At 69.0% G+C, this 225,376-nt stretch carries 211 protein-coding genes and 2 pseudogenes (2 of these 213 cut by a window edge); 117 read left to right on the forward strand and 96 right to left on the reverse strand.

The genetic code is table 11. The annotated features are described in order from the left end of the window. The 4 genes from gyrA to P0592_RS14790 all read left to right on the forward strand — a co-directional run. Window positions 1-1,779, forward strand: partial view of a DNA gyrase subunit A gene (gyrA, locus tag P0592_RS14775; protein ID WP_276271673.1) — the 3' portion only. The gene continues 663 nt to the left of window position 1, outside the view; 1,779 of the gene's 2,442 nt are visible here — the last part of the coding sequence; its start codon lies beyond the left edge, outside the window; the stop codon is at window positions 1,777-1,779. 206 nt (window positions 1,780-1,985) lie between these two features. After that, window positions 1,986-2,759, forward strand: coding sequence for a PGF-CTERM sorting domain-containing protein (locus P0592_RS14780; protein WP_276271674.1), 774 nt, complete (start codon window positions 1,986-1,988; stop codon window positions 2,757-2,759). A gap of 37 nt (window positions 2,760-2,796) precedes the next feature. Then, window positions 2,797-3,834 (forward strand): FAD-binding oxidoreductase, encoded by a 1,038-nt coding sequence (locus tag P0592_RS14785; protein ID WP_276271675.1) that lies wholly within the window; start codon window positions 2,797-2,799, stop codon window positions 3,832-3,834. After that, complete coding sequence (locus P0592_RS14790; protein ID WP_276271676.1) at window positions 3,831-4,613, forward strand: glycerophosphodiester phosphodiesterase; 783 nt, start codon at window positions 3,831-3,833, stop codon at window positions 4,611-4,613. Before P0592_RS14785 ends, P0592_RS14790 begins: the two co-directional genes overlap by 4 nt. Here the strand turns inward: P0592_RS14790 and rocF are convergent. Further along, window positions 4,610-5,524: an arginase gene (gene rocF, locus P0592_RS14795; protein ID WP_276271677.1), complete on the reverse strand. Its 915-nt coding sequence runs from the start codon at window positions 5,522-5,524 to the stop codon at window positions 4,610-4,612. The genes P0592_RS14790 and rocF overlap by 4 nt on opposite strands. A 71-nt stretch (window positions 5,525-5,595) precedes the next feature. Between rocF and P0592_RS14800 the strand changes: the two genes are divergently transcribed. Then, entirely contained in the window at window positions 5,596-7,113 is a 1,518-nt protein-coding gene (locus P0592_RS14800; RefSeq protein ID WP_276271678.1) for a sensor histidine kinase, read from the forward strand. A 3-nt stretch (window positions 7,114-7,116) separates the two neighbouring features. On the opposite strand, the gene P0592_RS14805 is transcribed toward P0592_RS14800, so the two are convergent. Then, on the reverse strand, window positions 7,117-8,037 hold the full coding sequence (locus tag P0592_RS14805; RefSeq protein WP_276271679.1) for an NAD-dependent epimerase/dehydratase family protein: 921 nt from the start codon (window positions 8,035-8,037) through the stop codon (window positions 7,117-7,119). Window positions 8,038-8,151: 114 nt separating this feature from the next. Between P0592_RS14805 and P0592_RS14810 the strand changes: the two genes are divergently transcribed. Both P0592_RS14810 and P0592_RS14815 read left to right on the forward strand, forming a co-directional pair. Further along, complete coding sequence (locus P0592_RS14810) at window positions 8,152-8,685, forward strand: HTH domain-containing protein (RefSeq protein WP_276271680.1); 534 nt, start codon at window positions 8,152-8,154, stop codon at window positions 8,683-8,685. Window positions 8,686-8,818: 133 nt separating this feature from the next. Then, window positions 8,819-9,982 (forward strand): NAD(P)/FAD-dependent oxidoreductase, encoded by a 1,164-nt coding sequence (locus P0592_RS14815; RefSeq protein WP_276271681.1) that lies wholly within the window; start codon window positions 8,819-8,821, stop codon window positions 9,980-9,982. A gap of 375 nt (window positions 9,983-10,357) precedes the next feature. On the opposite strand, the gene P0592_RS14820 is transcribed toward P0592_RS14815, so the two are convergent. From P0592_RS14820 to P0592_RS14835, 4 genes are all read right to left on the reverse strand, one after another. Further along, window positions 10,358-11,182, reverse strand: a complete 825-nt coding sequence (locus P0592_RS14820; protein ID WP_276271682.1) for a nucleoside phosphorylase — start codon at window positions 11,180-11,182, stop codon at window positions 10,358-10,360. Beyond that, window positions 11,179-11,571: a cytidine deaminase gene (cdd, locus tag P0592_RS14825; protein WP_276271683.1), complete on the reverse strand. Its 393-nt coding sequence runs from the start codon at window positions 11,569-11,571 to the stop codon at window positions 11,179-11,181. The genes P0592_RS14820 and cdd overlap by 4 nt, the downstream gene beginning before the upstream one ends. A 39-nt stretch (window positions 11,572-11,610) precedes the next feature. Beyond that, window positions 11,611-12,972 carry a phosphohexomutase domain-containing protein gene (locus tag P0592_RS14830; protein WP_276271684.1) on the reverse strand — a complete coding sequence of 454 codons (1,362 nt, stop codon included), beginning with the start codon at window positions 12,970-12,972 and terminating at the stop codon, window positions 11,611-11,613. Window positions 12,973-13,085: 113 nt separating this feature from the next. Continuing rightward, window positions 13,086-13,256: a hypothetical protein gene (locus P0592_RS14835; RefSeq protein ID WP_276271685.1), complete on the reverse strand. Its 171-nt coding sequence runs from the start codon at window positions 13,254-13,256 to the stop codon at window positions 13,086-13,088. 275 nt (window positions 13,257-13,531) lie between these two features. Here P0592_RS14835 and P0592_RS14840 point away from each other — a divergent pair, with 275 nt between their 5' ends. The 3 genes from P0592_RS14840 (at window position 13,532) to P0592_RS14850 (ending at window position 14,750) form a co-directional block, all read left to right on the forward strand. Beyond that, window positions 13,532-13,900: a DUF555 domain-containing protein gene (locus P0592_RS14840; protein ID WP_276271686.1), complete on the forward strand. Its 369-nt coding sequence runs from the start codon at window positions 13,532-13,534 to the stop codon at window positions 13,898-13,900. Window positions 13,901-13,952: 52 nt separating this feature from the next. Next, the gene (locus tag P0592_RS14845; RefSeq protein WP_276271687.1) at window positions 13,953-14,495 is read left to right on the forward strand and encodes a CBS domain-containing protein; all 543 of its coding nucleotides are present in this window, start codon (window positions 13,953-13,955) and stop codon (window positions 14,493-14,495) included. A 123-nt stretch (window positions 14,496-14,618) separates the two neighbouring features. Then, window positions 14,619-14,750: a hypothetical protein gene (locus P0592_RS14850; RefSeq protein ID WP_276271688.1), complete on the forward strand. Its 132-nt coding sequence runs from the start codon at window positions 14,619-14,621 to the stop codon at window positions 14,748-14,750. Here the strand turns inward: P0592_RS14850 and purM are convergent, their stop codons facing one another. From purM to P0592_RS14865, 3 genes are read right to left on the reverse strand one after another with little or no spacing between them, the layout of a single operon-like run. Next, window positions 14,751-15,743: a phosphoribosylformylglycinamidine cyclo-ligase gene (purM, locus tag P0592_RS14855; protein ID WP_276271689.1), complete on the reverse strand. Its 993-nt coding sequence runs from the start codon at window positions 15,741-15,743 to the stop codon at window positions 14,751-14,753. A 48-nt stretch (window positions 15,744-15,791) separates the two neighbouring features. After that, complete coding sequence (locus tag P0592_RS14860) at window positions 15,792-16,421, reverse strand: zinc metalloprotease (RefSeq protein WP_276271690.1); 630 nt, start codon at window positions 16,419-16,421, stop codon at window positions 15,792-15,794. Next, the gene (locus P0592_RS14865) at window positions 16,418-17,941 is read right to left on the reverse strand and encodes a TraB/GumN family protein (RefSeq protein ID WP_276271691.1); all 1,524 of its coding nucleotides are present in this window, start codon (window positions 17,939-17,941) and stop codon (window positions 16,418-16,420) included. Before P0592_RS14865 ends, P0592_RS14860 begins: the two co-directional genes overlap by 4 nt. A 232-nt stretch (window positions 17,942-18,173) precedes the next feature. Between P0592_RS14865 and P0592_RS14870 the strand changes: the two genes are divergently transcribed. Both P0592_RS14870 and P0592_RS14875 read left to right on the forward strand, forming a co-directional pair. Continuing rightward, window positions 18,174-18,449 (forward strand): PadR family transcriptional regulator, encoded by a 276-nt coding sequence (locus P0592_RS14870; RefSeq protein WP_276271692.1) that lies wholly within the window; start codon window positions 18,174-18,176, stop codon window positions 18,447-18,449. A gap of 101 nt (window positions 18,450-18,550) precedes the next feature. Next, window positions 18,551-19,006, forward strand: coding sequence for a DUF7992 family protein (locus P0592_RS14875; protein WP_276271693.1), 456 nt, complete (start codon window positions 18,551-18,553; stop codon window positions 19,004-19,006). Here the strand turns inward: P0592_RS14875 and P0592_RS14880 are convergent. Continuing rightward, complete coding sequence (locus P0592_RS14880) at window positions 19,003-19,560, reverse strand: class I SAM-dependent methyltransferase (RefSeq protein ID WP_276271694.1); 558 nt, start codon at window positions 19,558-19,560, stop codon at window positions 19,003-19,005. The two genes, P0592_RS14875 and P0592_RS14880, sit on opposite strands and share 4 nt — an antisense overlap. A gap of 102 nt (window positions 19,561-19,662) precedes the next feature. Here P0592_RS14880 and P0592_RS14885 point away from each other — a divergent pair, with 102 nt between their 5' ends. Both P0592_RS14885 and cutA read left to right on the forward strand, forming a co-directional pair. Further along, window positions 19,663-19,842, forward strand: coding sequence for an HEWD family protein (locus P0592_RS14885; RefSeq protein ID WP_276271695.1), 180 nt, complete (start codon window positions 19,663-19,665; stop codon window positions 19,840-19,842). 39 nt (window positions 19,843-19,881) lie between these two features. Continuing rightward, window positions 19,882-20,187: a divalent-cation tolerance protein CutA gene (gene cutA / locus P0592_RS14890; protein ID WP_276271696.1), complete on the forward strand. Its 306-nt coding sequence runs from the start codon at window positions 19,882-19,884 to the stop codon at window positions 20,185-20,187. A 12-nt stretch (window positions 20,188-20,199) separates the two neighbouring features. On the opposite strand, the gene P0592_RS14895 is transcribed toward cutA, so the two are convergent. Beyond that, on the reverse strand, window positions 20,200-23,151 hold the full coding sequence (locus P0592_RS14895) for an oligosaccharyl transferase, archaeosortase A system-associated (RefSeq protein WP_276271697.1): 2,952 nt from the start codon (window positions 23,149-23,151) through the stop codon (window positions 20,200-20,202). Between the two features lie 119 nt (window positions 23,152-23,270). Between P0592_RS14895 and aglG the strand changes: the two are divergent. The 4 genes and pseudogenes from aglG to P0592_RS14915 all read left to right on the forward strand — a co-directional run. Then, window positions 23,271-24,206: pseudogene (aglG, locus tag P0592_RS14900) on the forward strand (glucosyl-dolichyl phosphate glucuronosyltransferase); the annotation flags it as partial. 66 nt (window positions 24,207-24,272) lie between these two features. Continuing rightward, window positions 24,273-25,259 carry a glycosyltransferase gene (locus P0592_RS14905; RefSeq protein WP_276273943.1) on the forward strand — a complete coding sequence of 329 codons (987 nt, stop codon included), beginning with the start codon at window positions 24,273-24,275 and terminating at the stop codon, window positions 25,257-25,259. Window positions 25,260-25,299: 40 nt separating this feature from the next. After that, a complete protein-coding gene (locus tag P0592_RS14910; protein WP_276271698.1) occupies window positions 25,300-26,727 on the forward strand; it encodes a sulfatase-like hydrolase/transferase in 1,428 nt (475 codons plus the stop codon). 51 nt (window positions 26,728-26,778) lie between these two features. Then, window positions 26,779-28,137 carry a sulfatase family protein gene (locus tag P0592_RS14915; RefSeq protein WP_276271699.1) on the forward strand — a complete coding sequence of 453 codons (1,359 nt, stop codon included), beginning with the start codon at window positions 26,779-26,781 and terminating at the stop codon, window positions 28,135-28,137. Here the strand turns inward: P0592_RS14915 and P0592_RS14920 are convergent. Both P0592_RS14920 and P0592_RS14925 read right to left on the reverse strand, forming a co-directional pair. Continuing rightward, entirely contained in the window at window positions 28,125-29,603 is a 1,479-nt protein-coding gene (locus P0592_RS14920) for a lipopolysaccharide biosynthesis protein (protein WP_276271700.1), read from the reverse strand. The two genes, P0592_RS14915 and P0592_RS14920, sit on opposite strands and share 13 nt — an antisense overlap. A gap of 106 nt (window positions 29,604-29,709) precedes the next feature. After that, window positions 29,710-30,558 (reverse strand): TrmB family transcriptional regulator, encoded by an 849-nt coding sequence (locus P0592_RS14925; protein ID WP_276271701.1) that lies wholly within the window; start codon window positions 30,556-30,558, stop codon window positions 29,710-29,712. Window positions 30,559-30,641: 83 nt separating this feature from the next. Here P0592_RS14925 and P0592_RS14930 point away from each other — a divergent pair, with 83 nt between their 5' ends. From P0592_RS14930 to P0592_RS14940, 3 genes are all read left to right on the forward strand, one after another. Next, complete coding sequence (locus tag P0592_RS14930; RefSeq protein WP_276271702.1) at window positions 30,642-30,782, forward strand: hypothetical protein; 141 nt, start codon at window positions 30,642-30,644, stop codon at window positions 30,780-30,782. A gap of 238 nt (window positions 30,783-31,020) precedes the next feature. Further along, window positions 31,021-31,275 (forward strand): DUF8028 family protein, encoded by a 255-nt coding sequence (locus P0592_RS14935; RefSeq protein WP_276271703.1) that lies wholly within the window; start codon window positions 31,021-31,023, stop codon window positions 31,273-31,275. Beyond that, window positions 31,275-31,460 (forward strand): DUF8106 domain-containing protein, encoded by a 186-nt coding sequence (locus tag P0592_RS14940; protein ID WP_276271704.1) that lies wholly within the window; start codon window positions 31,275-31,277, stop codon window positions 31,458-31,460. The genes P0592_RS14935 and P0592_RS14940 overlap by 1 nt, the downstream gene beginning before the upstream one ends. A gap of 17 nt (window positions 31,461-31,477) precedes the next feature. Here the strand turns inward: P0592_RS14940 and P0592_RS14945 are convergent, their stop codons facing one another. The 6 genes from P0592_RS14945 to P0592_RS14970 are packed head-to-tail and all read right to left on the reverse strand — an operon-like array spanning window position 31,478 to window position 39,086. Further along, on the reverse strand, window positions 31,478-32,344 hold the full coding sequence (locus P0592_RS14945) for a DUF58 domain-containing protein (protein ID WP_276271705.1): 867 nt from the start codon (window positions 32,342-32,344) through the stop codon (window positions 31,478-31,480). After that, a complete protein-coding gene (locus P0592_RS14950; RefSeq protein ID WP_276271706.1) occupies window positions 32,341-33,282 on the reverse strand; it encodes an AAA family ATPase in 942 nt (313 codons plus the stop codon). The genes P0592_RS14945 and P0592_RS14950 overlap by 4 nt, the downstream gene beginning before the upstream one ends. Next, the gene (locus tag P0592_RS14955) at window positions 33,279-34,247 is read right to left on the reverse strand and encodes a DUF7502 family protein (RefSeq protein ID WP_276271707.1); all 969 of its coding nucleotides are present in this window, start codon (window positions 34,245-34,247) and stop codon (window positions 33,279-33,281) included. Before P0592_RS14955 ends, P0592_RS14950 begins: the two co-directional genes overlap by 4 nt. Window positions 34,248-34,249: 2 nt before the next feature. Further along, a complete protein-coding gene (locus P0592_RS14960; protein ID WP_276271708.1) occupies window positions 34,250-34,933 on the reverse strand; it encodes a chromosome partitioning protein in 684 nt (227 codons plus the stop codon). Beyond that, on the reverse strand, window positions 34,930-37,296 hold the full coding sequence (locus P0592_RS14965) for a VWA domain-containing protein (protein WP_336406676.1): 2,367 nt from the start codon (window positions 37,294-37,296) through the stop codon (window positions 34,930-34,932). The genes P0592_RS14960 and P0592_RS14965 overlap by 4 nt, the downstream gene beginning before the upstream one ends. Then, window positions 37,293-39,086: a vWA domain-containing protein gene (locus P0592_RS14970; protein ID WP_276271710.1), complete on the reverse strand. Its 1,794-nt coding sequence runs from the start codon at window positions 39,084-39,086 to the stop codon at window positions 37,293-37,295. Before P0592_RS14970 ends, P0592_RS14965 begins: the two co-directional genes overlap by 4 nt. Before the next feature lie 223 nt (window positions 39,087-39,309). On the opposite strand from P0592_RS14970, the gene P0592_RS14975 reads away from it, so the two are divergent. Together P0592_RS14975 and P0592_RS14980 are read left to right on the forward strand one after the other, a co-directional pair. Beyond that, window positions 39,310-40,467, forward strand: coding sequence for a glutathione-independent formaldehyde dehydrogenase (locus tag P0592_RS14975; protein ID WP_276273944.1), 1,158 nt, complete (start codon window positions 39,310-39,312; stop codon window positions 40,465-40,467). A gap of 62 nt (window positions 40,468-40,529) precedes the next feature. Then, window positions 40,530-40,688 carry a hypothetical protein gene (locus P0592_RS14980; RefSeq protein WP_276271711.1) on the forward strand — a complete coding sequence of 53 codons (159 nt, stop codon included), beginning with the start codon at window positions 40,530-40,532 and terminating at the stop codon, window positions 40,686-40,688. Here the strand turns inward: P0592_RS14980 and P0592_RS14985 are convergent, their stop codons facing one another. Then, window positions 40,689-41,813 (reverse strand): CobW family GTP-binding protein, encoded by a 1,125-nt coding sequence (locus P0592_RS14985; protein ID WP_276271712.1) that lies wholly within the window; start codon window positions 41,811-41,813, stop codon window positions 40,689-40,691. A gap of 118 nt (window positions 41,814-41,931) precedes the next feature. On the opposite strand from P0592_RS14985, the gene aglJ reads away from it, so the two are divergent. After that, window positions 41,932-42,957 carry an S-layer glycoprotein N-glycosyltransferase AglJ gene (gene aglJ / locus P0592_RS14990; RefSeq protein WP_276271713.1) on the forward strand — a complete coding sequence of 342 codons (1,026 nt, stop codon included), beginning with the start codon at window positions 41,932-41,934 and terminating at the stop codon, window positions 42,955-42,957. On the opposite strand, the gene P0592_RS14995 is transcribed toward aglJ, so the two are convergent. Both P0592_RS14995 and P0592_RS15000 read right to left on the reverse strand, forming a co-directional pair. Further along, window positions 42,954-43,280: a DUF5789 family protein gene (locus P0592_RS14995; protein ID WP_276271714.1), complete on the reverse strand. Its 327-nt coding sequence runs from the start codon at window positions 43,278-43,280 to the stop codon at window positions 42,954-42,956. The two genes, aglJ and P0592_RS14995, sit on opposite strands and share 4 nt — an antisense overlap. Window positions 43,281-43,328: 48 nt before the next feature. Continuing rightward, the gene (locus P0592_RS15000) at window positions 43,329-43,682 is read right to left on the reverse strand and encodes a winged helix-turn-helix transcriptional regulator (RefSeq protein ID WP_276271715.1); all 354 of its coding nucleotides are present in this window, start codon (window positions 43,680-43,682) and stop codon (window positions 43,329-43,331) included. 136 nt (window positions 43,683-43,818) lie between these two features. Between P0592_RS15000 and P0592_RS15005 the strand changes: the two genes are divergently transcribed. Both P0592_RS15005 and P0592_RS15010 read left to right on the forward strand, forming a co-directional pair. Beyond that, window positions 43,819-44,238 carry a DoxX family protein gene (locus P0592_RS15005; protein WP_276271716.1) on the forward strand — a complete coding sequence of 140 codons (420 nt, stop codon included), beginning with the start codon at window positions 43,819-43,821 and terminating at the stop codon, window positions 44,236-44,238. A gap of 115 nt (window positions 44,239-44,353) precedes the next feature. Beyond that, a complete protein-coding gene (locus P0592_RS15010) occupies window positions 44,354-46,006 on the forward strand; it encodes a rhomboid family intramembrane serine protease (RefSeq protein WP_276271717.1) in 1,653 nt (550 codons plus the stop codon). Between the two features lie 3 nt (window positions 46,007-46,009). On the opposite strand, the gene P0592_RS15015 is transcribed toward P0592_RS15010, so the two are convergent. The 5 genes from P0592_RS15015 to dph2 all read right to left on the reverse strand — a co-directional run bounded on the left by P0592_RS15015 (window position 46,010) and on the right by dph2 (window position 51,686). Beyond that, a complete protein-coding gene (locus P0592_RS15015; protein ID WP_276271718.1) occupies window positions 46,010-46,636 on the reverse strand; it encodes an METTL5 family protein in 627 nt (208 codons plus the stop codon). Window positions 46,637-46,686: 50 nt separating this feature from the next. Beyond that, entirely contained in the window at window positions 46,687-47,793 is a 1,107-nt protein-coding gene (locus P0592_RS15020; RefSeq protein ID WP_276271719.1) for a hybrid sensor histidine kinase/response regulator, read from the reverse strand. Window positions 47,794-47,795: 2 nt separating this feature from the next. Further along, complete coding sequence (locus P0592_RS15025; protein WP_276271720.1) at window positions 47,796-48,242, reverse strand: response regulator; 447 nt, start codon at window positions 48,240-48,242, stop codon at window positions 47,796-47,798. After that, window positions 48,235-50,568, reverse strand: coding sequence for a PAS domain-containing protein (locus P0592_RS15030; protein WP_276271721.1), 2,334 nt, complete (start codon window positions 50,566-50,568; stop codon window positions 48,235-48,237). Before P0592_RS15030 ends, P0592_RS15025 begins: the two co-directional genes overlap by 8 nt. A gap of 71 nt (window positions 50,569-50,639) precedes the next feature. Next, a complete protein-coding gene (gene dph2, locus P0592_RS15035; protein ID WP_276271722.1) occupies window positions 50,640-51,686 on the reverse strand; it encodes a diphthamide biosynthesis enzyme Dph2 in 1,047 nt (348 codons plus the stop codon). Between the two features lie 139 nt (window positions 51,687-51,825). Between dph2 and P0592_RS15040 the strand changes: the two genes are divergently transcribed. The 10 genes from P0592_RS15040 to P0592_RS15085 all read left to right on the forward strand — a co-directional run bounded on the left by P0592_RS15040 (window position 51,826) and on the right by P0592_RS15085 (window position 59,435). Beyond that, window positions 51,826-52,224 (forward strand): YlbF/YmcA family competence regulator, encoded by a 399-nt coding sequence (locus tag P0592_RS15040; protein ID WP_276271723.1) that lies wholly within the window; start codon window positions 51,826-51,828, stop codon window positions 52,222-52,224. A 38-nt stretch (window positions 52,225-52,262) separates the two neighbouring features. Next, complete coding sequence (locus tag P0592_RS15045) at window positions 52,263-52,481, forward strand: hypothetical protein (protein ID WP_276271724.1); 219 nt, start codon at window positions 52,263-52,265, stop codon at window positions 52,479-52,481. A 102-nt stretch (window positions 52,482-52,583) separates the two neighbouring features. Beyond that, a complete protein-coding gene (locus P0592_RS15050; protein WP_276271725.1) occupies window positions 52,584-53,912 on the forward strand; it encodes an MFS transporter in 1,329 nt (442 codons plus the stop codon). A gap of 32 nt (window positions 53,913-53,944) precedes the next feature. Next, on the forward strand, window positions 53,945-54,775 hold the full coding sequence (locus P0592_RS15055; RefSeq protein ID WP_276271726.1) for an MBL fold metallo-hydrolase: 831 nt from the start codon (window positions 53,945-53,947) through the stop codon (window positions 54,773-54,775). Between the two features lie 78 nt (window positions 54,776-54,853). Next, window positions 54,854-56,026: a coiled-coil domain-containing protein gene (locus P0592_RS15060; protein WP_276271727.1), complete on the forward strand. Its 1,173-nt coding sequence runs from the start codon at window positions 54,854-54,856 to the stop codon at window positions 56,024-56,026. A 42-nt stretch (window positions 56,027-56,068) separates the two neighbouring features. After that, window positions 56,069-56,965 (forward strand): phosphoribosyltransferase HisG-related protein, encoded by an 897-nt coding sequence (locus tag P0592_RS15065; RefSeq protein ID WP_276271728.1) that lies wholly within the window; start codon window positions 56,069-56,071, stop codon window positions 56,963-56,965. 184 nt (window positions 56,966-57,149) lie between these two features. Beyond that, entirely contained in the window at window positions 57,150-57,671 is a 522-nt protein-coding gene (locus P0592_RS15070) for a DUF7344 domain-containing protein (RefSeq protein ID WP_276271729.1), read from the forward strand. A 321-nt stretch (window positions 57,672-57,992) separates the two neighbouring features. After that, window positions 57,993-58,568, forward strand: a complete 576-nt coding sequence (locus tag P0592_RS15075) for a metal-dependent hydrolase (protein WP_276271730.1) — start codon at window positions 57,993-57,995, stop codon at window positions 58,566-58,568. 75 nt (window positions 58,569-58,643) lie between these two features. Next, window positions 58,644-58,982, forward strand: coding sequence for a HalOD1 output domain-containing protein (locus tag P0592_RS15080; protein ID WP_276271731.1), 339 nt, complete (start codon window positions 58,644-58,646; stop codon window positions 58,980-58,982). A 135-nt stretch (window positions 58,983-59,117) separates the two neighbouring features. Next, entirely contained in the window at window positions 59,118-59,435 is a 318-nt protein-coding gene (locus P0592_RS15085; protein WP_276271732.1) for a DUF5658 family protein, read from the forward strand. Here P0592_RS15085 and P0592_RS15090 read toward each other — a convergent pair. Continuing rightward, window positions 59,432-59,959: an HTH domain-containing protein gene (locus tag P0592_RS15090; protein ID WP_276271733.1), complete on the reverse strand. Its 528-nt coding sequence runs from the start codon at window positions 59,957-59,959 to the stop codon at window positions 59,432-59,434. The two genes, P0592_RS15085 and P0592_RS15090, sit on opposite strands and share 4 nt — an antisense overlap. 425 nt (window positions 59,960-60,384) lie before the next feature. Between P0592_RS15090 and P0592_RS15095 the strand changes: the two genes are divergently transcribed. The 7 genes from P0592_RS15095 (at window position 60,385) to P0592_RS15125 (ending at window position 68,315) form a co-directional block, all read left to right on the forward strand. Beyond that, entirely contained in the window at window positions 60,385-60,723 is a 339-nt protein-coding gene (locus P0592_RS15095; RefSeq protein ID WP_276271734.1) for a DUF7344 domain-containing protein, read from the forward strand. A 316-nt stretch (window positions 60,724-61,039) separates the two neighbouring features. Beyond that, a complete protein-coding gene (locus P0592_RS15100; RefSeq protein ID WP_276271735.1) occupies window positions 61,040-61,240 on the forward strand; it encodes a hypothetical protein in 201 nt (66 codons plus the stop codon). A gap of 140 nt (window positions 61,241-61,380) precedes the next feature. Next, a complete protein-coding gene (locus tag P0592_RS15105; protein WP_276271736.1) occupies window positions 61,381-62,280 on the forward strand; it encodes a 3-keto-5-aminohexanoate cleavage protein in 900 nt (299 codons plus the stop codon). 93 nt (window positions 62,281-62,373) lie between these two features. Next, window positions 62,374-63,363 (forward strand): nucleotidyltransferase family protein, encoded by a 990-nt coding sequence (locus tag P0592_RS15110; RefSeq protein WP_276271737.1) that lies wholly within the window; start codon window positions 62,374-62,376, stop codon window positions 63,361-63,363. A gap of 295 nt (window positions 63,364-63,658) precedes the next feature. Beyond that, window positions 63,659-64,564 carry a glycosyltransferase family 2 protein gene (locus tag P0592_RS15115; RefSeq protein ID WP_276271738.1) on the forward strand — a complete coding sequence of 302 codons (906 nt, stop codon included), beginning with the start codon at window positions 63,659-63,661 and terminating at the stop codon, window positions 64,562-64,564. Between the two features lie 236 nt (window positions 64,565-64,800). Next, on the forward strand, window positions 64,801-66,969 hold the full coding sequence (locus tag P0592_RS15120) for a carbohydrate-binding domain-containing protein (RefSeq protein ID WP_276271739.1): 2,169 nt from the start codon (window positions 64,801-64,803) through the stop codon (window positions 66,967-66,969). A gap of 2 nt (window positions 66,970-66,971) precedes the next feature. Further along, window positions 66,972-68,315, forward strand: coding sequence for a right-handed parallel beta-helix repeat-containing protein (locus P0592_RS15125; RefSeq protein WP_276271740.1), 1,344 nt, complete (start codon window positions 66,972-66,974; stop codon window positions 68,313-68,315). Window positions 68,316-68,332: 17 nt separating this feature from the next. Here P0592_RS15125 and P0592_RS15130 read toward each other — a convergent pair whose 3' ends face one another. Then, on the reverse strand, window positions 68,333-69,268 hold the full coding sequence (locus P0592_RS15130; protein ID WP_276271741.1) for a glycosyltransferase family 2 protein: 936 nt from the start codon (window positions 69,266-69,268) through the stop codon (window positions 68,333-68,335). Window positions 69,269-69,299: 31 nt separating this feature from the next. Continuing rightward, the gene (locus tag P0592_RS15135; protein ID WP_276271742.1) at window positions 69,300-70,910 is read right to left on the reverse strand and encodes an alkaline phosphatase family protein; all 1,611 of its coding nucleotides are present in this window, start codon (window positions 70,908-70,910) and stop codon (window positions 69,300-69,302) included. A 234-nt stretch (window positions 70,911-71,144) separates the two neighbouring features. Between P0592_RS15135 and P0592_RS15140 the strand changes: the two genes are divergently transcribed. Next, window positions 71,145-72,326, forward strand: coding sequence for a glycosyltransferase (locus P0592_RS15140; protein ID WP_276271743.1), 1,182 nt, complete (start codon window positions 71,145-71,147; stop codon window positions 72,324-72,326). Between the two features lie 12 nt (window positions 72,327-72,338). Here P0592_RS15140 and P0592_RS15145 read toward each other — a convergent pair whose 3' ends face one another. After that, the gene (locus tag P0592_RS15145) at window positions 72,339-73,553 is read right to left on the reverse strand and encodes a glycosyltransferase family 4 protein (RefSeq protein ID WP_276271744.1); all 1,215 of its coding nucleotides are present in this window, start codon (window positions 73,551-73,553) and stop codon (window positions 72,339-72,341) included. A 239-nt stretch (window positions 73,554-73,792) separates the two neighbouring features. On the opposite strand from P0592_RS15145, the gene P0592_RS15150 reads away from it, so the two are divergent. Continuing rightward, a complete protein-coding gene (locus P0592_RS15150; RefSeq protein WP_276271745.1) occupies window positions 73,793-75,109 on the forward strand; it encodes an alginate lyase family protein in 1,317 nt (438 codons plus the stop codon). A 61-nt stretch (window positions 75,110-75,170) separates the two neighbouring features. After that, entirely contained in the window at window positions 75,171-76,166 is a 996-nt protein-coding gene (locus tag P0592_RS15155; RefSeq protein WP_276271746.1) for a DUF1616 domain-containing protein, read from the forward strand. A 31-nt stretch (window positions 76,167-76,197) separates the two neighbouring features. On the opposite strand, the gene P0592_RS15160 is transcribed toward P0592_RS15155, so the two are convergent. Both P0592_RS15160 and P0592_RS15165 read right to left on the reverse strand, forming a co-directional pair. Then, entirely contained in the window at window positions 76,198-78,159 is a 1,962-nt protein-coding gene (locus P0592_RS15160; RefSeq protein ID WP_276271747.1) for a hypothetical protein, read from the reverse strand. Window positions 78,160-78,300: 141 nt separating this feature from the next. Beyond that, the gene (locus P0592_RS15165; protein ID WP_276271748.1) at window positions 78,301-79,710 is read right to left on the reverse strand and encodes a sulfatase family protein; all 1,410 of its coding nucleotides are present in this window, start codon (window positions 79,708-79,710) and stop codon (window positions 78,301-78,303) included. A 120-nt stretch (window positions 79,711-79,830) separates the two neighbouring features. Between P0592_RS15165 and P0592_RS15170 the strand changes: the two genes are divergently transcribed. Then, complete coding sequence (locus P0592_RS15170) at window positions 79,831-80,580, forward strand: glycosyltransferase (protein WP_276271749.1); 750 nt, start codon at window positions 79,831-79,833, stop codon at window positions 80,578-80,580. Window positions 80,581-80,754: 174 nt separating this feature from the next. On the opposite strand, the gene P0592_RS15175 is transcribed toward P0592_RS15170, so the two are convergent. Continuing rightward, a complete protein-coding gene (locus P0592_RS15175; protein WP_276271750.1) occupies window positions 80,755-81,780 on the reverse strand; it encodes an NAD-dependent epimerase/dehydratase family protein in 1,026 nt (341 codons plus the stop codon). Then, entirely contained in the window at window positions 81,777-82,799 is a 1,023-nt protein-coding gene (locus P0592_RS15180; protein WP_276271751.1) for an NAD-dependent epimerase/dehydratase family protein, read from the reverse strand. Before P0592_RS15180 ends, P0592_RS15175 begins: the two co-directional genes overlap by 4 nt. Before the next feature lie 391 nt (window positions 82,800-83,190). On the opposite strand from P0592_RS15180, the gene P0592_RS15185 reads away from it, so the two are divergent. The 8 genes from P0592_RS15185 to fsa all read left to right on the forward strand — a co-directional run bounded on the left by P0592_RS15185 (window position 83,191) and on the right by fsa (window position 89,329). Then, window positions 83,191-83,883, forward strand: coding sequence for a nucleotidyltransferase family protein (locus P0592_RS15185; RefSeq protein ID WP_276271752.1), 693 nt, complete (start codon window positions 83,191-83,193; stop codon window positions 83,881-83,883). Then, a complete protein-coding gene (locus P0592_RS15190; protein ID WP_276271753.1) occupies window positions 83,880-84,893 on the forward strand; it encodes a GHMP family kinase ATP-binding protein in 1,014 nt (337 codons plus the stop codon). Before P0592_RS15185 ends, P0592_RS15190 begins: the two co-directional genes overlap by 4 nt. After that, window positions 84,883-85,452: a D-sedoheptulose-7-phosphate isomerase gene (locus tag P0592_RS15195; RefSeq protein ID WP_276271754.1), complete on the forward strand. Its 570-nt coding sequence runs from the start codon at window positions 84,883-84,885 to the stop codon at window positions 85,450-85,452. Before P0592_RS15190 ends, P0592_RS15195 begins: the two co-directional genes overlap by 11 nt. Beyond that, entirely contained in the window at window positions 85,445-85,984 is a 540-nt protein-coding gene (locus P0592_RS15200) for a D-glycero-alpha-D-manno-heptose-1,7-bisphosphate 7-phosphatase (protein ID WP_276271755.1), read from the forward strand. The genes P0592_RS15195 and P0592_RS15200 overlap by 8 nt, the downstream gene beginning before the upstream one ends. Window positions 85,985-86,192: 208 nt before the next feature. Beyond that, window positions 86,193-86,834 (forward strand): ribulose-phosphate 3-epimerase, encoded by a 642-nt coding sequence (rpe, locus tag P0592_RS15205; RefSeq protein ID WP_276271756.1) that lies wholly within the window; start codon window positions 86,193-86,195, stop codon window positions 86,832-86,834. Beyond that, the gene (locus P0592_RS15210) at window positions 86,831-87,706 is read left to right on the forward strand and encodes a transketolase (RefSeq protein WP_276271757.1); all 876 of its coding nucleotides are present in this window, start codon (window positions 86,831-86,833) and stop codon (window positions 87,704-87,706) included. The genes rpe and P0592_RS15210 overlap by 4 nt, the downstream gene beginning before the upstream one ends. After that, a complete protein-coding gene (locus P0592_RS15215) occupies window positions 87,691-88,641 on the forward strand; it encodes a transketolase family protein (protein ID WP_276271758.1) in 951 nt (316 codons plus the stop codon). Before P0592_RS15210 ends, P0592_RS15215 begins: the two co-directional genes overlap by 16 nt. A gap of 7 nt (window positions 88,642-88,648) precedes the next feature. Beyond that, the gene (fsa, locus tag P0592_RS15220; RefSeq protein WP_276271759.1) at window positions 88,649-89,329 is read left to right on the forward strand and encodes a fructose-6-phosphate aldolase; all 681 of its coding nucleotides are present in this window, start codon (window positions 88,649-88,651) and stop codon (window positions 89,327-89,329) included. Here fsa and P0592_RS15225 read toward each other — a convergent pair whose 3' ends face one another. Then, window positions 89,330-90,895: an ArnT family glycosyltransferase gene (locus tag P0592_RS15225; protein ID WP_276271760.1), complete on the reverse strand. Its 1,566-nt coding sequence runs from the start codon at window positions 90,893-90,895 to the stop codon at window positions 89,330-89,332. Window positions 90,896-91,149: 254 nt separating this feature from the next. Between P0592_RS15225 and P0592_RS15230 the strand changes: the two genes are divergently transcribed. Together P0592_RS15230 and P0592_RS15235 are read left to right on the forward strand one after the other, a co-directional pair. Then, window positions 91,150-92,322 (forward strand): Gfo/Idh/MocA family protein, encoded by a 1,173-nt coding sequence (locus tag P0592_RS15230; RefSeq protein ID WP_276271761.1) that lies wholly within the window; start codon window positions 91,150-91,152, stop codon window positions 92,320-92,322. Beyond that, on the forward strand, window positions 92,323-93,540 hold the full coding sequence (locus P0592_RS15235) for an FG-GAP repeat domain-containing protein (RefSeq protein ID WP_276271762.1): 1,218 nt from the start codon (window positions 92,323-92,325) through the stop codon (window positions 93,538-93,540). Between the two features lie 34 nt (window positions 93,541-93,574). On the opposite strand, the gene P0592_RS15240 is transcribed toward P0592_RS15235, so the two are convergent. Continuing rightward, window positions 93,575-94,687 carry a glycosyltransferase gene (locus P0592_RS15240; RefSeq protein ID WP_276271763.1) on the reverse strand — a complete coding sequence of 371 codons (1,113 nt, stop codon included), beginning with the start codon at window positions 94,685-94,687 and terminating at the stop codon, window positions 93,575-93,577. Window positions 94,688-94,769: 82 nt separating this feature from the next. Then, entirely contained in the window at window positions 94,770-95,969 is a 1,200-nt protein-coding gene (locus P0592_RS15245) for a CgeB family protein (RefSeq protein WP_276271764.1), read from the reverse strand. A 276-nt stretch (window positions 95,970-96,245) separates the two neighbouring features. On the opposite strand from P0592_RS15245, the gene P0592_RS15250 reads away from it, so the two are divergent. From P0592_RS15250 to P0592_RS15270, 5 genes are all read left to right on the forward strand, one after another. After that, on the forward strand, window positions 96,246-97,748 hold the full coding sequence (locus tag P0592_RS15250) for a lipopolysaccharide biosynthesis protein (RefSeq protein ID WP_276271765.1): 1,503 nt from the start codon (window positions 96,246-96,248) through the stop codon (window positions 97,746-97,748). A gap of 166 nt (window positions 97,749-97,914) precedes the next feature. Then, complete coding sequence (locus tag P0592_RS15255; RefSeq protein ID WP_276271766.1) at window positions 97,915-99,330, forward strand: hypothetical protein; 1,416 nt, start codon at window positions 97,915-97,917, stop codon at window positions 99,328-99,330. Between the two features lie 53 nt (window positions 99,331-99,383). Beyond that, the gene (locus P0592_RS15260) at window positions 99,384-100,232 is read left to right on the forward strand and encodes a formyltransferase family protein (protein ID WP_276271767.1); all 849 of its coding nucleotides are present in this window, start codon (window positions 99,384-99,386) and stop codon (window positions 100,230-100,232) included. 83 nt (window positions 100,233-100,315) lie between these two features. Next, a complete protein-coding gene (locus tag P0592_RS15265) occupies window positions 100,316-100,576 on the forward strand; it encodes a HalOD1 output domain-containing protein (RefSeq protein ID WP_276271768.1) in 261 nt (86 codons plus the stop codon). Window positions 100,577-100,645: 69 nt separating this feature from the next. Further along, the gene (locus P0592_RS15270; RefSeq protein ID WP_276271769.1) at window positions 100,646-100,774 is read left to right on the forward strand and encodes a hypothetical protein; all 129 of its coding nucleotides are present in this window, start codon (window positions 100,646-100,648) and stop codon (window positions 100,772-100,774) included. Between the two features lies 1 nt (window position 100,775). Here the strand turns inward: P0592_RS15270 and P0592_RS15275 are convergent, their stop codons facing one another. Further along, entirely contained in the window at window positions 100,776-101,057 is a 282-nt protein-coding gene (locus tag P0592_RS15275; RefSeq protein ID WP_276271770.1) for an ArsR/SmtB family transcription factor, read from the reverse strand. Between the two features lie 665 nt (window positions 101,058-101,722). Between P0592_RS15275 and P0592_RS15280 the strand changes: the two genes are divergently transcribed. Beyond that, entirely contained in the window at window positions 101,723-102,352 is a 630-nt protein-coding gene (locus tag P0592_RS15280) for a DUF7344 domain-containing protein (protein WP_276271771.1), read from the forward strand. Here the strand turns inward: P0592_RS15280 and P0592_RS20250 are convergent. Continuing rightward, window positions 102,252-102,895, reverse strand: a pseudogene (locus tag P0592_RS20250) (DUF4147 domain-containing protein). The gene P0592_RS15280 and the pseudogene P0592_RS20250 sit on opposite strands and share 101 nt — an antisense overlap. Window positions 102,896-103,139: 244 nt before the next feature. Here P0592_RS20250 and P0592_RS15290 point away from each other — a divergent pair. Next, complete coding sequence (locus tag P0592_RS15290; protein ID WP_276271772.1) at window positions 103,140-103,661, forward strand: phosphopantetheine adenylyltransferase; 522 nt, start codon at window positions 103,140-103,142, stop codon at window positions 103,659-103,661. Window positions 103,662-103,669: 8 nt separating this feature from the next. Here the strand turns inward: P0592_RS15290 and P0592_RS15295 are convergent, their stop codons facing one another. Next, window positions 103,670-103,903 (reverse strand): hypothetical protein, encoded by a 234-nt coding sequence (locus tag P0592_RS15295; protein ID WP_276271773.1) that lies wholly within the window; start codon window positions 103,901-103,903, stop codon window positions 103,670-103,672. A gap of 171 nt (window positions 103,904-104,074) precedes the next feature. Continuing rightward, window positions 104,075-104,818: a DUF7260 family protein gene (locus P0592_RS15300; RefSeq protein ID WP_276271774.1), complete on the reverse strand. Its 744-nt coding sequence runs from the start codon at window positions 104,816-104,818 to the stop codon at window positions 104,075-104,077. Window positions 104,819-105,040: 222 nt separating this feature from the next. On the opposite strand from P0592_RS15300, the gene P0592_RS15305 reads away from it, so the two are divergent. Further along, entirely contained in the window at window positions 105,041-105,298 is a 258-nt protein-coding gene (locus P0592_RS15305) for a DUF7968 family protein (protein ID WP_276271775.1), read from the forward strand. Between the two features lie 85 nt (window positions 105,299-105,383). On the opposite strand, the gene P0592_RS15310 is transcribed toward P0592_RS15305, so the two are convergent. The 3 genes from P0592_RS15310 to P0592_RS15320 all read right to left on the reverse strand — a co-directional run bounded on the left by P0592_RS15310 (window position 105,384) and on the right by P0592_RS15320 (window position 108,555). Then, entirely contained in the window at window positions 105,384-106,850 is a 1,467-nt protein-coding gene (locus P0592_RS15310; RefSeq protein ID WP_276271776.1) for an amidohydrolase family protein, read from the reverse strand. Between the two features lie 245 nt (window positions 106,851-107,095). After that, window positions 107,096-108,136 carry a tyrosine-type recombinase/integrase gene (locus P0592_RS15315; protein ID WP_276271777.1) on the reverse strand — a complete coding sequence of 347 codons (1,041 nt, stop codon included), beginning with the start codon at window positions 108,134-108,136 and terminating at the stop codon, window positions 107,096-107,098. Next, window positions 108,133-108,555: a DUF5805 domain-containing protein gene (locus P0592_RS15320; protein ID WP_276271778.1), complete on the reverse strand. Its 423-nt coding sequence runs from the start codon at window positions 108,553-108,555 to the stop codon at window positions 108,133-108,135. Before P0592_RS15320 ends, P0592_RS15315 begins: the two co-directional genes overlap by 4 nt. 892 nt (window positions 108,556-109,447) lie before the next feature. Here P0592_RS15320 and P0592_RS15325 point away from each other — a divergent pair. Beyond that, window positions 109,448-109,570: a hypothetical protein gene (locus P0592_RS15325; RefSeq protein ID WP_276271779.1), complete on the forward strand. Its 123-nt coding sequence runs from the start codon at window positions 109,448-109,450 to the stop codon at window positions 109,568-109,570. A 1,005-nt stretch (window positions 109,571-110,575) separates the two neighbouring features. Here the strand turns inward: P0592_RS15325 and P0592_RS15330 are convergent. Both P0592_RS15330 and P0592_RS15335 read right to left on the reverse strand, forming a co-directional pair. Then, window positions 110,576-112,474 (reverse strand): HAMP domain-containing protein, encoded by a 1,899-nt coding sequence (locus P0592_RS15330; protein ID WP_276271780.1) that lies wholly within the window; start codon window positions 112,472-112,474, stop codon window positions 110,576-110,578. 1 nt (window position 112,475) lies between these two features. After that, window positions 112,476-113,822, reverse strand: coding sequence for an ABC transporter substrate-binding protein (locus P0592_RS15335; RefSeq protein WP_276271781.1), 1,347 nt, complete (start codon window positions 113,820-113,822; stop codon window positions 112,476-112,478). A gap of 224 nt (window positions 113,823-114,046) precedes the next feature. On the opposite strand from P0592_RS15335, the gene kdgK1 reads away from it, so the two are divergent. From kdgK1 to P0592_RS15350, 3 genes are all read left to right on the forward strand, one after another. Beyond that, complete coding sequence (kdgK1, locus tag P0592_RS15340; protein ID WP_276271782.1) at window positions 114,047-115,006, forward strand: bifunctional 2-dehydro-3-deoxygluconokinase/2-dehydro-3-deoxygalactonokinase; 960 nt, start codon at window positions 114,047-114,049, stop codon at window positions 115,004-115,006. 97 nt (window positions 115,007-115,103) lie between these two features. Then, window positions 115,104-116,861, forward strand: a complete 1,758-nt coding sequence (gene pyk, locus P0592_RS15345) for a pyruvate kinase (protein WP_276271783.1) — start codon at window positions 115,104-115,106, stop codon at window positions 116,859-116,861. A 47-nt stretch (window positions 116,862-116,908) separates the two neighbouring features. Continuing rightward, window positions 116,909-117,880, forward strand: a complete 972-nt coding sequence (locus P0592_RS15350; RefSeq protein ID WP_276271784.1) for an ROK family protein — start codon at window positions 116,909-116,911, stop codon at window positions 117,878-117,880. A gap of 31 nt (window positions 117,881-117,911) precedes the next feature. On the opposite strand, the gene P0592_RS15355 is transcribed toward P0592_RS15350, so the two are convergent. The 3 genes from P0592_RS15355 to glpK form a co-directional block, all read right to left on the reverse strand. Beyond that, on the reverse strand, window positions 117,912-119,090 hold the full coding sequence (locus P0592_RS15355; protein WP_276271785.1) for a Cdc6/Cdc18 family protein: 1,179 nt from the start codon (window positions 119,088-119,090) through the stop codon (window positions 117,912-117,914). Between the two features lie 73 nt (window positions 119,091-119,163). Further along, window positions 119,164-120,237 carry a DUF7973 family transport facilitator gene (locus P0592_RS15360; RefSeq protein WP_276271786.1) on the reverse strand — a complete coding sequence of 358 codons (1,074 nt, stop codon included), beginning with the start codon at window positions 120,235-120,237 and terminating at the stop codon, window positions 119,164-119,166. Window positions 120,238-120,240: 3 nt separating this feature from the next. Then, on the reverse strand, window positions 120,241-121,773 hold the full coding sequence (glpK, locus tag P0592_RS15365) for a glycerol kinase GlpK (protein ID WP_276271787.1): 1,533 nt from the start codon (window positions 121,771-121,773) through the stop codon (window positions 120,241-120,243). 773 nt (window positions 121,774-122,546) lie between these two features. Here glpK and glpA point away from each other — a divergent pair. The 3 genes from glpA to P0592_RS15380 are packed head-to-tail and all read left to right on the forward strand — an operon-like array spanning window position 122,547 to window position 126,966. Next, the gene (gene glpA / locus P0592_RS15370) at window positions 122,547-124,328 is read left to right on the forward strand and encodes an anaerobic glycerol-3-phosphate dehydrogenase subunit GlpA (RefSeq protein ID WP_276271788.1); all 1,782 of its coding nucleotides are present in this window, start codon (window positions 122,547-122,549) and stop codon (window positions 124,326-124,328) included. Further along, window positions 124,318-125,589 carry a glycerol-3-phosphate dehydrogenase subunit GlpB gene (gene glpB, locus P0592_RS15375; RefSeq protein WP_276271789.1) on the forward strand — a complete coding sequence of 424 codons (1,272 nt, stop codon included), beginning with the start codon at window positions 124,318-124,320 and terminating at the stop codon, window positions 125,587-125,589. The genes glpA and glpB overlap by 11 nt, the downstream gene beginning before the upstream one ends. Further along, window positions 125,590-126,966 (forward strand): anaerobic glycerol-3-phosphate dehydrogenase subunit C, encoded by a 1,377-nt coding sequence (locus tag P0592_RS15380; RefSeq protein ID WP_276271790.1) that lies wholly within the window; start codon window positions 125,590-125,592, stop codon window positions 126,964-126,966. A 144-nt stretch (window positions 126,967-127,110) separates the two neighbouring features. Here the strand turns inward: P0592_RS15380 and P0592_RS15385 are convergent, their stop codons facing one another. Both P0592_RS15385 and ppc read right to left on the reverse strand, forming a co-directional pair. Further along, window positions 127,111-127,560 (reverse strand): universal stress protein, encoded by a 450-nt coding sequence (locus P0592_RS15385; protein ID WP_276271791.1) that lies wholly within the window; start codon window positions 127,558-127,560, stop codon window positions 127,111-127,113. A 106-nt stretch (window positions 127,561-127,666) separates the two neighbouring features. Further along, a complete protein-coding gene (gene ppc / locus P0592_RS15390) occupies window positions 127,667-130,363 on the reverse strand; it encodes a phosphoenolpyruvate carboxylase (protein WP_276271792.1) in 2,697 nt (898 codons plus the stop codon). 218 nt (window positions 130,364-130,581) lie between these two features. Here ppc and P0592_RS15395 point away from each other — a divergent pair, with 218 nt between their 5' ends. The 10 genes from P0592_RS15395 (at window position 130,582) to P0592_RS15440 (ending at window position 141,037) form a co-directional block, all read left to right on the forward strand. Further along, a complete protein-coding gene (locus P0592_RS15395) occupies window positions 130,582-131,286 on the forward strand; it encodes a helix-turn-helix domain-containing protein (RefSeq protein ID WP_276271793.1) in 705 nt (234 codons plus the stop codon). Between the two features lie 88 nt (window positions 131,287-131,374). Next, a complete protein-coding gene (locus tag P0592_RS15400) occupies window positions 131,375-132,805 on the forward strand; it encodes an ABC transporter substrate-binding protein (RefSeq protein ID WP_276271794.1) in 1,431 nt (476 codons plus the stop codon). Between the two features lies 1 nt (window position 132,806). After that, window positions 132,807-133,610, forward strand: coding sequence for an ABC transporter ATP-binding protein (locus P0592_RS15405; RefSeq protein ID WP_276271795.1), 804 nt, complete (start codon window positions 132,807-132,809; stop codon window positions 133,608-133,610). Next, on the forward strand, window positions 133,607-134,305 hold the full coding sequence (locus P0592_RS15410; RefSeq protein ID WP_276271796.1) for an ABC transporter ATP-binding protein: 699 nt from the start codon (window positions 133,607-133,609) through the stop codon (window positions 134,303-134,305). Before P0592_RS15405 ends, P0592_RS15410 begins: the two co-directional genes overlap by 4 nt. Beyond that, window positions 134,302-135,291: a branched-chain amino acid ABC transporter permease gene (locus P0592_RS15415; protein ID WP_276271797.1), complete on the forward strand. Its 990-nt coding sequence runs from the start codon at window positions 134,302-134,304 to the stop codon at window positions 135,289-135,291. Before P0592_RS15410 ends, P0592_RS15415 begins: the two co-directional genes overlap by 4 nt. A 64-nt stretch (window positions 135,292-135,355) precedes the next feature. Continuing rightward, complete coding sequence (locus P0592_RS15420) at window positions 135,356-136,594, forward strand: branched-chain amino acid ABC transporter permease (protein ID WP_419181105.1); 1,239 nt, start codon at window positions 135,356-135,358, stop codon at window positions 136,592-136,594. Beyond that, window positions 136,591-137,619 carry a 3-oxoacyl-ACP synthase gene (locus P0592_RS15425; RefSeq protein ID WP_276271798.1) on the forward strand — a complete coding sequence of 343 codons (1,029 nt, stop codon included), beginning with the start codon at window positions 136,591-136,593 and terminating at the stop codon, window positions 137,617-137,619. Before P0592_RS15420 ends, P0592_RS15425 begins: the two co-directional genes overlap by 4 nt. Window positions 137,620-137,682: 63 nt before the next feature. Next, entirely contained in the window at window positions 137,683-138,486 is an 804-nt protein-coding gene (locus tag P0592_RS15430) for an alpha/beta fold hydrolase (RefSeq protein ID WP_276271799.1), read from the forward strand. Then, the gene (locus P0592_RS15435) at window positions 138,479-140,041 is read left to right on the forward strand and encodes an AMP-binding protein (protein WP_276271800.1); all 1,563 of its coding nucleotides are present in this window, start codon (window positions 138,479-138,481) and stop codon (window positions 140,039-140,041) included. The genes P0592_RS15430 and P0592_RS15435 overlap by 8 nt, the downstream gene beginning before the upstream one ends. A gap of 87 nt (window positions 140,042-140,128) precedes the next feature. Next, window positions 140,129-141,037, forward strand: coding sequence for an NmrA/HSCARG family protein (locus P0592_RS15440; RefSeq protein ID WP_276271801.1), 909 nt, complete (start codon window positions 140,129-140,131; stop codon window positions 141,035-141,037). Window positions 141,038-141,085: 48 nt separating this feature from the next. Here P0592_RS15440 and P0592_RS15445 read toward each other — a convergent pair whose 3' ends face one another. The 3 genes from P0592_RS15445 to P0592_RS15455 all read right to left on the reverse strand — a co-directional run bounded on the left by P0592_RS15445 (window position 141,086) and on the right by P0592_RS15455 (window position 145,264). Continuing rightward, complete coding sequence (locus P0592_RS15445; RefSeq protein ID WP_276271802.1) at window positions 141,086-142,417, reverse strand: sodium-dependent transporter; 1,332 nt, start codon at window positions 142,415-142,417, stop codon at window positions 141,086-141,088. A 351-nt stretch (window positions 142,418-142,768) separates the two neighbouring features. Then, a complete protein-coding gene (locus P0592_RS15450) occupies window positions 142,769-144,019 on the reverse strand; it encodes a mandelate racemase/muconate lactonizing enzyme family protein (RefSeq protein WP_276271803.1) in 1,251 nt (416 codons plus the stop codon). Window positions 144,020-144,064: 45 nt separating this feature from the next. Then, on the reverse strand, window positions 144,065-145,264 hold the full coding sequence (locus P0592_RS15455) for an ABC transporter substrate-binding protein (protein WP_276271804.1): 1,200 nt from the start codon (window positions 145,262-145,264) through the stop codon (window positions 144,065-144,067). 103 nt (window positions 145,265-145,367) lie between these two features. On the opposite strand from P0592_RS15455, the gene P0592_RS15460 reads away from it, so the two are divergent. The 5 genes from P0592_RS15460 (at window position 145,368) to P0592_RS15480 (ending at window position 153,246) form a co-directional block, all read left to right on the forward strand. After that, a complete protein-coding gene (locus P0592_RS15460) occupies window positions 145,368-146,852 on the forward strand; it encodes a methyl-accepting chemotaxis protein (protein WP_276271805.1) in 1,485 nt (494 codons plus the stop codon). Window positions 146,853-146,902: 50 nt separating this feature from the next. Further along, window positions 146,903-147,982, forward strand: a complete 1,080-nt coding sequence (locus P0592_RS15465; RefSeq protein WP_276271806.1) for a M24 family metallopeptidase — start codon at window positions 146,903-146,905, stop codon at window positions 147,980-147,982. An 83-nt stretch (window positions 147,983-148,065) separates the two neighbouring features. Then, window positions 148,066-149,745 (forward strand): glycoside hydrolase family 13 protein, encoded by a 1,680-nt coding sequence (locus P0592_RS15470; RefSeq protein WP_276271807.1) that lies wholly within the window; start codon window positions 148,066-148,068, stop codon window positions 149,743-149,745. Beyond that, complete coding sequence (locus P0592_RS15475; protein ID WP_276273946.1) at window positions 149,742-151,460, forward strand: glycoside hydrolase family 13 protein; 1,719 nt, start codon at window positions 149,742-149,744, stop codon at window positions 151,458-151,460. Before P0592_RS15470 ends, P0592_RS15475 begins: the two co-directional genes overlap by 4 nt. Before the next feature lie 67 nt (window positions 151,461-151,527). Next, window positions 151,528-153,246, forward strand: coding sequence for an alpha-glucosidase (locus tag P0592_RS15480; protein ID WP_276271808.1), 1,719 nt, complete (start codon window positions 151,528-151,530; stop codon window positions 153,244-153,246). Window positions 153,247-153,250: 4 nt separating this feature from the next. Here P0592_RS15480 and gfcR read toward each other — a convergent pair whose 3' ends face one another. Then, the gene (gene gfcR, locus P0592_RS15485) at window positions 153,251-153,895 is read right to left on the reverse strand and encodes a transcriptional regulator GfcR (protein WP_276271809.1); all 645 of its coding nucleotides are present in this window, start codon (window positions 153,893-153,895) and stop codon (window positions 153,251-153,253) included. A 344-nt stretch (window positions 153,896-154,239) separates the two neighbouring features. Continuing rightward, entirely contained in the window at window positions 154,240-155,064 is an 825-nt protein-coding gene (locus P0592_RS15490; RefSeq protein WP_276271810.1) for a DUF8054 domain-containing protein, read from the reverse strand. Window positions 155,065-155,163: 99 nt separating this feature from the next. Here P0592_RS15490 and P0592_RS15495 point away from each other — a divergent pair, with 99 nt between their 5' ends. From P0592_RS15495 to P0592_RS15555, 13 genes are all read left to right on the forward strand, one after another. Next, window positions 155,164-156,153, forward strand: a complete 990-nt coding sequence (locus P0592_RS15495; RefSeq protein ID WP_276271811.1) for an aldo/keto reductase — start codon at window positions 155,164-155,166, stop codon at window positions 156,151-156,153. Between the two features lie 57 nt (window positions 156,154-156,210). Then, a complete protein-coding gene (locus P0592_RS15500; RefSeq protein ID WP_276271812.1) occupies window positions 156,211-157,314 on the forward strand; it encodes a TrmB family transcriptional regulator in 1,104 nt (367 codons plus the stop codon). A gap of 204 nt (window positions 157,315-157,518) precedes the next feature. After that, complete coding sequence (locus P0592_RS15505; protein ID WP_276271813.1) at window positions 157,519-159,072, forward strand: extracellular solute-binding protein; 1,554 nt, start codon at window positions 157,519-157,521, stop codon at window positions 159,070-159,072. Window positions 159,073-159,145: 73 nt separating this feature from the next. Then, window positions 159,146-160,129, forward strand: a complete 984-nt coding sequence (locus P0592_RS15510) for a carbohydrate ABC transporter permease (protein WP_276271814.1) — start codon at window positions 159,146-159,148, stop codon at window positions 160,127-160,129. Window position 160,130: 1 nt separating this feature from the next. Next, window positions 160,131-161,129, forward strand: a complete 999-nt coding sequence (locus P0592_RS15515; protein ID WP_276271815.1) for a carbohydrate ABC transporter permease — start codon at window positions 160,131-160,133, stop codon at window positions 161,127-161,129. 4 nt (window positions 161,130-161,133) lie between these two features. Then, on the forward strand, window positions 161,134-162,333 hold the full coding sequence (locus P0592_RS15520) for an ABC transporter ATP-binding protein (protein ID WP_276271816.1): 1,200 nt from the start codon (window positions 161,134-161,136) through the stop codon (window positions 162,331-162,333). Then, window positions 162,333-162,533: a DUF8005 family protein gene (locus P0592_RS15525; protein WP_276271817.1), complete on the forward strand. Its 201-nt coding sequence runs from the start codon at window positions 162,333-162,335 to the stop codon at window positions 162,531-162,533. The genes P0592_RS15520 and P0592_RS15525 overlap by 1 nt, the downstream gene beginning before the upstream one ends. Before the next feature lie 35 nt (window positions 162,534-162,568). Then, window positions 162,569-163,639: a Gfo/Idh/MocA family protein gene (locus P0592_RS15530; RefSeq protein ID WP_276271818.1), complete on the forward strand. Its 1,071-nt coding sequence runs from the start codon at window positions 162,569-162,571 to the stop codon at window positions 163,637-163,639. Between the two features lie 74 nt (window positions 163,640-163,713). After that, on the forward strand, window positions 163,714-164,778 hold the full coding sequence (locus tag P0592_RS15535) for a glucose 1-dehydrogenase (protein ID WP_276271819.1): 1,065 nt from the start codon (window positions 163,714-163,716) through the stop codon (window positions 164,776-164,778). A 242-nt stretch (window positions 164,779-165,020) separates the two neighbouring features. Then, entirely contained in the window at window positions 165,021-166,400 is a 1,380-nt protein-coding gene (locus tag P0592_RS15540) for an ABC transporter substrate-binding protein (protein WP_276271820.1), read from the forward strand. 136 nt (window positions 166,401-166,536) lie between these two features. After that, entirely contained in the window at window positions 166,537-167,682 is a 1,146-nt protein-coding gene (locus P0592_RS15545) for an ABC transporter ATP-binding protein (protein WP_276271821.1), read from the forward strand. Between the two features lie 49 nt (window positions 167,683-167,731). After that, window positions 167,732-168,784, forward strand: coding sequence for an HTH-type sugar sensing transcriptional regulator TrmB (trmB, locus tag P0592_RS15550; RefSeq protein ID WP_276271822.1), 1,053 nt, complete (start codon window positions 167,732-167,734; stop codon window positions 168,782-168,784). A 116-nt stretch (window positions 168,785-168,900) separates the two neighbouring features. Beyond that, window positions 168,901-169,626 (forward strand): dolichyl-phosphate hexose transferase, encoded by a 726-nt coding sequence (locus tag P0592_RS15555; protein WP_276271823.1) that lies wholly within the window; start codon window positions 168,901-168,903, stop codon window positions 169,624-169,626. A 39-nt stretch (window positions 169,627-169,665) separates the two neighbouring features. Here P0592_RS15555 and P0592_RS15560 read toward each other — a convergent pair whose 3' ends face one another. The 7 genes from P0592_RS15560 to P0592_RS15590 all read right to left on the reverse strand — a co-directional run bounded on the left by P0592_RS15560 (window position 169,666) and on the right by P0592_RS15590 (window position 179,610). Next, window positions 169,666-171,669 carry an ArnT family glycosyltransferase gene (locus P0592_RS15560; protein WP_276273947.1) on the reverse strand — a complete coding sequence of 668 codons (2,004 nt, stop codon included), beginning with the start codon at window positions 171,667-171,669 and terminating at the stop codon, window positions 169,666-169,668. Then, the gene (locus P0592_RS15565) at window positions 171,666-172,799 is read right to left on the reverse strand and encodes an ABC transporter ATP-binding protein (RefSeq protein WP_276271824.1); all 1,134 of its coding nucleotides are present in this window, start codon (window positions 172,797-172,799) and stop codon (window positions 171,666-171,668) included. The genes P0592_RS15560 and P0592_RS15565 overlap by 4 nt, the downstream gene beginning before the upstream one ends. A gap of 144 nt (window positions 172,800-172,943) precedes the next feature. Next, entirely contained in the window at window positions 172,944-173,489 is a 546-nt protein-coding gene (locus tag P0592_RS15570; RefSeq protein ID WP_276271825.1) for a gluconate 2-dehydrogenase subunit 3 family protein, read from the reverse strand. Window positions 173,490-173,515: 26 nt separating this feature from the next. Then, on the reverse strand, window positions 173,516-175,540 hold the full coding sequence (locus P0592_RS15575) for a DUF7846 domain-containing protein (RefSeq protein ID WP_276271826.1): 2,025 nt from the start codon (window positions 175,538-175,540) through the stop codon (window positions 173,516-173,518). 9 nt (window positions 175,541-175,549) lie between these two features. Then, a complete protein-coding gene (locus P0592_RS15580; protein WP_276271827.1) occupies window positions 175,550-177,169 on the reverse strand; it encodes an ABC transporter permease in 1,620 nt (539 codons plus the stop codon). Continuing rightward, on the reverse strand, window positions 177,166-178,404 hold the full coding sequence (locus P0592_RS15585; protein WP_276271828.1) for an extracellular solute-binding protein: 1,239 nt from the start codon (window positions 178,402-178,404) through the stop codon (window positions 177,166-177,168). The genes P0592_RS15580 and P0592_RS15585 overlap by 4 nt, the downstream gene beginning before the upstream one ends. Window positions 178,405-178,446: 42 nt before the next feature. Further along, window positions 178,447-179,610 carry an alpha-1 4-glucan-protein synthase gene (locus P0592_RS15590; RefSeq protein WP_276271829.1) on the reverse strand — a complete coding sequence of 388 codons (1,164 nt, stop codon included), beginning with the start codon at window positions 179,608-179,610 and terminating at the stop codon, window positions 178,447-178,449. A gap of 232 nt (window positions 179,611-179,842) precedes the next feature. On the opposite strand from P0592_RS15590, the gene P0592_RS15595 reads away from it, so the two are divergent. Together P0592_RS15595 and P0592_RS15600 are read left to right on the forward strand one after the other, a co-directional pair. Further along, the gene (locus P0592_RS15595; RefSeq protein ID WP_276271830.1) at window positions 179,843-180,586 is read left to right on the forward strand and encodes a beta-ketoacyl-ACP reductase; all 744 of its coding nucleotides are present in this window, start codon (window positions 179,843-179,845) and stop codon (window positions 180,584-180,586) included. 1 nt (window position 180,587) lies between these two features. After that, complete coding sequence (locus tag P0592_RS15600) at window positions 180,588-182,168, forward strand: acyl-CoA carboxylase subunit beta (RefSeq protein ID WP_276271831.1); 1,581 nt, start codon at window positions 180,588-180,590, stop codon at window positions 182,166-182,168. Between the two features lie 63 nt (window positions 182,169-182,231). Here P0592_RS15600 and P0592_RS15605 read toward each other — a convergent pair whose 3' ends face one another. Next, a complete protein-coding gene (locus P0592_RS15605) occupies window positions 182,232-182,411 on the reverse strand; it encodes a DUF7836 family putative zinc-binding protein (protein WP_276271832.1) in 180 nt (59 codons plus the stop codon). Between the two features lie 99 nt (window positions 182,412-182,510). Here P0592_RS15605 and P0592_RS15610 point away from each other — a divergent pair, with 99 nt between their 5' ends. After that, window positions 182,511-183,662 carry a thiolase family protein gene (locus P0592_RS15610; protein ID WP_276271833.1) on the forward strand — a complete coding sequence of 384 codons (1,152 nt, stop codon included), beginning with the start codon at window positions 182,511-182,513 and terminating at the stop codon, window positions 183,660-183,662. After that, window positions 183,659-184,042, forward strand: a complete 384-nt coding sequence (locus P0592_RS15615) for a Zn-ribbon domain-containing OB-fold protein (protein WP_276271834.1) — start codon at window positions 183,659-183,661, stop codon at window positions 184,040-184,042. Before P0592_RS15610 ends, P0592_RS15615 begins: the two co-directional genes overlap by 4 nt. Here P0592_RS15615 and P0592_RS15620 read toward each other — a convergent pair. From P0592_RS15620 to P0592_RS15630, 3 genes are all read right to left on the reverse strand, one after another. Next, entirely contained in the window at window positions 184,021-184,473 is a 453-nt protein-coding gene (locus tag P0592_RS15620) for an HTH domain-containing protein (protein ID WP_276271835.1), read from the reverse strand. The two genes, P0592_RS15615 and P0592_RS15620, sit on opposite strands and share 22 nt — an antisense overlap. A 72-nt stretch (window positions 184,474-184,545) precedes the next feature. Further along, window positions 184,546-185,022 (reverse strand): HTH domain-containing protein, encoded by a 477-nt coding sequence (locus tag P0592_RS15625; protein WP_276271836.1) that lies wholly within the window; start codon window positions 185,020-185,022, stop codon window positions 184,546-184,548. A 47-nt stretch (window positions 185,023-185,069) separates the two neighbouring features. Next, window positions 185,070-185,672, reverse strand: a complete 603-nt coding sequence (locus P0592_RS15630) for a DUF7547 family protein (protein ID WP_276271837.1) — start codon at window positions 185,670-185,672, stop codon at window positions 185,070-185,072. A 92-nt stretch (window positions 185,673-185,764) separates the two neighbouring features. Between P0592_RS15630 and P0592_RS15635 the strand changes: the two genes are divergently transcribed. After that, a complete protein-coding gene (locus P0592_RS15635; RefSeq protein ID WP_276271838.1) occupies window positions 185,765-185,926 on the forward strand; it encodes a hypothetical protein in 162 nt (53 codons plus the stop codon). 81 nt (window positions 185,927-186,007) lie between these two features. On the opposite strand, the gene dpsA is transcribed toward P0592_RS15635, so the two are convergent. Both dpsA and P0592_RS15645 read right to left on the reverse strand, forming a co-directional pair. Next, window positions 186,008-186,553 carry a DNA starvation/stationary phase protection protein DpsA gene (gene dpsA, locus P0592_RS15640; RefSeq protein ID WP_276271839.1) on the reverse strand — a complete coding sequence of 182 codons (546 nt, stop codon included), beginning with the start codon at window positions 186,551-186,553 and terminating at the stop codon, window positions 186,008-186,010. 135 nt (window positions 186,554-186,688) lie between these two features. After that, complete coding sequence (locus P0592_RS15645; RefSeq protein ID WP_276271840.1) at window positions 186,689-187,066, reverse strand: DUF8048 family protein; 378 nt, start codon at window positions 187,064-187,066, stop codon at window positions 186,689-186,691. A 162-nt stretch (window positions 187,067-187,228) separates the two neighbouring features. On the opposite strand from P0592_RS15645, the gene acs reads away from it, so the two are divergent. Beyond that, window positions 187,229-189,334, forward strand: a complete 2,106-nt coding sequence (acs, locus tag P0592_RS15650; RefSeq protein WP_276271841.1) for an acetate--CoA ligase alpha subunit — start codon at window positions 187,229-187,231, stop codon at window positions 189,332-189,334. Next, on the forward strand, window positions 189,331-190,410 hold the full coding sequence (locus P0592_RS15655; protein ID WP_276271842.1) for a phosphotransacetylase family protein: 1,080 nt from the start codon (window positions 189,331-189,333) through the stop codon (window positions 190,408-190,410). The genes acs and P0592_RS15655 overlap by 4 nt, the downstream gene beginning before the upstream one ends. A 300-nt stretch (window positions 190,411-190,710) precedes the next feature. Here P0592_RS15655 and bioD read toward each other — a convergent pair whose 3' ends face one another. The 4 genes from bioD to bioB are packed head-to-tail and all read right to left on the reverse strand — an operon-like array spanning window position 190,711 to window position 194,796. Next, window positions 190,711-191,382: a dethiobiotin synthase gene (bioD, locus tag P0592_RS15660; protein ID WP_276271843.1), complete on the reverse strand. Its 672-nt coding sequence runs from the start codon at window positions 191,380-191,382 to the stop codon at window positions 190,711-190,713. Further along, entirely contained in the window at window positions 191,379-192,578 is a 1,200-nt protein-coding gene (locus P0592_RS15665; RefSeq protein ID WP_276271844.1) for an aminotransferase class I/II-fold pyridoxal phosphate-dependent enzyme, read from the reverse strand. The genes bioD and P0592_RS15665 overlap by 4 nt, the downstream gene beginning before the upstream one ends. 25 nt (window positions 192,579-192,603) lie before the next feature. Then, window positions 192,604-193,677: a (S)-8-amino-7-oxononanoate synthase BioU gene (gene bioU / locus P0592_RS15670; RefSeq protein WP_276271845.1), complete on the reverse strand. Its 1,074-nt coding sequence runs from the start codon at window positions 193,675-193,677 to the stop codon at window positions 192,604-192,606. Between the two features lie 3 nt (window positions 193,678-193,680). Continuing rightward, window positions 193,681-194,796: a biotin synthase BioB gene (gene bioB / locus P0592_RS15675; protein WP_276271846.1), complete on the reverse strand. Its 1,116-nt coding sequence runs from the start codon at window positions 194,794-194,796 to the stop codon at window positions 193,681-193,683. An 87-nt stretch (window positions 194,797-194,883) separates the two neighbouring features. Between bioB and coxB the strand changes: the two genes are divergently transcribed. Beyond that, the gene (gene coxB, locus P0592_RS15680; protein WP_276271847.1) at window positions 194,884-195,645 is read left to right on the forward strand and encodes a cytochrome c oxidase subunit II; all 762 of its coding nucleotides are present in this window, start codon (window positions 194,884-194,886) and stop codon (window positions 195,643-195,645) included. Window positions 195,646-195,697: 52 nt separating this feature from the next. After that, window positions 195,698-196,255, forward strand: a complete 558-nt coding sequence (locus tag P0592_RS15685; protein ID WP_276271848.1) for a DUF420 domain-containing protein — start codon at window positions 195,698-195,700, stop codon at window positions 196,253-196,255. On the opposite strand, the gene P0592_RS15690 is transcribed toward P0592_RS15685, so the two are convergent. From P0592_RS15690 to P0592_RS15710, 5 genes are all read right to left on the reverse strand, one after another. Then, window positions 196,256-196,822 (reverse strand): GNAT family N-acetyltransferase, encoded by a 567-nt coding sequence (locus P0592_RS15690; RefSeq protein ID WP_276271849.1) that lies wholly within the window; start codon window positions 196,820-196,822, stop codon window positions 196,256-196,258. A 137-nt stretch (window positions 196,823-196,959) separates the two neighbouring features. Next, on the reverse strand, window positions 196,960-198,402 hold the full coding sequence (gene purF, locus P0592_RS15695) for an amidophosphoribosyltransferase (RefSeq protein ID WP_276271850.1): 1,443 nt from the start codon (window positions 198,400-198,402) through the stop codon (window positions 196,960-196,962). 9 nt (window positions 198,403-198,411) lie between these two features. Further along, on the reverse strand, window positions 198,412-198,585 hold the full coding sequence (locus P0592_RS15700) for a 50S ribosomal protein L37e (protein ID WP_276271851.1): 174 nt from the start codon (window positions 198,583-198,585) through the stop codon (window positions 198,412-198,414). Then, window positions 198,582-198,764, reverse strand: coding sequence for an LSM domain-containing protein (locus P0592_RS15705; protein ID WP_276271852.1), 183 nt, complete (start codon window positions 198,762-198,764; stop codon window positions 198,582-198,584). The genes P0592_RS15700 and P0592_RS15705 overlap by 4 nt, the downstream gene beginning before the upstream one ends. Window positions 198,765-198,844: 80 nt before the next feature. Then, window positions 198,845-199,903, reverse strand: a complete 1,059-nt coding sequence (locus P0592_RS15710) for a M20/M25/M40 family metallo-hydrolase (RefSeq protein WP_276271853.1) — start codon at window positions 199,901-199,903, stop codon at window positions 198,845-198,847. Window positions 199,904-199,983: 80 nt separating this feature from the next. Here P0592_RS15710 and P0592_RS15715 point away from each other — a divergent pair, with 80 nt between their 5' ends. Both P0592_RS15715 and P0592_RS15720 read left to right on the forward strand, forming a co-directional pair. Beyond that, on the forward strand, window positions 199,984-200,229 hold the full coding sequence (locus P0592_RS15715; RefSeq protein ID WP_276271854.1) for a hypothetical protein: 246 nt from the start codon (window positions 199,984-199,986) through the stop codon (window positions 200,227-200,229). Window positions 200,230-200,293: 64 nt separating this feature from the next. Further along, window positions 200,294-201,250, forward strand: coding sequence for a zinc-dependent metalloprotease (locus P0592_RS15720; protein WP_276271855.1), 957 nt, complete (start codon window positions 200,294-200,296; stop codon window positions 201,248-201,250). A gap of 1 nt (window position 201,251) precedes the next feature. Here P0592_RS15720 and P0592_RS15725 read toward each other — a convergent pair whose 3' ends face one another. From P0592_RS15725 to P0592_RS15735, 3 genes are read right to left on the reverse strand one after another with little or no spacing between them, the layout of a single operon-like run. Next, entirely contained in the window at window positions 201,252-201,983 is a 732-nt protein-coding gene (locus P0592_RS15725; RefSeq protein ID WP_276271856.1) for a hypothetical protein, read from the reverse strand. Further along, window positions 201,980-202,765 (reverse strand): ABC transporter permease, encoded by a 786-nt coding sequence (locus P0592_RS15730; protein ID WP_276271857.1) that lies wholly within the window; start codon window positions 202,763-202,765, stop codon window positions 201,980-201,982. The genes P0592_RS15725 and P0592_RS15730 overlap by 4 nt, the downstream gene beginning before the upstream one ends. Beyond that, a complete protein-coding gene (locus tag P0592_RS15735; RefSeq protein WP_276271858.1) occupies window positions 202,758-203,528 on the reverse strand; it encodes an ABC transporter ATP-binding protein in 771 nt (256 codons plus the stop codon). Before P0592_RS15735 ends, P0592_RS15730 begins: the two co-directional genes overlap by 8 nt. Window positions 203,529-203,583: 55 nt before the next feature. On the opposite strand from P0592_RS15735, the gene P0592_RS15740 reads away from it, so the two are divergent. Continuing rightward, on the forward strand, window positions 203,584-204,111 hold the full coding sequence (locus tag P0592_RS15740; RefSeq protein ID WP_276271859.1) for a GbsR/MarR family transcriptional regulator: 528 nt from the start codon (window positions 203,584-203,586) through the stop codon (window positions 204,109-204,111). A 1-nt stretch (window position 204,112) separates the two neighbouring features. Here P0592_RS15740 and P0592_RS15745 read toward each other — a convergent pair whose 3' ends face one another. Further along, window positions 204,113-204,457, reverse strand: a complete 345-nt coding sequence (locus tag P0592_RS15745; RefSeq protein ID WP_276271860.1) for a hypothetical protein — start codon at window positions 204,455-204,457, stop codon at window positions 204,113-204,115. After that, on the reverse strand, window positions 204,457-205,002 hold the full coding sequence (locus P0592_RS15750; RefSeq protein ID WP_276273948.1) for a hypothetical protein: 546 nt from the start codon (window positions 205,000-205,002) through the stop codon (window positions 204,457-204,459). The genes P0592_RS15745 and P0592_RS15750 overlap by 1 nt, the downstream gene beginning before the upstream one ends. Before the next feature lie 105 nt (window positions 205,003-205,107). Here P0592_RS15750 and P0592_RS15755 point away from each other — a divergent pair, with 105 nt between their 5' ends. Beyond that, window positions 205,108-205,479, forward strand: a complete 372-nt coding sequence (locus tag P0592_RS15755; RefSeq protein WP_276271861.1) for a DUF2237 family protein — start codon at window positions 205,108-205,110, stop codon at window positions 205,477-205,479. A gap of 6 nt (window positions 205,480-205,485) precedes the next feature. Here P0592_RS15755 and P0592_RS15760 read toward each other — a convergent pair whose 3' ends face one another. Next, on the reverse strand, window positions 205,486-205,659 hold the full coding sequence (locus P0592_RS15760; protein ID WP_276271862.1) for a DUF7556 family protein: 174 nt from the start codon (window positions 205,657-205,659) through the stop codon (window positions 205,486-205,488). 257 nt (window positions 205,660-205,916) lie between these two features. Between P0592_RS15760 and P0592_RS15765 the strand changes: the two genes are divergently transcribed. Continuing rightward, a complete protein-coding gene (locus tag P0592_RS15765) occupies window positions 205,917-208,640 on the forward strand; it encodes an AAA domain-containing protein (protein WP_276271863.1) in 2,724 nt (907 codons plus the stop codon). Between the two features lie 230 nt (window positions 208,641-208,870). On the opposite strand, the gene P0592_RS15770 is transcribed toward P0592_RS15765, so the two are convergent. From P0592_RS15770 to P0592_RS15785, 4 genes are all read right to left on the reverse strand, one after another. Continuing rightward, window positions 208,871-210,448: a PH domain-containing protein gene (locus tag P0592_RS15770; RefSeq protein WP_276271864.1), complete on the reverse strand. Its 1,578-nt coding sequence runs from the start codon at window positions 210,446-210,448 to the stop codon at window positions 208,871-208,873. Continuing rightward, on the reverse strand, window positions 210,445-210,906 hold the full coding sequence (locus P0592_RS15775) for a PH domain-containing protein (protein ID WP_276271865.1): 462 nt from the start codon (window positions 210,904-210,906) through the stop codon (window positions 210,445-210,447). The genes P0592_RS15770 and P0592_RS15775 overlap by 4 nt, the downstream gene beginning before the upstream one ends. Window positions 210,907-210,976: 70 nt before the next feature. Beyond that, complete coding sequence (locus P0592_RS15780; RefSeq protein WP_276271866.1) at window positions 210,977-211,600, reverse strand: beta-class carbonic anhydrase; 624 nt, start codon at window positions 211,598-211,600, stop codon at window positions 210,977-210,979. A gap of 85 nt (window positions 211,601-211,685) precedes the next feature. Further along, on the reverse strand, window positions 211,686-214,436 hold the full coding sequence (locus P0592_RS15785; protein ID WP_276271867.1) for an ATP-dependent helicase: 2,751 nt from the start codon (window positions 214,434-214,436) through the stop codon (window positions 211,686-211,688). A gap of 147 nt (window positions 214,437-214,583) precedes the next feature. Between P0592_RS15785 and P0592_RS15790 the strand changes: the two genes are divergently transcribed. Both P0592_RS15790 and P0592_RS15795 read left to right on the forward strand, forming a co-directional pair. After that, entirely contained in the window at window positions 214,584-215,468 is an 885-nt protein-coding gene (locus P0592_RS15790; protein WP_276271868.1) for an ArsR/SmtB family transcription factor, read from the forward strand. Window positions 215,469-215,731: 263 nt separating this feature from the next. Beyond that, the gene (locus P0592_RS15795) at window positions 215,732-216,496 is read left to right on the forward strand and encodes an MBL fold metallo-hydrolase (protein WP_276271869.1); all 765 of its coding nucleotides are present in this window, start codon (window positions 215,732-215,734) and stop codon (window positions 216,494-216,496) included. 12 nt (window positions 216,497-216,508) lie between these two features. Here P0592_RS15795 and P0592_RS15800 read toward each other — a convergent pair whose 3' ends face one another. The 5 genes from P0592_RS15800 to rqcH all read right to left on the reverse strand — a co-directional run bounded on the left by P0592_RS15800 (window position 216,509) and on the right by rqcH (window position 222,616). After that, a complete protein-coding gene (locus tag P0592_RS15800) occupies window positions 216,509-217,663 on the reverse strand; it encodes a sensor histidine kinase (RefSeq protein WP_276271870.1) in 1,155 nt (384 codons plus the stop codon). Between the two features lie 115 nt (window positions 217,664-217,778). Continuing rightward, window positions 217,779-218,846, reverse strand: coding sequence for an mRNA surveillance protein pelota (locus tag P0592_RS15805; RefSeq protein WP_276271871.1), 1,068 nt, complete (start codon window positions 218,844-218,846; stop codon window positions 217,779-217,781). 60 nt (window positions 218,847-218,906) lie between these two features. Further along, entirely contained in the window at window positions 218,907-219,611 is a 705-nt protein-coding gene (locus tag P0592_RS15810; RefSeq protein WP_276271872.1) for a DUF4013 domain-containing protein, read from the reverse strand. Window positions 219,612-219,723: 112 nt separating this feature from the next. Next, window positions 219,724-220,428 (reverse strand): DUF4013 domain-containing protein, encoded by a 705-nt coding sequence (locus P0592_RS15815; RefSeq protein WP_276271873.1) that lies wholly within the window; start codon window positions 220,426-220,428, stop codon window positions 219,724-219,726. Between the two features lie 49 nt (window positions 220,429-220,477). Further along, window positions 220,478-222,616, reverse strand: coding sequence for a ribosome rescue protein RqcH (gene rqcH, locus P0592_RS15820; RefSeq protein ID WP_276271874.1), 2,139 nt, complete (start codon window positions 222,614-222,616; stop codon window positions 220,478-220,480). Window positions 222,617-222,701: 85 nt separating this feature from the next. Here rqcH and P0592_RS15825 point away from each other — a divergent pair, with 85 nt between their 5' ends. Continuing rightward, the gene (locus P0592_RS15825) at window positions 222,702-223,706 is read left to right on the forward strand and encodes a hypothetical protein (RefSeq protein ID WP_276271875.1); all 1,005 of its coding nucleotides are present in this window, start codon (window positions 222,702-222,704) and stop codon (window positions 223,704-223,706) included. A 13-nt stretch (window positions 223,707-223,719) separates the two neighbouring features. On the opposite strand, the gene P0592_RS15830 is transcribed toward P0592_RS15825, so the two are convergent. Both P0592_RS15830 and P0592_RS15835 read right to left on the reverse strand, forming a co-directional pair. Beyond that, the gene (locus tag P0592_RS15830) at window positions 223,720-224,754 is read right to left on the reverse strand and encodes an NAD(P)/FAD-dependent oxidoreductase (RefSeq protein ID WP_276271876.1); all 1,035 of its coding nucleotides are present in this window, start codon (window positions 224,752-224,754) and stop codon (window positions 223,720-223,722) included. A gap of 57 nt (window positions 224,755-224,811) precedes the next feature. Beyond that, window positions 224,812-225,376, reverse strand: partial view of an MBL fold metallo-hydrolase gene (locus P0592_RS15835; protein WP_276271877.1) — the 3' portion only. It continues 140 nt past the right edge of the window; the window shows 565 of its 705 coding nt (coding positions 141-705); the start codon falls outside the window, past its right edge; it ends in the stop codon at window positions 224,812-224,814.

Consider the following 225,376-nt stretch of genomic DNA (forward strand, 5'->3'; position numbering starts at 1 on the left):
GGCCCGGACTTCCCGACCGGGGGCAACATCGTCGGCCGCGACGCCATCTACTCCGCCTACGCCACCGGCCGCGGTCGCCTCCGCGTCCGCGCGGAGTACGAGGTCGACCGCGAGGCGGGTCAAATCGTCGTCACGGAGCTCCCCTACCAGGAGAACAAGGCCCGCATCGTCGAGCGCATCGCCGACGACGTCAACGACGGCGAGATAGAGGGGATCAAGGACCTCCGGGACGAGTCCGACCGCAACGGCGTCCGCATCGTCGTCGAACTCAAACGTGGCGCGAACGTCGACGTGGTCGAGAACCGCCTGCTCGACCACCATCTCGAGTCCACCTTCGGCGTCATCAACCTCGCGCTCGTCGACGGCCAACCGCAGGTCCTCTCGCTGAAGGAGAGCCTGCAACACTACGTCGAGCACCGCCGCGAGGTCGTCCGCCGGCGCTCCGAGCACGACCTGGCGGAGGCCGAGGACCGCGCCCACATCCTCGAGGGCCGCCTGCGCGCGCTGGAGAACGTCGACGACGTGGTCGACCTGATCCAGGACAGCGAGGACCGCGACGCGGCTCGCTCGGGCCTCCAGGAACGGTTCGACTTCTCGGAGGACCAGGCCGCCCACATCGTCCGGATGCAGCTGGGCTCGCTGACCTCGATGGAGGCCGCCGAGATCGAGGACGAGTACGAGGACGTCCAGGAGACCATCGAGTACCTCCGGGCGGTGCTGGACAGCCGCGAGAAGCTCGACGGCGTCATCAAGGACGAACTCCGCGAGATCAAAGACGAGTACGACGACGAGCGTCGGACGAACGTCCTCGAAGACGAGGGCCAGGTGACCCACGAGGACCTCATCCCCGAGGAGGACTGCGTCGTCGTCATCACCGAGGACGACTACATCAAGCGGATGCCCGTCGACCAGTTCGACGCCCAGAACCGGGGCGGCAAGGGCATCATCGGTGCCGACCCCAAGGAGGGGGACCGCGTCTCCAAGGTCTTCCGGGCCAACAGCCACGACTACCTGCTCTGTTTCACCAACCAGGGGCAGGTCTACCGGCTCAAGACCTACGAGGTGCCGGAGATGTCCCGCACCGCCCGCGGGAAGTCCGCGGTGAACCTCCTCTCGCTGGACGACGGCGAGGACCTGACCGCGGTCGTCTCCACCGACGAGTTCGGGGACGACGAGTGCATCACGATGGTCACGCGCAACGGCTACGTCAAGCGGACCAGCGCCGCGGACTTCGAGAACATCCTCTCGACGGGCATCCGCGCAGCGAGCCTGGAGGACGGCGACGAACTCGTCGACGTCGAGGTGACCGACGGCACGACGGACCTCGTCATCGCCACCGAGGGCGGGATGACCATCCGCTTCGACGAGAGCGAGGTCAGCGAGATGGGGCGGTCGGCCCGCGGCGTCAACGGCATCAAACTGGAGGGACAGGACCGCGTCGCCGCGATGGTCGCCACCGACGAGAGCGACGAGCGCTCGCTCCTGACGGTCACCGAGAACGGGTACGGCAAGCGGACGCTGCTGTCGGAGTACCGCACGCAGTCCCGCTACGGCAAGGGGCTGGTCGACATCAAGACCGACGAGCGCAACGGCCGCGTCTCGACGGCCAAGGCCGTCACCGACGAGGACCACCTCATCATCATGTCCGAGTCCGGCCAGATCATGCGCATCCGCGCCGGCGACGTCTCGCAGGTCGGCCGCAACACGAAGGGCGTCACGATCATGGAACTCGCGGAGATGGACCGCGTGGCGAGCGTGACGGTCGTGCCGGCGGAGTGAGTGCGAAAGTAACGTCTTAGATACACTTCTTCCAGAAGCTGCGAGGTGCCGCCTACTACGTTACAGAGCGGGTGAGACGGCACTCTCAGTCGGCCCGGTTGTGTGAAGCGAGTGTTTGTGTATGCAACGTGTAAGGTGGTCAGTTTAGACGCGAGGCCCGTGACCGTCGAAGGGACGGCCGCCGGCCTCGGGCCGGCACGACGAGTATGAGTGATCACGAACTGCCGACTACGACAGTCGCGGTAGGTATCGCGCTTCTGACTATCTTCGCCGGACCCGCGTTCGCGGCCTCGATGGGGTCCCTGTCGGCGACGCCCGCCACGCCGGGTGAGACGGCACAGCACGCGGCGACGGCGACGATCGGCACCGAGGCGACCGGGTCCTGGACCGGGTTCGCCGTCGACTACAGCGACGCGGACGCCGACGTGAGCGACGTGAACGCGACCGACGACCTCGTCGCGGTCGGGATCGACCGCGGTGACGACGCCGGCGGGACGACGGTCGACGTGAACGTCTCCGACGACGTCAGCAGCGTCTCGACGAGCAACAACGGCGAGACGCTGACCGTCGACTTCGGCGGGAGCTACTCGCTCAACGAGAGCGACGAGGTCGTCGTGGTCTACGACGGCGTCGTCAACCCCTCGGCCGGCGAGTACACCGTCCCGCTGGACGTCAACCCCCAGAGCAGCGGCGGCGAGACCAACGCGACCCTGACCGTCGGGGAGCGGACGGCCACCGACACCGCGACGGAGACGACGACCGGGACGGAGTCGATGGACACGGAGACCGAGACGGAACCGATGGACACGGAGACCGAGGCGATGACCGATACCGCGGTGGACGGTGACGACAGCGACGCGACGGAGACGATGGCCGGCGGCGACGGGACGACGACCGGCGGTAGCGGGCCGGGGTTCACCGCCCTCGCCGCGGTCGTGGCGCTGGTCGCTGCGGCGGCCCTCGCGACGCGGCGGGACTGACCCCAACCCTCAGGGGCCTGCCAGGTGATCGTGCGGTATGGACGTACCGTGGCACCTGCCAGAGGAAGAGCGGGCGAGACAGCTCCCGCTCGTGACGGACTCGGCGACGGTCACGCTCGTCGAGGCGATGGACCGCAGCCGGAACAAGGAGGTGCTGTCGGCCGTCAGGGACCAGCTCGATCCGCTGGACGGCCGCGAGTGGCTCGGCGAGTTCCGGGACGGGTCCGACGTTCGGTGGGCGTCGCTGACAGACCGCTGTCGGGAGGCCGGGGCCACGGCCAGCCGGGTCGACCGGATCGAGACGCTGGCAGAGCGCTTCGAACGGCCGTACCCCTCGCTACTGCGGCTCCGGGTCCGGCCCGACGTCAAGGTGGACTTCTCGCCGGGACAGTACATCGCCCTCCGGGTCGACGGGACGCCGCGGGCGTACTCGCTGGCGAACTCCCCCAGCGAGGACGAACTGGAGCTCTGCATCCGCCGGGTCCCGGGCGGCCGACTGACGAGCGACCTGTTCCAGCGCGTCGACGAGGGCGACGAGGTCGGCGTCCGCGGCCCGAACGGCGAGATGGTCCTGGAGTCGCCCTCGGACAGAGACGTGGTCTTTCTCGCCACGGGCACCGGCGTCGCGCCGTTCAAGAGTATGCTCGACTTCACGTTCGAGGCGGACCGGGACTCGTTCGAGGGGGAGCCACGCGACGTGTGGCTGTTCCTCGGGTGTGCGTGGGAGGACGACCTGCCGTACCGCGAGGCGTTCCGCGAACTGGACGCGACCCACGACCACTTCCACTTCGTGCCGACGCTGACCCGGGAGCCGCTGCTGTCCGACTGGGAGGGGGCGACCGACTACGTCCAGCAGGTGTTCGTCGACCACGTCGCCGACGACGCGCTCGCGGCGACGGCCCTCCCCGACGGACTCGACCGGCGTGACGCCGAGACGGCGACCGACGCACGCATCGACCCGGCGAACGTCGAACTGTACGCGTGTGGCATCACGGCGATGGTGTCGACGCTGGTCGACGCGGCGCTGGCCGTCGGCGTCCCGGCGGACTCGATGCAGTACGAGGGGTTCGGATGACCGCGCCGTCGGTCGTCGCCCACCGCGGGTTCGCCGGCCAGTACCCGGAGAACACGCTCGCAGCGATGCGCGGAGCGGCCGGTGCGGGTGCCGACTGGGTCGAGGTCGACGTCCAGCCCACGGCCGACGGGGACCCGGTGGTCTTCCACGACCGGCGGCTCGACGACGGGGGCGAGAGTCGGGGCGTCACCGACGGCGCGGGGCGCGTGTGGGACCGATCGACCGCGGAGGTCACGTCCGCGCGGGTCCTCGACACCGACGAGCGGGTGCCGACCCTCGCCGCCGTACTGGACGCGATCCCCGGTGACGTCGGGGTGAACGTCGAGCTGAAGAACCCGGGGACAGAGGCGGTCCGTCCGGGCGAGGCGCTCGACGGGGACGCCCGCGAAGCCGCCCGCGAGCGCTGGCAGCCGTTCGTCGACGGCGTCCGCGCCGTCGTCGCGGACCACGAGCACGACGTGCTGTTCTCGTCGTTCTGCGAGGGCGCACTCGCCGCACTCGACGGGAACGCCGGTGACGCCGGGGTGGCCGTCCTCGTCGCGCCCGGATCGGCCGAGGCCGGCGTCGCGGTCGCGCGCCGGTACGGCGTCGACGCGCTCAACGTCCCGGTCTCGGCGCTCGCGACGGACGAGCGGGCGACGCTCACCGGGGCCGCCCGGGACCTCGACGCGACCCGGAACGTCTGGACGGTGCGGGACTGGCGGGACGCCCGCCGGGCAGTCGGGTGGGACGCCGACGGGATCGTCGCGGACTACCCCGGTCTGACCGCCTTCGTCTAGAGGACGCGGTCGCCGAACGCGCTGGCCGCCAGTTCGCAGGCCAGTTCCGCGGTACGGTTGTGGTCGTCGAGGATGGGGTTGACCTCGATGAGCTCCATCGACCGGACCCGCTCGGTGCGCTCCGCGACCCGTTCCATCGCGCTGTGGGCCTCGCGGTAGGAGACGCCGCCGCGGACCGGCGTCCCGACGCCCGGTGCCTCCGTCGGGTCCAGCCAGTCCAGGTCCAGCGAGACGTGGACCCCGTCGGTGCCGTCGGCGGCGATGTCGAGAGCCTCTTCGGTCACCTCGGGGACGCCGCGGGCGTCGAGGTCCGACATCGTGTAGACGCTCACGTCGCTCTCCCGGATCAGGTCGCGCTCGCTCTCGTCCAGCGACCGCGTCCCGACGAGGACGACGTTCGCCTCGCTGACGGCGGGCGTGTGTGCCCAGGCCTCGTCCGCGAAGGCACCCTTGCCGAGGATGGCCGCCAGCGGCATCCCGTGGATGTTGCCGCTGGGCGTCGTCGCGGGCGTGTTGAAGTCCCCGTGGGCGTCGAACCAGACGATCCCCAGCGACTCCTCGGCGCGCGCCGCGCCCGCGACGGTCCCGATGGCGATTGAGTGATCGCCGCCGAGGACCAGCGGCAGCTCGCCGTCGGCGACGGCCGCCGCCACCGCGGTCCGTACGTCCTCGCACACCTCCTCGGTCTCCCGGAGGAACTTCGCGCGGCCGTCGAGCCGCCCGTCGGCGTCGGGGTCTCGTTCCTCCGGCCGCGGGACGCTGATGTCGCCCCCGTCCGTGCAGCCGATTCCCAGCTCGTCCAGTTGCGCCGCGAGGCCGCCGTAGCGGATGGCCGACGGCCCCATGTCGACGCCTCGCCGGTCCGCCCCGAGGTCCATCGGCACGCCGAGGATCCGCACTGCCCTGTCCATACCCGCCGTATCGCGCCGACGGGTGAAAAGGGACGATGGTTTAAGTGTGAGTCGGCGAAAGGGGGAGTAGTATGGGCGGAGACGAGGGGAGCGCCGCCGGGCACGCCCTCTACCTCGACACCGACGGCTCCCGTGCGGACCGGGCCGCGGACGAACTCGAAGCCAGGACGCAGCTCACGGTGTACACTGCCACGGGCGTCGAGGACGCACTGGACCGGCTGGCCTGGCCCGACGTCGACGTTCTGGTGGTCGGTCACGAGGACGGCCGGTTCGACGGCGTCGCGGCCGCCGCCGACGTCTGTGACAGGCACCCGATCCTCCCGGTGGTCCTGTTCGCCGCGAGCGAGGGGGCTGCCGAGGGCGCGGTCGGCACGGCCGTCGACGAGTTCGTCGCCAACGAGGGAGCGTCGGCGTTCGACTCGCTCGCGTCGGCGGCGGCCGCGCTCGCCGACGACCAGGTGGTCGACGACGGGTTCTCGACGCCGGACCCGCCCGACCGGTTCGCGCCCAACGTCGACGACGAACGCGCCGAACGCCTCGCGAGCGACGGGCTCGACACGGCCGAACTGACGGAACTCCTCCACAAGAGCGACCTGTTCGACGCCGTCTTCGACTCGATCCCCGTCCACCTCTACGTCAAGGACCGGCGGGGCCGCCACCGGTACGTCAGCTCCGGCTACTTCGAGGAGTCGCTGCCGGAGTTCCTCGGGAACACGGACCCGGAGATCGGGATGGTCGCGGATCGCCACGCCCGTCGGGCTTACGCGGAGGACATGCACGTCGTCGAGTCCGGCGAGCCGGTGTTGGACAAGGTCGAGTACCTCCCGATGCTCGACCAGTGGAACCTCACCTCGAAGGTCCCCTGGTACGGCCTGGACGGCGAGGTCGTCGGGCTCATCGGTGTCACGCGGGACATCTCGGAGCGGCGGGAGCGCCAGGAGGAGGTCAAGCGACAGAACGAGCGCCTCGACCAGTTCGCGAGCCTCCTCAGTCACGACCTCCGGAACCCCCTGCAGTTGGCGTCGCTCCGACTGGAGCTGGCCCGAGACGCCGAGGACCCGGCCGACCACCTCGACGAGGTCGAGGCGGCCCTCGATCGGATGGACGAACTCGTCGACGACGTCCTCCGGCTCGCGCGCGAGGGCAGAGCAATCGGGACGCCCGAACCGGTCGCCCTCGACGACGTCGTCGAGGTGGCCTGGACCGCGGTCGACGCGCCCGACGCGACGGTCGAGCGGGTCGAACCCGTCGGCACCGTCCTCGGCGACGAGAGCCGCCTCCGGCAGCTGATGGCGAACCTGTTCCGTAACGCGATCGAACACGCCGGCTCGGCGGTGACGGTCAGCGTGGGACCGCTCCCCGACGGCGAGGGGTTCTACGTCGCGGACGACGGTCCGGGCTTCCCGGACGTGGACGAGGACGACCTGTTCGACGCCGGCTTCACCACCTCGGACCAGGGGACCGGCTTCGGGCTGTCGATCGTCGGGGAGATCGCGACCGCCCACGGGTGGACGGTCACCGTGGCCGACGCCGGGGACGGCGGCGCTCGCATCGAGTTCCGGGGCCTCGACAGGCCCGACGAGGCGTAGCGGTCACTCGTACTGGTCACACACCATCGCGACGCCCTCCTCGAAGGAGATCGCCGGCTCCCAGCCCGTCGCCTCGTTGATCTTCGAGTAGTCGGCGCAGGTGTCGTGGACGTACACGTCCTCGGGGATGGGGTTGTCCTCGTACACCGGGTCGACGTCGGTGCCGAGTTCCTCGTTGATGCGCTCCACGAGGTGATTGAAACTGTACTGCTCGCCGGTGCCGAGGTTGTAGATGCCGGTGAGCTCGTGGTCGGCCGCCAGCTCCAGCCCCCGGACCACGTCGTCGACGTGCGTGAAGTCGCGGGTCTGGGTGCCGTCGCCCCAGATGACCGGCCGGCGGCCGTTTGCGACGTCGTCCGCGAACTGCGCGATGAGGTTGGCGTACTCTCCCTTGTGTTGCTCCGCGCCGTCCTCCATCCCCTGGTAGACCGAGAAGAAGCGCATCCCGGCCATCGAGAGGTCGTAGTGGTTGTGGAAGTACTCCGCGTACCGCTCGCGGGCCAGCTTCGAGGCCTCGTAGCCCGTGTTGACAGACACGTCCATCTCCTCGGGCGAGGGCTCGGTCCGATCGCCGTAGATGGAGGACGTCGAGGCGTAGACGACGGTGTCACAGCCGTCCTCGCGGGCCTGTTCGACCACGTTGACGAACCCCTCGACGTTCACGCGGGCACCCCGAGTGGGGTCGTCCTCGTGCATCGCGTACGAGGACAGCGCGGCGAGGTGGAAGACGACGTCCACGTCCGTCGGGAGGTCGGCCTCCAGGACGCTGGCGTCGACGTACTCGACGCCGTCGTCGACGTTCTCCGGCGTCCCGAGGTAGCCGTCGTCGAGCGCGACGACCTCGTTGTCTTCGGCGAGGCTGTTCGCGAGGTTGGAGCCGATGAACCCGCCACCACCGGTCACGAGGACTCGCTGTCCGTTCATACCCGTGTCAGGAGATGGACGGGGTATAGTTATACTGGTGTTGACTCCCGGCGCGACGACGACGAGGAACCGACCACCGTCGCATTTAAGGAACGTTGTACCGAACGAACGATTATGTCTTCCATCGAACTGACGCCCAGTCAGAAAAATATTCTGCAGGAACTCGTCAACCTCTATCGCGAGAGCGAGAGTGCCGTGAAGGGCGAGGACATCGCCGAGAAAGTCGATCGCAACCCCGGGACGATCCGCAACCAGATGCAGAGTCTCAAGGCGCTCCAGCTCGTCGAGGGCGTCCCCGGCCCGAAGGGCGGCTACAAGCCGACCGCGACGGCCTACGACGCGCTCCAGATCCAGGACATGGACCAGGCCGCCGAGGTCCCGCTGCGGCACAACGGGGACCTGGTCGAGCACGCGAACGTCGAGGAGATCGACCTCACCAGCGTCCACCACCCCGAAGAGTGTCGCGCGGAGATCCAGCTCCAGGGCTCGATCTCCGGCTTCCACGAGGGCGACTCCGTCACCGTCGGCCCGACGCCGCTCTCGAAGCTCCAGATCATCGGCACGCTGGAGGGGAAAGACGACACGAACAACAAGCTGATCCTCACTATCGACGATATGCGCGCGCCGGCCGGCGAACCGGAGCACTAGCGCGGCACTCACCTTCTCGTCTTCTCCCCGACACCAGCGGTGCGCCGCGGACTGCCGCGGTGCCTGTGACCGTCTCACGTGGCCTGCCGCCGATTCCGTAGCCTTTGTATCACCCGACCCCCGAGGCCCCAGTATGACAGAGCAGGTCGTCGTCCTCGGTGCCGGCTACGCAGGCGCAGGAGCCGTCAAGAGCCTCGAAGACGAGCTACAGGGAGACGCGGACGTGACGTGGATCTCGGACACGGACTACCACCTCGTGCTCCACGAGTCCCACCGCTGTATCAAGGACCCCTCGGTCCAGGACAAGATCACGATCCCGGTCCACGAGATCAAGGAGCCGACGACCGACTTCGTCCAGGACACCGTCGTCGACATCGACTGCGAGGAGCGGGTCGTCGAGCTCGAAGCCGGCGACGACGTCGACTTCGACTACCTGCTGGTCGGACTGGGTTCCCAGACCGCCTTCTTCGGCATCGAGGGGCTCGAAGAGTACGCACACACGCTCAAGAGCCTCGACGACGCGCTGGGCATCCACGACGCCGTCCACGACGCCGCCCGCGAGGCCTCCCAGAGCGAGCCCGCGCAGATCGTCGTCGGCGGTGCCGGTCTCTCGGGCATCCAGACCTGCGGCGAGATCGCGGAGTTCCGCGACGAGCACCGGGCACCCATCGACATCCACCTCGTCGAGGGGTTAGACGAGATCTTCCCCGGCAACGACCCCGAACTCCAGGGCGCGCTCCGCAAGCGCCTGGAGGCGGCCGACGTGAACATCATGACCGGCGACTTCATCGGCGAGGTCGACGAGGAGACGGTCTACGTCGGCGACGACGAGGAACTCGATTACGACGTGCTCATCTGGACCGGCGGCATCACCGGCCGGGACTGCGTGCGCGGCGTCGACGTCGAGAAGGACGACCGCAACCACCGCATCCACGCCGAGAGCGACTTCCAGACCGAGGACGAGCGCGTCTTCGCCATCGGCGACTGCGCGCTCGTCGATCAACCCGGCGACCAGCCCGCGCCGCCGACGGCGCAGGCCGCCTGGCAGGCCGCCGAGGTCGCCGGCGAGAACCTCGCTCGCGCGGTCCGGGGCCAACCGCTCCAGACCTGGACCCACAAGGACAAGGGGACGGTCATCTCCGTCGGCGAAGAGGCCGTCGCCCACGACGTGATGGGGATGCCGATCGACACGTTCGGCGGTCTCCCGGCGAAGATTCTGAAGAAGGGGATCGCCGCGCGGTGGATCGCCGACGTCTCCAGCCTCGGGCGGGCCGCGAAGGCCTGGCCCGATATGTGAGGGCGGCCCCCGTTCTCCCCTGCCCGAGTCCGACCCGGTGGGTTCGCGGCGTGGCACCGCTCCGTCGGCACGGCCCGGGCGAGTGATACTGTGAGTGAAACTAGGACTTGTTGTGCCTGTGACCGGTACCTCCGGCGGGCGGCAGGCCCCCTCTGACATCCGACTCGATGCCTGGGAACGCATCGCTGCCGCCCCACCGCTCCGTGTCGAGCGCAGGTCGGGCGACCGTATTCGGGGGACCTTCGGTCGGGTTCGGTCGTACGTCTGCGCCCGGCCCGCCAGCTGTCGTCTCACCGCTCAGTCGCCGGCCGCGCGCACCGATCGCCGAGCGAACGACGGACGGTCGGCGGGGGTTCTCGAAACCGCGACGAAGCGTCACCGCTCGATCGACAGCCCGGCGTGCCAGTGGTCGCTGTCCGATCGCTCGACCGCCTCGTCCATCCGTTCCAGGTACGTCACGGCGAGGCTCGCGCAGTTCGCTGCCTTGCGCTCGCCCTCGGTCCGGAACTCGCCGGTCTCGCGGTTGGCGTAGACGGTACAGACCGCGCCCGCCCGCAGGCCGTAGACGCTCGCGAGCGTGAGGATGCTGGCGGCCTCCATCTCGAAGTTCAGGACGCCGGCCTGTCGGAGCTCCTCGATCTTCGCCTCGCTGTCGCGGGCCTCGAACCCCTCGAACCCGGGGCGGGACTGGCCGGCGTAGAAGGAATCCGTCGAGCAGGTGACCCCGAGGTGATAGTCGTAGCCCAGTTCCTCGGCGGCGGCGACCAGCGCCGAGACGACCCGCTGGTCGGCGGCGGCGGGGTAGTCCTCGCGGACGTACTCCGCGCTGGTCCCCTCCTGGCGGACGGCCCCGGTCGTGATGACGAGGTCGCCGACCTCGGCCTCCGGCTGGATCGAGCCACAGGAGCCGACCCGGAGGAAGGTGTCCGCGCCGACGCGGGCCAGCTCCTCGACGGCGATGGCGGCGGAGGGCGAGCCGATGCCCGTCGACGTGACCGAGATGGGCGTCCCGTCGTGGGTGCCCGTCGCGGTCCGGTACTCGCGGTGGTGGGCGACGACTTCGTGGTCGTCCCAGCCGTCGACGACCTTCTCGACGCGCTCGGGGTTGCCCGGCAGGAGCACGCTGTCGGCCACGTCGTCGGGGCCGACCTCGAGGTGGTACTGGACGTCCTCGTTGGGGTCCTCGCTGTCGCCGGTCATCTGTCGAGGTGCTCGGTGGTGATGGTGTCCGGCAGCAGTTCGCCCAGCGTGTACGCGCCGCCGTCGGGGCCGTCCGTGTAGATCGGCAGGTCGTCGTCGCAGAACTCCGCGAGCGTCTGCCGGCACATCCCGCAGGGCGTGACGCCGTCGCGCTCGTCGGAGGAGACGGCGAGCTGTTCGAACTCGCGGTGGCCGTCCCTGACCGCCGTCCCGACGGCGACCTCCTCGGCGTGGAGGCTGTTGCTGTAGTTCGCGTTTTCGATGTTACACCCTGTGTACACGGAGCCGTCGGCGGTCTCGATGGCCGCGCCGACGCGGTACTCCGAGTACGGCGCGTAGGAGGCCTCGACGGCCTCCCGGGCCGCGTCTAGCAGGTCCGCTCTGTCCATGTCCCGGCAGTCGCTCCGGCGGATGAAATAGGCACCGCCTCAGGCGGTCACGGAGCCCTCGACGGCCTCGCGGACCACCTGGCGGACGGCCGCTATCAGGTCGTCCACGTCGTCGCTCTCGGCGTAGATCCGGACGTAGGGCTCGGTTCCGCTGGGACGGACCAGCGTCCAGGCGTCGTCGGGGAACGAGAGACGGACGCCGTACTCCGTCGCCACGGTGGCCTCGGGGAACCGGTCGGGCAGGGTCGCCGCCACGCGGTCCATCGCGGCGGCCTTCCGGTCGTCGGGGCACTCGACGCTCTCCTTCCGGTAGGGGCGCTCGGTGACGGCGGCGCGGCGATCGGCCAGCGACTCGGCGGCGAACAGGCGCGTGAGCACCGCCGCGCTGGCGACCCCGTCGATCCAGCCGCCCAACGCCGGGTGGATGTGCTTCCACGGTTCGGCGGCGAACACCACCGCCGTCCCCTCACCGCCGGCGGCCCGCTCCCGAGCGACGCCCTCGTGGAGCGCGCCCAGCCGGACGCGCTCGACGCGTCCGTCCGCCGCGGCCACACGCTCGTCGATGCGGCCCGAGGCGTTCGGCGTGGTCACGACCACCGGGTCGGCGGCGTCGCTCGCACGGACGTAGTGTTCGGCCAGCATCGCCAGCACCGTGTCCTCGTGGACGACGCTGCCGTCGCCGTCGACGACGACGATGCGGTCGGCGTCGCCGTCGTGACCGATCCCGACGTCGACGCCGGTCGACGCGACGAACCGCCGGAAGGTCGAGAGCGTCTCGGCGGTCGGTTTGCTCTCCCGAGCGGGGAAGAAGCCGTCGACGTTGGCCTCCGTCGTCCGTACGTCGGCCCCCAGGGAACGGAGGACCTGCGGCGTGGCGACGCCGGCCATCCCGTTGCCGCAGTCGACCGCGACGGTCAGGTCGTCCGGAGACGCCCCGTGACCGCGGGCGTAGTCGGTGACGGTGGCGTGATACGTCGGGAGCGTCTCCGCCCGCTCGGAGGTCCCCCACGACCGCCACTCGGCCGCCGGCCCGTCGCGCTCGACGCGCTCCTCGATGGTGCGTTCGGCCTCCCGATCGTACTCGCGACCGTCGACGAACAGCTTGATGCCGTTGTCGGCCGGCGGGTTGTGGCTGGCGGTGAGCATCACGCCGCGACGTCCCCGCGAGGCGTGGGCGAGCGCGGGCGTGGGGACCGACCCGACGCGGGTGACGGTCACGCCGGCGCTCTGGAGGCCGGCGGCGACGGCGTCGGCCAGCGCCGGCGAACTCGTGCGGCCGTCGTGGCCGACCACGAACGCCTCGCCGTCTCGACCCGCGGCCCGCCCGACGCGCAGGGCGAGGTCGGGGGTCACCCGCTCGACCACGTCCCCGCGGATGCCCGCGGTCCCGAACAGTTCCATACGCTCCCTTCCGTCGGGTCGGGGCTTAGTTCTCCCGCTCCCGTCGCCGCGTGGTCACTCCTCGGTCGGTCCGCAGAACCGCGTGGGTCGGCGGCCGTGCCGCCGAGACTCGCTTACGGGGTGGCCCGCTCGTATCGCTCGTTGAGTCCGGTGACCGCCCGGTCGATCGGCAGGCGGAGGCCGAGCCGTTCCGTGACCATCGCCACCGGTAGCAACGCGATGCCGGCGAGCAGGGTCAGCTGGTACAGTGCGAGTAGCGTCGCGGCGTACAGTCGGGATTCCATCGTCCCTCGGTACTCGCCAGGCAGTAGGTCGTACAAAAGGGTTCCGGCAGACGCGGGACCGACCGCGGTCGTGTCCGACGGCTCGACTCGCCGCCGTCTTGCGGTTCAAGCAGAGTTGTAGACAGTCCCATCGAACCTTGTCGCGGCCGGTCGACGGACGTAACTGGAGCGTTGGAGAACGCCGGTGTCTCTGTAAGTTATGACGACATTCGGCGTGACGTGCGCACGGCGGCGGAATCAAAACTATGGAGTAGTCGGGGGCCGTGAGCACAGGTATGAACTACCTCGTGGCGATGGAAGCAGCCTGGCTGGTCCGTGACGTAGAAGACATCGACGACGCGATCGGCGTCGCCGTGAGCGAAGCCGGCAAGCGGCTCAACGAGGCCGAGATGGACTACGTCGAGGTCGAGGTGGGCGCGACCGGCTGTCCGGCCTGTGGCGAGCCGTTCGACTCGGCGTTCATCGCGGCCGACACGGCGCTCGTCGGCCTCGTCTTGGAGATGGAGGTGTTCAACGCCGAGTCGACCGAACACGCCCAGCGCATCGCGAAGAGCGAGATCGGCGGCGCGCTCCGGGACGTCCCGCTGAAGGTCGTCGAGGTCTTCGAGACCGAGGAAGACGACGAGGCGGAGGCCGAGGCGTAAGTCCGTCGCCGGAGCCGGTGGGTTTTTGTATTACCCTCGGTTATCGGGTCCTATGGATCTGCCGACGGCACAGGACCTCAGGGACCGGCGCGACGAGCTGGGGCTCACCCAGAGCGAACTGGCCGACCGGGCCGACGTCTCCCAGCCGCTCATCGCCCGCATCGAGGGGGAAGACGTCGATCCGCGCCTCTCGACGCTCCGGAGCATCGTCAACGCGCTGAACGAGGCCGAGGGCGGCATCCTCCGGGCGCGGGACGTGATGAACTCCCCGGTCGCGAGCGTGCGGCCGGACCAGTCCGTCCACGAGAGCAAGGAGATGATGGACGAGAAGGGCTACTCGCAGGTCCCGGTCGTCCGGGACGGCTCGCCCGAGGGGCTCATCGGCAACTCCGACATCCGCCAGCACGACGAGGAGAACGTCGGCGAACTCCCCGTCGCAGAGGTGATGAACGAGTCGATCGCCATCGTCGAACCCGGCGAGACCATCGACACCGTCGACGACTACCTCAACCACAACGCCGCCGTTCTCGTCGTCGAGGGGGGCGAGACGGTGGGCGTCATCACGGAGGCCGACGTGGCCCGGACGGTCAGTTAGCGACCGCCGACCCCGATTCTCGGCGGCGAAAACCGGCCTCGTCGGCCCGCCCAGCTCCGTACGGAGTGGCTACGGTTCGAACGGCCGCGAGTAACTATACCCGTACCGCCCGGTCGTGGTACTATGTCGAGCTCACTCGACGATCACCTACGGGCGGCGCTCGCGGCCGCCGAGAACGACGAGACGCGCTACCACCTGCGTACGGCACTCCAGCTCCGGGTCTGTGAGACCGACCGCGAACGGCTCCGGCCCTGACTACGACCGGAGTTCGAGACCGCGGATCGCCACGGTCCCGTCGCCCTCCGTGACCCGACCGACGATCCGTGCGTCCTCGGACCCGGCGACGACGGACTCGGCGTCGGCCTCGGGCAGCGCGGCGACGAACCCGGTCCCCATGTTGAACGTGCGGTGCATCTCATCGTCGGAGACGTCGCCCTCCGCCTGGACGAACTCGAACACCGGCTGGGCGTCGAAGGGATCGGTGATCTCGTACCGGTGATCGCCCATCCGCGCGAGGTTCGTCCACCCGCCGCCGGTGACGTGGGCGGCGGCGTGGGTCTCGGCGACCCGGAGCGGCCCCAGCACCTCGCCGTAGATGCGGGTCGGCGTCAACAGCTCCTCTGCGATGGTCCGGTCGGGCTCGGGCGGGAACGGGTCGGTGTAGTCGTGGTCCCGCGTGACCGCCTCGCGGGCCAGGGTCAGGCCGTTGGAGTGGATGCCCGAGGACGGCCAGCCGACGACGGCGTCGCCCGGTTCGGCCTCGCCGGGGAAGACGGCGTCTTTCGGAGCCAGTCCGGCGCAGGTGCCGGCGATGTCCAGCCCCTCGATGACGTCGGGCATCACCGCCGTCTCCCCGCCGACCAGCGCGACGTCGGCCCGCTCGGCCCCCTCGCGGAGCCCCTCGCCGATGGCCTCGCTGGTCGCCTCGTCCGGTTCCTCGACGGCGAGGTAGTCGACGAACGCGACCGGCTCGACCCCCGTCGCGATCAGGTCGTTGGCGTTCATCGCGATGCAGTCGATCCCGATGGTCGAGTAGTCGTCGACGGCCTCGGCGACGAGCAGCTTCGTCCCGACGCCGTCGGTCGCCAGCGCGAGGTACTGGTCGCCGATGTCGACCAGGCCCGCGTAGTCGCCCTCGAACTCGCCCGCCGCGCCGATGAGCGCCTTCGTCGCCGCCTCGCTCTCGTCGATGTCGACCCCCGTCTCCGCGTAGGTCAGTCCCTCCTCGTCGTCGGTGTCCTCGGTCATACCCGAGACGGTGCGTGGGTCCGGCAAAAGCCCGTCGTTCGCGCCCGCTCAGAACGGCAGCAGGAAGAGCGCGCCGACCGCCAGCAGGATCGACGGGACGGCGACGACGACGAAGACCGGCGTCGACCACGCCCGGACCTTCCGGCCGTCGAGCGGGCCGAACGGCAGCATGTTGAACCCCGCGAGAAAGAGGTTGATCTGGAGGCCCCGCCGCGCGAGGTCCCAGAGGACGCCGCCGACCCCGGTCAGCAGGGCGGCGACGAACGGCACCAGAAAGACGACCGCCAGCGCGAGGTTCGTCACCGGTCCCGCGAGCGCGATGATGCCGTTCTCCCTCGCCGAGATGCGGCCGCGGTGGACCACCGCGCCGGGTGCGGCGAACAGGAACCCGACCAGGGCTCCGACGAGCGCGAACCCGAGCATCCGGTAGTCGGCGCGGAACGCCGCCACCTGGCCGAACCGCACCGCGACCACCTTGTGGGCCAGTTCGTGCAGGAGGAAGCCGACGCCGACGGTGGCGAGGCTGACGAACAGCGTCCTGAGGACGGCCTCGATCGAGAGCCGCCCGAAGTCGAGCAGCCGGAGGCTCGGCTCCAGCAACAGGGTAAACGCCAGGCCGAGCGCGAGCCACGCGACCGCGAGGTCGCGGACCTCGTCGGTCGAGAACGTGAGGCTCACGCCACCAGCCCCCAGATGAGGTCGACGCTGTTCTGTGCGCCCTCGATCATCTTCGAGACGACCCAGGCGACGTCGCGCTCCTGGGTCGCGAGGTACGGGAGCGCGACGACGGGGAAGGCGAAGCTCGCGAGCATACTCCCGACGTTCGTCAGCGCGACGATGAGGATGAGCCGGAACAGCGGGACGGCCCGGAGCCGCTGGAAGATGTCGGCGATGGGGGCCTCCTCGTCGGCGAGGATCTCGTTGAGCGTGCCGATGTCGCCGACGTTGACGGAGATGTACCGCAGTTCGACGTAGCCGGCGAACCACCCCGGCGCGAGCAGGGGGTTGACGCTGGTCATCCAGGCGACGCCGCCGCCGACCAGCGAACTGGTCCAGTGCGCGCCGGCGAGACGGGCCAGCCCGGCCGCGGCGATCCCGTTGATGAGGAACCACGCCGCGAACACCTTCAGGAGGAAGGTGTTCTGGACGCCGGCCATCGCCAGCAACACGAAGAACGCCAGGAACCCCAGCGTGATGAGGTAGCCCACGAGCTTGTACAGCGAGAACCGGCTCCCCTCCTCGCGGCCGATCAGCGACTCCATCGGGGGGAGCGTCGACGGGTCGGCGAGGTACCGCTCGATGCCCTCGCGGTGGCCAGCGCCGACGACGGCGACGACGTCGTAGCCGGCTTCCCGGAGTCCGACGAGCCGGTGCGCGATGAACGCGTCCCGTTCGTCGATCAGCGCCTCCGCGCCGCCGGGGGAGAAGCGCCGGAACTCCTCCATCATCGCCGAGACCACGTCGGTGTCGGTCAGGTCGTCGACGTCGAACGCCTCGACGTCCTGTCCGCTCGCACGCACTCGGGTGAGCCCGGCGGCGACCGGCAGGCCGACGGCGAGGGTCACCAGGACCCCGACGACGACCGTGTCGAGGAGTCCCGCGACGGTCGCCCCCAGCGGGCCGGCGACGCCGGCCGGGACGACCTGGAGGCCCCCGACGGCGGTCGAGACGACCGCACCGAGGATGCCGACCATCGCACCGATCGTGAGCCCGACGGTGAGCGGTGGTCCCATCTCGGCGAGCAACGAGCCGACGAGCGTGAGCTTCTCGCGGAGCGTCAGCCGCGCCCAGAACCGCTGGACCGTGGTCTGGATGTCCCGATCGACGAGCGCGACCCCGAGGCCGAACTCCTCGGCCGTGTCGATGGCCGCCTTCATGTCCGCACCGGGTTCGATGTCGAACCGTTCCCCCATCCGCGCCTGCACGTACGAGAGCATCCAGTAGGCGAGGAACTGGAAGACGGTGTTGCCACGCAGGAGATCGCTCGCGTCGAGGTCGTCGGGCGTCTCCCCCTGCATCTGCTTGTATCGGCCCTCGTCGAGCTCGACGGCCACGACGTCCGGGTGTGCCTCCTCGATGGCCGACTCGACCTCCGCCACGCTCTGCTCTGAGACGTGGGCCGTGCCGACGACGCGTACCGACCCGTCACCGGAGGGGTCGGGTAAGTCGTCGCCGGCCGACGCCGCGTACTCGGTCATCACCTGCGTTACACGGGCGTATCCTTTACCCTTGTCGGGTCCCTCGCCGACGGATAGAGAGTGACGAGCGTATTACACTATCTCGTTCTGTTCTCTACTTTATATCTTAATTTACCGCGGGCCGTCGAGACAGATACTACACGTCGAGTGATTCGGCCTCGGGACCGAAATCTGCTAAATAATTCGATAGAAATAGTGATATATGAGGGGGGTGAAACGGTTCCACAGACTGATGTACGACCTCACTGGGTTCCAGCGCGATCTGCTGTACGTCATCGCCGGTCTCGACGAGCCACACGGGTTGGCGATCAAGGAAGAACTCGAGGACTACTACGAGAGCGACGTCAATCACGGGCGACTCTACCCGAACCTCGACACCCTCGTCGAGAAGGGCCTCGTCGAGAAGGGACAACTCGACCGCCGGACCAACGTCTACACGCTGACCGGGCGCGGGAGGCGGGAACTCGACGCCCGGCAGGACTGGGAGTCCCAGTACGTCTCCGCCTGACCGGCACGGCGCGGACTCGTCGGCTCCGGGCGGTGTTTTCTCCGCCGATCTCGGACGCCGGAAGCGCCGACGTTTATCCCTCCCGTCGCCGAAGGCGTCGTATGGCACTCGACGTACCGGTCCCGGACCGACCGCCGCTGACCAGTTCGGCGGCCGCCGAGGACTACGACGACGTGGACGTGCAGGGCGACGAGTACCGGCGCGACGAACTCGCCACGGCTCTCGACGACGGCGCGTGGCGGGAGGCCTTCGAGACGTGGGCGGCCGAGACGACCCTCGACGAGGAGGCCTGGGAGGTCGTGACCGATCTGGACCTCGTCGCGGAGTTCGACTTCTTCTGGGACTCATTCGCCGGCCGCGTCGGCTACCACGCACCGGGGCTCCCCGAGAACTGGCAGGAGCGGGCGGTCCACCCGGACATCGAGTCCTGGGAGACCGTGTCGTCGATCAACGCCGGCCTGACCGAGCTCGGGCAGGTCGTCTGTGACGTGCTCGGCGAGGAGTACCTCGACTGGGAGGCCGAGGAGGTCGACGCCGACGACCTCCCGGAGTTCTAACCGCCGAGCCGGCCGGAGAGTACGAACGTCTCCCTGCGGTCCTCGGCCCGGTCGACCTCGATGCCGGCGGCGGCACACAGTTCGACGGCGTCCTCGGCCGCGTACCGCTCCGAGAGGGGCGGTCCGTCCCGGCCGGTCCCCGCTCGTGTCCAGTCGGCGAACCCCACGCGACCCCCCGGTGCGAGGGCGTCGGCGACGGCGTCCATCGCCTCGGGTGTCGCGAACTCGTGGAACGTCATCGTGGAGACGACGGCGTCCAGCGGCTCCGCGATCGGCAGCGACTCGACGTCAGCCGTCACCGGTTCGACGTTGTCGGGCATCCCCTTCTCGCGGTAGAGGTCGTGCATCTCCGCCTGCACGTCGACGGCGTACACTCTCCCGGCGGCCTCGGCCACGTCGTCGGTGTAGAAGCCGGTCCCGCTCCCGAGGTCGGCGACGACGTCCCCGGGCCCGGGGTCGAACAACGCCAGCAGTTCGTCGACGGAGACGTACTCGTACCGGCTCGGGTCTTCGAGCTCCGCGGCCCTGTCGACGTCGAACGTGTGGAATCCCATCGTCGGACGTACGCCCTCCACCGGCTTAACGGGCCGTCCTCGCGGTCGCCCGTCCCGCTCCGGACCGCTATGTTGATACCGGTTCACGTACTCCCAACGGATATGGTCGCGATCGTAGCGCCGACGGAACGCGAGTGCGAACGGTGTGGCCGGCGAGACGTGTGGGACGAGAGCAAACAGACGTGGCGCATCGCCGTCGAAGACGGCGAGAAGCGGGCCGGCCAGCCACACTGCCTCCACGAGTGGGACATCAACGGCTCGTTCAATCCGCTGGCCGAGTGACCCCGAACGCTCTTCTCCCCGCCGGCGGTGTCCCCGGGTATGCCGACAGCCTTCGTGACGGTCCCACCGGCCGAGGCGGACGAACTCGCTCGGACGCTCGTCGAGGAGCGCTTGGCCGCCTGTGTCAACCGACTGGACTGTGACTCCGTCTACCGCTGGGACGGCGAGGTCCACGACGAGGGGGAGGTCGTCCTCCTGGCGAAGACGACGGCCGACCGGTACAGCGCCCTCGTCGACCGCGTCGAGACGCTCCACCCCTACGAGGTGCCCTGTATCGAACGGTTCGACGAGACCGACGCCTTCGGTCCGTTCGCGGAGTGGCGGTCGACGGTCGTGAGAGAGTAGCTGCCGACGCGATCAGGGCGCGGTCGCGCGCTCGCCGTCGGTCGGTGCGGCGATGCTCGACGAGTTCGACGACGAGTCGTCACCGGAGCTCACCTGGAACAGCGGTTCGAGTTCGACGGTCGCCGCCGTCCCGTTCTCACCGATGACCTGCCCCTCGGTCACGTGCGTCGTGCCGGCGTAGGGAACTCGACTCCCGTTGTCGACGCCGATGGCCCGGAACTGGTACTGACCCTCGGCGCGGACGCTGACGTTCGTGTACCCCTCCTGGGTGCCCCACTCGTCGTAGCCCGTCGTCGAGTACGGCACCGTCATCGTGAACTCGCCGTCGGGGCCGGTCCGGGCCTGCTGGGTGTAGACGAACGTCTCGTTGGTCTGGTGGTTCCGCATCTGCACGGACGCGGTCACCGTAGTGTTCTCCGGGCCGGTCCCCTCGATCGTCCCACCGGGGACCCGCTCGAAGATCTTCGTCCAGGCGGGGTTGTTCTGGTTCAGGAACGCCTCCTGGCTGTCGGGGATACAGAACTGCTGGCCGTTGAACGGCATCGCAGTCTGGTTGGCCCCGCAGGTGGTGGCGTTGCCCGCCGGCGGTCGGATGTTCAGCCCCAGGCTCGCGCCCTCGACGAAGGTCGCGATGTTGTGGGCCTCGGAGACGTAGGCGTTGCGCTCGCTGGACCCGACGTAGCGGTAGTGTTCCATCGCCGGCACGCGCTCGGACGGGACGCTCCCGAAGCCACCGACCTGCGAGGTGCTGTCGTTGGCGGCGTACTCGCGGGCGGCCGCCATCGAGTTGAACGCCTTCACCGCTCGGCCGTCCTCGGGCGTCACCCGGACCTGTCGGCCGTTCTGCGTCGCGATCTCCCAGTCGAGCACGACCGGCCGCGGTTCGACCGCGCTCCCGTGGTAGTCGTAGAGGCGGACGACCGTCGTGTTGTAGTAGGCCTGCGTCCGGTAGTTGAACTGGTAGCCGCGCTGGCGGCTGACGATGGTCCGGTAGTAGTCGTTCGCCGAGACCTCGGAGGCGTTGTAGAACCGGGGCGGCGCGAAGAACTTCCCGCCGTACTGCCCGTAGGTGTTGACCATCTTCCAGTCGACGGCGACGTAGCGGGTCTGGGCGTCGTCCTCGTCGACCTGCTGGAGCACGTCGTTCGCCTGGCTCTCGTTGGGCGCGAGCAGGAAGTTCGCGGCCATCGTGGCCCCCTGCTGGAACGGGTTCGCGTTGGGGATCCGTTCGCCCTCGACGGTGATGAGGTGCCCGTAGTCCCACCACGACATCACGCCGTACTCGCCCGCCTGGTAGTCGTAGTCGTCGCGTGCCTGGTACGTGCCGTAGTACTCCAGCGTCTGTTCGCCGCCGGTGCCGTAGGTCCCCTCTGCCGGGGTGTGAGACTCCATCCAGTCGAGGCCGTCGTTCCACCCCTTGGCCTCCTGTCCGGGTCCGGCCGTGGCACCCACGTCGGTCGCGAGCGGCTGGACGAGCACCATCGGGCCGACGATGACGAACACGAGGGCGACGACGGTCAGCACCTCCCACGTCTCCACGTCGTCGCTGGCCGAGAGGTCGACCCAGTCGGTGGCACGCCCGACCACGTAGGCCGTCAGCGCCGCCACCGGGAACACCGTGTAGACGCCGAAGCGGATCTGCGTGAAGTTCGCGGCGAGGATGAACGCGCCCCAGACGACCATCAGGAACTCCTGGGCGCTGGCCTCGCGGTCGAGGAACTGCTCGACGACGACAAGCAGCGCGCCGAGACCGGCGACGAACAGCGAGAGCCCGTAGTACTGGTAGAGCCGTCCGGCGTTCCGCAGCGGCGTCGCCTCGCCGACCGAGGTCTGTGTGGCCGACGGGCTCGCCGTGAAGCCGACGACGCGGAGCACCTGGTCGACGAAGTAGCTCAGCAGGTCCGGCGTGAGGATCGCCATCAGGACGGCCCCGGTGACGAGGATGCCACCGACGGTCACCGGATACAGCGTCGCGTCGTACCCCTCCTGCTCCAGGTACCGGGCGAGCCACGCCATGAACACACAGCCGAAGCCGATCGCCAGCGCCAGGAGCGGCTGGAGCAGCGAGTGATCGGTCGCGGTGATCGAGAGCGTGTTGATAACCGCGAGCTCGAGGACGGTGACCGTCCCCATCATCACCGTACCGGCGATGGCGACGTGTTCGGGGCTCTTCCCGCGGAGCACCTCGACGGTGAGCCAGAGCAGGAAGAACGTCCCGAGGATCCCGAGCAGGAGGACGGCCGGGGGCCACGTCCAGAGGTAGAGCGCGATGGCGAACCCGGCCAGCGCGGAGTAAGCGATCGTCTCCCGGAGCGGGTCGACGGCCCGCTCTCGGAACTGTTCGTAGACGGGTTTGTCGCGCTCCGCTACGCTGACCGCGACCATAACCGCGAGGACGGCGGTCACCTGCAACAGCCCCTCGGCGACCTGGTGGTCGTAGGTCCCGGCGAGGCTCCGCTGGAGGAACGTGCCCGCCGAGAGTCCGAGGACGACGATGCCGGTGACGCCACCGAGGCGGCCGCCGAGGCGACGGCCGACGACGTAGGTCGGCAACACGGCCAGCGCACCGAGGACGGCCGGCGCGACGATCGCGACCATCCCGACCGTCTGTTCGCTGGGAGAGCCCAGGCCGACGATCAGCGCGACCGTCGCGAACACCTGGTCGAAGAGGGTCCCGAACTGCCCCGACGCAGTGCCGTAGGGGAAGTACGTCCAGGGGTCGAACGGCATCGTGGACGGCCAGTTCTCGACCACGAACATCGTCGAACGGTAGTGATACCAAGGGTCCTGCCCGCTGAGCAGCACCTCACCGTCGACGATGAACTCGTCGTAGTTGCGGACCCGGTTCCACAGCGTGAACCCGAACACGAGGAGGACGGCGAGGACGTGGTACCACTCCCGTACCCAGTCCAGGGCGGACTCCAGTTCGGGGTGTTCGTCGAGGTATCCCCGCGATTGACTCATTACAGGGGAACACTGCCAAGCCGCGCATAAGCCTTTTGACCTCCGGGCGACCGCAGGATCGCGACGGGTCCCGGAGCGGGAGGGAAACGCCTAACAGCGCCGGTCGTGTCCGCCCGACTATGCGAGTCTCGGTCGTCCTCTGTACGCACACGCTGGACCGGTACGACGACTGCGCCGAGGCGGCCGAGAGCGTGCTGGACCAGACCCACGACGAGGTCGAACTCGTCCTCGTCTCCGACGGGAACGAGGCGGTCGCCGAGCGCTACGAGGCCGACTTCGGCGACCGCGAGGACGTCCTGATCCACTGCAACGACGAGAACGTCGGCCTGCTGGACAGCCGGAACAACGGGGCCGACCTGGCCACCGGCGACGTGGTGGCGTTCCTCGACGACGACGCCGTCGCCGACGAGGAGTGGGTCGAGAAGCTCGTCGCGGCCTACGAGGCCGACGACGATCGGCTCGCCGTCGGCGGTCGGATGGTCCCGGCGTGGGTCGCCGGCAAACCCTCCTTCCTCCCCGCGGAGTTCTACTGGCTCGTCGGCGTCACCCACCGCGGGTTCGGCCCGGACGGCGACCCCGACGAGGCCGGCGAGGTCCGCAACACCTTCGGCTCGAACATCTCCTTCGACCGCGAGGTGTTCCTCGAACTGGGCGGCTTCGAGAGCGACATCGGCGGTCGACAGGGCGACAAGAACCTCCAGGGCGGCGAGACGGAGCTGTGTGCCCGGCTGCGCGGCGAGTACGGCGTCGGTGTCCACTACGTTCCCGACGCCCTGGTCGCCCACAAGGTGTTCGACTACCGCACCGACCCGGGGTGGCTGCTCGACCGGGCCTTCTGGCAGGGTTACTCCAAGCGCGGGATGGAGGTGTTCGTCCCCGAGTCGACCGGCGAGGAGTCGGACTTCCTCGGGGACCTGCTGTTCTCGTTCGCGCCCCGGCGGGCGAAGGAGCTGGCGACGGGGCCGTCGCTGTCGGCGCTGTTGCAGTTCCTGATGCTGTTCGTGTTCACCGGCGTCGTCGGCCTGGGCTACCTCTACGGCGCGACGAAGTACGGCGGCAGCGTGACCAGCGTCGAACTCGGGTCCGAACCGGACTACCGCGTCCTCTGGCTGCGGCCGTCGATGGGCGACCACATCAGCGTCCGGCGGACCCGGATCGCGGAGAAGCTGGCCGAGCGCGGCATCGAGGCGGACATCCGCGACACGAGCGGGCTGGACGCGCTCGCCGCGGTCAGGACCGCGATCGAGGGCGACTACGACGTGATCCTCGGCAACGTCCGCGTCGGCCTCTACCTCGGCTATCCGCTCGCCCGGCTCCTGGGGACGCCGTTCGTCGGCGACGTGAGCGACCCGCTGAGCGACTTCGAGGACCTGCCGTGGCCGCTGTTCCGCCTGCTGTCGGCCTACGAGTGGTTCGTCCTCGGCCACGCGGACGCGTGTGCCTTCACCTACGACGAGACCAAGGCGGAGGCCGACCGGCGGGGAATCGAGGGACAGAAGCTCCCCAACGCCGTCGACTACGACTTCTTCGCCGACCCCGATCCCGAGGCCGTCGCCGAGGCCGTCGAGATCCTCGACGCCGAGGGGGTGGACCGCTCGAAGCCGATCGCCGTCTACATCGGCGGGATGATCGAGGAGACCTACCACCTCACCGACATCGTCGACGCCGCGGAGCGACGCCCCGACTGGGAGTTCGTCTTCGTCGGCGACGGCCCCCAGCGGGACGTCGTCGTCGACGCCGCCGCGGAGCTTGACAACGTCCACTTCCCGGGCGCGTTCGACTACCGGCTGATGCCGGGCTTCCTGGCCCACGCCACGGCCGGCTTCTGTCTGAAGGACGCCGAGCAGCCGCTGAAGATCGCCGAGTACGGCGCGGCCGGGCTCGTCGGCGTCGTCCAGCCGGGCGACCTGAGCGAGCGGTTCGCCGACGACGAGGTGCTGGTCAGCGACCCGACCGGCGAGGCGCTCGCCGCGGCGCTGGCGACGCTGGACGACGAGAGCGTCCGGGAGACCTACGCCGAGAACCTCCGGGACCGGGCCAAGTCCGTCGGCTGGGACGACGTGGCCGCCGAGTACGACCGGACGATCCGCCGCGTGGCCCGCGAGTGAGCGAAAGAGCTATTGGCGGCTCTCGAACACGGTGAGACACATGGCCCGCCCGAACGTCCTGCTCGTGGTCCTCGACAGCGTCCGGGCGCGGAACTGCTCGCTGTACGGCCACGCCAACGAGACGACGCCGTTCCTCACGGACTTCGCCGAGGGGGCCACCGTCTACGAGCAGGCCCGCGCGCCGGGCGTCCACAGCATCGCCAGCCACGTGAGCGTCTTCACGGGCCACGAGGTCCACCAGCACGGCCTGACCGAACACGGGGCGCGGCTGGACCCCGAGGCGACGGTCTGGGCGGAGCTCGCGGCCGACGGCTACGACACCGGGCTGTTCACGCCCAACGCCGTCGTCACCCGGTCCTCGAACCTCGGAGAGTCGTTCGAACACGTCACCGGGCCGAAGCGGACCGGCGTCCCCTACCCCGACGCGCTGACGCTGGACGACGTGGACGACGCCGATCCGGCGACGTTCGTCAGGACGGCGCTGGGACGCGACGACCGGATTCGGTCGCTGTACAACGGCCTGTGGATGAAGTTCGGCAGCCACGCCGAGCACGATCCCGAGGCCGAGGCCGCGGACCGCTATCTGGACGACTTCCTCGAGTGGACCGACGCTCGCGACGGCCCGTGGGCGGCCTGCGTGAACCTGATGGACGCCCACTACCCGTACCGGCCGGCGGCCGAGTACGACGAGTGGGGCAACGACCGTCTGCACGCCCTCCACGACGACTTCCCGGAGGGGTCGGGCGTCGCGGACTACATCAACGGCGACCGGCCGTGGTGGGAGGTGGCGGCGCTGACGGCGCTGTACGACGGCTGCATCCGGCAGGCCGACGCCGCGATGGAGCGCCTCGTCGCCGACCTCCGTGAGCGCGGGCTGTACGAGGACACGTTCCTCGTCGTCACGAGCGACCACGGGGAGTGTTTCGGCGAGCCGACCCACGTCCGGCCCGACGTGCGAACGGTCGGGCACCGCTACGGCGTCCCGGAACCGCTGACCCACGTCCCGCTCGTGACCAAGCGGCCCGGCCAGTCCGACGGCGACCGCGTCCGTGCGCCGACGACGCTCTCGGCGTTCCCCGAGGCCGTCGACGCCGTCCGCGATGGAGCCGAGGAGCCGGCGTTTCGCACCGACCGCCCGGTGCTCACCTCGACGTTCCGGCAGCTCTCGGGCAGCGGCCTCACCACCTACCTCGACGACCCGGACAGCTACGTCGGACCGTGGCGAGCGGTGTACGACGCCGCCGACGGCGGCGACGGAGTCCGGAAGTCGGTCACGCACCGCGACGCGACGGCGACGGTCCGCGTCCGGGACGCACAGACCGCCTATCGGACGGCCACGGACGACGACGACCGGGTCGCGGCCGCCTTCGACGCGCTCGACCCCGTGACGATCGGCGAGGGCGAGGGCGACGAGGGACTGGCCCCCGACGTCGAGGACCACCTCGAGGAACTGGGCTACATCCGCTGAGTGTCGGCCGAAACACCAGCTATAAGCGCCCCATCCGTCCAGAGACAGGTGATGACGAACATCGTGCTGGTGACGGTCGACTCGCTCCGGGCCGACCGCGTCGGCTGCTACGGCCACGAGCGCGACACGTCGCCGACCGTCGACGCCCTCGCCGACGAGGGGTTGCAGTTCGACGGGTACGCGAACGCCCACGCGACCCGCGCCTCCTTCCCCGCGATCCTGACCGGCACCTACCCGCTGGAGTTCGGCGGGGCCGGCTACATGTCCGAGGGCCGGTCGATCGTCGCCGAACCGCTCTCGGCGGCCGGCTACCACACCGGCGGCTTCCACTCCAACCTCTGGCTCTCGCGCGACTACGGCTACGACCGGGGGTTCGACCACTTCTACGACTCCAAGAGCGACCCGTCGCTGCTGGCCCGCCTCCGGTCGTGGGTGAAGCTCAACGTCCCGCAGGACAGCGCGGTCTACGGGCTGCTCCAGCGCCTCTACGACACCACCGAGGAGAAGGCCGGCGTCAACGTCGGCAACACCTACCAGGACGCCGAGGTCATCACCGACCGGGCCGTCGACTGGCTGGCCGACGCCGACGAGTCGTTCTTCTGCTGGGTCCACTATATGGACGTCCACCACCCCTACGTCCCCCGGACGGAGGCCGCCGCGTCGTTCGGGCTCGACCTCGACTGCTCCCAGCAGGAGGCCATCCGCCTGCGCCGGAAGATGCTGGAGGAGCCGGGCGAGCTGACCGACGCGGAACACCGGACGATCCTGGACCTCTACGACGCCGAGATCCGTTACACCGACCGGGAGATCGGGCGGCTGCTCGACGCGGTCGACCGCCACACCGACGAGGAGACCGCCGTCGTGCTGACCGCGGACCACGGCGAGGAACTGGGCGACCACGGGGCGTACGGCCACAGCTCGACGATGTACGACGAGATCCTCCACGTCCCGTTCGTCGTCTCGCCCCCCGAGAGCGCCGAGCTGGACCCCGCACGGGCGGGCGAGGCCGTCGAACTGCTGGACGTCCCGCCGACGGTGTGTGACCTCGCGGGCGTCGAGCCGCCCGAGACCTACCGCGGGCGCTCGGCGCTGGACCGCCTCGGCACGGGCGACCAGCCAGCCGTCATCAGCGAGACGGACCTCGACGAGGAGTACAAGCTCTCGCTGCGGGCCGACGGCTGGAAGTACATCTGGGACCGCGAGACAGAGCGGACGGAACTGTACGACCTCGACGCCGACCCCGGCGAGACGGACGACGTCGTCGAGACGGCGTCGGAGCGCGCCGAGTCGATGCGCGAGACGCTGACCGAGCACCTGGGCGACCTCCGCGCCACGAACGAGTCGGTCCCGGAGGTGTCGATGGACGCCACCACCGAGGAACGGCTCCGCGACCTCGGCTACCTGGAGTAGTCGAGCGGGAGCACGGAGAACGCCTTCTCGCGGACGCGCGTCGAGAGGACCACGAGGACGCCGAAGTACACCGCCGCGCCCCCGCCCGCCAGGAGGAGCGTCCAGACCCGGCCCCGGGGCGTCGCGTCGTTGACCGCGAGGACCGCCGCGGCCATCACCACTGCGGCGACGACCTGCCGCCCGATGGCACCCAGCGGGACACCGACCCGACCGATCGCCGTCCGGACGCCGCGGTACCCCAGCACGGTCCGGAGCGACGCCGAGAGGGCCGTCGCCGTCGCCGCGCCGTACCAGCCGTACTGCCAGACCAGCACGAGGTTCAAGACGACGTTGGTGCCGATGAACGCGGCGTTGACGCGGTAGGCGATGTCCGGGCGGTCGACGGCGTTGACGACGTTGAGGAACTGGCTGGCGTACACGTCGACGGCGTAGGCACCGACGAGGATGGCGAGGATGCCGCCGCCGCGGGTGATCGCGGGGTCGTAGAACTGGAGCACCCGCTGCCCGATGACGAGGCTCCCGAACAGACCGGGGATGACGACGAGGCCGCCGAAGACCAGGCTCTCGCCGAGGAAGTGCCTCACGCGCTCGATGTCGTCGTCGCTCGCCAGCTCGCTGACCTCCGGGAACAGCGTCCGCTTGATCGAGACGCTGAACACCGACAGCAGCGAGGCCACGCCCCACGCGGCCTCGTAGATCCCGATGAGCGACGCGCCGACGAACAGGGAGAGCACCAGCGTGTCCATCCAGCCGTACACCCGCGAGCGGAGGGTCCCCAGCCACGCGTAGCGGACGTACTCGACGATCCGCTCGAAGTGGTGGCGGTCAGGAAGTCTCGGGCGGACGTCGAGGAGGAGGAACCCCACGACGGCGAGCGCGAACAGCGAGACGACCGGTCCGAACAGCAGTGCGCCAAGGCCGTAGCCGGCCAGCAGCGCGGCCACCTGAACCCCCGTCCGACCGGTCCGTTCGGCGGCCGTCAGCAGCCCGGCGGTCCCGACCCGCTTGCGCCCCTCGATGCCCGCGACGGCCGTTCCGAAGACGACGGCTCCCAGCCCGAGCGCCGCCAGCAGGAGGGTGTGGTCGCCGACGACGCGAGCGAAGACGGTACCGCCGGCCGTGACCGTGCGACCAGCGACCTCGACGCCCCCGCTCAGTGTCTCCACGGTGAACGCCAGCGCACCGACGGCGGCGACGGCCGCCACGCCGACGACGACGTTGAGCGCGATCCCGGCACCGAGGTACTCACCCTGGTCGACGCCCTCGCTGATGCGCTTCGTGACGCCGGACTTGACCGCCATCGCGGGGAAGACGAGCCAGAAGTACCCCAGCGCGATGGCCGTCGAGTACTCCCCCAGCAGCGCCTCGCTCCCGAGGTTGATGATGGCGAACGTCGCCAGGAACCCGACGACCGAGACCAGGACCTGCGAGCCGAAGTGGACGAGCGCCTTGTAGCCGATACGCACGGGTCAGGCACCTCCGGTCGCGATCGCCGCACCGTCGGTCACGGGCTCGGGACAGTGGCTCGCGCGATCCACAGTTGTCGCTCACGACCGTGGCAAGAAAGGGTTGTTATCTCACGTCCGCCGGCGGGACGCTCTCGTGTTCCCACACCAGATCGAAGTACCGCTGTAGCCCGGCCACGAACGAGCCGTTCCCCGTCAGCGCGGCCTGCCGTCTGTGGTCGGGGACGTCCGGCTCCTCGACCAGCAGGATGGCCTCGCCGCCCTCGTAGTCCATGCTCGGGTCGGCCACCGTCCCCCGGAGCGGCAGTCGCTCGACGCTGAACCGCACCTCGACGGCGGGGAACGCCTCGGTCAGCCGCTCGACGACCTCGGCCTGGACGGCGGCCTTCTCCGCCGGGAGCCGGTCGGGGTGGAGAAACAGGACGTCGACGTCGACGCCTCGGTCGAGCGCGTCCGCGAGGGCGCTCTCGACGCTGTCCAGGTAGGCGAAGCTGTTCGTCACCACTCGGAGCGTCTCCGCGGCCTCGCGGTAGAGCCGCCGGGTCTCGCGTTCGCTCGGTTCGCCCACGTCGACGACGTGGAACAGTTCGGCGGCGGGCGAGATGTCCTCGCTCGCTCGCTCGTAGCGGGGCCGGTACGCCGAGAGGAACTCCCCGCGGGCGTCCTCAATATCGCTGGCGAACGACTCGTAGGCCTGCCGTTCGTTCTCGACCGCGCGGTCGAGGATCTCCTCGGGGGACTTGGGCTGGTACTCCTTGGGCCGACCGGGGATCTCCTTGACGAACCCGCGGTCACACAACTCGTCCAGGACGCCGTAGATACGGGCCTTCGGGATGCCGGTGGCCTCCGCGAGGTTCGGTGCCGTCGTCCGACCCAGCGACAGGAGTTCCTCCAGTGCCGTCGTCTCGTACTCGGTCAGCCCAACGCGGTCGAACACGTCGGACGCATCGGTCATACCGCACCGTTCGCTCCCGGGGACGTAAAACGAGGGGAGTCGCCGGAAGGTATTTACCGCTCGCGTCGATAGTTACTCACATCGTGAGTAAACAGACTGGCGAGAGCGCCGAGACCGAGGCACGAACGGACGAACCCGAGCGCCGCGACGACCACCTGCAGGACGTCCCCGACGGGTGTGGCTGCGTCGAGGTGTGGGAACACCTCAGCGACGACGCCGAGTGAGGGCGGACCACGAGGGCGGTCGTCGCCGCCTCGCCGCTGTCTCAGTTGCTATCGGATATCGGTCCAGAACGGCGGATAAATTTTCTCGGCCGCTCTAAAAACGTCACACCCGACCGCGGCAGAGGCGGTGAAATCGCCCGAAACGTCCGGTCGATCCTGAACGGACGCGAACTGCGGGCAACGGTCTCGGATTTATATGGGGGTGGTGACGGATGGATACGAGTGAACCGAACGCCCTATGTCCACCGCACCGTCCTCCCTCCACGAACTGCCCGCAACGGCACCGAACGTCCGCCGTCTCGCCGCTCGCGTCGGCGAGCGTGCGGTCTCGACCGCCGAGGCCGCGGCCTTCTGGGCGGCCATCCCCCTCCCGATGGTCGTCCTCGCGGCGCTCCTGACCGGCCTCGTCACCGCGGCCCCCGCCCTCGTCGGTGCGCTCGCCGTGTGTAACGTCGTCTGTGCCGCCGTCGGCCACCGCCACTCCACTCAGTGATGCGTCTCCGACACCACTCCGAACGAGCGCCGCGCGCCCGGGGGAGCAAGGCCGCGCTGTTCTGTCCCGGCTGTTCCCGCGAGAGCCCGGTCGACGGCGACTGGATCGCCGACGACGGCACCGCCCGCCAGCGCCTGCTCTGTCCCGCCTGCGGGGCCGTCGTGATCGACCAGCCGACGTTCTGACCCGTCTCCGGCCCCGCTCACTGCAACCAGACGCTCGCGAACGCGTCGAAGAAGTCCCGTCCGGTGTCGACGACGACGTGCTCGGCCCCGAGCTCGGTCACGCGGTCCTCGACCGTGTCGACGTGGGCGGCGAGACGGTCGCGGTAGGTCTCCGCAAGCGACCCGCTGAAGTACGTCCGCCGGGTCGCCTCGCTCTCGGGGTCGGCGAACAGGGCGTCGCCGACGGCCGCCGGCTCTCGCTCCTCGGGCGCGATCACCCTGACGACGAGCACGTCGACGTCGTTGCGGGCGAGCGCGGCCACGCCGTCGGCGATCGCGTCCGGATCGGTCAGGCAGTCGCTCAGCAGGACGACCAGCGAACGCGACCGGATGCGCTCGGCGTACTCCACGAGCACCGACTGGAGGGCGGCCTCGCCGGCCGGGTCGACCGCGTTCAGTTGGTCGACGAGCCCGAGTAGTTCGCCCCGGTTCGACCGGCCGCCGTCGAGGCGATCGGGCCGCTCCCGGACGGTCGCGAAGCGGAACTCGTTGTTCTCCTCGCCGGTGAGGTAGGCGACGCCCAGCCCGAGCTTCGCGGCCGTCTCGAACTTGTGCGTCGGGCCGTCCCCGAAGTCCATCGAGGCGCTGGCGTCGACGAGCACGTGGACGGTCAGGCTGCGCTCCTCCTCGTACTGCTTGATGAAGTACTCCTCCGTCCGGGCGAACAGCCGCCAGTCGATGCGGCGCGTGTCGTCGCCCGGCGAGTACCGGCGGTAGTCGCTGAAGGTCAGCCCCTCGCCGACGCGGGGGGACCGCTGGTCGCCCTGCCTGAGCGCCGTCGACTCGCGGTTCAGCGCCGCGTCGAAGCGGCTCAGTTCGTCGAGGAAGTCCGGTTCGATGGTCATTCGTCCAGTAGCGCCCGGACCACGTCGTCGGGCGTCCGGCCCTCCCGCTCGGCCTGGAAGTCCAGCACGATGCGGTGCCGGAGGACCGGCGCGGCCAGCGCTTCGATGTCCTCGCCGGCGACGTGTGACCGGCCCCGGAGGAACGCCCGGGCCTTCGCGGCGAGGACGAGCGCCATGCTGGCCCGCGGGCTCGCGCCGAAGTCGATCTCGTCGGCCTCGCGGGTCCGCCGGACGAGCTGGATCGCCCGGTCCCGCAGGTCGTCGGCGATCGGGAGCTCGCGGACGAGCTGCTGTGTCTCGCGGATCTCCTCCCGGGAGAGGACCCGCTCGACGGGGACCTGTTCAGCGCCGGCGGTGTAGGTGTCGACGATCCGGCGCTCCTCGTCGTACCCCGGGTAGTCGATGAGCAGCTTGAGCATGAAGCGGTCCGTCTGGGCCTCCGGCAGGGCGTAGGTCCCCGACTGGTCGATGGGGTTCTGGGTCGCGAGGACGAAGAAGGGCCGCGGCAGCTCGTAGGTCTCGCCGGCCACCGTCACCTGCTTCTCCTGCATCGCCTCGAGCAGCGCGGCCTGGGTCTTCGGCGTCGCGCGGTTGATCTCGTCTGCGAGTACGACGTTGGCGAACACCGGACCGCGCTCGAAGACGAACTCCCGGCCCGTCTCGCGCTCCTGTATCATCTCGGTCCCGGTCACGTCGGAGGGCATCAGGTCCGGCGTGTTCTGGATGCGCGAGAAGTCGAGGTCGGTGACCTCGGCGACGGTCCGGACCATCGTCGTCTTGCCCAGGCCGGGGTTGGACTCCAGCAGGGCGTTGCCGTCCGCGAGGACGCAGACGAGCAGCTGTTCGAGGACCTCCGTCTGGCCGACGATGCGCTTGCCGATCTGTTCGCGGGCGGTACCGAGTTTCCGCTGGAGAGTGTCGATGTCGTTGTCTGTCATTCGTCGTCCTCGCTCTCTCTGATCCGGAGGTTGTACTCGCGGACGAGCGCCGCGTCCTCTACCTGCTCCGGGGCGGCGAACCCGGCTTGCTGGCTCTCGATGCTCCCGTTGCCGCCGCCGGCTGGACCCGACGACGGGAACTGCCTGTCCCGGTCGACCTCCTCGTCGCCCCCGCTGGACTCGATGCCCGCCGTCAGGTTCTCGTCGCCGGCGGAGACGTTCTCGCTGTCGCCGAGGACCGCGTCGCCGTCCTCTAGACCCGTGAAGTTCCGCTCCCGCTCGCGGTCGCCGGCGTCGGTCCGTGGCTCGCCGGGCCCGTCGGCGAGCAGCGCCACGTCGGCGACGGCCACCTGCAGCGTCGCCAGGCTCAACACGACGACGAGGACGGTGGTGGCCGCGACCCGGCGGCCGTCCACCAGCGCGACGCCGGAGCTCTCCCGCAGTCGGTCGAGCACGTCCGCGTAGAGCCGCCGGACCATCCGGGAGTCGGCGTCCGCGTCCATCGCGTCGCGCGCGGTCCGGAGCGCCTCCGCGACCGGTGGGTTGACCGCCTCGAACTGCTCGACGAGCGGCCGACGGGTCCGGAGCCCCACCTCGCCGGCGGCGACCAACAGCGCCGCGCCGCCGCCGACCAGGACGCCGGTGGGGACCGTCGCACCGGACAGCGACCGGCCGAGGGCGTCGCCGACCGGGGCGGTGACCGACGACGGCACGGGCACGTCGGCCGGTAGCCCCGACGGCCCGAGCAGCGCGACGACGAGGTTCACAGCGAGAAACGCCGCGACGGCGTCGACGGCGGCGTAGACGACGGCGGCCTTCCAGCCCTCGCGACGGACGGCCCGGAGCGCCCGACGCATCCGCTCGTCGGTCGCGTCGGCCGGGGCCGTCGCCGCTCGCCGCCCGTCTGCGCCCCCAGACTCGTCCTCGCCTGCCGGCTCGTGTCCGGGTGGTCCGTCGTCGGCCACGATCAGTACCCCTCGCAGGCCTCTTTACCCGCGTTCTCATCTTCACGACAGAGCGACTCCAGGTCGTTCTCCATCTCCTCGTTCTCGGCCTGGAGGTCTTCGTTTCGCGACTCTAGTCGGGTGACGTTCGTCTCCAGTTCGTCGACCCGGTCCTCCAGGTCGCTCACGTCACGCTGGAGCCGGTCGCGCTGGCGAGCGAGCGCCGTGTTGTTCTCTTCCAAAGTCTCGACCTCGTCTTCGAGCCGGCGGTTCTCGGTCCGGAGGTCGTCGTTCGTCGCCTCGAGGTCGTCGACGGTCGACTGGAGGTCCCTGTTCGTCGCCTGCAGGCTGTCCACGCGGTCCCGGCTCGCGGCCAGTTCCTCACGGGTCTCGGCGAACGCCTGCTGGGTGGCGTTCAGCTGCTGTTCGGTCCGGTTGAGTTCGCGCGCCACCTGCTCGACGTCCTGGGTCCGGGTCGCCAGGGCGTTGCGGAGTTCGCGCACCCGCGTCCGGTTCTCCCGGAGCGCAGTCCTGACGCGCTCCAGTTGCGCTCTGAGGTCCGCGTTCTGCTCGCGCAGCGCGTCGTTCTGTGCCTGCAGTTCGCCCGTCGCGTTCTGGTAGAACGCCGTCGCGCCGGCCGTGCCGACGACGGAGAGGACGATGACGAGGACCAGTCCGAGGTTGAGGCGGGAACCGATGGGGTTCACAGGAGACCACTCTCCAGGGAGGTGCGTCCGCGGTACACTTGAACGCGCCGGGCGACCACCTCGACGAGGAAGACCGCGAGCGCGGCCAGCAGCGGAACCCACCCCCACGCCTCCCGGACCGTCCGGACGCGGGTCGCCTGCTGGCGGGCCTCCCGGGCGATCGCGGCCCCCTGGTCGGGCGTGTACGTCCGGCCGCCGGTCACCTCGACCAGCGAGTCGAGTTCCGTCGAACGACCGAACGCGCCGTACTCGGGCGGGTAGTTCGCCGCGTACTCCGTCTCGAGCACGTCGTCGTAGCCGGCCGACGCCGGGGTGAAGGTGCCCCGATAGAGCCCGTCGCCGAGGCGAGTGAACGTGACGTTCGGGGCCGACGGGCGCTCCTCGCCCCGGTAGGTCAGCGTCGTCTCGCGCCCGACGCGGGCGTCACCCACGGCCGTGACGCCGGTCAGCGTCCGCGCCGGGTCGCCGATGGCGTAGTTGACCGACTTCGTGACGACCAGCGAGTCCGGGCGTTCGAGCAGGCCGTCGAGGGTGCCGTCGTCGCCGTAGGCCGTGATCGAGACGACTCGACCGAGACCGAAGCGCCACGAGGCGATCGCGGGCGTCCCGTCGGCGGTCGCCACCTGGTAGTCCGCGCCGGACTTGACCGAGACGCGGTTGGCCTGCCCGGGGTTCGCCGTCAGGGTCACCCCGGAGGTGATGAACGTCCCGCTGGTGACGATCGTCAGGTTCTGCCCGCTGTACTGTCGGGAGCTCCCCCCGAACAGCAGCCGCAGCCGCTGGGTCTCGTCGGCGGCGAAGTACGAGCCGCCGGACTCGCTGGCGATGGTCCGCAGCGTGCTCGTCTTGACGTTGCGTGCGGCCCCGACGGCGATGACGCGGATCCCCTCCCGGCCGAGGCGGTTGGCGACGGTCGCCGGGGCACCGACCTCGTCGCGGCCGTCGCTCAGCAGGATGATCGTGCCCTCGCTGTCGCCCAGCAGTTCGTCGGCCCCTTCCAGTCCGATCGCGATGTCGGTCGCGCCGCCGCTCTGGAGCCGTCGGATGCGGTCGGCGATGCGGCTCCGGTTCCCGCCGAGGCGCTGGCGGTCGGCGACGCGGAAGGCCCGCTGATTGAACGCCACGACGCCGACCCGGTTGCCGTCGCCCAGCTGGTCGATCACGTCCAGCGCGACCGCCTTCTGGACGGCCAGTCCGGACTCGGCGCTGCCGGAGACGTCCACGAGCAACACGATGTCCGTCGTCCCCCCGGTCGCGTTGCCGACCCGGACCGGCAGCATCGACGCGATGGAGGACTGCTCGTACCCGCCGTTCTCGTAGGCGTTGTCCCCGCCGACGACGACCAGACCGCCGCCGTCGATGACGTGTTCCTGGAGGGCGCTGACGTTGCCGAGCCGGGCGGCCGGTCGGTCCTGCACGACGACGGCGGTGTAGCCGCGCAGGTCGTCCGGCACCGTCGAGGCGTTGGTCACGTCGTACAGCGTGGTCAGGTAGTCCCGGAGCGGGTAGTCGTCGCCACCGACGTACAGCACGTCCGGCTGTTCGACGACCCGGACGCTCCGGTAGAAGACGTCGTTGCGCGCGAACACGTCCTCGCCGTCCACCGTCGCCGTCACGCGGTGTGGCCCGGTCTCGTTGAACGTGTGCGTGATCGCGACCGATCCCTCCGGACGGACGGACTCCGTCGTCACCGTCTCGCCGTCGACGGACACCTCGACGGTGGCGTTGCCCGACTGTTCGACGCTCGTCAGGGAGACGACGAACCGGGCCGGGAGTCCGGCACTGACCGTCTCCGGACCCCTGACGGCCACCGCGCGTTCGGTCCGGCTCGGTTCGACGGCGACGCTGCTGACCGTCGCGTTGAGCTGTCGGGCCTGCTCGGCGGCCGTCGACAGGCTCCGGCCGCCGGTCACCTGTCCGTCCGAGACGACGACGACGGTCCCGTTCTCCCGGAGGTTCGCGCTGACCCCGTCCCCGATCCGCGACTCCGTGCCGCTGCCGACGGTGGCCGTGGTCACGGGGACCCCCGCGGCCTCGATGTCCTCGACCAGCGCCGCCGTGCGGTCCGGGTAGACCGCCATACTGTCGGACTCGTCGGTCAGCAGGGTCACGCGCGGCTCGCCGGGCGTCTCGCGCGTCTGGACCGTGTACGGTCCGGCGGCGGCCGTGACGAGCAGCGTGACGACGAGGACGCGGCTGGCGAACAGGAGCCGGCGGCTCCGCGTCGAGGCCGAGCGGGGACCGCGCTCCCCGCGGAAGAGGAGAACGGCGAGCAGGGCCACGGCGACCGGCAACAGCGCGAGCGGCCACAGGTGCTCGACGCCGACCGTCAGCCCGTCCGCGAGGGTGTACGACACCATCAGAGGTCACCCCGCCGGCCGAGGTAGGCCAGTTCGACGAGCGCGAGCAGCAGGGCTCCGACGGCGGCGAACTCCGTCAGCCGCCGGGGGACGGTCCGCTGCTCCTCCCGCGTGAGGTTCCCGGTGGGTCCCTCGCGGGCCGCCAGCGGAGCGGCGGCGACGTCGGACTCGCGTTCGTCGAGCAGCGACGCGCTCACGGACCTGTTCGCGCCCGCGTAGAACCCCTGTCGCCGGAGCGTCACGGTCGGCCCGGCGACGGCCCCGTCCGGCCCCTCGACGCGCTCGGCGTCGAGTCTGACGCGGTCGCCGGTCGCGTAGTTCAGCGCGCTCAGCGGCCGCCGGTCGGCGAGGTGGAACGCGGCCCGCTTCCAGAACACCGGGTACTGGTAGTTGAACTTGAAGCTCGACTGCTCCTCGATGTACCCGTAGTAGAGCACCCGACCGCCGTTCCGCTCGTCGGTCGCGAGCAGCGGCGTCCCGTCGCCCAGCGTCACGAGCGCTGTCCCGCGCGCGAGCGAGCCAGAGACGTACTCGTCGGGCGGCTGGAAGTCGATCCCCCGCGTCAGTTCGCTCTGCCGGGTGGTCCCGACGGTCGCCCCGGTTCGGACACCGCCGGGCTCGATCAGCAGGAGGTCGCCGTACTGCGCGGGGACGTCCGACTGGGCCTGTATCGCCACGCCACCGCCCTCGGCGACGACCTCGCGGCCGGCCTCGACGTTCCCCGGCAGCAGCGAGTCGGGGTCGACGTTGCTGTAAATGACGACGTCGTAGCCGTCCGCGACCGTCGTCGGCGGGCTGTCGACGGTGAGCTCGACCTGATCGACGACCGAGAGCGCGGTCGTCAGGTACCGGTTCCGGTCGTTGGTGAGGACGAGCACGTCGACGGTCGGGTCCTCGGGGGCCGCGATCGCGACGCTGTCGTCGGTGGGGAACCCGTCGCCCGGCGAGAGCCGGGCGCGGCTCCGCCCGGCCGGGACCGGGAGCGTCACCGTCCCCACGTCGCCGCTCCCGAGCCGGAGGGTCTCCTGCCGGTCGCCGAGCGAGACGGTCCGTGTCACCGCCTCGTCGCCGTAGTTCTTCACCGACAGCGTCACCGACGCCTGGGAGAACGTCCGGTCGACGAAGCCGACGTTGGCCGTGCCGCCGCCGGCGAACTGCCGGAGCGAGACCGAGATCTCGCGGCTGCGCGCCGTCGTGACGGCGCTCGTCCAGTCGTCGCCGGCGAAGTCGCTGAGGACGACGATCCGTGCGTTCTCACCCACCAGCGCCGCCGCCTGCGAGATCGCCCCCCGGAGGTCGCCGCCGCTGTCGGTGACGCGCAACTCGGTCAGCGCGGCCCGCGCGTCGCTCGGCGGGACCCGCTGTCTGACGACCGTGCCGCCGTCGGCGGTCGTGACGACCGAGGTGGTGCTCGTCACCTCGTCGTCGGCCGCGGCCACCGCGCGCTGGAACCGAGTCTCGTCGCCGTCTGTCGTCGCCATACTGGCGCTCGTGTCGACGACCAGCACCGTCTCCTCGACCGCCGCTCGCTCGGCCACGGGGACGTACGGGGTCGCCAGCCCGACGGCGAGTGACAGCACCACGAGTACCTGCAGGAGGAGCAGGAGGCTGCGGGAGAGGCGTTCGAGCAGCGGCGAAGTGGCGTCCTGTCGCTGCTCGTCGACCAGAAACCGGAACGTCGGTAGTTCCACCCGCTCGGGCTCCGGTCGGACGAGGTACAGCAGGACGATGGGGACGGCGGCGAGGAGGGCAAGGAGGCCGGTGGGGGTGAGGAACCAATCGGCGAGGGCCATCGGGGCGTATGTCGAATCGCTACGATATCCCTCTTGTGTTGGTTTCGACTGTGACTGATCGGGACGACCACCGCTCTGTGACCGGGGAGCGCGGACCGATCCGACCCACACCCGAGAGCGGTCCACCGAAATATAAGTGTAAAAATTGTTTTGTAAGAATATGATGATTATCTATAAATAATACCCGACCGACAGTCCGTGTGGTGTTACTACACCAATGTCTATGAACGCTGTCGTGTATCAGGGGCCCCACGAGGTCGCCGTAGAGGAGGTAGAGGAACCGGAGATCGAGCATCCGAACGACGTCATAATCGACATCACGACCACGTGCATCTGCGGGTCCGACCTGCATATGTACGAGGGGCGGACCGCCGCCGAACCGGGGATCGTCTTCGGCCACGAGAACATGGGCGTCGTCTCCGAGGTGGGCGAGGCCGTCTCTAGCCTGGAGGAAGGGGACCGCGTCGTCGCGCCGTTCAACGTCGCCTGCGGCTTCTGTGAGAACTGCGAGGACGGCTACACAGGGTTCTGTACGAACGTCAACCCCGGCTTCGCCGGCGGGGCCTACGGCTACGTCGCGATGGGGCCGTACAAGGGCGGGCAGGCGGAGAAACTCCGCATCCCCTACGCCGACTTCAACGCGCTCCAGCTCCCGGAGGGCGACGAACACGAGGACGCGTTCTCCCTGCTCGCGGACATCTTCCCGACTGGGTGGCACGGCACCGAACTGGCCAACCTCGAACCGGGCGACTCGGTCGCCATCTACGGGGCCGGTCCGGTCGGGCTGATGGCCGCCTACAGCGCGAAGATCAAGGGAGCCGCCGAGATCTACTCCGTCGACCGCGTCCCCTCCCGCCTCGAACTCGCGGAGGAGCACTGCGACGCCACGACGATCAACTTCGAGGAGGGCGACCCGGTCGAGCAGATCATGGACGAGCACGGCGGCGAGGTCGACAAGGGCGTCGACGCCGTCGGCTACCAGGCCATCGACCCGGACAAGGAGGCCGACGACGCGTACGACCCGGCCCGCGAGAACCCGGCCGTCGTCATCAACAACCTCATCCGGACGGTCAAACCCACCGGCGAACTCGGCATCCCCGGTCTGTACGTCCCCGAGGACCCCGGCGCGCCCGACGACATGGCCGCGCAGGGCCGGCTCGGCATCGACTTCGGCCTCCTCTTCGAGAAGGGCCAGAAGCTCGGCACCGGCCAGTGTAACGTCAAGTCCTACAACCGCGAACTGCGCGACCTCATCATCGAGGGCCGGGCCGACCCGAGCTGGGTCGTCTCTCACCGCGTGGGCCTCGAAGAGGCCCCCGAGATGTACGAGAAGTTCGACGACCGCGAGGAGGGCGTCACGAAGGTCCTGCTGGAGCCGTAACGCGACGACCCGACGTTTTTTCGACCGGTACGGCTATGCCCGACTGGCCGCTACGGTGACATATGTGTCAGTACTGCACGTACCGGGACCAAGAGGGGTGGTCGCAGTTGCTGGAGTACGACGAGACCTACCAGACGGCCGTCGCCGCCGAGACGGCGTCGACCTACGGCTTCCACGAGTCGTGGGACGAACTCAAGGAGGACGTGGGCTACGGCGCGTAGTCAGGCCTCGCGCGGGAACGGGTCGTCCTCTTCGTCCGCCGCCGCCCGTTCCTCGTCGGTCGCGAGACAGCCGTCGAGCGACTCGATCAGTTCGTCCTCGTCGAGGTCCCGACCGATGACGACGAACCGCGTCTCGGGGTCGTCCTCGCCCCACTCGCCGATGGGGCCGGCCCGGACGTTCGGCCCCGCCCGACTCACGCCCAGCACCGTCTCGGGCCTGCTCGCCACCCAGACGAACCCCTTCGCTCGGACCACGTCCCCCTCCCACTCGTCGAGCCACGCGTCGAACCGCTCGGGGTGGAACGGCCGCTCCCGGCGGTAGACGACGGACTCGACGCCGTGTTCCTCGGCAGCCGAGACACTGCCGTGGTCGTGGTCAGCGTGGTCGTGTCCGTGCTCGGCGGCGTCCGCGAGCGCCCGCTTCCAGCCCTGCTCCCGTTTCGCCGCCTCGAAGTCGAACAGCCCGGTCCCGAGGACCGCCTCGGGGTCGACCTCGCTGAACGTGGTCCGGTACAGCGTCGCCCGCGGCTGGAGTTCCCGGATCGCCGCCTCCACTTCGTCGAGCGTGTCGTCGGGTACCATATCACACTTGTTCAGCAGCAGCACGTCACAGAACTCGATCTGGTCGACGAGCACCTCCGTCAGCGGGCGCTCCGGGTCCGGGGCGGCGTCGGGCAGCGACTCCTCGGGGTCGAAGGCCTTCCAGAACCCGAATGCGTCGACCACCGAGACTGTCGTGTCCAGACGGAACCGGTCCGGCAGACTCCCCTCCTCGGTCCCGACGGTGAGCGTCCGCGCGATGGGGACCGGTTCGCTGATGCCCGAGGCCTCGACGACGAGGTAGTCGAACTCCCGGCGCTCCGCGAGCCGCGTCACCTCGGTCACGAGGTCGTCCTGCAGCCGACAGCAGATACAGCCGTTCGAGAGGTCCACGATCCCCTCCTCCGCGCTCTCGGCCAGCAGCTCCGCGTCGACGTTCACCTCGCCCATGTCGTTGACGACGACCGCGAGCCGTCGGTCGCCGGGCTCTTCCAGCAGTCGGTTGACGAGCGTCGTCTTCCCCGCGCCGAGCGGTCCGCTGACGAGGGTCGTCGGGATCGTGTCACCGTCGGTGAACGAACTCATACGGAACGACTGGGCGCGCCGACGTATCAATCCACGGTGCAGGCCTCGGGGGCGGTCGATGCCGGGCCGCCGGCCGACGACCCGCAGTTATTTGGGCCCGCGTGGCCGACAGTCGGTAATGGCCGACCGCGACGACGTGTGCGTGCTGCTCCCCGCCTACGACGAGGCCGAGACGATCGAGCCGGTCGTCGAGGGGTTCCGCGCGCAGGGGTTCGAGAACGTCCTCGTCATCGACGGCGGATCGACGGACGGGACCCGCGACCTGGCGGCCGCGGCCGGCGCTCGCGTCGTCGAACAGACGACCGGCGGCGAGGGCAGCGGCAAGGGACAGGCCATCCGGGAGGCCGTCGAACGCCACATCGACGCCGAGTTCGTCCTGATGGCCGACGCCGACGAGACGTACCGTCCCGAGGACGCCGACCGGATGCTCGAACCGCTGTTCGAGGGGCGGGCAGACCACGTCATCGGTAACCGCTTCGCCGAGATGGAGGCCGGCGCGATGACCCGACTCAATCAGGTCGGGAACACGATCATCAACTGGGCGTTCTCGGTGATCCACGGCCACTACTACACGGACATCCTCTCGGGCTACCGTGCGTTTACCCGGGAGTCCTTCGAGCAGCTGTCGCTGTCCTCCGAGGGGTTCGGTATCGAGACGGAGATGGCCGTCGAGTGCGTCAAGCACGGCCAGCGGACCGTCGTCGTCCCCATCACCTACCGACCGCGGCCCGACGAGTCCGAGACGAACCTCCACCCGCTGCGGGACGGGGCGACGATCATCGTCACCCTCTACCGGATGGCCAAGACCAACAACCCGCTGTTCTACTTCGGCAGCGTCGGGTTCGGCTCGATCGGGCTGGGGGTCCTGCTGGGAGTCTACGTCGTCTACGAGTGGGTCGTCAGGAGCATCTCACACGAGGTCATCGCGATGGTCGGCGGCATCGCCATCGTGCTGGGGATCCAGCTGCTGATGTTCGGGGTCCTCTCGGATATGATCGTGACGGTCAACCGCGAGCAGACCCGCCGCCTGGAGCAGATCGCGCGGCAGATGAGCACCGAGGTGGAGGTCGGCGACGGCGACGAGTCGGCGACACGGGAGACGGACACCGAGACCACCGTGGCACCGGGCGACCGGCAGCGCTAGAAGGGGACCAGCGAGCGCAGCTGCGAGAGCAGGCTGGCACCGGTGGCGTCGCGCTTGCGCTCGAACACCGGGTGGAGCGCGTTCAGGAGTTCCTGCTCGTTCTCGAACTGCCGGGCGTTCACCTCGTCTAACGCCTCGGCCACGCTGATCGTGTGACCGGCGGCGTTGAACGGTACCTCGACGTGCCCCACTCGCTCACGGACGGTCCGCGCGTCGGCCGGATACTCGATGTCGTGCTCGGACAGGCGGGCGTCCAGCGCCGCGATGCCGAACTCGATGACGTCCGGTTCGTCGCTGTCGTCCGACGGTGGCCGTACTCCCATTACTCGCGTTGACGGTCCGGTCCCTGGAAAAGCCTACGCTCTCGGGGGCTACCCCTGGCAGGCGGCCAGCCACTCCTCTGCCCAGCCCTCGATCTCGTCGAACACCGGACAGAGCGACCGCCCCTTGTCGGTCAGTTCGTAGTAGGTCGCGACCGGCGCGTCCTCCTCCAGCCGCCGCTCGACGAAGTCCATCTCCTGGAGGTCGTCGAGGACGCGCGAGAGCGTGCGGGAACTCGCGTCGGTCGCCCGCTTGAGCTCGTTGAACCGCCGCTCCCCGTTCTGGAGTTCGTGGAGGACGACGAGCCGCCACTTCGACCCGATCTGCTCCATCGACTCGACGATCGCACAGGGTCCTTCCTCCGCTTCGGTCTCGGCCGCCTCTGAGAACACTTCCGATGACATCGGTGTTACCTACTGTCCTCTATGTCCGGGAAGCGATAAATAGGTTCGGATACGAACCAAGTAACGTGATGAAACCACAATCGCAGCGACGGACGGATCGGAGACGGACGACGGCGACGACGGAGGTGTACGCCTGATGGTGTTCGACACCGCCGCCGGCGGGATACTCTTCCTGCTCGCGCGGGTCCTCTTCGGCGGGGTCCTCGCGTTTATGGGCCTGAACCACTTCCAGAACGGCGAGACGATGGCGGGATACGCCGAGGCGAAGGGCCTGCCAGCGCCGGAACTGGCCGTCTACGCGAGCGGGGGACTGCTCGTCTTCAGCGGCCTGAGCATCGTCCTCGGTGCCTTCCCGGTGCTGGCCGCCGGCGCGCTGGCGACGTTCCTGCTGGTCTCGGCGGTGACGATGCACGACTTCTGGGCCGTCCCCGAGGACCAGCAGCAGGACGAGCTGACCGGGTTCCTGAAGAACGTCGCGATGGCCGGCGGCGCGCTCGTGCTGCTCTCGGCCGCCGGGACCGCGTGGCCCTACAGCGTCGGCCTCGCTCTGTTCTGACGCGGCGGCCCGGCCGGTCCGTGGGCACGTCGTTCGCCCCGAATGATAGGATAGCGCCGCTCTCGGGCGCTCGTCGGCGTCAATCATAAGCGAACGCCCGACAGACGTAGGGTAGATGCTTCAGTCGTGGTTGCCGACGGCGGTCGCGGCGCTGCCGCTCCGGCCGCTCGTCGTCGTGGTGACTGTCGTCGCAGTGCTGGCGGCGGTGCGCCGCCTCGCCGGCCGCCGGCTCGCCGCGCCGCTCCGCCGCCGGCTGCTGCTCGGACTGCCGTGGGGAACGCTGCTGACGATGGCGCTCGTCGCGGCGATCTACCTGTTCGTCCAGGGGGCGTGGTGGCACCCGCGGCCGCTCGTGACGCCGTTCCGGACGTGGTCGTACTTCTACCCGCTCGGGATGGTGACGGGGGCGTTCACGCACGGGAGCGTCGGCCACGTGACGGGGAACCTCCTCGGGACGCTGGTGTTCGGGACGGTCGTCGAGTACGCCTGGGGCCACTACCCACAGCGGCGGGGCGTCCAGTCGTTCACCGGCCTGCGGACCAACCCCTTCGCGCGCATCCTGGCGGTCCCGGCGGCGATGATCGCCGTCGGCCTGTTCACCGGCCTGTTCGCGATCGGCCCCGTGGTCGGGTTCTCCGGCGTCGTGTTCGCGCTCGGCGGGTTCGCGCTCGTCGCCCGGCCGTACCTGTTCCTGGGCGCGCTGCTGGCCAGTCGCGCCGTCGACCAGGTGTACGTCGCACTCCGGTTCCCACAGCCGACCGTCGGCGGCAGTACCCGGTTCGTCACGCCGTGGTGGGCCGACATCGCCATCCAGGGCCACGCCATCGGGCTGCTGGCGGGCGTCCTCCTCGCGGGCGCGCTGACGCTCGCGCGGGACGAACCCACTCGCCCCGCCCGGGTGTTCTTCGCGGCGCTCGTCTACGCCGTCTCGCGGGGGCTGTGGGCGGTCTACGTTCCGGTCGGCGGCGGCGAGTACACGCTGTACCGCTGGCTCGGGACCGGTCTCGTCTTCCTCCTCGCCCTGCTGGTCGCGACCGCGACGGCCCGGCGGGGGCGGGACCTCGTACCCGAGTTCGAGCGCGACGCGGGATCGCTGGCGACCCTCGCGGTCGTGGTGGCGCTGTGTTCGCTGTGTCTGGCCGCCGTCCCGGCGAACCTCGCGACCATCGAGGACGCCGAGGTGCCCGACGAGGGCATCGAGGTGGAGGGGTACACCGTCGCCTACGCGGAGGACGTGCGAAACGAGTACGCCGCCAGCATCTGGACACCGCTTGGGATCGGGGAGAGTCGGACGAACATCTCGACCAGCGGCGTGATCGTGGCGAACGCCGACCGCGAGATCTGGATCCGCACCGTTCCGAAGGGGCGGCTGGCGGTGAACCAGCGCGCCACGGTGGTCGTGGGCGGGGTCGGCTGGCGGGAGCCGGTCTACGCCAACCGAAGCGGCTGGAACGTCCTGGGCAACGACACCGTCTACCGGGTCCAACTGCGCCGGGCCGGCGGCCCGCGACGCACCGCCTACACCTCCCCGCCCTCGACCGCCGACGCGACGGTGGCCGGCCGGAACGTGACGCTTCGCGCCGCCGAGACGGGCTTCCGGGTCGCGGTCTCCCGTGGGAACGAGACGATCGCGACCGGCCCACTACCGGCGAATATGTCTTCCCGGTCCGTCGGCGGGCTCACCATCGAGCGCAACCGCACCCGCATCTACGCGTCGACCAACGACACCCGCGTCAGAATCGCCCGCGCGCGTCGACCCCCGGACTGACGGCTACCGGTCCCAGTCGATCCGGTACACCTCGACGGTGATCTCGCGGGACTCGGCGTCGTGGAAGTCGAACTGCCTCGGGAGCGTGAACTCCGCCTCGAAGGCGTGGGTCACCTCGCCGCCGTTGTCGGCCGCGAACGACTCGACGAACTCGCGGCTCCCCGCGTTGTGGACGGAGTATGAGACGTCGGCGACGGCCGCGGCAGTCGCCAGGAAGCCCCTGTCCGCGTGTTCGTTGCCCGACTGCGCCCCGAACGGGGGGTTCATCACGACCGTCGTCTCGGCCGGGGGACAGAGCGGGGCCCGCGTGGCGTCGGCCCGGACCCAGGAGACCGAGGTGCGCGTCCCGACCTTCCCCTCGTTCCGGCGGGCCGTCGACAGCGGGGCGGGGTCGACGTCGACGCCCACCACCGTCTCGGGCCCCCGGAGCGCCGCGGCCAGCGCCAGCATCCCGGTCCCACAGCCCAGATCCACGACGGTCCGGCCCTGGATGTCGCCCTGCAGGTCGGCCGTGTGGACGAGGTGAGCCGCCAGGTCCGGCGGCGTCCGGTACTGTTCGAGGCTGGCCTGGGGGTCGTCGAACCCCGCGACGACACCGAGCTGCTGGGCGAGGGCGCTCTTCGTCGGCATCACTTGTGATACGCCAGAATCATTCAAAAACCTTTGCAAATGCTCAGTAGTTATTCGAGCGGGAGCTCGACGACGAACGCCGCGCCGCCGAGGTCGCTGTCCTCGACGTGGATCTGCCCGCCGTAGCTGTCGATCATCGCGTCCACGAAGTAGAGTCCGAACCCGGTCCCGGCGGACTCGGACCCCTTCTCGCCGCGCTCGAATATCTCCCGACGGTCGGCCGGATCGACGCCCGGACCGTCGTCGGCGACCCGGACGACCGCCGAGGTGTCACGGACGGTGGAGGTCACTTCGACCGTGACCCCGTCGCCGTCCCCGTGCGTCTGCGAATCCGCGGGCGTGTACCCGTGTTCCACGGCGTTGAGCAGGAGGTTACCGAACACGTCCGGTAACAGGTCGTCGGCCACGACGACCACGTCGTCGACGTCGACGGTCACGTCGCAGTCGGGACGCGCCGACCGTGCCCGATCGGCCGCGCTCTCGACCGCCGGTGTCAGGGCCATCTGGTCTGTCTCGGTCATCTCCTCGGACGCGACGCTGTCGAGGACCGACCGGACCTTCTGGGTCAGGTCGATGATGTCGTCGCTCCACTCCACGATGGTCGTCGCGAACTCGGCCTGCTGCCCGTGGAGCTCCCGTTCCAGCATCTCCGCCCTCGCTCGGATGACGTTCATCCCGTTGAGCATGTCGTGCCGGAGGATGCTGTTGAAGAACTCCATCCGGTCCGCCTGCCGCCGGAGCTTGGTCTGCTGTCGCCGCCTGACGACCGCGTAGCGGAGCGCGCGAACGAGCCTGTCCCCGTCGAGGTCGCCCTTCGGGAGGTAGTCCTCCGCCCCTCTGCGAACGGCTTCGAGCGCCGTCTCCTGATCGTTCATCCCGGTCAGGACGATGATCGGCGTCCCGTCGACGAGGTCGGTCGCCCGGTCGAGGGTGTCGAGGCCGGTCGACTCCGGCAGTCCGAGGTCGAGGAGGACGACGTCGTAGTCGCGGCTCTCCAGGCGGTCGTTCGCCGTCGGCAGGGACTCCTCGTGGTCGAGGGCCAGGTCCTCGACGAACTCCGAGACGGTCGGCAGGTCGAGGTAGTGCTCGACGAGCTTCGCGTCACCGGGGTTGTCCTCGACGAGCAGGACGTCGAGCTCTGCTGACGTTCCCGACATCGTCACTCCGGCGGCCGCTTGACGACGGTCAGCCAGAAGTCCTCGACGTGGCTGACGATCTCGATGAAGCCGTCGAAGTCCACCGGTTTGGTCAGGTAGGCGTTCGCGTGCAGGTCGTAGGACTCGACGATGTCCTCCTCGGCCTCGGAGCTTGTGAGGACGACGACGGGGATGCGCTTCAGCTCCGGGTCGGACTTGACGTCTCGTAGGACCTCCTTCCCGCCCTTCTTGGGCATGTTGAGATCGAGCAACAGGAGGTCGGGCCGGGGTTCGCCGGCGTACTCGCCCTCCTGGCGGAGGTACTTCATCGCCTCGACGCCGTCGGTGACGACGTGGAGGTTGTTCAGTACGTTCCCACGTTCCAGTGCCTTCCGGGTCAGTTTCACGTCGCCGGGGTTGTCCTCGGCGAGCAGTATCTCGACCGGTCGGCTCTCGGTTTCATCAGCCATGAGCTTGCTCCTCCGTCGTGACCGCTGGTACGGTGAACTCGAACGTCGCGCCCTCGTCGGGCGTCGACACCACCCGGATGTCGCCCCCGTGCCGGTGGACGATGCGCTCACAGACCGGGAGCCCGATCCCCGTCCCCTCGGAGTCGTGGGTTCCGCCGCGCGTGAACACTCGGAAGATGTCGTCTCGGACGGCCTCGGGGACGCCGGGACCGTTGTCGCTGACGCGGAACCGAACCATCTCCTCGTCTACCTCCCCGGTGATCTCGACCCGCGGCCGCTCGTCGCCGTCCTCGGCCGCGTACGTGACCGCGTTCTTCACGAGGTTCTGGAATACCTGTCCCAGCTGGTCGCGGTCGGCCTCCACGTTCGGGAGGTCGCCGACAGTCACCTCGGCGTCGGCGTCGGCGACGTGCAACTGGAGGGCGGTGAGGGTCTCCTCGACGACCGCCTCGGCGTCGATCTCCGCGAACTCCTCTGCGTCGGTCTGGACCCGCGAGTACGTCAGGAGGCCGTCGATCATGTCCTGCATCCGGCGGGCTCCGTCGACGGCGAACGCCATGTACTCCCGTGCCTCCTCGTCGAGCTGGTCGCCGTACTCGGTCTCCAGCAGGTCGACGTAGCTCGACACCATCCGCAGCGGTTCCTGGAGGTCGTGGGACGCCACGTAGGCGAACTGCTGGAGGCTCTCGTTCGACCGCTCCAGCTCCTCGTGGTACTCCCTGAGCTCTCGGGCTCGCTCGGCCCGCTCCAGGGCCGCGGTCGCCGTGCTGGCGAGGATCTCCAGCAGGTGGCGCTCGATCTCGTCGAACTCCTCGATCTCGTCGCTCCCGACCAGCAAGAGCCCGTGCTCCCCGAGCGGGAGACAGAGCGCCGAGCGCAGTGAGGCCGCCGAGTGCGACGGCGCTGGGAGCGACCGGTAGTCCTCGACGTACTCGGTCTCCCCGGCCTCGAAGATCGCCATCTCGTCGGTGCCGGGATCGACTGGGCGCAGGTGCCCACCGTCCGCATCGAAGACGCGCCGCGCTCGATCTGTCGCGCCCGCGGGGCTGAGGCGGTCGTCCTCCTCGTCGTCGGTCCACATCGCGGCGACGGACCGACCGACGATCCCCTCTGCGATCCGGACCACCGATTCGGCGACCTCGTCCCGCGACGCCGCGTAGAGGAGTTCCTGCGTGGCGTCGTTCAACTGCTCGACGCGCTCCTCTCGGCGCTTCAGCTCCGTGATGTCGCGGGCCACGCCGACAACGTTGGTGAGCTCGCCGCCCTCGTCGTAGACAGGCTGGTACCAGGTCTCGAACCAGAGGTCCCCGATCTCCTGTGTCGTCCGGACCTCCTCGCCGTCGAGTGCGCGCTCGGCGGCGTCGGTGATGTCGTCGTAGCCCGCGTACGCCTCGAACACCGACGACCCCTCGAGCTCCCCGGGTTCGAGCCCGAGCGCCGCCAGTCCCCGCCCGGTCGAGTGGGTGAACACGCCGTCGGGGTCCAGGGTGAACACGACCACGGGGAGGTTGTCGACCAGCGTCCGGAGCTGCTCGTTGCGCTCCTTGCGGCGCTGCTCTCGCTGGCGGCGCTCGGTGACGTCCGCCAGGCTGACGACGACCCGGACGATCTCGCCGTCGTCGTACAGCGGCGTCGCGCTCACGGACACGACGACGCGCTCGTCGTCGGTCTCGATCGTGAGTTCCTGATCGCGGACTCCCTTCCCCGTCGAGAGGACCTTCGAGACCGGGGTGGCGTCGCTCTCCAGCGGGTCGCCGTCGACGGTCAACAGGCGGAACTGCTCCGGTAACGCGTCCTCGCCGATCAGCTCCGACCGGCCGACCCCCAGGATCGCCTCGGCCTGTTCGTTCGTCCGCAGTATCGTGCCCTCCGGGCTGTGGATGACGATGCCGGCCGGGTTGATGTCGAGCAGCCGGTCCAGCAGGTTCCGTTCGGTCCGGTGTTCGCGCTCGGCGGCGCGGTACGCCGTCACGTCGCGCGCGAACGCGACGACGCGATCCTCGCCGTCGATCGTGGTGTCCCGCAGCTCGACGTCCGTCCAGCGTGTCCTCCCGTCCGGTCCCTCGACCCGCCACTCGACGTGGGACGCACCGGTCTCGTGGGCCTCCCGGATCAGGTCGTTCGCGTCCGCCGTCGAGAAATTCGGCGGGCTGAACTCCCCGACGTGCATCCCGGCTATCTCTCCGGGGTCGACTCCCAGCAGCTCCCCGGCGGCGGTGTTCGCGTCCGTCACCTCACCGGTGTCCGGGTCGTGGACGAAGATGGGGTCCGGCGACGCCTCGAAGATGTCGCGGTCGGACGCCGTCCCGTCCTCGGTCGTGGGCATTATCGAACGCGAACGACACCGAGCGGTAAGGGTCTGTCCCCCCAGTTTTCAACGACGAAAACCGCCCACCGTCACCAGGTGCCGTGGAACGTGTCGAACTCCAGGTCCTCCAGGTCCCGCTCGCCGATCGCGATCTCGTACTCGCCGGGTGTCAGCATCGGCTTCTTGAACTGCGGGCCGTCGTCGGTGGTGATGCGGGGACAGCCCGTGTTGACGTAGGCGTCCAGCCCGAAGTTCGTCAGGCGGTCCGGCGTCACCTCGTCCATCGTGATGAGGTAGGCGTCGTCGTTGTTCTCGACGATCTCCTGGGCCTTCTCCCAGCGGCCCTGGCCGATCTTCGTACAGAAGATGACGCCCCACTCGTCGGCGTCCATCGCCTTGTGGACCGAGGCGTAGCGCTGTTTCATGAACTTCTCCGTGTCGGCGATCGAGAGGGCGTTGTTGACCGGGTCCGCGATGACGACCTTCTTCTCGGGGTGTTCCATCGCCAGCCCGAGCGGGTGGAACTTCCCGCCGCCGACGTAGAGGATCTGGTCGGCGTCGACCTCGGCGGAGGCGTAGTTACAGCCCAGCACCTGCCCCTCGTGGGTCAGCCGGTCGTCGCCCTTCCGGGTGTGGACGTCGTAGCCCCGCTCCTCCAGCCACGCCTTCATCTCGTCGAACTTGTTCATGTGCTGGGCCGTCGTCACCAGGCCCACGTCCGGGTCCTCGTCGGGGGCGGTCAGTTCCTCGTCGGCGGCCCGCTCCATCATCGGAAAGACGTCGACGTTGGAGAACAGCGGCACGTAGATGATCTTGTCCGACTCCTTCATCGGGGAGTGCCCGAAGTGGACGAACACGTCGGTCCGGCGCATCAGGAAGGTGTCGAGGTCGCAGGCCCCGTAACAGGGCTGGCCGGAGATCATCACCGTCACGTCGTCGGGCAGTTCCGCGCGCAGGTCGTCGGCGACGGCTGGGCCGCGCCGTTTCAGCCCCTCGGGGAACTGGAGCCCGACCTTCTCGGCGTCGCGCTCGTCGACGGCGTCGACGATGCGGTCGAGCTCGTAGTCCCACTCCCGGTCGTGTCTGAGCGACAGCCCGGTGTTCCGGAGGTCGCCCTCAGTCCGCTCTTGGCTCATTAGGACCGCATACTGGCTCGCGGGGCATAACCTCGGTGTTTCTCCCACGCGGCTCGAACGACCCGGGAGAGGGGTGGACGGCGACCGCCGACGGCCGCTTTCGGCAGGCCTATACCGCCACAGTCGCTAGGTGGTGGCGATGAGCATCGACAGCGACACCGCCGCCGACCCGACCGGCGACCGCGTCGAGGAACTCGCGACGGAGTTCGGCGAGGCGATCACCGAGCTCCCGGTCTACCAGCGCTACGTCGAGGCAAAGGAGGCCGTCGAGAACCACGAGGAGGCCCAGGAGGCCATCCAGGAGTTCGAGCAGCTCCGCGAGGAGTTCCAGCTCGCCCGGCAGACCGGCCGCGCCTCCCAGGAGGACCTCCGGCAGCTACAGGCCGCCCAAGAGGACCTCCACGACATCCCGGTGATGAGCGACTACCTCCAGGTCCAGAACGAACTGGAACTCCGCCTCCAGGAGCTCAACGAGATGGTCTCGGACGAGCTGGTCGTCGACTTCGGACAGAAGGCCGGCGGCTGCTGCGAGGACTGACCTCAAGATATTTCTCGGCGGCGTCCGACAGCGCCGCTATGGCCGACGCTGCCCTCCAGCACCGGCTCGACAGGATCGAACGTCGACAGCGACTCGTCCTCGGACTGCTCGTGACCGCGTACGCCCTCGCGGGCGCGTGGGCGCTCGTGTCGACGGTCCCCGCAGTCACCGCCTACCACGCCGCGGTCGCCCTCGCGGGCCTGGGGCTGGCCGCGGCCGGGACGGCGATGTACCGCCGCCGGGCGGCTGGCTCGTAGGCCGACGTCGGTCGGGACCGTCGCGGGCCGCCGCTCCGCGGCCCGGTTCGAAGCCTGAGAAAATAGCACAACAGATATTACGTCGGCCGGGCGACTCCGTTCGTGCGCACCCTGCTGACGAACCGGACGTTCCTCCGCCTGCTCGCCGGCCGCCTCGTCACGAACGCCGGCGACAGCATCTACTACGTCGCGGCCCTGTGGCTGGTCCACGACCTGGCGGGGTCGACGGTCTACACCGGGATCGCATCCTTCCTCGTGATGGCCCCGGGGATGCTCCAGTTCGTCGTCGGGCCGATGGTCGACGACCTGGAGATCCGGTGGGTGCTCGTGGTGACGCAGGCCGCGCAGGGCCTGCTCGTGCTGACGATCCCGCTGGCCGCGTGGCTCGGGGTCCTGCGCGTCGAACTGGTGTTGGTCGTCATCCCGCTCGCGTCGCTGCTGAACCTCGTCACCTACCCCGCGCAGTCGGCCGCGCTGCCGCGGGCGGTCGACCGCGAGAACCTCTCGACGGCCAACGCCGTGTTCAACACCGCCCACGAGGGCGTCAACATGGCCTTCAACGCCGTCGGCGGGGTGCTGGTCGGCCTCGCGGCCGTCGGCGCGGTGGGTGCGTTCGTCGTCGACGCCGGCACCTTCGCGCTGGCGATCCTGCTCTTTCTCGGGCTGACGCTCCCCGAGCGAGCGGGGGGAGACGGGCGGGCGGCGACCGCCGACGGCGGGACTGACCTCGGGGGCGCGCCGGACGGCGACGACGGCGCGGACGAGTCGGTCCGCGAGCGGGTCGACCGCTACACCGACGACTTCCGCGACGGACTCGCGTACCTCCGCGGGACGGCGTTCGTCCCGGTGCTCGCCCCGCAGGTGTTCATCAGTTTCGCGATGGGGATGATGCTCGCCATCCTACCGGCCTACGCCGGCCTGCGTGGCGGGTCGGGACTCTACGGCGTCCTCCTGTCGGCGCTGGCCGCCGGCGCGCTGATCGGCTCGGTCGCGTCGGCCCGACTGGACTGGGTCCCCTACGGCTACTGGATGCTCGGCGGGACGGCGCTGACGGGGATCGCCTGGGTCGGGGCCGCGCTGTCGACGTGGACGCCGGCCATCGTCGCGTTCTTCGCGCTGGCGATCGTCCACTCCGGCGGCAACAAGGTGCTGTTCGACACGCTCGTCCAGACGGTCGTCCCGGAGGCCAAGCTCGGCCGCGTGACCAGCTCGATGTCGACAATCAACGGCGTCGCGACGCCGATCGGGTCCCTCGTCGGCGGGGCCGCCGCCGCCGTCGTCGGCCCGGTACCGGTCGTGCTGTCCGTCGGGGCCGCGAACTTCGTCGGGACGGCCTACTTCGCGCTCTCGAAGTCGCTGCGCTCGCTGCCGGCCGTCGCGGACGTCGAGTACGGCGACGACCGGATCGAGGAGTTCTCGGGCGGTCCGTAACGACTTAGCCACCCCCACCCGCAGGGTCGCCTATGACAGTCGATTCAGACTGGGACGACTGGCTGCTGCGCGCCGTCGAGGACGCCGACCCCGACGGGCTGGCGGTCTGGTATCTGGGCTGTAACGGGTTCGTGGTCAAGACCAGCGGCGACACGACGGTGTTCGTCGACCCCTACCTGGGGATCGGGGACCCGCCGCGGACCGTCCGGATGATCCCGGTGCCGTTCGACCCCGCGGAGGTCACGGAGGCCGACGCCGTCCTGGGGACCCACGAGCACACGGACCACGTCCACGGCCCCTCGCAGGCCCCCATCCTCGCCGGCACCGGCGCGGACTACTACACCACCGACAGCGGCCACGACGTCGTCAGGGAGGAGGCGTGGCTGGAGAACTACGCGGTCACGGACGACCAGCTCCACGAGGTCGGTGAGGGCGACACCGTCGAGGTCGGCGACCTGACGATCCACGTCGAACCGGCCAACGACCCCGACGCCGAACACCCCGTCTCCTACGTCTTCGAGCACGAGGCCGGGACCTTCTTCCACGGCGGCGACGCCCGCCCCGGCGACTTCGAGGCGGTCGGCGAGGCCTACGACATCGACCTCGGGGTGCTGGCGTTTGGCACCGTCGGGATGATCGAGGACAGCGAGACCGGCGAGCCCCGGCGGACGAAGTGGTACAACGACGAGAACACGATCGTCGAGGCCGCGAACGAACTCCGACTGGGCAGACTGCTCCCGAGTCACTGGGACATGTGGAAGGGAATGACGACCGAGCCGACGGTGCTGCACAACCACGCCAGCAGCTTCGACTACCCGACGACGCTGGAGATCGCCGAGATCGGCGACCGAGTGGACCTGTAGCACCGCTCACCTGTTACTGTATCAATATTTGAGATCGGCGGAGTAGCTTTAATACCGGCGGGTTATGGAGTACCACACATGAGCGACTCACAAACGTACGAGGAGATTACCGTCGCCTCGGACGGGATCGCCGTCACCAAGCGGTTCGAGGCCGACGAGTTCCCCGTCCCGGCGATCGCGTTCAACGTCCGGTCCGACCGCTCGGAGGCGGTCCGACTCAGACTCGTCGACGAGGTGCCGGAGGACGTGGCCGTCGAGGACCTGGGCTTCCACCCGGAGTACGGCTCCGAGTACTGGGACATCAACGACGACCGTATCGCCTTCGAGAGGGAGATCGAGCCGGAGGCGGACTACACGACCGTGTACGGCATCCGGGCCACCGGCACCGACGACGTCGAGAAGTTCCTCACCGAACCAGAGATCGTCTCCGTCGACCCGCCGCTGGAGGGCGAGCACAGCGGCGGCGACATCGTGGGCAACGGCGACGACGCGGTCAGGGACGTCATCGCCGGCGACGCGGACAGCGTCCCCGGGCTCGACGAGGACGACGACGAGGACATCGAGACGCTGGACCTGAACGACCCCAACGAACCCGCCGGGGACGGCGCGGCGGACGAGAGCGCGGAGGCGACCGACGACGCCGAGGTGGACGTCGAGGAGGGGGTCGTGGCCGCGATGGCCGACGAGATCCGACAGAGCGACGTCTCCAAGGAGGACGTGAAACTGCTCCAGCGTGCCCTCGACGCCGTCGCCGAGGACGACGACGGGGAGAGCGACACCTCCGGCGTCGAGGAGGCGCGTATCCAGCGCATCCAGAGCGACGTGTCGGACCTGCGGGCGTACACGGACGCGCTGGAGGAGTTCCTCGCGGACAACGGCACCGGGGACCAGATGATCGAGGAGTTCCGGTCCCGCCTCGACGGCTTCGAGAGCGAGCTCGCCGCCTTCGAGGAGGAGATCCGGTCGGCCAAGTCGACCGCCGAGTCCGCCTCCGAGGACGTGGACCGACTCGACGCCGAGGTCGAGGAGATGCAGTCGACCGTCGAGGGCGTGGAGGAGGAGGTCGACGGTATCGAGTCCGAACTCGACCGGTTCGAGGACCAGTTCGACGAGGTCGAGGCCGAGATCGAGTCGGTCCGCGAGGACATCGGCGACGGGGAGCTCGACGACCGCATCTCCGAACTCGAGTCCGAGATCCAGGAGCTCAACGAGTGGCGCGACCAGCTCTCGTCGGTCATCGGCGGCACCTAACAACCGAACTGGTTTTATCCGTCCCTCCGCTGGTCACCGGTAATGACGACCACCAGAGTGGCGGTCCCCCGGAAGGGACGGCCTCTCGAAGCCGTGTTGGAACGGCTCGCGGCCCGCACCGGAACCACCGACTGGGCGGACGACATCATCTCGACGCTGCGCTACGAGAAGGCCGTCACGAAGGGCACTCAGACCGCTGACGCCGACGTCTACGGGCGGATCGCGGACTACTCCACGCTCGCGGACCCCACCGAGCCGGAGTACACGCTCCTGCGGGACGACCGTGACGGGATGCCCCGGCGCGTGGTCTTCGACAGCGTGACGGTCCCGACCGACCACGGGGACGTCCAGCTGGTCGGTCGCGAGGAGCCGTTCCGGGCGCTGCGGACCCACGAGTTCGCGCTCGGGTTCGACAGCGCCGACCTGGTGCTGGAGGAAGTGGTCCAGCTCCGGGACGAGGCACTGACGAGTATCGCGGAGATCAACGACCGCATCGACCCCCTCGACACCGACGTCCGGGTCGTCACCGGACTGGGAGACACGGTCTACCACACGCTGCTCGCGACCCCCACCGTCGCGGACGCGCAGGACCGGCCGCTCGACCGGACCTTCGTCGCGAACTACGAGGGGGAGCTCTGTATCTCGCCGCGATACGAGCGGCTGGTCGAGGCCGTCCTCGGGACGGCCGCCCTCGACGACGTCACCTTCACCTACCCCGACGACGGCAACGAGGAAGAAGCCGATATCGCCGCGACCGGGATCGGGGTCTACCTGACCGTGACCGGGTCGACCGCCCGGGACCACGGACTGGAACTGGGCGAGCGACTGTTCCCCAGCGAGACGGTGCTGCTGGAGAACGCCCACGAACGGACCGAGCGCGTCCGCCGCGTCGCCGACCTCTTCTCCGACCCCGAGGAGACCGCACTCCAATCGGTCTGACAGATCGGGGTCGATCACCCGGCCCGTCGTCGCCATCCGAGATCCGTTCATAACGGCAGTAACCACCACTGTCCCCTGGGTAACGACGCTGTAACAAATGTGTCTCCGCGAATCGGTACGTTCGTGCCGCGCCCGGACGGCGTCGATTCGAACCGTTCACCTACCAACCGCTGCGATGGATGCGATGGATCAGAACAACACATCACTCTCACGTGACCGCGTCTTCGATATCCTGAGTAGCCCCCGGCGACGATACGTCCTGTACTTCCTGCGTCAGGAGTCGTCCCCCATCCAGCTGACGGAACTGGCCGAACACGTCGCTGCGTGGGAGAACGACACGACGGTCGAGGAACTCTCTACACAGCAGCGAAAGCGGGTGTACGTCTCACTGTACCAGACCCACCTCCCGAAACTGGCCGACTCCGGACTCGTCGACTACGACGAGGACTCCGGCGAGGTGGCAATCGCTCGGAAGGCCTCGGAGATCGACCGCTACCTGGGGGAAGAGCCCGACAGCCCGGCGTGGTACCGGTACTACCTCGCGCTCGCGGTGCTGAGTCTCGTGTTCATCGTCGCCTCGGCGGCCGGACTGGTACAGGCCGCCGTCGTCGCGCCCGTCGTCGTCGGGGCGTTCGTCCTGCTGACGGTCGTCCACGCGGTGTTCCGGTGGCGAAACGACTCCTCACCGATGGAGTTCGAAGAGTGACACGTACTACTCCTCCCCCTCGGGGAGCAGCTGTTCGGGCTTCCGGAGATACGTCGGCGTGTTCGCGAACTCCGCCATCCGTTCGAGCTCCTGCTCGGTAAGATGCTCTGGCATCAGTCCACCACACACCGTGTCGGCGGATAGTAATTGAGGCTATATTTTCGGTAATCGGACGTTTACCGACACCGAGCGACCCGGAGCGTCGACCGTCCGAAAGCGGTGCCGTCGCCGACTCGTCCGGTGTATCGTCGGCATAACAATACGGGCCCGACGGTGAGCGGCCACCGTGAACCCGATCAACGACGCTTCCCAGCGGGACCGGTGAGAACGGTGTGGCCCTGGAACCACCTCGCGGTCGGCTACTTGGCGTACTCGCTTCTCAGGCGCACGGCGGGGGGCGAACGGCCCGGGACGGGCTGTGTCCTCGCGGTCGCGTTCGGCTCGCAGTTTCCGGACCTCGTCGACAAACCGCTCGGGTGGGGCACGGCGCTTCTCCCGTCGGGGACGACGCTCGCCCACTCGCTGCTGTTCGCGGTCCCGCTCTCACTCGTCGTCGTCGCGGCGGCGGCGTGGCGCGGACGCACGGCGCTGGCCGCCGCGTTCGTCGTCGCCTACCTCCTGCACCTCCCCGCCGACGCGCTCTTCCCGGTCATCTTCGGCGGGCGGCCGACCACGGCGTTCCTGCTGTGGCCGGCGGTCCCGGTCGACCCGGCACCGTCGACGACGATCCCCGCTCGGGTCGGCGACCTCTGGTCGTCGTTTCTCGCCCTCCTCGCGACGCCGGGGGGACAGCGGTACGTCCTGCTGGAGGCGTCGCTGCTCGCGGCGACGGCCCTCGCGTGGATCGCTGACGGTGCTCCCGGGGTCGGGAGCCGCTGGAGCCGCCGCCCGTCGTGACCACGGCACCCGCGACGGCGCTCGCACCGAAACTGCAGTGTATTTATATCTCGGCTACCGTGAGGAGAGTAACAGATGGCTTGTGACGACGACGCCCAATCGGATGGGCGTGACTCCGGTCGGTCGGAGACCGACGACGCCGCGGTACCGACGTATCACCCGGAGACCGACACGTACATCGAACAGTTCGACCCGGACACGGTAGCCGCGAGCAGGGCCGTCGTGGAGTCGATCGCGGCCGTTCGCCGCCGCAGCCCGATGGAGGCGGACCCGCTGTACGAGACGATCGACCCGGACGCGCTCGACAGCGTGGTGGAGTCGGGAGACCCGTCGGTCAGCGTCACCTTCGACGTGGACGGCTTCTGGATCGAAGTCCGTGCCATCGGACGCATCGAGATCACCCCGCCGGAGTGACAGCCGGGGGCGGCGACCACTGCCGTTTACGCCGCCTAACGGCCGGAACCGTCCGGTATCTTGCTCGTTACCTTGACGGTCGGGTCGGTCTGTCAGGGCGTGCTCCCGGACACCAGGCCGCGGGTTCGCCCGGTCGTGAACCACCGACTCGATCTGGAACACCTGCTCTGGGGCGGCGTCCTCGGGGCGTCCGGCGCGGACATCGCGCTGACGCTCGTCGGTCTCTCGCTGTGTTTCGCCGAGGCGAACCCCGTCGCGCGAACGGCGATCGACCTCGCCGGCGGTGGCGGACTCGTCGCACTGAAGACCGGCGCGCTCGGGCTGTTGTTCCTGCTGTGTCGCCGGGTCGGGCGGCGCTACCGACTGGCCGCGCTCTCGGCGTTTCTGCTCCCACAGGCCGTCGCCGCCGGTCACAACGGTGTCCTGTTGTTGCGACACGCCCCCGCCTGTTAGGCGGAGTCCTCCGCGAGCGCGTGCGAGGGCTCTCCGGCGGTCGCTTCGAGGTACGTGACCGCGGTCTCCGGCGTGTGGACGACGTCGTCGACGAGACACGGGAACACCCCGACCAGGTCCCCCTCCGCGTCCGAGAGCGCGAGACACCGCTGTGGCGGGACGATCCGCTGGAACTCCTCGTCCGTGATGCTCGATCGGACCGTCCCGTTCCGGAAGAACGGTGCGACGGAGAAGTTCCGCTTCGCCGCGAGGGCGTAGAAGCTCGCGATGGTCGGAACGATGTGAGCCCCGCCGCCGACGTCCGCGAGCGCGCCGTCGGGACAGACGCTGTCCCCCCAGACGGTCACGCGGAGGTCCGCGAGTCGACCGTCCTCCCTGAGGCCGTCCAGCCGCTCGACGAGGTCCTCCTGCCGACTCTTACTGCCGACCGGTGCCAGCGAGCGGACGAACAGCTCGGCGGACAGCCCGGTCCCGACGGGGGACAACAGTCGCTCCAGATCTGTGGACGCGTCCACTGTACTCATAGCGATACGTGTCGATGCCCCGAGAGACGTGATAAACACGTGGGGCGGTTCAGCGGCTAAGGCGCACCTATCTCGCGTCGAAAGAGTCGGCGGCACTGGGGAGAGCAGCGCACGGCGAAGCCGACGGGTATCGGGCCGCCGTGGCCGAGTGGGGTGGGTGAGTCGGCAAGGGATGGACCGGTGTGGGCGCTCTCCCCACTGTCGTGTGGGCTGGCCCGCCATATTGTTATTTCACTGTTAGGTCTGGTAGGCGGTGACTCTCGCGGACTCGACGCGGGCGAGCGTCCCCGAAAGAGCTACATAACTACCAGTCCGTCGACCGTCGCTTTCCCCGATGTTCGAACTCTCACGGGTGCCGATGCGGGACCGCGACGATCTCGTGGATGGATCGGATTACCGCCACGGTTACGTCGACTTACCGGCCGATGAGTGAGGGTGGGCCACCCGACGACGGCGACGAACTCGACGGGGCCCGCGTCGCGCTCGTCGCCGACGAGTGTCGCCGCCGCCTCCTGCGCCACCTCGCGTCGGGCGACCGACGCGAACACACGCTCGCGTCGCTGACGGCCGCGCTCTCCGAGCGAGCAGACGCGTCCGGCTCGACCGAAGGCCGGGACCGGGACTTGCGCGTCGCTCTCCACCACGTCCACCTGCCCAAACTGGACGACGCCGGTGTGATCCACTACGACCCCGACACCCACCGGATCGAGTATCTCGGTGACCCGGAGATCGAGTCGCTCCTCTCGCGTCTGGACTCCGAGTGAGCTCCGGGAGGCGCTGATCCGCTCAGCCGCGACCCCGCTCCGCAGGAACACAGCCGAGACCCGAACTGGAGGCGACTGGTACGTAGTCTGAACGTAGCTGGCATAGAAGATTGGAGTACCGGGTAACAACGACTTTTCCAGTAAGTCGATCTTACGCTGGTATGACGCGCCGAACACAGCCGAGACGGACGGGAACCGACTGCTCGGCGGCTACGAAGGAACTGCTTACCGGCCGGAGCCACGCGAGGGGTCACCTCCGAGCCCCTCGCTCGTCAGGGCGTCACGGCACGAAGACCTCCACGTCGAACCGGCGAGGATGTTGACCGACACGAACTGGGAGGAGGTGCCCGACGACCCCGACCCGCACGAGAACCTCGACTACGAGCTCCAGGACCTCACGGTCATCCAGTCCGAGGCGGACGACAACTACGTGTTCCTGCCCGCCGAGGAGGACCACCTCCTCGAAGAGGCGTTCATCGTCGCGAGCGAGGACTCGGTCGTCGACCTCCGCGAGTGACGCCGGTCGTCGTCGACCACGTCCAGCCGCGTGTAACGTCTCCCCCAGCGGTGCGTCTCGTCACCGTGAACGGGGGAACATAGGCACTCCATTACTATCGCTGCGAGGGTCCACGGAGGAGCCGTGCCAGCCATCGCGCGATGACATACGAGGACTACATCCGCGGCGACGAGGTGATCCTCGGCGTCGCCCCGACGGGGTACCGGTACGGGACCGAGACGAACGAGGCGCTCCCGACGACGCCCGACGAGGTCGCCAAACAGGTCTACGAGTCGTCGTCGCTCGGTGCGACACTCGTACACGTCCACGGACGCGACGACGACGGGGAACCCGACCCCACGCGGCTTCCGGCGTTCGGTGGGGCGATCAGGGACGTCTGCGACGACGACGTGCTGCTGGACTACGCCGCCGATCCGAGCTGTCCGCTGGGCGACTTTCTCGACGTCCTCGACCGGGAACCGAGGCCGGCGTTCGCCACCGTTCGGCTGAGTCCCACCCAGTACAGCTACCGGGAGACGTCGTCGATCAGCCGGCGTGACGTCGACCGGTTCGTCGGCGAGCTCCAGTCCCGCGGCATCCGTCCGAACCTCCTCGTGACGAGCGACAGCGACGTCCACGAACTCCACCGCTTGCGCTCGGCCGGAGTGCTGTCGGGGACGCCGCTGGTGACGGTGAAGTTCGGTGCTCCCGACGGCGCGCTCGGGTCGCCGCTCCACGTCCGCTCCGTGCTGGAGGCCGTCCCGGACACGGCGGCGTGTGTGGTCAGGGCGACGGGGCCGAACCAGTACCCCCTGCTCGCGGTGGCGTTCTTCCTCGGCGCGCATCTGACGACGGGGATGGAGGACAACCTCTTTCTCGGCCCCGAGACCCCGGTCGAACGGAACGCTCAGCTCGTCCGACAGGTCGCGGAACTGGTCCGTTCGTCGATCCGGCCCATCGCCGACACGGCGACGGCTGGGGATCTGCTCGCGGTCGACCGGGCGAGTCCCGACCAGAGCGGCGGAGAGGTGGAGGATCCGGAGGACGCTCGCCCCGAGTAGCGGCCACGTAACAACGGCTCCCTTCGTCGTCCCTTGCGCTATGCCGACTGGACACGCCATCGCGGTGACGCGGTACGGACCGGAGGGAGGCGTATGAAAGCGGTCGTCCTCGCGGGCGGGTACGCGACGCGACTGTGGCCGATCACGCGGGACCGACCGAAGCCGCTGTTGCCGGTCGGCGACACGACCCCACTGGGTCGCATCCTCTCGGGGCTGGAGACGGAACACCGCGTGGACCGGGTCTACGTCTCGACGAACGCACGGTTCGGCGACCGGGTCCGGTCGTTCGTCGCGGACGGCCCCTACGAGAAGGCGACGGTCAGCGTCGAGGAGTCGACCGCCGAGGCCGAGAAACTCGGCGTCGTGGGCGGCCTGTCTCGGCTGGTCGACCGGGAGGGGATCGACGACGACCTCCTCGTGGTCGGCGGCGACAACCTCTACAGCTTCGCCGTGTCGTCGTTCGTCGACTTCGTCGCCGAGCGCGACGACCCCTGTCTCGCCGCCTACGATCTGGGCGACCGGAGTCGTGCGACGGAGTACGGCGTCGTCTCGCTCGACGGCGACCGGGTGACGTCGTTCCACGAGAAGCCCGATCGGCCCGCGAGCTCGCTGGTCTCGGTCGCGTGCTACGGGTTCCCGGCGGCCTCGCTGTCGAAGCTCGACGACTACCTGGCGGCTGGCAACGACCCCGACGAACCGGGCCGGTTCCTCCAGTGGCTCCAGGCGCGGGACGCGGTCCGGGCGTTCACGTTCGACGGCGAGTGGTTCGACATCGGGACGCCGCGGGGTTATCTCGACGCCGTCGCGTGGCACCTCGACGGGGACACGATGATCGCCGAGGGAGCGACGGTCGAGAACTCCTCGCTCGGTGACGCCGTCCACGTGATGGACGGAGCCGAGATCGTCGACTCCGACCTCCACCGGACCGTCGTCTTCCCGGAGGTGACGATCGACGACTGCTCGTTCTCCGACTCCATCGTCGACCGCCACGCACACCTCAGTGCGCTGGCGCGGCGCGAGGCGGTCGTGGGCTCGCACTCGCGGATCGTGGCCGGGACCGCGTCGAGCGAGTCGACCGACTGACCGGCCGCCGGCGCGGGGGACCGGCACACCGTGTCCGGATCTCCTCGGCCGTAGCTGTCCGCTACCTGTCGAAATATGAGCATAACAAACAGCGGATGGACCGACCGAACCGGTAACGCGATCCGCCGACGTCGGCGGGCCGCTGGAGACAGTTGGACTACCATGAACACGGCAAACGAGCGGTGTCGGTGGGACCTGCCCACCGGACAGGTCGCGGGCGACCGGAACCGAACCGGGAAAGCCGGACAGTCCGTGGACTGCCGGCGTCCGGCCGGCCCACCGGGGGAGCGGTAGGATGTACGAACAGACCGCCATCGGGGTGGTCGTCCCCGCTCACAACGAGGCGGAGTTCGTCGGTGACGTCATCGACTCGGTCCCCTCGTTCGTCGATAGGCTCTACGTCGTCGACGACTGCTCGACGGACGGGACGTGGACGGAGATCCTCGAACACGCCGACGGGGCCGAAGCGGAGCGGGTCTCCGCTGGGGCGGGTTCTCCCGACGGAGCCGCCGGCGGTGTCCGGCGGGCCGACGGCGGCGTCGACGTCTCGCTGACACCGGAGGGGCCGGGGTCGTTCGAGCGGACCGTGGTCCCGGTCCGTCACTCGGTCAACCGCGGTCGCGGCGGCGCGGTCAAGACCGGCTACCAGCTCGCCCTCGTCGAGGGACTCGACGTGGTGGCCACGATGGACGGCGACGGGCAGATGGACGCCGACATCCTGGACCGGATCGTCGACCCCGTGGCCAACGGTGACGCGGACTACGCGAAGGGGAACCGACTGGTCGATCGCGACCACTGCTCGGCGATGTCGAACTGGCGGCTGTTCGGCAACGTCGTCCTGACGCTCCTGACCAAGGTCGCGAGCGGGTACTACGGGATGCGGGACCCCCAGAACGGCTACACCGCCATCTCGGTCGAGACGCTCCACGACATCGACGTCGGGTCGCTGTACAACGACTACGGGTTCCTCAACGACGTCCTGATCCGGCTGCGGGCGAGCGGCAAGCAGATCGTCGACGTCCCGATGCGGGCGGTCTACGAGGACGAGGAGAGCGGCATCCAGTACCGGAGTTTCGTCCCGTCGCTCTCGGCGCTGCTCGCGCGGATGTTCTGCTGGCGGCTCTGGGTGTCGTACGGTCCCGGCGAGCGCGACGGGAGTTCCACCCCGCCGACAGACGTCGGCGCTTCGGGCCGGAAGTGACGGGTCGTGACCGCCGCTGATCGACTGCCACGGGCGCCCGTCGCTCCCGGGCCCGTCTCCCCGGTAAGACGATCCTATGCGACCAGCGCGCTCGGTACGACCGCCGTAACCGACCGACGACACGGCGGTTCGGACGCCGGTGGCTGGCACGCAAGCGGACCTGACTGGTACGTAGACGGATCTATCACGGTCCACCCGGTAACAACGAATTTTATAGTAATCTCGAACTACCGGGTGTGGCAAACACAGAACGGAACCGCTCGCCGGAGTCGACCGGCGAGTCGAACGAGGACGCTGACGAAGGAGACGCAACGACTGTCGGACGTCGAACGTGGCTGCAGATGGCCGGCGTGGCAGTCGCCTCGGTCGCTGGCCGCGCCAGTAACGAGGTCCTACCCGGGGGGAACGGCGGCGGCACCGCCGCGGGCTACGGCGGCGCGCCGACGCTCGCGGACGCCCTCTCGCCGCACAACCCGCTGTCGACGAACGCCGGCGACGCGATCACCCCGCCGCGGTCGGGTGACGTCGACGGGCTCGGGATCGGCGACGGCGTCGCGGCGCGGGTGACCGGCGACTCCGACTGGTACGCGCTGGACGCGACCGGCGTCTCGAACCTGACGCTCTCACTCACTCGGCTGGACCCCCGAGGGGTCGCCGGGATCGCACTGTACGACGCCGCCGGGTCGCTCGTCCAGCAGGCCTACGTCACCGGGGACGATCCGGTGTTCCTGCCGGCCGAACCGGCCGACGAGCCACACTACGTCCAGGTGACCGACGCGGGGACCGAGGCGACGTCGTACGAACTGTCGACGACCGCGGCGTCGACGACGGCACAGCAGTCCCCCTTCGAGGGGACGGTCTCGGAACTCCCCGGCCGAATCCAGGCCGAGAACTACGACCTGGGCGGGGAGGGGACGGCCTACCACGACACGAGCGACGGCAACGAGTACGACACCACCTACCGCGACGGCGACGTCGACATCCGGGAGACGCAGGACTCCTCGGGCGCGTACAACGTCGGCTACTTCCAGGACGGCGAGTGGCTGGAGTACACCGTCGACCCCACGCCGGGGACTTACGACGTCCAGTTCCGCGTAGCGACGCCGCGGTCGAACCGCCGCCTCCGGCTCTCGCTCGACGGCGAGACACTGACGACGGTGACGCTGCCCAGCACGGACGGCTGGCGCGACTGGCAGACCGTCACCGCCGAGGATATCCGAGTCGAGAGCGGCGGCAAGCAGGTCCTCCGCGTCGAGGCGCTCGACTCCGGCATCGACTTCAACTGGATCGAGTTCGCCGGCGTCGCCCTCTCGGGCGCGTTCCAGGGGACGCCGGCGAACATCCCCGGCCGGATCCAGGCCGAGAACCACGACACCGGCGGCGAGGGGTTCGGCTACCACGAGACGACGGCCGAGAACAAGTACGACACGTCCTACCGCGACGGTGCCGTCGACATCCGGGAGACGCAGGACTCCTCGGGCGCGTACAACGTCGGCTACTTCCAGGACGGCGAGTGGCTGGACTACACCGCCGAGGTCGAACCCGGTCGGTACGACGTTCACCTCCGGGTCGCGACCCCGCGGGACGGCCGGAAGGTCGCGCTCTCCCTGGACGGACAGGCCCTGACGACCGTCGCGGTTCCCAACACCGGCGGCTGGCGGAGCTGGGAGACGACGACCGTCGAGGACGTGAGGATCGACACCGGGGGCCAGCGGGTCCTCCGGTTGGCGGCGGTCGGCTCCGGTATCGACGTGAACTGGATCGAGTTCGAGCCGGTCGGCAGCGACGGCTCCGACGGCGGATCTGACGGTGGCTCTGATGGCGGCTCTGACGGTGGCTCTGATGGCGGTTCCGACGGCGGCTCTGACAGTCCCACCGGTCAGCGCCCGTTCGAGACCGTGAGGGCCATCCCCGGTCGCGTCCAGGCCGAAGATTACGACCTGGGCGGGGAGGGGACGGCCTACCACGACACGAGCGACGGCAACGAGTACGACACCACCTACCGCGACGGCGACGTCGACATCCGGGAGACGCAGGACTCCTCGGGCGCGTACAACGTCGGCTACTTCCAGGACGGCGAGTGGCTGGAGTACACCGTCGACCCCACGCCGGGGACCTACGACATCCGGGTGCGGGTCGCGTCGGCCCGTTCCGGCCGGAAACTCTCGGTCTCGCTCGGCGGGACGGAACTGGGCACCGTCGACGTGCCCAACACCGGCGGCTGGACGACCTGGGAGACGGCGACTCTCACGGGCGTCTCGATCGAGAGCGACCAGAAGCAGATCCTCCGCCTGGAGGCGGTCGGCTCCGGCATCGACGTGAACTGGATCGACTTCGTGACGCACAGAGCGGACGACTACGGGGGACTGGGCTACGGTGCGGGCGGCTACGGAGAAACTAACTGACGATGGCACGGTACAACACGCCCGAGCAGGGCACGACGGACTGGCACGTTCCGCTGAACGAGAACTTCGAACGGATGGACACGGACATCGAGGTCCGTGACGCGGACGGGAACCTCGGACAGTACGAACCGCGGTCGGGGCGGAAGTTCCTCGCCACGGACACGCTCGACGTCTACCTCGGCAACGGGGACTCGTGGGAACGGGTCGGCAACCTCGACGGCGGCTCGGGATCGAACTCGATCACCACGACGGACGGAGCGACGTTCTCCGGGGGCCTCGCGGCCGGAAACCTCGTCGTGGTCGCCGCGGGCTCGGAGGTCCGGATCGATCCGAGCGGGACGGACAGTCCCCTGCAGGACGCTATCGACGCCGTCGCCGCGAGCGACGGTAGCGGCACCGTCTACCTCCCGCCGGGTCTGACACAGGAGCGCGGGCCGGTCCGGGTCCCGTCCAGTGCGCAGGGCGTTCACATCCAGGGGACCGGTATCTCGACGGACGCCAGCGGCCAGCGGAGTTCGGTCGTCGAGATCACCGGCTCCAACGTCGGCTTCGACGTCAGCGGGTGGGGCTGGAAGTTCGCCAGTATGGACGGGTTCACCCTCCGGGGGACCGGTCAGAACTACCCCGCGATCAGGTTCTCGATGCCGGACGGCGAGCAGTGGCTGACGCCGCGGATGTTCAACATCGGACGCCTCCGGTTCAGCAACTGGAACCCCGCTCCGACCGGCGTCGTCCACTACGACGACTCCCACACGTTCTCGTGTCACTACGAGACGCTGATGTTCGCCAGGAACAACTCCGGTCCGTGTTTCGACTTCGACTCCGACTCTCCCCTTATGCTGAAGATCACCAACCTGTACGCCGACCACGGCTCACGCCACCCGGTGTTCAAGTCGCGGACGCAGTCGCCCGGTATGGTCGTGGACATGTGCAACGTCGGTGGCGACCACAGCGGCGTACTCGATCTGGACACGATGACCGGGCTCGGGTTCGTGCAGGTCAACTTCATGAACTGGGAGCCGTCCACCAACCCCTACTCGACGGACACGGTCAACCGCCTCAACGGACCCGGGTACTGTTATCTGCCACACACACAGGTCACCGGCTTCGGCGGCGGCGTCGACATCGACTCCGTGTTCGAACTCGGCTCCAACAACGGGAACAACGTCATCGGGCAGATCCAGACCAAGGGGGACGTCTCCATCGGTCGCAGCAAGGTCGACGTCACGAGCAGGCCGACCGCGCCCACGTACTTCTACGGATCGGGGAGCGACGTCAGCAACAGCGCGGGGACCAACACCGGACTGGTTCGATCGCTCCGGCGTGCCGGTACCGGGAACGCGTAGTCGGAGCGGGCGGCGGGTCAGAGATACCGACCCACGCTTCGAGCGATTCGCCACCCGGGTCGACCGAGGAGCGAGGCGAGAGCCTGTAGTACCGCCTTCGCGCCGACCTCCGGGAGGTAGTACAGGTGCCGTGCGAACGCAGCGACTGCCCTCGGCGACCAGCGGTGTGTCTTGAGGAGGATCTGTCCCTCCGTCTCGTAGGTGTTCGCGATCGCCCGCTGACGGACCGCCGCCGGACACCGGTCGTAGAGGTGGTCGTACTCGCAGACGATGTCGAACCGCGCCTCGACGGCGGCGAGCGAGTGGCCGACCGACAGCTCGTCGATGCGCTTGTGGAGGAGCGCCGCGTCGACGAAGTCGAACGACGCCGTGGCCGCAAGTTCGATCATCAGTTCGAGGTCGGTCCCGTGTCGTCGGTCCGACAGCGGGAGCACGGCGTCCATCGTCGCCCGCTCGGTCAGCATCGTCGAGGTCATACAGGGCCACAGGTCGAACGCAAGTGCCCGGTCGAGGACCTCGCCCCTGGCGTCCTCGGAGGGGAGATCGGTCAGCCCCCCGGTCTTCTCGATGCCGGTGTAGACCACCCCGACGTCGTCGGGCGCGTCCTCGAACCGCGCCAGTTGCCGCGCCAGCTTCGCCGGTCGCATCCGGTCGTCGTCGTCGAGGAGGTGGACGTACTCGCCGGTGGCCCGGTCGAGCCCGGCCTGGCGAGCCCCGTTGCTCCCCCGGTTCTCCGGGAGCGGGACGTACTCGACGCCGTCGAACCGTTCGACGACGGGCTCGGCGTGGGCCTCCCCCGAGTCGTCGACCACGATCACCTCGACCGGCTCGTGGGTCTGTTCGAGGACGCTCCGGACGGCGTCTGGGAGCGCGTCGTTCCGGTAGTAGGTCGGGATCACGACGGAGACCAGCGGCGACGCCGTCGCGGTCGTGCCGTCGGTGGATCGGGACACGGTCAGCGGACTCGGGCGGGCGCTGTGTCGGTCATTCGAGGTAGCCCAGGCCCTGCAGCTGCTCCTCGATCTCCGCCTGCTCGGCGTCGCTGTACGTGTCGGTCTCGACCCACTCGTCCCGGCTCTCGCGGTACGTCGGCGACAGCGACGAGGCGACACGCTCGGCGGGGAGTTCCCCGTCGACGTTCTCCGGGATCGGGACGTCGAGCAGGCCGAGCACGAGCGGGAAGAGGTCGACGACCTCGCGGTCCCGGAACTCGTCGGCGTCGGCGAAGGCGTCCCCGGCGGTGACGAGCGTCCCGTGGGGGCGGTGCTCGCTCCAGCGATCCCGCACGAAGACGTCGCCGCCGGTGAACCCCGCCTGGACGGTCACGTGCATCCCGTCGCCGAGGAAGACGAGGTCGGGCGCGTCGGCCTCGAACGGCCCCTCGAACACCTCCTCCTTGCGCTCGAGGTCGGAGACGAGCGGGCCGTCGTCCTCGGGGTGGTCGACCGCGCGGAGCTCGGCCGCGATCTCCCGACGCAGGGCCGGTGCCTCGGCCGCCGAGACGGTGCCCGACGGGTGGTCCTCCGTGTTCAACACCAGGACGTTCTGTCCGGGGGCGTACGCGACCGTCTCCGACCAGTCGATCCGGGACGGTTGGAACCCGTCGCCGGCGGCGTCGGCCGGCGGGATCGTCGACTCCAGCAGGTCGAACACCCGCTGGGGGAGCAGCGTCCGCGGGTCGTCGATGCCGAGCGCGTTCTTCACGCGGACGGCGTTCTCTCGGGTGAGTCCGATCCGCCGGAGCGGGGACCGGTCTTCGCCGGTGTCGCCGCCGCGCAGGCTGAGGTACCCCCGCTCGCGAAGCCACTCGTTGACGTGGAAGTTCCACTCGCTGCGGGCCCCGTGGCCGTGGTCGCTCAGCAGCACGACGTCGGGGTCGCCGCCGACGTGGTCGAGCAGCTCCCCGACGGCGCGGTCGGCCTCGACGTAGAAGTCGTGCAGGAGTTCGCGGTTCCACCCCAGGTAGTGGCCGGCCACGTCCGTCGCCATAAAGACGGGGAAGAAGACGTCCGTCTCCCGCAACGACGCGAGCGCCTCGAAGGCCCGCTCGTGGTGCCACAGTCCGTCGACGAGGTGGTCGTACACCTCCTCGTCGTCAGCCATCCGGAGCTCCGGACCGACCGGGAACGGCGTCACGCGGTACCGCTCGCCGGTCCGCTCCTCGACGCGGTCGACGAGGTCGGGTGGCTCGCTCAGGGTGGCGTGGTTCGGGGACGGCCACCCGGAGACGACGTACCCGTGTTCGAGCTCCGTCGGGGGGTACGTGAACGGGACGTTGGCGACGCCACAGGCGACGCCGGCGTCGTCCAGCGCCTCCCACAGCGCCTCCGCCCGGACGTCGGTGTGGTTGATCGGTTCCCGCTCGTAGCTGTCGGGTGCCCGCTTGGTGAACCCGAAGCAGCCGTGTTTGCCGCCCTGTTTACCGGTGTAGATCCACGGCCAGGCGGGCGAGGACAGCGGCGGGTCCGCCGACCGGACCCGTCCGAATCCCCCGTCGTCGACCAGCGAACGGATGGTCGGGAGGTCGCGTTCCCAGTCACGGACGAGTCCCGGGTCCAGCCCGTCGAGCCCGAGCACAACGAGATCCGTACTCATCGGGGGAGACATCCCGCAGTAGTGGCTTTGCTAAACGCACCCTAATCGCCGCCGACGGGTCCGTGGCAGCCGGACCGGTCGCCGCTCCCCGCTCCGCCCCGGTCGACGCACGGGGCCGTCGGCCGCCGACACGCGGGGCCGACCGCCGCCGTGCGTCGGTAGGAGGCGACTACTCCGCGGGTGGACGGGGTAGCGTTCGCAGAACTAAGTCGCGATTACCTGTACCGCTCGCCCGTGTCACGGGACCTCCGCGTCTGTCACCTCGTCCACCACCTCGCGCTCGGGGGACTGGAGAACCAGCTCCTCCGCCAGGTGCGCGCCTCCGACGACGACGTCTCCCACGCCGTCGTGTACTTCGGGACCGACGAGAGTCGCCGCGAGGCGTTCGAGGCGGCCGGTGCGACAGTCGCCCGCCTCGCCGAGGGCGAGAACGCGTCGCCGGCCCGCCAGTTCCGCCCGCGGCGACTGCGGCGGCTGTCGCGGACGCTCTCGCGGTGGGACGCCGACGTGCTCCACTGTCACACCTCCCTGTACCTCCACGTCGTCGGCCGGATCGCCGGGGCCGCCGCCGACGTGCCCGTCGTCGGGACGTACCACAACACCGCCGAGAACTTCCACCCGGCCATCCGGGCCGCCGAACGCGCGACCCGACCGCTGAGCGAAGCGAACGTCGCCGTCTCGAAGGACGTGGAGCGAACCTTCGCCGCGGACGCCCGTCGCTACGAGCCCGGCGACCCGCTCACGCGCGGGACCTACACCGTCTACAACGGCATCGACGTCGACGAGTTCCGCGCGGAGGTCGAGTCGGCCGACGACGGCGTCCGGAGACGTCACGGCGTCGACGACGACGCGCTGCTGCTGCTGTGTCTCGGCCGGTACTCCCCGGAGAAGGCTCAGGACCTCCTGATACGGGCGCTGGCCGACGCCGCCGGGGACCTCCCGCCCGTCCACCTGCTGCTGGTGGGCTGGGGAGCGCTGGAGTCGGACCTCCGCGAGACGGCCCGCTCGCTCGGGCTGGCCGACCGCGTGACCGTCACCGGCCGGGTCCCGACCGTCGCGGAGTACTACGCCGCCGCGGACGCGTTCGTCCTCCCGTCGACCACGGAGGGGCTCTCGGTCACGCTGCTGGAGGCGATGGCCGCCGGCCTGCCGATCGTCGCGACGGACGTGGCCGGGACCGCGGAGGCCGTCGTCGACGGCGAGACGGGTCTCGTGGTCGAGCCGGAGTCGCGGGCAGCGCTGGCGGACGCGCTGTGTCGGCTCGGCGGGGCCGACCTCGAACGGCTGGGGCGGCGCGGGCACGACCGCGCGCGGTCGACGTTCGACATCGAGCGGACGGTCGCGGCCTATCGAGCACTGTATCGGACGGCTACCGGCCGCGAGCCGACCGTCGAACAGGTCGAGCCGGCCGACTGAGAACGGTCCCGCTCAGTGACGCGCCGTCGGCACGGGCGCGTCGGTCAGCAGCCGGTCGTAGGGGCGGAGCGTCTCCGACCAGTCGAACTCGTCGGTCGCGAGCGACCGGCCCTCGCGAGCGAACCGTTCGCGTCGTTCGTCGTCCCCGAGGAGCGATGCCGTCGCCTCGGCGACGCTCTCCTCGCCGTCGACGATCCGGGCGTGCGTGCCGTCGACCAGCGGGAACCCCTCCGCGCCGACCGGCGTCGTGACGACCGGCAGGCCGGTGGCGAGGTACTCCAGGATCTTGAGGTTCGTCCCCGACCCCGAGCGGATGGGCGCGACGGCGAGGTCGGCCGCCGCCAGGTGCGCCGGCAGGTCATCGACGATCCCGGTCGTGACCACGCCCGGCCGGTCCGTCTCCGGCGGGTTCCCGCCGACGAGGAACAGCGTCGCGTCCGGGTGTGACTCCCGGACCGCGGGGAACACCTCGTCGAGCAGTTCCCGCACGGCCTCGCTGTTGTGGGCGTTCGCGAGGTTGCCGTGGTAGACGAGCGTCGGCGCTCCGAGGTCGTACCGGTCCGCGATGTCACCGGCACGAGCGGCGGCGGCGGGCGCGTAGCGGTCGACGTCGACGCCGTTGGGAGCGACCAGGAACTCGACGTTCGCGCCGTCGACGCGGGCAGCGAGGGTCCGCCGGTCTTCGTCCGAGACGGTGACGACGGCGTCGACCAGTCGGCAGGCGCTGGTCTCGAAGGCCGCCAGCAGTCGCCAGAGGGGGATCCCGACGCGCTCGGCGAACCGGTACTCCACGTTGTGCTCCGAGAGGACCAGCGTCGCGTTGAGGCCCCGCGCCGCCGCCCGGACGACCGGCACCAGATACGGGAACTCCACGACGACGGCGTCCGGCCGCCGGTCGGTCAGGTGGTCCCTGAGGGCGGGGTACAGCCACGGGTGGAACTGGTAGACCCCCTTCAGCGGCGAGTAGTCCGGGAGCAGCCACTCCAGGGTGCCGACGGCGCGCGAGCGGAGCGCCACGCGGTCGAACGGCTGTTCGTCCGGCACTCGCCCCTCCGCCGTCGCGGCTCGCTCCGGTTCGTAGGGGTGGAGGAGCCGCACCTCGTGGTGCCGACCGAGGTGCGTCGCGAGCTGGTAGACCCGCTCGGTGAGACCGTTGTTGACCGGGATCGGGTCGCGGGGAGCCACGACGGTCACGCGGCGGCTCCCCGTCGGCGCGTCGGGCGTCATCTGTTCGGTCCGGTCTACGGCCCCGGGGAGGGTTAGTTAGGGTCCGTGTATCGGTCGGGCGTGACCCTCCCCGCGACCGGCCCGCCGTGGACGGTCGTCGGGAGCCACCGGGGCCCGCCGCGTGCGCGAGTAACCGCGTCGTAACTAACCCCCGACAGAGCCAGGCACGACTGAATGCACGGAGCGCAGTGTGGCGACCGTCGGAGCCGACCCGGAGCCGTATCGGAGGCGGTCCGAGGGTGACAGACGACGACAGGTCGCGCCGACTCACCCGCCGCGCGCTGTTGCACGCCGGCGCGGGGACCGCGGTGGCCCTGGCCGGGTGTTCCTGGTTCAGCGACGACGATCGGGAGCCACCGCCGGTGACGGAGACGCCGGAGACGCCGCCCACGACGGACGGTCGCGGGACACGGACCCGCTCCCCGACCGAACCCGCCTCGCGGTTCGACGGCCACTACGTCTTCGTCTCCGACGAGCAGTTGCGGGGCATCCGGGAGCGCCTCGCCGCGGAGGCGGAACCGTGGCACTCGGGCTACGGGAGCCTCTACGGCTCGGCCGAAGCGGCGCTCTCGATGGACCCCAGAAGCATCGTCGACGACGGCGCGCCGAGGTGGGACGACCCACACCGGTTCGGAGAAGACGAGGACCGCCACGACTACCGCGCCGCGATGGAGATGACGGCAGCGGCCCGCGATACGGCGCTCGCGTACCGCTTCTCCGACGAAGATCGGTTCGCTCGCAGGAGCATCGACCTGATCTCTCACTGGTGTCTCGACGAGGAGACGCGGATGAAACCGGTCGCGAAGGATCTCTGGGCGGGGCCGGCGATCTCCCTGTGGATCACGATCCCGGACTTCTGGTACGCGGCGTCGCTGCTCCGGGGCCACCCGCACTGGCGCGACGGGGGGGTGGACCGGGAGGCCGAGTTCCGGTCCTGGGTCCGTTCGTTCGTCGACTCGATCGAGGACCCCGGCTACTTCCAGTACAACAACATCTGGGCGTGGCGGATACAGACGCTCGCGAGCGCGGCCGTCTACCTCCGCGACGAGGCGCTGTTCGACAGCGCCCTGGAGATGTGGCGCGCCGAGCGCAACTGGAGGGACTACCGCCGGAAGGGCGAGGGGATCGGCGCACTCCGGAAGGAACTGAACCGCGAGGACGGGTTCAGCTACCACGTCTACGGGATGAAGGCGCTGACGATGACCGCCGAGATCGCTCGCCACCAGGGGATCGACCTCTACGGCTACAACGCGCCGACCGATCCGGCCGACGGCTCGACGCTCCGGAAGCTCTATCGGTTCATGCTGCCGTACCTCGCCGACCCCGACAGCTGGCGGTGGGGGCTCGGGAACAACGGGCTCGTGGACTACGAGCGGCGCGGCTTCGCGTCGCTGTACGAACTCGCCTACTCCAGGTGGGCCGACCGGGAGTTCAGGGAGGTGGTCGGGCTCGTCGGCCGACCGGTGTCCGACGGCCGCCTCCTCGGGTGTACGACGCTCACGCACGGGAACCTCTTCGAGTTCGACGACATCGAACAGCCGGTCATCGACGGCTGAGTCCCGCCACCGGTACGGTAGCGAGTGTATAAATTAACCGTCGGAGCACACCGGGGTCGGTATGGACCAGTTGGATACGGGCGGTGGGAACCGGACGGTCGTCTGGGACCTCGTGCTCGTGGGCTGTCTCGTCGTCGCGACGAACGTCGCGGTCCTGGTGCCGGGGGTCCGGGCGACGGCGCTCCGGACGGTCCTCGGCGTCCCGTTTCTCGTCTTGCTCCCGGGATACGCACTGGTGTCGGCGCTGTTCCCCCGGCGGAACGCAGAGACGCCGATGGCGGAGGCGGGCAAGACCATCGACTCGGCCGAACGGATCGGGTTCGCCGTCGGCCTCAGCGTCGCGACGGTCGGACTGGTGGGGCTGGCCCTGAGTTGGGTCGGGATCGGGGTCGGTCTGCTCCCGATGTTGCTCGCCGTCTCGGTGGTCGCGCTGGCGGCCCTGTTCGTCGCCGCCGTCCGCCGGTACCGGTGCCGCTCCGACCGGCGGTTCGTCCCCCGGCTCCCCCGATCTCGCGCTCCGAGCGGGCCGTCGGTGTCGGGTCGGACGAACGCCCTGCTGAACGTCGCCGTCGGCCTCGCGGTCGTCGTGGCCGGTGTCGGCATCGCGCTGGGGACGACGGGACTCGCCGTGAACGGGACGACTGTCTCGGGGCTCGACGGCGAGCGCGACTACACCGAACTGTCGGTGCTCGCCGAGAACGGATCGGGGGCGGTCACCGCGGAGTCCTATCCGAAGACGCTCACACGCGGCGAGTCGGAGTCCCTGATCGTCACGGTCGGGAACCACGAACGGGACCGGACCACGTACACGGCCGTCGTCCGACTCCAGCAGCTGGGGGCGGACGGCGAGACCGTCGTCGCCCGGCAGAACCTCGGTCGCTTCCGGACGACGCTGGCCGTCGGCGAGGAGGTCCGGCAATCCGTCCGGTTCGTACCGTCGCTCGCCGGTGAGGACCTCCGTCTGGTCGTTCTGCTCGACCGCGGGTCGGCAGACGCCGTCTCCCTGGACACCGCCTACCGGGCGGTCCACATCGACGTGACCGTGACGTCGGGGTGAGGGCCGTCGTCTCCCCGGACGGGGCGAGGACTCACTTACAGCGGGACCGGGGCGGGTCTTCGCCGTTGCCGGGTTCGTACGCGACGACGGTCTGCCCGTTGTCGTAGACGATGTCCTGGTCGCGCGGGGACCACTCGACCGTCTCGTCGGAGACCGGCGACTGGACCGCGACGCCGTCGGGATAGCCGACGGGGTCGAGGACGACTACCTTTATCATGTCGTCCCGGAAGGTCTCTTCCGGCATCACCGTCAGCCCCGGTCTGACCTGTATCCGGTCGTTCTCGACGACCATCGCCCCGTACTGGTTCGGCGTGTCCGGTCCCGGGTCGGTCCACTCCGCACACGTCAGCAGCCCCGGGAACAGCGTCGGGCCGTGGGCGGGAGCGCCGTCCCGGTGGGCGGCCGCGAACCCGGCCGCGTCGATGTCCCCCGACGAGAAGTACCGCTGGGCCCCCTTCTCGTTGCCCGTCGCGTCGGCCAGCGAGGGGTCCGTGAACCCGCCGCCGATAGAGGCGAACGCCAGCGCGAACACGAGGACGACCAGCAGCGCCGACCCGGCGGTCTCCCGGTAGTCCCGTCCGAACAGGTAGATCCCGACGGCCGGCAACGCGAGGAAGGGGAGCGTCATGATGCCCCAGCGGTTCAGCGCCGCGATGCCTCGGAGGGGCATCCAGGCGGGGTTGGGGACGTACAGCAGCACCGCGAACAGGAACGCGAACGTGACGAACAGGGCGGTGTTCGTCAGCTGAGTCTGTCGCCGCCGGACAAGCACCCAGAGCGCGTAGGCCCCGAACAGCAGGAAGAGTCCGTAGTGGAGGTTGTTGAGGAGGAACGGGACGCTGTTCAGCGCGAGCGCGGTCGTCTCCTCGTAGCGCTGGACGACGAACTGCTTGGTCGTCACGCCCGCGCTCGCCTGCGGGCTGAACTCGAACACCCACTCGAGAACGCCGAAGACGATCCCCGTCGAGTACCAGTAGTACGCCGTCAGCGTGACGAAGATGCCGTACCGGACGAGGACCGACCGCAGCTGGAGTTCCGACGCGGTGAGCCGCGTCCAGCCCAGGAGCGCGACGATCGGGACGGTGACGAGCGTGACAGACATCGCCGTACTGAGGTGGTGGGTCGTCACCATCGCCGCCGCGAGGACGGTCGCCAGCGCGGTGAAGCGCCGGTCCGGCCGGTACTTCGTCAGTACCAGCAGGAACGTGACGAGAAACACGAAGTTCAGCGCCTGTGCGTGGACGCTGGTCCCCCAGCGGACGAACTGGGGGTTGAACGCCACCAGCGCCGCCCCGAGCATCCCGATCCGCGTGAGGCCCGTCACGTTCCGGAACACGGCGAACAGCGAGACGAGCGTCAGCGAGAACAGCACCGCGAAGAAGACGGCACCGTACGTCCGGGGCTCCAGTCCCGTGATCCGCATCCCCACGCTCGCCTGCGTGTGATACAACAACAGGTCGTCGTAGCGGGTCCCGCTCACCACGTCGAGCGTGCCGTAAGTGGCGATCCGGCGAGCCAGCGTCGTGTGGTAGATCGTGTCGAACACCCTGGCGTAGTACGCCACCGTCAGCGACTGCGAGGCCAGCAACACGCTCGCCCCGGCCACCAGCGCGGCGACGTCGAAGTACCAGTTCCCCTCGCCCTCGGTCCGGGTCAGGACACGACCGACGATCAGCGTGAAGAAACAGCTCATCGCGGCGAAGTACAGCAGGCCCCGCCCGACGACGAACAGCGTCGCCACGCCCACACAGAGGGCGACGATCGCCGAGCGCGGGTCCCGGCCGACGGCGGCCACCTCGGTCCAATCCCGTCGCCCGAGCGAGGACCGCGGGACCAGGACGGCGACGTCGAGGAGCAACACCGTCCCGACGAAGATGATGCCCATCCCGAAAAAGCGGGGACGACCGATCCGCATCGTCAGGACGAGTCCGGCTACGACGCCGACGTTCAGGAGGACTAGAGCGGCCTGTACGACGCGGAACCTCGATGGCATCCCACCGGGACTCGACGTGTCGTCCGGGTACATCCGGTTCGGCGTTTCGCCCAATCGTAGTTAGTTAGTGCCTCGATACTCGGCGAGACGGGAACCGGCGAAACGTCGCTGAGTTGACCTCTGAAGCGGTCTGACGGCCGTTCAGATGTATCCCATATCGGCCAGTCGCTCACGCATCCGGTCGTCGAACGCCGCCGTCTGACCGTCGCCGCCGGTGGCGAACGACGGCATCCGCGCGTCGAGCTCCGACGCCATCGCGGCCGCGACCGACGGGTAGTCGCCGGCCCGATCGGTCTCCTCGTCGGGCAGCGCGAACAGGTCGCTGCCGGCCTCGCCGGTGACGTACTTGAACCGGCCGTCGTGGAGGCAGTTCAGTGCGTCCCAGCGATAGCGGTCGGCGTCGAAAGACGGGTTCCGGGCCAGCAGCTTCTGCCTGTCCCCGTCACGGGCCGCCCGCTGTGCGACGGCGTAGTCCCGGCGCTCGCTCGCGAGGTCGACCCCTTCGAGCTGGTCGTCGTCGACCCCGACGGCCGCCAGCACCGTCTTCGTGAAGTCGACGTGCTGGACCGGCTGCCCGGTCCCGCCCGCCGTGTCGGGGAGCCCGTGGGTCACCATCGGGACGTGGAGGAGTTCGTCGGTGACGAGGACGTGGTGTCCGAGCCAGCCGTGCTCGCCGAACGCCTCGCCGTGGTCGCCGGTGACGACGACGATCGTCTCGCCGGGGAGTCGCTCCCGGACGTGGTCGAACAGGTCGCCGACGAGGTGATCGACGTAGGCGACCCCCGCGTCGTAGGCGGCCGAGATGGCCGCGAAGTCGTCGTCCGACAGCGGCAGGTCCTCGGCCACGACGTCGAACACGTCCTCGAAGATCGACCGGGAGCGTTCCAGCACCTCGTCGACGGACTGGCCGATCTCCCGGGCGTACGGCTCCAGGAACGCCGGGGGCGGCGTGTACGGGTAGTGGGTCCCGTTGTAGTGGACGTAGAGAAACACCGGCGTCTCCGCGTCGGCCGTCGCGGCGGTCCACTGCTTGGCCTTGTGGGTGACCATCGAGGAGATGTTGTGCAGCGATCGGTCCGTCGAGAGGCCCGGCCCGTACTGGCGGATGTTGCGGGCGTAGTCCGCCACGGCGCGGAGACCGACCGTCCGGTGGAGGTTCCGCACCGTGGGGAACTGGAACTCGTCGAACCCGCGATCCATCCCGGTCGCCGAACAGACGTACTGGTTCGTCGCGATGCCCAGGGACTCGTACCCCGCGTCGGCGAGCAGTTCCGGCATCGTCGCCAGCGAGTCGGGGAGCCGGCTGACCTCGGGGGAGTCGACGCCGACGCCGTGTGTCGAGAGGTAGGTGCCGGTCAGCATCGACGCCGTCGACGCGGGCGTCCAGCGCGTCTGTGCGATGCAGGTGTCGAACCAGTCGCCGCCGGGGTCGGCGGCGATGCGCTGGAGGTTCGGCGTCGTGTCGCGGTGGTGGCCGCCCATCGTGGTCCGATCGGCCCGGACGCTGTCGACCGTGACCCAGACGACGTTCGGCCGTGAGGTCCGTTCCATCTGACAGGCGGAGGCCTGGCTCGGGTATGAGTATAGGGACGTTACGGGACGGAACTGTCGTCCCGACGGATCACATTAGACGACGGATACTCAAACGACGCCGGTTGCAACTCTCATCCGATGGCCGACGGCATCGGAGTCGTGGTCCCGGCCTACGACCCGGACCCGACGACACTCGTTCCGTACCTCGACGACTTGCACAGCGTGGTCGACCCGACGCGCGTTCACGTGGAACTGGACGACCCGGACTCGGACGCGCTGGTCGAGCGGCTCCGGGAGACGGGGTCGACAGTCAACTGTGCGACGGCGCGACGGGGGAAGGGTGCGGCACTCACCGCGGGATTCGATCGTCTCGACACGGCCCGTCTGGCCTTCGCTGACGCCGACGGGAGCGTCCCGGCTGACTCTCTCGCAGACGTCGTCCGCGGCCTCGACGAGGCCGCCGTCAGTGTCGGGTCGCGCCGACACCCGGACGCGACCGTCGTGTCGAGCCAGTCGACGTTCCGGGAACTGCTCGGTGACGGCTTCGCGTGGGCGGCCCGCCGGACGCTCGCTCCCTCGCTGTACGACTACCAGTGCGGCGCGAAGGCCGTCGACGCCGGGACCTGGGACTCGGTCCGCGACCACCTCACCGAGACCGGGTTCGCGTGGGACATCGAGCTCGTCGCGGTCGCGGACGCGCTGGGACACGACATCGCCGAGGTTCCGGTGACCTGGCGGGACCACGCGGAATCGACGGTGGACCCGATCGCGACGCCGGTGGAACTCGGGAGGACGCTCGTCGAGCTCAGGGTCGATACGGCCGGACTGGGACCGACCGTGACCGAGGACCACCCCTCGGGTGCCTCGGCGACGGACGGGCAGAGCTGACGAGCGGACGGCGGCTCTCCGGTTGGTGCTCGCTCTCGGCGCGCCCTGGCCGAGCCGAGAGCGACGGGAGCACCTCGCCGTCACGGTGAACGGTGGGTCGCGTCGGAGAATTGACGGCCGAGAGCGGGCGTCGCCGAGCGGGTCCGAGCGAACGAAAAACGGGGGACTACCTGCTCACCGCTCGTGCAGCAGCGTCTCGAGGTTGTCCCGGACGTACTCGCGGCTCCGGTTCTCGGTGTACCAGTCGACCGTGGCGGCGATGCCCTCCTGCAGCGAGTACTCCGGTTCGAAGTCGAGCAGCTCGCGGGCACGGCTCGGGTCGGCGGCCCGGTGTCGGACGCCGACCGGCTTGTCGGTCATGTAGTCGCGCTCGGCTGGCTCCCAGTTCAGTTCCTCGAAGATGGCGTCGGCGACCTCGTTGATGGAGATGAACTCGGCGGTGCCGGCGTTGACCGGGGTCGCGTCGGTGACGTTCTCCGCGGCCAGCCGCAGCGCCCGCGTGATGTCCCGGACGTAGGTGAAGTTCCGCGTCTGTTCGCCGTCGCCCCAGATCCGGAAGGGGTCCTGGCCCGCGTAGGCCTTCGCCAGCAGCGCGACGATGGCGTGGGTCTCGTTCTCGCGGGGGCCGTAGGCGGTGAAGACGCGGACGATGCTGGCGTCGATGTCGTACTGCTCCTCGAAGGCCATCAGCGACCGCTCGCCCATCAGCTTCGCCCAGCCGTAGGTCTCGTCGGCGTAGGCACCGCCCCGCTCGTCGAAACTCACCATGTCCTCGCGCAGGCGCTTGCGGTCCTGCTGGATGTCGGTCGGGTACGTACAGGCGCTGGAGGCGAAGGAGATGCGCTCGACGCCGTTCTCGACGGCGCTCTCGAAGACGATGTTGTCCAGCGCCATGTTCGTCGCGCAGTTGGCCGGGTAGTTCGAGATGTACCCGCGCCCGCCGTGGTCGGCGGCGAGGTGGAAGACGGTGTCGATACCCGCCGTCGCGTCGAGGGCGTCGCGCTTCTCCTTGAGGTCGACGTCGACCACCTCGATCTCGTCCCGGACGGCCGTGAGGTTCGCCTCCGTCCCGCTGGAGAAGTCGTCGGCGACCCGGACGTCCGCGCCGGCCGCGACCAGGTCCTCGACGAGGTGCGAGCCGATGAACGACGCGCCGCCGGTGACGAGGACGTGTTCGCCGCGCCAGTCGTCGCGGCTCATCGTGCCCCCTCCACTTCGGGGGTCCGCTGAGACACCTCGTCGGCGTCGAGCGTCGCCGCCGCCCACTCGTAGACCCGGACCAGCCCCTCGTCCAGCGGCGTCTGTGGCTTCCACCCGAGGGTCTCGCGCATCCTGTCGGTGTCGGCGCAGTAGCGATCCGTCCCGGTCGGCATCGAGGTGTCGTGTTCGATGGCGATGTCCTTCCCGCTGATGTCGACGATCCGCTCGGCGAGCTCGTTCATCGTGACGACCTCGCTCGCGTTCCCGAGGTTGACGGCCCCGCCGTCGAGTCCGACGTCCAGCGCCCGGAGCATCCCGTCGACGAGGTCGGTGACGTAGATGAAGCCGCGCTGTTGAGTGCCGTCGCCGAACAGCTCGATGCTCCCGCCGTCCGGTTCCTCGATGACCTTCCGGCACAGCGAGGGAATGACGTGGCTGTCGTCGGGGTCGAGGCTCTCGCGGGGCCCGTAGCAGTTGAAGATCCGGACCGCGCCCGTCTCGATGTCACAGTCCTCGTGGTAGGCCTCACACGCCACCTCGCCGAGGATCTTCGCCCAGCCGTAGGTGCTGTGGGGGTCAGCGGGGACCGCCTGGTCCTCGGCGAACTCGTTGAGGCCGTCGTGTTGCTGGCGGTAGATACACGCGCTCGACGCGAACAGGAACCGGTCGACGTCGGCCGTCCGGCAGGCCTCCAGCAGGTGGTGGTTCATCAGGACGCTCGGCGTCAGCCCGCCGACGTTCTCGCGCTTGATGTAGTGGATGCCGCCGACGCTGGCCGCGAGGTGGACGACGTCGTCGACGCCCTCGACGGCGCGCTGACAGCCGCCGGGCGTGGTCAGGTCAACGGGGCGGAAGTCGACCGCACCGAGCACTCCCTCCAGCGATTCGAGCCGGCCGCGTGAGAGGTCGTCCGCGACCACCACGTCCGCGCCCCGGTCCAGCAGGGCGTCGACAGTGTGGGAGCCGATGAAGCCAGCCCCACCGGTTACGAGCACGGTCCGCGATTGCCAGTCGTGCATACGTGTCTACGTTGGCAAAGCAGGTGATAGTTATCGAGTCTATATTCGGCCGCTACTGCGCCTCTCGACGGTAAGTCGGTCTTAAATCGGCCCCACGTCTCTCGGTCTGTCGCCCGGCGAGCTACCGCGGTCATCGGCACGCGGACGGCGGCACGACCGGGGCTGCCAGCGACGAGCACGACGGTCACCGCCGGAACAGGCACCGCATACGGGACGGGCAGGCGACCGGCGCAGTGGTCGGTGGACCCCCGTGGGTCGCCCATAGTGACCTCCGAAACCGACGGGCTCCGGGGGGTAGAGAACTTATACTTATGCGAGCGGATTCGGATGGTTCGCCTATGGATTGGCCTTGGAGACGTGTGTCGAACGCGTCACGCGGGCGGGTGGTCGGATGAAAGCGCTCATTCTCGCCGGGGGTCCCGGGACCCGCCTGCGACCGGAGGTCTCGGACATCCCGAAACCGATGGCGGACGTGGCCGACAGACCGTTCCTGGAGTGGCAGCTCGACCTGCTGGAGGCGAACGGCGTGACCGACGTCGTCATCTCGATCGGCTACGAGGGGGAGGTCATCAGAGATCACTTCGGCGACGGCTCCGGGTTCGGCGTCGACGTCGAGTACGTCGTCGAGGACGAGCCGCTCGGGACGGGCGGGGCGGTCCGGGAGGCGAGGCCCCTGCTCGCCGACGAGGACGAGTTCCTGGTCATCAACGGCGACACCTACCTCGACATCGACCTGTCGGCGTTCGTCGCGTTTCACCGCGACCAGCCGACGGTCTCGTCGCTCGCACTCTCGCGGGTGACAGAACGGAAGAAGGGCGGCTTCGTCGATCTGGAGGGCGATCGGGTCCGACAGTTCGTCGAGACCGAGCGCGAGGGCGGCATCGTCAACGCCGGGTTCCGGCTGTTCGGGCCGGGCGTGTTCGACTACATGCCCGACCGGACGCGCTTCCAGCTGTCGGAGGTGTTCGAGCGGCTCGTCGACGACGACGAGGTCACGGGGTACCTCACCGACGGCTACTTCAAGGACATCGGGACGCCCGAGCGGTACCACGAGATCAACGAGCGGTTCGCGGAGGAGGCATGAGGATTGAGAGCCGCGCCCCCAACCGGATGAGCTTCGGCGGTGGCGGCTCCGACGTGCCGCCGTACTGCTGGGAGCACGGCGGCGAGGTCGTCAGCACGACCGTCGACAAGTACGCACGCGCGACACTCGTCCCCGGTGGCGACCGGATCACGATCCGGTCGGTCGACTTCGGCGTCGAGCGGTCGTTCCCGCTGGGCCGGCTGGAGTACACCGGTGGCGACCTCGACCTCATCAAGGCCGTCGTGAACCAGTTCGACGTCGGCGAGGGGTTCGAACTGACGGTCCAGACGGACCTCCCGGCCGGCGCGGGGATGGGCGGCTCCTCGTCGGTGGCCGCCGCGGTCATCGGCTGTCTCCGCGAGTTCGCGGACCGCGAGATGGACGCGGCGGACGTCGCCAGCCTGGCCTACTACGCCGAGCGGGAGGACCTCGGCGAGATCGGGGGGTACCAGGACCAGTACGCCGCGGCCTACGGCGGCCTGAACGACATCGAGTTCGCCGACGAGGAGACCACCGTCCGGCCGCTCGACGTGCCCGATCCGCTGGTGTCGACCCTCGAACGGCGGCTCCTCCTGTACTTCACGGGCGAGACCCACGACTCGAGCGAGATCCACGACGAGATGGACCGGCAGTACCGGCGGGAGACCCGGGACGCGAAGACCCGCCGCGACCGCCTGAAGGCCGTCGCCGCGGGGATGGCCGACGCGCTCGACGACGGCGACCTCGACCGCTTCGGCGACCTGCTCCACGAGGGCTGGGTGGTCAAGAAGGAGCTGTCGGACAAGATCACGAACCCCGTCGTCGACGAGATGTACGCCACCGCGCGCGAGCACGGGGCAGCCGGCGGCAAGATCCTGGGGGCCGGCGGCGGCGGGCACCTCCTGCTGTTCGCGGCACCGGGCCGGGCGATGGACGTCCGGTACGCGCTGCGGGAGTACGACGTCGAGCCGGTCCCGTTCCAGTTCGAACCGGACGGCGTGAGGACGTGGGAGGTCGACGATGCGGACTGAGCGGGTGTTCGAGGAGAGCGTCGCGGCCAAGCGCCGCTACCTCGACGACGAGGACGCCCTGGCGACGGTCGAGCGGGTCGGCGAGGCGATGGCCGAGGCGCTGGCGGCCGGCGACAAGGTGGTGCTGTTCGGCAACGGCGGGAGCGCCGCCGACGCCCAGCACATCGCCGCCGAGCTGTCGGGGAAGTTCCGGCGCGAGCGGCCCGGCCTCCCGGCCGTCGCGCTGACGACCAACACCTCCTCGGTGACCGCCATCGCGAACGACTTCGGCTACGAGACGGTGTTCGCCCGCCAGGTCGAGGGGATGGTCTCCGCGGGCGACGTCGTCGTCGGCATCTCGACCAGCGGCACCTCGGAGAACGTCCTCCGCGGGATCGAGGCGGCCGCCGACCTGGGCGCGACGACGGTCGGGCTCACCGGCGAGTCCGGCGGCGACCTCGCGGGGATGGTCGACCACTGCGTCACCGCCCCGTCGGCCGACACCGCCCGGATACAGGAGGTCCACATCACCGTCGGCCACGCGGTCTGTGGCATCGTGGAGGGGATGCTCTTTGACTGAGCCCGCCGTCTTCGTCGACCGGGACGGGACCCTCTGTGAGTTCGTCCCCTACCTCTCGGATCCGGACCGGTTCCGGCTGCTCCCGACGGTACCGGAGGGTCTGCGCGCGCTGAACGAGGCCGGGGTTCCGGTGGTCGTGACGACCAACCAGTCCGGGATCGGCCGCGGCTACTTCGACCGCGCGACCGTCGAGCGCGTCCACGAGACGATGCTCGAATCGCTGTCGGCGGCCGACGCCGAGGTCCACGACGTCTACTTCTGCCCGCACGAGCCCGCCGCGAACTGCGACTGTCGCAAGCCCGAACCCGGCCTGCTGCAGTCGGCCGCGACGGACCACGACCTGGCGCTGTCGCGGAGCTACATGGTCGGCGACCGCGAGACCGACGTCCGGGCGGGCAACCGCGTGGGCGCGACCACGGTGCTGTTCCCGAGCGTGGAGACGGAGATCGCACGGGACGCCACGGCCGCCGACCACGTCGTCGACGAGTTCCGGGAGCTCGTCGGGATCGTCCTCGGGGAGCGGGCCATCTGACGCGTCGCCGGTGTCCGACGCCGTCGCCCGGTGCCGCGGGACCCCGGGACGCTCGTCGCCGCGGGCCGATCGCGGTGCCTGACCGGTCTCCGTCCGACGGGAGTCACACCGGCGTCCGGACGTCTCCGGAGGACGGCTTCGCTTCCGCCGGCGGAGTCCCAGTAGGCGCTGAATAACCAATTGTAGAACTGTTCTGGTAACGGACTGCATGGAGATCGCAGTGTCCGTCCTGTCGGCTGATTTCTCCGTCCTGGGGGAGGCAGTCGACCGTGTCGCGGCTGCCGACAGAATCCACCTCGACGTGATGGACGGGCACTTCGTCCCTGCCATCTCGTTCGGTTCGCCCGTCGTCGAGGCGGTGGACGACCGGACCGACCAGCCGCTTGACGTCCACCTGATGGTCGACCGACCGCTGGCCCACGCCGATCGGTTCGCGGAGCGCGGTGTCGAGACCGTGACCGTCCACGCCGAGGCGTGCCCGGACGTCCGCCGGGTCGCCACGCGGCTCGGCGAGGCCGGCGTCGACGCGGGGGTCGCACTGAACCCCGAGACGCCGTTCTCGGTGATCGAACACGCCGTCGACGCCCTCGACAGGGTCCTCGTGATGGCCGTCACGCCCGGCGCGGGCGGGCAACCGTTCCAGCGCGCGGTCCTGGAGAAGGTCCGGCGGATCGACGAGGCCTGCGACGTGGAGATCGGCGTCGACGGCGGCGTCGGTCCGGCGAACGTGGCCGACTGCGCCGAGGCGGGGGCGGACCTGCTCGTGTCGGGGACGGCCGTGCTGGGCAGCGAGGACTGTGCCAGCGTGATTCGAACGATGCGACGACGAACGGAGCGCAGAATCCAATGAGTCATCCCGAACTACAGGACGAATTCGAGGAGTACGAGCGACAGTCGCGCGAGGTGCGAGCCGACGTCGTGTTGACGACCTACGCCGCGGGGTCCGGTCACCCGGGGAGTTCGTTCTCGTCGGTCGAGCTGCTCGTGTGGCTGTACAACGAGACACTCCGGGTGGACCCCGCGGAGCCGGACGCGCCGGGCCGGGACAGGCTCGTGTTCAGCAAGGGCCACGCCTCGCCCGCGCTCTACGCCGTCCTGTCCCGGCAGGGCTTCTTCGAGCGGTCGGAGCTGTTCTCGCTCCGGGAGGCCGGCGAACTCCTCGAGGGCCACGCGACCGACGACGTCCCGGGCGTGGAGTTCTCGTCGGGCTCGCTCGGCCAGGGCCTCTCCTTCGCCGTCGGGACGGCGCTGGGGGCCAGGATGGACGGGCACGACGCCCGGGCGATCGCCGTCCTCGGCGACGGCGAACTCCAGGAGGGGCAGGTGTGGGAGGCGGCGATGTCCGCCGCCGACCGGGGACTCGACAACCTGGTCGCGGTGGTCGAACGCAACGGCGTCCAGAACGACGACCTGACCGCCGACACGAAGGCGCTGGGATCGGTCGCCAAGAAGTTCGAGGCGTTCGGCTGGCACCCCACGGAGTGTGACGGTCACGACTTCGCCTCGATCCAGCGGGCCTTCGAGGAGGTGACGGACCCGACGGTCGACGGGCCGGCGGTGGTCGTCGCCGACACCGAGAAGGGTCGGGGCGTCTCCTTCATGGAGGAGACGCGACTGGGATACCACTCGCGGGTGCTCTCTATCGAGGAGATCGTGACCGCCTTCGAGGAACTGGACGTGGAACACCGGCTGTCGGACCTCAAACGATGCCAGTCGGCGTGACCGACGGGGAGGAGGTCCCCATCCGGGACGGCTACGGACGGGGACTGCTCGACATCGCCGACAGCCACCCCGACGTGGTGGTCCTCGACGCGGACCTCGGGGCCTCTACCCGCGGGGCCTGGTTCGGCGCGGAGTACCCCGACCGGTGGTTCAACGTCGGCATCGCCGAGCAGGACATGATGGTGATCGGGGCCGGCCTCGCGTCGACGGGGAAGACGGCCTTCGCCGGGACCTTCGCCGTCTTCTCGCTGCGGGCCATCGAACAGGTCCGGAACTCCATCGCCCGCCCCGCCGCCGACGTCACCGTCGTCGGCAGCCACGGCGGCCTGGCGACCGGCCCGGACGGGGCGAGCGCGCAGGCGGTCGAGGACGTCGCCGCGTACCGCTCGCTCCCGAACGTCCGGGTCGTCTCCCCGGGCGACGCCGTCGAGACCGCGGCGTTCGTCGAGGAGCTGGCCGAGACCCCCGGCCCAGCGTACCTGCGACTGGTCCGCGAGCCCACGCCGGTCGTCTTCGACGACGACCACGACCCGAGCATCGGGGAGGGGTTCGTCCTCCGCGAGGGGGCCGACCTGACGCTCGTCACCCACGGCGCGATGCTGTCCCGGACTCTCGACGCCGCGGCGCTGCTTGCCGACCGGGACGTCGACGCGCGTGTCGTCCACATGCCCTCGATCAAGCCGCTGGACGAGGCGCTCCTCCAGCGGTGTGCCCGCGAGACGGGTCGACTGGTCACCGTCGAGGACCACTCGGTCGTGGGCGGCCTGGGGGCGGCGGTCGCCGAACTGGTCGGCGAGTCCGACCCCGTGACCGTCGAGCGCATCGGCGTGGACGACACGTTCGGCGAGTCCGGCGACCCCGAGGACCTGTACGAACTGCACGGGCTGACCGCGGACGCCGTCGCGCGCGACGTGGTCGACTCGACTCAGAGGTGAGCACGATATGAGATTCTTCATCGACACGGCGGAGGTATCGGAGGTTCGAACCGCGGACGAGCTCGGACTTGTCGACGGGGTCACGACCAACCCCTCGCTGGTCGCGTCCAGCGGCCGGGAGTACCGCGACGTGGTCGCGGAGCTCGACGAGTTCGTCGACGGCCCCATCAGCGTCGAGGTCATCGCGACGGAGGCCGAGGAGATGCTGGTCGAGGCCCGCGAGTACGACACGTGGGGCGACGACATCGCGGTGAAGTTCCCGATGACACGCGAGGGGATGACGGCCCTCTCGCAGGCGACCGCAGAGGGGATCGACAGCAACGTGACGCTGGTCTTCTCGGCCAACCAGGCGCTGCTGGCCGCCAAGAACGGCGCGACGTTCGTCTCGCCGTTCCTCGGTCGGTTGGACGACATCGGGAGCGACGGCGTCGAACTGGTCCGCGAGATCCGCGAGATCTACGACGTCCACGGGTTCGACACCGAGATCCTCGCCGCGAGCATCCGGCACCCGAGCCACGTCAAGGCGGTCGCGAAGGTGGGGGCCGACGTGGCGACGCTCCCGCCGTCGGTCCTCGACCAGCTGTTCGACCACCCCAAGACCGACGAGGGGCTGGCGGCGTTCCTCGACGACTGGGGCGACCGGGAGAGCCCCGCCGTCCGCGAACTGCAGGGAGCCGACGACGACTGATCACTCGCTCGACGCCGCGCCGTCGGACCTGCGGTAGACGGCGTACTCCTCGGTGTGGCTCTGGTGTTCGTAGTTTCGCTCGACGTACTCGAAGATGGGTGCCCGCTGTTCGGGCCAGAGCCCGCCCCGTTCGACGTGGCCGTCGTCCGTCCACCGGCGGGGGACGACGACGTACTCGACCTCGTGCCGTTCGAGGTCTGCGGTGATCGACTCGGCGAGCGCGGTGGAGTACGGGTAGCCGACGAACGTCGGCGCGGGCTCGACCGGATCGGAGAAGTAGTAGATCGCGTTGTCGTAGCCGAGCAGGTACGCCTCGCCCTCGATCCGGTCGCCGATCCGCTCGGCGGTCGCCTCCTGTGTCGCCATCGACTCGCCGACCTGTCGCGAGAGCAGGACGGCGTTCGTACCGACGGAGACGAGCAGGACGGCGACCACGACGACGGCGGCGGCCCGTTCGATCTGCCGGCACTCCCGAGCGGAGACGCCTTCGAATAGCCCCCTGAGACCGACGGTCTCGCAGAGCGGGAAGAGTTCGTCGTGGACGCGGGTGAGCGCGACGCCCGCGAGCAGCGTCGCCGGCGGGAAGGCGAACAGCAGTCTGTCGGTGCCGGAGAAGGTCGTCAGTCCGGGGGCGGAGAGCACGAGCAGCCAGAGCACGACGAACGCCGCCGCGGGATCGACGGATCGCTGTCGTCGCAGTCGGCGACCGAGGACCGCGAGCTCGACGGCCACGAGAAGCAACACCGGCAGGTAGCTGAGGACGCCCCTGAGCTGTCCGAGCGGGTCCAGGGGAGTGCCGTAGCCGGTCGCGGGGTAGTAGACGGTGTAGTGGAGGGCGTCGACGAGTGCCCCTCTGACGGCGAGCACGCCCCCGGCCGCCACGAGCGGGAGTCCGAACCCGGTCCCGACGACGAGGTACCGGCGGACGAGACGCCTCCGGCCTCCGGCCGCGTCCCGGGCCCAGTCGAGGAAGAGGTAGACGCCGACGGGGAGGCCGACGAGCAACACGGTCTGATTGAACAGCGCGGCGACCGCGAGACAGGCACCGCCGACGAAGCGGTCCGGGGAGTGGCCGCGCAGCAGGAACAGCGCGCCGACGACCAGACAGAGGTTCGCGTACACCTCCGAGGTGAAGTGGTGACCCTGGAAGTGTGGCAGGTAGACGCTCCCGAGGTAGAGGAGACTCGCGAACGCCCCCGCGCGAAGCGAGTAGAGGCGACGGCCCACACCGATCAGGACGAGCGCACAGGTCGCGTTCACGGCGTAGGTGAGGAGTCGCCCCCACACGTGCGGCTCCCCACCCAGCTGGACGAGGCCGGCGGCCAGCCAGGGCATCCCCGGCGGCTTGTGGTCCGCGAACCCGGCGTACAGTCGGCCCCCCTGTTGCAGCTGTTCGCCCAGGACGAGAAACAGCGCCTCGTCGAGCTGGAGCGGTGTCCCGACGTACACCAGCGGCAGGCCGGCGGCGAGAAACGCGAACGCCGCCGCGTACTCCGCCAGCGCCACCGGAGGCACGTCCACGACTGCTCGGACCCGGTCGAGTCCCGTGAATCGTCCCGTCGACATAGTACACACACCTGAGGTGCATCTGTTAGTTATACAGAGTGTACGTGTCACTACCCGATTCTCTCTCCGACGCGACTGGTAACCGATCCCGGACGTCGGTACGGAACCCGCGACCGGGCGGCGCGAGCGACCGCCTCGTCGGCCGCGACGGCAGACTACGAGAGCCGCGGGTCGACGGGTCGGGGTGCGGTCCGTAGACGGGCTCGGAAGGCTCCCTATACTTACCCCGCGGCACCGGGGAACTATGGGGTATAATGACGGAGCGAATCGGGTTCGTCGGTACGGGTGCGACGCCGGACGACCCCGACGAGGAGGGGTTCGCGATGGCGTACCGGCACGCTCGGGGGTACGAGCGCATCGACGACTGCGAACTGGTCGCCTGTGCGGACATCGTCCGGGAGAACGCCGAACAGTTCGCCGAGACCTTCGACGTGCCACACGTCTACGAGGACTACGAGCGGATGCTCGACGAGGCAGCCCCGGACGTCGTGAGCGTCTGTGTCCCGCCCGACGTCCACGCCGACGTCGTGCTCGGAATCGCCGACCACGGCGGGCCGGACGCGGTCCACTGCGAGAAGCCGATGGCGACCGAGTGGCCCGACTGCCGGCGGATGGGCGAGGCCTGCGAGTCGGCTGACATCCGGCTGACATTCAATCACCAGCGACGGATGGGGCCGGTGTTCCGGGAGGCCAAGCGCCTGCTCGACGACGGCGCGATCGGCGACCTGCGACAGCTGGAGTGGTCGGCGAAGAACCTCTTCGACGCCGGGACCCACATGTTCGACCTCTCGGCGTTCTACACCGACCAGACGCCCGTAGAGTGGGTCCTTGCGGGGATCGAGTACAGCGACGAGAACAGGCAGTTCGGCGTCCACAACGAGAACCAGGCGGTGGCACACTGGCGCTACGAGAGCGGCGTCGACGGGCTCGCCAGGACCGGCTGGGGCAGCGACGGCGTGGGTGCCCGGTTCCGCCTGGTCGGGGCCGACGGGACCGTCGAGGTCGGGGCCGACGACGGCCCGCCGCTCCGCTACCGGAACGACGAGACGAGCGGGTGGTCGACCGTCGACGTCGGGGAGACGGAGTGGGGCAACCGGAAGTTCGTCACCTACCGCGGCTACGTCCGGTGGGGCGTCGAGGCCGGCCTCCGACGGGCGACAGAGTACCTCCCCGTCGGTGACCCGACGGACTACGAGTACCCCACCCACATCGACCGTGCGATCGAGTCGGTCGTGACGGCCGTCCGCGAGGACGCCGAATCGGAGCTCTCCTGGCGCAACGCCATCGAGTCGACCGAAGTGGTGTTCGCGGCCTGGGAGTCCGCCCGTCGCCGTGGTCGCGTCGCGCTCCCGCTGGAGATCGACGACAACCCGCTGGAGGAGATGGTCGCGGACGGTCGACTCGCGGTCGACCCGGAGGGGACGTAGATGGCGGACCGCTCGCCGACCGCCCGACGGGACGACGGGCCGTCGACGAACGGCGTCGGCTCCGACGACGCGGTCCCGACGTTCCGCCACGAGCGGATCGATCCGGACCCGCCGAGCGACCGGCTGTTCTGCTGTCTCACGGAGGACCTGACGGGGAACGGGCTGCCGGACCTCGTCGTCGGCGGGATGGGTGCGGACCCGGTGGAGACGCCGGTCCCGGGGCTGTCGCTGGACCGCCACTCGCTGCCGGGCGCTGCCCTCAGCAAACTGGGGCTGGAGACGGACCTGTTCTGGTACGAGAACCCCGGGTGGGAGCGCCACGCGATGACCGACGCGGCCGCACTCCGGCTGCTGGGCGGGACCTTCGCCGACGTCGAGGGGAACGGCCGACGCGACCTGTTCGTCGGCCAGGGGTACGGCCGGGACGCGATCTACCGGTTCGAGCGTCCCGAGGACCCGCGCGAGGTCTGGCCCCACGAGGTCGTCCGGGCGGACTACTCGAAGTACCACGACCTCGCGTTCGGCGACGTGGACGGGGACGGCGAGCCGGAGCTCGTCGGGCTCTCACAGGAGAGCGACACCGTGTTCTACTACGACGTGCCCGCGGACCCCTCGGAGACGCCGTGGCCCGACGGGACGCGACACGTCGTCGACGAGGGCGTCTCGCTGGAGGGGTTGCGGGTCGTCGACGTGGACGGGGACGGCGACCCGGAACTCGTCGCGGGCACGAACGTCTACCGCCGGCGCGGCCCGGACGACTGGGAGCGCGAACGGGTCGCCGAGGGGTGGGACTGGACCCGGGTGGCCGTCGCGGACCTCGACGGGGACGGCGACCTCGAACTGGTCTTCAGCGAGGGGGACTCGCCCGTGCTCGGGACCCACCCCGGCCGCGTCGCGTGGTTCGATCCCCCCGACTGGGAGTGCCACCTGCTCGACGACGGGCTGTTCAATCCGCACACGCTCGAAGTCGCCGACTTCGACGGCTCGGGCCGGCCCGACGTCTACGTCGCCGAGATGGGACTGGACCAGCACAGCGACCCGTGGCACTTCCTCTACCGGAACGAGGGCGGCGGCGAGTTCAGCCGCCACATCGTCGAACGCGGGGTCCCGACTCACGAGGCGCGAGCGGCAGACCTGACGGGGAACGGTCGGCCGGACGTGATCGGGAAGTCCTACGAGCCCGACCCGCACGTCGACGTCTGGTACAACGAGGGGTGAGTGCCGGCGACGGTGGGCTGGCGTCGCCGCCCGCTCACTCGGTATAGATCTCGACCGTCCGTCTCCCGATCCACGACCAGTCCAGCGGTTCGACCGTCTCGAAGTTGTAGGCACCCATCCCCGAGAGGTCGGCGTCGAGCGCGCTCCGGAGGGACCGCTCGAGGCCGTCGGGATCGGCCGGATCGTACGGGAAGCCGCCCGCCTCGTCAAGCAGTTCGCCGGCACAGCCGGTGTCGGGCGCGACCACGGGGCGTTCGAAGGTCATCCCGAGGATCAGGCTCCCGGAGGTCAGAACGTCGTTGAACGGCAGCACGACCACGTCTGCGGCCCGCATATAGGTCTGGATCTCCTCGTCCGGGACGAACTCGAGGACGGTCCGGATCCGGTCGTCGCCGGCGGCCAGCGAGGAGACCGTCGCCTCGATCTCGTCGTCGAAGGGGTTCCCCACGACGAGCAGTTCGGCGTCCGGGTCGTCGATCCGCTTGAACGTCTCGATCAGGCCGTCGACGTTCTTGTACCACCGGATGTGGCCGAAGTAGAGCAGCGTCCGGGTCTCGTCGTCGACCCCGAGCCGCCGCCTCGCCTCGTCGTCGTCGATCTCGTCGGGGTAGCGCGGCAGGTAGTTCCCGTGCGGGACGGTCCGTATCTTCGCCCTGATCTCCGGCGGGAGCCGGTACTCGTCAACGATGATGTCCGCGGCCGTGTCACAGTGGACGATGAGTCGGTCGACCAGCCGGGCGGTGAGGTGCCTGAAACCCCGTTCCACCCGGGGGTGCTTGGCCTCGTGCCTGTAGAGGTTGTGGACGGTCCAGACCAGCCGCACGCCGAGCGCCTTCGCGACGAGGAGTTCGACGAGCAGTCTCGCCCCGAAGAGGAGGGGAACGAGGACGGTGTCGTACCGCGTCCGCGAGACGAACTGACCGAGGAAGTGGAGGTGGACCACGTCGGGCACTCCCTCGTGGTAGATCCCCGAGAGGATACGGAAGAATCCCTCCCGGGTCTCGACGGACACGCCCCGAGATTCGAGTTCGGCGACGAGTTCGTCGCTGTAACTCCCGGGGAGCGGGACCATCAACACGTCCAGGTCTGCATCGATCTCGCCGCCGTCGACGCCTCGGGTGCGATGCCGGCCGCTGGCCGTGTCCATTCTGCCCGGTGGTAGTCGGTGACGGGTATTAAATAGACCTCGTATACCGGGAGTAGGGGTCCTCTTCGGACGCGAGCCGGTCCTACTGCTGTCGCAGGATGTCGACGAGTTCGTTCGCCCGGTCGCGGAACGTGTGGTCCGCGAGGACGCGCTCGCGGGCCTTCCGACCGGTCGCCTCACGTAGCTCGTCGTCGTCCAGCAGCCACTCGTAGAGGTCCATCGCCTCCTCGGCCGTCTCCGCGACGTACATCTCCTCGCCGATGTCGAACCACTCGCCGAGTCCGTCGTAGGGGTCCGAGACGACACAACACCCCATCGCGGCGAGCTCGAACGGTCGGGAGGTGGAGGACTTGTACACCGTCCGGTGGCCCTCGCGGGTGATGTTGAGGTTGATCCGGGCGCTGTTGCAGAACCGCCGGAAGCCGTTGACGGGGATCCACCCGGCCCGCTCGACGTCCCCGAGATCGATCTCGTAGCCGCGGCCGCCGACGACGAAGTCGGCGTCCAGCTGCCGGGCGGGCTTCGTGATCATGTTCCGGGTCCGTTCCTCGCGGAAGGCCGCGCCGCTCCCGAAGAACGACACGTCGTACTCGTAGGGCACGTCGACGGGTGCGTAGACCCCGGGGTCGACGCCGTAGTGGACGGAGTGGACCGCCCGCGCCCCCATCGACCGGAGCCGGTCGTGGACGCCCTCGGAGTTGGTGACGAACGCGTCGTACTCCGTCAGGTCCGCGCCGTCGTAGTAGTTGAACCGGAACCCGCGCTCCTCGACGTGTTCCGGGAGGATCGTCGGCATGTCGCCGTCGTAGTAGACCACCGGGACGTCGTAGCGGTCCCGGAGTCGACTCGGGAGCCCGCCGATCTGGTTCAGGGGGACGTTGAAGAAGAGGACCACGTCCGGACGCTCCTCCTCGACGACCTCGTCGAGGTGGGACTGCCACCGGCGCTTGGTCCAGCCGTTGGTCAGCGTCTGGACCAGTCCCTCGGTGCCCGCGTCCGACCCGGCCGAGAGGTCCAGCCGGTCGGCGACGGCCTTGTACAGCCGGCTCTCCCAGTAGCAGGGGTTCTCGCGGGTCCGCCACCACGGCGACTCCACGTCGTCGCCGAGGTACGGCGTCACGATCACCTCGTTCCCGCACTCGTGGAGGGCCTTGTGCAGCTGCCACCAGGCCGGCGTACAGCCGACGTTCTCCCCGAGATCGATCGTCGAGACGACACTCAGAATGCGAAGTGGATCGTTCCGGTCGGTCGCGTCGAGCGACGCCGCATCGGGTCGGTCCATCGCTTGCCTCGTCCCATCCCTGTCGGACTGATCTTCCGCGCTTGCCATCACGCGGATTACGCCGACCTTCACATATTGTTTCACAGCCCGTACCGACAGCGGACGTCGCTCCGGGCCGATTCGGGTGGGGGAGACGCGGGCGTCCCGATACGGGTGACAGCCGTCCGCCTCGCCCGGGTCGCTACCGCTGGTCCACGGCGTGAGCGGGTAGGAGTATCATAACGATAGGGGGTGGCCCGATACTCCGGGACGAATCGGTGTGGGGGCCCCGAAACTATGAGACAGCGACTACGCGACCTCGTCGAACGGGCGACGCCGAGTGGTGGGACCGGCGAACGGGCGATAAAGAGCTCCGTTTGGTTGGTCACGCAGAACCTGCTGGATCGGGGCCTGCAGCTCGTGACGCTCGTCGTCATCGGCCGCATCGTCGGCCCGGAGGCGATCGGGCTGGTCGGCATCGCCCTGCTGGCGCTGGCGGCGATGGACGAGTTCACGAGCATCGGGCTGCGGGACGCGCTCGTCCAGCGCGAGGCCGACGACGTCGACGAGTTCCTCAGTACGACGTGGTTGCTGGAGACCACGCGGGGGCTGGGGATCGCGCTGGTCGTGTTCCTCGCCGCCCCGCTGGTCGCGACGGTCTTCGCGGAACCGCGGGCGACCGACATCGTCCGCGTCATCGGCCTGTCGCCGCTCGCACTCGGGCTGAAAAACCCCGGCGTGATCTACTTCCAGAAGAACCTGGACTACCACAAACAGTTCGTCTACCAGACGAGCGGGTCGATCGTCCAGTTCGTCGTCGCCGTGAGCTACGTCCTGCTGGTGCCGACGGTCTGGTCGTACGTCGTCGGCTACGTCGCCGGGAACGTGGCACGGCTCGTCGTCTCGTACGCGATCCACGGGTTCCGACCGTCGCTCCAGTTCGACCGCGAGGCCGCGAAGGACATGATCGGCTACGGGAAGTGGATCACGGGCTCCTCTATCGTCTACTTCATCTACAGCCAGGGCGACGACGCGTTCGTGGGGTGGCTGCTCGGCCCGGCGGCGCTGGCGCTGTACCAGTACGCCTACCGCTTCTCGAACGCGCCGGCGACGGAGTTCACCCAGGTCGTCGGCAAGGTGATGTTCCCCACCTACTCGAAGTTCCAGAACGACCTCCCCCGGGTCCGGTCGGCGTTCATGCGGTCGTTCCGCTTCAGCGGCCTGTTGTCGGTGCCGATGGCGTTCGGCATCGTCGTCGTCGCTCCGAGCTTCGTCCGCACGTTCCTCGGACCGACGTGGGTCGAGATGATCCCGGCGATGCAGGTGCTGGCAGTCTACGGGATGTTGCGGGCGCTCGGGCGGAATTTCGGCCCGCTCTGGAAGGCGCTGGGTCGGCCGGACCTGACGACGAAGATCGGCGTCCTCCGGATCGTGCTGGTGGGGCTGCTCGTCTACCCCGTGACCGAGCGGTTCGGTATCACGGGGATCGCGCTGCTCATCACCGCGCTGTACGTGTTCCCGATCTTCCCGATCGACATCTACCTCATCGGGTCGATGCTCGACACGCGGATGACGGACATCTACGCCGAGCTGCTGTACCCGCTGGTCGCCGGAGCGCTGATGGCCGGAGCGACGTGGTGGGTCCGTGAGACGATCGCCGCGTCCCCGCCGGTCGAGTTCGTCGGGGTCGTCCTGACCGGCGTCGTCACCTACCCGCTCGCGGTGTTGCTCGTCGAGGAACTGTCCAACTGGGGCATCCGACAGGACATCACGATGTTCCTCGACGGGGTTCGCTCGTGACCGGGACGGTCCCATAGCGTTTGTACCCACCGAACACCGCGTATAACGAAGGTATCGTGGTGGTATGCTGCGGGTATGCGACGCCGCTATCCGCCGAGAGCGCCGAATCGGCGCGGTTGGACCGGACGACGTGGGGCCGACGGAACCACGGAGTCGGCGCGGTAAGATGGACGGACCGGACCTCGACAGACGTGTCTACCTCGCCGGGCTCGCCGCCACGGCCGGGATGGCAGGCTGCTCCGGACTGTTCTCCGACGGGGACGAGTCGCAGACGGCGACCCCCGATCGGGGGGATTCGGACACCGCTGGTGGCGGGAGTCGGACGCCGTTTGCCACGCCGAGCGGCCGGCGACAGCACCGTCCGACGGCCGGCGATCAGGTGCTGGCGTCTCGGGACGGCCACGTCGTCGTCGTGGGCCGCGGGCTCGACGGCCACGTCGCCATCGACCCGACCGAGACCGACACGCCCGTCGGGGACGCCTTCCGGCTGCTCGACGAGGCCGGGGGCGCACGCGGGTTCGGGACCGTCCTGCTCCCGCCGACGACCGTCGTCGAGCGAGCGCCGCTGCGCCCGTCACAGCACGCCCGGCTGCTCGGGTGGGGCATCAACACCACCACGCTGGCGTTCGCCGACACGACGCGGGACGGCATCCGAGTCGAGACCCTGCGGGACGGGAAGTTCGTCACGCTCGACGGGTTCACGCTCTCGGGGTCCGCGAGCGGCGACGCGCGGGAGTCCGGCTCGGCGATCCACTTCGACAACGACACCGCCAATCCCAAGCACTTCGACATCGGGTCGCTCGCGTTCCGAGAGTGGGTCGATCCCGTCCTCGACCTGGAGAACGGAGCCCCCTTCGGATCGGTGTGGTACCACCTCGACTTCGGGTTCGGGCAGAACGACGGGCGAGAGCTGGCGATCGGGCGCAACGAGGGGTTTCTCGGGTCACGGGTCCTGTACGTCAGCGCCGGTAACCGGACGGGGGACCCGGTGATCACCACCGACTACTCGGGGGCGCGGTTCGACGTCGGGTTCCTCAACGTCGGCGGATCGGCGGGTCCCGCACTCGAGTTGCGGACCACCTGGAACGGACACGTCAGCGTCGGCGGGATCAACTACGAGCCGGGGACCGAACGCTCCGGGTCCGCCGTCTTCCTCGACGGACCGGCGGGCGTCCGCATCGAACACGTCCGGAACACCGACGCGACACTGGACTCGGTGATCCGCTTCGACCGGAAGAACGCCAACAACGTGATCGGCCGGGTCGACAACGCCGGCACCCTCCGACGCGGGAAGATCGAGATCACGGCCCAGCCCGCCGGCTCCTCGTTCTACTTCGGGTCCTCGTCGGAGTTCGTGACGGAGTTCGACAGCCTTGCGGAGCCGATCTGGGCGTTCGGCGATATGGCGTCGGCGGACGGTCGCCGCGTCGCCGAGGCACCGGCCCAACCCCGGACCTACGGCGATCCGGACCCCTCCGACCTGACGATCGGTGAGGTCGGGATCGCCGAGTCCGACGGCGGTGCTCCGTCCCTCGTCTACCGGGACCGGGAGGGGTCGCTCCACCACTGGCGCGCGGAGTGAGCGACCGGGAAATGGGGTGCATAACTACGAGGGACAGCACGGTAACTCGGCCCATGCCAACGGTCGCGTTCGTGGGGAGTCGTCCCCACGGGAGGCGGTGTTTCGAACTGCTCGCGGACCACCCGGACTTCGACGTGCGCACCGTCGTCGCCCCGCCGCCGGAGCAACCGACCTGGTGGGAGGGGTCGCTGTTCGAGCGCGCGACGACGCTCGGGTACGATCCGGTCGAGTTCGAGGGAATGGAAGCCGTTCTCGAGACCGACGTCGACTATCTGCTCGCCGTCGGCCGTCGGCCGGAACTGGACCCGGCGCTGCTCGACCACCCCGCCGTCGCACCGCTGGGGATCCGGCTGTCCGAGCTCCCCCGGTACCGCGGCCACCACCCGATCAGGCACGCGATCCTCAACGCCCGGGAGGACGACTACTGGCGGTACGGCGCGACCCTGCACCTGTTGACCCCGACGATCGAGACGGGCGACGTCGTCGCCCGCCAGTTCGTCCCGATCGAGGAGACGGACACGGGTCGTCGGCTGTACGAGCGGGTCGTCGACGCCGCCGTCGCGATGTTCCGGGAACACCTCCCCACGCTGCGCGACGGCGACGTCCACCGACTCGCGACGCCACAGTCCGCCTACGGCGGACCGCGGTACGACACCGACCGCGACGGGCTCGACTCCGAGCGGGCGATCGACCCCGGCTCGCTCGCCGACGCCGACGAGCGGACCCGACTCGCGGTGTACGACCGAGTCCGGGCGTTCGACTTCCCGCCGTTCCCGCCCGCGTACACCACTCTCTCCGGGCGGCGGGTCCAGCTGACCGTCGCCTCGTACGCGGAGCTGGTCGGTGAGTTGCCCGTCGACGAGTCGACCGGATCGGTGCCGTCCCGGGTCGTCGAGCGCTGATCCCGCGACGTGCGTGACCGCACCGAACTGGCGACCAGCAGCGTCAAAAAGTATATGTATCTGGTACGTAAGATGAGTTTCGTATGGAGATATGTCACGGCGGTGGGGAGCCGGACGCGTCGGCTGACTCCTCGGAGTCGGTCAGTACGATCGTGGCACGAGAGCTCGCTGCGACGATGGGGCGACGACCGACGGCGACGACGCCGCTCGCGGAGTCGGTCGACCCGGACGCGATGGACGAGCTGTTCGCGGCAAGCGACACCGAGCTGGAGATCGCGTTCGAACACGACGGCTACCTCGTACGCGTCTCCGAGGATCGGGTGTCGGTCAGCCCCACCGAATAGGCCGGAAAGCTCGACTTTCGTCGGACTAACCCCAGGATTACGAAGTCGCTGGAGTATCGAGTGGGCGGTATGAGCGGGCACCTCACCTCCGACGAGTGGCGTCGCATCACCGAGTTCGCGGAGACGCCGAAGCACCGCCGACAACCCGAGCAGTTGCTCCCCGAGCGGGCCGTCGAGCGCGAGGACGGGCCGGAGTGAACTACAGCATATTCTCGGCCTCGATCGTCTCCCAGACGTCCTTTCCCTCGTCCGTCACGCCGTAAACACGGCCCTTCCGTCGATCTTCGGAGACGAGCAGCGTGACCAGATCCGAGTCGCGGAGTTCCTGCAACGCCCGCGAGACGTGTGCGATGCTGAGATCCGTCTCGTCGGCGATGAGCGACGGCGTCGCGGGTCCCTCGGCCAACCGGCGAAGCGTGGCGATGCGATAGCGGGAGCTGATGACGTAGCTGATCTCGTCCCACTGGTCGGGGTCGCTCATCCGCACACCCCGTTCGGATAGTCGGCGGCCAGCGGCGGCCGCGGACCGGTCGGGTCCCGGAGCGGCCGGCGATAGCCGGGACGGCCGCGTGACCGTCTCGGTCGTGCTCTCGGGTGCGGACGGACGAGTCCGGGCGGTACAGAGGATCGGTGTCGTCGTGGATGGGTTCGTTCGATCATCTCAGTTCCGGTGGTGGCGTCTGCAGACTGTCGCGTTCGGCTGATCGTCGAGGTGCCACTAGTCGTGCGGTGACGGGTCACGTCCCCTTTGTTACGACTTACATATCACCCGTTGTGCCGCGACCGACGGGACGAGCGCGGGTCGTGGCGGCGTCGACCGCTCCGTCTCGCCGAGGCGTCGCGCCGCGACACTCGTGTCCCCTCTTCGTCGGGTGCCCGGCCGGTGTCGGCCGGGTCCGCGGTCACGAGCGACAGCTCGCGCGAAATTCGTCCCGTTCGGCGTAAGCATCCCATTCGGAGACATAATCAGAACCAGACATATCGGATCGATAATGTAACAAAGTATTAAGTGTGAATCGCGTTACCTCTTTGACACACGCTCGGGGCGAAGGCGGATCAGATCGCGCCGACAGCGAAAGGGGGTGTGGCGCGCACCAAGCGCTGTCGGAACGTGGCCGTCCTCCGCGCCTCGGGTACGGAGAAACCATGAGTGCTCAGGACCAATCAGTCACCGGCACCAGTATCGCCGACTCCGCCCAGTCCGAGAGTGGGGCTGGCCCGCCATCCGAGGCGGCGGGGTCGAGAGGGACCGAGGCGGAGGCCGAACGGCCGTCGCTCTCCCTCGATCTCGTCTTCGAGATTCTCAAGAACAGTCGCCGACGGGAGGTGTTGAAGTACCTCCGCGACAAGCCGCGGGGCGAGCGCGTGGCGCTGGGGGAACTGGCCGAGCACGTGGCCGCGATCGAGAACGACACGACCACGGAGGCGCTGACGTCAAGTCAGCGAAAGCGGGTCTACGTCGGGCTCTACCAGTGTCACCTGCCGAAGATGGACGATATGGGGGTCGTCGACTTCAATCAGGACCGCGGACGCGTCGAGATCGCCCCCGCGGCCGATGAGGTGATGGCGTACCTCGACACGCCGGAGGAGGGTGACACCGTCCGGTGGTACCGTTACTACGGTGCAGTCACGCTGATCGGGGTCGCGGTGCTCTCGTTCGCGGCCGTGACGGGACTCAGCGGCACCCTCCTGCTGGGGATGCTGTCGCTCGTCGTCGCCACGGTCGGGTTCTGTGCCGGCTGCCACTGGCTGGTCGACGCGCGGGACCAGGACTGACTGCCCGCCCGACGGTCACCGGCGACGCGAGTTCCGCGAGGGGGCCGCCCTTGACCGTCGAGAGGTGTTTACGAACCGTGTGGATCTCCTCGATCGAGACACCGCCAGCAACGCTCCCGCCGTCGCCCGGAGGTCCGCGACGGTGAGTTCGCCGGCCGGCGCGACCAGCAGCGCGCTGGCACCCCCGGTGACGACGAGCAGCGTCGACTCGTCGGCGGCCTTGCCGTCCCCACGACGACCACGTCCTCGTACGCCCTCAGATCGTCTGTCCGGTCCCCGATGCGCAGGGTCGTCCCCGACCGGGTCACGCCCTCTCTCGTCGTCCGCTCGGGAGCGGCGGCCGCGATGGCCGCCTGGACGCCTGGACGCAGTCCAGCGCCACCTCGTGGTGGGGCGTTCGTGACAGCTCGCTCCGGTTCTCCGTACACGCTGTTGCCGACGCTCGGTGAGAACACTCCCGTAGCCACGAGTGGGCGTCCGCCCCTGGCCGGATTGGATCACTCGGGGGTGTGGTTTGTGCTCAGGTCGGCCGGGGCGGCACACCGCGTGTCGCGCCAGCAGCCGGGGGACGCCCCGCTCCCGTCACGACGATACAACGTCGACGGCCCACCGTGAATACAATAGACAGATTACCGGCGCGCCGGACTCGGTAAGCTGACGACTGAGACCGATAGGGCGTCTCTGTACGCCCTAACCGGAGGTTATCGGCCGAGCGCCGTCGCCGCTTTCGCCGGGGTACCCTCGTCGCTCCCCCATCTATACGACCGTCGCGGTGGAACGGGAATGTATGCCAGCGACAGACCGCGTCGCGGTCCTCGGGGGAACGTTCACACCGCTGCACGACGGCCACATGGCGTTGCTACACAGCGCGTTCCAGACGGCCAGTCACGACGGCGACGGCGAGGGACACGTCGTCGTGGGGCTGACCTCGACGGACCTGGCGGGCGAGACACGGAGCGATCCCGAGCACGCGAGGCTACTCGGTCCGTACGAGGAGCGACGAGCGGCGCTCGAAGACGCGCTCGCGACCGTCGGGCGGGCCTACACCGCGTCCCACGAGATCGTCGAGCTGGCCGACACGCACGGGCCGGCAGTCACCCGCGAGGGTGCCGACGTGCTGGTCGTCGCCCCGGAGGGAAAGGCCCACCGCCGCGCACACGACATCAACGACGAGCGACTGGACCGGGGCCACCCGCCGCTGGAGATCTACACCTCGCCGTTCGTCGTGGCCGAGGACGGTCACCGGATCAGCAGCACGCGCATCCGCAACGGGGAGATCGACCGACACGGCCGTCTCCTGGACGACTGAGGCCACGCTCAGTCCAGAACGAGATCGTCGCCGGGCCCGTCGAGGGCCTCGCCTAAACCGTCCTCGCGGACCATCGCGGAGACGTACTCCGGCACGTCGTCGTCTGACTCCGCGACGCCGTGGCCGGCCGTCTCCTCGGCCGCCTGCTCCTCGACGAACTCCGTGGTCCCGGTGACGGTGACGAACAGGTCCCGTAGCTGTGCCTGTCGGTCCGGACCGTCGCTCGGAGCCTTGCCACTCACGGCCCGCTCCCGTCGCCGCGCGGTGGTCGAACACGTAGCATAGTCGTACGGACTGACGAGGCGCTATTCAGTATACGGTGCGATAGCGCTCATACGAACTCCCTACCGCGAGCTCGCGAGTGACGGCGCTGGCCCGTGAATCGACGCGGTCCCCGACGACCGCCGGGACCGTCAGGCGGGGCCGCGCTCGCGGTCGTCGAGGACCGCGTCTTCGAGACGCGTGACCGTCGTCAGGACCGGGTAGGTCCAGGGCTGCTCGTCGAAGAGGTGCGCGTAGAAGTCGTGGCTGTCGACACGGGACGCCGACTGGAGGTGGCGCTGTCGTCGGGCCGAGATCTCGTCGAGGTCGGCGCGGAACGTGTCGACGTACCAGTTCGGGACGGTCGTCCCGTCCAGACACTCCACCACCTCCGTCAGGTCGTCCCGACAGGTCCGGAGCGACTCGTGTTCGCGCTCGACGAACGAGTGGAGGGAGCCGCGCTGGTCGATACACTGCTCGACGCTCGCCGTCAGGAGCTCCTTCACCCTCGGCGTGAACCGGACGCCGCTGTCCGGCTGCATCGCGCGTGCCAGTTCGGGGCCCAGTTCCGCGCTCGCGTTCTGGACGAGCGGCTCGTCGTACAGCTCCTCGTAGTGATCGACCGACATCGCGGTCTCCCGGTACGCGGCTCGGACTCTCGTCCAGCGGGGGTCGTCGGCGGAGGGGGACGCACACATCTGATCGGATGTCGCGGGAACGGAGTCCGTCGGCTCGATGTCCGCGATCCGGTCGGCAAGGGCCTCGAACGCGGCCAGCTCGGCCGCGATCTCGTCGCGCTCGGACGCGACGAGGCCCGCTGCCGTCCGCACCGGACCGAGGACGTACTCCCGGAGGGAGTGGAGGAACGCCCCGGACTCCGTCGTGGCAGTTGCCATACTCGTATGGTACGTCTTCACTATAATAAGTCTTTTACATACCGGGGTACGGTCGTCGGTATCTCGCCCACGTTTATATGCTAACCGACGGTTCAGCGGCGCTATCGGCGGACTTGGACGACGACCGGGTTCGCCGCCGGCGTGTACCGACAGCGATCCCGTCGCCGCCAACCGGACCCTGGTCGCCGACATCCATTTGCCGCCCGACCGGCTACGGCGGGTGTGGCCGACGCTGCCGAGCGCGTCGTACTGACCGTCGCGGCCGACTCGCCCGTACGGACGGCGCTCGACCGCCCGAGCTATCGCCAGTACCTCCGCCGGTCCCGGGACGGTCCCGTCCGTCCGGGCGAGACGTGGGCCGAGACCGCCCCGCGTGGCTGCGGGACCACGGAGCCGATCTCGCTTCGCGTCGCCGCCGTCGAGGGTGGGACCGTCCTCGGTCCGGAGACGGCGATCGAGTTCGAGTACGCGAGCGAGTGAGCGGACGGACTCGACCGGTCTCGTGCGGCCGATCACCGGGACCGCCGACGCGGTCGGGGGTCAAGTCTTTCTCTGCCGTCCCGCCTCAGAACGGGAACTCGTCCCTGACCGACTGGAACGCGAGCCGGCCGAGCAGCTGTGCGGGGCCGCGCTTCGGCAGGTCGCGGGCGATACTCGTCTTGCTCGGCGGCTCGCTTCCGCCGATGCCGAGCTCCCAGTCCGTCTCCGAGGCGAAGCGGTCGACCGCCGACTCCGCCCGCTCGCACACCGCCTCGGCGTCCATCGTCTCCACCACGCCGTCCGCCATCAGCACCTCGCCGTCGACGACGACCGTCTCCACGTCGGCCGGTGCCGCGTTGTTGGCGACCTGGGCCGGCACGTTGGTCAGCGGGGTGAACTTCGGTTTCTCCACGTCAAGCACGATCAGGTCGGCCCGCTTGCCGGACTCGATGCTGCCGATCTCGTCGCCGACGCCGAGCGCCTCTGCCCCCTCGATGGTCAGCATCCGGACCAGTTCCATCGAGTCGTACTGCCCGGCCGAGCGCTTGAGGTTGGCCGCGAGCCTGGCCTGTCGCGCCTCGCCGAACATATCGTAGGAGTCGTGCCAGTAGTGGTCGTCGATGCCCAGTCCGACGTCGACGCCCGCCGCACGGAGCTCGGGCACCGGCGTCCACTGCACGTCACCGCCCGTGTTCCAGTAGCAGAAGATCGACGGACAGTGTGCGACCGACGCGTCCGCCTCGGCGGTCCGTCGGACGTCCTCGTCGTCCGCGAGCCGGAAGTGAGCGGCCACCAGTCGGTCGTCGAGGAGGCCGACGTCGTCGAGCAGGGCCAGCGAGTCCTCGGCCCCGTTCGACCGCGCCATCGTGTTGCTCGCCTCGAGTTCGAGCAGGTGGGTGTGGACGAGCAGGTCGGGGTACTCGTCCGCGAGGTCGGCGGTGCGTTCCCACAGCTCGCGGGTACAGGACCAGTCGTCGTGGGGATCGATCGTCGCCCGGATGCGGCCGTCGTAACTGCCGTGGTACTCGTCGACGAACTCGCGGGCGCGGTCGAACTGCTCGTCGACGGGGACGTCCCAGAAGAGGTCGGAGAGCGCCGGCCCGAAGAACCCGCGGAGCCCGGCCTCGCCGAACGTCTCCGCGCCCGCGCTCGGCCGGACGTCCATCGAGTTGACGGTGGTGACGCCGCCGGCGAGGAAGTTGAGCGCGGCGAGCTCGTATCCCGCCTCGGTGAGGTAGGCGTACTCGCCCTCGGCGACGTGTCTGAAGACGGCGGTCATCCCGCCCATCATCTCCGACAGGTCGAGGTCGCTGAACGCGCCGATCAGCGGCGTCAGTTCGAGGTGGGTGTGGGCGTTGACCAGCCCCGGCATCACGAGCTTGCCCTCGCCGTCGACGACGCGGTCGGCCGCGACGTCCGGATCGTCGTCTCGTGACGCTCGCACCTCCGTAATGCGACCGTCCTCGACGACGACGGTCCCGCGTTCGTAGAGTCGATTCCTGTCGTCGACCGTGAGCACGTGCGCGTCGTGGATCGCGATGTCGGCCGTCATCCGTTTCACCTGTCGGGCGAACTCCCACAGGCGTTGTCATCTCGTCGTCCGGGACCTCCCGGTGCTCCCCACCAGCGGCTCCGAGAGCGACTGGCAGCGATCTCGGAAAAGCGGGTCGCACAGAGGGGATCCGCGCGGCCTCGAAGTACCGCACACCCGGTCCGCGCCCCCTCGGATTCGGTATAGCGATATACAGTTTATGCGTTCGGCCGGCGACACCGTCCGTCGCTCGTTTCCGACGGCGCTCACGCCAGCAGCGAGTAGATGTTCGCCTCGTAGACGTCCCGGACGCGGTCGCCCCAGTCGTGAGTGTAGGTGTCGATGACGTCCTGTGCCACGTCGCCTCGGAGGTACTTGACGACCCCCCGTTCGCCGGTCCTGTCCCGGAGGTGCGTGGTGAAGAAGTGCCTGAAGTAGTGGGGCGTGACGTTCTCTTCGGCTCCGCCGCCGTCCCGGTACCACCCGTGGTCGCGGGCGTGGGTCTCGACGACGTGGTGGACCATATCGGGGGTCAGCCGCTGGCCCCACTGTCCGGACGTCGAGACGAACAGCGGCCGAGCGTCCGAGCGGGTGTCCGGCCGAATGGCGAGCCAGCGTCGCAACACGCGGCTCAGTTCCCCGTCGACGGGAACCGTGGTGTCGCGCTTGCGCTTGTTCGAGGCGCTGCGTTCCTCGCCGTTGACGACGGCTCCGCGTGTCGGTTTCGCGGCGACGTAGAGCGAGTCCGGTCGCCCGTCCAGACTGGCACGAACCGGGACGTCGGGTCGCGGACCGGGCCGCTCGAGGTTGAGGTCCCGCAGATCGAGGTTACAGAGTTCCCCGACCCGCATCCCGGTCTTGAGAAGGGTCACGATCACCGCGCGTTCCAGCGGGTGGCCGACCTCGGCCACGAACGCTCGCATCGCGGGGACGTCGATCTCACGGCGCGTCGGATCGGTGTTGATCGACTCGTCCATCTCCTCCATCACGAGGGTCATCGGGTTGCTGTCGAACGTCTCGACCTGTGTCATGTACGCGTAGAACCGATGCAGGTAGGACGCGTACGTCGCGACCGTGCTCTCGCTCTTCTCGCCGCGGAGGCCGTGAACGTAGGCCATACAGTCCCGGTGTGAGGCGTCCCGGACCGGAACCGGCTGCCCACCCTCGGCGAGGAACGCCTCGAAGTCCCGCAGGACGCGCTCGTAGAACGCCCGCGTCCGGTCGCTCTTCCCGTGGTACGTGATGTCGTCGAGGAAGTACTCGATCGGGTCTTCGTTCGCGTCGGTGGCCGCTGTCTCGGAACTCATTCGTCGAGGACGTACCCCCCGTGGCGACCGCTGTACCGGACCCGGCCGGACGACTGGAGCTCCTGGAGTGCGTCGTCGAGCCGTTGTTCGATGTCGTCGGTCAACTCCGAGACGAGCTCGTCCCAATCGTGTGGGTCTCCGTCCGACAGAACCCCCTCGATTCGATGTTTCAGGGTGTCGTCCCCGGGGGTCGCGTCCGGTGGACCGGGTTCGTCGTCTTCCGCCGGCTGGTCCGACCCCCCCTCCGTCACGGAATCGACCGGTTCGAAGCCGCTGCGGCCGGCCTGAACCATCGTCCGCACGAACTCGCTCTGGCTCATGTCGAGCTCGTCGGCGTGGTCGGCCCACTCGGCCTTCTGGTACGCCGGGACGTATGTCTTGACCGACGTCTGCTCCGTCGCGTCCCCGTCTGTCGCCATAGGAGCAGTCTCCGTCCCCACTCACTTCAATTTAGTCCCACAGACGAGGATAAACACACTTATTTGGGAGTGTAGTACTGTATATCCACCCTATTTAGGCACAGATACACACATCTAATTCGTTTCTCCGACTCCACCGTCCGAATAGATAGTACCACACTCACTGATATAATTACTACGGGTACGAGTCTCGGATCGGCTCCGCGTCGCTTCGGTCAGGTCCGGCACCACCGAACACGCGATACCGGCCCTGCTCGTTCGACGGGGGAGTGCATCCGCCCACCGTCCGGTGAGCCCGTCGGCGAGGTCCCGTCTTGCTCGGGACTTCGCGTTACGGCGACGCCGGCCGGCGTACCCGACGTCGCCAGACCGACGACACGTGGCCGGTGTCACGAGCGGCTGTCGTCTATCCGTTCCATCCGTTCCGTTACAGGCCGCGGTCGACGGGTGCTGGAGAACACGGGCGGTTCCGTCCACCGAACGGAGGCGAGAAGGCACGTACCGCCCGCGAGTTCGTCGACGGCGGCCGGCAGACGGTGCCACAACCCGGAGCGGCGACGACGTGCCCGACATCGGGCCACTCCGGTCGGCTCCGAGTGGTGGCTCGCTCCACTGTCGCCGGTCCTCTCGCCGCCGTCCCCGCGCCCGCGATCGAAAAGGCGTGAGGACTGTATGAGTCCGCCCCCGACGGCGCTGGGGCTGCGACCGAATCCCGGCCGCCGTCGAACGTCAGTCAGGACCGCGGAGTTCGACGCGATCGGCCCCGCATCACTGTCCGGTGACGCCCCGGCATCGGCGGCCGGGACCCACAAACGGCTTTGGTGCCCGCGGGAAAGAGAGCGTATGAGCAGGGCAACCCCCTCACCCGCCCGTCAAGCGCAGGTGGTCCCTCGTGGCTAACCCGGCTCTCGTCCGGCTGTTCATGATCCTCATCGTCCTCGTCGTGATGCTCGTGGGTATCGTCGTCTCGATGTATCTCGTGAAGTACCTCATCGAGTACACCTTCGAGTCCTGAGCCGGTCGTCGGTCAGAGAACTCGAAGCTGTCGTGTCGTTCTGACAACTCACCTCCGTCTCGCCTCGGACTCATAAACTGTATGCCGCTATACAGAGTTGGGGGCGCGGAAGTTGAGATTACACCGGGTTCAGTGGGCCTGTGATGCGCGGATTTGGCCGGTTCGGTCAGCGGAACCCGATCCAAATCCCTCTCCCCGTTCTCGTCACATCACAAACCGTATGGGCGAATTTTGGAGATTTCCGACAGTGTTGCCACGTAGATGGCGCGCTAACAGACAGAATATCCCTCTACCCGATTCCAGTCTCCTTCTTCAGCAGCGTCAGCGTGTCGTCCGGTGAGCGCTCATCGCCGGTCAACCGACCTGCACGAGCAGATCGACAGCTCGTCACGGAGTCGTACGCGGGCCACTCGAGCGATGGCCGCCGAGCGAGCCGGCGGAACAGTCTCGGCGAGCGGAACGCGTCCGGGCGACGACGGCGTGGAGTTCTACGGGGTCGCGTACGACTCTCGCCGCGGAGTCGGAGTGGATCGTCCGGGCCGTGTCCTTCCTCGACTGGGACCGGCTCGTCGACTGTACCGAGGCACACCTCGACGGCGCGGACCACACGAAACTGCTCCACCGACTCGTCTCGTTCCTCGAATCGCCGCTGACGCGAGGGCTGGCCGAGCGACGACCGTACCGACGCCGATCGCGTCTCTCCGGACCCGACCGAGTAGCACGCGGGATCGAGTCGTCCGAGCCGTCGGCTCGAACTCGAGTCGAGCGTCCGGTGGTCCCGCACAAAAAGCCGATCAGAGGCACGCGTCGCTCCAGCCGCGGCGGTGCGTCGATCCGCCGGTCGGAGGAACCCCAGTAGCGGCCCGTTTCCGCCGCTGTGGTTCGGTGGCTCGCCGGTACCCGGCATCGTTGTCACCTCCACTGCCCTCCCGTGCGGGGCGACACTGGTAATGCGTTCCGTGCGGCCCGCCAGCGACTCGCTACCCGAGGGTCTGCACGCGTCCGCTACTCCTCGTCTTCGGTCAGTCCCTGCGAGGGACCGCCGGAGAAGACGAACTCGTGTTCGGCCTCCGTCTCGAACCGGCCGAGGATGTCGCCCAGCGGCTGGGCGTACCGCTTCAGGCGCTCGGCGCGCGAGGAGACCTCGTTGAGTTCTGCGGCCTGTTCCTCCGCGGCACCGGCGACGGTCTCGGACTCGGCCATCATGTCCTCGCTGGTGTCGGCGGCCTCCTGTAGGGTCGCGGCCGTGGCCCGGAACTGGTCGAGGGAGTCGCCCATCTCGACGTCGGGGTTCTCTCGGTCCAGCCGTTCCAGCGTCGCCACCAGGTCGTCGAGGTCCTCCGAGATGCGCTGGAGCCGTTCCTTCTGGTCGTAGGCGTCGTCGGAGATCTTCTGCACGGACTCGGCGACCTGCTCGGAGGCCTCGCGGACGGATTCGGCGCTCGTGAGCACGACGTCACCGGACTCGGCCACCTCGTCTGCGAAGCTGTCGAGCTGGCCGATCGTCTTCTCGAGCTCGTCGACCATCCCGTTGAACTCGCTCGCGATGCGGTCCATCGACTCGTTCTCGCCGTCGGTGTCCATCCGCCGGGTGAGGTTCCCGCCCGCCGTGGCCTCCATCACGTCCGAGAACTCCTCGGCCTTCTCCTGGAGGTACGTGTTCATCTCCATCGCCTCGGCCCGGGACACCTCGGCCTGCTTGCGTGCCCGCTCGGCTTCGTCGATCTGCTCTTTCAGGGCGTCGCGCATGTCACCGAACCCGTCGTACAGCCGCCCGACGTTGTCGATGCGGCCCGTCGAGATGTCCACGTCGAGGTTCCCCTCGCGCATCTGTTCGGTCTTGCGGGTCAGCCGGTCGATCGAGGTCGAGACGTTGTACCCCAGTGCCGCCCCGACCCCACCGATGAGCAGGACCATCAGCCCGGTCCCGACGAAGCCGTAGAGCTGGACGTTCTGGACGAAGCCGAACACGGCCGAGTACGGCGCGTGGACCAGCACGACCCAGTCGGTGCCGGCGACGGGCGAGTAGCCGACCGTGTACCGCTCGTCGAGGACGTCGCTGGGCTGCATCGTCTGGATGACGCCGGCCTCGACGTCGCCGGAGCCGCGGAGGTCGTTCGCCCGCTGGACCGGCCGGAGGGCCGCCTCGCCGGACGCGTACTGGGTCAGGATGGCGTCGCCGACCCCCTGTCCCTTCCCCTCGTCGAACATCACGACGTTCGAGGCGTTGACGACCTGCGTGAAACCGCCCTCGGCTCGCTGGGCACCCTGGAGCGACTCGGTGATGCTGCCGACCGAGTACTCGATGAGGATGTAGCGGTTCTGGGAGGCCGACACCGGGCTCATGAAGCCCACCACCGGTCCGTCCTGGGTCCGGTAGACGCTGGAGTGGACCACCTCGCCGGCCTGGTCGAACTCCGTCCCGCCCGTCCAGGTCCGGTTCACCCGACTCACGTTCGTGCCGGCGCTCAGCGACGTGCTGGCGACGATCGAGGTGCCGGTGATCTCGCGCTCGACGAGGTGGATCGACGTCACGTCCGCCGAGAGGCTCGCCTCGCGGTTGCGGAGTTCGAGCCGGAGCTGCTCGGCGTCGTTCGACGTCCAGACGTCGTCCGAGGAGACGAACTGCGTCGAGAGCCGGTTCCGCTCGAACCACTGCTCGATGATGTCCCCCTCCTGGGCCGCGGTCCCGCGGTACTCCGCGGTCACCTGGTCGGCCGTGTAGGCCTGGATCTGTTCCGTGGCGAAGATGCCCACCGCGCCGACGGACAGGGCCATCACCACGAGGACGATCGCGAACTTCAGCGCGAAGTTCGCCCGGACGAAGTCCGGGACGATCGCCGCGACGATTCCGCCGTCGTTCCCGCCCGATGCCGCTGCCCGCTGTGTGTCCTTCGAGCTCATATCAGTTGTCCCCGAGCGAACAGTTCGCTGCCGGTCCGTCCGTACAGGAGTAGGTCGCGTCCCGCGTCGTCTCGACGAGGTCGTAGTACCGCCCGAACGTCTGCTGGTCGCCCGATCGCCCCTTGACGATCGGGACGGGCCGCATCGACTGGTGGTCGCAGGCGCGCATCGTCTGTGCGCCGATCCCGGCCGCGTACTCGCGGCCCTCGATGGCCGGGATCACCTCGTTCGGATCGAACGTCCCGGCCCGCGCGACCGCGTTGGCGTACTGGAGCGTCTGCGTGTACGCCACCTGTGCCGGACCCGAGGGGATCGCGGCGTTCGCCGATCCGGTACCGCCCTCGTACTCGCTGCTGAACGCGTCGATGAACGACTTCGAGAGCGGCGTCTCGATCGAGGGGTCCCAGGCGATGGTGCCGATGACGTCCTCGATAGCCCCGCCGGCGCTCTGTGCCACCGCCCGCGTGTACAGCGGGATGACGACGTTCTCGTCCGGGAAGTTCTCCCGGACCGCCCGGACGGCGTTGGCCGCGTCGAGCCCCCGGAGGTTCAGGACGAGCACGTCCTCGTCGGCGTTCTCGATGTCGGACATGTACTGCCCGAAGTCGCGGGTCCCCAGCTGGACGCTGAGGCTCCCGACGGGCTGCCAGCCGGCGTCCGAGAGGAACTGGGTCATCAGGTCCCGCTGTGCGTTGCCCCAGTCGTCCTCCGAGTACATCTGGAAGAACCGCACGTCGGAGCCGTACTCGTCGACGAGGACGGGTTCGAGCGCCTTCGCGGTCATGTAGGCGTCGAACATCTCGCGGAACGTCCAGCGGTTGCAGGACGAGCCGGTGAGCGCGTCTATGTGGACCATCGTCGCCATATAGATGACCTGCCGCTCGGCGGCGACCGTCTGCTGGGCGAGGCCCGTGTCGCTCGTCGATCCGCCGGCGAGCATTATCACGTCCTCGTTCTCGATCATCGAGACGGCGTTCTGCCGCGCCACCTCGGGATCGCTCCCCGTGTCCCGGACGACGGGTTCGACCGACTTCCCGAGCAGGCCGTCCCCGTCGAGCGCGCCGAACTCCCGGTTGCCGACCCACCCGCCGCCCTCGTTGATGTGCTTGACGGCGAGTTTCGCCCCCCTGAGTTCCTCGGCCCCCTCCGTCGAGAAGGGGCCCGAGCGCGCGACGTTGAACCCGAACGGGGCGGTGTCGCCGGTCACGGGGTAGGTCCCGACCGACTCGGCGGTCGGTGTCCCGTCACCACCGCCGCCACAGCCGGCCAGGCCCGCGACCCCGGCGGCACCTGCGGTCCGGAGAAAGCGCCGTCGGGAGACCGATCTCGTCGATAGCCTACGACCCATGGGTTGTAGTGGAAAATATTGGTACAAAAGCTTTTGGAGGAGATCGGCTGACGACGTAAGGATTCTTCCTCCGGTTATCACAGTCGGTAATCGCATCGTGCCGGGGCGGCCGCGTGCGGTCGCTCGCAGCCCGGGTCGTGTCAGCGGTCACGGGGTGTTGCCGCGCCCGTCGGGCGAGCGGCGACCCGACGGGATTTAAGCCGACCCGGCGACGACGGGGGAGTATGACCGACCTCGTCACCTTCGGCGAGACGATGTTGCGGTTGTCGCCACCCGACGACGAGCGCCTCGAGACGGCCGACCAGTACACCGTCCGTGCCGCCGGAGCGGAGTCGAACGTCGCCGTCGCGGCCCAGCGGCTCGGCCTCGACGCCGTCTGGACGTCGAAACTCCCGGACTCGCCGGTCGGTCGCCGCGTCACCGGCGAACTGGCCTCCCACGGGGTCACGACCGACGTGGTCTGGGACGACAGCGACGGCGGCCGACAGGGGACCTACTACCTCGAACAGGGGCCGCCGCCGCGGGGGAACGAGGTCATCTACGACCGGGCGAACGCGAGCGTGACGACGGCCGAGACGGGCGAACTGCCGACCGAACACCTCGGCTCGGCGCGCGGGTTCCACACGACCGGGATCACGCCGGCGCTGTCGGACACGCTCGAATCGACGACGGGGGACCTCCTCTCGATGGCCCGGGAGGCGGAGACGACGACCAGCCTCGACCTGAACTACCGCTCGAAGCTCTGGGACCCCGAGACGGCGAAGTCGGTGCTGACCGACCTGTTCCCGGACGTGGACGTGCTGGTCGTGGCCGAACGCGACGCGGAGGTCGTGCTGGGACGGGACGGCGACCCAGAGTCGGTGGCCCGCGGACTGGCCGACGACTACGGCTTCGAGGTGACGCTCGTCACGCGCGGGGCCGAAGGCGCGCTCGCGCTGGCGGACGGCGAGGTGTTCGAACAACCCACCTACGAGGCGTCGAGCGCCCACCCGGTCGGCACCGGGGACTCCTTCGTGGGCGGGTTCCTCTCGCAGTACCTCGACGGCGGGTCGGTCGACGACGCCCTCGCCTGGGGGGCGGCGACCGCCGCGCTGAAGCGCTCGGTCCCCGGCGACATCGCCGTCGTCTCGCCCGCGGAAGTGGAGGGAGTGATCGAGGGCGACACCGAAGCCATCTCGCGGTAACGGCGTCCGGCAACCTTCTTATCCCCTCCCTCGGTAGTGGCGGCTATGACCCGTCGGAACCCGAACTCTCTCTCGGAAGCCGCTGGAGGGCCGACCCGTGCGTAACGCGAAGATCGTCTGTACGCTCGGCCCGGCCAGCGAGACCGTCGAAGACATCGCCGCGCTGGCGGAGGCCGGGATGTCGGTCGCGCGGCTGAACGCCAGCCACGGCTCTCCCGAGCACCGCCGGACGATGATCGACCGAATCCGGGAGGTCGACGACATCGTCGACAGCCCGGTCGCGTCGATGCTAGACATGCCCGGCCCGGAGGTCCGGACCGCGCCCGTCCGCGAACCGATCGAACTGGTCGAGGGATCGACCGTCCGGTTCGTCGTCGGCGACGAGGCGACGCCCGAAGAGGTCGGCGTCTCCCAGTCGATCGCCGCCGTCGAGGCCGGCGACCGCGTCCTGCTGGACGACGGCCGCATCGAGACCACGGTCGAGCGCGTCGAGGACGACGTGGTGTACGCACACGTCGAGAGCGGCGGCGAGCTGGGTGCCCGGAAGGGCGTCAACGTCCCCGGCGTCGAACTCGGCCTGCCGACCATCACCGAGAACGACGAGCAGGAACTCGACGTCGCCGCGGAGAAGGAACCCGACTTCGTCGCCGCCTCGTTCGTCCGGGACGGCGAGGACATCTACGAGATCAATCAGGCGATGGAGTCCCGCGGCATCGACATCCCCATCATCGCGAAGATCGAGCGGGCCGGGGCCGTCGAGAACCTCGACTCCATCATCGACGCCGCCTACGGCGTGATGGTCGCCCGGGGGGACCTCGGCGTCGAGTGTCCGCTGGAGGACGTCCCGATCATCCAGAAGCGCATCATCCGGAAGTGCCACGAGGCCGGGGTCCCGGTCATCACCGCGACGGAGATGCTGGACTCGATGGTCCACTCGCGGCGACCGACCCGCGCGGAGGCCTCGGACGTGGCAAACGCCGTGCTGGACGGCACCGACGCCGTGATGCTGTCGGGCGAGACCGCGATCGGCGACCACCCCGCCCGGGTCGTCGAGACGATGGATCGCATCGTCGAGGACGTCGAGCAGAGCGACGAGTACTACGAGTCCCGCGAACAGCGGGTTCCGGAGGCGGGCGACACGCGGACGGACGCGCTGGCCCGCTCGGCTCGGTTCCTCGCGCGGGACATCGGTGCCTCCGCCGTCGTCGCGGCCTCCGAGTCCGGCTACACGGCGCTGAAGGCCGCGAAGTACCGCCCCTCGATCCCGATCGTCGCCTCCACGCCCAACGAGGACGTGCGGCGGAAGCTCGCGCTCTCGTGGGGGATCACGCCGGTCACGACCGAGTACACCACCGACGGAGCCGACGCCATCATCCAGAGCGCGGTCCAGTCGGCCCTGGAGACCGAGGCCGCCGAGGGCGGCGACACGGTGGTCGTCCTCTCGGGGATGATGACGGAACTCGAGGGGCTCAACACCGCGAACATGCTCAAGGTCCACGTCGCCGCCGAGATGCTCGTCAGCGGCCGCTCGGTGGTCGACGGCCTCGTCACCGGCCCCGTCTACCACGCCGCGGACGGCGACGTGACGGAGGCCCCCGACGGGGCGATCCTGGTCGTCCCGGAGGACTTCGACGGCGAGTTCGACGGCGACGTGAGCCGCGCGGGGGCCATCATCGACGCCCACCAGGGGATCACCAGCTACGCCGCCATCGTCGCCCGCGAGCTCGGCATCCCGATGATCGCGGACGCCTCCCTGCCGGACCACGTCACCGACGGCACGACCGTGACCCTCGACGCGGAACGGGCGGTCGTCTACGAGGAGATCGCCGGCCCGGAGCGGCTGGACGACCGCTAGGGAGAATATGTGCAATTAAGTAGCGGTGGGGCGAGGGTTCCACCACCATGGGCGCATACGCTGGGGTCGATCTCGGTGCGACACACATCCGCGCCGTCATCGGCGACTCCGACGGGACGCCGGTAGCGTCGTTCAAGCGGGAGACGCCGCGCGGCCCGAACGGCATCGCCGTCACCGAGGCCGTCCTCGACGCGCTCCGGGAGGCCTGTGCCGCCGCCGACATCGACCCGTCCGAGGTCGAGTCGGCCGGGATCGGGTCGTTCGGCCCGCTGGACCTCGCCGAGGGCGTCGTCGAGAACCCCGCGAACCTCCCCGACACGATCGATCGGATCCCCCTGACCGGCCCCGTCGAGAACCTGCTCGGCACCCCCCGGGTGTTCCTCCACAACGACGCCAACGCCGGCGCGATCGCCGAGCGCTTCTACTCCGACCGCAACCCCGACGACATGATCTACCTGACTATCTCGTCGGGGGTCGGTGCCGGTGTCGTCGTCGACGGCAACGTCCTCAGCGGCTGGGACGGCAACGCCGGCGAAGTCGGCCACCTCACCATCGACCCGCAGGGGTTCATGACCTGTGGCTGCGGCCACGACGGCCACTGGGAGGCCTACTGCTCCGGGGAGAACATCCCGCGGTACGCCACCCAACTCCACCGGGAGGACCCCGTCGAGACCGCCCTGCCGATCAACACGGAGGGGTTCGACGCCGCCGACGTCTTCGCGTACGCCGGCGAGGACGCCTTCGCCTCCCACGTCCTCGAACAGGTCTCACACTGGAACGCCATCGGCGTCGCGAACATGGTCCACTCCTACGCGCCGCTGGTCATCTACGTCGGCGGCGCGGTCGCCCTGAACAACCCCGAGCAGGTGCTGGAGCCGATCCGCGAGCAACTCGACGATATGGTGATGTCGAACATCCCGGACATCCAGCTGACGACCCTCGGCGACGACGTGGTCGTCAGGGGCGCGCTCGCGTCGGCGCTGACCGGCGGGACGGGCGATCCCGCACAGGGCGTCTAAGGAGCCGAAACGGGGGGTCTCTCTCGGCGACTCACCCCGACCGCAGGTCGTAGAGCCGACGGAACACCGCCGGCGGGAACCGCGGGACGACCCGGCTCGGCGGGCGGCCCTGGCCGTCCGGACGCTCGGACTGGACGCGTTCGACGACGCCGTCCTCGGCCATCTCGTAGAGGAACCGCTTGACCGTCGCGGCCGAGAGGTCGACCCGTGACGAGCCCGCGATGGCCGCCGTCGTCGCGGTGACGGACTCGCGGTCGCCCTCGTCGAGGTCGACCAGTTCACGCAACACCGCCTGTCGGTTCGCCGGCAGCGCGAGCACGACGCCCAGCGAGACGCAGGGCCGTGGCATCGACTCGATCGCGGCGGAGACGTCGGCCTCGGTCAGCTGTGTCCGACCGGCGGTGTTGGCCCGGTCCGTCGCGTCGAACAGCACGGCCAGGGCGTCGTGGGCGTTCCCGTCGGCCCAGTCCGCGATGTCGCGGGCGATCCCGTGATCGAGCGCCTGCTGTGCGAGGCCCGCGGACGCGCGGGTCATCAGCACGTCGACGAGCATCTGTCGGTTGTAGGGCTCGACCTCGATGGCGGTCGCGGTGTACTCCGTCAGCCGGCTCTCGGCGGGGTCGACCCGACCGATCGCGAGCCAGCTGACCGTGCTCGGGAGGCCGGCGAACAGGTCGACCAGCTCGGTCTCGGCGAGACTACCCGCCTCGTCCACGTGGTCGACGGCGACGACGACGCCCGACCGGGACCCGTCGAGCAGGTCGTGGAGCCGCGAGCGCAGCGTCGACGTCCCGATCCCGTGTTCCGGCACCGACTCCTCGACCAGTTCGTCGAGGATGGCGTGGTAGAACGCGAACTCGCTTGCGGTCTCCCTGGCGTCGACGTAGACGAACGCCGGCGAGGTGGGCGTCTGTGCGCGCGTGCTGGTGTGGATGACCGCCCGGGACTCCGAGGGCAGGCGTTCGAGGTGCGTGAAAAGCGCCGTCACGACGGCGGACTTGCCCGACCCGGGTGGCCCCGAGAGGTAGACGTTCGGCGGCAGTCGGCCGTCGAACACGGGGTCGAGCTGGTCGAGGAGTCGCTCGAGGACCGGCCCCCGGTCGGCCGGCTCGTCGACGTGGCTGACCGGTGAGAGCGACTCGTAGTCCTCGACCAGCCGCGGCTGTCCGTCGCGTCGTCGCCGTCGCCTGATCCGCGCTTCGATGTCCATCGTTTGCTCGCTCCGGGGTTTGGGGGGTTGCTAGTACGGACTGCGGTTCGTTCAAAAAGGGTGCTGGTATCGCTCAGACCAGCCCCAGCGCCGGGACCCACGAGGTCCCCGCGAAGACGCCCGCGATCGCCAGGACGACCACGGTGAACGTCCCGACGACGATCGCCGCGGCGGGCGGGTCGAAGTGGGTGTCCGAGTGCGCGTAGAAGACGCGCTGGACGACCTCACCGACGAGCGCACCGTAGACGCCGAACAGGCCACCGACGGCGAGCGCGACCAACTGGCTCGCCCCGGTGGGGTCCGCGGTCCCGTAGACCGCGATGGCCGCCGTGCTGGCGGGCAACGTCATGTGGTGCGTGACCGGGATCTTCTCGACCCCGAGGTTGAGGAAGGTCAGGCTCGCCGCGGAGATGCCGAAGCCGAGGAAGGGGCTCCCGGTCGCGAGGGCGATGTAGCCGCCCAGCAGCCCGGTGACGAGGCCGATCATCGCGACGTTCGCCCACTCGTACTGGTGGGGGAGCCACGGCTCGACGGCCAGCCGGGTCGCGCCGTAGCCGCCGTCGGTGGCGACCTCCTCACCCTCCTCGAAGGGCGTCATATCGAGCAGGCCACGCGGCGCGTCGCCGATGAGCGGGTAGCCGAACACGATGCGGTGCAGCGCCGCGGAGACGACGACCATGATCGCGATCGGGTCCCACGGCAGCGCGAGGGTCCCGGAGACGGCCGTCCCCAGCGCGCCGATGATCCCGAAGACGCCCCCGACAGCGAGGATGTCGGGGCGGGTCCCGAGCGCGTACGCGATGTCCTTCGCGGGGTGGTAGTCACCGTCGCTCGGGTCCGGCATGCCGTCGTTCTTCGCGGCGTAGGCGGCCGCGGCCGCGCCGCCGGCGAAGGCGACGTGCGGGCCGAACACGGGCCCGAAGGCGATCGATCCCAGGATGCCGGGTGCGGCCTGTTCCGCGACGCCACCCGCCAGAAGCCGCGATCCTTCCGCGGCCAGCACGGCGAAGCCGGTGAAACAGAACGCCGGGAGCGCGCCGATGGCGGCTCCGAACGCCCCGCCGGCGAAGGCGGCGATGAGCAGGAAGACGAGGTCCGTCGCAGACATCCCGACGAGCGGGAGCTGCAGCGCGAGGTCCAGCACCATCGGTTACTCCTCCCGCGCCCAGTCCAGGGAGCGCTCGACGGCGTCGTCCCAGCGACTGTAGAGCTTGTCGGCTTCCTCCCCGTCCATCTCCGCGGAGAACTCCCGGTCGACCTGCCAGTTGTCACGGAGTTCGTCGACGGTGTCCCAGTAGCCGACGGCCAGCCCGGCCGCGTAGGCCGAGCCGAGCGCCGTCGTCTCGTCGACCTCGGGACGCACGATGTCCGTCTGGATGATGTCCGACTGGAGCTGACAGAGGAAGTTGTTCTTGACCGCCCCGCCGTCGACCCGCAGGGTCGTCGTCTCGACGCCGGAGTCGGCCTCCATCGCCTCGGCGACGTCGCGGGTCTGGTAGGCGATCGACTCCAGGGTCGCCCGGACGATGTGTTCTTTCTCCGTCCCGCGGGTCATCCCGACGATCGTCCCGCGTGCGCGGCCGTCCCAGTGAGGTGCACCGAGGCCGGTGAACGCCGGCACCATGTACACGCCGTCCGTCGAGTCGACCGAACGCGCGAGCTCCGCGGTCTGGGCGGCGTTGTTGATCAGGTCGACGTCCTCCAGCCACTCGATCGCCGCCCCCGTGATGAAGATCGCACCTTCGAGCGCGTACTGGACCGGTTCACCGGACATCTGGAAGCCGATGGTCGTCAGGAGGCCGTGGTCGGAGGCGACGGCCTCCTCGCCGGTGTTCATCAGGTAGAACGACCCCGTGCCGTAGGTGTTCTTCGCGTCCCCCTCGTCGAAGCAGGTCTGCCCGAACAGCGCCGCCTGCTGGTCGCCCAGCGCACCGGCGACCGGTACCTCCGCGCCGAGGAAGCCGTCGGGGTCGGTGTGGCCGTACAGTTCCTCGTCCGAGGAGGGCCGGACCTCCGGCAGCATCGAGTGGGGAACGCCGAACTCGTCGAGGAGTTCGTCGTCCCACTCCAGGTCCCGGATATTGTACAGCATCGTCCGGGAGGCGTTGGTGACGTCCGTGATGTGGTTGCCCGTGAGGTTGTAGATGAGCCACGCGTCGATGGTCCCCATCCGGAGTTCCCCTGCCTCTGCGCGGTCGCGCAGGTCCTCCCCCCGGGAGGACTGCATCTTCAGCGGCTCGGCGTTGTCGAGGATCCACTCGGTCTTGGTGGCCGAGAAGTAGGCGTCGGCTTCGAGGCCGGTCTTCTCGCGGATGTCTTCGACCTTGTCCTGGGCTTCGAGCTCTTCGACGCGGTCGGTGGTCCGGCGGTCCTGCCAGACTAAGGCGTTGTGGACGGGTTTGCCCGTCTCGGCGTCCCAGACGACGGTGGTCTCGCGCTGGTTCGTGATCCCCAGCGCCTCCAGTTGCGTCGCGTCCAGGTCGGCGTCGTCCAGCCCCCGCTTGACGACCTCCTGGGTGTTCTCCCAGATCTCGATTGGGTCGTGCTCGACCCAGCCCGGCTCCGGGTAGATCTGCTCGTGTTTCTCGTAGGCGTTGGCGACCACCTGTCCGCTGTGGTCGAACACCATAAATCGCGTGCCTGTCGTGCCTTGGTCGATCGAACCGACGTACGTGTCTGCCATAGTGTGCTCCGTTCGGCCGGCCTTGTTTACCGCGGGCCGCGCCTTGCCGATAAACAACATAGGCAATCATTATAAAGATTACTGCTGACTGAGAAGCGCCAATAAAAATACGAGATAATTCTTCTGAGCGTTTCTGGAGGCCGTGTCGCTCTCCGCGGCTCCCCGCCCGATCCGTCCGGCGTGCCGCCCGAGGGCACGGCGACCCCGTGCCGCACGGGGCCCGGGTATCGTCCAGTACGGGGCCGTTCCCCTCCTCTCGTCGTCGGCAGCAGCTCGGCTCCCGACCCGCCGCTCTGCGAGCCGCGGGGGCCGACCGTCGTCACGCAGGCGAGATCCGGTGTCTCGACCGCCCGGGAAGTGGACGGACGCAGTCGCCCGTCCCATCGGCTCTCCGAGCCGACGGTACCGACGATAGCCCCTCGCACCGCCCATCGCGTGACGGGTCTCTCTCCGAGAGGGGGTTCCTCGATCGACTCGGAGTTCGAGATATATACATTATCGTACGTGGTAGTTACTGAAACCGGCCACAGCTTCGGTAACGATACGGTTCCGTTCCACGAGCTCCGAACGATACGGAGAGTTCCCGTCACATCCCCCGAGAGACGGATTCTCGAATTTCCACGACGGACGGTACCGTTCCACACTACGGTCCGAGATCGTGTCAAACGGACGTGTAGACTCAAAGACAATCATAATTACCGATAAAATTTACTCTCGAACCCGGACCGTACGGTAAAATGAAGTGGGTGCGCTCCAAAGCGACGGACATAGCTATGGCATCGACACCACACGTCGCCGTCATCGGCGGCGGGTCGACGGGCGTCGGCATCGCCAGGGACCTGGCGATGCGGGGACTCGACGTGACTCTCGTGGAACAGGGGAACCTCACCCACGGGACGACCGGGCGGATGCACGGACTCCTGCACAGCGGGGGTCGGTACGCGGTCTCCGATCAGGCGAGTGCGACCGAGTGCATCGAGGAGAACCGCGTCCTCCGGGACATCGCCAGTCACTGCGTCGAGATGACCGGTGGGCTGTTCGTCAAGCGACCGGAAGACTCCGAGGAGTACTTCGAGCAGAAGCTCCGGGGCTGCGAGGAGTGTGGCATCCCCGCGGAGGTCGTCTCCCGCGAGGAGGCCCGCGCGATGGAGCCACACCTCGCGAAAGACATCGACAAGGCCATCTCGGTCCCGGACGGGGCGATCGACCCGTTCCGGCTGGTCGTGGCCAACGCCGCCGACGCGCAGGAACACGGCGCGCGCATCGAGACCCACTCGAAGGTGACGGACCTGCTCGTCGAGGGCGACGAGGTGGTCGGGCTGGAGGTCGAACACGACTCCGGCCCGGGCGAGCGCGTCCACGGTGTGGAGAGCGGCCGCGAGGAGATCCGCGCCGACTACGTCGTCAACGCCACCGGAGCCTGGGCCGGTCGCATCGGCGATATGGCCGGCGTCGACATCGAGGTCCGCCCCTCGAAGGGGGTGATGACCATCATGAACGTCCGGCAGGTCGACACCGTCATCAACCGCTGCCGACCGAAGGGCGACGCGGACATCATCGTCCCCCACGAGACCACCGCCATCCTCGGGACCACCGACGAGGAGGTCGAGGACCCCGAGGACTACCCCGAGGAGCAGTGGGAGGTCGACATGATGATCGACACGCTGAAAGAGCTGGTGCCGATGCTGGAGGACGCCCGCACTATCCGCTCGTTCTGGGGCGTGCGTCCGCTGTACGAGCCGCCGGACGTGGGCAGCGACGACCCGACCGACATCACGCGGGACTACTTCCTGCTGGACCACGAGGAGCGCGACGACCTGCACGGGATGACCAGTATCGTCGGGGGGAAGTTCACGACCTACCGGATGATGGGCGAGGAGATCTCCGACCACGTCTGCGAGCAGTTCGGTATCGACGCCGAGTGCCGGACCGCCGACGAACCGCTCCCCGGCAGCGAGGACTTCTCGGTGCTGCGGGACTATATGGACGAGTTCGGCCTGCGCTCCCCCATCGGCCGCCGGAGCGTCGAGCGTCTCGGGTCCCGCGCGGACGAGGTGCTGAAGACCGACGGGCCGAACCCGACCGTCTGCGAGTGCGAGGGCGTCACCCGCGCCGAGATCCAGGACGCCATCTCCCAGTCGGGGTCGGACCTCAACGCCGTCCGCATCCGGACCCGGGCCTCGATGGGGAACTGCCAGGGCGGCATCTGTATCCACCGGATGGCCAGCGAACTCCACGGGGTCGGCGCGAGCGACGCGAGCGGGGGCTCGGGCGACGGAACGTCGGCCGGCGGGTACGACGAGGCCGTCGTCCGACGGGCCTGGGACGAACTCCTCCAGGAGCGCTGGAAGGGACAACGGCACGCTCTCTGGGGCCAGCAGCTCTCGCAGGCGATGCTGAACTACGCGCTCCACGCCACCACCCAGAACCGCGACAACGACCCCGCCGGCGGCGACGCCGTCGACTTCTCGGCGTTCGACACCGGGACCCCGAGCGGGACGGGCGCGGCAGCGACGGACGTCGCGACCGACGGAGGCGCGACGGATGGCGATTGAGTCGGAGGTCCTGGTCGTCGGCGGCGGGCTGGCGGGCCTCACGAGCGCGCTCGCGGCAGCACGCGAGGGGGCGGAGGTGCGACTGGTCTCCTACAAGCAGAGCACTCTCCGCCAGGCCTCGGGACTCGTGGACCTCCTGGGATACACGCCCGACGGCGACGGCCCTCTGACAGATCCCTACGAGGCGATACCGGATCTCCCGACCGAACACCCCTACAGCACCGTCGGCGTCGACACCGTCCGCGAGGCGATGGATCTGTTCGACGACGTGACCGACTACGCGGGCGGGCACACGGACACGAACGCCCTGGTCCCGACTCACGGCGGGACGGTCAAGCCGACGGCTCGCTACCCCCGGAGCGCGGCGGCGGGCCTCGCCAGCGACGACCGGGACCTCCTGCTCGTTGGCTTCGACTCGATGACCGACTTCGACGCGCCCCACGCGGCGGCCCACCTGGAGGCGGCGGGCGTCCCCTTCGACGTGCGCGGGGAGACGATCCGGTTCCCGGGCGACCTGCGGGCCGACGCGAAGGTCACGCGGTACGCGAAGCTGCTGGACACGAACGGCGGCGTCGCGGTGCGGGGCCGCGAGCGACCGGCCCGCGAGGCGCTGGCCCAGCGCGTGAACCCGCTCGTCGACGACGAGCAGCGGGTGGGGTTCCCGGCCGTCCTCGGCGACGACGACCACGCCGGCGTCCGGGCGGCGCTGGAGTCGAAGATGGGCGTGGACGTCTTCGAGGTCCCGATGGGGCCGCCCTCGCTGCCGGGACTCCGACTCGAGGACCGCCTGTTCGCCGCGCTGGACGCGGCCGGCGCGAGCATCGAGACCGGCAACCCGGTCGTCGACTACGACGGCGGGGGCCGCGTCGAACGCGTCTACGTCGAGAAGAACGGCGCGGAGATCCCGATGACCGCCGACCAGTACGTGCTGGCGACCGGCGGCCTGGTCGGGAAGGGCGTCGAGTCCGACCGCGAGGGCGTGTACGAACCGATCTTCGACTGCCACGTCCCCCACAGCGACGACCGCTACGACTGGTTCGACACCGACGCCTTCGGCGACCACCCCTTCGCGGGCTTCGGACTGCGGACCGACGACGAGCTGCGGCCGCTCGGGACCGACGAGGCGGTCGAGTTCGAGAACCTGCGGGCGGCCGGCAGCGTCCTCGGCGGGTACGACTTCGCCGCCGAGAAGTCCGGCAGCGGCGTGTCGATCGCGACCGGCTACGCGGCGGGCACCAGCGCCGCAGCGGAGGTGCGATGAATGAGCGACGCAGAATCCCCAGACACCGACTTCGAGCCTGTTGCACCGAACACGGGCGAGGACTTCGAACCGACCGAAGTCTTCCCCGACAGCGACGACTTCGATCTGCGGCCCGGCGCGGACTCGTGTTACAAGTGCTCTATCTGTGACACGAACTGCCCGGTCGCGGAGGTCGACGACGACTTCCCCGGGCCGAAGTTCCAGGGCCCCGAGCAGTGGCGGCTGAAACAGACTGACGACGACTACGAGATCGACGATTCCGTGATGGACTGCTCGAACTGTATGCGGTGTGATAACGCCTGTCCGTCGGGCGTCCCGCTCTCGCAGATGCACAACACCGCCCGCGGGGAGTACGTCAGCGAGCAGATGGACAAGACCTCCGTCGAGTACTGGCGCAACCGCATCCTCGCGAACTACCGCACGTCCGCGTGGTTCGCCAGCAAGGTCCCGCGGCTCGCGAACTTCGCGATGAACTTCGGCCCAGCCCGCTGGGTGATGGAGAAGACGATGGGCATCACCAGCGAGCGCGACTTCCCCGAGTTCGCCCGGCAGACGTTCCGCGAGTGGTGGGCCGACCGCGGCGGAGCCGACGAGTCCCGCCGCCGGGCCCGCGAGGCCCGCGAGCGCCGGGGCGAACCCGCGGACGCCGACAAGAAGGTCGCGTACTTCCACGGCTGTTACTCCAACTACAACACGCCCGAGGTCGGCAAGGCGATGGTCCGCCTCTACGAGCACTTCGGCTACGAGGTGGTCGCGCCCGAGCAGAAGTGCTCCGGGACGCCGATGTTCGCCAACGGGATGTTGGACGACGCGCGCCGCCACGCCGAGGTCAACGTCTCCTCGATGTCCGACCTCGTCGAGCAGGGGTACGACGCCATCGCCTCCTGTACGTCCTGCTCGATGGCGCTCCGCCAGGAGTACCCCGAGCTGTTCGACATCGACGGCATCGAGGAGGTCGCCGCCAACACCTTCGAGGCCGTCGAGTACCTCCGCATCCACGAGGACCTGCGCGGGGCGATCCGCGAGGCCGACGTCGACGGCGACCTCGCCGACGAGTTCGCATACCACGCGCCCTGTCACGCCCGCAATCAGGGGTTAGACCGACAGGCCGTCGAGCTGTTCCGCGAGCTCGACGGCGTCGGCGTCGAGGACGTCGGCGAGTCCTGTTCGGGGATCTCGGGCACCTACGGCTGGAAGGAGGAGAAGTACGAGAAGTCGATGGAGATCGGCGACGAGATGTTCGATCACATGGAACACGCCGAGGGCGACACCGGGATGACCGAGTGCCCCACCTGCGCGATGCAGATGGAACACGGCACCGGCTACGACATCCGACATCCGTTAGAGCTGCTGTCGGCGGCGCTGGCGGGGGAGTGAGCGAAGCGACCTCTCTCGAAGCGACGCGGCGAACGGAGTGAGCCGCGGAGCGGGAGCGAGCGGCGCGGAGCGCCGAACGGGCGCGACGAATCCGCGAGCGGAGCGAGCCGGGGAGAGGTCTCGGCGGCTCCGTTCGGACCGGACTTACTCGCCGCGGACAAACGTGACCGGACAGGGGGCGTTGAGCATGACCTCCTGTGCGGTCGACCCGAAGACGGCCTTGCCGGTCGGGGAGCGCTTGCGGCCGCCGACGAACACCATATCGGCGTTCACGTCCTTCGCGAGGTTGACGATCTGGTCGCCGTGGTTGCCGACCGCACCGCGGACGCTGTACTCGACGCCGGCGTCGGAGAGTCGGTCCTCGAGCTCTCGGATCGTGGTGTGGCGGTCGGCCACCTCGTCTGGGGTCGTCTCGCTGGCGGACTCGAACTCCAGCCGGTCGACGACGTTGTCGTACTCCTCGTCGGTGAACACGTGTGCGATGACGACCTCGGCTCCCGTCGGCCCGGCCACGTCCGTCACGGCCTCGGCGAGTTCGTCGATGCGATCCTTGTCGTTAGGCCCTACTGCGAGCAGAATCTTCTCCAGTGCCATGGCCGGCGATGCACGTCGGGAGACAGTAAATGCTTCGGTGGGTACTACAGGTGTTGTTACCGGTTACCACTCGCGGCGGGCGGCGAAGACGGTGGCCGTGATCGAGCTACCCGGTGTTTTTCATCCCGGCGGCGATGCCCTGGACGGTCAGGCGGAGCGTCCGCTGCTCCGTCTCGGTGAGGTGAGACTGGGCCAACAGCCTGACCTGCAGGAGGTTCAGCGGGTCGACGTAGGGGTTACGGCGTTCGAGGTTCTCCTCGAGCCACTCGCGGGTGAGCAGCCCCTCGCGCTTGGTGATCTCCCGGACCAGGTCGACCGTCTCCTCGTACTCCTCGCGGATGCGCGGGAAGATCTTCTCGCGGAGGTCGTCCTCGGCGAGGTCGGCGTACTCCTCGGCGATGCCCATCTCCGAGCGGGCCAGCGCGAGCGAGGCGTTGTCGACTTTCGTCCGGAAGAACGGCCACTCCTCGTACATCTCCTGGAGGGTCTCGATGTCCCCGCCGTCCTCCAGGTAGGCGTTGAGACCGGTGGCGATCGAGTACCAGCCGGGGATGATACAGCGGGCCTGCGTCCAGGAGAACACCCACGGGATCGCACGCAGGTCCTCGACGCTGCGGTCCTCGCTGCGGGACGCCGGTCGCGACCCCATGTTCAGGTTCTCGATGACGGTGATCGGGGTCGCCTGCTCGAAGAACTCCACGAACCCGTCCGTCTCCAGCAGGTCGCGGTACTCCTCGCGGGCGGCCGGTGCCGCGGTCTCCATCGCCTCGCGCCAGTGCTCGGGGATCTCCTCGACCGGCTCGTGCATCGCGTTGTGCCGGGCCCGCATCTGAGCGTTGAGCATCTGTTCGAGGTTCCGCTCGGCGATGTCGTGGTTGGCGTACTTCTCGGCGATGGCCTCGCCCTGCTCGGTGAACTTGATCTGTCCGGTGACGGTCTCGTTTGGCAGGGCCAGCATCGCGTCGTTCATCGGACCGCCGCCGCGGGAGATGGAGCCGCCGCGGCCGTGGAACAGCCGCATCTCCACGTCGAAGTCGTCGGTGATGTCGGCCAGGCGCTTCTGGTTGTTGTACAGCGACCAGTTGGCCGCGAGGAAGCCGTTCTCCTTGTTGGAGTCGGAGTAGCCCAGCATGATCTCCTGGACGCCGTTGCGGGCCGAAAGCGCCTGGGAGTAGGCCTCGTTCTCGAACAGCGTGCCCATGATGCGGCGGGCACCGGAGAGGGCGTACTCGGACTCCAGCAGCGGGACGATGTCCAGCCCGCAGTAGCCCGGCAGGTCGACGACGCCGACCTGGTCGGCGAGGAAGAGCACTTCCAGCACGTGGCTGGGCTCCTCACACCAGGAGATTGCGTAGGTGTCGATGGCGTCCATCCCGAACTCGTTTTGCCACTCCGCGGTCTTGCGGAACCGCCGGAGGACGCGGGTCGCGTCGTCGGAGAGGTCCTCGGTGGCCTCCATGTCGACGACGGTGTCGTCCTGTAGGATGGCCTCGGTGAGGAAGTCCACGCGGCCCTCCTCGTCCATCTCGTAGTAGTCGATGCCCTCGCGCTCGACGGCCTCGGCGATGGCGTCGGTGTGCATCTTGCGGTGGTCCCGCAGGTCGAGGCTCGCCAGCGAGAAACCGAACGTGTCGACCTTCCGGACGAGCGGGTCGACGTGGGACTCGGCGATCACCTCGGCGTCGTTCTGCCGGAGGCTGTCGGCGATGGTCCGCAGGTCGGACAGCAGGTCATCGGCGCTGTCGTAGCCGCCTTGACGCACGTCGCTGACCCGAAGCACGGACTCGCGCATCAGCTTGAGCTTCTGCCGGTAAGGCTCGTCGGGATAGCGCTCCTCGGCTTCGTCGGCGGCACCGGGGAGTCGGTCCTTGTGCGCCCGCAGGCTGTCGTCGAACGCGTCGCCGGTCTCGATGTTCGAGGCGTCCTGGCTCAACACGCCCGAGAGCTCCTTGAGCTTGTCGCGGTACAGCGGGAGGACCGTGTCGCGTTGCCGTTCCAGCGTCTCCTCCGTGACCTCCGGGGTGACGAAGGGGTTTCCGTCGCGGTCCGAGCCGGCCCACGACCGGAACTCGTAGAGCTTGGGGACGTCGAGGTCCTCGTCGTACTCCTCGTCGATGACTCGCTCGAGCTCGTCGTAGACGCGGTCGATGACTTCGAAGAGGACGTTCTCGAGGTACCACTGGACGTTGAGCGCCTCGTCGGTGACCTCGGGGCGGCGGTCGCGGACCTGCGGGGTCTGCCAGAGACTCGTCACCTCCGACGCGAGGTCACGCTCGATGCGCTCCTCCTCGCGGTCGGTGAGCCGGACCTCGTCCAGGGCTTCGAGGTCCTGTGCGACGGCCCGGAGCTTGGCCTTGACCGTCTTGCGGCGGGCCTCGGTCGGGTGGGCCGTGAACGTCGGCTGGATGAGCACGTCGTCGAGGACCTGCTCGACCTCCTCGGAGCCGGCGTCGCGGTCCGCGAGGTCCTCGACGGCCGCCTCCACGCTGTCCTCGAGGACGCCGGCCTGTGCGCCCTCTCTGATCTCGCGCACGCGCTCGCGCTCCTCCGCGAGGTTGATGAGTTCGAAGTAGGTGGTGAACGCCCGGGCGACGATGTCCTGCATCTCCGGGCCGAGGCGGTCGATCGTGTCGCCGACCTCGGCGCGGCTGTCGGCGTCGCCGCGACGGTACTCGATCGAGGAGGTCCGGATCTGTTCGACCGTCTCGAACGCCTCGGTCGACGACTGCGCCTCGACGATCTCGCCCAGGAGCTCCCCCAGTTCGCGCACGTCCTGGTTTATCTCTCTGGCGTGCAAAGTCATACCAGTCCATCCCGAGTCGAACCCTAAAACACTATTGAATCGGGGGGCGCAGGGACGGGGACGTGCGTGGACGTTCGTGCAGAACTCGGGACAACTGACCGGCCCGTCGGAGGGTCGAACGGAGCGGCCCGCGCCCGACGGGCCGGAGCATCGTAGCCGTCGTGGGAAGAATGATTTATGATTACAGAGCTACCGGTTCTACGTAGCGTGGGCTGCCTATGATCGACATCGCTATGGATATGGAGCAGTACGACTGCCCGTTCATCGACACGACGGCAGACCACGGTGTCGCGTTCGCGGCCGTCCACTGGGACTTCGACACGGCGGAACGCGAACTGGAGACGCGGATGGTCGTGGAGGCCGAGGAAACCGAGGCGCTGGACACCGGCCTGTCGGCCCTGCGGGACCACCGGAACATGAACGACGTGACGATGGTCCGCCGACAGGACGACGTGGCCCAGGTTCGGACCGTGATGGCCGAGACGACCGCGATGCGGACCATCCGGGACAACGGGGGATACATCACCGGCCCGTTCCACATCGAGGCCGGCAGCGAGGTGTGGCACGTCGGGTTCGACCGGGGACGGGACGCGGACGACACACTCTCGGAACTGGACCGGGACAACGAGTTCGACATCATCGACCGGTCGGCGACGACGCTACCCGAACTCAACGACGTGGCACAGAACGCCGGGGCCGCGATGACGCTCATCGAGGGCTGCCGGGACCTCTCGGACCGAGAGCGCGAGACCCTGGAGGAGGCTGTCTCCTCGGGCTACTTCGAGAGCCCGCGGGACGCCACGCTGGGGTCGCTCGCCGAGGAGTTCGGTATCTCCAAACCCGCCGTCTCGAAGAACCTCCGCCGGGGCGAACGCAAGATGATCGAGCGCGTCGTCGACGCGTTCGACGACATCGACTCCTGAGACACCGTGGCATCCACACCGTCGCTCCCCCGCGGTTAATATGTTAACGCGCGGTTCTATTGTGGTCGTTCGTGTATGTTTGCCTGGTATGCGAGAGAGTATCACTCGACGGCGAGTCCTCGGATCGCTCGGTATCGGTATCGCCGGTCTCAGCGGCTGTGTCAGCCAGGACGGCGGCAGCGGCGACGGTGGAGACGGCAGCGATGGAAGCGACGGCGGCGACGGCAGTTCCAATATGAGCGAGGGCACATCGACGGACGGGTCGGACAGCACGCAATCGGTGACGCTCGGGATGCTCCAGCCCCTCTCGGGGGACCTGGCGTACTACGGGCAGCAGTCCCTCTGGGGGTTCCTCTCGGGGCTGGCCCACAAGGGGGATATGACGCCACCCGCCGAGCCCAGTACCGGCGAGCTCTCCCTGAGCGTCGGCGACGTGGACTACACGATCTACGTCAGGGACACCGGGTTCTCGGCCGATCAGGCACAGACCGCCGCGACGAACCTCGTCGAGAACCAGGACGTGGATATGCTCGCCGGCTGTGCCTCCTCCGGGGCCGCGGGCCGGGTCGTCTCGACCGTGGTCAGTCAGGCGGGCGTCCCGTACATGGCCGGGCCGGCGGCCTCCGCCAGCATCACGGCCAGCAGCGAGACGTGTAGCGACCTGGTCTATCGCGCGAGCGAGAACACCGCGATGGACGCCCGCTCCGGCGGGAAGTACGTCGCCAACGAGACGGACGTCTCGCGGGTGTACCTGTTCGGGGCCGACTACTCCTTCGGCCGTGCGGTCGTCAACAACTACCAGGCGGTCCTGGAGAACGAGGGCGTCGAGATCGTCGGTAAGCGGTTCGTCGAGCGGGGCTACGCCGAGTGGGAGGGGCTGCTGGACAACGCCGAGGAGGACGGTGCGGAGGGGATCGTCGGCGGCTTCACCGTCGCGACGCTCCCGGCGCTGTTCAACGCCTTCGTCTCCGGCGACTACTCCTACCGGGCGTTCGGCGGCTTCGCGACGCGGATCACCAACAGCGTCGTCGGCGGGACACTCCAGAACGTGCTGGGCGAGCCGCTGACCCGCGAGAAGCTCCGGAACGCGAAGCTCGGCCCGTTCACGACTCGGTACCACTGGAACCAGTACGACAACCCCATCAACAACAGCTTCGTCGACACCTACACCAGCACCTACGGCGTCGTCCCGGACCTGTTCACGTCCGGGATGTTCACGGGTGCCTCGGCGATCCACCAGGCGATCACCGAGGGCGGCTCGACCGCGGGTGCCGACATCGCGAGCGCCCTGAAGGGGATGACCGTCACGGACACGCCGAAAGGCGAGGGCGGCTACACGTTCCAGGAGTACAACAACCAGGCCCGCTCCGAGATGACCGTCGCCAACCCGATCCCGACGACCGACGAGTGGGCGGAGAACTGGGGCGCGGCCATCATGCCCAGCGAACCGCTCGCACGCATCGACGGGAGCGAGGCCACCATCCCCGCAGACAGCGACCAGATGAACTGCTCGCTGTAACATGCTCAGAACGCGAGGACTGACGAAGGACTTCGGCGGGCTGACCGCCGTCGACAGCGTCGACTTCGAGCTCGGGTCGGAGCTGACGTCGCTCATCGGGCCCAACGGCGCGGGCAAGACGACGTTCTTCAACCTCCTGACCGGGGCGCTGGAGCCGACGGCTGGCACCGTCGAACTGCGAGCGGGCGACGGCTGGACGGACATCACCGACGCCGCGCCCCACGAGACGGCCCGGCGCGGGGTCCATCGCTCCTACCAGGTGACGAACGTCTTCCCGAACAGCAGCGTGCTGGAGAACGTCCGCATCGCGGAGCAGGCAAGCGGCAGCGACTCCCACGCGATCTGGCGCAACGTCGACCACTTCGAGAAGTACACCGAGCGCGCGTACGCGAAGCTCGACCGCGTCGGGCTGACCGACCGCGCGACGGACCCCGCGAGCACGCTCAGTCACGGGGCAAAGCGGAAGCTCGAGGTGGCCATCGCGCTCGCGGGCGACCCGTCGGTGCTCCTGCTGGACGAGCCGAACGCGGGCGTCTCATCCGAGAGCGTCGACGAGGTACGGGACCTCGTCGAGGACGTGGCCGAGGACCACGCGGTCCTGCTGGTCGAACACAACATGGACATCGTGATGGACGTCTCGGATCGCGTCGTCGTCCTCCACCAGGGCAGCGTCATCGCCGACGACGACCCCGAGGCGGTCCGGGCCGACCCGGACGTCCAGTCCGCCTACCTCGGCGGGTACGAGCCGGGCGACCTCGACGACGCGACGGCCGACGAGACGGCCGCCGAGGAGGGGTCCGCGTGAGCCTGCTGGAACTGGAGGGGGTCCAGACCTACTACGGGGACAGCCACATCCTCGAGGGGGTGGACCTCTCCGTCGAGTCCGGCGAGGTGGTCGCGCTCGTGGGCCGCAACGGCGTCGGCAAGACGACGACGCTGCGCTCGATCCTCCAGCTGACCCCGCCACGTGAGGGGGACATCCGGTACAGGGACGAGTCGCTGATCGGCCTGGAGACCCACGAGGTCGCACAGCGCGGCCTCGGCTGGATCCCGGAGGACCGCCGGGTGTTCGCGCAGTTGACCGTCGAGGAGAACCTCCGCGTGGCGGTCCCGGAGAGCGACGACGTTCAGGAGGGGTTACAGCTCGCGTTCGAGTCGTTCCCCATCCTGGAGGAGCGCCGCGGCCAGGAGGCCGGGACGCTCTCGGGCGGGCAACAGCAGATGCTCGCCATCGCCCGGGGGCTGGTCGGCGACAACGACCTGTTGCTGGTGGACGAACCGAGCGAGGGACTCGCCCCGCAGATCGTCGCGGACGTGGCCGAGGCGCTGGCCCGCGCCAGCGAGGCCGCGACCGTGTTGCTGGTCGAGCAGAACCTCCCGCTGGCGCTGGACCTCGCCGATCGGTTCTACGTCGTCGACAACGGGCGGGTCGTCGACGAGGGCGACGCCGACGCGGTGTCGGCGGACGACGAACGGCTCAGGAGGTACCTCTCCGCATGATCGTCGAGACGCTGCTGGACTTCCTGACGGTCTCGGAGCTGGGGAGCGTCTTCTTCGAGGGGCTGGCGAAGGCGTCGCTGTACGTCCTGATCGCCAGCGGCCTGACGCTGATCTTCGGCCTGATGGGCGTGTTGAACTTCGCCCACGGGTCGCTGACGATGGTCGGGGCGTACCTCGGCGGCCTCGTGATGGTCCTGACGGTGACACAGGCAAGCGGGACCGTCGCGCGGCTGGCCTTCTTCTTCCTGGCCATCCTGCTCGTGTTCGGCGCGCTCACGATGCTGGGCGGGGCGATCGAGACGACGATCATCAGGCCGCTGTACGACCGCCCGCCGATCTACCAGATCCTGCTGACGTTCGGCCTGACGCTGGTGATCGACGAGATCGTCCGTATCGTCCTCTCGATCTACGGGATGCAGCCGCTCTCGGACTGGCAGGCGGCGCTTGCGACCAAGCCCCAGTTCCTCCGCGAACCGGCGGCGCTCGGTCCGATCGACGTACGCTGGCTCGCCGTCTTCGAGATCCTGATCGGCGTGCTGACCGTCGTGGCGACCTGGGCGTTCCTCACCAAGACGCGATACGGGCTCTACATCCGGGCCGGCAGCGAGGACACCGAGATGGCCGCCGCGCTCGGGGTCGACGTCCGGCGCGTGTTCACCGTCGTCTTCGCGCTCGGGATCGGGCTGGCCGGGGTCGCCGGGACGCTGCTGATGTGGGACAAGGTCTGGGGCGCGAGCGTCCCGCTCGCGGCCGAGACGCTGCTGCCCGCGTTCATCGTCGTCATCGTCGGCGGCCTCGGGACCTTCCGTGGGACCGTCGCCGCCTCGCTGGTCGTCGGGATGACCGACGCCGTGATGACGTGGTGGTTCGTGAACTACATCCGCTTTACCGGCCTGCCGGAACTGATGCTGTTCCTCGTGCTGGTCGTGACGCTCATCGTCAGACCACAGGGCCTGTTCGGCGTCGAGGAGGTGGGGGGCCATTAGCACCGAACACTCCCCGGCCGCGGCCGCCGACACGGCGTGGCCGACCGCCTACCTGCGGGCGCACGTGCCCCACGTCGCCGTCCTCGCCCTGCTGGCGGCGTACCCCGCGCTCTACCACACGCTGGTCGAGACGTTGACGCTGTACGAGGCCGAGGTGCTGCTGCCCAGCGTCGACACGATGACATCGGTGCTGTACTTCGGCCTGTTCGCGATGTCGTTCGACTTCATCAGCGGCTACACCGGCTACCTCTCCTTTGGCCACGCGGCCTTCTACGGGACGGGCGCGTACACCGTCATCCTGATCGCCAACGGTGCCGTGCCGCTGTTGCCGACCAGCACGCCGTTCATGGTCTCGCTGCTGGTCGGCGGCGTGTTCGCGGTCCTGCTGGCGATCGTCATCGGACTCGTCTCCTTCCGGCTGTCCGGGGTCTACTTCGCGATGATCACGCTCGGGTTCGCACAGGTGCTGTACGTCTTCGTCCGGGGCTGGGACTACGTCGCGTCGAACCCCCGCGACGGCCCCTCGGTCGGCGGCACGCACCCGAGCGGGTTCGACATCGGCATCCCCGGCGTCGACCCGTTCAACATCGGCATCGGCGTGCTGGCCGGGGAGGAGGCGGCCCTGCTGGGCCACACGCTCAGCAGCACCGCCGTCTCCTACTACATGATCGGGCTGGTCGTCCTGGTCTGTTACTTCGCGATGCAGCGGATCATCCACTCCCCGTTCGGCCGCGTGATGATCGCCATCCGCGAGAACGAGGAGCGAGCGGTCGCCATCGGCTACAACACCTACCTCTACAAGCTGGCGGCGTTCGCCATCAGCGGCTTCTTCGGGGCCGTCGCCGGCGGCCTGTTCGCCGGGTTCCGGCGCTCGGCGACTCCGGAGAGCTCCTTCTACTTCCTGACGACCGGCGACGCGCTGCTGGCGAGCATCATCGGCGGGTTCGGCACGCTCGCCGGTCCGCTGTACGGGTGGCTGTTCGACGAGACGATCCGGGAGTTCCTCTCGAAGTCCGGCCAGGGCGGCGGCCTGCTCCCGTACCTCCGGGCCGGACTCGGCGAGGAGACGCTGGCGACGCCGGTGATCGGCGACATGACGCTGGGCGGGCTGGTCAACACGCTGCTGAACGGCCACGCCAGCCTCTACGTCGGCGTCGTCTTCGTCCTGTTCGTCCTCTACGTCCCGGACGGCCTCCTCGGGACCGTGCGCCAGCGCGTCGGCGGGACGCTCGCCGACGTCGCCCGCGCCCGGTTCCGGGACCAGCAGCCGACCCCCGACCGCCCCGGAGGTGACGAGGAGTGACCGTCCACGTCACCGGGATCGGGACCTACCTCCCCGCGGAGACGGTGACCGGCGCGGAGGTCGCCGAGCGCAGCGGCATCCCCGAGGAGGTCGTCGTCGAGAAGATGGGGCTCCGGCGGAAACACGTCTGCCCGCCCGACGACGACCACCCCTCCGAGATGTGCGTCGCCGCCGCGGAGGCGGCGCTGGCCGACGCCGGGCCCGACGACTCGGCCCTCCCCGCCGACACGCTCGACGCCGTCCGGTACCACGGCAGCGAGCTGAAAGACCACGTGGTCTGGAACGCCGCCGCGGCCGTCGCCGAGGAACTCGGGGCCGAGGGTGCCGGGGCCACCGAGAGTTACGCCCTCTGTGCCGGCCAGCCGGTCGCGACCCGCGAGGCCAAGGCGCTGCTTTCGGCCGACCCCGGGATCGACCGGCTCCTGCTCGTCGCCGCCAGCCGCGAGGAGGACCTGGTCGACTACGACGACCCGGACACGTCCTTCATGTTCAACTTCGGCAGCGGCGCGACGGCGTTCGTCCTCGAACGGGACGCGCCCGAGCGGGCCGTCGCCCGCGTCCGCGAGAGCGCGACACTGACCGACGGTAGCTTCGCCGAGGACGTGATCGTGCCCGCGGGCGGGACCCGCCGGCCGCCGAGCCGCGACACCGTCGACAGCGGCGGGCACTCGCTGCGGGTCCCGGACCACGAGGAGATGAAGCGCCGACTCGCCGCGGTGAGCCTGCCGAACTTCCGGCAGGTCGCCGACGAGGCGCTGGCGCGGTCGGACCACGACCGCGACGACCTCGACTTCGCAGCGATCACCCATATGAAGCGGTCGTTCCACGAGACGCTCTGTGACGACTTCGGACTCGCCGAGGACGAGCAGCTGTACCTCGACGAGTTCGGACACGTCCAGAGCTGTGACCAGGGGATCGCACTCGACGCCGTCCGCGAGGACCTGTCCGACGGCGACGTGGTCCTCTGTCTCGCCGCCGGCACCGGCTACACCTGGGCGGCGACGGTACTGGAGTGGTGTACCTGACAGCCGATATGAGAGTCAAGACAACAATATGCCTCACGGCACCGACTTCGGAGGGATCGTAACATGCCACACGCCTACAACGACGACGTCCGACTCGCCTACGAGCGGGAGGGACCGGCCGACGCCGAGACCGTGGTGTTCGTCGAGGGACTCGGCTACGGCCGCTGGATGTGGCGCTGGCAGCGCCGCGCGGTCCGGGACGACTACGACGTCGTCGTCTGGGACAACCGCGGGACCGGCGAGTCGGACGAGCCCGAGGGACCGTACACGATGGCACAGATGGCCGGTGACCTCGCGGCCGTCCTCGACGACGCCGGCGTCGAGTCGGCCCACGTCGTCGGCGCGAGTATGGGCGGGATGATCGCCCAGCAGTTCGCGCTGGACCACGGCCGGGCCGACTCGCTGACGCTGCTGTGTACGTCCCCGGGCGGCCCCAAGGAGGAGCCGATCCCCGAGGAGACCCTCGAACGGATGTACGGGGTCCCCGACGACGTCAGTGACCGGGAGGCCATCCGCTACAAGATGGCCCCCGCGATGACCGACGCCTTCTGGGAGGCGAACGCGGACCTCGTCGAGCGCATCGTCGACTGGCGGCTGGAGAGCGACGCCAGCGAGCGCGCCCGTCAGTGGCAGGGGGCCGCCGTCGAGGCGTTCGACGTCCACGGCCGCCTCGGCGAGATCGAGGTGCCGGCGCTGGTCCTCCACGGGACCGACGACCGCGTGGTCCCGTTCGCCAACGGCGAGCTACTGGCCGAGGGGCTCCCGGACGCCGAGTTCGTCGCGCTGGAGGGCGCGCCACACCTGCTGTTCGTCGAGCGCAGCGACGAGGTCAACGAGCGCCTGCGGGGGTTCCTCGACGATGTCTGAGTTCGCCGGCGGCCCCCAGGCGTGGGTCGGCGCGTGGAGCGAGCGCCGTGCGGCGCTGACGCCCGACCGCGAGGGGCTAGTCGACGTGACGACCGGGCGACGGTTCACCTACGCCGACCTCGACGCCCGCGCGAACCGCACTGCCCGACTGCTCTACGAGCACGGCGTCGCCGACGGCGGGCGGGTGGCCGTCGTCTCGCGCAACCGGCCCGCCGTCGTCGACCTGTTCTTCGCGACCGGCAAGACCGGCGGCGTCCTCGCCCCCCTCTCCCACCGGCTCGCACCGCCGGAGCTGGGCGAGCTACTCGACCGCGTGGAACCGGAGCTGCTCGTCGTCGAGACGCCGTTCCTCGACGACGTCCGTGCGGCGGTCGACGCGGCCGGCGGCGTGGAGACGACCCTGCTCGCGGTGACGACGGCGGAGGAGGGGGACGACGCCGTCGACGAGTCGACGTACGCGGCGGCGCTCCCGGCGGACGACTCGCCCGTCGAGACGGCGACGGTCGACACCGAGGACGCGCACCTCCTCTTGCACACCGGCGGGTCGACGGGGACGCCCAAGGAGACGTGCATCACCCACCGCGGCGTCGTCTGGAACTCCCTGAACACCATCACCGCGTGGGGCCTTCGGGACGACGACGTGGCTCCGATGGTGTTCCCGATGTTCCACACTGGCGGCTGGAACGTCGTCACCGTCCCGACGTGGCACATGGGCGGGACCGTCTGTATCGCCCGCGAGTTCGACCCCGGACAGCTGCTCCGGGTCGTCGATGACGAGGGCGGCTCGGTGCTCGTCGCCGTCCCGGCGGTCCTGCGGATGATGACCGAACACGACGAGTGGGAGTCGACCGACCTCTCGACGCTCCGGGTCGCCAAGTCCGGCGGCGGCCCGTGCCGCCAGGCCGTGATGGAGGCCTGGTGGGACCGCGGCGTCGACCTCTCGCAGGGCTACGGCCTCACCGAGTGTGGCCCGAACAACTTCGCGATGCCGGAGGAGTGGCCCCGCGAGAAGGCCGACTCGGTCGGCACCCCCGCGATGCACGTCGACGCTCGGATCACCGACGACGGCGACGCCGTCGAACGGGGGTCAGTCGGCGAGCTCGAACTCCGCTCGCCCCACGCGGCGGCCGGCTACCTCGACGACCCCGCGGAGAGCGAGGCCACGTTCGGCGACGGGTGGGTCTCGACCGGCGACCTCGCACGGGTCGACGAGGACGGCTACTACTACATCGAGGGGCGCAAGAAGGACATGTTCGTCAGCGGCGGCGAGAACGTCTACCCCGCCGAGGTCGAGGACGCGATCGCCGGCCACGAGGCCGTCGCCGAGGTCGTCGTGATCCCCGTCGACGACGCGGAGTGGGGCCAGGTCGGGAAGGCCGTCGTCGAACTGACGGCCGACGCCGACGACCTCTCGCTGTCGTCCCTGCGGTCGTTCCTCGACGGCCGGCTGGCGCGGTTCAAACACCCGCGTCACCTCGCGTTCGTCGACGAGATGCCGACCAGCGGCCCGGACAAGATCGACCGCCAGGCCGTCGCCGACGAGTACGGCGAGTGACGGGAACTCGGCGGGGTGACATCGCTGTCACCCGGTGACTCGTCTGTCGCCAAACACACATATCCGCGCTCTCCCTTGCCGCTGTCGATGACAGAGACAAGCGTTCTCGTCACCGGCGCGACCGGCAACCAGGGCGGCGCAGTCGTCGACCACCTGCTAGCCGCCGACACGGACTTCGACGTGTACGGCCTCACGCGGAACTCCGACTCCGACCGAGCACAGGCGCTGACCGACCGCGGTGTCACGATGGTCGAGGGCGACCTCTACGAACCGGAGAGCTTCCGCGAGCACGTGGCGGCCGTCGACAGCGTGTTCGCCGTCACGAACTTCTGGACCGAGGGCTACGACGGCCAAGTCGAGCAGGGGGAGAACCTCGCGGACGTGGCCGCCGCGGAGGGCGTCGACCAGTTCGTCTTCAGCGGCGTCGGGAGCCACGAGCGAGACACCGGCGTCCCCCACTTCGACTCGGCGTGGGAGATCGAACAGCACGCCCGCGACCTCGACCTCCCGCTGACCGTCCTCCAGCCGGTGTTCTTCTACCAGAACCTCGAGGCGTTCGTCGAGAGCATCGTCGACGACGGGACGCTCGCGCTCCCGCTGGCCGAGGACGTCTCCCTCCAGATGGTCGACGTCGACGACGTGGGTCACGCCGCGGCCGTCGCGCTCGCGAGCCCGGACGAGTTCGTCGGCGAGCGCTACGAACTCGCGGGCGACGACAAGACGCTCGAAGAGACCGCCGCCCTCATCAGCGAGGTGTCCGGTCAGGACGTCGAGGCCCGTCACGTCCCCATCGAGGACGCCTACGACGAGTTCGGCGAGGAGTTCACCGTGATGTGCGAGTGGTTCAACGAGGTCGGGTACGACGCCGACGTCGACGCGCTCGAGGAGACGTTCGGCTTCGAGTTCGCCGACCTGGAGACGTACCTCCGCGAACACGGCTGGGCGGAGAAAGACGGGATGGCCTCGACCCCCGGCTGGGTCAAGGCGTTCTCGTAACGGGCGGAGAGACGCCGACCGTCGAGTCGGCGTGACCGCTCGCCGTTTTCAGAAGTACGTTCCGTTCGTCAGGCCCGTGTACAGCCCCTTCACGCCGAGATAGAGGGTCACGGCGACGGCCACCGGGACGACGAGTCGGACCCACCAGAGCCAGACGGTGGGGAAGGTCTCGCCCAGCGACGTCCCGCGCTGGAGTTCGTCCACGATATCCCGGCCGCTGAACCACGTGAACGCGGCGAGCAGGAAGACGACGATCGGCAGCAGGAGGTTGAACACGACGTCGTTGTAGAACGTCAGGTAGTTCGTCCCCAGCGCCGCCGGGACCCCCACGAGGAGGACGGCAGTCCCCATCCCGAGCGACCCCTTGGCGCGGGAGACGCCGTACTGCTCGGTGACGAACGAGACGGGGACCTCGAGGAGGCTGATGGAGCTCGACAGCGCCGCGAACAGCAAGACGACGAAGAACAGCAGCCCCAGAACCTGTCCGCCGGGGACCTCCCCGAAGGCCCCGGCGAGAGCGACGAAGGCCGTCCCCGAGCCGCCGGTGGCACCCTCGGCACCGCCGGTCGCGAACAGGACCGGGAAGACGACGAACCCGGCGAGGACGGCCACGAGCGTGTTGATGACGACGATCGCGCCCCCGTCGGCCGGGAGGCTGTCGTCACGGTCCAGATACGACGAGTAGGCGATCATCACGCTGAACCCGAGCGAGAGCGTGAAGAAGGCCTGCCCCATCGCCGGGGGGACGATCGAACCGAAGTTGTTCACGATGGTCCCGAAGTCCGGCGTGAGGTAGTAGCTGTAGCCCGCCGAGGCTCCGGGGAGGGTCGCCGCCCAGACCCCCAGGCCGATCAGCAGGACGAAGATCCCCGGGATCATGAACTTCGTCGCTCGCTCGATGCCGTCCGTGACGCCGAGCGCGACGATCCCGACGGTGACGGCCATGAACAGCGCGTGTGCGCCGATCGCGATCGGTCCCGACGCCACCGATCCGAAGTACGCGGCTGGATCGCCGAAGTACGCGCCCGTCGCGCTGCCGGCGATGTAACTGAACACCCAGCCGCCGACGACGCTGTAGAAAGCGAGTGTCACGAACGACGTGAACGCGCCCAGGCCGCCGACGAACGACCAGTTCCCGTGGCCGATCCGGTCGAAGGCGTGGACCGGGTTCTGCTCGCCCCGACGACCGATGACGAACTCGATCATCATCGCCGGGAACCCGATGAGGAACACGGCCACGAGGTAGACGACGAGGAACGCCGCGCCGCCGTTGCTCGCCGTCCGGAACGGGAACGACCAGATGTTCCCGAGCCCGACTGCGCTTCCGACCGCGGCGAGGATGAAACCGACGCGACTCGTCCAGGCACTTCTGTCTGACATAGTCCAGCGGCGTCTCGACGGGTGATCTACTTTTACGTTGGGAAAGCCGACCAGACCGGTCGGCGAACTGAGAGTCGGGGTGCGTGAAGAGACACCCGCAGTCCGCCGGCGCGTCCGGTCCCGGCAGCGCTTCCGCGGCCGAGCGCGACGATCTAAGCGCCTCGCTTCGCTACGCTTCGTCGAACGCCGACAGGCTCTGCGCTCGCCTGTCGAGCTCGATGAACCTCGCTTCGCTACGCTTCGTCGAACGCCGACAGGCTCTGCGCTCGCCTGTCGAGCTCGATGAACCTCGCTTCGCTACGCTTCGTCGAACGCCGAAGATCGGAGATCTTCGTGCTCGACGAGTCGTTTTCACTCCTCGTCGAACAACGTGTCCCCGTCGACCATGTGCTCCTCGACGGCGTCGAGGTCCAGCGTCAGACCCAGCCCCGGCTCCTCGGGGATCTCGATGTAGCCGTCCTCGATGACGTCCTCCTCGACGAGGTCCTCCCACCAGCCGAGCTCGTAGGAGTGGTACTCGACGGCCAGCGAGTTCGGGATGGCCGCCCCGACGTGGGCGCTGGCCATCGTCGCGACCGGGGACGAGACGTTGTGCATCGCGACCGGGATGTAGTACTGGTTCGCCACGTCGGCGACCTTCCGGGTCTCGCGCATCCCGCCGACCTTCGGCATGTCCGGCGCGATGATGTCGACCGCCTGGTCCTCGATGAGCCGGCGCTCCTCGGTCACGCGGTAGCGGTTCTCGCCGACGGTGATCGGCGTGTTCGTGGACTTCGTGACCTCCTCCTGGACGTCGAGGTTCTCCGGCGGGACCGGATCCTCCAGCCACCAGACGTCGTAGTCCTCGATGGCCTCGGCGAGGCGCTTGCCGGAGCCACCGGAGAACGTCCAGTGACAGTCGAAGGCGACGTCGGCCTCGTCTTTGACCTCCTCGGTGACCTTCTCGACGATCTCGGCCTTGTGGCGGATCTCGCCCGGACGGAGGTGGCGGTTCGCGCGGTCTTTCTCCAGGCCGCTGGGCACGTCGAGGTCGAACTTCAGGGCGTCGTAGCCGAGCTCGTCGACGACGCGGCGGGCCTCCTCGGCGCAGGCGTCGGCGTCGGCCTCCTCCTCGGTGTGACAGTCACAGTAGACGCGCATCTCGTCGCGGTACTTCCCACCCAGCAGCTGGTAGGCCGGCACCTCCAGGATCTTGCCGGCGAGGTCGTGCAGCGCGACCTCGATGCCGGCGATGGCGGTGACGGTGACGCCCTCGACGGAGCCCTCGCCGGACATCTTCTGGATCAGGTGCTCGTAGAGCCGGTCGATGTCCAGCGGGTTCTCGCCGACGACGAACGGTTTCATCCGCTCGATGAGCTCCGGGACGCCCGCGCCCCAGTAGGCCTCGCCGGTGCCGACGACGCCGGCGTCGGTGTAGATGCGGACCAGCGTCCACGGGAAGTTCCCGTCCACCATCGTCGTCTGAACGTCGGTGATCTCTACGTCGCGGCCACCGCCGCGTTTCGCCGTGACGCCCATCGTCTCCGAGGACAGCTCTCGCATCGTGTACTCGGCGTTGGGGTCGTGCAGATCGGCGTAGTCGACGTCGTTCGCGTGTCCCATAGCGTGGCGTTGCTACGCCCGTTACAAAAGTGTAGAGGAATCGAATCAGGCCCGGGCGTCGAACGCCGCGATCACCTCGTCGGCGGTCGCCTCCACGTCCCACTCGGCGACGAACGACGACATCGCGGTCTTCAGGCCGATGAGCTGGTCGGGCCGGACGCCGAGGCCGTGGGTGATCGAGAGCGGCTGCGCCCGCGACCGCTGGAAGGCGTCCTGCTGGTCCTGGAGGAACGGGGTGAACGTACTGGTGTCGACGTCGGTCCGGGGCGGGATCGACCCCTTCTTCTGGTTGAACCGGCGCTGGCCGTCGGCCGACCCGGCGTACCGCAGGAACGTCTCGACGGCGTCGGGGTCGTCGGTGACGGCCGCGGCGACGACGGCGTCCATATTCATCGCGTACAGCCCCTCGGTCCCCGGGAACGGCACGTGGTCCCAGTCGTCGCCGTAGTCGAAGCCCGGCGACTCGGTGTAGGCTCCGGCGGCCCAGTCGCCCTGGTGGAAGAAGACGGACTCGCCGTCGACGAACCGCTCGTTGGCGTCGGTCAGCGCCGTGTACAGTTTGTCGTCGGTGGCCACGTCGCCGTACCGCTCGACGATCTCCAGCGCCTCGGCGATCTCCCGGCGGTGGGCCGCCGCGGAGTCGTCGGTGATACCGACGTAGGTGTCGTGACCGTACTCGCCGAGCAACACCGTCTCGAACAGCTGGAGGACGGTCCAGGGGTTCTTCATCGGGAGCAACATCCCCACACGCTCCGTCTCGCTGTCGATCCGTTCGAGCGCGTCGGCCAGCGCCCGGGGGCTGTCGAGGCCCGACGGGTCGACACCGGCCGCCCGAGCGTGGTCGACGTTGTAGAAGAGGTTGTTGGTGCGGTGGATGTTCAGCGGGACCGCGCGGTAGGTCCCGTCGAACTTCGCGGCCTCGCGGGGGCCGTCGAGGTAGTTCGCCTCCATGTCCGAACTCGTCCACACGTCGCTCGCGTCGCCGAGGACGTTCGCGTCGTCGTAGGGCTGGAGGTTCTTGCCGGGCCACTCGATCCACACGTCCGGCGGCTCCTCCTTGAGGATGCGACTCTTGACTTCGAGGCTGAGGTTCTCGTCGGTGACGTCCCCCAGCGAGACGTCCGGGTGGCGCTGCCGGAACCCCTCGAGCAGCGCGTCGAGGGCCGCGCCGCCGTCGCCGCCGACGAGTCGGTGGAGCAGCTCCACCCCGCCCGCGTCCCCGACGGCCGTCGATGAGTGTGCCATACCTGGGCCCACCGATGGAACTGTTATGAAATTTCCCCGCCGGTTCTCAGACCTGATTATCCGGCCACGAGGATTTATATACCACATCGATTTGTGTGCTACTATGGCAGACACCACGAACCGATGGGTGGGTGCTGCGGTCGTGGCGCTGGTGCTCCACGGCCTGTTCCAGGCGGTCGTCGTCGGGTTCGCGCCGTCCGGGCTCGTCGCCGTCCTCTCCGGTGTCGGGTTCGTCGTCGCGGCGGCGGCAGGTGGGTACGCCGCCGTCCGCGTCCGTGCCCGCATCGACGAAGGGGAGACACGCCGCGAGGAACTCCGGACCGAGCGTGACCGGCTCGAAGCGGAGCTGGCGGAGGTCAGGACGATGCGGGACGAACTGGTCGGCGACCTCGTCGACGCGCGGTCCGAGCTGTCGTCGCTCCGGCCCGGTCCGACTCCCGGCTCCGCCGACCCGGTAGCTTCGACGGACGGCGGGGTCGCGGCCACCGGGGACGGCGTCGACGTGGACAGCCACCTCGCGGACTGCTGTGCGACGGTCAGGGCCGCCGGCGAGGGCGACCTCTCACGGCGGATGAACGCGGAGACGCCGTCGGCGCAACTGAACGAGCTCGCGACGGAGTTCAACGAGATGGCCGCGGCCTTCGAGCAGACCATCGACACGGCCGAGGAGTTCTCGGCGGACGTGGCCGACTCCTCCGAGCAGGTGACGACGGCGACCCAGGCGGTCAAGGAGGCCTCCGAGAGCGTCGCCGGCACCGTCCAGGAGATCGCCGACGTGTTCCACGAGCAACACCAGCAGATCACCACCATCAGCGAGGAGATGTCCGAGATGTCGGCGACCATCGAGGAGATCGCGGCCTCTTCGAACGAGGTCACGGAGATGGCGGACAAGACGGAGCGACGGACCGTCGAGGGCATCGAGGCGGGCCGGGAGGCACACGAGACGATGGCGACGACCGTCGAACAGACCGACGACGTGGTCGAGACGGTCAAGACGCTGGACGAGCAGATGGACGAGGTCGGGCAGATCGTCGACCTGATCGACGACATCGCGGAGCAGACCAACATCCTCGCGCTGAACGCCTCGATCGAGGCCGCCCACGCCTCGTCGGGCAGCGAGAACAACGGCTTCGGCGTCGTCGCCGACGAGGTGAAGTCGCTGGCGGAGGAGACGAAAGACGCCACCGACGAGATCGAGACCCTCATCGCGGACATCCAGGACCAGACCGACGAGGCCGTCGACGAGATCACCGAGATGCAGGACTCGGTCGAGGACGGACAGGCCGCCGTCGACGAGGGTCTGGCGGCCCTGGAGTCGATCATGGAACACGTCCAAGAGACGAGTTCGGGCGTCAAGGAGATCAGCAACGCCACCGACGACCAGGCGGCCAGCAGCGAGGAGGTCGCCTCTATCGCGGACGACGTGGCAGAGACCTCCCGGCAGAACGTCGAGGAGGCCGAACACGTCGCGGCCATCGCCGAGGAACAGAACCTCGCGCTCGGCGAGATGTACGTCAACGCCCGGATGCTGACGATGCGGGCCAAGCAGCTGTCGACGCTGTTCGACCGCTACGAGACCGCCGAGTGACGCCGGCGACGTGGGGCGGTTTTTTGAGGGTCCCACCCGCCGGGGCAGGTATGACTGTGCTGTCGCGCCTGGACGCGTACCTCTCGGAGAACGACCTCGAAGCGATCTGGTTCGCGCGCCCGAACGCCTTCGCGTGGCTGACCGGCGGCGACAACGTCGTCGACCGGACCGCCGACGTCGGCGTCGCGGCCGCGGGCTACGACGGCGACGGCGTGACCGTCGTCACGAACGACATCGAGGCACCGCGGCTCCGCGACGAGGAGCTCTCGGACGACGTGGCCGTCGAGTCGTTCCCCTGGCACGCCGACGACCTCGCCGGGGCCGTGACCGACCGGAGCCCGACGCCGGCGGCCGCCGACTTCGCCGTGCCGGGCTTCGCGCCGGTCGAGGCGACCGACCTCCGCCAGCCGCTGACGGACGCGCAGGTCGAGGCCTACCGCGACCTGAGCGAGGACGTCGCCGCGGCCGTCGAGACCGTTGCCCGGGAACTCTCGGCCGACGACACGGAGCGGTCGGTCGCCGCCGACCTCCGACGGGAACTCACCGCGCGCGACGCGGAGTCGCCGGTCGCGCTGGTCGGCGGGAGCGACCGGGCCCAGCGGTACCGACACTACACGCCGAAAGACGAGCCGCTGGGCGAGTACGCGCTGCTGTCGGTCACGGCCAGCCGCGGCGGCCTGTTCACCTCCTGTACGCGGACGGTCGCCTTCGACCCGCCGGCGTGGCTGCCCGAGCGCACCGAGGCGGCGATGCGCGTCGAGACGACGGCGCTGGCCGCGACGCGGGCGGTCGCTCGGAGGGGTGGGACCGCCGGCGACGTGTTCGCGGCGATCCGGGAGGCCTACGACGCCGTCGGCTGGGACGGCGAGTGGCGCAATCACCACCAGGGCGGCGCGGCCGGCTTCGCGGGCCGGGAGTGGATCGCGACCCCCGGGAGCGAGGCGCGGGTCGTGACGCCGCAGGCCTACGCCTGGAACCCCACCGTCCAGGGGGCCAAGAGCGAGGACACGCACCTCGTCACGGACGACGGCGTCGAACACCTCTCGACCACCGGCGAGTGGCCGACCACGACCGTCGACGCCGTCGACCACGACCTCACGCTGTCCCGGCCCGCGCCCCTGGAGCTGTAGCGATCGAGCGGCTCGTACGATTTACAACAGCCGTTGTTCTTGATGCGTAGATTTATGTGCGGGTTCGGGCAACCGTGGTATGTATGGCCGAGGAACGCGCGTGGTGGAAGGAAGCGGTCGTCTACCAGATATACCCGAAGAGCTTCGACGACAGCGACGGCGACGGGATCGGCGACCTGCAGGGCGTCATCGACCGGCTCGACCACGTCGCCGCCCTCGGTGCCGACGTGATCTGGCTGAACCCGGTCTACGAGTCGCCCCAGGAGGACAACGGCTACGACATCAGCGACTACCGGGCCATCCACGAGGAGTACGGCACGATGGCCGACTGGGAGCGGCTCCTCGAGGCGGTCCACGCCCGCGATATGCGGCTCATCATGGACCTCGCGGTGAACCACACCTCGACCGAGCACGACTGGTTCCAGCGCTCCCGGCGCGACGAGGACGGCTACCGCGAGTACTACTTCTGGCGGGAGGGCGAGGAGCCGCCGAACAACTGGAAGAGCGGCTTCGGCGGTTCGGCCTGGTCACACGACGAGGAGGCCGGGATGCAGTACCTCCACCTGTTCGACGAGACCCAGGCCGACCTCGACTGGGACACCGAGGCGGTCCGCGACGACGTCTACGAGATGATGAACTGGTGGCTGGAGAAGGGGATCGACGGCTTCCGGATGGACGTGGTCAACCTCGTCTCCAAGCCCGAGGGCCTGCCCGACGGCGACCCCGCCCAGGACTGGGTCGGGATCGAACACTTCTCGGACGGGCCGAGGGCCGAGGAGTACATCACGGAGATGGCCGAGCGGACCTGGGACGACTACGACACGATGGTCGTGGGCGAGTGTATCGACATCGACACGGAGACGGCCAGCGACTACGTCTCCGCGGACGGGCCGATGGACATGGTGTTCCACTTCGAGCACATGCTCGTCGATATGGGCGACCGCTGGCTCTCGCCCGCCGAGTGGGACCTCACGGATCTGAAGGCCATTATGTCGAACTGGCAGACGGAGCTGGACGGCTGGAACTCGCTGTACCTCACGAACCACGACCAGCCGCGCATCGTCTCCCGGTTCGGCGACGACGGGGCGTACCGGCGCGAGTCCGGGAAGCTGCTGGGCATGCTCCTCTTTACCCTCTCGGGGACGCCGTACGTCTTCCAGGGCCAGGAGATCGGGATGACGAACTACCCGTGGTCGAACCTCGACGAACTCGACGACCTCCAGTCCATCGGCAAGGTCGAGGAGGCGATGGCGGCCGGCGAGATCGACTCCTTCGAGGAGGTACAGGACATCGTCCGCGCCCGCTCGCGTGACAACGCGCGGACGCCGATGCAGTGGGACGACTCCGAGCACGCCGGCTTCACCGACGGCGACCCGTGGCTCGCGGTCAACCCGGACTATGAGGATATCAACGTCGCTGCCGCGGAGGCCGACGAGGACTCCATCCTCCACTACTACCGGGACCTCGTGGCGCTGCGGGACGCCCACGACGTGTTCGTCTACGGCGACTACGAGCTGTTGCTCCCGGATCACGAGTCGGTCTGGGCCTACCGGATGACGCTGCCGGAGGACATGCGGACCGACGGCACCGAGGTCGGGGAGGCGCTCGTCGCGCTGAACTTCTCGACGAGCGAGACGACCGTGTCGCCGGCCGACGCGGAGCGGACCGACGAACTGCTGCTCGCGAACTACGACGACGGTGGGGCGGTCGAGGGGGAGCTGACGCTACGACCCTACGAGGCACGCGTCTACGCACTCGACTGACCAGGGCAACCGAACACCCGACGACGACAGCGGCAGTACCGGAGGAAGAGCGAACCTGGTGGAAGGAGGCCGTCGTCTACCAGGTGTACCCGCGGAGCTTCAACGACAGCGACGGCGACGGCGTCGGCGACCTGCAGGGGCTCGTCGACCGCCTCGACTACGTCGCGTCGCTGGGGGTCGACGTGATCTGGCTGAACCCGGTCTACGAGTCGCCCCAGGAGGACAACGGCTACGACATCAGCGACTACCGGGCCATCCACGAGGAGTACGGCACGATGGCCGACTGGGAGCACCTCCTCGACGAGATCCACGCCCGCGACATGCGGCTCGTGATGGACCTCGTCGTCAACCACACCTCGACCGAGCACGAGTGGTTCCAGCGCTCCCGGCGCGGGGACCCCGAGTACGAGGACTACTACATCTGGCGGGAGGGCGAGGACGGCGAGCCGCCGAACAACTGGGAGTCCTTTTTCGGCGGCTCGGCCTGGGAGTACGACGAGGAACGCGGCGAGTACTACCTGCACCTCTACGACGACAGCCAGCCGGACCTCGACTGGACGAACGCGGACGTCCGCGAAGACGTCTTCGACACGGTCGAGTGGTGGCTGGAGAAGGGGATCGACGGCTTCCGGATGGACGTCATCAACCTCCTCTCGAAGCCCGAGGGCCTGCCCGACGGCGACCCCGACAGCGAGTGGGTCGGGCAGGAACACTTCGTCGACGGACCGGCGATGACGGACTACCTCGAGGAACTCGACGAGGCGGTCCTCTCGAACTACGACGCGATGACCGTCGGCGAGATGCCCCGGCTCACCGTCGACGCGGCCAGGGAGTACGCCGGCGAGGACGGCCCGCTGGACATGGCCTTCCACTTCCAGCACACGAAGCTGGACTACGAGGGCGGCGATCGCTGGGCGGTCGGCGACTGGGACCTCGGCGAGCTCAAGGAGATCACCCGCCGGTGGCAACACGGTCTCGCCGACGACGGCTGGAACGCGCTGTACTGGGAGAACCACGACCAGCCCCGCGTCGTCTCCCGCTACGGCGACCCCGTCGAGTACCGGCGCGAGTCCGCGACGCTGCTCGGGACGTTCGTCATGACGCTCCGCGGGACGCCGTACGTCTACCAGGGCCAGGAGCTCGGGATGACGAACGCACCCTGGGAACGGCTGGAGGACCTCCGGGACGTGGACGCCATCAACCACGCGAAGGAGCTGATGGACGCCGGGGGACACGACGACTACGAGGCCGTGCGGGACGTCGTCGCCTACCGCTCGCGGGACAACGCGCGGACGCCGATGCAGTGGCGAGACGCCGAGCACGCCGGCTTCACCGACGGCGACCCCTGGATCAAGGTCAACCCGAACCACGCCGAGATCAACGCCGCGGCGGCGGAGCGGGACCCCGACTCGGTACTGAACTACTACCGTGCGCTCGTCCAGCTCCGCGATCGGTACGAGGCGCTCGTGTACGGCTCGTTCACCGACCTGGTCCCCGACCACGACGAGGTCTTCGCGTACACGCGGGAACTCGGGGACGGGGACCGCGAGCGCCTGCTGGTGGTGCTGAACTTCTTCGACGGGCGGCCGACCGTCGACCTGCCCGTCGACTACGAGGACGCCGCACTGGCGCTGTCCAACTACGAGCGCGACGACGACGAGCCCGGACTCGTCTCGCTGGCTCCCTACGAGGCCCGGGTGTACCGACTGGAGTGAGACAGATGGAACAGAGACCCACGCCCGGGCGTTGGGGTTCTTGGTACCGTGGGGCGAAGGGACGGCTATGCTGACCGACGCCGACCGAGAGTGGTGGAAAGAGGCGGTCGTCTACCAGATCTACCCGCGGAGTTTCGACGACAGCGACGGCGACGGGATCGGCGACCTCCGGGGGATCGTCGACCGGGTGGACTACCTCGACGAACTCGGCGTCGACGTGGTCTGGACCTGTCCCGTCTACGAGTCCCCCAACGCGGACATGGGGTACGACATCGCGGACTACCGGGCCATCGCCGACGAGTACGGGACGATGGCCGACTGGGAGGAACTGCGCGACGCGCTCCACGCCCGCGATATGCGGCTCCTGATGGACCTCGTCGTCAACCACACCTCCGACGAGCACGACTGGTTCCAGGCGTCCCGGGACCCCGACGCCGGGAAGGACGACTGGTACGTCTGGCGCGAGGGCGACCCCGAGGAGCCGCCGAACAACTGGATCTCGCTGTTCGGCGGCCCGGCCTGGACGTGGGACGACGAGCGGGAGGCGTGGTACCTCCACCTCTTCGACGAGAAGCAACCGGACCTCAACTGGGACAACCCCGAGGTCCGGGAGGCGATCTACGAGATGGTGAACTTCTGGCTGGAGAAGGGGATCGACGGCTTCCGGATGGACGCCATCTCCTGTATCTCCAAGCCCGAGGGGCTGCCCGACGCCGACACCGGCGAGGACTGGTTCGACATGGGCATCTACTTCAACGGGCCGCACATCCACGAGTACCTCTCGGAGATGGCCGACCGCACCTGGGACGACTACGACGCGATGCTCATCGGCGAGACGCCGGGTGCCGGTCCCGAGGAGGCACAGGCGTACTTCGAGGACGGCATCGACGTGGTCGTCCACTTCGACCACATGGACGTGACCTACGGTCCCGGCGGGAAGTGGAGTCCCGACTACGTCGGGATGGACGCCCTCGCCGGCGAGGACGACACGACGCTGGACGAGCGGCTGAACACGATGGACCTGTCGGAGTTGCAGGCGGCAATCCGGAAGTGGGACGAGGGCGTCGGCGACGGCTGGAACAGTCTCTACCTCGGCAGCCACGACCAGACCCGGGCGGTGTCCCGGTTCGGCGACGACGACGAGTACCACCGGGAGTCGGCGACGCTGCTCGCGACGTTCCTCCTGACCCAGCGGGCCACGCCGTTCTGCTATCAGGGCGACGAACTGGGGATGACCAACGCGGACTGGGACAGCCCGGACGCCATCCGGGACGTGGAGGCCCACGGACAGGTCGAGCGACTGCTCGACGAGCACGACGTCCCCTACGAGACCGTCGCCCCGTTCGTGCGGAACCGCTCGCGTGACAACGCGCGGACCCCGATGCAGTGGGACGACTCCGAGCACGCCGGCTTCACCGACGGCGACCCCTGGATCCAGGTCAACGACGACTTCGAGCGGGTGAACGCGGCAGCAGCGCGGGACGACCCCGAGTCCATCTTCCACTTCTACCGGAGTCTCATCGACCGCCGCCACGCCGACGACGTGTTGGTCTACGGCGAGACGGACTACCTCCTCCCGAACGACGACTACCCGGACGTGTGGGCACACCGACGGACGCTCGACGGCGACAGTCGTCTGGTCGTCCTGAACTGGCAGGGAGAGGCCGTCGCGGTGACGGGGCTGGACGGGCTCGACGGCGAGCCGGTCGTCGCGAACTACGGCGACGCCGGGCGGGCGGGCGAGCGGTTCCGACCCTACGAGGCCCGAGTCTACGAGACCGAGTGAGTCCTCACTCCTTGTCCTCGTCGTCGGTCCCGACCCGGATGACCTGGAGCAGCGAGTACACCGGGACGCCCCGGATGTCCTCGATGCCGCGCTTGTCGGCCAGCACGACGCAGGCGACGGGGTTGCCGCCCTGCTCGCGGACCGCCTCGACGGTCTCGGTCATCGTGTTCCCGCTCGTGATGGTGTCGTCGACCACGTAGCAGTCCCGGCCGCGGATCTGCGCGAAGTTCCGGGAGAAGGTCCCGTCGCTGATCCCGCTCTCGTCGTCGTCCCACTGGTGCTTGGTGGGGGCGTAGGTTCCCAGGTCCGTGTCGAGTTCCCGCGCGACCGTCGTCGCCAGCGGCGCGCCGGCCTTCTCGATCCCGATGGTGAGGTCCACCTCCTCGCCGTGTTTCGAGAGGAGATCGGCCATCGCACAGCCGACGTGGTGGAGCCGGTTGCTGTCCCGACCGACGGCCGACCAGTCGACGTGGATGTCGTGGGGGCCGCCGGTGTCCGTGGGCTGCGGTTCGGTCCCGGTCCCGCTGCGTTCGACCAGCCAACTGGCCGTCTCCCGGGAGACGTTGAGTTCGTCCGCGATCTCGCCCTTGGAGAGACCCCGTTCCGCGAGGTCCGCAGCGCTCTCGACGAGGTCGTCGATGTTCTTCATATGATGGTGTCCGGAGGGCTACGGTATAATAGGCACTGTCTTCGACAGCGATGTCACCCCCGGAATCTATTTACAACAGGAGTTGTTATTGAATCCTGGCTGGGTAGTGACCGTCGCCGACGGCCCACAGCCGACCGGCACGCGAGGGCCGCGAGATGCCATCGCACTCTCCCCCCGTGCCCTCTCTACCGTCATACCCGGCCAACCCACCACCACCCACCACCCACTTTCCGTCACTGCCAACGGTTGTGGTTGTCACCAGTCGGTCCGGCGGTCACCGCCGCCGGGCCAGCCTGTCGTGTTCCGCCCGAAGAGTCCATCACGACGGACTCGGACGCGGCTTCTCACTCGGTCGGGAACGTGAACAGGCGCTGGTCGCACTCCGGACAGGCGAGGACCTCGTCGGGCTTCTCGCGGGGTTTCGCGTACGAACCGCAGCAGGTCGCCTCGTCAGTCTCGACCAGTTCGACGTCACAGACCGGGCACGTCTCGAGGAACATCCGAAGCGAACGGGCACCGGCCAGTCGGACGCCCTCGTCGTCGAGGTACGGGCCGAGCGCCCGATAGGCGGCCAGTTCGGCGATTCCGACGGGGCGAGCCACCAGCACCTCGTCCTCGCCGAGGACCAGCCACTCCCGGCCTTCCGTCTCCATCGATTCGGTCTCGTCGATGCGTGACACGTCCCGTCTGATCTCGTCGGCCAGCGTCGGTAGCGAACGGTCCGACAGGCGCTCCATCTCCGCGTGCCACGCCGCGTCGACGTCGTCGGTCAGGCGGAGCATCTCGCCGTCGGCCTCGACGACGCCGGCCGCGTCGAGTTCCCGGAGGACCGCCTCGCCGTCGAGGTCGGTCGCGGCCAGCGAGGTGCGCTCGTCGGCCGCGGCCTCGTAGCGCTCGTCCTCCGCGTCCAGGCCGTGGAACAGGTAGTCGGGGACGGGCGACGCCCTCACGAGTTCGGGCGCGAACGCGGGCGTGTACGGAACCACGTACCCGCGGAGATACACGAGCCCGGCACCGACCGCCGCGACGAGAGCCGCACCACCCCGCCGCCGGCGGACGAGCAACAGCAGACTCGCCACGCCGACTATCAGGAGGTTCACGAGCGTACAGGGCCAGCAGCGGTTCTCGCCGGTGTACTCCCCCGAACGGAGCGTGCCCAGGTCTGTCATACCCTCACTACCCGCTCGCTCGTATAAGGGCCTCCGCTTAGCGGCGACCGTGCCACACCTAACCAAGGTTTTTAACAACACGTGTTGTAACAGTTCGGTATGGTCGGCGACGACGTCCCGTACACGACGCTGGGCTCGACGGGCCTCGAGGTGTCTGAGCTGTGTCTCGGGACGATGAACTTCGGGAGCGGCGAGCCGTGGATGGTCGGCGACGAGGCCCGGAGCCGCGAGATCATCGAGCGGGCGCTCGATCTGGGGATCAACTTCCTGGACACCGCGAACGCGTACTCCGCCGGCGAGAGCGAGGAGATCGTCGGGCAGGTCGTCGACTCGTACCGCCGTTCCGAGTTCGTCCTCGCGACGAAGGTCTACTTCGACATGTTCGACGGCCCCAACGGCGGGGGGCTCTCGAAGAAGCACGTCATCGATCAGTGCCACGAGAGCCTGGACCGGCTGGGCGTCGATCACATCGACCTCTACCAGATCCACCGGTGGGACGACGACACCCCGATCGAGGAGACGCTCGAGGCGCTGACGTACCTCGTCGACGAGGGGTACGTCCGGTACATCGGCGCGAGCACGATGGCGAACTGGCAGTTCCAGCGGGCGCTGTACACGGCCGACATCGAGGACTACGAGCGGTTCGTCTGTATGCAACCGGAGTACAACGCCGTCGACCGACACGAGGAGGCGAACCTCCTGCCGGTCTGCCGCGAGGAGGGGGTCGGCGTCGTCCCGTGGTCGCCGCTCGCCGGCGGTTTCCTCGCCGGGAAGTACGACCGGGACGGCGGTCCGGACTCGGGCCGTGCCGCCGACGACGAGTACACGGCCCAGCGGTTCACCGACGAGAACTGGGCGGTGCTGGACGAGATCCGGGCCGTCGCGGACCGCGAGGACGCCACGCCCGCACAGGTCAGTCTCGCCTGGCTGCTCCACAAGGACGTCGTCGACGCCCCGATCATCGGACCGCGGACGATGGACCAACTCGAAGAGAACGTCGGTGCCGTCGACGTGACGCTGACGGAGGCCGATCTCGACCGTATCGAAGCTCCGAAGTACCCGCAGTGGCCTGTCCAGGGCAAGGACTGACAGGATGGGAGAGACACACACGACACCCGCCCGGGGTGGATCGACGAGAGCCAACGTATGGACGACGACGAACTGATCGCGATACTGGAGGACGCGGGCCTCTCGCCGTACCAGGCGGAGGCCTACGTCGCGCTGCTCGGACTGGGGACGGCCTCGGCGACCGACATCGCGGAGGCCTGTGACGTTCCCGACCCGCGGATCTACGACGTGCTCCGGGACCTGGAGTCGAAGGGGTACATCGAGACCTTCCAGCAGGACAGCCTCACTGCGCGTGCGCGAAACCCCAGCGACGTGCTGGAGGACCTGCGCTCCCGGTCCGAGAAGTACCTCGACGCGGCCGAGACCATCGAGGACCGCTGGAACCAGCCGGAGATGACCGACCACGAGGTCAGCATCGTCAAGCGGTTCGACACGGTGGTCAACCGCGCGCGGGAGCTCATCGAAGAGGCCGAGACGCAGATCCAGCTGGGGGTCGACACCGACCAGTTCTACGAGCTCGCACCCGCACTGGCCGACGCCCACGACAGGGGCGTCGACATCAAGCTCAGTATCTGTACCGCCGCGGACGAGAAGATACCCCCCGTCGCGGACATCGAGGGGACCTGCACGGAGGCACGACACCGGGCGATCCCGTCCCCGTTTCTCGTGCTCGTCGACCGGACCTGGACCTGTTTCGCTCCGCACAGTCACTCCGTCAACGAGTACGGCGTGCTGGTCAACGACGGGACGCACACGTACGTCTTCCACTGGTTCTACCTCACCTGTCTCTGGGAGATCTGGGACACCCTCTACACCGAGCGGACGCCCGAGACGCCGACGTCGTACGTCGATCTCCGGCACGCGGTCCGTGACATCGAGCCGTTGCTGAACGAGGGGGCGACCATCGAGGCGACGGTCCAGGGGTACAGGACCGACACGAAAGACACGGTGGAACTGACCGGGACGATCGTCGATGTCGACTACACCGGCAGTGATATGGGTCGACAGGACCCGATCCCGCTCGCACAGCTCGCCGGCCGCGTCAGTGCCACGCTGGTCGCCGACGGCACCACCTACCAGATCGGCGGGTGGGGGGCGGTCCTCGAGGAGATCGAGGCCATCACCGTCACCGTGACCGACGTTCGCTACGAGACGTCCGCGCCGCCGACCGAGTCGGAGTAAACGGGACAACTGTGGGCGCGTTCGAGCGGTGGCGTCCCGAAAACCGCCGTTTTGCATTACCAAAATTTTATATATCGACTCTTGCCTCCGACCAGTATCTGTCAGGAACTTTTGTGTTTAACGCCCCGTCGACAGGACGTTAACAACACCTGTGGTTAATTATGGATAACCTTTAAGTCCTACCCTGACAACGACCGAATAGATATGGCGGACAATAGCAAGCACGACGGCGACAGTTCCTCGAGTGTTTCCCGGCGACGCTTCGTCACCGCAGCGGGTGCGGCCGGTGTGACGACAGGGCTCGCAGGGTGTGCGAACTTCGTCGGCGGCGGCAGCGACGGTGGCGACGGCGGGGACGGCGGCGGGGACGGTGGCGACGGTGGATCGACCGGGGACGGCGGCAGCGGCGGCACGACGACTGTCAAGTGGAGCTTCGACCCGAACGCGGCTCAGAACGCAGGCGAGGAGATAAAGGCCGCATTCCACAACGAAGGCGGTCTCTCGGACGACATCGAGATCGAGCTCATCCAGCGAGGTACCGGTACGGGTAGTGTCCGTGCGAACTACAACCGTCTGCTGAGTGCCGGCGAGACCGACCCGGACATGTTCCTGATGGACAACGGCTGGACGAACATCTTCATCCAGCGGGGACAGATCGAGAACCTGTCCCAGAATATGCTCACCGACGAGCAGGTCTCGACCATCAGCGACGAGTTCTTCACCGGCTTCACCGACACGGCCCGCGACCCGTCCAGCGGCGACCTGTACGGCGTCCCGTTCTTCCCGGACTTCCCGGTCATGAATTACCGGAAGGACCTCGCCGAGGAGGCCGGTTACGACCCCGAGGGCGAGAACTGGGCGACCGAGCCGATGCGGTGGGACGAGTGGTCACAGGTCGTCGCTGACATCAAGGACCAGTCCGACGTCGAGTACGGCTTCACCACGCAGTGGGACATCTACGTCGGGACGGCCTGCTGTACCTTCAACGAGGTCATGTCCTCGTGGGGCGGCGCGTACTTCGGCGGCCGCGACAACCTCTTCGGCCCGGTCGGGGAGCGCCCCATCACGGTCAACGAGCCCGAGACGATCAGGTCGCTCAACATGATGCGGAAGTTCGTCCACGGCGAGGAGTTCGGCGGCGAGCTGGAGAACTACGCCGGCAACATCGCCCCGACGGAGATCCTCGGGTGGACCGAGGAGACCTCGCGCGCCCCGTTCGCGGAGGGCAACGCCGTCGCCCACCGTAACTGGCCCTACTCCCTGCGACTCAACGGTGCCGACCCGTCCGAGACCGAGGACCCGGCGCTCGGTGAGGCCCTCGGCGCGATGCCGATTCCATACGCCGTCTCGGAGAGCGAGGCAGCCCAGCCCGGCACGGGCGGGACGACCTCGGCGCTGGGTGGCTGGCACATAACCGTCAACCCCAACAGCGAGCAGAAGGACGCTGTCCAGCAGGTCATCGCCGCGGCGATGAAGAGGGAGACCCAGCTCAAGCTCCTGGAGGTCTGGGGCTGGCTTCCGGTGCGGCCGGAGTCGTTCAACTCCGACCAGGCTCAGAACATCGAACCGATCGGCCGCTACATGGACACCCTCCGTGTGGCCGGTGAGAACGTCATGCCCCGGCCGACCACCACGGTCTGGAGTAGTCAGACCAGCAAGATCGCCACGCAGGCGAACAGGGCCGTCGCCCAGGAGGTCTCCTCCCAAGAGGCGATGAACACGCTGTACGACCAACTCGAGCAGACCGAGCAGGCCTGACCCGAGGGCATAGGTTTACAAATAACCTGATTCATTCTTCATTATGTTCGGCGCACACCGGAGGTTGTGACACATGAGCACCGAAACCGTCGACGAACGGGAATCGCGCCGGTCCGGGGTACTGGTGGACGTGATGCGGTGGATGGAGAACCTCAGCGACGCCCAGTACGCGTATCTGCTGCTGGCACCAGTGTTCCTGCTGCTGGGGACCATCGCAATCTACCCACTCCTGAACACCTTCGAGCTGTCCCTGTACGCCGACGCGGTGCAGGGCCGGGGGTCGTTCGTCGGACTGGACAACTACGCGGAACTGCTGGCGGGGAACAAGGACCAGTTCCTCCCCGGTGGCACGTCGTTCCTGCCGACCAGTTTCCAGTTCAGCGCGCTCATCAGTAGCGCGCTGGTCGTGACGGTCATCTTCGCCGTGGTGAGCGTCTTCTTCGAGACTCTGATCGGACTCGGGCAGGCGCTCATCCTCGACCAGGACTTCTACGGTCGGCGCTGGGTCCGCGCGGCGATCATCATCCCGTGGGCGGTGCCCATCGTCATCCAGGGGATGATCTTCTTCCTGATGTTCAACTCGACCATCGGGTTCGCGACGCCGCCGCTGGCCGACCTCGGCCTGCTGGCACCGACGAACACGCTGAACGACGCGGCGAGTTCGCTGTTCGTCATCATCGTCGCGGACATCTGGAAGACGACGGCGTTCATGGCCCTGCTCATCCTGGCCGGGCTCCAGAGCATCGACCGAGGCCTCTACGACGTGGCGAAGGTCGCGGGGGCCTCGAAGTGGCAGCAGTTCCGGTACATCACGTTCCCGCTCATCCTGCCGACCATCGGGGTCGCGGTCCTGTTCCGGACCGTGCAGGCGATGCGGGTGTACGGCATCATCGACACGGTCAGCAAGTGCGAGGTCGTCCCCTCGCTGTCCTGTATGGTCGTGTCGACGTTCCTGACCCAGGAGTCGACCTCGGCGGCGATCGCCTTCACCACGGCGGCGATCATCGGTGCCGTCGTGATGGTCATCATCCTGTGGCAGGGGGAGGACGCGATCTGATATGGCGACGACGACAGAAGACCTCGACGAGTCGGACGGCGGACCGCTCCAGCGGTGGACGAAAGGCGCGATCCAGAACCCGGAGAAGGTGTACCGGGCGCTGTTCTACGCCGCGATGGTGTTCTTCCTGGTGACGACGCTGTTCCCGTTCTACTGGCTCACCGTGCTCGCGGTGACGCCGTCGGGGCAGCTCCTCTCCGGGAGCTTCCTGCCGGAGTTCGACATCTTCGGCGTCTCCGGGACGTTCCCGCTGCCGGTGCCGAAGGGGTTCAATCCAGAGGCGTTCGTCTCGGTGTTCTCCGAGGTGCCGTTCCACCTGTTTATGCTGAACAGCTTCGCGCTGGCCATCACGACGACGGTCATCGTCCTGTTCGTGGCGAGTCTCGCAGGCTACGTGTTCGGTCGGCTCCGGTTCCGGGGACGGGCCGTCCTGATGCTGGGCATCCTGGCCGTCAGCTACTTCCCGCCCGCCGCGTTCGTCATCCCGCTGTTCCAGGCGTTCGCGGGGAACGTGGTCAACATCCCGTTCACCGAGATCCCGCTGTTCAAGCCGCCGCGACTCCTGAACTCGCCGGGATCGATGGTGCTGCCGTTCAGCGCGCTGTTCATGCCGCTATCGATCTTCATCCTCACGACGTTCTACGGGCAGATCCCCGACGGGCTGGAGGACGCCGCCCGCGTCGAGGGGACCACCCGGCTGGGGGCGCTGTTCCGGGTCATTATGCCGCTGTCGGCACCCGGCGTCGCGACGGCCGCCGTGCTGACGTTCATCGCCGTCTACAACGAGTACTTCTTCAGCTCGATTATGGCGACATCCACGGAAGCGACGCGGTGGTCCCCGATCGTCGGCGGGATCCTCAGCTACCAGACCCAGTACACCACGCAGTACAACCTGATGGCGGCGGCGAGTGTGATCGGCGTGTTGCCGGTCGTCGTACTGGTCATCGTCGCACAGGAACGCATCGTCAGCGGACTGACCTCCGGCGCACTCAAGGAGTAACACTATGGCACGAGTCAAACTCGAACACGTCACGAAACGCTACGACGACCAGGGCGAGACGGTCACGGCCGTCGACGATATGAACTTAGACGTCGACCACGGTGAGTTCATCTGCTTCGTCGGTCCCTCCGGCTGTGGCAAGTCCACCACGATGGAGACCATCGCCGGGCTGACCATCCCCTCCGAGGGCGAGGTCTACATCGGCGACCGCGAGGTCACCAACCTCCCGCCGAAGGACCGGGGCATCGCGATGGTCTTCCAGAACATCGCGCTGTTCCCCCACATGGACGTCTACGACAACATCAGCTTCGGCCTCCGCCTGCGGGACTACCCCCAGGACGAGATCGACCGCCGGGTCGAGCGGGCCGCCGACATCGTCCAGCTGGAGGGGATGCTCGACCGGATGCCCGACGAGATGTCCGGGGGCCAGCGTCAGCGCGTCGCCATCGCCCGCGCCATCGTCCGCGAGCCGGACGTGTTCCTGATGGACGAGCCGCTGGCCAACCTCGACGCCAAGCTCAAGGTCCACATGCGGACCGAACTCCAGCGCCTGCACAAGGAGCTGGACACCACGATCATCTACGTCACTCACGACCAGGAGGAGGCGATGACCCTCTCGGACCGCATCGCCGTCCTCAACAGCGGGGCGCTCCAGCAGATCGACCCGCCGCTGACCTGCTACAACGAACCGGCGAACCTGTTCGTCGCCGGCTTCATCGGGTCGCCGTCGATGAACTTCGTCGAGGGGACCGTCGGCGAGACGGGGATCGAGACGCCGAACTTCACGCTCGGGTTCGACCCCGCCTCCGTCGAGGGCGTCGGCGTCGGGGATCAGGTGACCGTCGGCGTCCGCCCGGAGGACATCTACCCCATCGACGTGGCCGACGAGGTCGCCGATCCCTCCGAGACGATCCGGGCCACCGTCGACATCCTCGAACCGATGGGGGACGAGATCTTCACCTACATGCTGTTGGGTGACGGCGAGACGTCGATGTCGGCCGACGAGGGGGCGACCAACGACCAGCTGCTGATGAGCGTCGAACCGGACTCGGAGATCGAGGAGGAGACGGACATCGAGGTGGTCATCGACCGCCGGAAGGTCCACCTGTTCGACACCGCCTCCGGCGAGGCGCTCGTCCACGAGCTCGACCCGGTCGACACGACCGGCGGGCTGAGCGGGAGCGAGGCCGAGAGCGACGACTGATGGCTCTCGCCGGGACCCTCTACTGGTCGCTGATGCTCGTCCTGTTCTTCTTCTGGGCGTACGGGTTCGTGTCGTTCGCCCTGGACCTGAAGAACAAGATCATCCCGGGCATCGTCCAGTACCGGCGCGGTCGCCTCGCGGAGAAGGCCGAGCAGGAACGCGAGGAGGAGCGCGAGGAGCGCGAGAAGCAACTGTACTGACAACGCTTTTTTGACCGGCGGCGAAGGTCCCCGGTATGGTAGACCTCTCCTCGGTCCGACTGGGGTTCGTCGGACTGGGCAACATCGCGCACCTCCACTGCGATCGGCTCGAATCCGCCGGGCTCGACCAGGTCATCGCCGGCGGCGTCGACGTCGACGCGGACGCCCGAGCGGCCTTCGCCGACGCGTACGACGCCGCCGTCTACGAGGACCCGACGGAGCTGTACGAGACTGTCGACGCCGTCCTCGTGACGACGCCGAACAAGTACCACGAGGAGTACGTCGTCGACGCGCTCGGCGCGGGGCTTGACGTCTTCGTCGAGAAGCCCCTTGCCCACACCCTGGAGAGCGCGGAGCGCATCGCGGACGCGGCGGCCGACGCCGACGGGTTCTGTATGGTCGGGTTCCACAAGCGGTTCGCGAACCCGGTCCAGGCGCTGCGCGGCTACGAGGCCGACGGGACGCTGGGGGAAGTCAGCCACGTCGAGGCCGACTACATCCGTCGGCGCGGCGTCCCCGGTCGCGGGTCGTGGTTCACGCGGGAGTCCGTCGCCGGCGGCGGGTCGCTCATCGACATCGGGGCCCACGCCATCGACCTCTCGCTGTACCTGCTCGGCTACCCGGACGTGGTCGAGGTGTCGGGCGAGACCCGCGCCCAGTTCGGGACCGACGAGGACTACGCCTACGTGACGATGTGGGGCGAGGACCAGGGGCCCGAGGAGTTCAGCGTCGACGACTCCGCGAGCGCGTTCGTCCGCTGTGCGGACGGCTCGACCGTGACGCTGGAGGTCGCGTGGGCGACCAACCGCCCCAACAGCCAGCAGTACTACGTCCGGGGCGACGAGGGCGGCGCGGGGCTGGACCTCTCGGACGGGTCCCTGACGCTGTACGAGACGTCGACCACCGGTGCGATGCACCACCGGACGACCGAGATCGAGACACGCGACGAGGAGGCCCACGGAATCGAGCAGCGGGCGTTCGTGGAGGCCGTCGCCAGCGGCGAGCCACCGGAGACAAACACCGTCGAACAGGCGCTCACCGTCCAGCGGGTGATGGACGCCATCTACCGGTCGAGCGAGGCCGGCGAGGCGGTCCAGCTCTCGTAGGTTTACTCACGGACGAGTTTACTCGGTCGTGAGGAAAGACTTAATCCCGTGTACTCTGACGTACGGGTAGAAAAATGAAAGCTGTAGGTGTCACACGGGACGGGGACGAACCCGAACTACTCGACATCGAGCGACCGGAACCCGACAGCGGGGAGGCACTCGTTCGGACGCTCCGTGTCGGCGTCGACGGGACGGACCACGAGGTCATCGCGGGTGCCCACGGCGGCTACCCCGAGGGCGAGGACTACATGGTCTTGGGCCACGAGGCGGTCGGCGTCGTCGAAGACCCCAACGGGACGGGCCTCGACGAGGGACAGGTCGTCGTGCCGACTGTCAGGCGCAAGCCCGACGGGGAGACCAACGAGTACTTCCGGCGGGGCGAGCCGGATATGGCACCCGAGGGCGAGTACGTCGAGCGGGGGATCGTCGGCGGCCACGGCTACATGGCCGAGTACTTCACCTCGCCGGCCGACTTCCTCGTCCCCATCCCCGACTCCCTCGCGGAGTACGGGCTGTTCGTCGAGCCCATCTCCATCACCGAGAAGGCCAACGAACACGCGTTCGGCACCCGGGAACCGTTCGAGTGGCGGCCCGAGAGCGCGTGCGTCCTGGGCAACGGCTCGCTCGGGCTGTTGACGCTCTGGATGCTCGACCAGGAGTTCGACCGGACCTACTGCGTCGGTCGCCGCGACCGGCCCGACCCGACGATCGACATCATCGAGGAGATCGGCGGCACCTACGTGGACTCGCGGGAGACGCCGGTCGACGAGCTGCCCGAGGCGGAGGAGTCGATGGACTACATCTACGAGGCCACAGGGTTCGCCCCCCACTGTCTCCAGACCGTCCACGCGCTCGCACCCAACGGGGTCGGTGCGCTGCTGGGCATCCCCGAACCGTGGGACTTCGAGATCGACGGCGGCTCGCTGCACAACGAACTCGTCTTGCACAACAAGTGCCTGGTCGGGACGGTCAACTCCCACATCGTCCACTTCGAGTACGCGGTCGACACGCTGGCGTCGATGCCCGAGTGGCTGCTCGACGAGGTCATCACCACCGTCGCGACGCCCGACGACGTGGCTCCGGCGTTCGAGGACGGCGACGACCAGATCAAGGCCGTCGTCGAGTTCGACTCGCTGTGACCCCACCGGTGTTCGGCGGCGCTCCGACCGGCTCGATTCGGCTCAGTCGAGCCCGAAACGAACCGGGAAGTGATTGACATATCCCGGCTGCTGAATACTCCCTTCGCAAGTTTTCGGTGGGGAAAATCGAAGGACGTGGAGGTGATTCAGTCTCGACTTCCGATGCTAAAATGAGCGCTGTTGTCATACAGAAGTATTAAGTGTGCATCCTCAATACGAAATGGTGAGGTATTGGTGCAACCATGACTGACGAAACCTCTGACAAACTTACACGGCGTAACGCACTCCGGATCGCCGGCGCGGCCGGTGCCGCGTCGCTCGCAGGCTGTGGTGGCGACGGCGGCTCCGGTGGCGACGGTGGCAGCGACGGCGGGTCCGACGGTGGCAGCGACGGCGGGTCCGACGGCGGCTCCGACGGCGAGAGCACGTCGACCACGACCCAGACGCTGGAAGTCGCCCACTGGTGGGGGTCGGGCGACGGGAACAAGGCCATCAACGCCCTGTTCGAGGGCTTCAAGGAGGCCTATCCCAACGTCGACACGAACGACAACCTCGTGGCCGGCGGTGCCGGGACGAACCTCAGGACCAACATCCGGACACGCATCCAGAACGGGAACCACCCGAGCACGTGGCAGGCCTGGCCCGGAAAGAACCTGATCCCGTTCACCGACGCCAACCTCCTCGAGGACATCGAGGACTCCGTCTGGAGCGAGAACAGCATGAAGGATGCGTACCTGCAGGGACCGAAGAACGTGGCCCAGCCGGCCGGGAACTACGTGACGGTCCCGCTCAACATCCACCGCATCAACAATCTGTTCTACAACAGTAACGTCCTCGAAGAGGCGGGCGTCGACCCGTCCTCGCTCTCGACGCCCTCGGACGTCACGGACGCGCTCGCGGCCGTCGACGAGGCGGGCTACACGGGGATGGCACACCAGACCGGCTCCGCCTGGTCGACCACCCAGATGTTCGCGACGATCTTCCTGGCCCAGACGGACGCCGAGACCTACAACGCGACGTGGGTCGAGGGGAACATCTCCGCCAACGAGGACGCCATCGCGAACGCGCTGGACACCGTCCGCGCCTACAGCGACTACTACCCGAGCGACGCGGGCTCCATCTCGTTCACCGAGGCGAACACCATGATCATCGACGGCGAGGCCGGCTTCATCCACCAGGGCGACTGGGCCGCCGGTGCCTACTTCGGCGTCGAGGACTTCGCCTACGAGGAGGACTGGGGGCAGGTCACCTTCCCTGGTACCGACGGGTACTACATGCTGAACATGGACTCGTTCCCGTACCCGACCGCGAACCCGTCGCCGGAGGCGACGACCTACTGGTGTCGCTACTGTGGGTCCAAGGAAGGCCAGCGGCTGTTCAACCCCCTCAAGGGGTCGATCCCGCCGCGGTCGGACGTCTCCACCGAGCCGTTCAACGCCTTCTCGACGGACCAGATCGAGGACTTCACGAACTCCGAGGCACAGCCGCCGTCCCTGCAGCACGGGCTGGCGGTCAAGCCGTCGGTCAAGTCCGGCGTCGGTTCCGCCATCAGCGCCCTGATCACCGGCTCCTCGAACAGCGAGGTCATCAGTCAGATCGAGGACGCCTACAGCAACCTGTAGGTCCGGGTTCGCGACCGTCGCTCCGTTTTTTCCGCGCCTCGCCGTCGATGAGTCCCGACTGTCTCCGACGGAGAGCGTGACCTCGCGTCCAGAGGGGAAGGATAAAATACGGAGTCGATCTATGCCCTATCGAGCGATGGCAGGTCTCACGCTAGACCACGTGACCAAGGTGTTCGACGACGACGGTGAGCAGATCGTCGCCGTCGACGACGTATCGGTCGACATCGAGGACGGGGAGTTCCTGGTGCTGGTGGGTCCGTCCGGGTGTGGGAAGTCGACGACGCTGCGGATGATCGCCGGACTCGAACGGGTCTCCGAGGGCGAGATCAGACTCGGGGACAGGGTGGTAAACGACGTGGACGCCCGCGACCGTGACGTGGCGATGGTGTTCCAGAACTACGCGCTCTACCCCCATATGAGCGCACGCGAGAACATGGCGTTCGGGCTGGAGGAGTCCACCGATATGCCCGACGACGAGATCGACGAACGCGTCGAGGACGCGGGGGAACTGATGGGTATCGAGGACCTACTCGACCGGCCGCCGGGCGAGCTCTCGGGCGGCCAGCAACAGCGCGTGGCGCTGGGACGGGCCATCGTCCGGGACCCCGAGGTCTTCCTCATGGACGAGCCGCTGGCCAACCTCGACGCCAAACTGCGCGCGGAGATGCGCACCGAGCTCCAGCAGCTCCAAGACGACCTCGACGTCACGACGGTGTACGTCACCCACAACCAGGTGGAAGCGATGACGATGTCCGATCGGGTCGCCATCCTCGACGAGGGGCGACTCCAGCAGTGTGCGACGCCGCTCGAGTGTTATCACCAGCCTAACAACCTGTTCGTCGCCGGCTTCATCGGCGAGCCCTCGATGAACTTCTTCGACGTGCGCGTCGAGGACGGGACGCTCGTGGCCGACGACTTCGAGTACGAACTCACCGAGGGGCTGGCGGCGTCGGTGGACGGCGAGTCCGACCTCGTGTTGGGGATCCGGCCGGAGGACATCGACCTGAAGTCGACCGTCGAGTCCGCACACGACTACCGCGCCACCGTCGACGTCGTCGAACCGATGGGCGACGAGAACACGGTCCACCTGGTCTTCGAGGGGAGCGACGTCACCGAGGAGAACCTGTTCACCGCAGTCATCGACGGGATGACGAGCGTGGACAGCGGACAGGAACTGGTCGCCTCGTTCCCGTCGTCGGCCGTCCACCTGTTCGACGCCCGCTCGGGCGAGGCGATCAAGAACCGCGAGCTCGAAGACGCGGAGACGCCGCGGGTCCAGTGACACCGTTAGGAAGCGAACACCTTTGTAGCCCCTCGGCGAACGCCGTCGTATGTCCGGTGACGACCTGGAGGCGTCGCTCGAACGGGTCATCACGCGCTTCAATCTGGGGGAGTACGAGATAACCGCCTATCTGACGGTGTTACAGCACGGCGAGCTCACGGCCGCCGAGATCTCCGAGAACACGGATATCCCGCAGCCACGGGTGTACGACACCGTCCGCAGCCTGAGCGACGTCGGACTGGTCGAACTGAAGGAGTCGCGTCCGATGAAGGTGCTGGCCGTCGACCCGCGAGAGGCGTTCGGCGACATCCAGTCGTCGCTCGACGACCTCGTCGAGGACCTCTCGGCGCGGTACACGGCCCCCGCTCGCGAGCCGGAGGCGGTGTCGCTGGTGAAGTCCCGCCCGACGATCCTCCGGTACCTCGAGGACATCATCGAGTCCGCCGAGTACGAACTGACGCTGTCGCTGACGCCCTCGTTGCTCGACCGGTTCGAGTCGCGGTTGGCGGGCCGGCGCGGGGACGGCATCGCGACGGAGATCCTGCTCTCGCCGGCCGACCAGGCACCCGACCCCGAGGAGTTCGACTACCACTCCGTCGCGACGACGGTCAAGGGGCGTCGCGGCATCACGACCCCGGTCGTGGCCGTCGCCGACGGCAACTACTCGCTGTACGCCACGCGGGAGTCCCTGCGGGGCGAGACGGACCGCTACGGCGTCATCTTCAACCGCTCGGAGCTGGGCTTTCTCGTCTCGGGCTTCCTCAACACCGTGCTCTGGACCACGGCGGAGGTCATCGCGAGCGACGGGAAGGAGCTGCCGTTCCCGCGCCGGTACGGCACGATCAGGCGGTGTATCTCCGACCTGACGACGCTGGATGGGGAGTTCTACGCCACGATCGAGGGCCGAGACGTGACGACGGGCGAGAGCTGGATCGTCGAGGGCCGCGTCGAGGAGGCGTCGTTCGGTCCGAACCGCGAGATCGCGACGCTGGTGATCGAGACGGCGGACGGCGAGATCGACGTCGGCGGCCAGGTCGCGACCTACGAGGACATCGAGGCCTACGAGATCTGCATCGGTCGCGACGGGCCGCCGAGCATCTGAGAACCGGAGACGACCACGTCCGGGGGAGCGCCACGCCGCTCGGGACGTATCTCTCGGATCGCTTATTTTTTGGCGAACCTAAACACTGAAGGAGGGCCAGCGAACAGAAGGTAGTAATGAGTACGCAACGAGTACGCGCGACAGACGACGAGGACGCGTCCGGCGAGTACACGTTCGACGACGTGGCGGTCGTGATGGGGACCTACAACGAGGAGGCCGCAATCGGCTCCGTCCTCTCGGACATCGACGACGTCACCGACGGTCGAGCCGAAGTCGTCTGCGTCGACGGATCGTCCGACAGGACGCCGGAGATCGCACGCGAGCACGGTGCGACCGTCGTCGAGCAGGAGCCACAGGGCTACGGCGTCGCGGTCCGCGAGGCGATCCTGACGCCCGACCGGCCGGTCGTCGTCACGACGGACTGTGACGACACCTACCCGATGGAGCGGCTGCCGGACTTCCTCGCGGAGATCAACGACGGGGCCGACGTGGTCAGCGGCGACCGGCTGTACTACGGGGCCGAGGAGATGCCCGGGATGAACAAGCTCGGCAACGAGCTGTTCGCGCTGCTCGCGAGCGTCCTGATGGGCGAGCGGGCCCACGACACGACGACCGGAATGCGGGCGTACCGCCGCAGCGTCGTCCAGAAGATCGACTGGACCGAGAACACGGGGCTCTCGGCCGAACTGCTCATCCGCCCGCTGATGCGGGGCTACGACGTGCGCGAGCGTCCGATCCCGTACGACGAGCGGAAGGGCGAGACGAAACTCGACCCGTTCTCCGGCGGGGCCGCCATCGCGAAGTCGATCGCGAAGGTCGCGCTCGAAGAACGAGTCCGGTGACGCCGATCGGGCGGTCGCTTCTCGTCTCGCCTCGCCGGATCAGGCCGCCGCGTCGAGGGTCACGTTCAGGTCGACGTCGAACTGGTGGCTTCCGGGCACGTAGGCCGCCCGGCCCTCGCACTGCTGTGCCGACCAGCACACCGCCAGCCGGGGCGTGAGTACCCGCACGTCACCGGACCGACCGTCCACCGGGAGTTCCACGCGGAACTCGTACCCCGCCCCCGTGCCGTAGTCCACGAACGCGACCAGCGTCACCGTCCCGCGGTCGGGCGTCGGGACGGCGACGCTCTCGTTCGCGGGGAGCCCCCGGAGCCTCGTGGTCTCGGCGTCGGTCACGAGTCCCAGCGACAGCGGACTCGCTCCGTCGACCGCACGCCGAACTGACTGCTCGCCGTTGGTCAGTCCGACGGAGGTGAACCGTGCCTGCGGTGGGGCCGCGGCGTCGACTCGCGTGGTCACCGTCTCCCCCTCGACGAGCCGTACCCGCTGGAGTCGCGGCTCGACCGCGCGACCGGTGTAGGGTTCCCACTCGTCCCGGTAGGTGTAGCGGTAGTACCGCCGGTCCGGATAGCTGTCGACGACCGCGAACTGCCGCTCCTGGAGCGCGTACACCGTCCCACTGTCGAAGCCGGGGTCGTTCCGGAGGTACTGGAAGGGGTGGTGCAGCCAGTCGCCGTAGGGAGTCGGCAGGAAGACGACGCTCCCCGAGAGGTCCCGTTCCGCGAACGGCTCGTAGGCGCGCTCGTACTGCTGTGTGACGGTGTAGTTGTCCTGAATCGGCTCCGCCGCCGCGACGACCGCTGCCCCGCCCCCGATCGTGGCACAGACGAGCGCGACGGCGGCGAGGACCGGGCGGACGCGCTCCGACGCGACCCGGTCCTCGACTGTCCGCCTGAGGGCGTTCCCCGTCCAGAGGACGCCCACGGCTCCGAAGGCGACGGCCGGGACGAGCAGGTCCACGTGGTAGAACGGCCCGAGGAACCGGACGAGCCCGTCCGTCGGATCGGACAGTTCCCCGAGCATATTGACGGTCCCCCAGAAGTAGAGGTTCCCGAGCGGGACCGTGAGGAAGACGCCCGCCAGCGCCGCCTGCCGGCTGTCGAACCCCCGACGTCGCGTGACGAGGAGGCCGAGGACGGCCGCGACCGTGCCCAGCGGCCCGGCGACCAGCCACTGCGTCACGAACTTCCGGAGGAGTTCACCGTTCGCCCGCAGGGAGAGGCCGGGCGTGAACTCCCGGGAGTAGCCCAGGATCGACCGTTCGCCGAACCCCAGCCCGTCGTCGGGCGCGAAGGCCTGATACGGGAAGACGAACGGGTCGCCCGTGGTGAGGACGTTGTACCCCAGTGCCAGCAGGACACCGGCGAGGCCGAAGCCGGCGGTGAGTCCGAGGCGCTCGACGGTCCCCCGGTCCGGCGTCCGGAGCGACCAGCAGGCGTGGCAGATGAACGGGAGCGCGAACAGCACGGCGGTGTAGGGCCGCGTGAAGAACGCGATACCGGTACAACAGCCGGCGAGCGCGGCCGTTCTCCGGCTCCCACGCCGGTCGGCGTGGAGATAGCTCGCCGCGAACGCGAGGTTCCAGAACGTCGTCGGGACGTACGAGAGAAACACCGACGCGTCCACCAGGAACAGCGGCGACGCGAGCAACAGGACGCTCGCGACGACGCCGGTGCGGGCGTCGAACGCCTCCCGGACGGTGTGGTAGAGACCCGCGAGGGTCCCCGCCGCGACGAGACCCAGGGCGAGACGAGCGCCGCCCAGCAGTTTCCCGACGGCGAACATCGCCGCCGCGACCGGCGTGTACTTCGCGTAGAGCCCGCGCTCGCCGTCGACGAAGAACCACGGCCGGAACGCGTCCTCGACCGGGGGGTGGAGGTACACCTGTCCCTCCAGCAGCAGCGCGGCCTGCTGGAGGTAGACGGCCTCGTCGTGATTGCTCGAGTGGTACGGGAAGACGAGATGTGCGAGGGAGAAGACGACGAGCCCGCCCAGCAGGGCGACGACGGCGGCCCGAACCCGCGGTCGCCGCAGGCGGTTCATTCGGTCGGGTACCACGCCAGTTCGTGGTCCGCGACGAGGTCGACCTCGACCGGTTCTCCCGCGTCGAAGGTCTCGACGTGGTTGTGCATACAGTGGACCACGTCGTCGCTGTGGAGGCTCACGCGGTAGACGAACGACGGGCCGTTGTACTGCCTGTGGACCACGTAGCCGTCGGCGGTGGGTTCACCCGTCGGGACGGCCCGGAGGTCGTCGGGCCGGACGAGCACGTCCACCATCGCACCGTCGTAGGCCTCGACCGAGCCGTTCAGGCGGTCCAGGGAGAACGTCCCGAGGCCGGTCTCGACGCCGTCGTCGGTGACGCGACCGGAGAGGAAGCTCGCCTGCCCGAGGAAGCTCGCGACGAAGCGACTCTCCGGGTTCTCGAAGACCGTGGCCGGATCGCCGACCTGCGCGACGGTCCCGTCGTTCATGATCGCCACGCGGTCGCTGATCGAGAGCGCCTCCTCCTGGTCGTGGGTGACGGAGATGGCGGTGACGCCGGCCCGTTTCAGGATCTTCCGGACCTCCTCGCGCATCTCCACGCGGAGGCGCACGTCGAGGTTCGAGAACGGCTCGTCAAGCAGGAGGACGTCGGGCTCGGGTGCCAGCGAGCGGGCGAGCGCCACGCGCTGTTGCTGGCCGCCCGAGAGGTTGCTCGGCATCTTGTCGTGGTGGTCGGTGAGGTCGACCAGCTCCAGGAGTTCGTCCACCCGCTGTTGTGTCGCCTCCTCGTCGTGGTCGGTCAGGCCGAAGGCGACGTTCTCGGCCACCGTGAGGTGTGGGAACAGGGCGTAGTCCTGGAACACGATACCCACGTCCCGCTGGTCGGGCTGCCGGAACCCGTCCTCCCCGCCGGTGACCGTCTCGTCGGCGATGGTGATCGATCCGTCGGTGGGTCGCTCCAGCCCCGCGAGCAGACGCAGCGTCGTCGTCTTCCCGCAGCCGGAGGGACCCAGCAGCGTGAGCAGTTCGCCGTCCTTGACCGACAGCGAGAGGTCGTCGACGGCCACCTCCTGCCCGTAGTCCTTCGTGACGCCGTCCATCTCGAGGACGGTCTGCTCCGGGTCCTCGACGGCCGCGTCGACCGTGTCGAAGTCCGAGACGCGCTGTTCTCGCTGTTGGTGTGCCATCTTATCGACGCTCCTGTGGGCGACTGGCCGACGCCGCGTACCGCACCGAGCGGCGTCGCTCGTCTCCCAGTGCGGACACCAGCGGGATGTACGTAACGGAATCGCGGCGACGGTGGCGGCCGTCGGCGGATCGGTCGACGCCGGTCACGCGTCCGGCCCCCGTTGGTAGCTCCGTGTCCCGCCGGGGTGGCCCTGTGGGTTCTCGATGCCGACCAGTCTCCCCCCGGTGGGAGACGAGTACAGCGCGAACAGCAGTTCGTTGACGACGTAGTACCGGACCCGCTGTGTGTCGGAGCCCCCGGGGTCGGGCTCGACCGTGTCGGCGTTCATCCGACGGAGCGCCCGCTCCCGAGCCGTGGCGTCCAGCGACGCGAACCGGTCGTCGAACCACGCCCGCGCGTACTCGTCGAGGTACGCGACCGCGTCGGCGATGCCCGCGGCGTGGTCGGGTTGGTCCCGCGCACGCCCCCGGACGAAGCGGCGGACGAACTCGTCGACGCCCGATACGTCGTCGGGGTAGAGCACTTCGGCCGCCGCGGTGAGCGTCTCGAAGCCCGCTTCGTCGAGTGGCCCCGGGGGGACGGACGCGTCGGTCTCGCCCTCGTCGTCCGCGAGGAGGACGGTACCGCCGCCGACCGCGACGCCGGCCGCCGACAGGGCCGCGAGCGCGTCCCGGCGACTCAGTTCCATACCGGACGTGTTAGGCGAGCCTAAACTTATGGATTGCGCTCGGACGCCGTCAGGTTCGTCTCGACGAAGGCCCCGTCCGGGCCGGTCCCGGGCACGTACGCGGCCGCCCCACCGCAGGCGCGGGCGTTACGGCAGCGTTCGACACGCGGCGTGAGTGCCCGGAGCCGGCCGTCTTCGGCCGCCACGGGGAGATCGAGTCGGTAGGCGAAGCCGCTCCCGCCCCCGTAGTCGACGAACACCGTCGTCCGGACGTTCTCTCTGCCCTCGACGGCCAGGGTCTCGTTCTGGAGCGGGCGGGCGTCGCCCCGGAGTCTGACCCGGTCGTCGACGAGCAGCGTGAGCGAGACGTCCTCGTCGGGGTCGGGCACCACGTAGTAGGCGCTCCGACCGTCGATGCCGACCCGGACCGTGACTCCGACCGCGCCGTCGGGGATGCCGACCGACGTCCGCAGGCGGACGCGATCGCCGTCGACGTCCCGGACCCGCTGGAGGTAGGCGGCGCTCGGCGACCCGGCGTAGGGGGCCCACGCGCCGCGGTAGACGTACCGGTAGAACCGCCTGTCGGGGAACTCGTCGTGGACGGCGAAGGGCCGGTCGTCGATGGCGTAGACGGTCTCGCCGTCGTATCCCGGGTCGTTCCGGAGGTACTGGAACGGGTGATTGAGCCAGTTCCCGTACGGGTCCGGCAGTAGGACCACGGCGTTCTCCGGCGGACCGCCCTCGAACGGTTCGTAGGCGTCCTCGTAGGTCCGGGTCACCTCCATGTTCTCCGACAGCGGCGCGTCGAGGTTGTCTGCGGTCACGCCGCCCATCCCCGCGGTACTCACGAGCGCGAGCGCGAGCACGACCGCACGCGCGCCGCGTCGGCTGGTCCGCTCGGCCAGCGCCGACCGGGCGGCGCGAGTCCCACCGACCGCGCCCCGAGCGGCGAAGGCCGCGGTCGGGACCAGCAGGTCGAAGTGGTAGTACGGCCCCAGCGCGGAGACGAGCCCGTCGCCCGCCCGTTCCAGGTCCCCGAGGATGTTGAAGTTCCCCCAGAAGTAGACGTTGCCCGCCGCGACGCTGACGAACAGCCCCGCCACGATTAACTGCCGGGCGGTGACCCCGGCCCTCGCGGCGAGTGCGAGGCCGACGACGGCGAGCCCCGCTCCGAGCAGTCCGCCGGCGATCCACTCGGTGAAGAACAGTTCCAGCACCAGCCGGTTCGCCCGGAGCGCCAGCTCGGGCGTGTAGACGATCTCGTGTCCGAGGATCTCCCGGTGGCCGAAACCGAGGCCGTCCTCCGGCGCGAACGCCTGGTACGGGAACGTGAACGTTGCCCCGGTCACGACTGCGTTGTACGCGAGGGTGGTCACAACGCCGGCAGAGCCCAGTACGGCCGTCGTCGCCTGCCGGGGGAGCGCGCCCCGCGGGTCACGCCAGAGCGTCCAGCAGGCGTGTGCGATGAACGGGGCCGCGAACAGCACCGCGGTGTACGGGCGGGAGAAGAACGCGAGTCCGACCGCGACCCCCGCCGCGGCGGCGACGCGTCGGTCGCCGGTCCGGTCGGCGACGAGGTAGGCGTAGCCGAACGCGAGGTTCAGCAGCGTCGTCGGCGCGTACGGGAGGAACACCGAGGAGTCGATCAGGAACAGCGGCGACGCGAGGACGAACACGCCCGCGAGCAGACCGGTCCGGTGATCGAACACCTCGCGGACGACGCCGACGACGCCGAGGACGTTCCCCGCGGCGATGGCGACCAGTGCCACCCGGTAACCACCCAGCAGTTTCCCGACGGCGAACATCGCGGCCGGGACCGGCGCGTACTTCGGGTACATCCCGCGCTCGCTCTCGACGAAGAACCACGGCCGGAACGCGCCCTCGACGGGCGAGTGGAGGAACAGCCGCCCCTCCAGCAGCATCGCGGCCTGCTGGAGGTACACCCCCTCGTCGTGGTTCAAGGAGTGGTAGGGGAACACCTGCGTCGAGACGACGGCGACGGTGGCGGCGGCGACGAGGGCGAGTGCGGCCGCGGTCCAGCGGTCCCGTCGGAGGTCCGTGAGACGAGCCATCGCTGTCGGTCAGTCGGCCCGCTGTTCCTGTGCGAGGATGACGGCCATCGAGAGCCCGGAGACGACCACGAGGACCAGGGCCGGCACGGCGGCCGCACCGTACAGTCCCGCCTCCTGGACGCGCCAGATGTAGGTCACGAGCGTGTCGAACCGGAGCGGCCGCAGGATCAGCGTCGCCGGGAGCTCCTTCATCGTCGTGAGGAAGACCAGCGCCGCCCCGGTCGCGATCCCCGGCAAGACGAGCGGGAGCGTCACCGACCGGAACGTACTCGCGCGCGATCGGCCGAGCACGCGGGCCGCCTCGACGAGTCCCTGGTCGACCTGGAGCCGCGACGTCCGGATGGACCCGATCGCCTGTGGCATAAACCGGACCACGTAGGCGAACACGAGCAGGGGAACGGTCTTGTAGAACCACGGGAGCACGTCGAGGCTGAAGCTCACCAGCGCGATGGCCAGCACGATGCCCGGTGCCGCGTACCCCACGTAGGGGGCCCGGTCAGCCAGCGAGGCCACCCAGGAGTCAGAGGTCGCAGAGCGGAGGCCGATGGGGACCGCGACCAGTACCGACGCGCCGGCGGCCAACAGCGCCACCCAGACGGAGTTGAGTCCGTACGACCACGAGAACGCCATCGACCCGGTGGCGTAGCCCGGGCCGCTCCGGAGGAACCACATCCCGAAGATGGCGATCGGGAGCAGGATAGCCACCGACCCGACGAGCGCCGGGAGCAGTGCCGCGGGGTAGCGCCACAGCCCCAGGTCGAGGTCGAACGCGCCCCGGTTCCCGCTGCTGCCGTAGGCCCCAGAGTCGTCGGCCCCGATCCGGGACTCCAGTGCGAGGACGACGGCCGTCACCGCGAACAGCTCCAGCGACAGCAGGGCCGCGTAGTCGCGCATGAAGGCGTTGTAGCGGGCGTAGATGAACTGCGTGAACACCTCGACGCGCATGATGTTCGGCGTGCCGAAGTCCGACAGCGTGTACAGCGCGACCAGCAGCGCCCCCGCGGTGATCCCCGGTAGGATCTGGGGGAGCGTGATCCGGCGGAACGCCTCCCACCGGCTGGCGTTGAGCGTGCGCGCGGCCTCGACGAGCGAGGCGTCGAGCGACAGCAGCGACGCCCGCGTCGTGAGGAAGACGTACGGGTAGGTGTACAGCGTGAGGACGACGGCGGCACCGACGAACCCGTAGATGGTCGGGATCTGCTCGATACCGAGTGGCGAGAGCACGTCCGCCAGCGCACCACGCGGCCCGAACGCGGAGACGGCGGCGAAGGCCCCGAGGTAACTCGGGATCGCGAGCGGCAGCGCCGCGACGACGGTCCAGAACCGGTTCAGCGGGAGGTCGCCCTGTACCGTCAGGACGGCAAGCGGGACGCCGACGAGGACGCTGCCGGCGGTGACGACGCCGACCAGCGCGACGCTCCGGACGAGCACCTGGAGCGTCTGTGGCGCGACGGTGAGCGAGAACGCGCGCGAGCCCAGCGCGAGCACGTCGACGAGGAGCCAGCCCAGGGGGGCGACGAGCGCGGTCGCGACGGCCGCCGCCAGCAGCGTCAGCCCCAGACCGACGGCCGACTCCTCGTCCTCGGCGGCGCGCGCTCGGACGGCCGCGACGCGCTCCCGGACGCTCATCCGAGAACGTTCGCCTCGCGCATCAGCTCGAGCGTCGGTTCGAGGTCGGACAGCTCAGAGAGGTCGATGCCCGGCGGGTTCAGCTGGTCGATCGTCGGCAGCCCACCGGGGGGCGCGACGCCGGGGATCATCGGGTAGGCGAAGCTGACGGTCGTGAAGAACTCCTGGGCCTCCGCCGACAGCAGGTGACGGACGAAGTTGTTCACGAGGTCGCCCTTCTCGGTCCCCTCGATGCGGAGGGCACCGGCGACGTTGACGAGCGCGCCCGCGTCGCCCTCGGTGAACGCGAGGTCGATCGGGGCGTCGGGCCGCTGGTTCTTCACCCGCAGCGCGTAGTAGTGGTTCGCGAAGCCGGCGTTGAGCGCGCCGTCGGCGACCTGGTTCGAGACGACGAACTCGTTGGGGTAGCGCTCGGTGCCGGCCTCGCGCATCGAGACGAGCCACTCTCTGGTCGCCTCCGGGCCCCGGAGCAGTCGCATCGCCGTCACGAAGGACTTGAACGCGCCGTAGGTCGGTGCCCACCCCATCGTCCCCGTGAGCGCGTCCGTGTTCGGGAACTCGGCCACCTTGTCGGGGACGTCGCTCTCGCTGAGTGCGTTCGTGTTGTACGGGATGCTGCGGGCGCGGCCGGCGACGCCGACCCACGCGTTGTCCGACCCCTGGAAACCGGAGGGGACGGGTTCGACGACGTCGTCGGGGAGCGGTTCGTAGGCGTCGTTGTCGGCGACGTAGCCGAGCGAACTGGCGTCGATCGACCAGAACACGTCGGCCTGTGGCGATCCGGCCTCGACCTCTTGGACGACCGTCTGTGCGAGCGACGAGGAGGAGGCGCTGCTGGCGAACACCTGGAAGTCGGGGTAGATCTCCTGGAGCATCTCCACGAACTGGAAGTAGATGCCTCCCTCGCCACCGCCGATGTAGAGGTTCAGCGAGCCCGAGAGGTTCGGCAGGTCCTGGATGGAGGTGCCGCCGGGGGCCGGGCGGTCCTCGACGAGAGTCCCGGAGCCACGGAAGGCGGACAGCGACGGGATCTCGGCGGGTGCACCCTGGGAGGTGCCACCGCCGCCGTCGCCGCCGTCTCCACCGCCGTCACCGCCGTCCCCCCCGTCACCGCCACCGAGGAGGGAGTTACAGCCCGCGAGGGCCGTCGCGGCCGTCGCTCCGCCGAGCGTGAGGAAGCGACGGCGCGACGACTTCGACCCGATACGAGCAGAAGTGTCGTTGGCGTCTGTCATCGTTTGTGGGTATGATTTAGGTATGCCTAAATGGCTTGTGTTTCAGTCGTCGGCCGCGGCCGGAACCTGCTCGGACTCCGCGGTCTCGAGTTCGTCGAGACAGTCGAGCCAGTCGAGCATATACTCGCCACAGTAGTTGAGGAAGGCCCCGTTCTCCCAGTCTTCGTAGTCGCCCTCGGCGAGGCGCTCGGCCATCGCCTCGAACACCTCGGCGTAGGAGTCGGCGTCGTCTCCGACGGCGTCGATCTCCTCCCAGACGTGCTCGTTGAGTTCGAGGCCGTGGACCTCGTTCGTGAGGTCCGAGAACGTCGACCGCGGGGCCTTGTTGTGCTCACAGAGCGGGTCGCCGTTGTAGATGTGTTTCCCGAGCACGTCACAGGCCCGCTTGAGGAACAGGCCCGACCAGATGTCGTCGAACCGGCCCACGTCCCACTCGTTGTCGTCCATCGGGAGCTGGTAGAACGCCGGGACGACCTCCCGTCGGAAGGCGAGGTTCATCGAGCAGACGGTGAGGTAGTTCCCCTCGGCGGCGACGAAGTCCTCGCCGAAGTCCGCGGCCGTCGTGCGAGTCTGTGCCTGGCCCTGCAGGTCCCCGTCCATCAGGATGCGGACGGCGTCGAGGTCGGGGACGTTCGTCCACAGGCCCTGCGAGGCGACCACGTCGTCGACGTGGGTGGTCTCGGTCTCGACGGACTCGTCCATCGCCGAGTACGGGTAACCACGCGGGTAGAGGTCGTGTTCGTCGACGTTCTGGTAGAGGACGTTCACCCAGTCCTCGTCGGAACTGACCCGCTCGATCTCGCCCTCGAAGGCGAGGTTCGCCATGTGCGTCCCGAAGAAGTCGACGTCCTCGTGGGGCAGCGTGTCGTCGTCGATGAACACGCCGTACTCGAAGTCGTTGGCCCAGAGGTAGAGGAGTCCGAAGGAGGTCTGGGCGTGACTCGCCTCGGGGATGAGGTGGGCGTACTCCGACGCGCCCTGCTCCTCGAACCACTCCTCGCGGGCGGTTCCGTCGAAGACGGCACCGTCGACCCCCTCCTCGTCGAGCATCCGTTCCATCGCCTCGGTGTCACAGAAGTCCTCGGTGACGAGGACGACGTACAGCCGGTCGAGGTCGAACCCGTGGTCCCGCGCGTTCGCGAAGTACTCGCGCATACACTCGTGGTTCCGGATCGTCGGCACCACGACGCAGATGTCCTGAGTCATCCTACCGGACTAGTTTTAGGACTGCCTAAAGAGGCTTCCGTTTTAGGCTCGCCGAATACTCGCCGTCGGTGCCCACGTGTGCATCGATCCGAGTTCCAGAGGCCGGCGCGGTCGGGCAGTTTATATACGCTCCGGGCAGCGGCCGGTCGTTTGAGGCGAACTATTATTGGCCTGTGCGCTGCCTCTCTACCAGAGAGATGCGTATCCGAAGTGACGGGGGTCACACTCACCGATGAATCTGGACAACCAGACCTGTGTCGTCACGGGGTCGTCACGAGGTATCGGACGCGGCATCGCCGAGGACCTCGGCGAACACGGCGCGAACGTCGTCGTCAACTACCGGTCCTCCGAGCGAGAGGCCGCCGAAGTCGTCGAGAGCATCCGGTCGGACGGTGGCGACGCCATCGCCGCACAGGCCGACGTGGCGAAACACGAGGAGGTCGAGGCGATGCGCGAGGAGGTCGCCGACGAGTTCGGGGCCGTCGACGTGCTGGTCAACAACGCGGGCATCACGATCGACAAGAAGTTCGAGAACATGACCCGCGAGGACTGGGACACCGTCATCGACGTCAACCTCGGCGGGGTGTACAACTGCACGGACGTCTTCTACGACGACATCCGCCACGCCGACGACGGCCGTCTCATCAACATCTCCAGCGTCGTCGGCCAGCAGGGCAACATCGGTCAGGCCAACTACGCGACGACGAAGTCCGGTCTGTTCGGGTTCACGCGCACGCTCGCGCTCGAACTCGCCCACACCGGATCGACGGCCAACTGCGTCGCCCCGGGGTTCGTCAAGACCGATATGCTGGAGGAGGTCCCCGAGCGCGTCCAGGAGAAGATCCTCCGGGAGATCCCGCTGGACCGGTTCGCGACGGTCCAGGACATCGCGGGGATCGTCCGGTTCGTCGCCAGCGAGGAGTCCAGCTACATGACCGGCCAGGTGCTCGGCGTCAACGGCGGGATGGAGTGGTAATATGAGTCAACAGGAAGACCAATCGGAGAGCGAGGACGCACCGGACCCGGTCGAGGAACTCCGCGAGAAGCGCCGCGAGGCGGAACTGGGCGGGGGTGAGGCCCGCATCGAGTCCCAACACGAGAAGGGGAAGATGACCGCCCGGGAGCGCATCGACTTCCTCGTCGACGAGGGCACCTTCCACGAGGTCGACCCGTTCGTCGAGCACCGCTCGACGAACTTCGGGATGGAGGACAAGCGGTTCCCGGGCGACGCCGTCGTCACCGGCTACGGCGAGGTCGACGGCCGGAAGGTGTTCCTGTTCGCCCACGACTTCACCGTCCTCGGGGGCTCGGTCGGCGAGGTCGTCGCGGACAAGATCTGCAAGGTGATGGACAAGGCCATCGAGAACGGTGTCCCCGTCATCGGCCTGAACGACTCCGGCGGAGCCCGCATCCAGGAGGGCGTCGACTCGCTGGTCGGCTTCGCGAAGATCTTCGAGCGCAACACGAAGGCCAGCGGGCTCATCCCGCAGATCTCGGCCATCATGGGGCCGTGTGCCGGCGGGGCGACGTACTCACCGGCGCTGACCGACTTCACCTTTATGGTGCAGGACACCAGCCATATGTTCATCACCGGGCCGGACGTCATCGAGACGGTCACCGGCGAGCAGGTGTCCAAGGAGGAACTCGGCGGCGCGAGTTCCCACTCGACCAAGTCGGGCGTCGCTCACTTCTCGTACCCGTCCGAGGAGGAGGCCCTGGAGAACATCCGCCGGCTCCTCTCCTATCTGCCGCAGAACAACATGGAGGACCCGCCGAGCGTCCAGCCGTGGGACGAACCCGACCGGGAGATCCCGGAGGTCACGGACATCGTCCCCTCGGCCCCCCGGAAGCCGTACGACATGACGCAGGTCGTCGACCGCATCGTCGACGAGGAGTCCTTCTTCGAGGTCCACGAGAACTGGGCGCGCAACATCGTCGTCGGCTTCGCCCGGATGGACGGGCAGTCCGTCGGCATCGTCGCGAACCAGCCCCGGGTCAGCGCGGGGACGCTTGACATCGACGCCGCCGAGAAGGGCGCGCGGTTCATCCGCTTCTGTGACTCGTTCAACGTTCCGATCATCTCGCTGGTGGACGTGCCGGGCTTCATGCCCGGGACCGAGCAGGAGCACAACGGCATCATCCGCCGGGGTGCGAAGCTCATCTACGCCTACGCCGAGGCGACGGTGCCGCTGCTGTCGGTGGTCGTCCGCAAGGCCTACGGCGGGGCCTACATCGTGATGTCCTCGAAGTTCCTGGGCAGCGACGTGAACTACGCCTGGCCGGGCTCGGAGATGGCGGTGCTGGGCCCCCGCGGCGCGGTCAACATCCTCTACCGGAACGAGATCGCCGAGGCCGAGAACTCCGACGCCAAGCGCCAGGAGCTGATGGACGAGTTCCGCGAGGAGTTCGCCCACCCCTACGGCCCCGCCAAGCGGGGTTACCTCGACGACGTCATCGAGCCGAAGGACACCCGCAAGCGGCTCATCGACGACCTGGACCTGCTCCAGCGCAAGCGCGAGGAGGGGCCGCCCAAGGACCACGGCAACATCCCGCTCTGAGCGGGGCTGTCGGGCGGCGAGCGTTTCGAACGAGAATCGACGGTCGACGGCGCGAACGCGCCGTCAGTGGAACTGTTCCAGGACTTCGAGGTCCCGCGAGGTCTTCATAAACTCGGCGAGCCGGTGGGTCGACCCGCACTCGGCACAGTCGAACGAGGAATCCGGGGCCGGCAGTTCGGACGGTTGCTCTTCCCAGGTCTCCCCGCAGTCGGGACACTGCAGCTCGATCCAGGCTTCCTGCATACGTGGTGCTGGCGAACACTGGCCCATATACTTTGTGCGGGCCACCGCAGGGATGGGGTGACCGTAACGAATACACGACAGCCCTGAGAGGTGGCGGGTATGGGAGTCGCAGTAATCGGTGCGTCGATGACGAAGTTCGGGCAGCGCGACGCCTGGATCCAGGAACTGCTCTCGCAGGCGGGCGAGGAGTGTCTGGACGACGCCGGCGTCACACCGGACGACGTGGAGCACCTGTACGTCTCGAACATGGCGAGCGGGGAGTTCCAGGGACAGACCGGCGTGATGAACGCGCTGGCACACGACCTGGGGGTCCTGCCGGCGTACAGCGAGCGGGTCGACCAGACGTCCTCGTCGGGTGGGGCCGGTATCTACGAGGCGTGGCAGTCGGTCGCCTCGGGAGCCAGCGATATGACGCTGCTCGTCGGCGGCGAGAAGATGACCCACAAGACGACCGGGCAGGCCACTGACATCATCGCCTCCATCACCCACCCCACCGAGTACAAGCACGGCGTCACGCTGCCGTCGTTCGCGGGGATGACGGCCCGCCACTACCTCGAACGGTTCGACGCACCCAGGGAGTCGCTGGCCCGCGTGGCGGTCAAGAACCACCGCAACGGCGTCGACAACCCCAACGCGCAGTTCCAGAAGGAGATCGACGTCGAGACCGCGCTGGAGTCGCCGATCATCGCGGACCCGCTCCGGCTGTACGACTTCTGTCCGATCACGGACGGGAGCGCGGCGATGCTGTTCACGACGGAGGAGCGAGCCGCCGAGATCGCCGACGAGTACGCCGTCGTCTCCGGGATCGGCGGCGCGACGGACACCCACGTCGTCCACGAGCGCGACGACCCGACGGTGATGGGCGGGGTCGTCGAGTCCAGCGAGGAGGCCTACGAGATGGCCGGGCTCGGCCCCGACGACCTCGACGTGGCCGAACTCCACGACATGTTCACCATCCTGGAGTTCCTCCAGCTGGAGGGCATCGGCGTCGCCGACCAGGGGACGGCCTGGGAGCTGGCGATGGACGGCGAGACCGCCAAGGACGGGTCGCTGCCGGTCAACACCTCCGGCGGCCTGAAGTCCAAGGGCCACCCGCTGGGGGCCAGCGGCGTCGCACAGGGCGTCGAGATCTACGAACAGCTCGTCGGCGAGGCCGGCCCGCGGCAGGTCGAGGCCGACGTGGGCCTGGCCTGTAACGTCGGCGGGTTCGGGAACTGTGTCATCACCACCGTCATGGAGGCCGCAGAATGACGCTTGCAGCTGGTTCCTGTCCGAACGGGCACGTATCGTACCCCACGCATCCGCGCTGTCCGGAGTGTGGCGAACCGCAGGACGAGACGGTCGACCTCTCGGACCGGACCGCGGAGGTCGTCACGTGGACGACCTCGACGGCGACGCCGCCGGGCGTCCGGGAGCCGAACACGCTCGCCATCGTCGAGTTCGACGTCTCGGACCTGGACGCCGAGGACGAGTTCGTCCGGGCGCTGGGACAGGTCACGACCGACGACGTCGAGTCCGGCGACGCGGTCGAACCGGTCTACGTCGAGGAACTCCGCGACCCGGACGTGGGGCTGAAACGCGAGACCCAGGCGAGCCAGGACTGGGACGGCTACCGCTGGGACCCGGTGTAGCCCAGCGGTTCGCCGGCGAGCACCGCCGCCTCGATCCTGTCGAGCCCGTCCGCGACCGAGCAACTGCCACAGGGGCCGACGTGCGGGTAGACGCCGACGATGTCGCCGTCGGCCTCGGCGACGAGACAGACGACCGGGAGCGTGACGACGGTGTCGTCACCGACGTACGCACTGTGGCGGTCCCGGCGGTCGAACGCGGGCGCGAGCGAGCAGCCGCGTGACTCGGCCCACCGTTCCATCGCCGCGAGCCGCTCGGCGGCCGCCGGGTCCATCCCCGTCTCCAGCCGGTGCCAGAAATCGACGGACACGCCGTCGGCGAGCCCCCGTCTGTGGAGCGACTCGGCACGCGAGATGAGCGCCGACTGCCGACTCGCCGTCGCCTCAGCGACGGGCGTCCGCACGTACACGGCCAACCGGAGTGACTGAGTCATGGTACCGTTCCTCGAACGAGTGTCCTACGTCGAGTACGAGGTTAGCCGTATCGGTGGGACCGGCGAGCATCGTCAGTCCGCGGTGCCGGCCGTCGTCGTCTCCGTCGCGGTGCGTCGGTCCGCGGCGAGGTCGGTCAGACAGTCTTCGACGGAGGACGGGCGGCCGTCGGCGGCGATCGGGGCCAACCGGGCGAGTTCACCGTCCTCGTAGACGGCCAGACACAGCGCCGGCAGGACGAGTTCGGTCCGGCACTCGCCCGTCGTCGTGCTGTAGCACTCCCGGGTGCTGAAGAACGGGGCGAGCCGGGCGTCTCGTTCGCGCGCCCAGACGGAGAACTCGTTGAACAGCTCCCGTTCCCGGCACTCCCCCTCGCCGTGGAGCGGGACCCGCTTTCGCCACTCGGTCGTCTCGACCTCGTCGAGGACGCCGCGCCGGCGCAGGTCCGTCAGCGTGCTCTCGACGGCGGCCCGGCGCGAGCGGGCCGGTCGCGGCAGGTCACCTCTGACGAACAGTTCCGCGCGTCGGGTCGTAGGACACTCTGTTTGCATCTGCGTCCTGATCGACTGTCTCTACCATAATAAAACGTTATGTTTATTTAATTATGGTTATCGTCCCCGCCATCGCCGCCCGGCGACCCACCGTTGCCGTCGACGTCGTCGTCGAGCTCGTCCTTGATCGACCGTAGCTCCGCGTCCACGTCGACGGGGACGTCGGTGCCGCCGTCGGTCGGGTCGATGTCATCGGCGGTCTCTCCTCCGGCGTCGTCGAGGCGCTCGGCCAGGTCGTCCCGGAGGTCCCGCGCCTCCGCGAGCAGTTCCCTCGCCTCTTCGTCGGCCGGCTGCCCCTCGACGGCCGCCTGGAGGTCCGAGAGCGCGTCGTCCAGTCGCGAGAGCGTCGCCCGACTGAGCCGCGTCGCTCGGTCCGTGACCGTGCTCGCGCCCGTCCCCGACGTCGGCGGGCGGCCGTCGGCCATCCGGAGCGCGCGCCGGAGGAGCTTCAGCGCCTCGATGTTCGTCTTCAGGACGAGGATCGCCGCCGGGATCGTCACGTCGCTCGTGAACCGCAGGAGTTCCCGCGGCGTGGGCGGCCGTGGGTTCCCCCGTTCGGTCCGCGGTTCGATCTCGGTCTCCAGGTCCCGCAGTGTCGTGACCAGCTCCGTCAACAGGGCCGTGATGTCGTCGCCCGAACTGGCGCTCATACCGCCGTGTTGGACCGCCGGTGACAAAAGTCCGCCGCGACGATTAGGCGTACCAAAACCCTTTTAGCTTTAGGGTTGCCTAATCGCTAGTAATGCCATCACAGCAGGACGATATCGGCCCTGCAGAAGCGGACGAGGAGGACCGCCCACGGGTCACCACACACGCGAGCGGTGACGAGCGGACCGTCTTCACCGAGGACGGTAATCGCGACGGCTGGATCGCGACGGACCTGACGGTCGAGCTGACCCGGTAGGGCGGCGCGGGGGAGAAGCGGTTTCGGGGCGTCTCTGTTCTGTTCGGTCGTCGACTGAGCGTGGACTCGACTCGCGAGTCCTCAGTCCATCGCGCCCTCGGTGACGAGCGTGTCGTCCTCGAGGTAGTGTTCGATGTGGTGGGCGTCGTCCTCCGTCTCGACGATGATCTCGCGGAGGATCTGGGCGGTCGCGTGGTCGCCGAGGTTCTCCGCCAGCTCGATGTGGTCACGGAGCGACTCGATGACGTCGCCGTAGATCTCCAGATCGTTCTCCAGGGAGGTGCGGATGTCGTAGACGTCCTGACCCTCGTACTCGACGCCGGCGTGTTCCTCCTGTGCGGTCGGGCCGGAGATGGGCGTTCCGCCCAGTGCCTGTGCGCGCTCGGCGATCATATCGGCGGCCTCCTCGACGTTCCCGGCGGCCTCGCCGAGGAACAGGTGGAGATCGCGGAACTCCGCGCCCTCGACGTTCCAGTGGTGCTTCTTCAGCTGGTGGTAGAGGACGTAGGCGTCGGCCAGGTCCTTGTTCAGCGCGTCGATGATCTGCTCGGACTTCTCTCGCTCCAGCCGAAGTTCGTTCTCCTCGACTTCCCCGAACTGCTTCCGGACGTGTTCTTGTTCAGGCATCTTCGTCCGGCTATTCGACCGGCAATCACTTAAAGCTTGCACCATCCGAAAAGGAGTTTAGCATAACCAAAAATTATCTTCCGAATCGGGCATCGGTTCAGCACTCGCCCCGGCGAACGCGACGGGAGGTCCCGGTCAGGTTCGTACGACGACGACTGGGACTCGATCCGGGGGCAGTTCGGCGGCCTCGGTGTCCGAGCGGCGGACGACCTGTTCCTGGTGGACGGCGGCCAGCGCGGTCAACACGTCCCCTTCGAGCCCGAGGTGGTCCCCGAACTCCTCCCAGACGGTCGCCGGTACGGCGACGACGAACGTCTCGTCGGTCCGGGCCAGCACGGGGTCGTCGTACTGCTTGCGCCACTCGTAGACGAGGTTCTCGACGCCGGGGTTGTCTCGCATCCCCCGCTGGTGGGCCACGACGGCGTCACGGATCGCCTCGTAGTCGGCGTCGTTCGCGTCCGCCACCCGGCGTATCAGTTCGTCGTCGAACGGAGCGAGTTCCGGCGCTGTCATCGGCCGGCCGTACGCGTCCGTTCGACAAAAACCGTCCGACACGGCCCGCACGGTCGACGAGTCGAGGACCCAGAAACTGCCTGATAAACCGGCCAGAATCCCGGATTCCGGGAACGCCTCGGCAGATATATCCCCCCGGCCCGGCAACGCCCGGCTAGAGGAATGGGACGACTATCGACGCTGTTCGCGCCGGAACGGGTCGCCGTGATCGGTGCGACCGACTCGGAGGGGTCGGTCGGCCGCGCCATCACGGCGAACCTGCTCGAATCGTTCGACGGCGAGGTGGTCGCAGTGAACCCCTACAAGGAGGAGGTGCTCGGGTTGCACTGCTACGACGAGGTCGGCGACGCCGAGCGGCCGGCGGCCATCGACGTCGCCGTCGTCGTGGTACCACCGGACGTCGCCGTCGAGGCAATCCGCGAGGCCGGGGCGGCCGGCATCGAGAACGTCGTCGTCATCACCGCCGGGTTCGGCGAGACCGGCACCGAAGGGGCCGCCCGCGAGCGCGCCCTCCGTGAGGTCGCCGCCGAGTACGACCTGAACCTCGTCGGTCCGAACAGCCTCGGCGTGATGTCGACCCCGAAGGGGCTGAACGCCACCTTCGGCAACGAGATGGCCGCCGAGGGCGACATCTCCTTTATGAGTCAGTCGGGCGCGTTCGTCACGGCCGTGCTGGACTGGGCCGCTGAGCGCGACGTCGGGTTCAAGGACATCGTCTCGCTGGGCAACAAGGCGATCCTCGACGAGGGGGACTTCGTCGCGGAGTGGGGCGACGACCCCGAGACCGAGGTCATCCTCGGCTACCTGGAGGACATCGCCGACGGAAGTTCGTTCGTCGACACCGCCCGCGAGGTCACGCAGGACACGCCGATCGTCCTCGTGAAGTCCGGCCGGACGGACGCGGGCGCGTCGGCGGCCGCCTCCCACACCGGTGCGATGGCCGGCTCCGAGCGGGCCTACGAGGCCGGACTGGACCAGGCCGGCACGCTCCGGGTGGAGTCCGTCCAGGAGCTGTTCGACTTCGCGCAGATCCTCTCGGGCCAGCCCCTGCCCGACGGCGACGAGATCGCCATCGTCACCAACGCCGGCGGCCCCGGCGTGATGACGACCGACGCCGTCGGCGACTCCGACCTCTCGCTGGCGGAGTTCGGGGACGAGACCCTCCAGCGGCTGGGCGAGGCGATGCCCGACGAGGCGAACATCTACAACCCCGTCGACATCATCGGCGACGCGCCCGCCGAGCGGTTCGAGCTCGCCCTGGAGACCGTCCTCGACGACGACAACGTCGCGATGGCCGTCGTCGTCGCCTGCCCGACCGCGGTGCTGTCCTTCGAGGAGCTGGCCGAGGTCGTCACGCAGAAACAGCGGGAGACCGGGATGCCCATCGCGACGACGCTGATGGGCGGGAAGTCGGTCGGCGAGGGCCAGGCCGTCCTCAGCGAGGCCGGGATCCCGAACTACTTCGACCCCGCGCGGGCCGTCCACAGCCTCGACGCGCTCCGGGAGTACGACGAGATCCAGTCCCGGGAGTACGAGTCCCCCGCCGAGTTCGACGTGGATCGCGAGCGCGCCCGCGAGATCCTGGAGTCCGCGGCCGACCGCGGTTCGAACCGCCTCGGCGTCGAGGCGATGGAGCTGCTGGACGCCTACGGCATCCCGACGCCGCGGGGCGACGTGGTCTCCTCGCCCGGCGAGGCCGAGCGGGTCGCCGAGGAGATCGGCGAGGAGGTCGTGATGAAGATCGTCAGCCCGGACATCCTCCACAAGTCCGACATCGGCGGGGTCGAGGTCGGCGTCCCGCCCGAGGAGGTCCGCGACACCTACGAGGACCTCGTGGTCCGGGCGCGGAACTACCAGTCCGACGCGACCGTCCTGGGCGTGCAGGTCCAGGAGATGGTCGACCTCGACTCCGGCACCGAGACCATCCTCGGGATGAACCGCGACCCGCAGTTCGGGCCGCTGCTGCTCTTTGGCCTCGGTGGTATTTTCGTGGAGGTCCTCGAAGACAACACCGTCAGAGTCGCGCCGGTCAGCGAACCCGAGGCCAGAGAGATGCTAGACGACATCGACTCCGCGCCCCTGCTCCGGGGCGCACGGGGCCGTGACCCCGTCGACGAGGACAGCCTCGTCGAGGCCGTCCAGCGGCTCTCACAGCTGGTCACGGACTTCCCGGCCATCGTCGAACTGGACATCAACCCCCTCGTCGCGACCCCCGACGGGGTGCAGGCGGTCGACCTGCGACTCACCCTCGACCAGGAGGAACTATGACCGACTCGAACACGCTACTCGTCACCTCGACTCAGGAAGGCATCGGTAAGACGGCCATCACTCTCGCGCTCGCGAAGTCCGCACAGGACGCCGGCAACGAGGTCGGCTACATGAAGCCCAAGGGCACCCGCCTGCAGAGCGCGGTCGGCAAGACCCGCGACGAGGACCCGATGCTGGCCCGCGAGCTACTCGGCCTCGACGCCGAGATGCACGAGATGGAACCCATCGTCTACTCGCCGACGTTCATCCAGGAGGCCATCCGCGGCCGCGAGGACCCCGACGAGCTCCGCGGGCGCGTCCTCGACAACTTCCAGTCGCTGTCCGAGGACCGCGACCTGATGGTCGTCGAGGGCAGCGACCACCTCGACACCGGCGGCATCGTCGACCTGACCGACGTCGACATCGCCGAGGCGCTCGACGCCCGCGTCCTGCTGGTCTGTGGGTTCGCCACCGCCGGCGACGCCGACGAGGTGCTCGCGGCGGCCCGCCGCGTGGGCGACCGCCTCGCGGGCGTCGTCTTCAACGGGGTCAGCGACGCCGCGATGGAGGAGCTCACCGACGACGTCCTCCCCTTCCTCGAGGGGAAGGGCGTACCGGTCTACGGGTCGATCCCGAGCGTGGCCGACCTGGCCGGCGTCACGGTCGCCGACCTCGCGGACAGCCTCGGCGCGGACGTCCTGACCAACGAGGCACCGACCGACGTCCACGTCGAGCGGTTCACCGTCGGCGCGATGGGGGGCAACAGCGCCCTCGAACAGTTCCGCCGGACCCACGACGCCGTGATGATCACGGGCGGGGACCGATCGGAGATCCAGACGGCGGCGCTGGAGGCCTCCGGCATCGAGGCGCTGCTGCTGACCGGCGGGTTCCGTCCGGCAAGCGCCGTCCTCGGCCGTGCCGAGGAGGAGGGGGTCCCCATCCTGCTGGTCCAGTCGGACACCCGGACGACCATCGACCGGGTCGAGGACGTGCTCCGGTCGGGCCGGACCCGGGACGAGGCCACCGTCGAGCGGATGCAGGGCCTGCTCGCGGACAACGTCGACGTCGAGGCCGTCGTCGGCATCGACGAGGACTGATCGCGACTGCCGTCCCGGCCGCTCGCCTCGACCGCCCGGTATCGGTCCGTCGGCGGGAGCGGACAGGGGGGAGACGAGACGATCGAAGTCGTCGCGCCGACATTTCTGCTGCACCACCGTCGCTGAATTTCGACCGTCTCAGCCCTTGATATAGATATCTCCAGACGAAACGTACCTCGGGCATTTAAGTTGTCTGACGCGCAAAGTGAAAGTGGAGCCGAGAGGCTCCGTAGTGTCACACGCTCGGGGGCTCCCCGTCCCCGATTCGACCCTGTTGTCACGCCACGAGCGACCGCTCCGTCAGGGGAGGACGGTCGCCGGTAGGTGCTCGCGGACGCCCGAGACGGCCTCGGCGGCGTCGGCGAGGGCCAGCTGCGGGACGGTCCACACCTCGCAGTCGGTCGTCCGTTCGAGGACCGGCGGGTTCGTGCGCTCGGCCGTGGTCGCGCCCTCGTACTCATTCAGGACGACGCCCCGAACCTCGACGCCGCGGGCGCGGAGCGCGTCGACGGTCAGCCCCGTGTGGTTCAGCGTTCCGAGCCCCGATCGGGCGACGACAAGCGCCGGCAGCCCGAGGTCGGCGACGAGGTCGAGGACCTCCCGACCGTCCGCCAGCGGGACCCGCAGGCCGCCGATCCCCTCGACGACGGCCGTCTCGTGAGCGGCGACGGACTCCCGAACCGCCGACAGTATCTCGCCGTACGCGAGGGGCTCGTCCGCCACGTCGGCGGCCACCTCGGGTGCCAGCGCCGGTTCGAGGTAGCGGTGACAGACCGCCGCGTCGTCGTCGCCGCAGGCATCGGCGACGAACCCGGCGTCGTCGTCCGGCGGGTGGCCGGTCTGACAGGGCTTGACCGCGACGGCGTCGCGACCCCGCTCGCGGAGCCAGCCCGTCAGTCCGGCCGTGACGACCGTCTTGCCGACGCCCGTGTCCGTCCCGACGACGAACAGCGCTCGCGCGCCGTCGGTCACAACACCCCGACCTCCTCGCCGGCCCGCTCGAAGGCGTCGAGACACCGTTCGACGTCCGCGTCGGTGTGCGTCGCCATCGGCGCGACGCGGATGCGGGACGTTCCCTCCGGTACCGTCGGCGGCCGGATGGCGGGTGCGACGACGCCGTGCTCGCGCAGCTCCTCGTCGAGCGCGAGCGCGTCGGCGCGGTCGCCGACGAGGACCGGCAGGATGTGCGTCTCGCCGAGCACCTCGTAGCCCATCGCCTCGAACCCCTCGCGGAGCCGTTCGACGGTGGTCCAGAGCCGGTCCGTTCGGTCCGTCTCGCGGGCGATCCGCAGCGCCTCTCGGGCGGCCGCCGCCGCCGGCGGTGCGAGGCCGGTCGAGAACACGAACGAGCGGGCGGCGTTGAGCAGGTACTCGATCAGGGCCTCGTCGCCGGCGACGTAGCCGCCCTGACTCGCCAGCGCCTTCGAGAGGGTCCCAAGCTGGATATCGACGCGGTCGCTCAGCCCCTCGCGCTGGACGACGCCGCCGCCCCCGTCGAACACCCCCGTCGCGTGGGCCTCGTCGACCATCAGCCACGCGCCGGCCTCCTCGCAGACGTCACAGAGCGCCGCCAGCGGGGCCACGTCGCCGTCCATCGAGAACACCGAGTCGGTGACCACGAGCCAGGACTCGTCGGTCCCGGCCCCCGCCGCCCGCGCTTCGAGCTTCGCGCGCAGGTCCTCGGGATCGCAGTGGTCGTAGACGACCGTCTCGCCCGCGCCGACGCGGCAGCCGTCGATGATGGAGGCGTGGTTCAGTTCGTCCGAGAAGACCGCGTCGGGCGCGAGCGCGTCGATGGTGCCGACGTTGGCTGCGTACCCCGACGAGAAGACGAGGGCGCGCTCGGAGCGCTTACACGCCGCGAGGTCCCGTTCCAGCGCGCGGTGTGCCCGCGTGTCGCCGGTGACCAGCCGGGAGGCACCCGCGCCCGTCCCGACCGTGCGAGCGCCGAGTTCGGCCGCCCGCTGGACCCGCCCGTCGTCGGCCAGTCCGAGGTAGTTGTTGGCCGCGAAGACGACCGTCTCCTCGCCGAACTCGGTCGCTTCGCCCTTCGGGTCCTCGCCGAAGCGGGTGCGAGCGCCGACGGACTCCGCGACTTCGAGGTGACGACGGAGGTCCCGATCCTCGCGCTTCCGGAGTCGCGAATCCAGATCGAACCCGTGGCTCATACTCGGAGGGAGAGTGACGCGGCGTTCAAAATCCGGGCATCAGGTCGGCCGGGCCGAAGACACCGTAGTGGCCGGCGCGGTTGTTGCGGACGCCGGCCTTCAGGTAGCCCAGCGCGGGGCCGTTGACGTTCGCCTCCATACTGGTGGCGTCGTCCAACTGGAACGTGTTGGTACCGCGCTCGCCGTCGAAGGTGCGGCCGGTGACGCTGACCGTCGTCGTCGTGGGCTTCTCGTCGGAGCGGACGTCGAGGACGCCGCCGACGGTCACGTCCTCGGCGTCGCAGACGCCGGCCCGTTCCAGCAGTACGTCGTCGGCGTGTTCCATATCGTGGAACTCCAGCACCCCGTCGTGTTCGTCGATCAGTTCCTCGATCTCGGCCTCGGTCATCTCCCTGGCCGTCTCGATGTCGTAGCCGTCGAGGTGGGCGATGTCCTCGCGGACGGTGCCGCGGTTGTCCTCGTAGCCGCTCTTGAGGCCGACGCCCCACCAGATCTCGACCGCCTCGACCTCGACGAACGACTGGGCGGCCAGCGCGGCCGCCCCGGTGAGGAAGCCCGGCGTCGCGCCCGCGCCGCAGACGAACGTGATGCCGGACTCTTTCAGCGTCTCCTCGCGGTCGTCTAACATCCCGATGACGCGGGAGCGCTTGAGCACGTCCACGAGGACGCCCTCGTAGTCGGCGTCGGCGAACCGTTCGGCCACGCGGGGGATGAAGTCGTGTTCGAGGTTCGGGAGCGCGATGAGGACGGCGTCGATCGCGTCGCTCTCCGCGATGACGTCGTCGATGGGCGTCTCCGTCGGTTCGCCCTGCGCGCTGGCGACGATCCCGGCCTCGTCGCCGTGCTGTTTCACGCCATCGCCCTCGGCGGTGGCGGCTTTCGCGCCGCCGTCTGTGGCGACCTCGTCTCCCGGGCCGCTCGCGATGTTCCCCTCTGTCGCCTCCAGGAGTTCGTCCACGTCGAGGCCGTCGTGGTCGACGGCCACGCCGTTGCGGTCACAGGCCGCGACCGGTGTCAGCCCGTCCTTCTCGCGCGAGACGTCCAGCGTTCGTCGGCCGATGCCTCCGGTGCCAAGTACAGCGAAGCGTACGTCGTCCATAGGTCAGTCGTCGGATTGGAGTTCTGATTTGCTCTGTGCGGTGCCCGCGGCCGTCTCCGGGTCGGTCCCGTCGTCGGCGCGCTCCTTGACCCGCTCGGGGTCGAACTCGTTGGCGTCGGTGTTGGGTTCGAGACCCGCCTCCTCGATGATCTCGATGTCGTCGGCGGCGGACTGGCCCTCCGTCGTGAGGTAGTCCCCGGTGAGGATGCCGTCAGCGCCCGCTTCGAGGGCCGCCACCTGCCCGTCGGTGTCTAAGTTCACCTCGCGTCCGCCGGTCAGGCGAACGCGGGCCTCGGGGTGGAGCAGTCGGTAGACGGCGATGGTCTCGACGACCTCCTCGACGGTGATATCGGGGAGGCCCCGCTCGGCCATCGGCGTCCCCTCGACGGGGTTGAGGATGTTGACCGGCAGCGAGGAGACCCCGATGTCCTGCAGCGCGATCGCGGCGTCCACGCGGTCGGTCGGCGTCTCGCCCATCCCGAGGATGACGCCGGCACAGAGGTCCATCCCGGCCTCCTTGGCGGTCTCGAGCGTCGCCACGCGGTCCTCGAAGGAGTGGGTCTGGACGACCTCCGGAAAGTACCGGGGCGAGGTCTCGATGTTGTGATTGTAGTGGTTCAGCCCCTCCTCGGCGAGGATGCGGGCCTCCTCCTCTGTGAGGATGCCCAGGGAGGCGTCCACCTCCACGTCCGTCTCGTCGCGGACGAGCCGGATTGCCTCCAGCACCTCTTCCCACTCCTCGGGGCGCTGTTCCTTCGAGACGCCCTTCTCGGCGAGGACGATGCCGAACCGCTGGGCACCGTCGCGTTCGGCCCGCTCGGCCGCCTCGAGGATCTTCTCCGGCCCGAGGAAGCCGTAGTTGTCGATCCCGGTGTCGAAGTGGACCGACTGGGCGCAGAACCCGCAGTCCTCCGCGCAGTCGCCGGCCTTCGCGTTCACGATGGAGCACGCGTCGACGGTGTCGTCACCCAGCTGCGCGCGGACGTAGTCCGCGCCCGCAGCGAGCGGTTCGACCGGTTGGGCCAGCAACGCCAGCCCGTCCCGTCGATCGAGGCGCTCGCCGTCCAGCACGCGCGCGACGGCGTCGTCTACCGTTCGGTTGCCCGTCTCGTAAACCACACAGCCACAATCAGTTGACGATCGAATAAAGGTTCGGGTGCAGGGGCTGGCGAAGCTATTTACGAGTGCCGACCCCAGCCCGAGGTAATGCGTCGCAGTCGCTGGGTCTCCCGCCTCGTCCTCCTCGCCGTCGGACTCTGTCTGTTCGCGTCGCCGGCCGCCGCCCAGTCGGTCAACCGAGCCGCCATCGACGATCTGAACGAGCAGCTGCTGTACGTCGCGCTCCCGCTGACGCTGTTCGTCGAGCTGACGCTCGTCTACGCGGTCTACCGCTTCCGGAACAACGACGACCCGCGGCCGACGGTCGACGACCCCGCACTGGAGATCACGTGGACGGCCGCCACGGGGGCGATCCTCGTCTTCGTCGGCGTCTCCGCGTTCTTCGTCCTCGCGAACCCCTACATCTCGCCGGCCGCGGCGTCGCCGGCAGACGGCGAACTCGGCGACGAGACCGAGATCGAGGTGCTTGGCTACCAGTGGGGCTGGGAGTTCCACTACCCCGAGGCGAACGTCACCACGCAGGAGCGACTGGTGCTCCCCCGCGACAGGGACGTCCTCTTCAGACTCACGTCGGCCGACGTCATCCACTCGTTGTACGTCCCGAAACTCGGGCTGAAACAGGACATCTTCCCGGGCCAGGAGACGCTCGCCCGGACCAGGGCGACCCGGACCGGGAGCTACCGGCTCTACTGCGCGGAACTCTGTGGCTCCGGTCACTCGCGGATGCAGGCCACCGTGGTGGTGCTGAACCAGTCCGAGTACGACGCGTGGCTGGCGGACCGGCGCGCGGGTGACGGGAACGCCGACACCGACGCCAACGCGACCGCCCGCGTCGCCGCGCCCGCCTGAGTCGCCGCCCGCCTTCACAACCCACAAGACGACTGCGCGCCCAGTGTCGTCTATGTCGCAGGTCCGCGAGCGGGTCCCCGAACTGACCGGGCTGTTGACCGTGGTCTCGCTGGCGCTCGTGTTCGGTGCCGTCCTCGGGGCGATCCCGCGGGGGGCCATCCCCGCCGCGCCCGCGTCGGCGCTCGCCGCGATCCCCCACGTCAACGCCGCACTCAGCGCCGCGGCCATCGCGACCATCGTCGGCGGCGTCCGGGCTATCCGCCGCGGCGACGTCGCCCGGCACCGCCGGTCGATGCTCGCGGCGTTCGGCCTGTTCGTCGCCTTCCTCGCGCTGTACCTCTACCGCATCACGCTGGTCGGGCCGACGGAGTTCGCCGGGCCGGCGGTCGTCGAGACGTACGTCTACCTCCCGCTGCTCGCGGTCCACGTCCTGCTCGCGCTCGTGGCCATCCCCGCCGTCTACTACGTCCTCCTGCTGGCGCTGAGCCACCCCGTGAGCGAACTGGGCGAGACGAACCACCCGCGTGCCGGCAGGCTCGCGGCGTCGCTGTGGCTCGTCTCCTTTACCCTCGGCATCGTCGTCTACGCGATGCTGTACGTCGTCTGGTGACTACGCCGTCCACTCCTCGCGGAGCAGCCCGAACCAGAGCGTGTCGCGGTACTCGCCGTCGAGGAACCACTCCGACCGGTGGGTCCCCTCCCGGGTGAACCCGAGCCGCTCCAGCACCGCGACCGAGTCGTCGTTCGCGCTCGCGACGCGGGCCTTCCACTTCCGGAGCGCCCGCTGGTCGAAGCCGTACTCGACGAGCCGACGGGCCGCCTCGGTCGCGTAGCCGTTCCCCCACGCGTCGGGCTCGAACCAGTACGCCAACTCCGCCAGCCCCTGCTCCGCGTCGTGATCGGTCATCGCGACGAGGCCGACGGGATCGGTGCGGGTCGTGACGGACGTGTCGTCGCCACCGTTCGGGTCGACACAGACCAGCAGGTGGACCGAGTCCCCGTCGGCGAGCGTCTCCTCGTAGAACGTCTCCATCTGCTCGCCGGTCATCGGCTGCGGGTAGGTTCCCCACCCCCAGACCCGGTCGTCGCTGACGACCTGCTGGATCCAGTCGAGGTCCTCGCGCTCTGGCGTCCGGAGGGCCGTTCGGTCGGTCTCGAGGAAGGGGGGACCGGGCATACGCCGTCGGTCGGGCGGTGACGTGAAAAGCGTGCTCGTCGTGTGACGAGTGTTCACGCTACCCGCGGACCCACCCGCCCTCGCGGGTCAGCCGTTCCCCGCTCGGCCGTGAGGTCGTCTCGCTTCGCTCGACGACCCTAGTCGTCGGCGGGCGTCACGTTCCCACCGATGTCGGGCCGGGCGACCTCCCGGTCGGTCGACTCCCCGTCGATGTCGTAGGGGTACTCGCCGGTGACACAGCCCAGACAGAGGTCGGCGCGGCTGGTCTCCAGGGTCTCTGCGACGGCGTCGATGGAGAGGTACGACAGCGAGTCGGCCTCGATCTCGTCGCGGATCTCGTCGGTCGACCGGTCGGCGGCGATGAGTTCGTCGCGGGAGGCCATGTCGATGCCCATGTAGCAGGGCGCGACGATCGCCGGCGCGCCGATGCGGACGTTGACCTCCTCGGCACCGGCGTCTTTCAGGAGCTGGATGAGCTGGGTCGAGGTGGTCCCGCGGACGATGGAGTCGTCGATGATGGTGACGGACTTCCCCTCGATGGTGGACTTGATGGGGTTGAGCTTCAGGCGGACCGCCCGCTCGCGCTCGTCCTGGGTCGGCATGATGAACGTCCGGCCGACGTAGCGGTTCTTCATCAGCCCCTCCGCGAACTCGATGTCCGAACCGTCCTCCTGGGCCGCCTCGGCGTAGCCGGAGGCAAACGCCCGGCCGGAGTCGGGCACCGGCAGGACGACGTCCGACTCGACGCCCGACTCCTCCCAGAGCTTCCGGCCCAGTTCCCGCCGGACCTCGTAGACGAGGCTGTCGTCGATCGTCGAGTCCGGACGGGCGAAGTAGACGTGCTCGAAGAAGCAGTGAGCCGTGTTCTCCTGGTCGATGAGCTGGTAGGTGTCGAAGCCGGTACCGTCGTCGTGGAGGACGACGAGTTCGCCCGGCCGCACGTCCCGGACGAGTTCGCCGTCGAGCGTGTCGATGGCCGCCGACTCCGAGGCGAGGACGTAGCCGTCCTCCAGTTCGCCGATACAGAGCGGGCGGTTCCCCTGCGGGTCCCGCACTCCGAGCACCGTCTCGTCGTGCATGATGGTCAGCGAGTAGGAGCCGTGGATGCGCTCCATCGTCCGCTTGACCGCCCGGACGAGGTCCTCTTCGAGCAGGTTCCGCGCGAGGTCGTGGGCGATGACCTCGGTGTCCCCGTCGGAGGTGAAGGCGTGGCCGAGGTCGGCCAGTTCGTCGCCGATCTCGTCCGCGTTGACGAGGTTGCCGTTGTGCGAGAGGCCCAGCGAGCCGGACTTGAACGAGACCGAGAACGGCTGGGCACAGCAGGCGTTGACGCTGCCGGCCGTCGGGTACCGGACGTGGCCGATCCCGTTGGCCCCGTTCAGCGACTCGAGGTCGCCCTGGTCGAACACGTCGCCGACCAGCCCCATCTCGACGTGGCTGTGCTGCTGGAAGCCGTCGTGCGTGACGATCCCGGCGGACTCCTGGCCGCGGTGCTGGAGGGCGTAGAGAGAGTAGTAGAGCGGGCGGGCGGCGTCACGGTCCTGAAGTGAGATGCCGACGACGCCGCACTTCTCGTGCATCTGTGGTGGTTACTCGCCGGCTTTCGACTGCCACTCGTAGTCCCGTCGCTTGGCCGACTCGCCGAAGCCACACGACGCGCAGACCTTCTTCTTCACGTGATAGGACTTCTCGCCGCACCGGCGACACTTCGTGTGTGTCGTGGTGTTCTTCTTGCCTTGACTCGGGGTTCCTGCACCAGTCATGGGTTGATCGAAACGACGTTATCGCCGCGTATAATCGTTGTGTCTTCGTCCTCGATGACGAGATTCATGTGTTGGTCGTAGCCGGTCAGCTCCCCCTCGAAGATCTCGCCGCCCTTCAGTCGGACGGTCACCTGTTCGTTGAGGGAGGCCTCGAGGACGTCCAGCGGTCGTCCACTCATACACGGTTGGGATAGTGACGCACGCATAAACGTACCGCTTGACCGTCCCGGAACGGGCCGGCGTCACGCCCCAGCCGAACTCAGACGTCGACGCTGAACGGGGCGGCGTCGTCGGCTCGGGCGGCGAACGCGGCCAGCAGGTCCGCCGCGTCGTCGAGATCCGCCGGATCGACCACCTCGACGGGCGTGTGCATGTACCGGTTCGGCAGGCCGAGGTTCACCGAGGGGATGCCGCCGCGGGCGGTGTAGAAGGCGTCGGCGTCGGTGCCGGTCCGGATGCCGGTGGCCTGCAGTTGGACGTCGACCGCCGCGGTCTCGGCGGCGTCCCGGAGCCCCTCGACGACGACCGGGTGGTTCGCGCTCCCCCGTGCGACGACCGGCCCCGCGCCGAGTTCGACGCCGGTCGAGCGCTTCCCCGGTGCGTCCGGCGAGTCCGTCGCGTGGGTCACGTCGGCCGCGACGGCCGCGTCCGGGTCGAGATCGAAGCCGACCATCTTCGCCCCCTGGAGCCCGACCTCCTCCTGGACGGTCGAGACCGCGTGGACGGTGGCGTCGACGCCGCGCTCGGCCGCCCGCCGGAGCCCCTCGGCGGCCGCCCAGATCCCGACGCGGTTGTCCATCCCCCGAGCGGCGAGCCGGCCGTTCGCCAGTTCGGAGAGCGTCTGCTCGAAGGTCAAGGGGTCCCCGCGGTCGACCAGATCCGCGAGCTCCTCGCGGTCGGTCGCGCCCACGTCGACGAACTGCTCGGCGACGTCCGGGACGCCCTCCTCGTCGTCGTCCCGGATGTGGATCGCCGTCTGACCGACCACCCCCGACACCGGGCCGTCGCTGGTGTGGACGGTGACGTGCTGGCCCCGCGAGACGGTCTTGTCGGAGCCGCCGATGCGGCCCAGCCGGACGAACCCGTCCTCGGTGAAGTCGCGGACGATGAAGCCGATTTCGTCGCCGTGACCCGCCAGCGCGACCGACGTGTCGCCGCCCGACAGCGTCGCGACGGCGTTGCCGTAGTCGTCGGTCCGGACCTCGTCGGCGAAGTCGCTCACGTAGTCGACCCACACCCGCTGGCTGTCGGCCTCGTAGCCCGACGGACCGGGCGTCGTCAGCAGCGATTCCAGGAACTGGCGTCGTCGCTCGTCCATACCTCCGCCTTTGGCGTCCCCCGGTATGAATCACCGGGCCACCGCGACGGCTATTTACGTTCCGGCGGAGAACTGTCGGTATGGCGAAGTTCACACTGCTCGAGGTCCACCTCGACGGCGCGGAGTTCACGGCCAACGCACCCGGTGTCGACGGAGCCGGCAGCGACACCGAGAACGGGGAGTCCGGGGACGACGAGGGAGACGGTGGCACCGGCGGCCTGCCCCTCGCGGCGTTGCTCCTGCTCGCGCTGACGGTCGTCGCCGTCGTCGCCGTCTCGAAGCTCCTGGGACACGACGAGGACGAGGACGCGCTCGAAGCGATCTGACCGGCCGACACCGACGCCGTCGGCGGGGGAGAAGGCCTTTATCGCCCGGCGACCTTGCCCGGATATGGGACTGTATCACAGCGTCCGAGCGGTCGCGGGTGCCTCGGGCGACGGGGCCGTCGACTGGCGGGCCGTCGCCGAGGCCGCCAAGGAGGCGACCGACCCGGGCGACCTCACGCTCTCGCCGGCCGAACGCGAGGGGTACGCGACGGACGTGCGGGACGCCCGCGACCGCGTCCGCGAGGTGAGCGGGCTCTCGTTCGACCTGCCGGAGACGGTCGAGGTACAGCACCGCCACCACTGGATCGACGCCAACGTCGCCACCTTCGAGCGCGTGATGACGCCCCTGGAGGAGCAGGCGGAGTTCATCCCCGGCGTGGCCCGCGTCGTCAACACCGGGTCGATGGCCTTCGCCCTCTCTTTCCTCGGGAACAACGTCCTCGGTCAGTACGACCCCCTGTTGCTCGCCGAGACGCCCGACGACGACCACGCGCTGTACTTCGTCCACCCGAACATCGCCCGCGTCGCCGACCAGTTGGCGGTCGACCGCGCGCGGTTCCGCCGCTGGATCGCCTTCCACGAGGTGACCCACGCGGCCGAGTTCGGGGCCGCGCCGTGGCTCTCCGAGCACATGGAGGACGCGATGGAGGACGCCATCGACCGGCTGACCGACGGGAACATCGACCGGACCTCGCTGGGCGAACTGGACACGACGATGACGGCCGTCGAGGGGTACGCCGAACTGCTGATGGACCGGGCGTTCGACGACGAGTACGACGACCTGCGCCGGAAGGTCGACGAGCGCCGGCAGGGTCGGGGGCCGATGGCGCAGCTGGTCCGTCGGCTGCTCGGCCTCGGGATGAAACGCCAGCAGTACGAGCGAGGCAAGGAGTTCTTCGAGGCGGTGGCCGACGCCTGCGGGGTCGAGGCGGCGGGGCAGGTGTGGGACTCGCCGGAGACGCTGCCGACCGACGAGGAGATCGAGACGCCGGCGCTGTGGATCGAGCGGGTGGACCCGTAGGTCAGCCGGACCGCAGTTGCCACCGGAACGCCAGCGTCGCCGCCGCCGTCAGGACGCCGAGGACGAGTCCGGTGCGGGCGAGCGCGCCGGCCACCGCGCCGTCGGTGAACGCCGCGGCGATCGCCACGTCGAGCGGGTAGTGGCCGGGCAGGAGCGTCGCGATGGCCGGGGGGTCCGTCGCCAGCGGGTTCTGGAACACGAACAGGTCGACCATCGAACCGAACAGGAGGAGGTAGACCCCGGGGAGCCGGTCGAGCAGCGAGCCGACGACGACGCCGACGGTTCCGTAGACCAGCGCCACGAGGAGCGTGCTCGCGGCGAACAGCGCGGGTCGGTCCGGGACGAACGCTGTGCTCATCACGGCCACCGAGACGGCCGTCGCCACCGTCGCGACGCCGACGAGCAGGCCGAACCGCGCGACGACGACCTCGTGTGGCCGGTAGCCGGCGAGACAGAGCCGCTCGTCGGCCGCGGCGGCGTTCTGCATCAGGAACAGGCCGGCGATGCCCGACAGCAGCGCCGCCGTCATCGGGGTCGTGAACGCGGGGAACACGGCGTCGAGCGTGGTCCGGACCGTCGTCCCGTCGAGGGTGAACGCGGCCGGACTGTCCGGCGCGACGAGCGTGAACAGGCCGACGACGTACGCCGGGGCGACGACCAGCAGCGCGAGCAGGAGCGGCGTCCGCCGCAGTTCCCGCGCACCACTCCAGAGGGCGGTGCCGACCCGGGTCACGCGCGCCACCTCCCGAGCAGCGCCGCCACTCCGTCACCGGCGGAGTGGGTGTACGCGAGGAACGCGAGCGCGAGGAGGCCACCGAGCCACGCGGCGACCGGCCGGAGGTGCCCCGCCGCCAGCGTCCCGTCGAGCACCGCAGCGGCGAACAGCTCGTGGGAGTGAAACAGCGGTGCGAGCGACGCGAGGGACACGTCCCCGAAAACGGGGATCGAGACGGACGGCACCGACGGGAGCAGTCCCGCCGACAGCGCGTTGTCGACGTCCGCGAGGAAGACGAGGGCGATGGAGCCTTCGAGTTCGCGCGGGAGCAGGGTCCCGACGACGACGCCGAGCAGGCCGTAGATCAGCGCCCCCGACACGAGCGCGGCGACGGCGAGCCCGGGCGCGGCCACGTCGACGCGGACCGAGAGGACGCCGAGCGCGACCGCCGCACCCGCGACCCCGACCGTACTCATCGTCAGGAGTCTGCCGGCGAGCATCGAGGCCCGGGGGAAGCCCGCGACGGCGAGTCGCTCGTCGCCGTGGCGCGCGCTGATGACCTGGAACAGGCCGACGATGCCGGCGAGGAACGCCACCGCGAACAGCGCCCCGGTCAGCCGCCCGACGGTTGCGAGGTCGCCCTCGACGCCGGGCAACTGCGGGAACGAACTCATCCCGACGCCGTAGGTCTCGACGATCACCGGCGGGAGCGCGAGCAGCATCGCGAGCGTCGTCGGCGTGCGGGTCAGCTCCCGGAGTCGGAGTCGGGTCCCGGTCGCGAGCCGGCTCACGTCACTCACCCCCCGCCGTCGGGGAGACCACCGCGCCGTCGGTGGCCGCGTCCCCGTGGGCATCCGACCGCCTTTGTCGCTCCGCCGCCGAGTCCTCGTGGAGTTCGCCGTCGCGGAGTTCGAGGATGCGGTCGAAGCGCTCGCGCTCGCTGATGAGGTGGGAGATGACGGCGATGGCCGTCCCCTCGGCGGTCAGTTCCTCGGTGAGGTCCCAGAACGCGAGGTACGTCTCCCAGTCGAAGCCGGTGTAGGGCTCGTCCAGCAGCAACACGTCGGGATCGTGCAGCAGCGCCGCCGCGAGGTTGACCTTCTGGCGGTTGCCCCCCGAGAGGTGGTCGACCCGGTAGTCGAGGAAGCGCTCGAAGTCCAGTCGGTCGGCCAGTTCGTCCCGCCGCCTCGCGACCCGCTCGTCGCTCATCCCGTAGGCCTCGCCGAACAGGTCGAACGTCTCGCGGACGGTGAGCCGGTCGTACAGGAGTGTCTCCTGGGGGCACCAGCCGACGGTCCCGCCGCGCTCGACCGTGCCCGCGTCCGGTTGGAGGGAGCCGACCAGTATCTGGAGGAGCGTCGACTTCCCGGAGCCGTTCTCCCCGACGATGCCGACGATCTCGCCCGCCGACAGTTCGATCTCGGCTCCGGTCAACACCTCGACGGTCCGACCCACGACCGGGAGCCGCGAGTCGTACACCTTCTCGACGCCCGAGGCCCGCAGGACCGCCTCGCCGTCGAGAGCGGCGTCGCTCTCAGTCGAAGTTTTCCGTATATTCGGCATATATCGAATATACAGAACTAAACGTATTAGTCCTTTCGCAGCGTAGCTACCCCCGATGAGCGACACCGAGGACCCGATCGAGTCGGCCCGTGAGACGGTCATCGCGGCGATGGAACGGAGCGCGGAGACCTACGGGATGAACCGGAGCTACGGCCAGCTGTACGGGATCCTCTTCTTCGCGGATGACCCGGTCTCGCTGGACGAACTGGTCGCGGCGAGCGGCTACGCCAAGTCGACGGTCAGCAGCGCGATGCAGTCGCTCGAACGGCTCCACCTCGTCCACCGGCGGTCGATCCCCGGAGAGGGGAAGAAGGCCTTCTACGAGGCGGAACGTGACTTCTGGACGGTCCTGCAGGAACTGCTCCGCCGCGAGGTCCAGTACGAGATCGACACGATGACGAGCGCACTCGCCGAGGCGGAGGAGACGCTGTCCGACGCCGACAGCGAGCAGGCCGAACGGGACCTAGAGAAGATCCGACAGCTGGAGCGGATGTACGAACACAGCGACCGCATCGTGTCGCTGCTCACGAGCACGTCCATCGACAGGCTGGCGGGGGTCGTCGACCGGCTCCGCGGCGAGTGATTCAGTCGCGCCGCCTCGACCGGCCGTCGCCGTCCGCGGCCCGCTGGCGTCCGTCGTCGTCCCCGGCCCGCCGCTCTTGGGTCCTGACGCCGGGCTTGGGGCCGCGTTCGCGGGCCGCCTCCGACTTCCCGTAGGGCGTCTCGGCGATGCTGTCGGGGAAGGTGAACTGCGCGAGCAGGCCGCCGACCAGCGTCGCGCCGACCGCGACGCCGGCGACGAGGGGGAGGTCGGCCCCGCCCCACAGCGTCACCAGCGCCATCGACCCGCCGACGAGGACCGCGAAGCCGGCCTTCAGTTGCTTGAGGAACTGCCGGCGGTCGTCGTCGGAGATGGAGGGGCCGACCATCAGTAGAAACCCCGGTCGACGTCCTCCTCGATGACGTCCTCGAACTCCTTGTCGAGCAGTTCCTCGGCCTCCTCGAAGGTGTCGGTGAGGTCGCCCATCGAGTCGGGCCGGTCGTGGCTCTCGAACTCCATCGGCCCGTAGGCCGGCGAGTCGACGGCGTCCAGTACGTCCTCCAGCAGCGCCTTCGGCGTCGTGGGCGCGTCGGCGTGGGTCTCCAGAACCGTCTCCAGCCGCTCGGCCTTCTCCTCGGCGTCGTCCTCGTCCTCGGGGGCCTGCTGGACGCCGAAGACGCCGGACCCGTCCTCCGGGAACAGCGGGTCGATGTCGTCGTCGATGCGGCGGGCCACCTGCGACCCGACGCCCTGCACCTCGAAGGGGTTCTTCGCGTAGGTCTTCAACTGGTAGACGCCGGCCGAGGGGTGGCCGATGTAGAGGTCCTCGCCGATGCCGTTCGCGCGGTCGCCACCGACGGCGCGCCACCCGCCCGGGTCGGCGCTGCTCTCCATCACGTCCTCGACGATGTCCTCCCAGTCACGAACGCGCATGGTCGAGTCGAGGTTGGTGGCGGGTCTGAATGAAGGCATCGGTCCGTGACAGCGGCTGTCGGGCGGGAGCCGAACGCATTTGCCCGGTCGGCCGCTGGCTGGGGTATGGAGAGCGAACGGAACGTCCTCGGTGGATCGCTCGACGCCTGCTCGACGGACCCGACGACGGGCTTTATGCGGGACGGCTACTGCTACCCGTTGCAGCGTGACCCCGGCCGCCACGAGATCTGTGCCGTGATGACCGAGGAGTTCCTCCAGTACAGCAAAGCGCAGGGCAACGACCTGGTCACCCCTCGTCCCGAACTGGACTTCCCGGGGCTGGAGCCCGGGGACCGCTGGTGTGTCTGTGTCCCGCGGTGGATCGAGGCCCACGAGGCCGGGACCGCGCCGCCGGTCGTCCTCGACGCGACGAGCGAGGACGTGCTGGACGACGTGTCGCTGGAGACGCTCCGCGAGTACGCGTACGAAGAGTCGTAACTGCCGCTAGCGCCACTCCGACAGCGAGACCGCGTCGGCCGCCGGCATCGACAGCCACGCGTCGTCGGTTGTCACGTCGGCGACGACGAGCCGGGGCTGTCCGTCCGTCTCGTCGACGGCGGCGACGATGCGTGGCCGATCGACGGCGTCGCCCTCGACCGACTCGGGTCCGGCGCTCATACTGGTGGGTACCGATAGAGGCTAAAGAATATACCGAAATATCGCCGCCGAGCGTGACTATCTGTACTGAACCCGATCGATTTGTGAAGAAATATTTCGAAATCGAGTTCCCAGTTAGACACCACGGGTCGCGGCTGACTGTCCCGCCGCGCTCACGGAGCGTCGGCGTCCGGCGTGGCGGCCGCCCGACCGACACCGGAGAACCGGAAGTACGGGCGACCGACAGCGTTTTTCCGACCCCGCTCGTGGCCCGTAGCGTGCAACTGCGCGGTGTCGTCGTCGACGTTGCGGACCCGAAGATCGTCAACACCCAGTACGGGGAGAGCGACCTCTGTGAGGTGACGCTCCGCCCCGAGCGGGGGGCCGGCGAGCCGACCACGGTCACGCTGTGGGGGAAGTGGACCGAGACGGCCGAGGTGCTGGAGGCCGGGATGGAACTGGCCGTCTACGACGCCGACGAGCGGGAGTACCGGGGCGAGACCCAGTACTCGGTGGGCGGTGACGCCAGCGTCGTCGTCGAGCCGGAGTTCCTCGTCGACGTGACGGACATCCGCGCCTGGGTGCAGTGTCCCCGGATGTACTACCTGCGGAAACTCGACGGTGCCGACCTCGCCTATCCGCTCGTCAAGGGGACCGTCGTCCACGAGGTGTTCGGCGACCTGTTGCGGGGCCGTGACCTGGAGGCGGCCATCGACGACCAGGTCGAGCAGGCCGGCCTCGACATCGGCCTGCTGGGCCGGGAGGCCGACGAGGTGGCCGGGGACGTCCGGGACCACGCCAGCGCCATCGAGGGGTGGCTGAACCAGGGGACGCTGACCGAGGACGACGGCTGGCGCTCGGAGATGACGCTGGTCTCCGAGCGCTTCGGGATGAAAGGGCGGGCCGACGCCGTCCGCCGGGGGATGCCCGTCGAGCTCAAGACGGGAAAGAACACGAAGCGGGAACCCCGTTTCCAGGACAAGATCCAGGCGGCGGCCTACGCCCTGATGCTCGGCGAACGCGAGGCGAACGCGCTGGCCGCGAGCGCAGCGATGGCCGGTGACGGCGGGGGGAGGACCACCCCGATCGAGGCTGCCCCCGACACCGGGACGCTGCTCTACACCAAGAACGCGGCCGTCGACCGGAACGAGGAGAGCGGGGACCTCTCGCCGGCAAAGGAGTTCTCCATCGGGAGCGGCCTGCTGAACTACGTGATCCGCACGCGCAACGCCATCGCAGCGATGGAGCACGACACCGGCGTCCCGACGGGCTACGAGGGGTCGGCGAAGTGCGAGTACTGCTTCGAGCAGGACACCTGTATGGCCGTCTCGGGCCGCCTCGACCAGGAGTCCAAGGCCGGGCAGGTCGGCGTCGCCATCCCAGAGGCGGAGCGCGAGTACTTCGAGCGCTTCTACGAGGCCATCGAGGCCGAGCGCCGGGCCGTCCACCGCGAGTACGCCAAGCTCTGGGAACAGAGCCCCGAGGAGCGGGCCGACGACGACCGGGCGCTGGTCGACCTGACCCCGGCGGGCCGCCGCGAGCTCGACGGCGGCCGCTGGGAGCTCCGTGCGGAGGGGACCGGGGCCGTCTCGAAGATCCGGGAGGGAGACCTGGTGATGGCCAGCGACGGGGACCCGGTACGGGGCGACGCGGAACTCGCGCGGGTCGAGCGACTGGCCGGCGACGAGATCGTCGTCACCGCCGACGAACCGCTCGAACTCCGACGGCTCGACGTCTACCCCTCCGAGCTGACCACCGACCGCCTCCAGAACGCGCTCCACGACGCACTCCTGACACAGCCGCCGGAGCAGAAGGACGTGCTGTTCGGCCGTCGGGACCCCGAGTTCGCCGCGGTCGACGAGACGTTCATCGACAACAACGACGCACAGGACGAGGCCGTCTCGCTCGCGGTGGGTGCCGAGGACCTCGCCCTGGTCCACGGGCCGCCGGGGACCGGCAAGACCTACACGCTGGCCCGGATGATCCGGGCACTCGTGGCTCGGGGCGACCGCGTCCTGCTGTCGGCGTTCACCAACCGCGCCGTCGACAACGCCATCGAGGCCCTGGAGGAACAGGGCTTCACCGACGTCGTCCGCGTCGGGACCGAGAGCGGCGTCCGCGAGGACATGCAGAAGTACCGGCTGGAGCAGTCCGGCGACCCGGCGGAGTGCGCGACCGCACTCCGGTCTGCGCGGGTCGTGGCGGCGACGACGGCGACCTGTGGCGGGACCGCCGTCGGGAGCCAGGACTTCGACGTCGCCGTCGTCGACGAGGCCGGGCAACTGACGGAACCGGGAACGCTGGCCGCGACGACGCTGGCCGACCGGTTCGTCCTCGTCGGCGACCACCAGCAGCTCCCGCCGGTGGTCCAGTCCGAGGACGAGACGCTGTCGACGTCGCTGTTCGAGCGGCTGATCGAGGCGTACCCCGACGCCGGCGTGATGCTCGACCGGCAGTACCGGATGGCACAGCACATCCAGGCGTTCGCCTCGCGGGAGTTCTACGACGGGCGGTTGCGGCCCGCGAACGGCGAGGTGGCCGGCCAGCGCGTCGACGACCTCCCGGGCGTCTCGCTGGACGCCCTCCCCGACCACCTCCGGGACCGCGTCTCCTTCGTCGACCCCGGCGGGACCCGCGAGGGCAACGCCAATCCCGAGGAGGCCGACGCCGTCGCCGACGTGGTCCGGGCCTACCGGGAGGCCGGCGTCCCGGCCGACGACATCGGCGTCATCGCGCCGTTCCGCGCGCAGGTGGCCGAACTGAACCGCCGGCTCCCGGACGTGGCCGTCGACACCGTCGACCGGTTCCAGGGCTCCAGCCAGGCGGTGATCGTCGTCTCCTTCGTCGCCACGGGGACGCTCGACGGCCCCATCTTCGAGGACTACCGGCGCATCAACGTCGCGTTGACCCGCGCGGAGAAGGCGCTGGTCCTCGTCGGCGACGCCGAGGCGCTGGCCACGGACGACGTGTACGGTCGGATGGTCGAGTGGGGCCGAGGCTGACTGCAAACTAGTTAGCAAGCTACTTTTTATGCAGTGGGAACCAACAGGTACGCGATGCCCGACTGCCCCGACTGTGGGTTCCCGCTCGCGCGCGAACAGGAGCTGTCCGAGGAGACGGTCTTCTCCTGTCAGAGCTGCGGGACGCGACACCAGGAGTGACCGCCGGTACGAGCGGGTCGCCGTTCGTTCTGGAGTCGCGACGCCATTCGATCCTCACGGAGCGAGACGCCCTAGGCGTCCCTCTCGTCGCCCGAGTCCTCCGGCGTCGGACCGATCGCACGGTCCCGCTTCCGTGACAGCAGGTCCTCGTAGAGCCGGTCCCGCAGGTGGTCCCGGAGCGTCGCGGCCCGTTCGTCGTCGACGTCGTAGGCGGTCGCCGACCCGCCCAGGATGCTGGTCGTACTCGCGGTGTCTGCGGTCACCGTCGCGAGGTGCCGCCGCCGCTGGAACGGCGACCGCTCGACGAACACCGTCTGGATCCGGTAGTACGGGACGACCCGGGTCGTCCGCCGCCAGAACCCCGACCGGGTGGCGAACACCTCCTCGCCCAGCGCGACGCCGCGGTTCCGCCACCTGAGATGGGCGGCCGGCGGGACGAGCGCGAGCAGGCCCAGCGAGAGCCACCAGCGGCCGCTGTCGACGACGAGCGCGTCGACGGCGTAGGCGACGCCGACGAACGCCAGCGCGATCAGCCCGAACCGTGCAGCGTACCGCCGCCGCGCCCGCTCGGGCGGGCGCTCGAACGACAGGTCGCCGAACGGCTCGACGTCCCGCGCGAGTTCGACCACGTCCTCGCGGGGGGCCATCGGGACCGCGACGCCCTTCGAGGACTCGTCGTTCCCGCCGCTGTACCCCGCCGTCTCGACGACGAGCGTGGCGTAGCCCACCCGCCGCATCAGCGCGTTCTCCCGGACGCTGACCGTCTGGACCTTCGACAGCGGGATGGTGCCGCTGTACCGGCGCACCAGCCCTCGCTCGTAGCGCAGGTCGTCGTCCTCGCGGAACAGGTGGAAGTCGTGGTACTCCACGACCGTCAGAACGACGCTGACGACGAGCGCCGCGAGCAGGAACTCCGCGACGACGAGGGCGGCGAACGCGAGCGCCCGCGGCAGGCCGACCGTCTCGACCAGCCCCGGCGTGAGCGTCCGCTGGCCCGTCACGAGTTCGAGGTTGAACCGGACGATCGCGGTCACGAGGTCTCCGCCCAGCGGCAGGCCGGCGAGCGCGATCACGGGGGCGGTCGGCCGGATCGAGACGACGGCGTAGGTCAGGAGGTCCCGCGTCGAGAAGGCAAACAGTGTCTCGCGGTCGGTGGTCGGGCCGGCCCCGGTGTCGCCCAGCTCGGTCCCGTCGCCCGCCCCGACCGACTCCGAACCGCCGTGGCGCTGAACGAGTCGCCGGAGCCGGTCGGCCTCGTCCGTGTCGACGGCGTTCAGCGTCGCCTCCGTGGTGCTCCCGCCGGCCGTCTCGAAGGAGACGGCGGCGAGTCCGAGCAGGCGGTTCAGGACGTTCTGCTCGGCGTCGACGTTCTGGATGCGACCGAGCGGGATCTCTCGGGACTGGCGGGCGAACACGCCGGACTCGACGGTCAGCGTGTCGCCGGCGATCTCGTACCGGAACCGGAGGTGTCGCGCCAGGGCGTAGCCGCCGGCGACCAGCGCCCCGGCCGGAGCCAGCACGAGCGGCGTCCACCCCGGGAGCCCCATCGCCCCGGCCAGGGCCGACCCGACGAAGAAGCCGAAGAAGGCCCCCTGCAGCAGTCCCGCCCCGACGCTTCGGACGGCGCTTAGGGGATGCAGTCGTCTCATACGGCGTCGGTCGCCTCGCTCTCGATGGCGAGGTCCCGGAGCCGCTCGCGCAGTTCGGTCGCCCGTTCGGGCCGGAGACCGGGAATGGTGATGTCCGCGCCCCGCGACCCGGCCGTGTAGACGACGACGCTGGCGAGGCCGGCGGTCCGCTCGACCGGTCCGCGGGTGGTGTCGACGTGCTGGACGCGGACGTAGGGGACCGACGTGTCGGTTCGGGTCAGGACGCCGCGGACGAGAAAGAGCGCGTCGTCCTGCAGGTCGAACCCCCAGATCCGGTGGGCGAGGACGGCGTGGACGACGCCGAGGACGGCGAGGACGAACCAGCCGGCCGCGACGAGGACGAGCGGCGCGTCGAGGAACCGATTGACGAGGAACCCGACGATCGCGGCGAGCACCGTCGCCGAGATAGCCCACCGGCCGGCCCAGAGCAACCTGACTCGCGGGTGCAGCGACTCCATACCGGCACGTGGGCCGAGGCCCGGATTAATTGTTGGGACCGCGGTCCGGTGGCGACACCGGCGCTCGGGCTCAGACCCGTTCGTTGACCCGCTCGGCGACGCGCTCGCCGGGCCGTCGGAGGTGCCCGCTCTCGACCTCGTAGACGTAGCCGTGGACGGTCACGTCGTCGGGGATGAGTTCGTGCTCCCGCAGGTACTCGACCTGCGCCTCGCAGGCCTCGTCGATGTCGTCGGTCATCCGGATCCACTCGGCCAGCGAGTGGTCCCCGACGTTCAGGTCCGGCAGCGACGGGTCCAGCGGCACGTCGTCGATGTCGTCGACGGCTGCCTCCATCCCCGCGACGACGTCCTCGTCGCTGGCGCTCATCATCCCGCAGTCGGTGTGGTTGACGACGATGATCTCCGTGGTGTCGAAGAACTGTGTCGTCAGCGCCGCCGACCGGATCACGTCGTCGGTCACCTTCCCGCCGGCGTTGCGGAAGACCTGTGCGTCGCCCAGTTGGAGCCCGAGCGCCTCCTCGACGGGGATGCGCTCGTCCATACAGGCGACGACCAGCAGTTGCTTGTCGGTGGGAATGCCCTTCCGCCGCCGGCGGGCCCAGTCGTCGCGGGCGTCGACGTCGTCGTCGACGGACTCGTGGACGCGGCCGGCCTCGGGCTCCTCGTGGTCGTGGGAGTGGGTGTGGTGTGCCATCAGTTGGCGGGAGGCGGTGCGTCCGAACACCCGTTGTCATCGAGGCAACGTGTTCCGGCGTCTATGACGCGGTTCGACGGCCCGCTCAGTCGTCGGTCGCCACGGCCTCGCCGTCGCCGCCCTCGTCCTCGATCTCGTCGAGGACGCGTCGGTGGAACTCCGCCAGCACCGCCGACTCGTCCTCGGCCAGCACCACGTCGCTGGCCATCAGCGTCGCCAGGCCGAACGCCCGCGGCGACGGCGAGTCCACGCGGGTCGTGACCACGTCGACGGCACCGCGCTCGATGTCGGCAAGGACGTCCGCTATCCCGCCGACGTTGAGCTTGTCCTCCAGGATCTCGCGGTAAGTCTCCTCGACGACGGCGAACTCGCCGAGCTCCTCGGCGAAACCCAGCAGCATCTCCGAGGAGACCTGCTGCTCGCTGGCGGACTTCTCGTAGCCCTTGTACCGCTTGAGGATCATCAGCGACCGGGTGGCGTTGATGCGGAAGTACCGCTGGAGCAGGTCCGTCCCGTCGAGGCTCGCCCGGAGGTCGGCCCGGGCGTCGGCCGGGTCGATCCCGGTCAGGATGCCCCGGATGTCGACCTTCCGGTTCAGCGGCAGGGAGAGCGTGAAGCCGTTGTCGGCGACCGCGACCTGGACGTTGGCGTTGGCCTCCTGTGCGACCCGGTAGGCCAGCAGCCGCGAGAGGCCGTCGTTGAACCGCCGGCCGTAGTTGGAGTGGACGTAGTAGTGCCGTTCGTACTCGTCGTGGTCCATCGCCTCCTCGACGACGAGCCGGTCCGGCGTCGAGACGCTCTCGGCCCCGGTGTAGGCCACCTGCTCGCGGAACATCCGCGCGATGGCCCGGACGCTGTTCTCGTCCAGCGGGGCCTCGCGGAGCCAGTTCCGGACCTCGGACATCCCGCCGCGTTCCAGCCGGTCGAGCAGTTCGCCCTGGAAGGACAGTATCTCCCGGCCGAGGTCGTACGAGAGCGGGAGCCGCTCGGAGAACCACGACGGCACCGTCGGCCGGGCGCTCGTCGGGTCGACGTACACCTTCGAGCCCCGGCGGTAGCGGTACTCGTAGTTCGACCCGCCCAGCACGAACACGTCGCCCTGCTCCAGCGTGTCGAGGTAGGACTCGTCGAGCTGGCCGACCCACTCGTCGCTCCCCCGGGTGAACACGTCACAGGTGAACGAGTCGGGGATGGTGCCGATGTTGGTCATGTAGATGACCCGCGCCAGCCGACCGCGCTTCCCGATGAGCCGCTCGCCCACGTCGTACTCGTCGTAGTGGTACTCGCCGTCCGGCGGGTCGTTGGTGTCGCGCCAGACCTTCGCGTAGACGTTCTTGTCCTCCATCCCGGGGTAGTCGGCGGTCATGTACCGCAGCAGCCGCTCCCACTCCTCGTCGCCGTAGTTCCGGTAGGGGTAGGCCCGTCGGAGGATGCCCTTCACCTCCGACTCCGGGCGGACGTCGTTGATGGCGATGCCGTAGACGTGCTGGGTCGCCACGTCGTGGGCGTTCTCCGGGACGAACACGCGGTCGACGAACCCCGCCTCGGCCTTCTTCAGCATCACCGCACACTCGACGAGTTCGTCGCGGTCCAGCGCGACGACGCGGCCCTCGACGGTCTCGCCAAGTTGGTGGCCGGCCCGCCCGACCCGCTGGAGCAGGGCCGCGACGGACTTGGGGGAGCCGACCTGCACGACGAGGTCGATGTGGGGCATGTCGATTCCCAGTTCGAGGCTCGTCGAGGTCGTCACCACGTCGAGCGTGCCCTCCTTGAGATCCCCCTCGATGCGCTGGCGCTTCTCCTTCGAGAGCGAGCCGTGGTGACAGCCCGAGTTCGACTCGTCGTAGGCGTCGTACCGCTCCCGGAGGTTGTGCAGGACCCGCTCGGCACCCGAGCGGGTGTTCGTGAACACGAGCGTGTTGGTGTGTGACTGGATCTGTTCGTGGAGGTCCCGGTAGAAGCGGTCGGTCACCACGTCCCGTGGCGTGTCGATGAGGTCGTCGGCCGGGCAGGAGAGCTCCATCTCGTACTCGCGGGCGAAGCGGGCGTCGACGACGTCGTAGTCGCGGGCCTCGCCGCCGGGCTCCTCGCGGCCGACGAGGAACTCCGCGACCGTCTCGAGAGGCTCGACGGTGGCCGAACAGCCGATCCGGGTCGGCGACCCCTCGACCATCGACTCCAGCCGCTCCAGGGAGACCGACAGGTGGGTCCCGCGCTTGTTCTCCGCGAGGCTGTGGATCTCGTCGACGACGACGTACTCGACGGTCCGGAGCTTCTCGCGGAACTTCGGCGAGTTCAGCAGGATCGCCAGCGTCTCCGGCGTCGTGTTGAGGATGTGGGGCGTCGTCTCCAGCATCGCCTGGCGCTCGCTGTCGCTGGTGTCGCCGTGGCGGATCGCGTGGCGGAGCGCGACGTCCTCGCCGTGCTCGGCGAGTCGGTCGGTGATGTCGTCGAGGGGCTCGGCCAAGTTGCGGTGGATGTCGTTGGCCAGCGACTTCAGCGGGGAGACGTACAGGCAGTACACGGAGTTGTCCAGGTCGCCGGCCCGCGCCCGGTCGAACAGCGCGTCGATGATGGCCGTGAACGAGGCCAGCGTCTTCCCGCTCCCGGTGGGCGCACAGATGAGCGAGTTCGTCCCGGACTGGATGTTCGGGATCGCCCCCTTCTGTGGCGGCGTGAAGAAACCGCCGTTGCCGGGGACGAACTCGCCGAACTGCTCGACCCACCACTCCTGGACGACCGGGTCGAGCGAGGTCAACACGTCGGCGTCGTCGATGTCGACCGACTCGGGGTCGAAGGACACGTCCGCGGCGTCGAGTCGCGCTCGTGGGTCCATCGTCGGCGTCTGGTCGAAGGTTGGACTGCGCGGGGAAGTGGGTTCCGACGCCGCCAGCCCGGAGCCCCGACGGTCGGGGTGGCAGTCTCTCAAATCGCCGTGGGAGTCATCACGAGATTCATTACGCTGGGACGTAGTGAGTCGGGTATGTCCCTGCTGCCCTCGCGTGGCCCCGACGCGAGCGCGTCTCAGGACGGCGATCTCCAGATCGTCGGCGTCGACGAGGACGTCTCCGCCGCCCTGGACGCGCTCTCCTCCGAGACGGCCCGCGAGATACTCAACGCCGTCTACGACGACCCCGGAACGCCCTCCGAACTCGCCGACCGGCTGGACATGTCCATCCAGAAGGTCTCGTACCACCTGGAGAAACTGGAAGACGAGGAACTCATCGCCGTCGCCGGCACCCAGTACTCCGAGAAGGGACAGGAGATGAAGGTCTACGAGCCGCCCGAGGAGCCGCTGGTGCTGTTCGTGGGCACCCAGGACCGCAAGCGTTCGCTCAAGGGCCTCGTCCAGCGGCTCATCCCGGTCGTCGGTCTCCTGACAGCGGCCAGCCTCGTCGTCCAGTTGCTGCTGGGCAACATCTCGCTCCCGGTGCCGATGGGACAGACGGGGGCCGGCGGCGCGGACGGCGGTGGGGCCGGCGGCGACGCCGTCGAGTCACAGGCGACCACCGAGACGGAGACGCCCACGGAGGCCCCGACCGACACCGCGACCGCGACGAGCGCGGACGGCGGCGACGGCGGCGGGATGAACATCGCCGAGAACACCGACTCGCCGACGGCGACGGACGCGCCGGCCGAGACGGTCACCGAGGAGCCGGCGACCGCCATACAGACGGAGGCCCCGACGACGGAGACGCCGGTCCCGGAGACGGACACGAGTCTCGAATACGCCGCCGAGGCGACCGAGGTCGCGAGGACGGCCGCCGGGAGCGGCGGGCTGGAGGTCGCGCCCGGCCTCGCGTTCCTGCTCGGGGGCCTGTTCGTGGTCGCCGTCTTCGTCGGGCTGTGGGCGTACCGGGAGTACTGACCACGGTCTTCCGGTCACTCAAAACGCGTTTTGAGCGTCAAGGAGACTTTTTGTATACCCGGTGGTAGTCAGAGACGCGCCGCCGGGGGTACCACCCCGCCCTGATAGACGGCCCCTCCCCACCCGTCGCGGAGACGGTCCCCACCGGCGGCCACCGACTGCCCGATCCCCGCCCGAACGGTCCCCTTCCCCCTCCCACCCCTCCCACGCCCTCCCCCGCTGACAGCGCCAAGGTCTTTGGCCCTCCGCGACACAGCGCGACCATGCGCCTGACGTTTCTCGGCACCGGCAGCGCGATGCCCAGCGGGGAGCGCGTCCAGTCCGGCTACCTCCTCGAACACGGCGACGACTGCCTGCTCGTCGACTGTGGCAGCGGCGTCCTCGACGCGCTCGCCCGCACCAGCGTCGGTTACGAGGGCGTCGACACCGTCCTGCTGACCCACCACCACCTCGATCACGTCTCGGACCTCGACGTCCTGCTGAAGGCCCGGTGGCTTGCCGGCGCGACGGACCTGACCGTCGCCGGCCCGCCCGGAACGCGAGCGCTCGTCGAGGACCTGCTGTCGGTCCACGAGTACATGCAGGGACGGCTCGACCTGACGCTCCGGGACGTCGAGGGGGCGTCGTTCTCACTGGCGGGATTCGAGGGGGAACGGTACGAGACGGTTCACTCGATGCAGTGTTTCGCCTACCGTCTCACGCCGACCGACGGCGGTCCGACCGTCGTCGCCGGCGGCGACTCGGAGGCCGACCCGGGCCTCGTCGAGTTCGCGGACGGCGCGGCCGTCCTCGTCCACGACTGCTCGTTCCCGGACGAGGTGGACGTGTCGAACCACCCGACGCCGTCGTCCCTCGGGGCGGCGCTGGCGACGGCCGACGCCGACGTGGGTCGGGTCTACCTCACGCACCTCTACCCCCACACCGAAGGCCGTCACGAGGAGATGCTCGACTCGGTGAGCGACCGCTACGACGGCGACGTGCGCTTCGCCGAGGACGACCTGACGGTCACGGTGAGCGCGACCGAGTGACGCCCCGGCCGCTCAGACCCGCGCCAGCGTCACGCGGAAGTCCGCGCCGCCGAACTCGCTGTCGGTGACTTCGACGTCGCCACCGTAGGACTCCGTCAGCGCCCGGACGAACCCGAGCCCGAACCCGCTCCCGCTGCTGTCGGGGCCTTTCGCGCCCATCTCGAAGAGCTCTTCGCGGAGGTCCGCCGGGACGCCGCTGCCGTCGTCTGCGAACCCGACCACGACCTCGTCGGGCGAGGCCTCGGCGTACACCTCGACGAACACGTCGCCGTCGTTGTGGACGGCGGCGTTCGAGAGGACGTTCGTGAACACGGAGTCGAGGAGTTCGCCCCCGTAGACCCGGTAGTCCGCACCCTCGGGATCGAAGTCGACGGTCAGCGAGTCGTAGTTCGCCGTCGTCTCCGTGACGACGCTGTCGAGGATGGTGGCGAGGTCCCGGGGTTCCGGCTCCTGTTCGTCCTCCAGCGTCGAGACGAGCGAGCCCACCCGCTCGATGAGGTCGGCCGCGCTCTCGGCCGCCCGCTGGATCTTGCCGGCGTACTCTTCGGTCTGACCGTCCACCTGCGAGGAGACGGCGTCGGCGAAGCCGGCGATGACCTGGAGGTCGTTGCCGAGGTCGTGACGCAGGAGCCGGTCGTACATCTCGATCATCTCCTTGCGCGTCTCCAGGTCCTGTCTGGCCCGTTCCAGGCGCTCCCGCGAGCGGATGTTGCTGACTGCCGTGGCGGCGTGGGAGGCGAGGATCTCCAGCGGTCGGGAGTGCTCCTCGCCGAACTCGTCGGTCGAGGTCGACCGCGTGACGAGGACGGCGGTCACCTCACCGCCCATCCGGGCGGGCACGGCCAGGGTCGCGGTCACGTCGGAGTCCCCGCCGATCCCGGCGGTGACACCGGTCGTGATGACCGTCTCGCCCGTCTCGAATGCCCGCAACGCGACCTCGCTGGGCTCGTCGCCCTGCGAGAGGCGCGGGTTCGTGCTGTGGACGACCCGAGGCTCGTCGTCGCGAACCTCGACGAACGTCGAGTAGGAGAACTCGAACAGCAGCGACATCGCCTCCAGCGTCAGCGAGACCACTTCCTCGACGCTCCCACACCGGTTCAGCGCTTGCCCGTACTTGTTCAGGTCCGCGACCTGCCGGGCGAAGTCGGGTTGTTCCTCGAATGCCATCCAGCCACCCTCACGAGACGTGATTACACGGGCTTAGACAGCACCGATGAAAACCGTTGTGGGTCGATTACCGGAAACGATACTGGACGAGACCGCGCGACGACATCGCCACTCGTCAGTCCAGCCGGTACCGGAGCAACGCGGCGATCCCGCCGAGGTTGGCCAGCTGCTGCCCGGGCGCGAACTCCGCGGAGAACACCGTCACGTCGCCGCCCTTCTGCTCGGTCGTCTCGATGACGTCGTCGACGTCGACCGCCCAGTCCCCCTCGCCGGCCCGCTCTTTCCGCAGGCGCTCGTCCAGCACCAGCAGCGTCTCGATCGCGCCGTAGTCGGCTGCCTTCGCCACCTCTTCGGGGCCGTACGCGACCTCCGCGCCCTCGCCGATACGGGCCATCAGTTCGTCGATGTACTCCGCCTCCTCGGCGATGCGGGTCTGCTCCTGGACGTCGTCGACGGCACCGCGTTTCAGCACCTCGTGGACGCCGCGGTCGCCGACGCCGGCGGTGTCGACGACGGTCATCGACTCCGCGATCTCGGGGATCTCCTCGCGGAAGTGGTCGAGGGCGTCCTGTTTCGTGAACCCCGGGCCGGCGAGGATGTAGGCGTCGACGTCCTGCCTGTGCAACACGTCGGCCAGCTCCGCGAACAGCTCCTCGCGGGGGCGGGCGTACTCGCCTTTCCCCGTCGTCGAGGTGATCGTCGCCCGCTCCTCGGTGCCGTACTGGGCGACGGTGTGGACGTGGGCCTCGCCCTCCTCGACGGTGGCGATGGCGACGTCGGGGTTCTCCGTGGCCTCGACGGCCTCCTCCAGCCGCTCGACCTGGTCGGGCTTCCAGCGCTTCTCGATGGTGAGTTCGGTCCGCTCCTCGACGTTGAGCGTGTGGTGGAAGCCGAGCTGGTCCTCCCGCGAGCAGTCGACGATCTCGCCCCCGACCCGCAGGCGGTTGGCGAACTTCGCGAACTCCACGTCGGTCACGTCGATGGCGACCCACATGTGCTCGCGCTCGCCGCCGGAGTCCCGCAGGTCCTCGTCGTTGCGCTGGATGCGCCGCGTCGTGTCCCCGGAGACCCGGTCGCCGGGCTCGACGACGTACGAGAGGTGCCAGAGGTCGTCGAGCGTCTCGGGGACCACCTCGACGCGCTCGCGACCCTCGGCGGTCTGCTCGCGACTCTGAATCTGCATGGGGACGACTCCGCGGGCCGCCCACAAGTGCCCTGCTATTCGGGGCGTGAGCGGGGGTCGTCAGGCGGCCGGCCGTCCGGCGGGCGCGTCGGGACCGTCCGCCACACGGGGGATCTCCCGGACCGCCGTCCCGATGGCGTAGACGCCGGCCACCTGTGCGTAGAACAGGAGGAACGGGACCAGCAGCCCGCCGACGCCGGTGGCGCTGACGACGCCGCCGACGACGTTCGCCAGCAGGCCGATCGCGACCGCGACCAGCCAGCCGGTCGCGTAGGTCCGGCTGAACGCCAGCGGGCGGAGTTCGTCGGGCGCGAAGGCGGCTCCGAGGCGGTCGGTGCGGACCCAGGCCACGACGGCGGCGGGCAGGACGTAGACGAGCGCCAGCGAGACCAGCGTCAACAGGAGCGCGACGCCGACGGCTGCCAGCACCACGACGATCCCGGTCCGGGGGCTGTCACCGCCGACGGCGAACGTCGCCGTCCCGACGACCAGGAGCGCCGCCAGCGCCGACCCGACGGGGATCAGCGAGTAGACGAGCCCGATGGCGAACGCCTTGAGCCCGTCGACGAACAGGTCGCCCCAGTCGTCGAACACCGGCGGCTCCTCGCTGCCGCCGAGTACCGATCGCAGCGCCCGGACGACGTAGCCCAGGACGAAGAACGTCGGGACGACGAGGACGCTCAGGAGTGTCAACACCCCACCGATGAGGACGGTGGTCACCGCGCTGTCGCTGTTCCGTGGGTAATCGATTGCGTCTCGAAACATGGTGGCTCCGGATACACGTCGTGGGGCCGCGCTGTCCGTGCGGGCCGCTGCGAGTATCTACGTGACAGTACGCGTGACAAGTATATATCCGTGCGTGTGCCGTGCTACGTCACTACTGACCGGTCGTCCCCCGGCGGGACAGGTCGAGGTCTGACACACCGCGTCCGATTGCGTACGCCCCCGCGACGTTGCCGTAGAACGAGACCACCGGCAGCAACAGGGCACCCACGACGGTGGCCGCCAGGGCACCCCCGACGAGCTGCGCGAGGATGCCGATCGCGACGGCGACCAGCCAGGCGACGGGATACGCGCCGGAGCCGCCGATGCGACGCAGCGTCCCCGGCGAGAAGGCCGCACCGAGCCGGCCGGTGACGGCGTAGGCGGCGACGGCGGCCGGGAGCAGGTACAGCGACGCGACGACGACGAGCAGGGTCAGCCCCGCGGCGACCAGCAACGCGAGCAGGCCCAGGAGGCTCGGTCCGGTCTGGGCCATCGCCGCCCCGCCCTCCTGAACGACGGTGAACGGGAACAGCACCGAGACCGCCAGCAGGACGACCGCCGCCGTCGGGACCAGCGTGTAGACGATCGCCACGAGGGTGGCGACGAGGCCGTCGATCAACAGGTCGCCCCAGTCCTCGAACGTCGGCGGGCGCTCGCGGTCGCCGGCCTCGACCTGCCGGACGACGCGCACGAGGTACCCGAGCACCAGTATCGCGGGGATCAGTAGGAACCCCAGCAGGCCGAGGACCCCGCCCAACAGCAGCGTCGTCACCTTCTCGTCGCCCTGCCACGGGTAGCGGATCGCGTCCTCGAACATATCAGATATTCTACCGGTGGGCACATATAGCTGTGCCCCCGTCGGCGTGCTACTCCTCGACCATCCGGCTGCCACCCGGCGGTAAGAACTCCTGGATTCGGTCGGGGCTCGCGACCTTCCGGACGAACGACTCGTCGGCGAAGCGCTCGCGGAACTCCCGGTAGAGCCGTTTCGCGATGTCGTTCTGCGCGAACTGGCCCGGTTCGACCTCGACGCTCGTGGCGGCCTGCGGGCGGATCGCCGCCGGCGGACCGCCGACGACGCGGGTCTCGTCCTCGCAGGTGATGCCGACGGCGACGCCGACGGCGGTGTCCTCGAAGTAGGTGCGGTCCCCGCGGACGGCGAACCCGCCCTTCTCCAGGTACTCGCCGCTCTCGGGGGTCTTCGAGACCTGGTCGGGGTCGACCATATACACGTCGCCAGCGAACCGGCCGTCCTTCCAGACCGACGAGTAGGAGACGGCGAACTGCGCGGCCTGGTCCAGCGAGGACTGCGGGAAGTCGACCTCCTTCGCGGGTTCGCTCGGCCCGGTCGCCTTCAGGACCGTGACGGGGCCGCCGTGGGCCTGGGCGTGGAAGAACTTGTCACCGCGTTCGATGTACTTCTGGACCAGTTCCTCGTTGTCGTCGGCGTCCCGGCCGCCGATGACGAGGTAGCCGTCCGAGGTGTGGAACCACCGGAACTGCTCGTACCACTTCTCGGTCGACCGGACTGGGACGGAGGGTTCGTTCAGCCAGTCGGTCGGCTCCGACTCGTCGTCCTCCTCGTCGTCGGTGGCGCTCTCGTCGCCGTCGTCGGCCTCCCACGCCGCGCGGCGCTCTTTCGCCTCGGCCAGGTCCTCCCGGGTGTCCTCGATGGCCGCCTGTGCGCCCTCCTTCTTCTCCTCGATGCGCTTGGCCTCGGTGTAGAGGCGGTCGGCGTTCTTCTCGACGCCCATCGACGCGTCCAGCGTGACCGTCGTCCCCGCGACGGTCATCGTCACGGTCCCCTCGCTGCCGTCGACGCCCTCGACGGCCTCGGCCGCGGGGATGCCGCGCTCGGCCCCCTCGGCGAACTTCGCCTCGATGTCGTCCCAAGCGACGTCGTCCTCGCGCGCCGTCCGGACCGTCGAGAGCACGTCGTCGACGAGGTCGTAGTTGGCGTACAGCGACTCGGCCTTCTCGCGTTCGGCCTCGGCGTCGGCCTCGAAGTCCTCGATCGCCCCCTGCTGTTGCTCGATGATGCGCTCGTACTTCTCGATCTCCGCCTCGAAGTCCGGCCGCTGGGGCTCGCCGCCCTCGACCTCGTCCTCGCGCTGGACGTTGTAGAAGTAGTCGTCGAGCGCGGCGTTGAACTCCTCGAAGGACTCGCTGTAGAGGTGTTCGTACTCCACCAGCGGGATCGGGGTGGCGTCGACCCGGCGGCGCTCGGGGTCGTCGCCGTCCCCTTCCTCGACGGTCTCGTAGTAGACCCGCGGGTCGAGGTCGCCCTCCCGCAGCCGCGTGGCCATCTCGGCGACGATGTCGTAGAGGTGTTCGAGCTGCTCGTCGGTCACCTCCTCGACGGGGACGTTGTAGTCGATGCCGGCCCGCGAGCAGAGCTCCTCGCCGTAGAGGCCGCCGAAGTTGAGCTGGGTCGCCAGCGTCCGCACGAGGTCCGAGTCCGACTCCCGGACCCGGGCGACGAACCCCTCGTAGTCGACGGTCAGGGGGTTGAACCGCGCGGAGGGGAACTCGTAGCGGCTCCCGGGCGCGACGGTCCGGGACTTCAGGCGGACGGTCTCCAGACAGTCGATGACGTCGCCGTGTTCGTCCAGCACCGCGACGTTGCCGTCGCCGAACAGCTCCGCGACGATCGTCGTCGAGCCGTCGTCGCGGTCGAACTCCAGTTCCAGGATGCGGTCGAACTCGAACTGCTCGACGCGGACGAGGTCCGCGCCCGACAGCCGGTTCCGCAGCATCATCGCGAAGTCCGGCGGCCGCCCCGGCGCGTCGGGGACGTGCTCGGGGGCGGCGACGTGGGCGCGCTTGACGTCTCCGAGCTCGATGACGAACTCGACGCGGCCCCGGTCGAAGTCCCGGAGCTTCAGCCTGACGAGGTCGTCGTCCTCGTAGAGGTAGGCCTTGTCGAGTTTCGCCCCCTCGTAGTCGCCGAGTTCGCCGGCGAGCGCCGCGAGGTCGACGCTCGTCAGCTCCCGCTTGTGGTCCATGTCCCAGGCTATCGGCCCCGACGCAAAGGACTGTCGGGACTCCGCCGCCCGAAACCGATTCCGTCCTCCGGCGCGTCGTCGCGGTATGGACGACTCCCGGAACTCGGTCGGCCGCCGTCGGCTCCTCGCGGCGCTCTCGACGGCCGCCGCGGGCGCGTTCGCCGGCTGTCCGGGTTCCGTCGGCGTCACGGACAGCGCGGACGAGACCGGCCCGACCCCGGCACCGATCCCGACGACCGCGACGGACGCGGCCCTGCCGCCCGACCTGGCCGCCGTCCCCTGCCCCCGGTTTCCCGGCGCGACCGTCGACGGCCAGCGCCGCTGTGGCCCGTTCGGTCCGGACGACGGGATCGCCCTCCGGACCGCCGAGCGGCGGCCGCGGCTCCCCGCCGCCGCCCTCCGGTTCCGCTTCCGGAACGCCGGCGACGCCCCGCTGGCCGGCCTCTCGCCGCCGTGGTCGCTCCAGAAGTACGTCGACGGCCGGTGGCACGTCCTCTGGCCCGCACAGATCAGGTCGGGGACAGACAGCGCCGCAGCGGGGGGCCGTGAGCGTCGGACCTGGGAACTGGCGATCGACAACGGTGCCACCGACCGTCTCGACCCTCGTCGGGACCTCGACGTCACCCTCACCGGGGACGCGACGCGCATCCCCGTCGCCGGCCTCGGCGGCGGCCGGTACGCCTTCGTCGTCGCCGGCTGGCTGGGAGGGATCGCCAGCGAACGCCCCGTGGCCGTCGGGGCGCGGTTCCTGCTCGACGGGCCGGCGCTGGACCTGCCGCTGACCGACGACGTCGAGCGCGCCGTCCGGAACGGGGCGACGACGCTGGTCGAGTCGGATCCCGGACTCGGTGAACGGGTGACCTACGTCCTCGAACCCGCGACGCCGGGGGCCGACGCCCCGACGTTGCTGGCGGAGCAGGCGATCCGCAACCCCCCGCTGCGGAACCTGCTCTCGGCGTACTCCCCGGGTGCGGCACAGGTCCGGCTGCGGACACGGCGACACCCCGCCTTCCCGCCGCTCCCGGAACGGGCGTTCTCCTTCCGGGGGGCCGGTTTCGGCGTGTCCGTCGCCGGCGACGAGGACGAGTAGCTCCCGACGCCCGTCACGGTCCGTTACCGATCCGTTCGCCGGCGTCCAGTCCGCTCCGGACCGCCGCGTGGAGGCGTGGCTCGCCGGCCACCCAGTCGCCGGCGAAGTAGAGGTCGTGGTCGGACGCGCCGGCGAGGGCTTCGGTGTCGACCCCGCCCTCGGGCTGGGAGTACCGCCAGTGCTGGTGGTCCGTCCAGTCGGGCTCGGTCAGCCGGTCGTCGCCCAGCAGGCGGGCCGTCCGCTCGGCGATAGCGTCCACCAGTCGGTCGGGGTGGTCGTCGTAGTTGGCGACCGACCAGGGCTCGTTCATCTGGACCAGCAGGAGCGACTCGCCGTCGGGGACGTGCCCGGCCTTGCACTCCTCGCGGCCCACCCAGCCGACGTCGTGGTCGCCGTCTGCGTTGATCGCCGCGTACCACGGCACGTCGAGTTCGAAGGGGTAGTGCAACACCCCCGCGACGACGGTCCGGTACGGGACCGACGCGATGGCCTGCCGGAGGTCCCGGCAGTCGTCGTGGTCCCAGCGGGCCTGTCCGAGCAGGTCCGCCGTCTGTGGCGCGGGGGGCGTCAGCAGGACGGCGTCGTACGCCCCCCGGTCGGTCCCGGCCGCGTCGACGACCTGCCAGCCGTCGTCGGTCCGATCCAGCGTGTCCACCCGGACGTCGCGCTCGACGGTCGCGTCGCTCTCGGCGAACAACCGCTTCGCCAGTTGGGTGATGCCGGCCTCGTAGGTCCACCGGCGACCCCCGTCGTCCCGTCCCTCGTGGACGTCGCCGTCGCGCTCGAACGCGTAGATCGGGTCGGAGACGTCGACGAGCCCGTCGGTCGGGAGCCGCTCGGTGACGAGTTCGGTCACGCGCTCGTCGCCGTCGGTGAGGTAGTTCGCGCCGTACTCGTAGGTGCAGTCGCCCCGGCGGCGCGTGGCGGCGCGCCCGCAGACGCCGCCGCTCTTCTCGAGGACCGTCACCTCGACCGGTGCGTCCCGCAGCGCGTACGCCGCGCCGGCACCCGCGCCGCCCGCGCCGACGATGGCGACTCTCCCCGTCATACGGATACCGACGGCCGGTACGAGTAAATAAGCACCCCCGCGCCGGTCCGGCCGCGGTCAGACGCTGGCCGCCAGCGCGTCGAGGGCGTCGTCGCCGCCCGAGAGGACCGGGTCGCCGTGTCCCATCGCGGCCACCTCGAACGGCGGGACCCGCTCGGCCAGCGCCGCGACGCTCTCGCGGAGCCGGTCCATATCGTAGGAATCGCCCCAGAACGGCGTCGTCAGGCCGCCGTCCTCCGCCCAGACGAGGTCGCCGAGGAACAGCGTCGCGGACGGTTCGTGGTGGTAGACCACGTGGCCGGGGTTGTGGCCCGGCGCGTGGTAGACGGTGAACCCACCGACGGTGTCGCCCTCCGAGACCGGGCGCAGCTCCAGGTCCGGCAGCGAGAACACCTGCCGGCTCACGCGGTGGAACAGCCCCTTGTGGTGGAGGAGATCGGGGTCGAGCCGCCCCTCCAGCAGATCCAGATCCGCTTCGCCGACGTACACCGGGCCGTCGAAGTCGGGGACGAGGCGGTTGAGCCCGCCGACGTGGTCGAGGTCGTAGTGGGTCAGCAGCACCCGATCGAGATCGCTCATCCGGTAGTCGAGGGCCGCGAGTTCGTCGCCGATCGAGGGTTCG

Origin of the sequence: Haloarcula litorea (assembly GCF_029338195.1) — an archaeon.
In the GTDB taxonomy this organism is placed as follows: Archaea; Halobacteriota; Halobacteria; order Halobacteriales; family Haloarculaceae; genus Haloarcula; species Haloarcula litorea.

What these genes read in the sequence shown, in the direction of transcription:
- P0592_RS14780 (WP_276271674.1), top strand. Translation starts at nt 1,986, where the DNA reads ATGAGTGATCACGAACTGCCGACTACGACAGTCGCGGTAGGTATCGCG.
- P0592_RS14785 (WP_276271675.1), top strand. Translation starts at nt 2,797, where the DNA reads ATGGACGTACCGTGGCACCTGCCAGAGGAAGAGCGGGCGAGACAGCTC.
- P0592_RS14790 (WP_276271676.1), top strand. Translation starts at nt 3,831, where the DNA reads ATGACCGCGCCGTCGGTCGTCGCCCACCGCGGGTTCGCCGGCCAGTAC.
- rocF (WP_276271677.1), bottom strand. Translation starts at nt 5,524, where the DNA reads ATGGACAGGGCAGTGCGGATCCTCGGCGTGCCGATGGACCTCGGGGCG.
- P0592_RS14800 (WP_276271678.1), top strand. Translation starts at nt 5,596, where the DNA reads ATGGGCGGAGACGAGGGGAGCGCCGCCGGGCACGCCCTCTACCTCGAC.
- P0592_RS14805 (WP_276271679.1), bottom strand. Translation starts at nt 8,037, where the DNA reads ATGAACGGACAGCGAGTCCTCGTGACCGGTGGTGGCGGGTTCATCGGC.
- P0592_RS14810 (WP_276271680.1), top strand. Translation starts at nt 8,152, where the DNA reads ATGTCTTCCATCGAACTGACGCCCAGTCAGAAAAATATTCTGCAGGAA.
- P0592_RS14815 (WP_276271681.1), top strand. Translation starts at nt 8,819, where the DNA reads ATGACAGAGCAGGTCGTCGTCCTCGGTGCCGGCTACGCAGGCGCAGGA.
- P0592_RS14820 (WP_276271682.1), bottom strand. Translation starts at nt 11,182, where the DNA reads ATGACCGGCGACAGCGAGGACCCCAACGAGGACGTCCAGTACCACCTC.
- cdd (WP_276271683.1), bottom strand. Translation starts at nt 11,571, where the DNA reads ATGGACAGAGCGGACCTGCTAGACGCGGCCCGGGAGGCCGTCGAGGCC.
- P0592_RS14830 (WP_276271684.1), bottom strand. Translation starts at nt 12,972, where the DNA reads ATGGAACTGTTCGGGACCGCGGGCATCCGCGGGGACGTGGTCGAGCGG.
- P0592_RS14835 (WP_276271685.1), bottom strand. Translation starts at nt 13,256, where the DNA reads ATGGAATCCCGACTGTACGCCGCGACGCTACTCGCACTGTACCAGCTG.
- P0592_RS14840 (WP_276271686.1), top strand. Translation starts at nt 13,532, where the DNA reads ATGAACTACCTCGTGGCGATGGAAGCAGCCTGGCTGGTCCGTGACGTA.
- P0592_RS14845 (WP_276271687.1), top strand. Translation starts at nt 13,953, where the DNA reads ATGGATCTGCCGACGGCACAGGACCTCAGGGACCGGCGCGACGAGCTG.
- P0592_RS14850 (WP_276271688.1), top strand. Translation starts at nt 14,619, where the DNA reads ATGTCGAGCTCACTCGACGATCACCTACGGGCGGCGCTCGCGGCCGCC.
- purM (WP_276271689.1), bottom strand. Translation starts at nt 15,743, where the DNA reads ATGACCGAGGACACCGACGACGAGGAGGGACTGACCTACGCGGAGACG.
- P0592_RS14865 (WP_276271691.1), bottom strand. Translation starts at nt 17,941, where the DNA reads ATGACCGAGTACGCGGCGTCGGCCGGCGACGACTTACCCGACCCCTCC.
- P0592_RS14870 (WP_276271692.1), top strand. Translation starts at nt 18,174, where the DNA reads ATGTACGACCTCACTGGGTTCCAGCGCGATCTGCTGTACGTCATCGCC.
- P0592_RS14875 (WP_276271693.1), top strand. Translation starts at nt 18,551, where the DNA reads ATGGCACTCGACGTACCGGTCCCGGACCGACCGCCGCTGACCAGTTCG.
- P0592_RS14880 (WP_276271694.1), bottom strand. Translation starts at nt 19,560, where the DNA reads ATGGGATTCCACACGTTCGACGTCGACAGGGCCGCGGAGCTCGAAGAC.
- P0592_RS14885 (WP_276271695.1), top strand. Translation starts at nt 19,663, where the DNA reads ATGGTCGCGATCGTAGCGCCGACGGAACGCGAGTGCGAACGGTGTGGC.
- cutA (WP_276271696.1), top strand. Translation starts at nt 19,882, where the DNA reads ATGCCGACAGCCTTCGTGACGGTCCCACCGGCCGAGGCGGACGAACTC.
- P0592_RS14895 (WP_276271697.1), bottom strand. Translation starts at nt 23,151, where the DNA reads ATGAGTCAATCGCGGGGATACCTCGACGAACACCCCGAACTGGAGTCC.
- P0592_RS14905 (WP_276273943.1), top strand. Translation starts at nt 24,273, where the DNA reads ATGGGCGACCACATCAGCGTCCGGCGGACCCGGATCGCGGAGAAGCTG.
- P0592_RS14910 (WP_276271698.1), top strand. Translation starts at nt 25,300, where the DNA reads ATGGCCCGCCCGAACGTCCTGCTCGTGGTCCTCGACAGCGTCCGGGCG.
- P0592_RS14915 (WP_276271699.1), top strand. Translation starts at nt 26,779, where the DNA reads ATGACGAACATCGTGCTGGTGACGGTCGACTCGCTCCGGGCCGACCGC.
- P0592_RS14925 (WP_276271701.1), bottom strand. Translation starts at nt 30,558, where the DNA reads ATGACCGATGCGTCCGACGTGTTCGACCGCGTTGGGCTGACCGAGTAC.
- P0592_RS14935 (WP_276271703.1), top strand. Translation starts at nt 31,021, where the DNA reads ATGTCCACCGCACCGTCCTCCCTCCACGAACTGCCCGCAACGGCACCG.
- P0592_RS14940 (WP_276271704.1), top strand. Translation starts at nt 31,275, where the DNA reads ATGCGTCTCCGACACCACTCCGAACGAGCGCCGCGCGCCCGGGGGAGC.
- P0592_RS14945 (WP_276271705.1), bottom strand. Translation starts at nt 32,344, where the DNA reads ATGACCATCGAACCGGACTTCCTCGACGAACTGAGCCGCTTCGACGCG.
- P0592_RS14950 (WP_276271706.1), bottom strand. Translation starts at nt 33,282, where the DNA reads ATGACAGACAACGACATCGACACTCTCCAGCGGAAACTCGGTACCGCC.
- P0592_RS14970 (WP_276271710.1), bottom strand. Translation starts at nt 39,086, where the DNA reads ATGGCCCTCGCCGATTGGTTCCTCACCCCCACCGGCCTCCTTGCCCTC.
- P0592_RS14975 (WP_276273944.1), top strand. Translation starts at nt 39,310, where the DNA reads ATGAACGCTGTCGTGTATCAGGGGCCCCACGAGGTCGCCGTAGAGGAG.
- P0592_RS14980 (WP_276271711.1), top strand. Translation starts at nt 40,530, where the DNA reads ATGTGTCAGTACTGCACGTACCGGGACCAAGAGGGGTGGTCGCAGTTG.
- P0592_RS14985 (WP_276271712.1), bottom strand. Translation starts at nt 41,813, where the DNA reads ATGAGTTCGTTCACCGACGGTGACACGATCCCGACGACCCTCGTCAGC.
- aglJ (WP_276271713.1), top strand. Translation starts at nt 41,932, where the DNA reads ATGGCCGACCGCGACGACGTGTGCGTGCTGCTCCCCGCCTACGACGAG.
- P0592_RS14995 (WP_276271714.1), bottom strand. Translation starts at nt 43,280, where the DNA reads ATGGGAGTACGGCCACCGTCGGACGACAGCGACGAACCGGACGTCATC.
- P0592_RS15000 (WP_276271715.1), bottom strand. Translation starts at nt 43,682, where the DNA reads ATGTCATCGGAAGTGTTCTCAGAGGCGGCCGAGACCGAAGCGGAGGAA.
- P0592_RS15005 (WP_276271716.1), top strand. Translation starts at nt 43,819, where the DNA reads ATGGTGTTCGACACCGCCGCCGGCGGGATACTCTTCCTGCTCGCGCGG.
- P0592_RS15010 (WP_276271717.1), top strand. Translation starts at nt 44,354, where the DNA reads ATGCTTCAGTCGTGGTTGCCGACGGCGGTCGCGGCGCTGCCGCTCCGG.
- P0592_RS15015 (WP_276271718.1), bottom strand. Translation starts at nt 46,636, where the DNA reads ATGCCGACGAAGAGCGCCCTCGCCCAGCAGCTCGGTGTCGTCGCGGGG.
- P0592_RS15020 (WP_276271719.1), bottom strand. Translation starts at nt 47,793, where the DNA reads ATGTCGGGAACGTCAGCAGAGCTCGACGTCCTGCTCGTCGAGGACAAC.
- P0592_RS15025 (WP_276271720.1), bottom strand. Translation starts at nt 48,242, where the DNA reads ATGGCTGATGAAACCGAGAGCCGACCGGTCGAGATACTGCTCGCCGAG.
- P0592_RS15030 (WP_276271721.1), bottom strand. Translation starts at nt 50,568, where the DNA reads ATGCCCACGACCGAGGACGGGACGGCGTCCGACCGCGACATCTTCGAG.
- dph2 (WP_276271722.1), bottom strand. Translation starts at nt 51,686, where the DNA reads ATGAGCCAAGAGCGGACTGAGGGCGACCTCCGGAACACCGGGCTGTCG.
- P0592_RS15040 (WP_276271723.1), top strand. Translation starts at nt 51,826, where the DNA reads ATGAGCATCGACAGCGACACCGCCGCCGACCCGACCGGCGACCGCGTC.
- P0592_RS15045 (WP_276271724.1), top strand. Translation starts at nt 52,263, where the DNA reads ATGGCCGACGCTGCCCTCCAGCACCGGCTCGACAGGATCGAACGTCGA.
- P0592_RS15055 (WP_276271726.1), top strand. Translation starts at nt 53,945, where the DNA reads ATGACAGTCGATTCAGACTGGGACGACTGGCTGCTGCGCGCCGTCGAG.
- P0592_RS15060 (WP_276271727.1), top strand. Translation starts at nt 54,854, where the DNA reads ATGAGCGACTCACAAACGTACGAGGAGATTACCGTCGCCTCGGACGGG.
- P0592_RS15065 (WP_276271728.1), top strand. Translation starts at nt 56,069, where the DNA reads ATGACGACCACCAGAGTGGCGGTCCCCCGGAAGGGACGGCCTCTCGAA.
- P0592_RS15070 (WP_276271729.1), top strand. Translation starts at nt 57,150, where the DNA reads ATGGATCAGAACAACACATCACTCTCACGTGACCGCGTCTTCGATATC.
- P0592_RS15080 (WP_276271731.1), top strand. Translation starts at nt 58,644, where the DNA reads ATGGCTTGTGACGACGACGCCCAATCGGATGGGCGTGACTCCGGTCGG.
- P0592_RS15090 (WP_276271733.1), bottom strand. Translation starts at nt 59,959, where the DNA reads ATGAGTACAGTGGACGCGTCCACAGATCTGGAGCGACTGTTGTCCCCC.
- P0592_RS15095 (WP_276271734.1), top strand. Translation starts at nt 60,385, where the DNA reads ATGAGTGAGGGTGGGCCACCCGACGACGGCGACGAACTCGACGGGGCC.
- P0592_RS15100 (WP_276271735.1), top strand. Translation starts at nt 61,040, where the DNA reads ATGTTGACCGACACGAACTGGGAGGAGGTGCCCGACGACCCCGACCCG.
- P0592_RS15105 (WP_276271736.1), top strand. Translation starts at nt 61,381, where the DNA reads ATGACATACGAGGACTACATCCGCGGCGACGAGGTGATCCTCGGCGTC.
- P0592_RS15110 (WP_276271737.1), top strand. Translation starts at nt 62,374, where the DNA reads ATGAAAGCGGTCGTCCTCGCGGGCGGGTACGCGACGCGACTGTGGCCG.
- P0592_RS15115 (WP_276271738.1), top strand. Translation starts at nt 63,659, where the DNA reads ATGTACGAACAGACCGCCATCGGGGTGGTCGTCCCCGCTCACAACGAG.
- P0592_RS15125 (WP_276271740.1), top strand. Translation starts at nt 66,972, where the DNA reads ATGGCACGGTACAACACGCCCGAGCAGGGCACGACGGACTGGCACGTT.
- P0592_RS15135 (WP_276271742.1), bottom strand. Translation starts at nt 70,910, where the DNA reads ATGAGTACGGATCTCGTTGTGCTCGGGCTCGACGGGCTGGACCCGGGA.
- P0592_RS15145 (WP_276271744.1), bottom strand. Translation starts at nt 73,553, where the DNA reads ATGACGCCCGACGCGCCGACGGGGAGCCGCCGCGTGACCGTCGTGGCT.
- P0592_RS15155 (WP_276271746.1), top strand. Translation starts at nt 75,171, where the DNA reads ATGGACCAGTTGGATACGGGCGGTGGGAACCGGACGGTCGTCTGGGAC.
- P0592_RS15160 (WP_276271747.1), bottom strand. Translation starts at nt 78,159, where the DNA reads ATGCCATCGAGGTTCCGCGTCGTACAGGCCGCTCTAGTCCTCCTGAAC.
- P0592_RS15165 (WP_276271748.1), bottom strand. Translation starts at nt 79,710, where the DNA reads ATGGAACGGACCTCACGGCCGAACGTCGTCTGGGTCACGGTCGACAGC.
- P0592_RS15170 (WP_276271749.1), top strand. Translation starts at nt 79,831, where the DNA reads ATGGCCGACGGCATCGGAGTCGTGGTCCCGGCCTACGACCCGGACCCG.
- P0592_RS15175 (WP_276271750.1), bottom strand. Translation starts at nt 81,780, where the DNA reads ATGAGCCGCGACGACTGGCGCGGCGAACACGTCCTCGTCACCGGCGGC.
- P0592_RS15180 (WP_276271751.1), bottom strand. Translation starts at nt 82,799, where the DNA reads ATGCACGACTGGCAATCGCGGACCGTGCTCGTAACCGGTGGGGCTGGC.
- P0592_RS15185 (WP_276271752.1), top strand. Translation starts at nt 83,191, where the DNA reads ATGAAAGCGCTCATTCTCGCCGGGGGTCCCGGGACCCGCCTGCGACCG.
- P0592_RS15190 (WP_276271753.1), top strand. Translation starts at nt 83,880, where the DNA reads ATGAGGATTGAGAGCCGCGCCCCCAACCGGATGAGCTTCGGCGGTGGC.
- P0592_RS15195 (WP_276271754.1), top strand. Translation starts at nt 84,883, where the DNA reads ATGCGGACTGAGCGGGTGTTCGAGGAGAGCGTCGCGGCCAAGCGCCGC.
- rpe (WP_276271756.1), top strand. Translation starts at nt 86,193, where the DNA reads ATGGAGATCGCAGTGTCCGTCCTGTCGGCTGATTTCTCCGTCCTGGGG.
- P0592_RS15210 (WP_276271757.1), top strand. Translation starts at nt 86,831, where the DNA reads ATGAGTCATCCCGAACTACAGGACGAATTCGAGGAGTACGAGCGACAG.
- P0592_RS15215 (WP_276271758.1), top strand. Translation starts at nt 87,691, where the DNA reads ATGCCAGTCGGCGTGACCGACGGGGAGGAGGTCCCCATCCGGGACGGC.
- fsa (WP_276271759.1), top strand. Translation starts at nt 88,649, where the DNA reads ATGAGATTCTTCATCGACACGGCGGAGGTATCGGAGGTTCGAACCGCG.
- P0592_RS15225 (WP_276271760.1), bottom strand. Translation starts at nt 90,895, where the DNA reads ATGTCGACGGGACGATTCACGGGACTCGACCGGGTCCGAGCAGTCGTG.
- P0592_RS15230 (WP_276271761.1), top strand. Translation starts at nt 91,150, where the DNA reads ATGACGGAGCGAATCGGGTTCGTCGGTACGGGTGCGACGCCGGACGAC.
- P0592_RS15235 (WP_276271762.1), top strand. Translation starts at nt 92,323, where the DNA reads ATGGCGGACCGCTCGCCGACCGCCCGACGGGACGACGGGCCGTCGACG.
- P0592_RS15240 (WP_276271763.1), bottom strand. Translation starts at nt 94,687, where the DNA reads ATGGACACGGCCAGCGGCCGGCATCGCACCCGAGGCGTCGACGGCGGC.
- P0592_RS15245 (WP_276271764.1), bottom strand. Translation starts at nt 95,969, where the DNA reads ATGGACCGACCCGATGCGGCGTCGCTCGACGCGACCGACCGGAACGAT.
- P0592_RS15250 (WP_276271765.1), top strand. Translation starts at nt 96,246, where the DNA reads ATGAGACAGCGACTACGCGACCTCGTCGAACGGGCGACGCCGAGTGGT.
- P0592_RS15255 (WP_276271766.1), top strand. Translation starts at nt 97,915, where the DNA reads ATGGACGGACCGGACCTCGACAGACGTGTCTACCTCGCCGGGCTCGCC.
- P0592_RS15260 (WP_276271767.1), top strand. Translation starts at nt 99,384, where the DNA reads ATGCCAACGGTCGCGTTCGTGGGGAGTCGTCCCCACGGGAGGCGGTGT.
- P0592_RS15265 (WP_276271768.1), top strand. Translation starts at nt 100,316, where the DNA reads ATGGAGATATGTCACGGCGGTGGGGAGCCGGACGCGTCGGCTGACTCC.
- P0592_RS15270 (WP_276271769.1), top strand. Translation starts at nt 100,646, where the DNA reads ATGAGCGGGCACCTCACCTCCGACGAGTGGCGTCGCATCACCGAGTTC.
- P0592_RS15275 (WP_276271770.1), bottom strand. Translation starts at nt 101,057, where the DNA reads ATGAGCGACCCCGACCAGTGGGACGAGATCAGCTACGTCATCAGCTCC.
- P0592_RS15280 (WP_276271771.1), top strand. Translation starts at nt 101,723, where the DNA reads ATGAGTGCTCAGGACCAATCAGTCACCGGCACCAGTATCGCCGACTCC.
- P0592_RS15290 (WP_276271772.1), top strand. Translation starts at nt 103,140, where the DNA reads ATGCCAGCGACAGACCGCGTCGCGGTCCTCGGGGGAACGTTCACACCG.
- P0592_RS15300 (WP_276271774.1), bottom strand. Translation starts at nt 104,818, where the DNA reads ATGGCAACTGCCACGACGGAGTCCGGGGCGTTCCTCCACTCCCTCCGG.
- P0592_RS15310 (WP_276271776.1), bottom strand. Translation starts at nt 106,850, where the DNA reads ATGACGGCCGACATCGCGATCCACGACGCGCACGTGCTCACGGTCGAC.
- P0592_RS15315 (WP_276271777.1), bottom strand. Translation starts at nt 108,136, where the DNA reads ATGAGTTCCGAGACAGCGGCCACCGACGCGAACGAAGACCCGATCGAG.
- P0592_RS15320 (WP_276271778.1), bottom strand. Translation starts at nt 108,555, where the DNA reads ATGGCGACAGACGGGGACGCGACGGAGCAGACGTCGGTCAAGACATAC.
- P0592_RS15330 (WP_276271780.1), bottom strand. Translation starts at nt 112,474, where the DNA reads ATGAGCTCGAAGGACACACAGCGGGCAGCGGCATCGGGCGGGAACGAC.
- P0592_RS15335 (WP_276271781.1), bottom strand. Translation starts at nt 113,822, where the DNA reads ATGGGTCGTAGGCTATCGACGAGATCGGTCTCCCGACGGCGCTTTCTC.
- kdgK1 (WP_276271782.1), top strand. Translation starts at nt 114,047, where the DNA reads ATGACCGACCTCGTCACCTTCGGCGAGACGATGTTGCGGTTGTCGCCA.
- P0592_RS15350 (WP_276271784.1), top strand. Translation starts at nt 116,909, where the DNA reads ATGGGCGCATACGCTGGGGTCGATCTCGGTGCGACACACATCCGCGCC.
- P0592_RS15355 (WP_276271785.1), bottom strand. Translation starts at nt 119,090, where the DNA reads ATGGACATCGAAGCGCGGATCAGGCGACGGCGACGACGCGACGGACAG.
- P0592_RS15360 (WP_276271786.1), bottom strand. Translation starts at nt 120,237, where the DNA reads ATGGTGCTGGACCTCGCGCTGCAGCTCCCGCTCGTCGGGATGTCTGCG.
- glpK (WP_276271787.1), bottom strand. Translation starts at nt 121,773, where the DNA reads ATGGCAGACACGTACGTCGGTTCGATCGACCAAGGCACGACAGGCACG.
- glpA (WP_276271788.1), top strand. Translation starts at nt 122,547, where the DNA reads ATGGCATCGACACCACACGTCGCCGTCATCGGCGGCGGGTCGACGGGC.
- glpB (WP_276271789.1), top strand. Translation starts at nt 124,318, where the DNA reads ATGGCGATTGAGTCGGAGGTCCTGGTCGTCGGCGGCGGGCTGGCGGGC.
- P0592_RS15380 (WP_276271790.1), top strand. Translation starts at nt 125,590, where the DNA reads ATGAGCGACGCAGAATCCCCAGACACCGACTTCGAGCCTGTTGCACCG.
- P0592_RS15385 (WP_276271791.1), bottom strand. Translation starts at nt 127,560, where the DNA reads ATGGCACTGGAGAAGATTCTGCTCGCAGTAGGGCCTAACGACAAGGAT.
- ppc (WP_276271792.1), bottom strand. Translation starts at nt 130,363, where the DNA reads ATGACTTTGCACGCCAGAGAGATAAACCAGGACGTGCGCGAACTGGGG.
- P0592_RS15395 (WP_276271793.1), top strand. Translation starts at nt 130,582, where the DNA reads ATGATCGACATCGCTATGGATATGGAGCAGTACGACTGCCCGTTCATC.
- P0592_RS15400 (WP_276271794.1), top strand. Translation starts at nt 131,375, where the DNA reads ATGCGAGAGAGTATCACTCGACGGCGAGTCCTCGGATCGCTCGGTATC.
- P0592_RS15405 (WP_276271795.1), top strand. Translation starts at nt 132,807, where the DNA reads ATGCTCAGAACGCGAGGACTGACGAAGGACTTCGGCGGGCTGACCGCC.
- P0592_RS15415 (WP_276271797.1), top strand. Translation starts at nt 134,302, where the DNA reads ATGATCGTCGAGACGCTGCTGGACTTCCTGACGGTCTCGGAGCTGGGG.
- P0592_RS15430 (WP_276271799.1), top strand. Translation starts at nt 137,683, where the DNA reads ATGCCACACGCCTACAACGACGACGTCCGACTCGCCTACGAGCGGGAG.
- P0592_RS15435 (WP_276271800.1), top strand. Translation starts at nt 138,479, where the DNA reads ATGTCTGAGTTCGCCGGCGGCCCCCAGGCGTGGGTCGGCGCGTGGAGC.
- P0592_RS15440 (WP_276271801.1), top strand. Translation starts at nt 140,129, where the DNA reads ATGACAGAGACAAGCGTTCTCGTCACCGGCGCGACCGGCAACCAGGGC.
- P0592_RS15445 (WP_276271802.1), bottom strand. Translation starts at nt 142,417, where the DNA reads ATGTCAGACAGAAGTGCCTGGACGAGTCGCGTCGGTTTCATCCTCGCC.
- P0592_RS15450 (WP_276271803.1), bottom strand. Translation starts at nt 144,019, where the DNA reads ATGGGACACGCGAACGACGTCGACTACGCCGATCTGCACGACCCCAAC.
- P0592_RS15455 (WP_276271804.1), bottom strand. Translation starts at nt 145,264, where the DNA reads ATGGCACACTCATCGACGGCCGTCGGGGACGCGGGCGGGGTGGAGCTG.
- P0592_RS15460 (WP_276271805.1), top strand. Translation starts at nt 145,368, where the DNA reads ATGGCAGACACCACGAACCGATGGGTGGGTGCTGCGGTCGTGGCGCTG.
- P0592_RS15465 (WP_276271806.1), top strand. Translation starts at nt 146,903, where the DNA reads ATGACTGTGCTGTCGCGCCTGGACGCGTACCTCTCGGAGAACGACCTC.
- P0592_RS15470 (WP_276271807.1), top strand. Translation starts at nt 148,066, where the DNA reads ATGGCCGAGGAACGCGCGTGGTGGAAGGAAGCGGTCGTCTACCAGATA.
- P0592_RS15480 (WP_276271808.1), top strand. Translation starts at nt 151,528, where the DNA reads ATGCTGACCGACGCCGACCGAGAGTGGTGGAAAGAGGCGGTCGTCTAC.
- gfcR (WP_276271809.1), bottom strand. Translation starts at nt 153,895, where the DNA reads ATGAAGAACATCGACGACCTCGTCGAGAGCGCTGCGGACCTCGCGGAA.
- P0592_RS15490 (WP_276271810.1), bottom strand. Translation starts at nt 155,064, where the DNA reads ATGACAGACCTGGGCACGCTCCGTTCGGGGGAGTACACCGGCGAGAAC.
- P0592_RS15495 (WP_276271811.1), top strand. Translation starts at nt 155,164, where the DNA reads ATGGTCGGCGACGACGTCCCGTACACGACGCTGGGCTCGACGGGCCTC.
- P0592_RS15500 (WP_276271812.1), top strand. Translation starts at nt 156,211, where the DNA reads ATGGACGACGACGAACTGATCGCGATACTGGAGGACGCGGGCCTCTCG.
- P0592_RS15505 (WP_276271813.1), top strand. Translation starts at nt 157,519, where the DNA reads ATGGCGGACAATAGCAAGCACGACGGCGACAGTTCCTCGAGTGTTTCC.
- P0592_RS15510 (WP_276271814.1), top strand. Translation starts at nt 159,146, where the DNA reads ATGAGCACCGAAACCGTCGACGAACGGGAATCGCGCCGGTCCGGGGTA.
- P0592_RS15515 (WP_276271815.1), top strand. Translation starts at nt 160,131, where the DNA reads ATGGCGACGACGACAGAAGACCTCGACGAGTCGGACGGCGGACCGCTC.
- P0592_RS15520 (WP_276271816.1), top strand. Translation starts at nt 161,134, where the DNA reads ATGGCACGAGTCAAACTCGAACACGTCACGAAACGCTACGACGACCAG.
- P0592_RS15525 (WP_276271817.1), top strand. Translation starts at nt 162,333, where the DNA reads ATGGCTCTCGCCGGGACCCTCTACTGGTCGCTGATGCTCGTCCTGTTC.
- P0592_RS15530 (WP_276271818.1), top strand. Translation starts at nt 162,569, where the DNA reads ATGGTAGACCTCTCCTCGGTCCGACTGGGGTTCGTCGGACTGGGCAAC.
- P0592_RS15535 (WP_276271819.1), top strand. Translation starts at nt 163,714, where the DNA reads ATGAAAGCTGTAGGTGTCACACGGGACGGGGACGAACCCGAACTACTC.
- P0592_RS15540 (WP_276271820.1), top strand. Translation starts at nt 165,021, where the DNA reads ATGACTGACGAAACCTCTGACAAACTTACACGGCGTAACGCACTCCGG.
- P0592_RS15545 (WP_276271821.1), top strand. Translation starts at nt 166,537, where the DNA reads ATGGCAGGTCTCACGCTAGACCACGTGACCAAGGTGTTCGACGACGAC.
- trmB (WP_276271822.1), top strand. Translation starts at nt 167,732, where the DNA reads ATGTCCGGTGACGACCTGGAGGCGTCGCTCGAACGGGTCATCACGCGC.
- P0592_RS15555 (WP_276271823.1), top strand. Translation starts at nt 168,901, where the DNA reads ATGAGTACGCAACGAGTACGCGCGACAGACGACGAGGACGCGTCCGGC.
- P0592_RS15560 (WP_276273947.1), bottom strand. Translation starts at nt 171,669, where the DNA reads ATGAACCGCCTGCGGCGACCGCGGGTTCGGGCCGCCGTCGTCGCCCTG.
- P0592_RS15565 (WP_276271824.1), bottom strand. Translation starts at nt 172,799, where the DNA reads ATGGCACACCAACAGCGAGAACAGCGCGTCTCGGACTTCGACACGGTC.
- P0592_RS15570 (WP_276271825.1), bottom strand. Translation starts at nt 173,489, where the DNA reads ATGGAACTGAGTCGCCGGGACGCGCTCGCGGCCCTGTCGGCGGCCGGC.
- P0592_RS15575 (WP_276271826.1), bottom strand. Translation starts at nt 175,540, where the DNA reads ATGGCTCGTCTCACGGACCTCCGACGGGACCGCTGGACCGCGGCCGCA.
- P0592_RS15580 (WP_276271827.1), bottom strand. Translation starts at nt 177,169, where the DNA reads ATGAGCGTCCGGGAGCGCGTCGCGGCCGTCCGAGCGCGCGCCGCCGAG.
- P0592_RS15585 (WP_276271828.1), bottom strand. Translation starts at nt 178,404, where the DNA reads ATGACAGACGCCAACGACACTTCTGCTCGTATCGGGTCGAAGTCGTCG.
- P0592_RS15590 (WP_276271829.1), bottom strand. Translation starts at nt 179,610, where the DNA reads ATGACTCAGGACATCTGCGTCGTGGTGCCGACGATCCGGAACCACGAG.
- P0592_RS15595 (WP_276271830.1), top strand. Translation starts at nt 179,843, where the DNA reads ATGAATCTGGACAACCAGACCTGTGTCGTCACGGGGTCGTCACGAGGT.
- P0592_RS15600 (WP_276271831.1), top strand. Translation starts at nt 180,588, where the DNA reads ATGAGTCAACAGGAAGACCAATCGGAGAGCGAGGACGCACCGGACCCG.
- P0592_RS15605 (WP_276271832.1), bottom strand. Translation starts at nt 182,411, where the DNA reads ATGCAGGAAGCCTGGATCGAGCTGCAGTGTCCCGACTGCGGGGAGACC.
- P0592_RS15610 (WP_276271833.1), top strand. Translation starts at nt 182,511, where the DNA reads ATGGGAGTCGCAGTAATCGGTGCGTCGATGACGAAGTTCGGGCAGCGC.
- P0592_RS15615 (WP_276271834.1), top strand. Translation starts at nt 183,659, where the DNA reads ATGACGCTTGCAGCTGGTTCCTGTCCGAACGGGCACGTATCGTACCCC.
- P0592_RS15620 (WP_276271835.1), bottom strand. Translation starts at nt 184,473, where the DNA reads ATGACTCAGTCACTCCGGTTGGCCGTGTACGTGCGGACGCCCGTCGCT.
- P0592_RS15625 (WP_276271836.1), bottom strand. Translation starts at nt 185,022, where the DNA reads ATGCAAACAGAGTGTCCTACGACCCGACGCGCGGAACTGTTCGTCAGA.
- P0592_RS15630 (WP_276271837.1), bottom strand. Translation starts at nt 185,672, where the DNA reads ATGAGCGCCAGTTCGGGCGACGACATCACGGCCCTGTTGACGGAGCTG.
- P0592_RS15635 (WP_276271838.1), top strand. Translation starts at nt 185,765, where the DNA reads ATGCCATCACAGCAGGACGATATCGGCCCTGCAGAAGCGGACGAGGAG.
- dpsA (WP_276271839.1), bottom strand. Translation starts at nt 186,553, where the DNA reads ATGCCTGAACAAGAACACGTCCGGAAGCAGTTCGGGGAAGTCGAGGAG.
- P0592_RS15645 (WP_276271840.1), bottom strand. Translation starts at nt 187,066, where the DNA reads ATGACAGCGCCGGAACTCGCTCCGTTCGACGACGAACTGATACGCCGG.
- acs (WP_276271841.1), top strand. Translation starts at nt 187,229, where the DNA reads ATGGGACGACTATCGACGCTGTTCGCGCCGGAACGGGTCGCCGTGATC.
- P0592_RS15655 (WP_276271842.1), top strand. Translation starts at nt 189,331, where the DNA reads ATGACCGACTCGAACACGCTACTCGTCACCTCGACTCAGGAAGGCATC.
- P0592_RS15665 (WP_276271844.1), bottom strand. Translation starts at nt 192,578, where the DNA reads ATGAGCCACGGGTTCGATCTGGATTCGCGACTCCGGAAGCGCGAGGAT.
- bioU (WP_276271845.1), bottom strand. Translation starts at nt 193,677, where the DNA reads ATGGACGACGTACGCTTCGCTGTACTTGGCACCGGAGGCATCGGCCGA.
- coxB (WP_276271847.1), top strand. Translation starts at nt 194,884, where the DNA reads ATGCGTCGCAGTCGCTGGGTCTCCCGCCTCGTCCTCCTCGCCGTCGGA.
- P0592_RS15685 (WP_276271848.1), top strand. Translation starts at nt 195,698, where the DNA reads ATGTCGCAGGTCCGCGAGCGGGTCCCCGAACTGACCGGGCTGTTGACC.
- P0592_RS15690 (WP_276271849.1), bottom strand. Translation starts at nt 196,822, where the DNA reads ATGCCCGGTCCCCCCTTCCTCGAGACCGACCGAACGGCCCTCCGGACG.
- purF (WP_276271850.1), bottom strand. Translation starts at nt 198,402, where the DNA reads ATGCACGAGAAGTGCGGCGTCGTCGGCATCTCACTTCAGGACCGTGAC.
- P0592_RS15700 (WP_276271851.1), bottom strand. Translation starts at nt 198,585, where the DNA reads ATGACTGGTGCAGGAACCCCGAGTCAAGGCAAGAAGAACACCACGACA.
- P0592_RS15705 (WP_276271852.1), bottom strand. Translation starts at nt 198,764, where the DNA reads ATGAGTGGACGACCGCTGGACGTCCTCGAGGCCTCCCTCAACGAACAG.
- P0592_RS15710 (WP_276271853.1), bottom strand. Translation starts at nt 199,903, where the DNA reads ATGGACGAGCGACGACGCCAGTTCCTGGAATCGCTGCTGACGACGCCC.
- P0592_RS15715 (WP_276271854.1), top strand. Translation starts at nt 199,984, where the DNA reads ATGGCGAAGTTCACACTGCTCGAGGTCCACCTCGACGGCGCGGAGTTC.
- P0592_RS15720 (WP_276271855.1), top strand. Translation starts at nt 200,294, where the DNA reads ATGGGACTGTATCACAGCGTCCGAGCGGTCGCGGGTGCCTCGGGCGAC.
- P0592_RS15735 (WP_276271858.1), bottom strand. Translation starts at nt 203,528, where the DNA reads ATGCCGAATATACGGAAAACTTCGACTGAGAGCGACGCCGCTCTCGAC.
- P0592_RS15740 (WP_276271859.1), top strand. Translation starts at nt 203,584, where the DNA reads ATGAGCGACACCGAGGACCCGATCGAGTCGGCCCGTGAGACGGTCATC.
- P0592_RS15745 (WP_276271860.1), bottom strand. Translation starts at nt 204,457, where the DNA reads ATGGTCGGCCCCTCCATCTCCGACGACGACCGCCGGCAGTTCCTCAAG.
- P0592_RS15750 (WP_276273948.1), bottom strand. Translation starts at nt 205,002, where the DNA reads ATGCGCGTTCGTGACTGGGAGGACATCGTCGAGGACGTGATGGAGAGC.
- P0592_RS15755 (WP_276271861.1), top strand. Translation starts at nt 205,108, where the DNA reads ATGGAGAGCGAACGGAACGTCCTCGGTGGATCGCTCGACGCCTGCTCG.
- P0592_RS15760 (WP_276271862.1), bottom strand. Translation starts at nt 205,659, where the DNA reads ATGAGCGCCGGACCCGAGTCGGTCGAGGGCGACGCCGTCGATCGGCCA.
- P0592_RS15770 (WP_276271864.1), bottom strand. Translation starts at nt 210,448, where the DNA reads ATGAGACGACTGCATCCCCTAAGCGCCGTCCGAAGCGTCGGGGCGGGA.
- P0592_RS15775 (WP_276271865.1), bottom strand. Translation starts at nt 210,906, where the DNA reads ATGGAGTCGCTGCACCCGCGAGTCAGGTTGCTCTGGGCCGGCCGGTGG.
- P0592_RS15780 (WP_276271866.1), bottom strand. Translation starts at nt 211,600, where the DNA reads ATGGCACACCACACCCACTCCCACGACCACGAGGAGCCCGAGGCCGGC.
- P0592_RS15785 (WP_276271867.1), bottom strand. Translation starts at nt 214,436, where the DNA reads ATGGACCCACGAGCGCGACTCGACGCCGCGGACGTGTCCTTCGACCCC.
- P0592_RS15790 (WP_276271868.1), top strand. Translation starts at nt 214,584, where the DNA reads ATGTCCCTGCTGCCCTCGCGTGGCCCCGACGCGAGCGCGTCTCAGGAC.
- P0592_RS15795 (WP_276271869.1), top strand. Translation starts at nt 215,732, where the DNA reads ATGCGCCTGACGTTTCTCGGCACCGGCAGCGCGATGCCCAGCGGGGAG.
- P0592_RS15800 (WP_276271870.1), bottom strand. Translation starts at nt 217,663, where the DNA reads ATGGCATTCGAGGAACAACCCGACTTCGCCCGGCAGGTCGCGGACCTG.
- P0592_RS15805 (WP_276271871.1), bottom strand. Translation starts at nt 218,846, where the DNA reads ATGCAGATTCAGAGTCGCGAGCAGACCGCCGAGGGTCGCGAGCGCGTC.
- P0592_RS15810 (WP_276271872.1), bottom strand. Translation starts at nt 219,611, where the DNA reads ATGTTTCGAGACGCAATCGATTACCCACGGAACAGCGACAGCGCGGTG.
- P0592_RS15815 (WP_276271873.1), bottom strand. Translation starts at nt 220,428, where the DNA reads ATGTTCGAGGACGCGATCCGCTACCCGTGGCAGGGCGACGAGAAGGTG.
- rqcH (WP_276271874.1), bottom strand. Translation starts at nt 222,616, where the DNA reads ATGGACCACAAGCGGGAGCTGACGAGCGTCGACCTCGCGGCGCTCGCC.
- P0592_RS15825 (WP_276271875.1), top strand. Translation starts at nt 222,702, where the DNA reads ATGGACGACTCCCGGAACTCGGTCGGCCGCCGTCGGCTCCTCGCGGCG.
- P0592_RS15830 (WP_276271876.1), bottom strand. Translation starts at nt 224,754, where the DNA reads ATGACGGGGAGAGTCGCCATCGTCGGCGCGGGCGGCGCGGGTGCCGGC.